The sequence below is a fragment of the Mycobacterium sp. NGS51 genome, from assembly GCF_059812525.1.
The window spans coordinates 1-166,483 of the sequence record NZ_JCALCV010000012.1 but is presented as its reverse complement, the minus strand read 5'-3'; the positions used below and the strand labels follow the sequence as shown (position 1 = coordinate 166,483).

Below are 166,483 nucleotides of genomic sequence, written 5' to 3'. Positions count from 1 at the left end.
GAGGCGGCGCGGTTGGAGGTGATCGCGCGGTTTGATGAGCTGTTTGAGCGGCGCCATCCCTCGACCACACCGGAGTCGACGGCCCTGGTGGACCGGATCTGCGCGTCGGCGCGGGCGGAGAATCAGGCGGCCGCTGCGCAGCTGGCCGCAATTGGGGAGCTGTTCGGCTATCGGTTATCGCGGTGTTCCAACACCGAAGAATGGGCCATCGATACCGAAGAGGCGGTGACCGCCGAGGTGGCCGCGGCGCTGCGCATCAGTCAGGGGTTGGCGGGAAGCCGGTTGCGGTATGCGCGGGCCATGCGCGAGCGGCTGCCGAAGCTGGCAGCGGTCTTTAAGGCCGGTGATATCGACTATCGGGCGTTTCAGACGATCGTGTTTCGCACCGATTTGATCACCGATCGCGACGTGTTGGCGACGGTGGATGGGCAACTTGCCGTCAACGTGCCGCGCTGGCCGTCGATGACGCAGGGGCGACTCGCCGGGCAGATCGACAAGATTGTGGGCCGTGCCGACGCGGATGCTGTCCGGCGGCGCAAAGAACGCCAGGGTGGTCGAGAGATTTCGATCGGCGACGGCGACGGAGGTATCTCGGAGATCTATGGCAAGCTACTGACCCCGGACGCGCGGGCTCTCGACAAACAACTGGATGCACTTGCTGCCACGGTCTGTGAGCACGATCCGCGTACCCGCGATCAGCGCCGCGCTGACGCGTTGGGTGCACTCGCCGCGCACGCTGATCGACTCGGCTGCCGCTGCGGGCGCCCCGATTGTGTCGCCGGAAAGCAGTCTGCTGCAACGCCTGTCGTGATCCACGTGATCGCCGAGCAGGCCACGCTCGACGGCAGCGGCTCAGCGGTGGCTTCGCAGGTCGGTGCCGATGGGCTCATCCCGGCTGAACTGGTGGCTGAGCTGGCCAAAACGGCCACGCTGGTGTCGCTGGTTCACCCGGGCGATGCTCCGCCCGAACCGGGATATGTGCCCTCGAAGGCGCTGGCGGATTTTGTGCGCTGCCGGGATTTGACGTGTCGCTGGCCGGGCTGTGACCGGCCGGCAGTCGACTGCGACCTGGACCATACGATCCCGCACGCCGATGGCGGGCCGACGCATGCGTCGAACCTCAAATGTTATTGCCGCACTCATCATTTGGTGAAGACTTTCTGGGGCTGGCGCGAGCAGCAGTTGCCCGACGGCACGCTGATTTTGACGTCGCCCGCTGGCCACACCTATGTCACCACTCCGGGCAGTGCGCTGCTGTTTCCCAGCTTGTGCCACTCCACCGGCGGCGTCCCGGCCATCGAGGCCGATCTTCCGGATGACTATTGCGGCGAGCGGACGGCGATGATGCCCAAACGCCGCCGCACCCGCGCCCAAAACCGCGCCCACCGCATCGCCGCCGAACGCCGAGCGAACCACGACGCACGCACAGCACGGCGGGGCGAGCGCATGAGCTACTTCGGACTGCCCCCACCCGATCCAGACGACGAACCGCCACCGTTCTGAGGGAAGTCCACGGCACCCCGGCACTGACTGCGCCTGCCGATTCGAACCATTCGAGGCGGTCAAACGCCAGCCGTTGAACGGCCTCGAAGGATCTGCTCAATCCGGTCCAACAATTTGCTCGGATCGTCGTGGGTGGCATCTTTCCAGGCCACGAGTGCGTCGAGGAGGTTATTCGGCTGAACGCTCAGCTGCAGGCCCAACACCAAAGTTCTGGGCGTGTCGCTGCTCAATTCCGCGGGCAGGTAGGCAATCTCGACTTGCAACGACTGGGCGCCGCTCACCGCATTCGGGACCATCTTGGCCGTGATCGAATCGACACGCGCACGCGGGATTTCGGTCAGCTCATCCTTGGGCCCGGCCAAACGCACGGCTAATGCCGACGGCGTAATGCGCAGGACGCATCGCAGCCACATACGGACGGCCGAATACGTGAATAGCGGCGTCAGAATCAGCAGGACGATGCCGGTAATCCGAAGCCACACTGGATTTCCGGGCGCGGACCCCGCCGCAATGGATGCGACTCCCAACAGAGGAAGCAGAACATTCAAGACGTAAGCATTTCCCTCGTACCAGGGAATGTAGCGGCAGATGATCTCGTTCGGCGTCCGGGTGACGGCCGGCCGAAAGATCCGGCGCCTGCCGAGAATGATGACGAGCGCTCCGCATAGCACCGCCACAGACCAGTACCATTGCAGCCCCGCCCGTATGGCCACCAACGTCAACAAGCAGAGCACGACGGCGAAGCTGTACCGCAGCGCCCGCCCCCAACGGCCTTTGGCCCCGCTACCTGGCATCAGCGACCGTCTTGCGCTTTGGTTACCGGGGCGCTGCGGTGCTGGTCCGCGGATGTTGGACCTGTCGCCGCACCCATCTGGACAGATAGCCAGATATGCGCCCGGTCAACCGGTGAATCCTGCAGCGCGGTCACCGTCAATTGCGCGATCAGCGTCTCCTGTTCCGCTGAGATAATCCGGGATCGCGACACACTATCGATGGTGCCCAACTCATCAGCGATCTGGGTAAAAAGTGCCCCTGCGACACCGGGACCGTCAGTGGCTGCAGCTAGTTCACGGTGCAGTTCGCGGCATCCCGGGACGGAGTGAAGCTGCTGTTCTGTCAGCATCGTGAACACGTCGCCCGCTTCCAGCGCCCGCTCGACGCGATGCATCGTCAACACTGCATTAGCGCAGAACTCATCCCTGCGGGGGTCGTCGCTACAGACCCATACCCGCATACCGAGGACGGAATTGAAAAGGTCCCAGTCCGGGGGCACCCCCACCTCCACCACATACCCGGCAAACCTATCGACCGGGAACGCCGCGAGGCTGTGTTGCTCCAGGAACTCCTCGAGTCGCATCGTCCACGCCCTACCCGAATCCAAATACCTTTGCCACGCTGTGCGCGGCGCTGCTCACGGCATGCGTGGCTGGCTCCCAAGCCGCTTCGACCACCTTGGATCCACCCAAAGCGACGAACGCCCCGACACCCGCGCCAACCACCAGACCAACCGCCGTACCCGCCCCCGGAACTACCGAACCCGCCAACGCACCAGCTGCCATGTCCCCAGCAATAGCGCCGGCCACGAGCCCGAGACCGGTTCCCGCACCTTCGCGGGTAACAGCCTCTGCGACCGAGTTGCCGTCATGGATGTCGGACATGACAGCGGGTACCGCGCTGGCCGCAGCAACCACCCCGCCCATGCGGGACAATCCCTTCAGCTCGAAGCCGCCGATCTTGGGATCCTCGAGCCACCTCAACAACCCTGGGTCGACCTTGCCGGGCCCAGTGCCGGGGGACTCCGCGATCAGCTTGAGCGCCGCTGAACGTACCCCGTCTGCGGTACCACCTGACACCCCGCCGGCAGCCGCGATCAGCACGTCGCTCTTCGTCGGGGTCAGCCCGGGTGTCTCGCCGGCCTCGTTCGCCCCATCCTCATAGGCTTTCACGATCGCCATCGTCGGCTGGGCCGACGTCATGGTGGCCACATAGCCATTACGAACACCCTGGACCTCGCCCAGAGTGCTCTGCACTGCCTCGACGGCCGCGTTGTGAAGAGCCTGACTGTCCTGCTCAGCTGCCTTGGCGGCGGTAATCGCATCGTCGATTTCGTGCAACTTGACATCCAGAGCGGCGATGTCAGCGTCGCTGGTCCGTTGGGCCGTGGCGAGTCCTGCAGCCACTGTCTCCAAATCCAGTGCGATCTTGGCGAGTTGGGGCTGCTGCAGTTGCAATGCCGTGGTGGCGCGGGTGACTTCGGCCGACTCGTTGATCGGGTGCTCAGTCCCATTGTGCTTCCAGCCCTTCTCGAAACGCTGCTTGGCCGACTGGAAGTCGCTTTCGACCTCGGTGGCAGAACCCGCCGCAGCATGGAACGCGTCCGCATGGCCATTGATCGCGCCGGGGTCGCCCGCCTGCAGTTCGTCGTTCATCTTCCACGGATCCCCGCCGGCCCCAGCAATCAAATCACCGACCGATAGGTTGATCAGACCCAAGGGTGGAGGCATTAGAGCGTGTCGAAACCGGCTTCGGCGGTTCGGAAGGTGTCGGCGGTCGAAGCATCCCGTGCGGTGAATTCATGTGCTGCGGAATGGCTTTCGCCGCTAATGTCGGTCAGCGCGCGGTGATGGCCGTGCAACTGCACGACGTGGCCCCGGTGTGCCGTCGAGACCGCCTCATGAAATTCGTGGGCTTCGGCGAAGTCGCCGAACATCCCCACCGCCGGTTCCTTCCCGGCAAGCTTGCCCGCCGCAGCCAATGCTGTCTGGGCGGCATCGTTACACCGGTCCGCACCGGCATGTAGATGCGCCGTATCGACTTCCATACTCCGCCCGGCCATGGACCGTTTCCCTCTCGTCGCAAACCTGGATAGCAGCTTACCGGCGTCAGGTCTGTGAACTTGCAGGGAAATCGCAGCGGGCCAACAACAGCTCGAGGGATGCACACACGCCCGACGGCGACGACGAACCGCCACCGTTTTGACGCGTCCGGGAACAAACCCCGTCTCACCTGGGTTGAGCGCATCAGGCTTAACTTTGGAGGATTGATGGCTGAAGCCAAAACAGTGCCGGTCTTATTCGTCAGCGACCCGATCGTGCTGCCGGGGATGGTGGTGCCCGTCGCGCTCGACGAGGCCGCTCGGACGGCCGTCGACGCGGCCCGGGCCAGCGAATCGGGCGAGCTGCTGATCGCGCCGCGGCTCGACGACCGCTACCCCTCCTACGGGGTACTGGCGTCGATCCTGCAGGTCGGGCGCATCGCCGGGGGCGGCACCGCCGCAGTGGTGCGCGGCGAGCAACGGGCCCACATCGGCGCCGGGGCCGCCGGACCGGGTGCGGCGCTGTGGGTCGAGGTGACCGAGGTTGCCGAGCCCGAACCCGATGACGAGACGCGTGCTCTGGCCGCCGAGTACAAGAAGCTGCTGCTGGCGATGCTGCAGCGTCGCGAGGCTTGGGAAATCGTGGACATGGTCAACCGGCTGACCGACGCGTCGGCGCTGGCGGACACGGCTGGTTACGCGTCGTATCTGACCGAGGTGCAGAAGCGTCAGCTGCTGGAGACCGAAGACGTCGCCGAGCGGTTGCGACTGCTGATCGATTGGACCGGCGATCACCTCGCCGAGGTCGAGGTCAACGACAAGATCGCCGAGGACGTGCGGTCCGGCATGGAAAAGCAGCAGAAGGAGTTTCTGTTGCGCCAGCAGCTGGCCGCGATTCGCAAGGAGCTCGGTGAAGGCGAACCCGACGGTTCCGATGACTATCGGGCTCGTGTCGAGGCCGCCGAGCTGCCCGACAGAGTGCGCGAAGCCGCGCTCCGTGAGGTCGGCAAGCTGGAACGCGCCAGCGAGCAAAGCCCCGAGGGCGGCTGGATCCGGACCTGGCTGGACACCGTGCTCGAGCTCCCGTGGAACACCACGACCGAAGACTCCACCGACCTCAAGGCCGCCCGCCAGATCCTGGATAACGACCACCACGGCCTGGACGACGTCAAGGACCGCATCGTCGAATATCTGGCGGTGCGGGCCCGTCGCGCCCAACGTGGGTTGCACGTTGTCGGTGGCCGCGGCTCCGGTGCGGTAATGGTGCTGGCCGGGCCGCCCGGCGTCGGCAAAACCTCGCTGGGCGAGAGCGTCGCCCGTGCTCTGGGCCGCAAGTTCGTCCGGGTCGCGCTGGGCGGGGTGCGCGACGAGGCCGAGATCCGCGGCCACCGGCGCACCTACGTCGGCGCGCTGCCCGGCCGCATCGTGCGCGCCATCGGCGAAGCCGGCTCGATGAACCCCGTCGTGCTGCTCGACGAGATCGACAAGGTCGGCTCGGATTACCGCGGTGACCCGTCGGCCGCGTTACTTGAGGTGCTTGACCCGGCTCAGAACCACACCTTCCGCGACCACTACCTGGATTTGGATCTGGACCTGTCCGACGTGGTGTTCCTGGCGACGGCCAACGTCATCGAGAACATCCCGTCGGCGCTGCTCGACCGCATGGAATTGGTGCAGATCGATGGCTACACCGAGGACGACAAGGTGGCCATCGCCCGCGACTTCCTGCTCCCCCGCCAGCGTGACCGTGCCGGGCTGACCACCGACGAGGTCAGCGTCACCGAGGCGGCGCTGCGCAAGATCGCCGCCGACTACACCCGGGAGCCCGGTGTGCGGCAGTTCGAACGGCTGCTGGCTAAGGCGCTGCGCAAGGTCACCACCAAGATCGAGCAGGACCCTGTGACCATCGACGAGCCGGACCTGGTTGGATACCTGGGCCGGCCGCGGTTCACCCCGGAGTCGGCCGAACGCACCGCGGTGCCGGGCGTGGCAACCGGATTGGCGGTCACCGGGTTGGGCGGCGATGTGCTCTACATCGAGGCCGGCGCCAACGAGGGTGAGCCGGGCCTGCAGCTGACCGGTCAACTCGGTGACGTGATGAAGGAGTCGGCGCAAATCGCGCTGTCGTACGTGCGCTCACACGCCACGGAGCTGGGTGTCGATCCTGCGGCGTTGGACCGGCGCATTCACGTGCACGTGCCCGCCGGGGCGGTGCCCAAGGACGGCCCGTCGGCCGGCGTGACGATGGTGACCGCGCTGGTGTCGATGGCCACCGGCCGGCAGGTGCGCGCCGATGTCGGGATGACTGGCGAGGTGACGCTGAACGGCCGGGTGCTGCCGATCGGCGGTGTCAAGCAAAAGCTGCTCGCTGCCCAGCGCGCGGGTCTGTCGACAGTGTTCATCCCGCAGCGCAACGAGCCGGACCTCGACGACGTGCCCGCCGAGGTGCTCGACGCCCTGGACGTCAAGCCGATGACCGGCGTCGCCGAAATCGTCGCGCACGCGCTGGAACCGGCCGAGAAGGTGACTGCCGCGGCGTAACGTTCGCGGACGTGAGCAACCTCAAGCGGCGCATCGTCCACACTGCCCAGCGCCTCGTGGTCAACCCGGTTGGCCGGCAACTGCCGGTGACGATGCTGGAAACCACTGGCCGAAAGACCGGTCAGCCGCGACGCACCGCCGTCGGCGGCCGGGTGATCGACAACCAGTTCTGGATGGTGTCCGAACACGGCGACCGTTCCCATTACGTGCTGAACATCAAGGCCGACCCCGCGGTGCGGGTGCGCGTGCACGGCCGCTGGCGCAGCGGAACTGCACACCTGCTGCCCGATGACGACCCGATCGAGCGGCTGCGTGGCCTGCCCGGCCTCAACAGCGCTGTCGTCCGGCTGATGGGTAGCGACCTGCTGACCATCCGGGTGGACCTGGACTGACGTGGCCTAACGGCACCCTGTCACGGCGCCAGGATGTACGACATCCCGGGCACGTCCTTGGCATCACGGGTCCACCAGTGAAATGGACCGCCGTGTTGCGCATTGTTCATCTCGGTGAGGTTGATGTAGAGGCCGTCGGGCCGTCGCGACGTTGAATTGACCCAGGCCACATGGCCAGTTACGGGATCGGCACCTTCCACGCCCGGCTGAAACACAACGATCGACCGCGGCTGCGCCTCACCGACGACTGTCCACCCTGCGGCGCTTGCAGAGTTCGCCCAGTCTTTGGCGTCGCCATGCACATCGGGGTACCCGCCGGTGGCATCGTGCCATTTCTGCATGGCACCGTCGGTGCATTGGCCCGGCGTAGCGGCGTTGGAAGGCTGCGTTTTGCCCGTCGCGCGACCATCAACCGATGAAGGTGGCGGGGGCTGATCGCTGCATGCTCCGGTGACTGTGTTCCGGGCGCCGGTCTGGATATCGACATCGGCGACGAAATGATTGTCGGATACCCGGTACCAAAGATTGTCCCAGCCGCCATTCGGGATGTTGGAACTGAAGTACCCTTTCACGGCTTCCCCGCGCTGAAAGCACTCGAGTGTCAACGTGTCGTGCTTGTGGTACCAACCATCCTGTTGCGAATTTCGGCTGGGCTCAGACATGCGCTGGGTTTTCGCCATGACAACGGCGGTCGGATCCGCGTGCGCGGGCGCTGCGAACACCACGGGCTGCAGGCCACTGCCGCTGAGCAGCGCCGTGATCGCCAATCTGGCCAAGCGGCTGCGATGGGTAATCATCCCCGTCCCCCATTACCCGTGGTCGTGCCGAAGAACTGATGGCGCAAATTAGCACAATTAGCGGACGTTGGTGGGAGTAATTGCACAATGGCAGTTCGGACGGGTCCGAATTCGCGCCTGCTAGCGCCGAAGAAATGAACGACGGTTGCCGACCAAGAAGCGCGGGTAATCGGTGCGCTATGGACGAGTCCAAGGAACGGGTGAAGCGACTGCTGAAGGTTGCCGGCACCACATACGCCGCCGAGGCGGGAGTTCGCATCAGCGACAAACCCATGCCGCTGTTTCAACTACTGGTGCTGTGCATGCTGGCCAGCAAGCCGATCGACGCGTCGATCGCCATGCAGGCCGGGCGCGAACTTTTCAGAGCGGGCTTGCGCACCCCCAAAGCCGTGCTGGCCTCCGACCGTCGGACCATGATCGAGGCATTCGGTCGCGCCCACTACGTGCGCTATGACGAAAGCTCGGCCACTCGGCTCACCGACATGGCGCGGCGGGCGAACGACGACTACTCGGGCGATCTGCGCGGAATCGCTTCGCGAAGCGGACACGATGTCCGCGCGGCCGCACGAATGCTCAAGCAGTTCAAGGGTATCGGCGACACCGGCGCCGACATCTTCTTGCGGGAGGTGCAAGACGTGTGGACGTGGGTGCGGCCCTATTTCGACAAACGGATCACTGCTGAAGCAAAACGGTTAGGACTGCCCACCGACCCGACGAAACTCGGTTCCCTGGCGCCGCGCACCAACGCACGCCTGGCCGCCGCGCTCATGCGTTCATCACTGGACCGCGATGTGCATGCGCAGGCGGCTGGTTGAGCCGGCGTGACCACGCGAATCGGCACGTCCGGATGGTCCTACGATCACTGGACTGATGTGCTGTACCGGCCGGGCCTGCCGTCCGCACGTCGACTGGCCCGCTACGTCGAGGAATTCGACACCGTCGAACTCAACGCCAGCTTCTATCGCTGGCCCAAGGATTCAACGTTCGCGGGGTGGCGCGCGCAGTTGCCGGACGGCTTCACGATGTCGGTGAAGGCGCATCGCGGCTTGACGCATTACCGTCGACTGGGCACACCGCAGCCCTGGATTGAGCGGTTCGAACAGTGCTGGCACACGTTGGGCGACCGCCACGGCGTGCTACTGGTTCAACTGCATCCCGAACAGCGCCGCGACGACGACCGGCTGGACAGTTTCCTTTCCGCCATGCCGGATTGGATCCGGATAGCCGTCGAATTGCGGCATCCGTCCTGGAACGATCCGGTGGTGTATGCGCTGCTGGAACGCCGCCACGCCGCCTACGTGGTGATGAGTGGGGCCGGCCTGCCGTGTATCCCCCGCGCCACCACCGATTTGGTGTACATCCGGATGCACGGCCCGGATCCGGAGGCGATGTACGCCGGCTCCTACCCACCCAAGGAACTGCAGCGGTGGGCGGAGCAGATCGCAGAGTGGGACGGCGAAGGCCGCGACATCTGGATGTACTTCAACAACGACCCACACGGTCACGCGGTGCGCAATGCGCGTTTTCTGAAGGGACTTTTGAGCTGAGCCCAGCGCAGTAGGCTGGACTTATGGGCAGCTCAAATACATTCGTCATCGCCGGCGGTGGACTCGCCGGCGCCAAAGCGGCAGAAGCATTGCGCGACAAGAACTTCGGCGGGCAGATCGTGCTCGTCGCCGAGGAGGAGCACCTCCCCTACGAGCGTCCGCCGCTGTCCAAGGAGTTTTTGGCCGGCAAGAAAACCCTGACCGATTTCACTGTGCACGACTCGGCTTGGTACAGCGACCACGACGTCGACCTGCGACTGGGAGTCCGGGCGGCAGCTGTGGACCCGGCCGGCCGCCACGTCGCTCTGGCCGACGGCGCCACCATCGATTACGACAAGCTACTGCTGGCCACCGGATCCCGGTCCCGCCATCTGCCGATACCGGGATCCGATGCCGCCGGCGTTCATTATCTGCGGACCTTTGAGGATGCGTCGGCGCTCAATTCGGTGCTGGCCGAAGGCTCCTCGCTGGCTGTAGTGGGCGCCGGCTGGATCGGCCTGGAGGTGGCGGCCAGCGCCCGCCAACGCGGGGTCGAGGTCACCGTCGTCGAGACCGCCAAACTGCCGCTGATGGCCGCGCTGGGCGAAGAGGTCGGCATCGTGTTCGCCGACCTGCACCGCGAGCATGGCGTCAACCTGCGCCTGCAGTCCCAGGTCGAAGAGATCACCACCGATGGCGGGAAGGCCACCGGCCTCAAGCTGCACGATGGGTCCACGGTCACCGCGGACGCAGTATTGGTGGCAGTCGGGGCGCAACCCAACATCGAACTCGCCGAGCAAGCCGGACTGTCGATGGGCGACGGCGGGGTCCTGGTCGACGCGTCACTGCGCACCAACGATGCCGACATCTACGCGGTCGGCGATATCGCCGCCGCTGACCATCCGCTCTACAGCACCCGCATCCGCACCGAACACTGGGCCAATGCGCTCAAGCAGCCCGCAGTGGCGGTGGCCGGCATGCTCGGCGAACCCACCCAATACGCCGAGTTGCCGTATTTCTTCACCGACCAGTACGACCTGGGCATGGAGTACGCCGGCCACGCGCCCAGATACGACCGCGTGGTGTTCCGCGGCGACGTCGACGGCCGCGAGTTCGTCGCGTTCTGGCTCGACGCCGAAAAACGCGTACTGGCCGGAATGAACGTCAACATCTGGGACGTGCTCGACGACGTGAAGAGCCTGATCAAGTCCCAGAGCCCGGTGGACCCCGACCGGTTGGCCGATCCGCAGGTGCCGTTGGGTGAACTGCTGACCTGACCGCGCTATCCGCCGATCGACTCGAGCGGGCGCCAGCAGTGCTCGATGACATCGGGTAGCCGCACAGCCTGCAGCCGTTCCCGCTCGGCGCGGCGACGTTTGATCCGCAGCCGAGCGTCGCTGGGCCAGCTGAGCAGTTCCTCGCAGGTCAGGTAATACACGTCGTCGACAACGTCGACCAGCTCCGCGGCAACACGCCGACCGCCACACTCGCGCAAGGCCATTCGCAATTCATGGGTGAACCGCATGGTGGAGTCGTGCGCCAGTTCGCGAGACATCTGGGCATTGGCCGCGATCCGCTCGAAAGCGGTCTCCGGTGGTGATGCGGGGACAGTCGACGTCGCCGACGCGGCGGCCACCAGCAACGCTGCCGGATCGTCGCCGAACACGCAGTGGGCCAGTTCGGCCTCACCGACGCCGCGGTGGCCGATCCGGGCCACCGTCGCGTCGAGCTCCGCGGCGACATCCGGGCACCCGTCGCGGATGCCATGCAGATCACCGTCGGCGGCTAGCACGCCAGCCCGCGGATCACGTCGCAGCAACGCCGCCAGCGCAGCGATCTCAGCCGCGACGTGACCACTGTCCAGCAGCGTGCCGATTCCCGAGATCGGCGCACACGCGCCGGTGCGCTCCAGTGTCGCGGCGGTGACGCCGGTGTCGATCACCCAGAGCGCCGTCAAGCTCCACCCCTGGTGCACCCGGTCGCGTAACAGTCGGATCCGCACCTGCAGACCGGCCTCCGACAGCGAGCCCAACTGCGCCGCGTCAAGGTGCTCAGCCATCGCGGCAGCGCGGTAGGACTGCGTGTCGGTTTTCAGATGGCGCAGCATGGCCAGTGCCCGCGTCACCACAACAGCTTTTCCCGCCTTGGCGCCCAGCGGCGGACGGCCCAGCGGCAACAGCTCACCGACCGGCGAGTTGCCCACTGCCTGCTCGACGACGGCTTGCTCGTCCCAGCCGGGCAGGCGACTGGCGGCGATCACGCCGGCCGACACCCCGACATAGGGGCGATGACCGAACACCGCGATGGCCCGCTCTTCCCACTCGTCGGCCGCCGCGCCCCCCAACCCCATCGCTTGGCCCATGATTCGGCTAGCGCCGCGTAAGCCAGCCAGCTGAACGTCGAGGGTCATCGGAGTCAACGGACCCGGCAGCGTCGCGGAGAGGGTGCCCGTGCCGAAGACCGGAAATCGCGGATCGATCCGGTCGTCGAACTCGCCCTCCAATCCGTCCGGGGCCGCACAGCGCAGCCCAGGGCCTCCCAGCGGTCCAGAGCGCGGCCTGGTCTCCCGCGGCAACGGCAGACGCCCGGGCAGGTCGATAGCGCCACCGGCGCCGAGCTTGCGACCGGCGACCCCACGCGCGGTGTCGGCCACCGCGCCCGTCGCGGACCAACCGAACTCGAAGTGCCAATCCTCTTGCAGTGCAGAGGTATCCAGAGCCGGTGACAGCTCTGCCCACGTGCCGAGTCGGTAGGGTCGCGGCCGCTGGCCCGCGGAGCGCAGCAGCTGCCGTGCGGTAGCCGCATCAGTGACGTCGGGCGTCGCCAGATCCACCGAGCCGGTGGTGTCGGTTGCGGCGGCCAAAGTCAGGAAGCGGACCAAATCCTCGAGATGCACCAAGCGCACCGGCAGCTGTGTCGACGTGGCATGCAGCAGGGTGGCCACCGTGCGGCATATCGCCCAGTCGAGCTGACGGCCCGCCGGCGGTGCGGTCCGGATGATCAGGCTGGGCGCCCACCCCGTGGCAACCAGCGTCTCGGCCTGGCCATACAGCTTGGGTGCTCCGGCCGCCTGGGACACGAAAATAAGCCGTGCGCCGGCGCATGCTGCAGCGTGGGCGACGTGCACCACGCCGTTGATGCCGGCATTGCCAGGAGCCGGCTCGATGGGCGCCAGATGTAGCACCACGTGCGATTCGTCGGCCAGTTGCTGGAGAACGTGCCCGCTCAGCGGCCCGCACACGAAGTCGACCTCGGGATCCAGACAGGCGTGCGGGTACCGGGCGATGCCGCTGACCGTGTGGCCGGCGGCCACCAATTGGCGGGCCACTGCACGTCCCACGACTCCGGTGACGCCGGTTACCAGGATCCGCATGCGGTGCTCACCTCCCCCGGTGCCTTCCCCGACAATAGGCGCGCCGAGGCAGTCCTCAAGAGGCTTTTGACCCGAACGTAAGAATTGGGCAGTTAGCGCAGGGTGGCGGTGCCGTCCGGGCGGATCTCGACCTTGGCCCCGGCGATGTCCTCTTGCACGGTGATTGCAGCCGACGAGGCGTTGGGGATTACGGCCAGAGTGCGCGAGTCGTCAGGTGTGCGCACCGCCAGGAACGCCTTCTCAGGCTCGCCGTCCCGGTCGAACGGCGTTGTCCAGGACTCGACAGTGCCGACGCCCTCCCATTCGACCACCGCCGGTCGGGTCGGCTCCCGGTCGACGGCCGATTGCACGTCCTCCCAACGGAATTGCGATATCGGCGGCTCGGTGCCGTACACACCGAAACTGTGTTTGGTCAGGTACCCGCCATTGGCGCTGATCAGCCCGCGCCGACCCGGATTGGCGGTCAGCAGCTCGGCCATCGTCGCGATCGAGTGGGTCACGTAGTTGCTCCACGGTCCGCCGGCGAAGGTCAGCCCGCCGGTGACGGTGAGCGGCCGACTGGGGTCGTCGACCGGCAGCCCCAGTTCGGTGGCGGCGATCTGAACCGCCGACGGAAAGCAGGAGTACAGGTCGACGTGGTCGACATCATCGATACCTAGGCCGGCCAGCTCCAGCACGCGCGCGCCGGCGATGCGGATGGCCGGTGAGCGATGCAGTTCGGCACGCTCGCTGATCGCATAAGTGTCGTGTGCATCGGTGCCCGCATACGGGTAAACCCAGCGGTCGACCGGGATCTGCAGGCGCGTCGCGGTCTGCACCGATGTCAACACCAGTGCGGCGCCCTGGTCGACCATGTTGTTGGAGTTCATCAACTTGGTGTAGGGCCAGCTGACCATCCGGTTAGTCGGTCCAGGGCGCCAGATCTCCTCAGCCTCAATCGGTTTGCGAATCCAGGCGTGCGGATTGGTCACCGCGACGGCGTTGAACCGCGCCCACAGTTCGCCGATGCGCTTGCGGTGGTCGTCGATCGACTCGTCGGTGCTGATGCGCAGCGCCTGCTCGAACATCGGGTAGACATGGGCCGGCCGTGCGAGCTCGATGCGTTCCTCGGCCGGCCCGGCCATTGGGACGTTGTCTTCGCCGCCCGGCGCTATCGGAACCGATTCGTCCTGTTCAGTCCAGGTGAGCCGGTTGCCTTGGGCCTTTAACTGCATGCGTGTCCGCCACGTCTCCGCGCCGGCCACCAGTACCACATCGGCGCGGCCGCGCTGGATGTCCAGACACGCCTGGTTCACCAGCGTCTGCGGTACGTTGCCGCCCACACCGCTGTAGCGGGTGGCCGGATTGTCGATACCCAGCCGCTGGCCGAGCAGTAGACCGGGATCGCGGTAACGCGCCGAGAGCAGGTTCACCACCCGGATGGAGTCGACCGCCGCGAGCACCTGCGCGTCGGCGGCCTCGCGGGCGGCCGCCGCCATCAGGTCGACCGGCTCGATACCGGGGGTGTCTTCGCGGTGGTTGACCTGGCCGTAGCCGATCAGCACCGGTGTCCGTGGGTCGACGGGCATGCAGGAAACCTTTCGCGATCGACGGTGGCTTAGACGTTGTCAGTGAACAGCACGCCGTCGCTGATCAGTCGCTCGACTTCCTCACTGCTCATTCCAAGGACCTTGCGGCAGATCTCGCTGGTGTGCTGGCCAGGCAGCGGCGCGGGCCGCTGCGGCGCCGGCGGGATATTGCGAAACGGCGCCGGGCCGGTTTCGGCCGGCAGCGGGTGGTCGAACAGTGGATGGTTCATGTCGCTGAACAACTTTCGGTGCAGCAGCTGCGGGTCTTCGAGGATGTCGGGCGGGCGGTTCATCTGGCCGGCGGGAACTCCGGCCGATTGCAGCGCCTCGGCGACCCGCACCGGTGAGCGGGTGCCCGTCCACGCCGATACGATCGCCACCAACTCGTCGGTATGGGGCATCCTCATTTCGGGGCGTCCGAAAACTGTTGTGGCGGCGCGCCAATCCGCATCGTCGCGGATCGAGATGGCACACCATTCGTCGTCGCCGGAGCATGGGTAGACGGCGTGCACGCTGGTGTCGTCGCTCAGGTCTGCGCTCCCCGCGTCCCGCGCGGCCTCGGCAACGTAGAGGGTGTCGAGTTGGTTGACGACGGCCTCCGCCTGGGAGACGTGGACTCGGACGCCGGCGCCGGTCCGGTCACGGTGGATCAGTGCGGCCAGCGCCCCGATGGCGGTGATCCGCCCGACCACATGGTCGGGGAAGACTGTCGTCGCGTCGTAGAACGGGTGCCGCGAGCTGTCGGCGGCGGCGTCCTCGGAGGTCCACAGTTTGGTGACCCCGGTGGTGGCGCGGACCAACGGGCCATACCCCATCCGGGTGCTCCAGGGACCGGTGTCGCCGAATGCGCTGCTCTCGGCGAGCACGATTCGCGGATTGAGGGCATGCAATGCTTCGAATGGAAAGCCCAGCGCGGCAAGCGTTCCCGGTTTGAAGTTGGCGAAAACCGCGTCGGCGTCGGCGACCAGGCGGCTGAAGACGCGTTTGCCTTCCGAGTTGCGCAGGTCGACGCCGAATGCGAGATTGTTGCGATGTGTCCAGGCGAATGACTCGCTCATCGCGTCGCCGGCGCGGGCCTGACGCAATCCGTCGGGGTAGGCAGCACTTTCGACCTTGATGACCTCGGCACCCAGGTCGGCGAACAGCCGGCTGCATTCGCCACCGGCGACGATGATGCCCAGGTCGACGATCCGCAGTCCGTCGAACGGGCGTTGCCCGACGGCATTAGCGGCTGGCGCGCTCGCGGGATCGGCAAGCCAGGAAGCCTCGTGGTGTCCCGCCGCCGGCGCCGGTGTGCGAAAACCGGTGTGCTGCCCGTCGACGGAGAAATAGCCGACCGGGACGGTGGCATGCACACCGGCGACCAGCTCGGCGTCCGCAACGGCGCCCGCTGCACTGAAATGCTCCGAGCCCAGGATCTGCGACGGCGACAGCACCGCGGCGATCGGAACACCGTTGGCTTGTCCGGCAGACACCAGGTCTGTCATGGTCTGCCCGGCGAACAGCTCCGCGATCAGCACGCTGATCTGCGGCCAGGCCGCGAACCGGGCCGCGATCACGTCGTAGCGCGGATCCTGGAGTTCCTCGGGCTCCCCCAACCAGCGACGCAGCCCGCGCCACTGCCGGGGCGACATCACGCAGATCCGGACATGACCGTCTCGGCAGCGGTAGATCGGGTAAGCGTCCTGGTTCTTCGGACGCCCGCGCCACCGGTTGGGCTTGCGGACGCCGGCCGCGGCCTGCCCGTGTGCGCCGAAAGCGGGATCCAGTGCCATGACCACAGCATCGAACCGGGAGAAGTCAATGTAATCGCCAGTGCCACAACGTAACCGATGGTAATAGGCGACAAGCGCAGACCAGGCGGCTTGGACCGCGGCGGTGGCCGAGGCAATGCCGTCCGGTGGCAACACCGGCGTTCCGGTGGTGGGGCCGGAACGTGACAGCGAACCGGACAAGGCGTAGAGCACCGGATCGGTGGCGCGCCAGGACGACCGCGGTCCCGTCGTTCCGAAATCGGTGATCGATACTGCGACCAGCTGCGGATACCGATCGGCGAGCTCGGCGCACGACGTTCCGTATGCGGCGGCGCGCCCCGGTACCCCGCTGTCCACGACGATGTCAGCGCTGGCGGCGAGCTCGGCGAACCGAACCCGATCCTGCTCGTCGGCCGGGTCGAGCACTGTGCTGCGCTTATTGGCGTTGTGCAGCGCAAACGGCAGGCTGGCCCCGCCCAGCGCCGGCAGCCGGCGCCGGGCGGGACTGCCACCCGGTGGTTCCACCTTGAGCACGTCGGCGCCGAGATCGGCGAGCAGCCGGCCGACCGCGTCGCCGTCATCGTCGGACAGGTCAAGCACCCGCAGCGACGCCAGCAACTGACCGCCGTCGACACCGACCATGGCGTTGAGCGTAGTTGGCGGCTGCGTGGTGGTCGGATACCCAGGTCAATCCGCAATAATGACGGCAGCGGTTAATTACGGTTTAGCGCATGTCTTCCCTTTTCGGCCCTACCGGCCTCGTCGACTTGGCGGAGCAGACGGTGCGGACCTCCATCAAGGTCGCAAGCTGGGGCGAAAGGCGCCTCTTCGGGCTGATTCGGTCGGGAATACGCGCGCCTGCTGCGGCGCCAACGGCACCGCCCCTCTCCAACGGCGAGAGCGAGAAGGGCTGCGATGCCGACTCCGAAACTCTGGACGCCAAGATGCACGGTCTGCTCGACCGCGCAATCGAGCAGAACACGGCGTCGAGCCGCCACGAGCTGTTCCACAAGATCCTCGACCAGATCGTGCCGGACGAGGCACGCATCATCAGCGCACTCTCCGACGGCTCCACGTCCCCGTTGCTCAACGTGCACGCCCGCACCCGTGCCGGACTGGCGAGTGACGTGGTGCTGGAAAACATGTCGCTGATTGGCAAGAGCGCTAACCTCGCACTGCCGCAGTTGACGCCGATGTACGTCAGTCACCTTTTGTCGCTCGGGCTCGTCGAGTCCGGCCCCGAGGACTCCGCTTTGAAAGACGAGTACGAGATCCTCGCCGCCGACACCGCCGTGCTCGAAGCAGTCAAGCGCGCGACCCGCGGACCGATCCCGGCACGCGTCGAAAAGTACGTCCTGCGATTGTCGGGGCTCGGGCTGGAACTGTGGGCTGCGGCGAGCAACCCGCGGGAGCGGGAGTGACGACGTCGGCCATAGCCTCGTTTCAAACCTGGGGCGAGATCACCGCCGACATCAAACTCAACTGGTTCATCTACCTGTCGATGCCATTGGTCGCGGCCTTCGTCGGCTATACCACCAAGCTTGTCGCGCTGCAGATGCTCTATCGCCCAATCGAATTCGTGGGCCTCGGGCCGATCGGATGGCAGGGCGTGGTTCCGCGCCGCGCCGGCAAAACTGCGGCGCTGACCATCCAGATGCTCACCGACAAGCTGCTACGACCGGAGGAGATCCTCGACAAGATCGACGCCAGGCAAGCGGTCGACGATCTCCGCGAGCCGCTTACCCGGATCATCGACACGATGGCTCGCGACCTCGCCGAGCAGATGCGCCCCGGCCTGTGGGACTCGATACCGGCCGCCGGCCGCAAAGCCGTGCTGTCGCGAGTGCAGGCCGCCGCCCCGGAAGTTGTCGACAATCTGCTTACGGAAATGAAGACCGACTTGCCGCGGTTCGTCGATCTGCAATACCTCGCCGTCACCATCCTGGTGAAAAACAAGACCCAACTCAACGAGCTGATGCAGGGCATGGGTAGGGCCGCAATGAAGTTCATTCGCCGCAGCGGCATCTACTTCGGCTTCGCGATCGGGGTGGTGCAGATGGTCGCCTGGGGTCTGCTTCACAATCCCTGGATCATGCCCGGGTTCGGGTTCGTGACCGGTTTCGCCAGCGACTGGCTGGCGCTGAACTTCATCTTCATCCCCCGCGAGCCGAAGAAGCTGCTCGGCTTCATCCCCGCGCAGGGCGTGCTGCACGCGGAACGGGACAGCGTGACCCGCGACTACGCCCGCATTTTGGCGAACGACCTCTTCTCCCCCGATGTACTCCTCGAAGCGATCCTGCACGGGCCCACTGCCGAACGGCTGTTCGCGGCCATCGAAAAAGAAGTCTCGGCAGCTGTCGACACCCAGGTCGGGATGGCACAACCACTCATCACGCTTGCGATCGGGACCAAGCGGTATCGCCAGGCCAAAGACGCCATCATCACGATGCTCCTTGAGCGTCTACCCGAGACGATGCAGGAGGCCAAGGACTACACCGCCAAGACGCTCGACATCGAAAATCTCATCGTCGACAAGATGAACAAGCTATCCCCGGATCAGTACGAAGCCATCCTCCGCCCCGTCTTCAAAGACGACGAGATGCTCATGGTTATGGTCGGCGCCGTACTCGGCTTCCTGGTAGGCGAGCTGCAGGTGGTCCTTGTCGAGCAGTTCGCCCGCTAGCCGCTCGGGCGGGGAACAATCGGACGGATGAGCGCGCAAACCGTAACCCCAGCAGCCCTCTCCGACGACGAACGTGACCGCATCCACGCCTACTGGCGCGCCGCCAACTATTTATCGGTCGGCCAGATCTACCTGCTGGACAACCCGCTGCTGCGCGAGCCGCTGACACCCGAACACGTCAAGCCCCGGCTGTTGGGGCACTGGGGCACCACCCCGGGGCTCAACCTCGTCTATGCACACCTGAACCGGATCATCCGCAACCGCGACGCCAACGTCATCTTCGTCACCGGGCCGGGTCACGGCGGTCCCGGACTGGTCGCCAACGCGTACCTGGAAGGCACCTACAGCGAGGTGTACACCGGGATCGAAGAAGACACCGACGGGCTGCGAAAACTATTCCGCCAGTTCTCGTTTCCCGGCGGTATCCCCAGCCACGTCGCCGCCCAGACGCCGGGCTCCATCCACGAGGGCGGCGAGCTGGGCTACGCCCTGGTACACGCCTACGGCGCGGCGTTCGACAACCCCGACCTGGTGGTGGCCTGTGTGGTCGGCGACGGCGAAGCCGAAACCGGGCCGCTGGCCGCCAGCTGGCACTCCAACAAGTTCCTCAACCCGGCCAGCGACGGCGCGGTGCTGCCGATCCTGCACCTCAACGGCTACAAGATCGCCAATCCGACTGTGCTGGCCCGTATTCCGCACACCGAACTCGAGTCGCTGCTGCGCGGCTACGGGTATCGGCCGATCACCGTGGCCGGCGACGACCCGGCCAATGTGCACCAGCAGCTGGCCGCCGCGCTCGACGACGCCTTCGACGACATTGCGGCCATTCAGCGCGCCGCCCGCAGCAGCGACACGGTCGAACGGCCGGTGTGGCCGATGATCGTGCTGCGCACCCCGAAGGGCTGGACCGGACCCAAGATGGTGGAAGGCAAACGCGTGGAGGGCACCTGGCGCTCGCATCAGGTTCCACTGGCCGAGACTCACGACAACCCGTCGCACCGGACCCAATTGGAGGAGTGGCTGCGCAGCTACCGTCCCGAGGAATTGTTCGACGACGACGGCAGGTTACGGCCCGAGCTACGCGCAGAGGCGCCCGACGGTGACCGTCGGATGAGCGCCAACCCGCACGCCAACGGCGGCCTGCTGCTCCACGACTTGGACGTGCCGGACTTTCGCGACTATGCCGTAGAGGTCGCGCAGCCCGGCGCCGTCGTCCATGAGGCCACCCGAGTGCTGGGCACCTTCCTGCGTGACGTGATCGCCCGCAACTCCGACCGGTTCCGGTTGATGGGTCCCGACGAGACCGCCTCCAACCGGTTGTCTGCGGTCTACGAATCCACCGACAAGGTGTGGCTGTCGGAAACGACGCCCGACGACGAGAACCTGGCACCCGACGGCCGGGTGATGGAAGTGCTCTCCGAGCACCTGTGCCAGGGCTGGCTGGAGGGTTATCTGCTGACCGGCCGGCACGGGCTGTTCAACTGCTACGAGGCGTTCGTGCACATCGTCGACTCGATGTTCAACCAGCACGCCAAGTGGCTGGCTACCAGCCGTGAGCTGCCGTGGCGGCGGCCGATCGCGTCGCTGAACTACCTGTTGACCTCGCATGTGTGGCGTCAGGACCACAACGGCGCGTCGCACCAGGACCCGGGGTTCATCGACCTGGTGGCGAACAAGCGTGCCGAAATCGTGCGGGTGTACCTGCCGCCGGACGGCAATACTCTGCTGTCGGTGGCCGATCACTGCCTGCGCAGCCGCGACTACGTCAACGTGATCGTCGCCGGCAAGCAGCCCGCGCTGGCCTACCTCGACATGGAGCAGGCGATCGCGCACTGCACCCGCGGGCTGGGCATCTGGCAATGGGCGAGCACCGCCACGGCCGATCCCGATGTGGTGCTGGCCTGCGCCGGCGACATTCCGACACTGGAGACGCTGGCCGCCGCCGACATCTTGCGCAAAGAGCTGCCCGACCTGCAGGTGCGGGTGATCAACGTCGTCGACATCATGCGGCTGCAGCCCGAATCCGAGCATCCGCACGGCATGCACGACCGCGAGTTCGACGCGTTGTTCGGCACCGACACCCCGGTGATCTTCGCCTACCACGGCTATCCCTGGCTGATTCACCGGCTGACGTATCGGCGCGCCAACCACGACCACATGCACGTGCGCGGCTACAACGAGCGTGGCACCACGACCACGCCGTTCGACATGGTGATGCTCAACGACCTCGACCGCTTCCATCTGGTGATGGATGTCATCGACCGGGTCGACGGGCTGGGTAGCCGCGCCGCCGAGCTGCGCCAACGGATGGCCGATGCCCGCTTGGCTGCCCGCCGCTATACGCGCGAGCACGGGGAGGATGACCCGCAGATCTCCGGCTGGACCTGGGAGCCGAGTGGGTAACCTAGGGAAATGGCCGGTCAAGAGGCGGTGATTCAACTGCACCCGTTGGCGTCGCAGCTTTCGGCGCTGCACCGGTTCCGGGTCTACGTCGACGTCGCCGTCGTCGTCGTGGTGTTGACGTTGACCAACCTGATCGCGCATTTCACGACGCCGTGGGCAGGTATTGCCACCGTTCCCGCGGCAGCTGTCGGTCTGCTGATCCTGTTGCGCTGCAACGGCCTTGGTTGGGCTGAGCTCGGCCTCGGCCGTGAGCACTGGAAATCCGGCATCGGGTATGCGCTGGGTGCCGTGCTGCTGGTGGTGTCGGTGGTCGCGGTCGGAGCGCTGCTGCCGGTGACGCGGCCGATGTTTTTGAACAACCACTACGCGACCATCTCGGGTGCGCTGGTGGCCTCGATGATCATCATTCCGCTGCAAACCGTCATCCCCGAGGAACTGGCGTTTCGTGGCGTGCTGCACGGTGCGCTGAACCGGGCCTGGGGTTTCCGCGGTGTCGCGGTGGCGGGCTCGCTGCTGTTCGGCCTCTGGCACATCGCGACATCGTTAGGGCTAACCAGCAGCAATGTCGGCTTCACCCGATTGTTCGGTGGCGGCGTGGTGGGCATGCTGGCCGGTGTCACCCTGGCCGTGTTCGCCACCGGGATGGCCGGGTTCGTGTTCAGCTGGTTGCGCCGGCGCAGCGGCAGCCTGATCGCCCCGATCGCCCTGCACTGGTCGCTGAACGGGTTGGGCGCGCTGGCCGCCGCGTTGGTGTGGCAGCTGTCCACCTGACGGGCCGCAGCGTTGCGTTGAGATTGCGCCCAGGGCTGTGATCCACGCTCGCAGCACGACCCTGGACGCAATTTCGATGAAGCGACGAGCCGCTCCGATGTCGGCATGGCTACACCAACAGCACGGCGGCGCCGGCGATGCGGCCCTCGGCGAGGTCAGTGAGGGCCCGATCGGCTTGCGCCAGCGGGTATTCAGGGGTCGTCACCTGAATGTGGTGCTGCCCGGCGAAGTCGAGGAAGGCCCGCGCGTCGGCGCGGGTGTTCGACGTCACCGACCGGATCTGACGTTCCTGAAACAGGTGCCGTTGATAGTTCAGGCTGGGGATATCGCTCAGGTGGATGCCGGCGATCGCCAGCGTGCCGCCACGATCCAGCGCTTCGGCCGCCGGCAACACCAGCTCGCCGACCGGTGCGAACAGAATCGCCGCGTGCAATGGCACCGGTGGCGGCTCGGCGGCGCCTTGAGCTGAGGCGGCGCCCAGATCCAGGGCCAGCTTTTGGGCGCGTTCGCCGCGGGTCATCACATGCAGCTCGGCCCCTTGCGCCAGCGCGACCTGGGCGGTGATGTGGGCGCTGCCGCCGAAGCCGTAGAGCCCCAGTCGGCCCCCGGGCGGCAGCTCGGCGCACAGCAGAGAGCGGTAGCCGATGATGCCGGCGCACAACAATGGAGCCAGCTCGCTGTCGCGGTAACCGCTGGGCAGGTGATGCGCGAACGCCGCAGGGACTGTGGCGAATTCCGCGTAGCCGCCGTCGGCGTCCCAACCGGTGTAGCGCGACTGCGGGCACAGGTTCTCATCGCCGCGGCGACAGTACTGACACACGCCGCAGGTGTGCCGCAGCCACGCGATCCCGACCCGGTCGCCGACGGCGAACTCGTCGCCGGCATCGGGACCGACTTCGACGACCTCGCCCACCACCTCATGCCCCGGCGTCACCCGCTCGCGGTGCACGGGCAGGTCGCCCTCAGCGACGTGCAGATCGGTACGGCACACCCCGCACGCCTGCACCGCGACCAGCAGCTCGGATGGGCCCGGACGCGGTACCTCGGCGGTAACCCGTTCCAGCGGCCCGGTGTTCATCGGGCCGGGTTGGCGCACCCGCCATGCGATCATCGCGGTGTCAGCGCTTCGGTTCCCCACGGCTGCAACGGTTTACCGCGCTAGCTCCTCCGGCGGACCAGCCCGACGATCCACAGCAGGATCACTGAACCCAGGATGGCGGTGAATAAGGTGAACCACCAGCCGCCCGACGCGGTGTCGACGAAGAAGCTCAAAACAAAGCCGCCGATCAACGCGCCGACGACGCCGATCACGATGTTCATCAGGATGCCTGCCCCGCCGCCCCGCATGATCTTGCCGGCGATCCAGCCGGCGATGGCGCCGATGATGATGTAGCCGATCCAACCGACACTGGTCAGCGTCGATGAGCGAGCCAGAATTTCGGTAGCTGCCGTGACGTCCATCCGGATCTCCTTGCCTCAGCTCGGTCAAGCCCTCTGCTGGACTGTCAATTCGGTATACCGCGCCAGCGTAACGATTCGGACGCCCTAACGGACACGGTCGTTTAACTCAGGACACCACCTGGTGAACTGCTGCTCAGGTCGAGACCGTGCCCCCCGTCGACGCGGCGGTGACGGGACCCGGTCCGGCGGCGGGCGCAGGAGCCGGTTGCGCCGGAGCGGGCGCAGGCGCGGGCGCTGGTGCTGGTGCTGGTGCTCCCGGAGCCGGTGCCGGCGCGGGAGCTGGTGCGGGTGCGGGTGCGGGTGCTCCTGGAGCGGGCGCGGGCGCCGGGGCTCCCGGGGCGGGTGCTGGAGCCGGAGCTGCCGGAGGCGGCGCCAGCGGGCGGATCGATTCGGCCAGGATCTTCGCCGCGTTCTGGTCCACCGGGTTGTTGGCAGTCCCCAGCCACACCACAAACCACCGCTGGTTCGGGGTGCCCTGGGCTGCGTTCGCGGACGCACCGACCACGCCGGTCCAGATCTGGCCGTTGGGCTTGGCCGCGTCGCTGAACTTGACCTCGTAGTAGGACGCGCTGCCGGCCACACCGTTGGCGTTCAGCGGCGTGGTTGCCTGGTTGATCCGGGTGCCGGGATATGGCATGAAGAACTCGCCCATATCGGATGCCAGGCGTGTCGCGGCCTTGGTGTTGTCGGCTTCGGAACTGGCATAAAGCTTTTGGTCCAACCGGCCCAAAACGATGCGGGTGTCATTGGCCACTGCGGGCGGCTGGTCCGGTGCGGGGGGCGGGGCGGTCTCCTTGCTGAGCAGCGCCGACCCGTAGTCGAGGTGGGTGGCATCCGACTCCACCCAGCCGGCCGGAATGACGTAGCTGAATCCGCCGGCCGGGTTGTCGACCCGCCCCGGTTGGGGCGCGTTCGGGTCGGCCACCGGCGGTGGCGCGTTCGGATCGGTTCCGGGCGGCGCCGCTACCGGGTCGGCGGCCGGCGGCGCCGCTACCGGCCCAGCCGGGCCCGGTGCTGCATCCGCCGGCGGGTTAGCCCCGGCCGGGGGCGGCACCGGCTGCCCGGGCCCCGGCGGCGGCTGCACTGGATCGGCGCTTGCTGTGAACGTCGGCATCGCGAGGGCCACCGCGCTGGCGCCGGTCACCGCAGCGATCGCCAGCTTTGCCCAGAACCCCCTAGGCCGAGTCGGAGTTGAATCCACCTGCCTCATGGCGACGAACCTACCGTGTTACAGCCGTGACGCAAGTGTGGATTGCTGACATTGTGATTTGTTTGCCAGCCGTTATGAACGCAGCGGGCGATGCGGGGCGGTGTACAGCGCCAACTCCTGGGCCTTGACGGTGAACCACACGCGCTGCCCGGGGGTCAACCGAAGCTCAGCGGCAGCGTCGACCGTGATGTCGGCGGCCAATCCTGGCGCGCCGTCTGATTGCTCCTCGCCGCGCACCCGGACCACCGGACCGCGGCTATCCAGCTCGGCAACCGTCACTGCAACGCTGTTGCGCGGGCTACCGTGCGGCGGCTCGCTAAACACCGCGACCGCAGCCGGATTGAACACCGCAACCGCGTGCTGTCCGGTGGCCAGAACGTCGACTGCGTTGCCGTGCCACTGCGAGCCCGAATGGTCCAGCAGCGTTCCTTCGGCGCTGATCGTTCCGTTGACCAAGTTCACGCCGGCGATGCGGGCGCCGAAGTGGCTGCGTGGCGCGGCCAGCACCTCGGCCACCGGGCCGATTTCGGCAACATGGCCCGATTCGAGCACCAATACCCGATCGGCCAGCGTGACCACATCGAGCAGGTCGTGAGTCACCACGATGGTGGCACGCTGATTTCGAGCGACCACTTTGCGAAGCAGCACGCGGATCCCGGCGGCCGCCGCGACGTCGAGCCCGGACAGCGGCTCGTCGAGAAGCAGCACATCGGGTTCGGCGGCCAGCGCCCGCGCGATCGCCACCCGCTGACCCTGACCGCCGGAAAGCTGGCTCGGCCGACGATCAGCCAGGTGCTCGGCATCCACCTCGCCCAGCCAGCGCAGCGCCGCCGCGCGTCCACTGCGGCGGCCGGCCCACAAGGTGCGATGACGGCTGCGCGGTCCGAAGGCCACATTGGCGGCCACGCTCATGTGTGGGAACAGCAGTGGATCCTGAAGCAGCAATCCGACGCGGCGTTGGTGGGTCGCCACATGCGCACCGGTCGCGGTGTCGGTAAGCACACGGTCACCCAGGCGTACTGCACCCCGATCGGGCCGCACCAGTCCCGCGATCACGTGCAACGCAGTCGACTTGCCCGCTCCGTTGGGCCCCAACACCGCCAGCACCTCGCCTGCGGCCACCGAGAACTGCACGTCCAACTGGCGGTCGGCGACGACGGCGCGAAGCTGCAGTTCGCTCATGCTCGACTACCCGGCGCCCACTCCGGACAACCTGCGCGTACCCACGCCGAGCACGACGACAGCCGCGACCGCCACCAACAGGATCGACAGCGCCACCGCCGCGTCGGCGTCGGCGACTCGTTGTAAATAAATCTCCAACGGCAGCGTGCGGGTGATGCCCTGGCGCGAACCGGCGAATGTCAGCGTCGCCCCGAACTCCCCCAGCGAACGCGCAAACGCCAGTACAGCACCGGAAACCAAGCCGGGCACCAACAGCGGCAAGCTCACCCGCCACCACACCGTGCTCGGCCGTGCCCCCAACGTCGCTGCCACAATTTCGTAGTCGGCGCCCGCGGTGCGAGCCGCGCCCTCAAGCGCGATGACCAGAAACGGCAACGACACGAAGGTCTGCGCCAAAACCACTGCGGCGGTAGTGAATGCGATGTTGAGACCCGCGGCGTCCAGATACCGTCCGATCAGTCCGAGCCGGCCGAACGCATACAGCAGCGCGATACCACCGACCACCGGTGGCAGCACCAGCGGCAGCAGGATGACCGGTCGCAGCCATCGCACCAGGCGCATGCGGCTGCGCGCGAGCACCAACGCCATCGGCACACCGAGCACTACGCACAAGGCGGTGCTGGCGGCCGCGGTCTTCACGCTCAGCAGCAGCGCAGTGCGCGACGACGTGCTGGTGATCAGTGACCAGAAGTGCGGCCAATCGACTTTGACCGCAACCGCCACCAGCGGCGTCAGCACGAAAATCGTGCCAACCGCAGCGGGCACGTAAACCCAGCGCGGCAGCCCGGATGGCGTTTTCAACGCTGCTCGTCAGGGCTTCTTGAAGCCCGCCTGATCCAAGATCTTCTGGCCGGGCTCACCGGTTACCAGATCCACGAACTTCTGCGCCCACGAAGGCTGCGGCGACTTCTTGAGCACCGCGATGGGATACACGTTCACGGCGTCGGCAGCCTCAGGAAAGTCGACGGTGGTGACCTTGTCGGCGGCATTGGCCGCGTCAGTGAGGTACACCAGGCCGGCGTCGGCCTGGCCGGTGGTGACCTTGTTCAGCACGTCGGTCACATTCGGTTCCTCGCTGACCGGGTTGAGCCGCACGCCCGTTTTGTCTTCGATGCGCCGGGCCGCAGCTCCGCAGGGCACCGGCTGCTGGCACACCACCACGTTCAATCCCGGCTTGGTGAGGTCGGCGAACGACATCACACCCTTCGGATTGCCCGGAGCCGTGACGATCACCAGGGTGTTGGATGCGAAATTGACCGGTGTGCCGGCGGTCAATCCGGCTCCGGCGACAGTATCCATTTGCGCGGTGTCCGCCGACGCGAAAACGTCGGCGCTGGCCCCCTGCGTCAATTGGGTGGCCAGATCCGAGGACCCGGCGAAATTGAAATCGACGTTCGCGCCGGGATTGTCGGTCTTGAAGCGCTCGCCGATCTCAGTGAACGTCGGCTTCAGCGAGGCTGCGGCGAACACCACGATCGACTGAGTTGCCGGAGCCGGCGACTTCGACTCCGACGGCGCCGGCGATGGGGTTCTCGAGCCACAGCCGGTCAGGCTCGCTACCAGGGTCAGCACAACACAACAGGCCATCAGCCATATCCGACGCATGCGTCAAACCCTAACCCGGCCTGCCGGGAAGAACGGGGGTGCGACGGGGCGACGCGCAACCGTTACCCAAATGGTGTGCGAGTTGTTCCGCGTCTGGAGTTCCACCGCTAGCTACCGTCCAGTAACATCGACTGAAATCGAGGCGGAGTGCCCGCGAGCCGGGCTCAGCGTTGAACACGAGGAGGTCATGGCAGTGGAGGTGCTAGTCACCGGAGGCGACACCGAACTGGGTCGAGTCGTTGCCGAGGGCTTCCGGGATGCTGGCCACCAGGTCACGATCGCAGGTGCACGGCGCGACGACCTCGAGGTGGCCGCCAAGGAGCTCGATGTCGACGCGATCGTCTGCGACACCACCGATCCGGCCAGTCTGGCCGAGGTTCGCGGGTTGTTTCCCCATCATCTCGACACGATTGTCAACGTGCCGGCGCCGAGCTGGGACGCCGGTGACCCCCGTACCTACTCAATTGCCGATCTGGCCGCAGCCTGGCGCAACGCGCTGGACGCCACCGTGCTCTCGGCGGTGCTGACCGTGCAGTCGGTGGGCGATCATCTGCGCTCCGGTGGCTCGATTGTCAGCGTGGTGCCGGAGAACCCGCCGGCCGGCAGCGCCGACGCCGCAATCAAGGCAGCACTGGCCAACTGGGCCGCCGGCCAGGCGACCGTTTTCGGCACGCGCGGAATCACCGTCAACGCTGTCGCGGCCGGCCGCAGCGCCCAAGCGGGGTATGAGGGCCTGACCAGCATGCCGCCGACGGTTGCCGCTGAGGTCGCTCGGATGGCGTTGTTCTTGACCACGCCGGCGGCTCGGCACATCACCGGTCAACTGCTGCACGTCAGCCACGGCGCGCTGGCTCACTTCGGGTAGGCGATTCGCCGGCCCCAATTTTGTTCGTCGATCAGCTCGACTTCTTGCCGCCTTTTCGGCCGGCGGCCTTTTTCTGAGACTGATTTCCGCCGCTGCCGCTACCGCTGCTGCGATTGCTTTGACTGCTGCCCGAACTCTTGCCGCCGCGGCTGGACGACCCCGGGGAATTCGAAATCGCCGCGGCCCGTGACTTGCTCATCCCTTTTTCGCGCAAGCCCTCGTATTGCTTGTCGTTCTTGACGCTGGAACCGTGATCCTTCGCCACTGTGTCCTCCTCTGACTTCCTTTGCTGCGATTACCCGATTGCGGACTCGGACACACCAGCAAGTGCGGCCGCAGAAGCGGCGCGTCACACCCGGTCGTTGCGGTGTGGCTGATCACACAGCGTCGGCGTCGATCAGTGCCCGGGCGGGCGACTACCGTGTTAATGAACGCAGTCGCCGTCGAGGAGCAACCCGCAAACATGAGTGCCCAACCCGAAGACACTGCTGCATCAGGTCGTCGGCACCAGGTCGTCGTCATCGGATCCGGATTCGGCGGACTCAACGCGGTCAAGAAACTGAAAAGGGCCGACGTCGACATCAAGCTGATCGCCCGCACCACCCATCATCTGTTTCAGCCGATGCTGTACCAGGTGGCGACGGGCATCGTCGCCGAAGGAGCGATCGCTCCCCCGACCCGTGTCATCCTGCGCAAACAACGCAATGTCCAGGTCCTGCTCGGCGACGTCACGCATCTCGACCTGTCCGGCAAGTACGTCGTGTCGGAGCTGCTCGGTCACACCTACGAGACCCCGTACGACAGCCTGATCATCGCCGCCGGCGCCGGTCAGTCCTACTTCGGCAATGACCATTTTGCCGAGTTCGCCCCAGGCATGAAGTCCGTCGACGACGCGCTGGAGTTGCGGGGCCGGATCCTGAGCGCGTTCGAGCAGGCCGAGCGGTCCAGCGATCCTGAGCGGCGTGAGAAGCTGCTGACCTTCACCGTCGTCGGCGCCGGTCCCACCGGCGTGGAAATGGCCGGGCAGATCGCCGAGCTGGCCGAGTACACGTTCAAGGGAGCGTTCCGCCACATCGATTCGACCAAGGCGCGGGTAATCCTGCTCGATGCCGCTCCCGCGGTGCTGCCACCGATGGGCGACAAACTCGGTCAGAAGGCGGCGGCGCGCTTGGAGAAAATGGGCGTCGAGATCCAACTCGGCGCAATGGTCACAGACGTCGACCGCAACGGCATCACGGTCAAAGACTCCGACGGCACCACCCGGCGCATCGAATCGGCCTGCAAGGTGTGGTCGGCCGGGGTGTCCGCCAGCCCATTGGGCAGGGACCTGGCCCGGCAATCCAGCGTCGAACTCGACCGAGCGGGACGGGTGAAGGTGTTGCCCGATCTCTCGATTCCGGGTCACCCCAACGTTTTTGTGGTCGGCGACATGGCGGCCGTCGACGGCGTTCCCGGGGTGGCGCAGGGCGCCATCCAGGGGGCGAAGTACGCCGCAGGCACCATCAAGGCCGAACTCGAAGGCGCCGATGCGGCCGAGCGGGAGCCGTTCCAATACTTCGACAAGGGCTCGATGGCCACGGTGTCGCGGTTTTCGGCGGTCGCCAAGATCGGTCCGCTGGAGTTCGGCGGGCTGTTCGCCTGGCTGGCGTGGTTGATGCTGCACCTGGTGTACCTGATCGGCTTCAAGAACAAGATCACCACGGTGCTGTCCTGGACGGTGACCTTCCTGAGCGGTAAGCGCGGCCAGCTCACCATCACCGAGCAGCAGGCCTTCGCCCGCACCCGCCTCGAGCAGCTGGCCGTATTGGCTGCCGAGGCGCACCAAGGCGAGGCCGCCAAGGCCGCCAGCTAGCGCGTATTCCGCATAACAGGAGATGCCGGGAGTCCGCTAATGACTGCGCGCTCCATTAGCAAAGCGGATGGGATTTTGCGAAATCAGATCGGCCGTATTGGCGTTAAATTCACGTTACATATCTTTCACCGCTCGGCGAGGGCGGAAGGTTAAATCTGGTCGCCACATCGTGCCCCGCCGCCCATGCCGCTGTGACGCAAGGTGCGTGAGTGCACGTTGTGCGCTCGGGCCGCAATGGCGACCACCCAGGGAATTTCGCGCGTCACATTGCGTGTCTTGGCTCGTCAGAGACTCCTCAGTGCTGCGGCCGGCATCGCCATGGCGGCAGGGGCCGCGGTCCGCTTCGGCGGTAACGACCCGCGCACGCAGCGACGTTAAAACGCCGTTAACCAGGTTAAGAAACGGTTAACGCACTTTCACAACTGCCGTCCGGCTAGGTAGTTATTGGAGCCGTTGTCTTTAGTAAAGGAGAAGTCATTGTCTTTCGTAACCACACAGCCCGAGGCGCTGATGGCGGCAGCCGGTAACTTAAGCGGTATCGCGTCTGGGCTGGCGGCCCGAAATGCGGCGGCAGCTGCGCCGACGACCGGGGTGGTTCCGGCAGCCGCCGACGAAGTATCTGTGCTGACCGCCGCACGGTTCGCTGCGCAAGCCCAGATGTACCAGTCCGTCGGTGCTCACGCTGCGGCCATCCAGCAGATGTTCGCGGAAAACCTCACTGGCAGCGCGGCCACCTACGCGGCCACTGAGGCAGCCAACGCGATCGCTGCGGGCTGACGTAGAGACGGGCAGGTATGGATTTCGCAGCGTTGCCGCCGGAGATCAACTCCGGCCGCATGTATGCCGGTCCCGGCTCGGCGCCGATGTTGGCCGCCGCGGTCGCCTGGGACGAACTGGCCAACGACCTTTACGCCACCGCGGCCAACTACGAGGCGGTGGTCTCGGGGCTGGCCAGCGGACCGTGGGTGGGTGCCTCATCGGTGTCGATGGCCGCGGCGGCCGCACCGCACACGGCGTGGTTGAGCGCTACCGCCGCACAGGCTCAACAAACCGGCGTTCAGGCCAAGGCCGCGGCGGCCGCCCATGCGGCCGCTTATGCGATGACGGTGCCCCCGCCGGTGATTGCCACCAACCGGACTGAGCTGGTGACGCTGGTAGCCACCAACATCCTCGGGCAGAACGCCCCGGCCATCGCGGCCAACGAGGCCGATTACGCCGAGATGTGGGCCCAGGACGCCGCCGCGATGTATGGCTACGCCGCGGCCTCGCAGACCGCTTCCCAGGTGACACCGTTCACGGCACCGCAGCAAACCACCAATCCCGGTGGGACGGCTGCGCAGAACGCGGCGGTCGCCCAGGCTACCGGTACGTCGGCCGGGCACGCCTCGGTCTCGCAGGCGCTGCAGGCAGCAGCGCCAACGGGGTCGATTCCGGGTCTCGATACTTTGGGGTCGCTTTCGGACATCTGGGCCCTGCCTCAGGACGCCCTCTTCGATACCGCGATCATTGCCGCGTTCTTTCCCGAATATGCCATTGCCGGTGCCGCGCTCCCGTCTCCCTTAGGTCTGGGAGCGACGGCGCCCGCCGCCGCGGCGGCAGCTGTGCCATTGGGCCTCACGCCGGTGGAGGGAGCCCCCGGCCTGGCGGGGGCATCGGTGTCCGCCGGTATCGGCCGGGCGACCTCCCTGAGCGGCATGTCGGTGCCGCAGGGCTGGGCCACCGCGGCCCCGGAGATGCGTCTGGCCGCCGCCGAGTTACCGATCGCCAATGTGGTTGCGACAGAAGGCGGCATGCTCGGCGGGATGCCGTTGTTGGGCGGGGCGCCGCTGATGACGATGTCCGGGCGTGGCATGGCTGACTCCCGTCGCCGGGACCCGGAGGAGGCTAAGCGCAAGGCCAAGGGACGACGATCAACCATGCGGTGACTCGATCACCGCAACAATCTCATTCGCTGATTTCTGAAGGAGACTTCAATGACTACCCGGTTTATGACCGATCCGCACGCCATGCGCGACATGGCCGGCCGTTTTGATGTGCACGCCCAGACCGTCGAGGACGAGGCCCGCAAAATGTGGGCGTCGAGCCAAAACATCGCCGGAGCCGGCTGGGGCGGAACCGCCCAGCTGACCTCTCACGACACCATGGGCCAGATGAACACCGCGTTTCGCAACATCGTCAACATGCTCCACGGCGTGCGCGACGGGCTGATCCGCGACGCCAACAACTACGAATCCCAAGAACAAGCGTCCCAGCAGATCCTGAGCAGCTAGGAGAACCCGCCATGACCATCAACTACCAATTCGGTGACGTCGATGCCCACGGCGCGCTGATCCGCGCCCAGGCCGCCTCCCTAGAAGCCGAACACCAGGCCATCGTCCGCGATGTGCTTGCCGCCGGCGACTTTTGGGGCGGCGCGGGCTCGGTGGCCTGCCAAGAGTTCATCACCCAACTGGGCCGCAACTTCCAAGTCATCTACGAACAGGCCAACGCCCACGGCCAAAAAGTCCAAACGGCCGGCAACAACATGGCCTCCACCGACTCCGCCGTCGGCTCCAGCTGGGCCTGAGAGCCGCTCGGACTCAACTCGGCGGTGCCGCCAGGTTCTGCAGCCGCACCTGACCCCGGGCGACCATCCGCCCGTCGTCGCCGGTCACGGTGACCACCCATAGTTGCTGAAGCCGGCCGCGGTGCAGCGGCTCGGCGACCCCGTAGACCGTGCCGCTGCCGATGGCCCGCAGGAAGTCGGTGTTGTTGTTGACGCCGACGACGGCACCGCCGCCATGGGCGGCCAGCCAGGTGTAGGCGGCCACACTGGCCATGCTCTCGACCATCGAGCAGTACACGCCACCGTGCACGATTCCGAACGGCTGCAACAGCTTTGGCTGAACTTCGAGCTGCGCGCGAGCGCCATCGGGGCTCAGCTCGGTGAACACCAGCCCGATTTCCTTGTCGAACGGTGCGTCGGCGTCGGTGAGGCCCGGCACAGCTTCCACGTCCTTGTGTCTACACCATTCGATGTTCGACTCCCCGAAACGGGCGAGCCCCGCGCACCAGGCACGGGGCTCGCCGATCGAGTAGACCGGGGGTCACTGCAGCCCTCAGGACTCTGCCGCGGTCATCATCGCTCGATGCCAGTCAGCATAGGCAAGGCTGCCCTAATTTCGCAAGAGCTCCACGCCGCCGGTTGGAATGGCCACGCACCGGCAGGCCGAAACCAAGGAGTGCGTCGAGCACCGCTTGGCCGCGCCGCGTCGCGGTCAGCTCGCTGCCCGCGGCCAGTCGGGGCACCTGTGTCGCTGCCGTCACCACGGTCGTTCCGACGATGTGCCACATTGCCGCCACCGACAGCACCCCGTCGCTGACCGTGTGCAGCTTGGCGAACAGCGGCGCCAGTGTGCGGTGGCAGCGATGTGCGACCCAGGTGGCCAACGCGGCCTCGCTGGGAAACTGCACCACCGTGTCTCGTTGCCGACATTGGTCAGCCCGGGTGAAGCAGGCGTCGTCGGACAGCGCGCGCACCGTCGGGTCGACCACGGCCACCCAGTCGATGGCGCCCTCGGCGTCGCTGTGGACCCACAAGTTCTCCAGGCCGATGTCCCACGCCCGCCCCTCGAGCACCAGCAGTGCGACTACCCGCCCGATCACGGTATGAACCAGCGCAGCGGCCAGGTCGCGAGCGGCGGAGTGGCCGTCCATCTCGGACGCGGCGCCGTCGAACATCATCTGCAGCCGATCGGTGGTGACGGCCGACTCCAATGGCCACCACCGCCGCAGCGAGATGTCGGCAAGCACTGCGACGCCGTACACCCGTGGCGAGTGCGGATACAGTTCCCGAAGCCGCCGGCTGGACTCATGCAGCGGCAGCGTCCGGCGGATGGCCATCCCCGCGATCAGTGGGTCGTCTACCGCAATGGCCACCCGCGCCTCCTGCTAGTTTGGTTAGGCTAACCATACTAATCCGCGACCAGCCGAGGTGAGACCCTGTGATGACACTCACATGCCTGAAATACCGGCGATTCCGCCGCCGTTCCCGCCGGTCGATAGGTCGGGTCACGATAAATCCGGCTGGCGCCGGGCTTTCTCTCAGCGGTTCGGTACGACAGCCGGTAGTAAGCGGGGGTACGCTTACGTCATTGCTCAGGAGATGAACCTTTATGGCTAAGCAAACGCGTTTAGGTGACCTCGAACGTGCGGTGATGGACCATCTGTGGTCCGCGCCCGAACCTCAAACCGTTCGCCAGGTACATGAAGCGTTGTCTGCCCGACGCGACCTGGCCTACACCACGGTCATGACGGTGTTGCAACGGTTGGCCAAGAAGAACTTGGTGTCCCAAATCCGCGACGACCGCGCGCACCGCTATGCGCCGGTGCACAGTCGCGACGAACTTGTCGCCGGACTCATGGTCGATGCGCTCGACCAAGCCGCGGACTCCGGCAGTCGTCAAGCCGCGTTGGTGCATTTCGTTGAACGTGTCGGTGCCGACGAGGCAGACGCGCTGCGGCGGGCGCTCGACGAGTTGGAGTCCAGTCACCGTTCAGCGTCCCCATCTGGCCGATCGGCTGGCATTCCACCCGAGAACTGAGGGACACTGGCAGCGTGTCCGCGCTGGCCTTCACTCTCCTCGCGCTGCTGCTGGTCGGCCCCATACCGGCCCTGCTGGCGCGAGCGACCTGGCCATTGCGCGCGCCCCGGGCCGCCGTCGTGCTCTGGCAAGCCATCGCCGTGGCCGGAGTGCTCTCGGCGTTCAGCGCGGGTATCGCGATTGCCAGCCGGCTGCTGGTGCCCGGACCCGACGGGTGGCCGACGGCTACCTTGGCCGGTGACATCGGGCGATTCGGCTGGCCGCTGTGGGTGCTGGACGTTGCCGTTCTCGCCCTCACACTGTTGATCGGGGCCCGATTGGTGGTCGCCGTAATCCGAGTGGCGGTGACCACCCGTCGTCGAAGGTCCCATCACCGCATGCTCGTCGACCTGCTCGGCGTCGCGCCCGACACGGTTTCCGCGCTGGCCTGCACCCGGGCCCACGGGCTGCGCATCCTGGAGGTCGCCCAACCGTTGGCCTATTGCCTGCCCGGCGTCCGCAGTCGCGTGGTGGTCAGCGAGGGAGCGCTGGATTCGCTGACCGAGACCGAAGTGGCCGCCATCATCAGCCACGAGCGGGCGCATCTGCGCGCCCGCCACGACCTCGTACTGGAGGCGTTCACCGCTGTGCACGCCGCCTTTCCGCGCTTTGTCCGCAGTGCCAGCGCGCTGGACGCGGTGCAGCTGCTGGTGGAGCTGCTGGCAGACGACGCCGCGGTACGCGCAGCAGGTCGCACTCCCCTGGCCCGTGCCTTGGTGACCTGCGCGGCGGGCCGCACACCACTGGGTGCATTGGCCGCCGGAGGCCCGCACACCGTGCTGCGGGTACGCCGGCTGTGCGGGCGAGGCAACAGCCTGTTGCTGGCGACGAGCGCCTATCTGGCCGCAGGCGCGCTGCTGGTGGTGCCCACCGTCGCCCTGGCCGTACCGTGGCTCACCGAACTGCACCGGCTGTTCGCCTAGCCCGAACCCCCGCCGTCGGCGAATACGCTGCGGCTACCCGAATCCTGCTGTGCCACAGTGTGTGATGAAACACTTGGACAGGGTCCCGACTTGAGAGGCGAACACATGAGCTCGTCACCATCGAACGCTGCTGCCGGCACTGCGCAGATCGGAGTCACCGGCTTGGCGGTGATGGGTTCGAACATCGCCCGCAACTTCGCCCGGCACGGCTACACCGTGGCGCTGCACAACCGCTCGATCGCCAAGACCGACGCGCTGCTGGCCGAGCACGGCGCCGACGGTAACTTCGTGCGCAGCGAATCGATTCCGGAGTTCCTGGCCGCGCTGGAAAGACCGCGTCGGGTGCTGATCATGGTCAAGGCCGGTGAGGCTACCGACGCCGTCATCAACGAGCTCGCCGACGCCATGGAGCAAGGCGACATCATCATCGACGGCGGTAACGCGCTCTACACCGACACCATCCGTCGCGAGCACGCGATGGCCGAGCGCGGGCTGCACTTCGTCGGGGCCGGCATCTCCGGCGGCGAAGAAGGTGCGCTCAACGGGCCGTCGATCATGCCGGGTGGGCCGGCCGAGTCCTACACATCGCTGGGTCCGCTGCTCGAAGAGATCTCCGCCCATGTCGACGGCGTGCCGTGCTGCACCCACATCGGTCCCGACGGGTCCGGGCATTTCGTCAAGATGGTGCACAACGGCATCGAGTACTCCGATATGCAGCTCATCGGCGAGGCCTACCAGCTGCTGCGCGACGGGCTGGACCTGACGGCACCGCAGATCGCTGACATTTTCACCGACTGGAACGGCGGCGACCTGGACAGCTACCTGGTGGAGATCACCGCCGAGGTGCTGCGACAAAAGGACGCCAAGAGCGGCAAAGCGCTGGTGGACGTCATCCTCGACGAGGCCGAGCAGAAGGGCACCGGCCGCTGGACCGTCAAATCCGCTCTGGATCTCGGTGTTCCGGTAACCGGTATTGCCGAGGCGGTGTTCGCCCGCGCCCTCTCGGGTTCGGTGGCTCAGCGAAAGGCCGCCGTCGGCCTGGCGTCGGGCCGGCTCGGCGAGCGACCCGCCGACCCGGACACCTTCACCGAAGACGTCCGTCAAGCGCTGTACGCGTCCAAGATCATCGCGTATTCGCAGGGCTTCAACCAGATTCAGGCCGGCAGCGCCGAATACGACTGGAATATCACCCCCGGCGATCTGGCGACCATCTGGCGCGGCGGCTGCATCATCCGGGCGAAGTTCCTCAACCGCATCAAGGAAGCCTTCGATGCCGAGCCTGATCTGGCCAGTCTGGTTGTCGCGCCGTACTTTCGCAGTGCCGTCGAGTCGGCGATCGACAGCTGGCGTCGGGTGGTGTCCACGGCAACTCAGTTGGGTATTCCGATTCCGGGCTTTTCGTCGGCACTGTCGTATTACGACGCGCTGCGCACCGAACGGCTGCCGGCCGCTCTCACCCAGGCCCAGCGGGACTTTTTCGGCGCGCACACCTACGGACGGATCGATGAGCCGGGCAAGTTCCACACGTTGTGGAGCGGCGACCGCAGCGAAGTAACCGCCTAAATTAAGCGAAAGCAGCAATGAGGTTTCTGGACGGGCACCGGCCCGCATATGACCTGACCTACGACGACGTCTTCATCGTGCCGAACCGTTCGGACGTGGCGTCGCGGTTCGACGTCGATCTGTCCACCGACGACGGCTCGGGTACCACGATCCCGGTCGTGGTGGCCAACATGACAGCGGTGGCCGGGCGGCGGATGGCCGAAACGGTGGCCCGCCGCGGCGGAATTGTGGTGCTGCCGCAGGACCTTCCGATCACCGCCGTGCAACAGACGGTCGCGTTCGTCAAAAGCCGCGACTTGATTGTCGACACCCCGGTGATGCTGGCGCCCGACGATTCGGTGTCCGACGCGACCGCACTGATCCACAAGCGGGCTCACGGCGCGGCGGTGGTCGTCTTCGAGGGCCGCCCGATCGGCCTGGTCACCGAATCCTCTTGCGAGGGCGTGGATCGTTTCACCCGGGTGCGCGACGTCGTCACCACCGACTTTGTCAGCGCCCCGGTAGACACCGACCCCCGTAATGTCTTCGATCTGCTCGAGCACGCGCCGGTCGACGTCGCGGTGCTGACCGCCGCGGACGGCACGCTGGCCGGTGTCTTGACCCGCACCGGCGCGATCAGGGCCGGTATCTACACGCCGGCCACCGATGCTGCGAACCGGCTGCGCATCGGCGCAGCGGTGGGCATCACCGGCGACGTGGCCAGCAAGGCGCAGGCCCTCGCCGAGGCCGGTGTGGACCTGTTGGTCATCGACACCGCGCACGGCCACCAGCTCAAGGCGGTGGACGCCATCAAGGCGGTGTCGTCGCTGGAACTGGGCGTGCCGCTGGTTGCCGGCAACGTGGTGTCGGCCGAGGGCACAAGGGACCTGCTCAGCGCGGGCGCGGCCATCGTCAAGGTCGGGGTGGGGCCGGGCGCCATGTGCACGACGCGGATGATGACCGGCGTCGGCCGTCCCCAATTCTCCGCTGTGCTCGAATGTTCTTCGGCAGCACGACAACTCGGCGGTCATGTGTGGGCCGACGGCGGGGTGCGACACCCGCGGGACGTGGCGTTGGCGCTGGCGGCCGGTGCGTCGAACGTGATGATCGGATCCTGGTTCGCCGGCACTTACGAATCCCCCGGCGACCTGATGCGTGACCGCGACGACCAGGCCTACAAAGAGAGCTACGGAATGGCCTCCAAGCGGGCGGTCGTCGCCCGCAGCGCCGCCGACACCGCGTTCGACCGGGCCCGCAAGGCGCTGTTCGAGGAAGGGATATCGACGTCGCGCATGGGCTTGGACCCGCATCGTGGCGGCGTCGAGGATCTCATCGACCACATCACCTCCGGGGTGCGCAGCACGTGCACCTACGTCGGCGCGGCGACGCTGGCGGAGTTGCACGAACGTGCGGTCGTCGGCGTGCAGTCAGCGGCAGGATTTGCCGAGGGCCATCCGCTGCCGTTCGGCTGGTGACCGAAAGTGATTACCACTTTCGCTACCATGTGAACTTCAAACACGCAGCTACATCGAGGGAAAGGTACGACGTGCCGCAGGCACCCGTCGAGGCCGTTGGCTTCCGGGCCGAGCCGTCGTGTGCCGACTCCGAGGAACCCGTTTCTAGCCGGCCGGGCACTGCGCCCGGCGCCCCGCGACGGCAGCACCGCCGATGAACCATCTCGTCGTCACGCTGCTCAGCCTGCTGGCCATCGTGGTCCTCACCGTAGGCACCGCGCTGTTCGTGGCCGCGGAGTTCTCGCTGACCACACTCGAGCGCAGCACCGTGGAGGCCCACGCGCGCAAGGGGACCCGCCGCGATCGCTACGTGCAGCGCGCCCACCACACGTTGTCATTCCAGCTGTCCGGAGCTCAGCTGGGCATTTCGATCACCACGCTGGGCACCGGTTACCTGACCGAACCGCTGGTGGCGGATTTGCCGCACCCCGCGTTGGACGCCCTCGGAGTGCCGGATCGGATCGCCCACGGAATCACGGTGTTCGTTTCGCTGGTGATCGTGACGTCGGTGTCGATGGTGTTCGGCGAGTTGGTGCCCAAGTACCTCGCGATAGCGCGCCCGCTGGCCACCGCGCGCGCAGTCGCCGGCCCGCAGCTGTTGTTCTCACTGGTGTTCACCCTGGCCATCCGGCTGACCAACGGCACGGCGAACTGGATCCTGCGCCAGCTGGGCATCGAGCCGGCCCAGGAACTGCGCTCGGCACGCTCACCGGCCGAACTGGTGTCGCTGGTCCGCACCTCGGCGCGCAGCGGCTCCCTGGACCCGGCCACCGCTGCGCTGGTGCATCGATCGCTGCAGTTCGGCACGCTGACCGCCGAGGAGTTGATGACCCCGCGCTCGAAAATCGTTGCGCTGCAGAAGGATGACACCGTGGCCGACCTGGTCGCCACCGCCACCGAAACAGGATTCTCCCGGTTCCCGATCGTCGACGGCGACCTCGATGAGACCGTCGGCATCGTGCACGTCAAGCAGGTCTTCGAGGTGCCCTCCGCCGAACGGGCGAACACCCGGCTGACCGCTGTCACCCAGCCGGTTGCCGTGGTGCCGTCGACGCTGGACGGCGACGCGGTGATGGCCCAGATCCGCGCCAACGGGCTGCAGACCGCGCTGGTCGTCGACGAATACGGCGGCACCGCGGGCATGGTCACCGTTGAAGACCTGATCGAGGAGATCGTCGGTGACGTGCGCGATGAACATGACGACGCCACCCCGCACGTGGTGGCCGCCGGTAACGGGTGGCGAGTGTCCGGGCTGCTGCGCATCGACGAGGTGGCCAGCGCGACGGGATACCGTGCTCCGGAGGGCGAATACGAGACGATCGGCGGCCTGGTGCTCCAGGAGCTTGGCCACATACCGGTTGCCGGTGAAGCGGTCGAACTGGTCGCGTTCGAGCCCGAGGGCCTGTCGCGAGGGTCGACCCGCTGGCAGGCCCGAGTGGTGGGCATGGACGGCCGCCGCATCGACGTGCTCGAGTTGACCGAGTTGGCCGGTCGCAGCGACTCGACCCCCGGCGAGGGCAGCGATGGTTGATCTCCTGTGGGTACTGACGACCCTGTTTCTGATCGGTGCCAACGCGTTCTTCGTGGGCGCCGAGTTCTCGCTCATCTCAGCGCGCCGCGACCGGCTCGAAGCGTTGGCCGAGCAGGGCAGGTCCAGTGCGGTCACCGTGATCCGAGCCGGCGAGCGGCTGCCGCTGATGTTCGCCGGCGCCCAGCTGGGCATCACCGTGTCGTCGATCCTGCTCGGCCGAATCGGCGAGCCGGCCGTCGCCGACCTGCTGCGGGCGCCGTTGGACCTGCTGGGCATCTCCCATGCCGTGTTGCACACCGTGTCGTTCGTGGCCGCGCTGGCCATCGTGGTGACGCTGCACGTGCTGCTCGGCGAGATGGTGCCGAAAAACATCGCGATCGCAGGGCCGGAACGGGCAGCAATGCTGCTGGTCCCGCCGTATCTGGTGTACGTGCGGGCGGCGCGGCCATTCATCGCGTTGTACAACTGGTGCGCCGGCGTGATACTGCGAATGCTGCGAGTGCCGCTGCGCGACGAACTCGACGTCACAGTCTCCACCGTTGAGCTGAGCGAGATGATCGCCGAATCGGTGTCGGAAGGTCTGCTGGACCGCGAAGAGCACACCCGGCTGACCCGGGCGTTGCAGATTCGCACCCGGATCGTCGCCGACGTCGCGGTGCCCGTCGCCGCCATCCGCGCGGTGCCGGTAGCCGAGAAGGGTTGCGGGCCAACAATTCAGGCGGTCGAGCAAGCCCTGGCCGACACCGGTTACTCCCGGTTTCCGGTAGCCGATGTGGACGGCGGGTTCATCGGCTACCTGCACATCAAAGACCTGCTGTCGCTCGGCGACGATCCGCGGGCGGTGATCGACCTGGCGATGGTGCGCCCGCTGCCGAAGTTTCCCGCGTCGATGCCGCTGCCCGAGGCGCTGTCGCGGATGCGCCGCAGCAACAGCCACCTCGCGCTGGCCACCGCCGAGGACGGCGCCGTGGCGGCGATGGTGGCGCTGGAGGATCTGGTCGAAGATCTGGTCGGCACCGTGCGCGACGGGACACATCGTGTCTGAGGTCCTCGATCCCCAGCAGTGGCGGGTACGCGCGGATGCTTATCGCGACCGCGTCGAGGGTTTCCTGGGCTCCCACCGCGCCGGCGAGCCGCACCCGGTGTGGGACTTCTTGTTCAGCTACTACAGCTTGCGGCCCCGGCAACTGCGGTGCTGGCATCCCGGCTACGGCGTGGTGCTGGCCGGCGCAGACGCGATTCGCCACTACCGCGGCCGGCGCGGCTACACCGTCGGCACTGACGGTGTCACCGTCAGCCACGCCCATCTGCGCAGCCGTTTGGACACGCTTGGGTTTGTGGCGCGGCTGTTGCGAGCGACCGCGCAGCGGCCGGCCCGGCTGAACTGCTTCGGGCTGCACGAATGGGCGATGGTCTACCGCAGCGGCACCGTCCGCCATGACCGGGTGCCACTGCGACTGGGCGCCGAGGGCACCGACGCCGTTGTCGATTCCGAGATCGCCGGACCGCTGCGCTGCAGTCATTTCGACGCGTTCCGCTTCTTCACCAGCGACGCGGCGCCGCGAAACGCCGGGACGCCCAGCCGCGCGACGCAGCAGGACACCGAACAGCCCGGTTGCCTCCACACCAACATGGATTTGTATAAATGGAGCTACAAGCTGAGCCCGCTGATCGACTCCGAGCTGCTGCTGGACTGCCTGGAACTGGCCGCTGCGGCCCGCGAAGTCGATATGCGGGCCAGCCCGTATGACTTGCACAGTTACGGGTACACACCTATCGCCGTCGAGCAGCCCGCTGGCCGTGCCGAGTATGTGCGTTGCCAGAGCGCCATTGCGCAACGCGCCGCGCCGCTGCGGTCCGCGCTGCTGGAGCGGTGTGACCTGCTGCTGCGAGTCGCCGGGTGTCGGTAACCAGGGTGCAGGCCGGTAGGCTGAGCACGAATTTAATTTAGCCAGTGCGGAGGAGAATGATGACAGATCGCGTGCCGGTGGGGAACCTGCGCGTCGCCCAGGTGCTGTACGACTTCATCAACACCGAGGCTTTGCCCGGCACCGATATCGACCCGGACAGCTTCTGGACCGGCGTCGACAAGGTGGTCGCGGACCTGACCCCGCAGAACCGGGAGCTGCTGGCGCGCCGGGATGACCTGCAGGCCCAGATCGACAAATGGCACCGCCATCGTGTTATCGAGCCGCACGACGCCGAGGCGTATCGCCAGTTCCTCACCGACATCGGCTACCTGCTTCCCGAAGCGGACGATTTCACGATCACGACCGCGGATGTCGACCCGGAGATCACCACAACAGCGGGGCCGCAGTTGGTGGTGCCGGTGACCAACGCGCGCTTTGCGCTGAACGCCGCCAACGCCCGGTGGGGTTCGCTCTACGACGCGCTCTACGGCACCGACGTCATCCCGGAGTCCGATGGCGCCGAACAGGGCACCAGTTACAACAAAGTGCGCGGTGACAAGGTGATCGCGTTCGCCCGCAAGTTCCTCGACGACGCGGTGCCGCTGTCATCCGGCTCGTATGCCGACGCCACCGCGTTCAAGGTCGACGACGGCCGGCTGCTGGTGAGCGTGCAGGGCGAGGAGCATGACCGTGGACTGGCCGACCCCGGCCGGTTCGCCGGCTACACCGGCGACGCCGAGTCGCCGACCTCGGTGTTGCTGGTCAACCACGGGCTGCACATCGAGATCTTGATCGACCCGGAGTCGCCGATCGGCAAGACCGACGCCGCCGGCGTCAAGGATGTCGTCCTGGAGTCGGCCGTCACCACGATCATCGACTTCGAGGACGCGGTGTCCGCGGTCGACGCCGACGACAAAACCGCCGCCTACCGCAACTGGCTGGGCCTGAACAGGGGCGACTTGTCCGCCGAGGTGAACAAGTCCGGGAAGACCTTCAGCCGCGTTCTCCATCACGACCGCACGTACACCGCCCCGGACGGCAGCGAGTTCACCCTGCCCGGCCGCAGCCTGCTCTTCGTCCGCAACGTCGGCCACTTGATGACCAACGACGCGATCATTGACGCCGATGGCAACGAGATCTTCGAAGGGATTCAGGACGCGCTCTTTACCGGCCTGTGCGCCGTGCACGGAATGAAGTCCGGCGACGCGAACGGGCCGCTGGCCAACAGCCGCACCGGCTCGACCTACATCGTCAAGCCGAAGATGCATGGCCCCGACGAGGTCGCCTTCACCGCCGAGTTGTTCAGCCGGGTCGAGGACGTGCTCGGACTGCCGAAGGCAACCCTCAAGGTCGGCGTGATGGATGAGGAACGGCGCACCACGCTCAATTTGAAGGCCTGCATCAAGGCGGCAAGGGATCGTGTCGTCTTTATTAACACCGGCTTTTTGGACCGCACCGGTGACGAGATCCACACCTCGATGGAGGCTGGACCGATGGTGCGCAAAGGCACCATGAAGTCCCAGCCGTGGATCTTGGGCTACGAGGACAACAACGTCGACGCCGGCCTGGCCGCCGGCTTCGCCGGGCACGCCCAGATCGGCAAGGGCATGTGGACGATGACCGAACTGATGGCCGACATGGTCGAGCAGAAAATCGCCCAACCGCGCGCCGGCGCCAGCACCGCCTGGGTGCCCTCACCGACTGCGGCGACCCTGCACGCGATGCACTACCACAAGGTCGACGTGGTGGCAGTGCAGAAGGAACTGGCCGGCGAGCAACGCACCAGCATCGACCAGTTGCTGACAATCCCGCTGGCCAAGGAGCTGGCCTGGGCCCCCGAGGAGATCCGCGAAGAGGTCGACAACAACTGCCAGTCCATCCTCGGCTATGTGGTGCGCTGGATCGACCAAGGTGTCGGATCCTCGAAGGTGCCCGACATCCACGACGTCGCGCTGATGGAAGACCGTGCCACACTTCGCATTTCCAGCCAATTGCTGGCCAACTGGCTGCGGCACGGCGTGATCACAGCTGAGGATGTGCGGGCCAGCCTGGAGCGGATGGCGCCGATGGTGGACCAGCAGAACGCCGACGATTCGGCGTACCTGCCGATGGCACCCAACTTCAACGACAGCATCGCGTTCCTGGCTGCCGAGGAGCTGATCCTGTCCGGTGGGCAGCAGCCCAACGGTTACACCGAGCCGATTCTGCACCGCCGGCGTCGCGAGTTTAAGGCCCGCTCGAGTGGCTGATGGGTAGACACAGCATTCCGGATCCCGACGAGTCCGCGGGTGAACCGCCCGAGGACCGATCGGACGACTACTTCGGCGGCGGGGCGCATTCCGATGCCGACGACTATCCCGACGACTTCGTGGACGACCCCGGCTTCGCCGACTACGGCGAGGACTCCCCCGAGGACCAGATCTCGGAGGACTATCCCGACTTCGGGCGACCCGGAGAGCGGGCGCCGGCCGGTGGCGGCCACAGCGCCCGGGAATGGGTCCGGCGTCATCGCAGCGACGGCGGACCGCGCGGGGTCAGCATCGGCGTGATCGCGGCGCTGGTCGCGGTCGTGGTGGTGGTCGCCACCGTCATCCTGTGGCGTTTTTTCGGTGACGCGCTCTCCAACCGCTCACACACCGCCGCCGGGCGCTGTGTCGACGGCAAACAAACCGTCGCCGTCGTCGCCGATCCTTCGATCGCCGAGCCGGTGCGGCAGTTGGCCGACCGGTACAACGCGTCGGCGACGCCTGTCGGTGACCGCTGCGTGGCCGTCGACGTGAAGCCGGCCGGGTCGGATGCCGTCGTCAATGGTTTCGTCGGAGACTGGCCGGCCGACCTCGGTGAGCGACCGGCGCTGTGGATTCCGGCCAGCTCGGTGTCAGCGGCGCGGCTGGTGGCCACCGCCGGGCAGCAAACGATCAGCGACAGCCGCTCGCTGGTCACCTCGCCGGTGCTGCTGGCCGTCCGCCCCGAACTCCAACGTGCGCTGGGCAGCCAGAACTGGGCGACGCTGCCTGACCTGCAGACCAAACCCGACGCGCTGGCCGGTGTGAAACTGCCGGCGTGGGGCTCATTGCGACTGGCGCTGCCGATCGGCGGCAACAGCGACGCGGCGTATCTGGCAGCCGAGGCGGTGGCGGCCGCAGCCGCGCCAGCCGGCGCGCCGCCCACCGCAGGCGTCGGCGCCGTGCGCACCCTGGTCGGCGGTCAGCCCAAACTCGCCGACAACTCGCTGACCGAGGCGATGAACTCGCTGCTCAAGCCCGGCGATCCGGCGACGGCGCCGGTGCATGCGGTGGTCACCACCGAGCAGCAACTGTTTCAGCGTGGGCAGTCGCTTGCCGACGCGGCCGGCGTGCTGAGTTCGTGGCTGCCGCCCGGACCGGCCGCCGTCGCCGACTATCCGACGGTGTTGCTGAGCGGTTCGTGGTTGTCGCAGGAGCAGATGGCTGCAGCCAGTGCGTTCGCCCGGTTCATGCACAAACCCGACCAGCTGACCGAGTTGGCCAAGGCCGGTTTTCGCGCCGAGGGCGCCAAATCGCCGAGCAGCGACGTCACCAGCTTCGCGGCGCTGCCGTCGACGCTGTCGGTGGGTGACGACGCGATGCGGGCCACGCTGGCCGGTGCCCTGACCACCCCGTCGAACGGACCGGCGGCCCTCATCATGCTCGACCAGTCGATGGTCACCGACGAGGGCGGCAAATCTCGGCTGGCCAATGTGGTTGCCGCGCTGAACGACCGGATTCGGGGGCTGCCACCGGCCTCGGTGGTCGGTTTGTGGACGTTCGACGGCAAGGAAGGCCGCGCCGAAGTGTCGCCGGGCCCACTCGGCGACTCGGTGGATGGTCAGCCCCGGTCGGCAGCGCTGACGGCGACGCTCGACAAGCAATATTCGTCGGCCGGTGGTGCGGTGTCGTTCACCACGCTGCGGTTGGCCTACCAGGCGGCGCAGGCGAATTTCCAGGAGGGGCATACCAATTCGGTCCTGGTGATCACGGCCGGACCGCACACCGACCAAACGCTCGACGGGGCGGGTCTGCAGGACTTCATCCGGGCAAGCAGCGATCCGGCCAAGCCGGTTGCGGTCAACGTCATCGACTTCGGCGGCGACCCGGATCGGTCCACGTGGGAAGCCGTCGCGCAACTGTCCGGTGGTAGCTATCGCAATCTGGCGAACTCGGCATCGCCCGAATTAGCCAGCGCGGTCAGCACGTTACTGGGCTGAAATCGCTGTCCGGTCAGGCGAATGCCTCCACCGGCGGGCAGGAGCAGACCAGATTGCGATCGCCGTAGGCGCCGTCGATGCGGCGTACCGGTGGCCACACCTTGGGCCGGAACGCCTTGCCGAGCGGATAGGCGGCCTCTTCGCGGGTGTAGGGGTGATCCCAGTCGGCCACCAGCAGGCATTCGGCGGTGTGCGGTGCGCCGCGCAGCGGGTTGTCGTCCACCGGCCACTCCCCTGCGCCGACCCGGTCGATCTCGGCGCGGATGGCGATCATCGCCTCGCAGAATGCATCCACCTCGGCCAGGCTTTCGCTCTCGGTGGGCTCGACCATCAGCGTGCCGGCCACCGGAAAACTCATGGTGGGAGCATGAAATCCATAGTCCGCCAAGCGTTTTGCGACATCGTCGACAGTTACGCCAGTGGCCTTGGTCAGCGGTCGCAAATCCAGGATGCACTCGTGGGCGACCATGCCGTTCTCGCCGGTGTAGAGCACCGGGTAGTACTCGTCGAGCCGGCGGGCGATGTAGTTGGCCGAGGCGGTCGCGGTGAGCGACGCCGCCCGCAGCCCGGCCGCGCCCATCATCCGGATGTAGGCCCAGGTGATCGGCAGGATGGACGCCGACCCATAGGGCGCCGACGACACCGGCGGGCCTGGCGGTAGTTCCGGCGCCAGCGGATGGCCCGGCAGGAAGGGCGCCAAGTGTGAGCGGGCCACTACCGGTCCGACGCCGGGGCCGCCGCCGCCGTGCGGGATGCAGAACGTCTTGTGCAGGTTCAGGTGACTGACGTCGCCGCCGAACTTGCCGGGCCGCGCCAACCCCACCAGGGCGTTGAGGTTGGCGCCGTCGACATACACCTGCCCGCCGGCGTCGTGCACAACCGCGCAGATGTCGGCGATGTCGTGCTCGTACACCCCGTGGGTGGACGGGTAGGTGATCATCAGCGTGGAGAGCCGCTCGGCGTGCTCGCTGACTTTGGCGCGCAGGTCGTCGAGGTCGACGTCACCGTTGGGCCGGCAGGCTACCACCGCCACCCGCAGTCCGGCCAGCGCGGCCGACGCGGCATTGGTGCCGTGCGCGCTGGATGGAATCAGGCAGATGTCGCGGTGCGGTTCTCCGCGGCTGGCGTGGTACGCGTGGATCGCCAACAGGCCCGCGTATTCGCCCTGCGAACCGGCGTTGGGTTGCAGCGAAGCCGCGTCGTAGCCGGTGAGCTGCACCAGCCAGGTCTCCAACTGGTCGATGAGTTGACGGATTCCGGCGGTGTCGGCGGGCGGGGCGAACGGATGCAGGCGTGCGAATTCCGGCCAGGTGATCGGCTCCATCTCGGCGGCGGCGTTGAGTTTCATCGTGCAGGAGCCCAGCGGAATCATGCTGCGGTCCAAGGCCACATCTTTATCCGCCAGTGCGCGCAGATACCGCATCATCGACGTCTCGGTGCGGTACCGGGTGAAGGCCGGATGCGTCAAAAACTCCGAGGTGCGGGTCACGATCCCGGCGCAGACGGGCTCGGCGGCCTCGACGCCGAAGGCCTCGAGCACCGCGGCCACGTGGCCATCGGTGGTGACTTCGTCGCAGGACACCGAGACGTGGTCGTCGTCGACGCGCCACACGTTGATGCCGTTGGCCTTCGCCGCGGTGATCACATCGTCGGCGCGGCCGGGAACCCGCGCCAGCACGGTGTCGAAGTACTTGTCGTGCACCAACGCATCGCCCAGTGCGGCGGCGATCTTTTCGGCGTGGCCGTGTACGCGGCGGGCGATTCCGGTCAGCCCTTCGGCGCCGTGGTAGCTGGCATACATCGCGGCCATCACCGCCAATAGCACCTGGGCGGTGCAGATGTTGCTGGTCGCCTTGTCGCGGCGGATGTGTTGCTCGCGGGTCTGCAGCGCCAAGCGGTAGGCCGGCGCTCCGTCGGCGTCTTTCGACACGCCGACCAGCCGGCCGGGCAGCTGCCGGGCCTGCTTGCCATGCACGGCCAGATATCCGGCGTGTGGGCCGCCGAAACCCATTGGCACACCGAAGCGTTGACTGCTGCCGAATGCGACGTCGGCGCCGATCTCGCCGGGCGGGGTGATCAGGGTCAAGGCCAGTAGGTCGGCGCCGACGGCGACCAGCGCGCCGCGCTCGTGCGCCTCGGAGATCAGCGCGGTCCAGTCGGTTATCCGCCCGCTGGCACCCGGCAACTGGGCGATCACTCCGAAGAACTCACCTTCGGGCAACCCGTCGCGCAGGTCGGCCGTGACGATCTCGATGCCCAACGGTTGGGCACGGGTGGCGAGCACTGCGGCGGTCTGACCGAACAGGTCGATGTCGACGGCCAACCGGTTGACGTTGCCCTTTGCCGCTCGGTGCATCAGCGTCATTGCCTCGGCGGCCGCAGTGCCTTCGTCGAGCATCGAGGCGTTGGCCAGTTCCAGGCCGGTCAGATCGGCGACCATGGTCTGGAAATTCAGCAGCGCCTCCAGCCGGCCCTGGCTGATCTCCGGCTGATAGGGCGTGTAGGCGGTGTACCAGGCCGGGTTCTCCATGATGTTGCGCAGCAGCACCGGCGGCGTGTGCGTGTCGTAGTAGCCCTGGCCGATCATCGACACCGCGACGGTGTTGGCGTCGGCCATTGTGCGCAGCTCGGCCAGCGCCTCGGCTTCAGTGGCCGGTGGCGGTAGCTGGTGCAGCCCCGGGGCGGCGCCGGAGTCGGTGAGCGCGTCGAGAATGTCGGTCGGCACCGCTTTGATGGCCAGCTCGTCGAGTGACCCGACGCCGATGACGGCGAGCATCGTGGCGATCGCGTCGCTGTCGGGACCGATGTGCCGGTCGGCGAACCGCGGATTCGTGTAGTCGGACACTCGGGACTCCTGACATGGGCAGAGGACGGTGTTCCTCTCCCTCTGTCGCTACCCACATCGGGCGCCTGAGAGATTCAGCGCTGGCCTGCTTGCGCCTTTCCCCATCGGCGGGTGATCACCCGCAATGGGCCTTCACCGCTTTCCAGAGGCATCGTTGTCTCGCGCGGTCCGGGTGCCTGAGAGGTTGACGGAGAGGTATTGCTCCTTCGGCGTCCGTGGCTGGCCGTCACGGAACTCTCCCGCATGAGGTGCGATGCGCGGCCCAGTTTACCGGGGCGGTCACGCTCGGCGCGAGGGTGCGTAAACCCGGCTTTCGGCGCGGCGTGTCGACCGGGGACACGCACGCTCGCGGAGAAAGCGGTGGGAAAAGGGTGTCAGCCGATCTTGCGGTCGCGGTGTTTGCGACGGGACGCCAACTCGTCCTCCGGCGCGGCGATGGACTCGCCGCCGTCGGCGCGCTCGCCGGGGAAGTCGGCGATAGCGCCGGTCAGCTCACGCATCGCGCCGGACACCGCGATGCCGAACACGCCCTGGCCGCCCTGCAGCAGGTCGACAACCTCTTCGGCCGAGGTGCACTCGTAGACGGTGGTGCCGTCGGAAAACAGCGTGATGTTGGCCAGATCTTGGACACCACGCTGGCGCAGATGGTCCACCGCGACGCGGATGTTGTGCAGCGAGATTCCGGTGTCGAGCAGTCGTTTGACGATCTTGAGGACCAAGATGTCCTTGAACGAGTAGAGCCGCTGGCTGCCGGATCCGGCCGCGCTGCGGATCGACGGCACCACCAGCGAGGTGCGGGCCCAGTAGTCCAGTTGGCGGTAGGTGATGCCGGCGATCTGGCAGGCGCTCGGGCCGCGGTAGCCCACGAGTTCGTCGGGCACCGAGTCATCGGGAAACAGGCCGCCTTGCACCGGTTCGCTCGGCGCGTCGGGATGCGTTGTGGCGTCGTCTCCGATCGTGAGGCCAGACCCGAGGTCCAACTGGTCCTGACGCGGTTGATCGCCCACGATGCTTCCTCTCGCCGATCGCGCTCGTTCGGTGGCTGCCTGGCAGCCGCGTTTGCTCAGGCCGAGTGCTTGTGAGCATACGCGTTTGGACGCGCTGTCGTCTTCGCCCTCGACATCAAAGTATGGCCGCCACGACAGTCGCTCCCCGCTATCCACCGGGCGTGTCGACGTCGAACTCCCAGATGAGACGCATCCGTGATGTTGATGCGGTCGGCAACGCCCAGCGGCTAAGTCGCCTTGAAATCGTCGGGCGACACGCTATCCAAAAATTCCTTGAACTTCTCCACCTCGTCCTCACGGACAGCAGTGGCGGGCTCGTCGTCGTTCTCGTCGGGTATCAGCAGACCCGCCTCGGCGAGCACCGCCTCCTCGACGTAGATCGGCACCCCGACCCGCAGCGCGATGGCCACCGAGTCGGACGGCCGCGCCGACACGGTGATGTTGCGGTCGAAAATCAGGTCGGCGTAAAAGGTGCCCTCCTGCAGGTCCACGATCCGCACCTCTTTGAGTGAATGCCCAAGCGCAGCAATCAGATCCCGGATCAGATCGTGAGTCAGTGGACGTGGCGGCTCGACACCCTGCTGCTCCAGGGCAATCGCGGCAGCTTCGGACTGGCCTATCCAGATCGGCAGGTAGCGGTCACCGTTGGCCTCCCGCAGCAACAGCACTGGCTGGTTCTGCGGCTGCTCGACGCGAATGCCGACGACGCGAACTTCACCCATCTGTGACTGCCCTCCGCAAACCTACCGCCGTGTCCGACTCAGACCTGGCTCGACGCCGCGGTGGAAGACCAAGCCGCCGAACACAAGCTGTCGTGGAAAGTCTAGTCCTTCAGCGGTGCAGAACGTCGCGCACGGCCGACTTGATCAACGAGGTGTGCAAGGTGATCGCCAAGGCGGCTACCTCGCGCGCCAGGTCGTCGGCACGGTCCCGGGCGCCGGCCTTGCCGGCTTTCACGAGGGGGCCGGCGATCTGCGCGATCAGGTCGGATTGGCGGTCCGCCGCCGAGCGGAACGCCCGCAGGTGACGAGGTTCGACACCGTAGTCGGAAAGCGCCCGGGCGCATTGCAGAATCACCACGGCGTGCTCGTCGAAGAACCCGCCGGGGCCGGTCGTGATCACTCCCGCCTTGAGCAGCGCCGTCAACAGCTCCTCGTCCACGGCGGAGCGCTCCAGCAGGTCTTCCCTGCTCAGCCGAACACTGGTCGGCCCGACCGCCGCCGGGTCTGCTCCGGCACCGGCCGCCCCGTTGCCGGCCACCGGCACCAATCGCGGTACGCCATAAGGCGATCCGGAGAGCGGCAACTCACCGTCCGGCTGAGCGTCCAGCTGCGCCTTGATCACCTTCAGCGGTAGATAGTGATCGCGCTGCGCGGTCAGGATGAAGCGCAACCGCGCGCAGTCGTAGGCGGTGAACCTGCGATACCCCGAGGCGGCCCGCTGCGGCGTGACCAGGCCCTCGGCCTCCAGGAAGCGAATCTTGGAGATCGTCACATCCGGAAAGTCCGGCCGGAGCAGATCCAGGACCGCTCCGATCGACATCCCGGCCAGGGCGGGGGTATCGGGTGCGGTCACTAGCTTCCCGGACTCCCGTCGTCGTCACCGGCCTTGGGGCCGGTCAAAAACACCAGGCGAAACTTGCCGATCTGGACTTCGTCGCCGTTTGCCAGCACGGCCGAGTCCACTGGTTCGCGGTTGACGTAGGTGCCGTTGAGGCTGCCGACGTCGACGACGTGGAACTCGTCGCTTTCCAACCGGAACTCGGCGTGCCGCCGGCTCACCGTGACGTCGTCGAGGAAGATGTCGCTGTCGGGATGCCGGCCCGCCGAAGTCGTTGCCTGGTCGAGCAGGAAGCGGGACCCGGCGTTGGGTCCGCGTTTGACGACCAGCAAGGCCGAGCCGACCGGCAGCCCTTCGACGCCGGAAACCGCGCTCTCGCCGCCCGCTTGTGCGGGAGCGTCCAGTTCATTGAGGAAGTCGGCGCGGAAGACCGATGTCGTCTCCACGGTGACTTCGTCAGAAGTCTGGTCGTTGTCCTTTTCCGTCACCCGCTGCTCCTCACTGGCCGCTGTGGCGTTGTCTGATCGGGCCCGTTCGACCGGTTTCCCGCCGGCATGACGGTCGATGTGTCGACCGTACCGCGCACGGGTCCGCAATGTGCCCACCACCGCCGGATCGGCGGCTGAGTCGGACGATAACAAGGCCTCATTCGGTCAATGAGCCGCGGTAGGCCTCGGCGTCCAGCAGTTCGGCGAAACCCTGCTCGAGGGCCGTGCCGTCGAGCTGGAGGTCCAACAGCCAGCCGGCGCCGTACGGGTCGGAGTTCACCAGTTGCGGACTGGACTCCAGATCGCCGTTGACCGCAACGACTTTCGCTGAAACAGGCGCGTAGAGATCCGACACCGACTTAGTCGATTCCACCTCGCCGAACGATTCGCCGGCGGCCACATCCGTATCGACGTCGGGCAACTGCACGAACACCACGTCGCCAAGGGCCGACTGCGCGAAGTCGGTGATTCCCACCCGCACGGTGTTATCGCCGGTGCGGCGAATCCACTCGTGCTCGGCGGTGTAGTGCAGGTCGGGCGGGATTTCGCTCACGGTTGTCCTGTTCTTCCTCGGGTGCTCACTTGACAGGCTGAGCGTATTGGCGCGGTTTTGGTTGCCGCAAGGCGGTGACGTCCAGGTGGTCGGCCTGCTGCACCGACATGGTGCCGCCGACCCGCTTGACGCTGTCGACGGCGCCGCCCGGGATATTCATCGCCGCGGCCAGTGTCGGCGGATCGCCAATGGCCAGAATGGAATACGGCGGCGTTAGAGTTTTTCCGTCGACGGTCAGCGCACCCGGGGCGCCGATCACCCAAGTGTCGACGCCTACCCGCACAGCCTGCGCAGCGTTGCGGATCTCGATGGCTTCAGCGCCGGCGGCGCGCAATTCGTTGATCACGTCGAGCATCGCTTCCGGAGCGACGCCCGGACCGGGGTCGTCGATCGTCACTGTCACCCCGGGGCCGGTGGCGCCGACGGTGCCGATCAGGATCGACAACGCGGCCAGTCTGGCCTGCGCGTTTTCGATGGCGGCCTGGTCGCTGCTGCCCGAGGCTTGCAGTGCGCTCAGGGTGCGCTGGAGTTCGGCCACCTCGGTGTTCAGCGTGGCTTCGCGTTGCCGCAGCGAGTCGAGGAGCACGAGCAGATCGGCCGGTCGGGCGGTGTCCAGCGCGTCGCCGGATTCGTTCTGGCGCACCTGGGTGACGATGGCGACACCGAGCAGCAGGCACAGCAACACTGCCAACGCGCCGAACACCGTACGGCCGCGCCGCAGCATCCCCGTCAGGCCGCGCGGCTGCAGGTTGCCGATCTCGGGCCGGGGACGATCCGGAGGCAGTTCGTGTCGGCCGTGCTGGGCCGCGTCGCCGGATTCGGCGTCGCTGTCGTGGGGTGCTGGTTGGTCGCTCATCTCGGTCCTTTACCGGTCAGGCTCCGAACAAGCGGCGTCGCAGCGCGGCGGCGTTACCGAAGATACGGATGCCCAACACCACGATGATCGCCGTGGATAGCTGTGTCCCGACGCCCAATTGGTCGCCGACGTAGACGATCAGCGCGGCCACCAAGACGTTGAACACGAACGACACCACGAACACCTTCGGATCGAAGATTCGCTCCAGATAGGCGCGCAGCCCGCCGAACACGGCGTCCAGCGCGGCGACGACGGCGATCGGCAGATACGGCTGGATCACGTCGGGGACGCTGGGATGAAATACCAAACCCAGCGCGATGCCGACGATCAACGCCGCGATGCCGATCATCGCAGTCCCTCTTCGGTCCCTGACTCGTTCGTAACGCGAAATTCTGCCACTAAGACCCAATCTGTTTGGCGAACTTGACATCTCGGACCGCCCCGGCGGGCAGCTTCAGCTCGTCACGAGAACTCACGTCGACGCCGACGCGGTAGGCGGTCTCGAGCAACCGTAGGCGGTGCAGTCCGGGGCTGCGGCTGAAGACATCCTGCATCGCGCGCGGCGGCCCGACCGCGAGGATCGGGTACGGGCTGGCGATCGGATTGTTGTCAACCAAGATCGCGCCGCCGGCCTGGCGGATGGTCACGTTAGGCCCGACCCGGACACCGCCGACCGCAATCGCCTCGGCGCCGCTTGCCCACAACGAGTTGACCACGAGCTGTAAGTCGCGGTCGAGGATGATCTGTCGGCTGCCAGCCACCCGCTGCTTGGACACGTCGGAGAGATTCGGGCCGACGCCGGGGTCGGTCACCGTCACGCTCAGGCCGGGGCCGGTGACCGCGGTGGTGGCGGCGGCCAGGCTGAGCGCGTCGAGGCTGGCCAGCAGCCGCCGGCCTTCGGCGTCGTCGACGAGTGCGCGGTGCTGAACATCGTCGACTTGTGCCGCCAGCGCATTGCGGCGCGTGGCCAGCCCGTTGGTGGATGCTTCTTCGGTACGCACGTTGCGCAACAGCACCTGCTGGGCGGCCGTGACGCCGGGCGCGACCGATCGGGCTTGGGCGACCGCGGCGGCGAACACCAGCGCCACCAGCAACGCCGCCAACGCTTGCCACAGCCAGTCGGCGGCGCGGGCCCGGCCGCCGGAGCGTTCACGCGCGGCGGCCGCCGCGGCATAACCAGGGTCCAGATGCTCCGAGAGCAGGGCACGCAGCAGCGACGGCACCGGAATGAGTCGCGGTCGGCCCGCCTCGTGGACATTGCGGCCGGCATTGGGGTCGTAGCCGCCGAGCGTCTGGTCAGCCACTGGCACCTCGAGACTCCACCCGGGGCACTCGGCGCATCACCACCACAATCTGGGCCGCATACAACACGAACGACCACAGGTACATGTACAAGCCCCAGATCAAGAAGGCCCACCCGCAGGCCAGCACGATCCGGCTCCACTGCGCGTCCCACTGGCCCAACAGGATCAGCGGAAAGGCAGACATCAGCGCAAATGTCGCGGCCTTGCCGACGTAAAGCACCGGGAGCGCGGTAAAGCCCCGGCTGCGCAGCAACGGCAGTTCCAGGGCCAGCAGTACGTCGCGTGCCAATAGCGCGGCGATGATCCACCACGGCACCAGTCCACGCAGCCCGAACGCGATCGGAACCGTCACCATGTAGAGCCGATCGACCGCCGGATCCAGCAGCTCCCCCAATTTGGAGGACTGGTCCAGCAGCCGGGCGATTTTGCCGTCGGCCCAGTCAGACCCGCCGGTGAACATCAGGATGGCCACCGCCCAGGCGTCGGCATGAGTAGCCAGCAGCAGATAGACAAAGACCGGCAGCAGTGCCAGCCGGATCGCGCTCAGTGCGTTGGGCACCGTCAGCACCCGGTCATGCGCCGGCCCGGGGGTCATGAGCGCTGACCTTAGCTCAGCGGCGATCGCAAGGGCGGCGAAGCCGGACGCCGCGGGTCGCCGCCATCCGACTCAGCGGAATATCCCGGGCAGGCTGAGTGCGGACAGTGTCTCGTCGGCCAACGGGTTGTCGTGGACCATGTAGGTCCAGGTCGAGGTGGGCCGCGCCAACTTCGACAGGTCGATTCCGGGCTCCGCGTCAATCGACGGCGAGGTCTCCAAGGTCTGCTGGGCGGCTTCGATCGCATCGGCCGCCAGCGACGCGAACGCGTCGACGGCCATCCGGTGAAATTCGTCGAGCGGATTTTGCCGGCCCAGCGCCCGCAAGTGGATGCTCTCGCGGATGTCGGCCAGATACGCCAGATGGTCGGCCCAGCCGCGGTCCAGGTGATAGAGCATGATCAGCCGGCAGATCTTCTCCAAGCGTTCCTCGGAGAGCGTCTCGGACAACTCCTGGTAGCGCTTGGGCGTCAGCTCGGCCAGCTCCTCGCGCGCAGTTGCGGTGGACAGCAACGTGTTTCGGCGCTCGACGATGATGGCGCGCTGCTGGGCGATCAACTGGTTGTAGCGCCAGGTATTGGCGTGCACATCCAGCATCCGGCCCTCGGCAACCCGTTGGGCGTGGTCGAGCAAGCCGGCCGCCTTGGAGCTGGTGATGCGCCCGTCGTCGTCGGTATCCATCGGCAGCTTGTTGGACTCGAGGTTGGCGGCGACGACATCGTCCTCCCAGCTGGAGAAGAACACCGACGACCCCGGGTCGCCCTGGCGTCCGGCGCGACCACGCAGCTGATTGTCCAGGCGTTGGGTGTTGTGCCGACCGGTGCCGATCACGTGCAGCCCGCCCAGCTCGACGACCTTTTCGTGGTCGGACTCGTCGGAGCCGCCCAACCGGATGTCGGTGCCGCGCCCGGCCATCTGGGTGGACACCGTGACCGTGCCCAGCTTGCCGGCCTCGGCGATCACCCGGGCTTCCTCCGCGTCGTTTTTCGCGTTGAGCACCACCGCGGGCACACCGCGACGCAGCAACCGCTCGTGCAGCTCCTCGGATTCGGCCACATCGCGGGTGCCGACCAGCACCGGCTGCCCGGTCTCGTGCACCTCGGTGATGTGCGCGATGACCGCGTCGTTCTTGGCCGCCGCGGTGATGTAGACCCGATCAGCCTCATCTTCGCGGATGTTCGGGGTGTTCGGCGGAATCGGCGAGACCCCGAGCTTGTAGAACTGGCGCAGCTGCTCACCGGCGGCCAGCGCGGTGCCGGTCATGCCGCACACCGTCGGATACCGGTTGATCAGCGCCTGCACCGTGATGGTGTCGAGCACCTCGCCGGTTTCGGTGGTCTCGATGCCCTCCTTGGCTTCCACCGCCGCCTGCAGGCCATCCGGCCAGCGCTGCAGCTGCGCGATGCGCCCCCGGGAGGCGTTGATCAGGTGTACCGCGTTGTCGCGGACGATGTAGTGCACGTCGCGGTGCAGCAGCACGTGCGCGTGCAGTGCGACGTTGACCTCGGTGAGTGTGGTGCCGACGTGTTCCTCGGAGTACAGGTCGATACCGCCGAGCGCCTTTTCGACTTTGCGCGCCCCGGCATCGGTCAAATGCACGTTGCGGCTGTCGGAGTCGGTGTCAAAATCCTTGCCCGCCCGCAGCTCGCCAACCAGTTGGATGATCTCCACCCGCGGAGTTTCCCGGTGGGTGGTCCCGGCCAGCACCAGCGGCACCAGCGCCTCGTCGACCAGCACCGAGTCAGCCTCGTCGATCAGCGCAACGTCGGGGTTCGGCGACACCAGGTCGTCGACGTCGGTGACCAGCTGGTCGCGCAGCACGTCGAAGCCGATCTCGTTGACCGACGCGTAGGTGATGTTGCAGGTATAGGCCGCCCGGCGTTGTTCGGCCGTCGATTCGGCGGTGACCCAGCCGACGGTCAGGCCCAGCGCCTCGAGCAGCGGACTCATCCATTCGGCGTCGCGGCGAGCCAGGTAGTCGTTGATCGTGACGACGTGAACGTGCCGCCCGGCCAGCGCATATCCGGCTGCGGCGATCGCCCCGGCCAGCGTTTTGCCCTCACCGGTGGCCATTTCGATCACGTCACCGGCCAGCATGCGCAGCGCGCCCAGCAACTGCACGTCGAACGGCCGCAGCCCGGTGGACCGTTCGGCGGCTTCCCGGGCGATCGCCAGAAACTGCGGGATGTCGGCGGAGGCGGCGAGGTCGTCAAGCTTGAGCAGGCCAGCGGCCTTGCGCAGCTGCTCGTCCTTGAGATCAGCGGCCTTCTTGTCGTACTCCGAGGAGGCGGTGACCTCGGCAAGCGATCGGCTCTGGTTCTTTTCCGTGCTGGCGCCCAGCAGCCGCCAGAATCGGCTGCTCAGGCGGCTCGGCTGGGCGCTGGTCGTCTTGGGCACAGATCAACGGTACGCGGACCGCTCCCCTGCGGCGCGAGCGTGCGTGTCCCAGTTCAAATACGGACGAATTCCGTTTCTACGCACGCTCGCGCAGCAGCCAGTCGATCAGGCGAGGTTCGATCGGCGGGGGTAGGCGACGTCGGGGTCGGTGAGCACGTTGACGACGGCAGGTAGCCCACAGGCGAACGCCCGCTCCAGTGCGGGCTGCAGCTCGCCCGGCGCCGACACCAGCTCACCGTGGCCGCCCAGCGCACGCACGACCTCGTCGTAGCGGGTTTCCGGGCGCAACTCGGCCACCACCGAATAGCCGTACAGCGCTTCCATCGGATGCTTCTCCAGAGCCCAGATCCCGTTGTTGCCGACGACTGACACCACCTGCACGCCGTGCCGGACCAGGGTGTCCCACTCCATGCCGGAAAACCCGAACGCGCCATCGCCCTGCAGCAGCACGACCTGGCGGTCGGGCCGGGCCAGCTTGGCCGCCAGTGCATAACCCGGACCCGAGCCGAGGCAGCCGAACGGGCCGCTGTCGAGCCAGGCGCCCGGAACATGGCTGTCGATCACCCGGCCCGCGTAGGAACCGAAGTCACCGGCGTCGACGACAACAATCGCATCGCGGTCCAGCAGCGGCGCCAGTTCGGCGTATACCCGCATCGGGTGCAGCGGGGCTCGGTCGTCGGCCAAGTCGGCCTGCTCGCGGCCGCGTGCCGCCGTCTCGGCCACACGCAAATCGGTGATCCAGTCGTCGTCGCTCGGTGCACCCTCGCTCAGCGCCGACAACGTCGCCGTCAGGTCGCCGTACAGCGCGGCCGCGACGGGTCGGGGATGCTCGCGGTCCGGTGCGGCCCGGTCCGCCACGATCAGCTGCGTCTTCTCGCCGAACACCGCGCCGAAGCCCAACCGGAAATCCATTGGCACACCGACGACCAGGGCAACATCGGCCTCCCCCAAGGCTTTTGAGCGCGCTCGCGAGAACGCCAGGTCATGGTCGGCCGGTACGGTGCCGCGGGCCATTCCGTTCATCAGCACCGGGATCCGCCGCTGCTCCACCAGCTGCAGCAACGCTTCTTCGGCGTGACCCCACCACACGTTGGTGCCGGCCATGATGACCGGGCGCTGCGCTTCGGCCAGCAGGCCGACGGCCCGCTCGAGAGCGTCGCCGTCCGGCGGCGCTGAGGCCGGCAGGTCAGTCAGCGCGCCCGGCCGGGTGTCGTCCGCAGCTTCGGAAAACACGTGATCCATTGGGAAATCGAGGAACGCGACTCCCGACGGCGCCGCGACCGTAGCCCGCAGCGCGTCGTCGATGAGCCCGCATACCGTGTCGGCCGACTGTGCAGTGGCCGCGTACCGGGCCAACGGCGCGACGAACGGGACATGATCGATTTCCTGCAGCGATCCCATGCCCCACCGCAGCGCTGGTGCCCGACCGCCAAGGACCAACAGCGGGGATGCGTTTTGTTGCGCGGCGGCCATTGCGCTCATTCCGTTGGTCACGCCGGGACCTGCGGTCAGCGCGGCGACCCCGGGCTGCCGGGTCACCTTCGACCAGCCTTCGGCGGCAAAGGTCGCGGTCTGCTCGTGGCGGGTGTCGATCAGCCGGATGTCCTCGCTGCGGCAGCCGTCGTAGATGGAGAACAGGTGGCCACCTGACAAGGTGAAGACCGTGTCGATCCCGCTGGCTTTCAGCCGGCGCGCGACGAGTCGGCCGGCATGCAGGGTGGTGGCAGCGTCGATGCTCACCCGGCGAGCCTAGCGGCGATCGCAAGCTCGGCGGAGCCGAGTGCAGCGGGTCGTCGCCAACAGGCCTAGCGGCGATCGCAAGCTCGGCGGAGCCGAGTGCAGCGGGTCGTCGCCAACAGGTCTAGCCGCGGCTGCGGTAGCTTCGCCGGGAAAGTTTCGTCAGGCCGGCGTTCGATGGACGCTGGGCAGGGATCCAAGAGGCAGGCACACACCGTGGAGCTGTTCAAGCCGTCCATCGACTGGGGGCGTGCCCTGGTCGATTCGTTGTCGTGGGTGGGGCTGGCGTGGGTGATCAGCGCGGCGTGCGTGGTCGTCGTGCTTGTGGCGCTGCGGTTTGTCACGCCGTGGGGCCACCAATTCTGGCGGATTACCGGCGGTTATTTCACCGGCCGCCACAGCATCCCAGTGTGGCTGATGCTGGGCATCCTGCTGCTCTCGGTGGTGATTGCCGTGCGGCTCAATGTGTTGTTCAGTTACCAGGCCAATGATCTGAACTCGTCCATACAAACCGCCGTGCAAGGCATGGCCACCCACGACGATGACGTGAAACAGTCTGGAGTGCATGGCTTTTGGATGTCGATCCTGATTTTCAGCATCATGGCGGTGCTACACGTGATGCGGGTGATGCTCGACATCTATCTAACCCAGCGCTTCATGGTCGCGTGGCGGATCTGGCTCACCGACCGGCTCTCCGGTGACTGGCTGAACGGGCGGTCTTACTACCGCGGCCGATTCATTGATGCCACGATCGACAATCCCGACCAGCGCATCCAGCAGGACATCGACGTATTCACGGCCGGGGTGGGAGCGACGCCTAACGTGCCGTCCAACAGCACCGGCAGCACGCTGCTGTTCGGCGGGGTTCAGTCGATGCTGTCGGTCGTTTCCTTTACGGCCATTCTGTGGAACCTGTCCGGCACGCTGACCGTGTTCGGTGTGAGCATGCCCAGGGCCATGTTCTGGATCGTCATCCTCTACGTGTTGGTGGTTAGCGTCATTGCGTTCTGGGTCGGCCGGCCGCTGATCTGGCTCAGTTTCCGCAACGAGCTCACCAACGCCGCCTTCCGCTACGCGCTGGTGCGCGTGCGCGATGCCGCCGAAGCCGTCGGCTTCTATCGCGGCGAGCGGGCCGAACGCGGGCAGCTGTCCCACCGGTTCCGCCTGATCATCGACAACTACCTGCGATTCGTGAACCGGACGATCGGCTTCACGGGGTGGAATTTGTCGGTGAGCCAGGCCATCGTTCCATTGCCCTGGGTGCTCCAGGCGCCCCGGCTGTTCGCCGGACAGATCAAGTTCGGCGACGTCATCCAGACCGCAACAGCGTTCGGCAGCATTCACGACGGGCTGTCTTTCTTCCGCAACGCCTATGACCAGTTCGCCAGCTACCGGGCGGCGATCATTCGGTTGCACGGCCTGGTCGACGCCGACGAGAAAGCACGTGAGTTGCCCGAGATTCTCACCACGCCGAGTGTCGATGATTCGGTCGACATCGAGGGCATCGAGGTGCGAACGCCGGACGGCAGCCAGCTCATCGATTCCCTCGACGTGCACCTGTCGGTGGGTGACGCGTTGGTGATCACCGGTCCGTCGGGCAGCGGGAAGACAACTCTGCTGCGCAGTCTTGCGGAGTTGTGGCCCTACGCATCCGGGACTTTGCGACGGCCGGATGGCGCGAACGACACGATGTTTCTGTCCCAGCTGCCGTATGTGCCACTGGGCGATCTGCGGGCGGTGGTGTCCTACCCCGCCTCGACAAACGAGATCCCGGATGACGCGCTGCGCGACGTGTTGGTCAAAGTGGTGCTGCCGCACCTAGTTGATCGCCTCGACGAGGACCAGGACTGGGCCAAGGTGCTCTCACCCGGCGAGCAGCAGCGGGTTGCATTCGCCCGCGTTCTGCTGACCAAGCCCAAGGCAGTGTTTCTCGACGAGGCCACCTCGGCGATGGACGAGGGGCTCGAGCTGGCGATGTATCAGTTGTTGCGCCAAGAATTACCGGACACCATCGTCGTCAGCGTCAGCCACCGCAGCACGGTGGAGCCGCATCACGATCAGCGCCTGCAACTGCTCGGCGAAGGCCAGTGGCGGCTGGGCCCGGTCGACGAAGAGCCGGCGCGCGTGTAGCGCAGTCTTACCCGCGAGCGTGCGCAAAAACGGGTTTGGACGCGGCGTGTCGACCTGGGACACGCACGCTCGCCCCAAAAAATTTAGCTCGCCGCGTGCGCTCCGGCGCGGCGGCCGAAGAACGACCCCTCGCCTAACTGGGTGCCGCTGGCATAGCCTTTGCCGTCCTGGGCGATATTGGACGCGCAGGCTCCCGCCGCATACAAGCCGGCCACGACTGTGCCGTCTTCCCGCAGCACCTGGCCGTCGGCTGAGGTCGCCAGCCCGCCGATGGTGAAACCGGCATACATGGCTTTGCCCAGCGACAGGTCGAACGCGCCCCACGGCCCGTTATCTTGCGGCGCAAGGAATTCCGGCTGCTTGTGAAAGTCGGGATCTTCGCCGCGGGCGGCGAACTCGTTGTAGCGATCCAGCGTCGCGACCAGATTGCCCGACGGAATACCCAGCGCCGCTTCCATTTCCGATACCGTCTCCCAGCCGTCGATCAACGGGACCAGGGGCACCTGGGGATGCCGTAGGTGCGCCTCGTCGACGATCAAAAACGCAGCGCTGTCGGGTTGGTCCATGACAAAACCCGATGTGCGCGAATGGTAGGAGTCTTCGGCGACGAACCGCTTGCCGAGCTTGTTGACGATGAGTCCGGTAAGCAGGATCGACGGCGGATAGGCCGGAGCGGTGATAAAAATCTGGTCCATGTGCTGAGTGGCACCACCGGCCGAGACCCCCAACCGGATACCCAGCCCGTCGTCGTAGGTGTTGCCCAGCACGAACGGCTTCTCGGCCAGCTTGGGCGTGTAGGTGGCCACCATCTCCGGATTCATCACGAAGCCACCGGCGGCCAGGATCACCGACTTGGCCCGGATGGCACCGGTTTCGGCGAACTGCTTCCACAGCACCCCGGACACCGCACCCGATTCGCCCACCACCAACGCCGTGGCACCGGTTTCGTAACGGATTTGCACACCGAGATTTTCAGCCCGCTTGAGCAACAGGTCGATCACCAGCTTGGCACCTTCGGTGTCGCCGGGCACTGGCACCTTGTGTCCGCGCGGCGCGGGTACGGCCTGATCCTTGAACGGCCATACCTTTTCGTTGCCGGTGTACATCAAACCTTCGGTGTTGGGCTGAATGACCGCCTTTTCCGGGTAATAACTGCGCTCGAACTGAAAACCCAGGTCCTCCAGCCAGTTGAAGTGCTCGACGCTGCCATCGCAGTAGCAGCGGATCTTGGCGTGGTCGGGCTGACGTGACACCGAGACCAGATACTTGAACATCTCGTCGGCCGAGTCGGGGTGTCCGGTTGCTTGCTGAACCGCGGTTCCGCCGCCGAGGTAGAAGTGTCCGCCGGCCATTGCGGTGGTGCCGCCCGCCGCTGCGGCGCGCTCCAGCACCAGCACCCGGGCACCGGCGGCCGCCGCGCTGACTGCCGCACAGCCGCCGGCGATGCCGAAACCCACCACCACGACGTCGACGTCATCCGACCAGGACGAGACGTCATCCAGGCTGACCGTTGCCGGTATCTGCGTGCTCACAGCTGCTCCTGTTTCATGTAGTCGAAGAACTGCCGGATCTCGTCACTGATGTACGCGATCTCCACGAACGGCACTCCGGACTGCGGCGCGGACAGGTACGCGAACCGCATGCCGCCCGGCATCGTGCCCTGTTGAACGACGGACGCCCCGTGCGCGTCGGCTTCGGCGATCATCGCGGTAAAGCTTTCAGTGCTGTCGGCCTCGACGCAGATGTGGTGCAGGCCCGGCCCGCACTCCCGCAAAAAGTCACTATAGATATTCGGTCCGCGGACCGGCGCGATCAACTCCAGCTGCATGTCGCCGAGGTAGCTCAACGAGATGCTGGCGACGAAATCGGCGGGCTCGCCGTGGTAACTGCAGGTGTCCGGGGCGAAATGCACCTCGGGCATCCGGAACCACTTTTTGACGCCTAATAGGCCGGTGAGAGCTGATTCGGTGGCGTCCAGGTCGTGGGTCACCCAAGCGATCTGGACCGGCGATTGCACGGGAAGGCTCATCGCTTCGCAGAATAGCCCAGCGTCGCTGCTCGCAAGAAAGATGTTGCCACCGCCCGCCCTGCCATGGCTGGGCAACCGCGTGTGAACGCGTTCTAATTCTGCTGTTTCAGCAGACCGGCGAGCAGCCGGACCTGGGAGTCGAACACCGCCTCGGGATCGGTGAGCGTGTCCAAGCCGTACTGTCCGAACACTTCAAGGCTGATCGCGCCCACCAGGCCGGCCCAGATCGCGAAGCATTTGGCGACGACGGGATCGTCGCCGGGAAAACCGAACTCGTGCCGGAGACGGTCAAAGTCAGCCGATACAGGTTGCGGTGCAGCGCCATTCGTCAAAACGATGTCGCCGGTCGTTATCCCGGCGGCGACCGCGTCGAACAACGCGCCGACCACCCGAGTACCTGGACCAACCGTTCGCTCGGCCGGGGCGTGATAGCCGGGCACCGGACTGCCGTACAGCAGCGCCCAGCTGGCCGGGTGGGCGATCGCCCATCGGCGGGCGGCGTGCGCGATCGCCAGCACATCGTCGCTCCACACCTCGGGGTCGGCGACGCGCGCGCGGTCGACGGCATCGGCCAACGTGGAATAGGCATCGACGAGCAGCCGCGTCAGTAGCTCGTCGCGACTGGACACATATCGGTACACCGCCGAGGACACCATGCCCAGGTCGCGTGCGATGGCGCGCAGCGACAAACCGGCCGCGCCGTAATCCACCAGGTGTCGGCGGCCCAGTTCGAGGATTCGCGCCTCGGTACGTTCGCGCGCTTCGCGCCTTTTGCCCATTCGGGCAAGTCTGACACAACAGAGATCACCGCTCTTGCTTTTTCGGGCCCGCTACGGCAAAGTCAGCTAAGAGAGCGATGCTCTCAAAGTGAACCGAGTCAGGAGGACAGGTCATGTCGGTGCGCTACGACGAACCGAACCGGGCGGCCCGCGCCGCCAACGGGCTTATTCGCGGACTGGCTGACCTGGGCGTCAGCATTGCCGGCACCCGTGCCCTACGGGTCCGGGGACGCAAAAGCGGAAAACCCCGCAGCGTGGTGGTCAATGTGCTGACCGTCGATGGAGTCGACTACCTGGTGTCGCCGCGCGGCAACACCCAGTGGGTCCGTAACGTGCGCGCCGCGGGCGCAGTCGACATCGGGCCGCGCTGGCATCGTCGGCGCGCCCGGGCGGCCGAGCTGGCCGACGCCGACAAATCGGAGCTGCTGCGGCGCTATCTGGACAGGTGGTACTGGGAGGTCAAGGGGCACATGGCCGGGCTCACGCCCGAGTCCGATGAACAGCAGTTACGCGCCGCGGCGCCGGAGATCCCGGTCTTCGCCCTGGCGCGTCACTGACTGGCGAGCTTGGCAAGCGCTGCCGCCGCCGGGTGTCCCTTGACGTCCTCGAGGACCTGCTGCGAGGTGGCCCGCCAGGACACCGCGGTGGGAAAGTCGCCCCAGGTGCTGTTGAAGATCCCGGCGATCCGGGCCGGCCCGGCGGCATTGTTCACATACACCGGCCCGCCGGAGTCGCCCTTCTGGCTGACCACACCTTGGGCCATGGTGAACCATCCGTTGTTGACGCTGTCGACCGTCCCGCAACTCTCGCCGGTGACGACACCGAAATGGCACACCGCGTCACCGGGCTTGATGGCCAATCCCGGATCCGACTCCAGCGGGCGCCCGCTCGGCAGGACATTGTTCGCCATGACATCGGGGGCCAACACAATCGATTCGTAGTCGGTGATCGGCTGATCGGTCGCGACCGTTGCGCCGTTGGGGGTGTTGTCCCGAAACGTCGCCAGGCTGCCGATGACACGGTTGTCCTTGTCGGTCACCGGGCCATCGCCGCGACAATGACCGGCGGTAAAGGCGACCCGCAGCGCGGGGTCGACGTAGCCCAACGTGCAGAGCTGACCGCCCTGGTGAATCTCCATGCCCGGAAAAACCGGCACGGGGTCGGCGTGGACCACCGTCGACGGCAGCCCGGCCGCCAGCGCTGTGGCAGCGACGGCCGCGGTGAACACGCGGGTGGCTTGGCGGCGCACCATAGACTCCGATCCGTCAGGGCCCGCCTGGTGCCGGCCGCTGGTGAGGTTATCGGCGTAGTGCTGTCAAACGTTAGCGCAGTCGAATCGACTCTGACGGCGGTATCGTCAACCAGCCTGATATCAGGGAATCGTCAGCACCTGGCCGGGTTGGATCAGGTCGGGATTGGAGATACCGCTGGCGTCGGCGATGACCTGGTATTTGCTGCCGTCGCCGTAGAAGCGCTCCGCGATGGCCCACAGGGTGTCCCCGGCCACGACAGTGTAGGTCTGCGGCTCGGGTTGCGGCGCCGGCGGCGTCGGCTCGGGTTCCGGTGCGGGAACCGGTTCTTCAGGAGCGGTCGTCACCTCCGGTGCGGGCGGCTCATCCGCCGGCGACGGCGTCGGCTGCTCGGCGGTTTCGGTTTTGGTCGACCACGCCGGGCCGTCGGCGGCATAGAGCACCAGATTGCGGTCGTCTTGCAGCACCAGCCGGACGTTCTTCTTGCCCTTGGTGTCGCTGTGCCACACGGGCTTGTCGGCGGTGTAGAGGACAAAGTTGCCGTCGCGTTGCACCTCGGCGCGCACGGCGTCCTGGCCGCTGGTACCCGTCGACCACAGTGCATCGCCGCCCGATGCCAGCACCAAATTGCCGTCGTCGTGCAACGTCAGGGTGTAGGCCCCATTCCGGGAAGTGAGCGACTCCCCTTTGACGAGCTTTTGCCCCTCGGTCAGCGTGTCTCCCACCGCATTTCCTTTCTCGCCGGGCCAGGGCCGGCTCTCGGTCAGGTGAGCGCCGGCGACCCGACATCGCTTGGGCGCGCGGTGCGCGGTGCCCACCCAGGCGGCCCGAACAGGTAGCCCAACCGGTCGCGCACCCGTGTCGCGGAGCGCAGATCGCGGACGATCGCCAAATATTCGTGGGCCTGCAACGTCCAGATGTTGTAGGTGTCGACTTGTTTGGTGAGCCCGTAATGCGGACGGAACGTCTCCTGGCAGAACGTGCCGAACAACCGGTCCCAGATGATCAGGATCCCGCCGTAGTTCTTGTCGAGGTATTCGGGGTCCATGCCGTGGTGCACCCGGTGATGTGACGGCGTGTTGAAGAGGAATTCGATAGGCCGCCACATCGTGTGGATCCGCTCGGTGTGCACCCAGAACTGATAGATCAGGCTGACCGAAAAGCTGACGAAAACCATCCAGGGTGGAATTCCCAACAGCGGCAACGGTATCCACATCAGAATCTCGCCGCTGTTGTTCCACTTCTGGCGCAGGGCGGTCGCGAAATTGAAATACTGGCTGGAGTGGTGGGCCTGGTGGGTGGCCCAGATCAGCCGGACCCGGTGGGCGACGCGGTGATAGCAGTAATACAGCAGATCAATACCGAGGATCGCGATGACCCAGGTGTACCACTGGGTCGCGGGCAGGTGCCATGGCGCCAGGTAGGCATAGATCGCCGCATAGCCCAGCAGAGCCAGGAACTTCCAGCCGGCGGTGGTGGCGACCGAGACGAGCCCCATCGAGATGCTGGCCCACGAATCGCGGGCCAGGTAGGCCCCGGATGCCGGCCGAGCGGACCGCTCGATGTGTTCGAGCTTGCGCGCCGCCGTCCATTCCAGGATCAACAGCAACAGGAAAAACGGGATGGCGAACAACACCGGGTCGCGCATTTGCTCCGGCAGCATGGCCAGGAAATCCGCGATCGCATCCACAGCAGACACCATATGCCTTACCGCCGGCACCGCGCGGCTGGTCTAACCTGCGCGCAGCGTTCAGACTGTCGCTGATGAAGGCGATCGACCGTACGACGCTCACCCCCGGCCTGGCTCAGCGGTTGCTGCGCTCCACCGGCGTCCGCAACCGGCTGTTTCCCGCGGCGAAGCTCGACCAGTGGGCTGCTCACCCGAGACCGCCGTACGCCGGTCAGCCTTCCAAACGGGTGCTCAAGCGGATCCGGGTCGAGCGGGTGGACCTCGGCGGCCGCCCGGTGTACGAGGTCAGCCCGCGGCTGGTCGACCAAGACGCGCTCAGCGGTCATCTGTTGTATCTGCATGGGGGCGCCTACGTGCTCGACCTGCTCCCCCATTTCCACTGGCCGGCCATCGCCAAGCTGGCCAACACCTTGCGGCGCACGCTAACCGTGCCGATCTACCCGATCGCTCCCGAACACAGCTACCGCGAGGTGTTTCCATTTCTGCTGCAGACCTACCGGCGCCTGCTCGACGACCGTGAGCCGAATTCGATTGCCTTCATGGGTGATTCGGCTGGCGGCGGGATGGCCTTCGCGCTGTGTCACGCAGTACGCGACGCGGGGCTGGCGCAGCCGAGCGACGCGGTGCTGCTCTCGCCCTGGATGCACGTCGCGCTGCCCGACCCCGGCGTGACCGCCGTCGCCAAGATCGATCCATTGCTGAATCTGGACGATCTGCGCGCCGCGGGAATCCGCTATGCGGGCGGCGATCCGCTGGACACCCCGTTGGTCAGCCCGAGTGTCGGCCCGCTGACCGGACTCCCGCGGCTGACGGTGTTCACCGGAACCCACGATGTGCTCAACCCGGACGCCCGCGCCTTCCATGAGCGCGCGACGGCGCACGGACTCGACATCGGCTGGTACGAACGACCGGGCGGGATGCACGTGTGGATGCTGCTGCCCGGTCGGCACGGCGGTGAGACGCTCACCCAGATCCAGCAGGTGCTGAGCCCTTGAGCGACATCCTCGTCATTGGTTCGGGTTTCGCGGGCTTGTGGGCCGCGCTGGGCGCGGCTCGCCGCCTCGATGAACTAGGCGTGCCCGACGGAGCTGTCGGCATTACAGTGTTGAGCCGCAAGCCCTTCCACGATATCCGGGTCCGTAACTACGAGGCGGACCTGAGTGCGTGCCGTATCCCGCTCGCCGACGTGCTCGACCCCGCCGGCATCACCCATCTCGCGGCCGAAGTGACCGCGATCGACACCGATGCACGGGCCGTCACCACCTCGACGGGAACAGCACACCGCTACGACGGTCTGGTGTTGGCCTCGGGCAGTCAGGTCGTCAAGCCCGGTATCCCCGGCTTGCGAGACTTCGGGTTTGACGTCGACACCTACGACGGCGCCATGGCGTTGGCGCAACATCTACGCAGGCTGGCGAGCGGTCCGTCGACGCCCGCAGCGGCCACCGCCGTCGTGGTCGGCGGCGGGCTGACCGGCATCGAAACCGCCTGTGAGCTGCCCGGCCGGCTGGCCGCAGTGACCGACGCAATCGCGCCGCGAGTGCTACTCGTCGACCGGAACCCGTGGGTGGGGTCCGATATGGGCCCGTCGGCGCGCCCGGTGATCGAACAGGCTTTGTCCGAAAACGGTATTGAGACCAGGTTGGGGACGGGAGTCGCCGAAGTAACCCGGTGGGGCGTGTCCTTCTCCTCGGGAGAGCAGATCGACGCGGCGACAGTGGTCTGGTGCGCCGGCATGCGGGCCAGCCCGTTGACTGCGCAGCTGCCTGTGGCCGGTGATCGGCTCGGGCGGGTGCGGGTCGACGACTATCTTCAGGTGATCGGAGTGCCGGCGCTGTTCGCGGCCGGTGATGTCGCCGCCGCCATGATGGACGACGACCACCTGTCGGTGATGTCATGCCAGCACGGTCGACCAATGGGCCGCTACGCCGGTTACAACGTCGTCAGCGATCTGCTCGGCGAACCGATGCTGCCCCTTCGAATCCCTTGGTATGTCACAGTTCTCGACCTCGGAGCGGCCGGTGCCGTGTACACCGAAGGTTGGGACCGCCAGGTAGTGGCCTGTGGCAGTGAGGCCAAGTCGACGAAGCGGACCATCAATACCCAGCGGATCTATCCGCCCACACGCGGTGGCCGCGCGGCATTGCTGGCTGCTGCCGCACCAGATTTGCAGGGCCGGCCTGAAGTTGGCGGCTAATCGGGCTGCGGCGCGGGCGGCATCGGGTTGGCCTGGTCGCCGGCATACCAGTGCACCGCGTGCACACCCGGCTGCAGTGACAGTTCGGCGACGAGCCGCTCGAGCCGGGCCGGGGCGTGGCCGTCGCTGTACAGATAGGCGGTCAGCATGATGTCGTCGTCGGCGGCACGTCCGGTGTGGATGCCGCGCAGTGTGAAGTCGTTGCTGCTGGTGCGCTGCACGATCTGGGCGCGGGCGTATTTCTCGGACTTAGGGCGACAGATCAGCTGCAATTGGTACGGCTGCTCATCCTCGTCCTGTTCGACGACATTGTCACGGTCGATGAGGTGCCCCAACGGGCGTCCCAGCAGGTGAGTGGCCACGACGGTGCCGGTGGCGATCAGCGCGAACAGCAGGTGCCCGGCCGCGGCCAGTACGCCGACTGCGGCCGAACACCATAGGGTGGCAGCGGTGTTGAGCCCGCGCACGTTGAACCCCTCGCGCAGGATGACGCCTCCGCCGAGAAAGCCCACCCCTGATACCACATAGGACGCGACCCTGGTGGGGCTGGTGTCGTTGGTGGCGACCGCGTAGAGCACGAACAGGGTGGCGCCGGTGGCCACCAGCGCGTTGGTGCGCAGCCCAGCCATCCGCGCCTGCCACTGCCGCTCGAGTCCGATGAGCGCGCCGCAGCCCAGGCCTACGGCCAACCGCAGCGCGAAGTCGGCGGTGCTCAGCGTCTGCATCACACTCCCCTGTCGTCCCAACGTGTCGTTCTCAGTGTGGACGACGTTGACGCCGACCGCGCGCCGGGGCGATGACGATTACAGCGACTGTGGTTTGGCGGGTTTGCCCTTGCCGGACACGTGCACCGCGTGGACGCCCGGCTTTTTCGACAATTGCGCGAGCAAGCTCTCGAGCTGAGCGTGGTCAGTGTGCCAGTGCTGCACCGATTCCGGTTTCTGCGACATCTCCGCGAGCACGCGCTTGAGCTTGTCCGGCGTCTGGGCGTCGTTGCCGGCAGTGGGCCGGCCGACCTTGGCGGCGGGTCCGCCCAGAACTCTGGCGGGAGCGGCGCTGCCCAGCGCGCTGCCGGCCATCCCGGCCAGGGCCAGCGAGCCGAACAAACCGGCCGGGCCCTCCGCGATCACCGTTGGGGCGGCGCCCACACCGGTGCCCTGCAAAACGCTGGCCGCCAGGCGGATTGTCGGGGTGGCCGCGGCCCAGCTGGGGGGCACGGTCAGTGCTCCGACCATGCCCGCGTTGCCCATCCCCGCCGAGACGGCCGACGCTGCTGAGCCGGCGACACCCGCGACACCGGCGACATGTGTTGCCGTTCCGAGTCCCGCTGCCAGCGCTCCGGTTCCGGCGCTGGCGGATGCCGAGGTGATCGCCCGCACCGCTGCGGCGAGCCCGAATATCACGGTGATCAACACGTCGTTAGCCGGCAGGATCAGCTTCGGAATTGCTTCGATGTACGCGCTGATTTGGGACAGCGTGGGCGGATCGGCCAGCGGTGCTTGCAGGGCTTGCAGGGCTTGCGGTGTCGTGGACATCAGCTGCGACAGCGTGGTGTGCGTGCTGGCGCCGGTCGATTGAGCGGTCCCAGCGAGTTGGGTCAGCGCGCCGCCGGATTTCGCGACCTCCGGCGCCGCGGCAAACGGGGTCACTCTCGAGGCGGCCGCCGACTGACCGGCGTAGCTGTACATCGCCGCGGCGTCCTGGGCCCACATTTCGCCGTACTGAGCTTCGGTGGCCGCGATCGCCACTGTGTTCTGGCCGAAAATGTTTGTCGCTACCAGCGACGCGAGTTGGCTACGGTTGGCCGCGATCACGGGCGGAGGCACCATTGCGGCGAACGCGGTCTCGTAGGCGACCGCGGCCATCCGGGCCTGGATGGCGGTCTGCTCGGCTTGGGCCGCCGTGCTGTTCATCCACGCCGCATAAGGCGCTGCCGCGGTCATCATTGCGGCCGAGGACGGGCCTTGCCATGATTCTGCCGTCAGCCCGGAGACCGTGGCGCTGTATGCGGCCGCCGATGAACGCAGCTCTGCGGCCAGCCCGTCCCAGGCCGCTGCTGCGGTGACCATCGATCCCGAACCCGGGCCGGCGTAGATGCGAGCGGAATTGATCTCCGGTGGGAATGCCCCGAAATCCATTGCTAGTCCCCTTGCTTTGTGACGAGCATCGTCATTCGTCCGCCGGTAACACGATGATGGTTGCCGTCGTGGCGACATCAGCTCCGCCCATGGAGGCCGCAGCGGTGCCCCCTACCGAGCGGGCAACGCTGCCACCGGTACCGGCGACGGCACGGCCGGCCAGACTCGACAACGCCATCTGGCTGAAGAGACCTTCCGAACCCTCGGCCATGACGGCCGGGGCGGCTCCGAGGCCGCTGCCCGGCAGTACAAAGGCCGCCGGTCTGATCGCCGGCGCGGCGGCGGCCCAGCTTTGCGGCACCGACAGCTTGCCGACCATGCTGGCGTTGCCCATCCCGGCCGATACCGCCGACCCGACGCCAGTGGCCCCGAGTGCATGCGTCCCCGAACCGAGCTCGCCGGCCAATAGGCTGCCGCTGCCTGCGGCCGCTGACTTGGCGAGCGCAGTGGCAAGCGACTGGCCATTCATCGGCAGCAGGGTGCTCTGAAACGCCAAGAGGTAGGGCACGCCGGCGATTGGGAAATACGAAATGGGGGACGTCGGGCCGGTGATGAAATCCAAGAACGACGTGGGGGGATCCGCCGCCGGTGCCAACGGTGCGGCGAAGCTCTGCAGTGTTTTGGGTACCGCGGAGACCAGCTGCGACAGGCTGGTCTGGGTGTTTGCGCCCGCCGACCTGCCGACCGCCTGGGCGACCGTTGCACCCTGTGCGGTCAACCCGTCTGCCCTGGTGGTGTCCGGCGGTGGGGTGAACGGTGTCAACTCGGTGGCGCTTGCCGAAGCAGCGGCATAGCCGTACATCATCGCCGCGTCCTGCGCCCACATTTCGGAATAGTGGAATTCAGTGGCTGCAATCGCCGCGGTGTTCTGCCCCAGCAGGTTGGTGGCGATCAGCGTCATCAGCAGACTGCGGTTGGCGGCAATCACCGGCGGCGGCACGGTGGCCGCGAACGCGGTCTCATATGCGGCGGCCGCCGCTTTGGCCTGACTGGCGGTCTGCTCGGCCTGCGCCGCACTGGCACTCATCCACGCCACATATGGCGCGGCGGCCGCCGCCATCGCCAGCGACGTCGGGCCTTGCCACGCTCCGCCGGTGAGACCTTCGATCACCGACTGATAGGAGGAGGCCGTGGTGCCCAACTCGGTGGCCAGCCCGTCCCAGGCGGCCGCGGCGGCGATCATCGGCCCCGCCCCGGGGCCGAGGTACATGCGGCCGGAGATGATTTCCGGCGGTAACGCTCCGAAGTACATGTCTACTACCTTTCGGCCTTAGCTGGCGCAATCCCGGCCGGTGGTTGCGTGTCTCTGGTGAAACGTTGGCGGTCCTGTCGTTGAAGTATGTGCCGAGTCGATTGCTGCGGCTGGCTTTTCGTAGCCCGGGCCGTCGCGCTGCTTATCGCCGATGATCAGCGATCATTGTTCGGTTGAAGTTGCGGCAAAGTGACCGAACAATAAACCCTATTGGCAGGCGCCGGGTGTGTGACGATGGCACGCCGAAACCGTTGTGTAAATGTCTGCTGTAGGAAAAGCATGGCCGGTCAACTTCCCCGGAATCCGCCCCGGAACGGCTATGAGCCTCTGGTGCGCCATTGCCGATGCATGCGCCGTTGAAGATACCCGTCGACGTAGCTATTTCGGCGGAGTACGCCGAGTTCTAAAGTACGCCAAGGTATTTCGGCTGAGGCAGTCAGCGCTGACGTCACCGGACGCGGATAGCCGCCGCCGAAGCGGAATTCGAATTCATCGGCAGGGCATGCCATCTGCCGCACACCCTGTGGTGCAGCAGTGGACATTTTCGTCGCAGGCGTCCCGGATACGACGCGACGATCGGGACGTGCCATGAGCCGGTGTCAGGCCCAGCTGGAGCCGACGGCGGAGTCGGTGGAGGCCATGTTGTTGCCGGCGGTTTGGACTTTTTGGCCGTGGGTGTTGGCCTGTTCGTAGATCACCTGGAAGTTGCGGCCCAACTGCGTGATGAATTCCTGGCAGGCCACTGAGCCCGCACCGCCCCAAAAATCGCCGGCGGTAAGCACATCGCGGATGATGGCCTGGTGTTCGGCTTCTAGGGAGGCGGCCTGGGCGCGGATCAACGCGCCGTGGGCATCCACGTCCCCGAATTGGTAGTTAATAGTCATCTACGTCTCCTAACGTGAGGAAAAGCGTACGCAGCCGTCGCTGGCATGTGGCTGTTTAGCTGCTGAGGATTTGCTGTGAGCTCTGCTCTTGCTGCTCGTAGTTGTTGGCGTCGCGGATCAGCCCGTCGCGCACGCCATGGAGCATGTTGACGATGTTGCGAAACGCGGTGTTCATCTGGCCCATGGTGTCGTGCGAGGTCAGCTGGGCGGTCCCAGTCCAGCCGGCGCCGGCGATGTTTTGGGACGAGGCCCACATCTTGCGGGCCTCGTCCTCAACGGTCTGGGCGTGCACGTCGAAACGGCCCGCCATATCCCGCATCGCGTGCGGGTCAGTCATAAAGCGCGTAGGCATCTCAATGTCTCCTTTATGTGTGTATCTGGCGATGTGAATTCGTTCGCCGCTGTGTCAACCGGCGATCACCGGTCGAGCCATCACCGTCGGCTTGAAGCCGTATCGGGGTGCGGCAAAGCCGTAGCCGCGTGCGCCTGCACCCGCCATCGGCATGCCAGGCATGCCAGGCATGCCGCCCGGCTCGGCCGCCGGAACGGCGCCGGTCCAGCCGCTGGCCGGGAACCGCGCAAGGGCTGAGTTGGCCACCGGGGTAGCGGCGGTCCAGCCCTGCGGCACCGACAAGGAGCCGACCATCTTCGCCTGACCGATCCCCGCCGAAACGGCGCCGCTGCCGAAGCCGGCCGGTCCGATCGCGGATATCCCGGCACCCGGTGCCACGGCTGGGAGTCCGTCCAGCCCACCCAGAGCCAGCGGGTCGGCGGCGGCGATGGCCGCACCGCGGATCACGGCGGCATCCGCCCCGATCTGGGTGATACCAGCTATGCCCATCGGGCTGAAAGAACTACTCATCAAGTTGGTGAGTCCGTTCGTGATATCCCCGGGTTGGATACCGGTCCCGCCGAGAAGGCCCCCGAGCCCGGAACCCGATCCGGTGCCTGCCATCGGTGATGCCAGCCCCTGCAGAGTCGTCGGCATCGCGGTCACCAGCTGGGACAGCTGGGACTGCGTGCTGGCGCCGGCGGCTTGAGCACCCGCTGCCTGCTGCGCGACCAAGCCCGCAGGGTTGGTGTTGCGGCGCGGCGCATGGAAGGGGGTGACCTTCGAGGCTGCTGCCGACGATCCGGCATACCCGTACATCGCGGTCGCGTCCTGAGCCCACATTTCGCCGTAGTGGGCCTCGGTGGCCGCGATCGCCGGGGTGTTCTGCCCCAAAACGTTGGTCGCAACCAGCGAAGCCAGCTGCGTCCGGTTGGCCGCGACCACTGGCGGCGGCACCGTCATCGCGAATGCCGCTTCGTAGGCGCCAGCCGCTGCCTTGGCTTGCGCGGCGGTCTGTTCCGCTTGCGCGGCAGTCGTGCTCATCCACGTCGCGTACGGCGCGGCGGCGGCCGCCATCGATGCGGACGCCGGGCCCATCCACCCTTCGCTCGTCAGCCCGGCGATCACCGACTCATAGGCGGCGGCCGTCGAACGCAATTCGGCGGCCAGTCCCTGCCACGCGGATGCCGCGGCAAGCAGCGGGGCCGAGCCAGCTCCGGCATACATGCGCGCGGAGTTGAATTCTGGTGGGAATGCTCCGAAATCCATTGCTACACCCCTCCTTAACCGGCCGCGATCGCGTTGGCGGCTTCAGTGACCGCGTACGACCCGGCGCTGGCGCGCATGGTGGACACAAACATTTCGTGAATCGCCGCAGCCTGTGCGCTGACGACCTGATACAGCTGTGCGTGCGCAGCGAACTGCGCCGCGGTCAGCGCCGAGACCTCGTCAGCGGCGGCGGGAAACACCGCGCTTGTCGGGCCGGCGACGGCCGCGTTCTGCGCCGACATCGCAGAACCAATGCCCTGCAGGTTGCCGGCGGCCGCCGTCAACATCTCGGGCTGTGTGGTCAAAAAAGTCATCGGACTTCTCCTTCGGGGAGCAGGCCGAATCCAGCCGCCACGGTGGCATCAGGGCATGCCGAAACCACCCACGCCTAACGCGAAGACGTGCCTATCAGCTCAGTCGGGGCGAGCCGAATCAGATGGAGAAAACCGTGCCGGGGACGGATTCGAACGAAACGGTCATCGATCTCGGATAGGGACTATCACTGGGACTCAATCTCGCTCTCACCTCCTCGCGGCCAGGGCACACGGGGGTGCCGATACGGATGCACACAGGGATGAGGCGACCCGGCAATCGATACCGGGCGCGGCACCCCTCTCGTCAGAGCTTTGGCACTACACGGCGTATCCGGTTGTCCCGGAAGCCACTTGGGCTCAACCCTTAAGCCGGGAGGAGCTGTCCTGACCCTGGGCGTCTTTCGACGTTCGAGGTCAGTGGCCTATATCCGTGCAGACGCCTCACCTAGCGAGGTGCTTGCAGAGGCCATGGTGGCACCGGAATCGAGGCACGTCAACTTGCCTCGCCTGGAACCGCATGCGATAACGTCGGCGGTGGCTCGGTCAGAAGTTGCTGTGCAGTGCCGATACCGGGTGCGGTGTTGAGTCGGTGCTCGCCCGGGTGGTGGCGCTGAGCACCGCGTTCACCGTGCCGTCGACGACGGCGGTTACTCGTCAGGCTCGTCGTGAGCCAACTGGAAGTGTTTGCGAGCTGCTGAACAGCTGTGAGCGCTCCCGGGCCATGTCGCCGGGCAGCGCCATCAGCTTGCTCGCGCAGCAGAAAATCGTTCGGGCACGGGTGTTTTCGATCAGGCTCCCACTATCCGGCAGCCGGTGGATGTGCCATCACCATGGGACGGAATCCGTACCGGGGTGCAGCGAAACCGAACCCGCGTCCGGACGACCCCATCATCGGCATCCCCGGCATGCCGGGCGTCCCGGCCATCTCCCCCGCTACAGCCTGGGGGGCGGCGGTCCAGTTGGAGACCAATGACGCCGTCGCCGAGGGGGTCGTCGCCGGGGTAGCGGCCCAGCTCTGCGGGACCGATAACGACCCGACGAAAGTCGCCCGGCCCAGACCGGCGGCCACTGCGCCAGTCCCGCCTACTGGCGTGATTGCGGCTACCCCCGAACCCGGCACCAACGGCATGATCCCCGGTCCGAGCTCGCTCATACCGTCGATGCCGAGCCCGCCGGATGCGGCAGCGTGCATCACGGCGATGTCTGCGCCGGCCTGGGTGATGCCGGCCAGGCCCATCGGGCTAAACGAGCTGCTCATCAGGTTCGTCCCGGCGTTCAGGAAATCTCCGGGTCCTAGCCCCCCCGACACACCCGGTACCCCCGGGCTGGCGCCGGTGGTTGCCATCGGCGATGACAGGCTCTGCAACGCGTGAGGCATAACCGAAACCACTTGGGACAGCGACGATTGCACGCCGGAGCCGGACGCAGATCCAATGGACTGACCGACCGCCACGCCCTGTGCGGCCACGCCCGCCTGGTTCGTATTCTGCTGCGGCGGCGTGAACGGGTCCACCTTCGTGGCAACGGCCGAGGCGGCGGCATAACCGTACATTGCTCCAGCGTCCTGGGCCCACATTTCGCCGTAGTGTGCTTCGGTCGCTGCGATGGCCGGGGTGTTTTGGCCCAGCACGTTGGTCGCGACCAGCGACATCAACAAGCTGCGGTTGGCGGCGATCACCGGCGGCGGAACCGTCATCGCAAATGCCGCTTCATAAGCGGCCGCGGCCGCCCTGGCTTGGCCGGCCGTGTACTCGGCCTGCGCGGCAGTGGTACTCATCCATGCCGCATACGGCGCGGCAGCAGCCGCCATCGACGCCGAGCCGGCGCCCAGCCAGGTGTTGCCGGCAAGGCCGGAAATCACCGACGAGTAGGAAGCCGCGGCCGAACTGAGTTCGGTGGCCAAGCCATCCCAGGCCGATGCCGCCGCCATCAACGACCCAACACCACCGCCGGCATACATGCGGGCGGAGTTGAATTCTGGTGGGAATGCTCCGTAATCCATGGTGCCGCCCCACTAACCCGCAGCGACCGCGTTGGCGGCCTCGGTAGCGGCATACGAGCCGGCGCTGACGGACAGCGTGTTCACGAACATCTCGTGAACCGCCGCTGCCTGGGAACTGACGGCCTGGTACAACTGGGCGTGCGTCGCGAATTGCGCTGCGGTCAGCGCTGATACCTCGTCGGCCGCCGCGGGCACCACTGCCGTCGTCGGTCCGGCTGCAGCCGCGTTCTGCTCGGCGAGCCCCGCACCGATCCCCTGCAAATTGCCGGCCGCTGCAGACAGCATTTCCGGCTGTGTCGTCACGAAAGACATTTGGACTTCTCCTTACGGATAAGTCCGACCCGGTTACGGGCTTCGGTCGCTGTGCTGGTGGCGGTCTGCGTCAACGCCGATGTGCTCCGAAGGCGGAGAGATGGCCTGGCGCAAGCAGAGTCAGCCGGCGAATACGGTGCCGTGACCGGATCGGAGCGAAACGGTCATCGATTTCTGCTGGTTGTGACAAGGACTATCAAAAGGACTGACTTTCGCCCACCTCCTCACCGCCAACGCACAGCAGTGCCACCACAGCCGCACAAGAGTGAGTGAGCCCTCCGACGACGTCGTGCGCCGGAGGGCACCCCTCTCGTCAGAGCTTTGGCACCACACGGCGTATCCGGTTGGGCCGGAAGCCACTTGGGCTCAACCCTTAAGCCGGGAAGAGCTGTCCTGACCCTGGGCGTCTTTCGACGTTCGAGGTCAGTGGCCTATATCCGTGCAGACGCCTCACCTAGCGAGGTGCATGCAGCGTCATGGTGACACCGCGGCGGGAACGGGTCAATCGGTTTGGCAACCGCTGTGCGGCGCCGGGAGAACTCATTAGTCTGGATTGCTGCAGCCAGCCACGGCGCGGTACTGCAGGTAGTACAGACCGCGAGGAGAAAATCGCGTTGTCCTGCGGATATCTTCCTGAGAACATACTTTAGCGACGTGCAGCGGAGACCGTCTGCCAGTTGCGTCACAGTTAGCTGTCGACTTGCTGTGCGACAGCCGAGCGTCAGCGACTATGTGCTCTTCTTCTCGGCCACGGCCGCGCCGAGCCCCTCGGCGAGATCGTCGCGGGTCAACTCCTTGAACCGGCGCAGCTGGTCCTCGCTGAACTCGTCGAGCTCACTTGACAGCACCGCGTCCAGGTCTTCGTCGTCGAGGCGGAAACTGCGGTGATCACGAGCCTTTTCCACCACATTCCGTACGAAGCCCGCATTGCCGAGTACGTCAATACCCCGGATCAGATCGCCTTCCTCGGAGAGGTTTTCGTCGTCGTAGAACTTTGTGTACGACGGCAACAACACCTCGACCGCGTCGTCGGTGATCACGTCCTCGTTTTCCCGGCCCATCAGCTGGGTGAGCGCGATCAACTCCGGCGGTGTGTAACTGTAGAACTCGATCACCGTCGAAAACCGCCGCCGCAGACCCTGGTTCACCTCCAGCATGCGCTCCATCGCTTTGGCGTAGCCAGCCCCGAACACCACCAGCTCGTCGCGGTGATTCTCCATGTAAAGCAGCAATGTGTTGATGATCGCGTTGCCGTAAGCGTCACCCTGCGAGTAGCCACGCTCATGCAGGTTATGCATCTCATCGAAGAAGACGGCCCCGCCCAACGCCTCTTCGAGCATCTCCTCGGTGTTCTTCTCAGCGTCGGCCATGTAGCGACCCAGCAGCTTGGAGCGGCTCGTCTCCACCACCAACGGCTTACGCAGCACGGTCAGCCCGCACAGCTGCTTGGTGAACGCTCGCGCCACCGTGGTCTTGCCGGTGCCGGGCGGACCTAAAAGCAACGTGTGCCGCGACGAGATAGGCACGGGCAGACCCATTTTCGCGCGCGCCAGATTCACTTTGGTCGTCGACTTGATCAGTTTGATTTCGCGTTTGGCCTGTTCCATGCCCAACATCGCATTGAGCTCCGCATCGCCTTCAGCCAAGTACTTCTTGGCCATCTCGGCGTGTCGGGCCGCTTCGGCCTGCTCGCGGGTCGGCGCGCTGTCGGGATCCCACGGGTCTGTCCGCGCCTCGATGGTTTCCGGGTCGGTCAGCACCAGCCGATAGTTGGGGTTGTCCAATGCTTCACGGGCCGGGGCGAACTTGGCGTCACGCGAATAGACGCGCCGCAGCATCTCGACGGCCTCGTCCTCGCGGCCCAAGTGCCGCAGGCACATTCCCTTGGTGTACATGGCGACGTTGGCCGCGTTGGGCACCCGGTCGCCCTCGATCGCTTCTTGGGCACGGTGGGTGGCTTCCTCGAAGACTCCCAGCGACGCCAACGCCGTCGTAGCCATCGCCGCCCCGGCGGCCTTCAACTCGGGATGACGCCACTGCGTGGACGGCGGAAACTGAGTCAGCACATCGGGCCAACGGCCGGTGCGGAAATACAGCACGCCACGGACATAGGCGATCAGCTCGGCGTCGAAGGCATGCCGTGGTTCCGTCTGATCGAGCAGCCGTGCGGCGTCCTCATAGCGTTTCGCGTCGACCAGGGCGGCGGCGTAGGCAGCCGCCAGTGATTCCACGCTGGTGACGGCCAGTCGCAGAAACAGCCCGTCGGACACCTCGGGGCGAAACTCCAAGTCCGACAGACCCAGGCGGCGGATCTCCCAGCCGAACGTCTTCGCGGTTTCCCAGGAATTGGTGAGTACCTCGAGATCCTGCTCACCGGCCAGCACCCGAGCCAACCAGGCATCGCACATGTCGGGGTCGAGGCGGCTCGCGGTGGTGAACATCTGCAGCGCCACCTGCGGATTGTTGCTGGGCTGTAGGCCGTTTACGGAGACGCCAGACGCCAGCAGGCCAGCAACCATCGCGTTACGGGCATCCGTCGCGGCGGCCTGCGGCCTGGTCATTGCGACGTCCCGGCGCCGCTCACCGGGTACGGCGGAGCGACCGCGTCAATCGCGACCGTGACTGATTCGTCGTCGCTCAGCACCCGGCTTGACATCATCAGCGCCGGACCTGCCATGGGGGCCGGCAAGCTGGCGCGCACCGCGTGCAATTGACGTCCGGTGAGTCGATTCAGCCCGCTCCACATACTTTTTGGTAGGCGTTTGTCGCTGTGATAGCGCACGAATGCCGACACGTCGATGCCGCCGCGTCGCGGGGTGAGCCGGACCGTCACCACGGTGACGTCGGTGTCGGCGAGCCACAGCTCGTCCAGCATGGTCTCGGTGATGTCGGCCGGCGACACCCAAAAGCTCGTCACGTACACGTCAGCGCACTTGAGGAAGCGCCAGTACGGCCGAATCTGGTCGGGGTCCAGGCCCGCCAACAGCGCGTCGTCGACATCGGCGATCTCGGCGGCGGTAAGGATGCGGGCCATGCAGCGCCGCCCGTCGAGGTCTTGAGTGAGCCGCTCGGTGGCCGCCGCCAGCGTCGAGGCCAGCGAATCGCGCGCGGCCACCGCCGCCACGTTGTGTTGCGGGTCCATCCGCAGCACGATCCAGGTCCTGCGGTCCTCGAGCGGGCGTTGGTTCTCCCCGGCCTCGAGATCGTCTTGACTGGCCGACGCCCATTCGCCGGGGCCCTTGGGCCCCTGCCGTTCGCCCACCGAGACGATGTCGACGCCGTCCAACCGAACGTCGAACTGCCGCAAGGCCGAAGCGACCGCCTCCAGCGGTAGCGCGCCGGGTGAGCCGGCCCGCTGGCGATGTCGGCCCGATGGTGCGTCGGCGGGCCCTTCCACCGCGATCACCGTCACCAGCCGACCGTCGTATTCACGAATTCCGACCACGTCCCGGCCAAACCGGCGCTGGTGATCGATCGCCGGCGTGCATCCGGCCACCAGGGCTTCCGGATCGGCATACCAATTACGCACCCGCGCAACAGGTGCCGCGGCGAGCGGGATGCCCCGATACGTCACGATCGCGACGATTGTGACCAGCACCGCGACACCGACGCCCACCCACCACGCGACATGGTTTTTCTGCCAGGCGTCCGGGCAATGACTGGCGATCGCCAGCACCGCGACGTCGATGAGAAACACCGCGGTGATCCGCGCCCACGACAGGGCCAGCCCGAACCGTCGCTCCGCCTTCATCGCTCCCTCGCCGACCGTCGCATCAATTTCGCACTCCCGAATATCGCTCCCACCAGCAGCACCGCCGCAGCCAGTCCGCCAGCGGCCACCCAAACCGGCGTCATGTTGCGCTCGGGGGGCGGTGGCGGCAGTTTCAGCGGCGACGACAACTCCTTGGGCTTCACCGGACCATCTGGAACGTCCCAGGTCAGTGCCGCGACCGGGTCCACCACACCATGTCCGATCTGGTTGTCCACGCCCCGCGCCGGCGCCCTGGCCGTGCGGATCAATCGGTTGATGATCTGATGCGACGACAGCTCGGGATACTTGGCCCGAACCAGCGCCGCTACTCCGGAGACGATCGCGGTCGAAAAACTGGTGCCGGTCGGCACCAACAGCGTGTTATCCGGACCGTCGATCGCGTTGACCAAGCTGTCCTCTCGCGGCGAGAGTCCGACGATGTCGGTGCCGGGTGCTGCGATGGACACCCACGGCCCGGCCACGCTCGTTTTGTCCAGCGGCGCGCCAGCGGCATCAACGGCGCCCACGGTCAGGACATACTCGTCGAACCATGCCGGCGTCACTACAGTTGTCACGCCGTTCCAATCACGGGGATCGTTGGGCCGCAAGGGATCATAGAGCGGATTCTGTTTGCAGTCCTTCTGACTGGTGTCGCCGGCGGCAGCGACGATCACCGCGTCCTTGTCAACCGCCGCATAACGCACAGCGGCGCCCAGGTCGGCCTGATCGAGGACGCTGCGCGCGCTCATGCACAGCACCTGAGAGATGTTGATTACCGAGGCACCCATGTTGGCCGCATGCACGATCGCTCGGGCCATGGTCCGGATGTTGTCCATCTTCTGCCGGGTCTGCGGATCCTCATCGCCGGTAAACGCATCCTTGAGACCGAACGCCTGGCTGGACTGCCGGATCGAGATCAAGTCGACGTCGGGAGCGATGCCGCTGAACGCGTCAGTCGGTTGTCCCGGCGGCGGTTGGTTGGGGGCAGCCGGGCGCGGCTGGTCGACGGCGCGGAAACGCCCGCCGCCGGTATAGCCCGGCGCGACGAACTTTCCGTGCTGCCGGTTGACCGCCGGGGCTTTCGGGGGTGCCGGCATCCACGGGAATGCCGGCTGCGCGGGCTCCTCGGGCGGCGGCGGAACCATAGTCACCGTCTGAGGCGGTGGAGGCGGTACCGACAATGTGATGGTTTGTGGCGGCGGCGCAGGGGGCGGCGGTTCGTTGGTGGGCACCGGAAGCGGCTTGCGCTCTGGCGGAGGCGCCGGGGCTACGCCGCTGGCCGGGGTGGCGGCGATCATCGACGCCACGAGTGTGCCGTGCGCGTCGCAGTCCGACAGCCCGTCGCCGCCGGCCATCACGTAGTCGCCGCCGCCCGCCAGGCGCGGCAGTCTCGGGTGCGGCGTCACCCCGGTGTCGATGACGGCGACCTTCACCCCGCCGCCACGGCCGAACCGCCAGGCTTCGGGCAGGTTCAGCATGTCCATGTACTTCGGCTGGATCCGAAAGTCGGTGTCGGGCAACACGCCAACCTCGGTGCAGTACGACGTTTGCCGCATCGGCTGTTCGGGTCCGGGGGGACTGTCGGGCGGCACTGCCGCGGGGTCGATCGCCGGCGGAGCGATCGCGTACGCCGCTGGTGAACCTGCCAAAGCCGCCGAGGCCACGATGAGCGTGGTGGCAGCCAGCGCTGCCGTACGGCTACCGATACCGGATCGCTGCATAGACATTCATCAACCACAATGCCAGCGGGAATATCGGCATCAGGCACAGGTACTCGATCCACTCCACGAATTTGCGGAACAGCGGGCTGTAGATCGTGTTGGGCACAACCGCCGCGGCGGTCAACCCGGCGGCCGGCAACAGCACCAAGATTCCCGCGCCTACCGACACCGACAGTGGTGAAGACAACACCAGCACATACCGCCCCACCACGGCCGCCACGATGATGACGGCGGTCAAGGCCAGCGTGATCGCCTGCCAGCGATCCACATAGGAGCGTCCACGCAACAGCAGGAAACCGGCAGTGGAGGCGGCCAGCAGTACCGGCAGCCAGCGCTGACCGGTGTGCGGGTCGCACAGTCCGGCCAGGCACACCACCACCAGCACGCCCAGCCCCACCAGCAGACCGGTCAAAAACGCCCGGGCGCGCTGAGCGCGCAACACCACGTCGCGCACCGAGGACGGGCCTTCCAGGGTCGGACGTCCACTGCCGGAGAGGACCACCGTGGTCGGCAGATCGGGCCGAGCCTCGAACACCCAGCGACTGGTGGCAGAAGGAAAAACCGGCAGCCGGATACCGGACAGCCAGCGTGACAGCGATGGCGCAGCGTGATACCCGATCACACAGGCAAGCAGCAGACACGACATCAGCGTTACCGCACCGGTCAACAGCAGCATGCGTGCCAGGCTGGCCACCGTGGCGGCAACACAGATGGTGATGATCGCGGTGTAGAGGCCCAGCCGCCGACCGGTGAACCGCAGCGCAAGCACCGACCCGACGCCGACGACCGCGAAACCCAGCACCGCATGCGGTGCCCCTACCGGTCCAGGTGGCGCCGCCGCGGCCGCCACCGCCAGCGGCGCCAGCCCGCTGACCAGGATCATGTCGCCCACCCGGCGTTCGGACACCGACGTCGAACGCATCAACACCAGCGTCGCCACCGTCAGCACCAGCACCGCAACCACCGCGGCGTAGCTGGCTGTCAGCCAGGAATCATCCCGCCACCGCCACCACCCCAGCGCGGCCGCGGCGAGCAGCACTCCCACCGACAACATCGCGGCGCCGACTTGCACCGCGACAACCGGATCGATGGCTGCGAACCGTTTGGACAGGTTCACCGACACCGCCGTCGAGATGTGCTCGATCACCTGTGATCGGTGCTCGGTGTCCTCGATGAACCGCAGCCATAGCCGGTCGCCGTCGAAGACGTCCTGCTCGGTCAGGGACTGCGCGGACCGCAAAGGGGTGCCGTCGATCAGGCACAACATCCAGCGGCCGCGTCCGGTGGCCTCTAGCGGTGCCACATCGAGTTCGCGCAGCCGGTTGTTGACGACCTTCAGCAATGGGTCGACCATGACCGACACCGGAGCATTGGCGTCCAGCAGCACGCCGATCTGCACATCGGCGGCCATGATGGCGATCACCGCCGCTTGAGGTGAGGAAACCGCCTCAGCGCCCGATTGCTGCGCTTCGGCCACCACCGCGGTCATAGTGCTGCCCCTTTGTCGACGAATTCTGAGTTCATGTGCCTTGCCTCGCTATTAAATTGCGACGCTCGTCCCAATTGTTGAGCCAATTCTAGAGCATTTCCCCAAATCTGCATCTCGAGTGATTGCTTACCCGAAAACCCTTGGTGTAGGTCGGTTTTCCGCGGGATTGTTAAACTCTGCGATGCGTTTTCCACTCGCCATACGGCAGCGTTTCTAAAACGGTCTTGACTCCGACTTGCACCAACTGTGGGGTGGCCGGACAGATCGCCAGCCACGCCTCGCCCGACCCGGCTGTGCGGGCTTGCTGGTACATCGCGATGCGCCCGCCCGATCCGTCCTTCAGCGACAGCACCGACGCGCTTGGCGCTCGGGCGTCGTCGCGGTATTGCCGCGCGTAGACCGCGGCCTCGGCCGCGGGGTCCGACAGCGCCTGTCCAAGGGCGGCCACAGTGGCCGCGCTGATGCCCAGTCGACGCAGGTCGCCGCCGGAGAAGACGTTGAACCCTGCGCCCTGCCATGCCTTCGTCGCTTCCAGCATTTCCTCGAGCGGTACGTTGACGGCGTTGATCGCCGCAGGGTCGGCATGGTGAATCGACTCCAGTCCGTCAAAGACCAGTGCGGCGATCGAGGCGGTATCGGCGATCGCCACATCGTCGACGGTGATGTCATTGGCGACGCGTACCGCCGAGACCCAATGTTGGCCGCGCCGGGCCAGCACCACCCGGAATTCGTTGTCCGGGATGTCCCGGGATCCGACCGGCTGCTCTTCGCCTTCCTCGGTCGGCTCGTTGACGCCGTAGAGCAGTTTGCCCCGGGACAGCAGCACGACGATTTCCAAGTCGGGTGCGGCCAGCACCCGCAACCGGGCGGCGACCTGCTCATCAACCGTCTCGCCGGTGACGATGCCCTCTTGGCGCATCACCGCCATCCCGGGGTGCTCGTTGAGCCAATCGTTGGAATCGGTGGAGACGTAGGGCCGGCAGCGCAGCTCGGGCGCGACGTGCCGGATATCCAGCAGCGCCTGGAGCATCCAGAAACCCTCGACGTTGACGGTGATGTCGGTGCGGGTGCCCTGTTGGTCCATCGTTACTTTCGGGTCGCTGTGGTTAAAGACCGCAGGACGCGGCAGCACACACCGACTCGGGTGTGCTGCCGCGCCTGGGGTTGAGTACTTAGGCCCAGCTGGAGCCGACGGCGCTGTCGGTGCTGGCCATGTTGTTGCCGGCGGTTTGCACCTTTTGACCGTGGGCGTTGGCCTGTTCGTAGATCACCTGGAAGTTGCGGCCCAACTGGGTGATGAACTCCTGGCAGGCCACCGAGCCCGCGCCGCCCCAAAAGTCGCCGGCAGCAAGCACATCGCGGATGATGGCCTGGTGCTCGGCTTCCAGGGAGGCGGCCTGAGCGCGGATCAGCGCGCCGTGGGCATCCACGTCGCCGAACTGGTAGTTGATCGTCATGACAAGTGTTCTCCTAACGTGTGAAAGCTTACGCAGCCACGGCTGTCGCCGCAGCGGGTCAACTGCTCAGAATCTGCTGCGATGCCTGCTCTTGCTGTTCGTAGTTGTTGGCGTCGCGGATCAGCCCGTCGCGCACGCCGTGCAGCATGTTGACGATGTTGCGAAACGCGGTGTTCATCTGGCCCATGGTGTCGTGAGAGGTCAGCTGGGCGGTTCCGCCCCAGCCGGCTCCGGCGATGTTCTGCGAGGACGCCCACATTTTGCGGGCTTCGTCTTCGACGGTCTGGGCGTGCACATCAAAACGGCCCGCCATGTCCCGCATCGCGTGCGGGTCAGTCATAAAGCGCGTGGTCACCTGAAGTTCTCCTTAGTAAGTAGTGATCTGCGATGGACGTTGTGGTAGCCGGGGCCGGCTGCGCGGTGGCGCAACCGCCGGCCTGAAACACACGGATCAGCCCCCCTTTCCCGCTAGCCGGCCGCCGGCGAGTGTGGCACTACGACAGGACGCATATCGAACCGCGGAGTAGCGCCCGTGGGCGTGCCGGCGCGCGCCGCGTTGGCAAGCATCGGCATCCCACCGAGCATGCTCGGGTTACCTGATCCGACCGAGGAGGCGCCGAGGCCCGCGCCCGGCAACGCGGAGGTGCCCGCGCCGATGTTCGGGGCTGCGGCGGCCCAGGTCTGGGGTACCGACAGTGGCCCGATCGTGCCGGCGCGGCCCAACCCCGCCGACACCGCCGATCCGGCGTTACCAAGGCCGGACAGGCCGCTCAGACCGCCGGTGCCCGAACTGAGCGCCGGCGCCATGGCCGCAGCCGCACCGCTGGCGGCAGTGGTCGACCCGCTGAAAGCCTTCGAGAGCCCATTCATCGAATTGCCCAGCGAGAGCAGGTAACTACTGTTCTGCGGGACCATCGTGGCGTAGCCCAGGGCCTCTTTGAGGGACAGCGGCGACCCGGATGACGACGACGCAAGCTGTTGCAGGGCGCCGGTAGGCGCTGTGGCCATCGACGCAGTCGTCTGCGCATGGGTACCGGCTGAGACCGCGGAGGCATTGCCGACTGCGGCGGCTTGAGCAGCGGCCGCAGTCGGGTTGGTGTTCTGCGCCGGCGGGGCGAACGGGGTGAACTTCCAGGTCGCCGCCGACGCACCGGCGTAGACATGCATGGCGGTGGCGTCCTGGGCCCACATTTCGGCGTAATGCGCTTCGGTCGCCGCGATCGCCGGAGTGTTCTGCCCGAGGATGTTCGTCGCGATCAGTGACATCAACTGAGCACGGTTGGCCGCAATCACCGGCGGTGGCACGGTAGCCGCGAAGGCGGCCTCATACGCGACCGCTGCTGCCCTGGCCTGGTTGGCGGTCTGCTCAGCCTGGGTGGCGGTGGCCGTCAGCCACGTGACGTACGGTGCGGCCGCCGCTGACATCGACGTCGCGGCCGGACCGGTCCAGGGCCCGGCCGTCAGCCCGGAGATCACCGAGCCGTAGGACCCGGCTGTGGAATGCAGCTCGGCGGCCACCCCGTCCCAGGCCGATGCGGCGGTCAGCAGCGGTGCAGGACCCGGACCGGCGTACATCCGACCGGAGTTGACCTCCGGAGGCAGTACCCCGAAATCGAAGAACATTTCGAAACCTCGGGTCGCCTAACCCGCCGCGACCGCGTTGGCTGCCTCGGTGGCCGCGTACGACCCGGCGCTAGTGCCCAGCGTGTTGACGAACATCTCGTGGATCGCCTGCGCCTGAGCGCTCACCGCCTGGTACATCTGGGCGTGTGCGGCGAACTGCGCAGCCGTCAGGGCCGAGACCTCATCGGCTGCTGCGGGAATCACACCCGTTGTTGGGGCCGCTGCGGCCGCATTTTGCGCGCTCATAGCCGAGCCGATGCCCGTCAGGTTGCCGGCCGCCGCTGTGAGCGCCTCCGGCTGTGTCGTCACGAACGACATTTCCTATCTCCTTCTAGCAAGCGTCAGCAATCGCTTCCGTGCCTGAGCGTAGATGGCTTTAACCCCCGACGCCGCCCGCGACGGCCGGTGTTGGCAAGTGTTTACCTGACAGCACCAAATGTTCATCTTCAGTAACGGTGCAGTAACAGCCTGCGCTCGGGAATAGCTGGTTCGCCGACCAAACGATGGCCCGACCTGCGCGAACGCTTTAGTCCGAGTTAGCCAGCAACTCCGGCGGCAGTCGCGCCGCGTCGGCATCGCGTGGCAACAGGAAGGCACGGCGCCTCCGCGCGCCATAAAAATCTTGCCGCGAAAAAGGCGCCATCGCGAAAGTCGTTGTACATGAGCTCAGCAACCAATGCGTCTCGGCAGGCGAGTACCGCAGGGCTGGCCGACTGCTGAGCGCAACGAGCCCGCGTTGGAGGAGGCCTGCCCACGCCGCGCACCTGATTCCCCGGGTGGCCGTCCGTGATGCCGGCCGAGAGGACGCCATGGGTATCGTGCGCTCGAGAATCAGTCGGCGTGTCAGTCGACGAGATCAAGCAGCGCCCTTCTGGCGCAGGATGGGCAGCACACCCTCGGCGAACCAGTACGCCTCTTCCAAGTGCGGGTAGCCCGACAGGATGAACTCGTCAAAACCCAGCGAGTGGTACTCCCAAATCAGGTTGGCGACCTCTTCGTGGTTGCCGACCAGCGCAGTCCCAGCGCCACCGCGTACCAGTCCGACCCCGGCCCACAGATTCGGGTAGATCTCCAACTGGTCGACCCGGCCGCCGTGCAGCGCGGTCATCCGGCGCTGGCCTTCCGATTCCGAGCGGGAATGCAGCGCTGTCGCGTTGGTGATCTGCTCGGGTGTGAGTTCTTTGACAAGTTCCTCGGCCACCGCCCACGCCGCCGCCGAGGTGTCGCGGCTGATGGTGTGCAGCCGGATCCCGAATCGGACGCGGCGGCCGCGGGCTTCGCCCAATGCCCGCACCTTCGCGATCTTCTCGGCGGCGGACTGGGGTGGTTCACCCCAGGTCAGGTACACGTCGACGAACTCCGCGGCGACCGGCAGCGCAGCCGCCGAAGAGCCACCGAAGTAGATCTGCGGCAGTGGATCCGGCGGCGCCGACACCCGCGCGTCTTGAACCTTGTAATAGCTGCCAGTGAAGTCAACGGACTCCTGCCGCCACACCGCGTTCACAATATGAAGGAATTCGGCGGTCCGGGCATAGCGCTCATCGTGGCCGAGCCAGTCACCGAAGCGGCGCTGCTCGCGGTCGTCGCCGCCGCTGACGATGTTGAGCAGCACACGTCCCTCGGACAGCCGTTGCAGCGTCGCGGTCTGCTGCGCGGCCAAGGTGGGCGGCACCAACCCCGGACGGAACGCGACAAGAAACTTCAGCCGCTCGGTTTCGGATAGCAGCGCCGAAGCCGCCAACCAGGCGTCCTCGCACCAGGTCCCGGTCGGGGTCAGCACCCCTTCATAACCGAGCCGATCGGCCGCCCGCGCCACCTCGGCCAGATACCGACGGCTGGGCTCGCGATAGCCCTCCGGAACCGTGTGGTGCGACGAGGCGTGCGATGCCCCCACAATGAAGCGGCCGTCGCCGTTGGTGGGCAGGAACCAAAAGAACTTTGCCGGCATCTGTCTTTAACTCCTCAGTTTGTGATGGCCAGGTTTGGCCACAGCGCCTCGTTGAATCGGCGATCTACCCAGTCGGCGAATTTCGGCGACGACTGGAGCTGACCCGACGCCGCGAAAAGGTCAGCCAATCGCTGTTGGGAGGCGATCACGTCATCGCCGAGTTCGGTCGGCAGCTGCAGGCTGCGGCCTTGCGCTATCGCCGCAACATGCAAGTCCAGCCCGACGTCGGTGGCATAGCTGGCGGCCCATTGCTGCGGGTGGGCCCTCGCCCATTGGGCGGCTTTCTCGAAGCGGATCAACAGGTCCGTCAGCGCGGTGTTGCGCTTCGGATCGGCCAACGCCGAATCGGAGGCGATGCCAAACCAGTCGCCGTTGGTAACGCCCTGGGCTTCGGCGATGCTGCGCACCGAAATCTGCTGCTCGGCCTGGGCGGTGTAGGGATCCCAAATCGCCCACGCATCGCCCTGCTGCTGCGTAAATGCCGTCAGTGCGTCGGCGGGTTGCAAGAACACGAGTTTCACATCGGATGGCTGCAATCCGGCCTTGTCGAGTTGGGCGAGCACGTTGCCGTGGGCTGAGCTGCCCTTGGCGACGAGGATGGTCTTACCGCGCAGGCCGGCTACCGATGTGATCGGTGAATCGGCGTGTACCAGAATGCGGTTGCCGGCTCCGCCGCCGCCGTAGGCGGAGACTACTTTGATTTTCGCCATGCTCGCAGCACCGAAAATCGGCGGCATATTGCCGCAGATCGCGAAGTCGATCTTCCCTGCGGTGGCTGCCTCGACCTGCGGCGGCCCGGACGTAAATATCGGAAACGCCACGTTGTACGGCACGTTGTCGAGCTGTCCGGCAGCGCGCAGCAGCGATTCCGTGCGGCCCTGCTGATCGCCGACTTGCAACGTCAGGTCAGCCAGCTCGGACAGCGGCACGCTGGCCGGCGCCTGGCTGGACCTTGAATGGTCTTGCCGCGATACACATCCGGTAACCAGCACGCTCAGCACCGCGGTGAGCGCAACCAACACGCGCCACTTGCTTGGCATCATGATCACGAGATCCGCACGCCGAGCCGCTCGAGCAGCTCGGTGCGGTAGTGCTCGGTGTGGGCGCCTGGTTGGTTGACTGAGCGACGCGGGCCCTCGATTGCCAGCGTGTGGATGATGCGGCCCTGCTCGAGGACCAGCACGCGGTCGGCCAGCGCGACGGCTTCGTCGACGTCGTGGGTTACCAGCACGACACCAAACCCGTGTCGATGCCACAGGTCGAGCAGCAGTGTGTGCATCGTCAACCGAGTCAATGCGTCGAGCGCCCCGAGCGGCTCGTCGAGGAGCAGCAGCGCAGGTTCGGCCACCAGTGCCCGGGCCAGCGAAACTCGTTGCGCCTGACCGCCTGACAGGGTCAGCGGCCACACGCGGCCGCGGTCGGCCAGCCCGACGTCGGCGAGTGCCCGCTCGGCGCGTTGCCGGATCTGGGTTGCGGGCAGTCGACTGCGGGTCAGTCCGTAGCCGACATTGCTCCGCACATCGCGCCACGGGAACAGCCGCGGCTCCTGGAAGGCCAGCGTGGGCGCGCCGGCCGTTACCCGATCGCCGGTGTGATCGCTCGAGAGCCCGGCCAGCACGCGCAGCACCGTCGATTTGCCTGAGCCGCTTCGGCCGACCAGCGCGACGATCTCGCCGCGTCCCACCTGCATCGAGACATCGACCAGCACATGATTGCGGCCGTACCACTTGTCGACGTGATACAGCGCTCCGGCGACTTCGCTATCTACCGAGGGGTGTGGGCCAGATTCCACAATGACTGTCACACTTGACCCTTCACTGTCGGTAGCGCAGCGCGCGTCGTTCCAGGATGCGGACCATGGCATCGGTGACAATGCCCAGCAGCGCGTAAATGATCAGACCGAAAATGATGATGTCGATGCGCAAGAAGTCACGGGCGTTGTTGATCAAGAACCCGATGCCTTTGTCGGCGTTGATCTGCTCGGCGACAATCAATGACAGCCAAGCGATCGCCAATGACTGGCGCAGACCAACCAGCACCTGTGGTGCGGCACTCGGCGCAATGATCCGGACAAACCGTTGCCAGAATGAAAAGCCAAGCACCTGAGCGGTTTCGAGTAGTCTCGCGTCGACCTGGCGGATCGCCGAATAACTGTTGAGGTACAGCGGGAAAATCACTCCCAAGGCGACCAGCAGCACCTTGGGCAGTTCGCCGATACCGAACCACAGGATAAACAGTGGTATCAGGCCCAGGTGCGGCAGCGCACGGATCATCTGCATCGGGGGGTCGAGGATCGATTCGAGCCAGCGGGACAGCCCGGTTGCGGTGCCCAGTACAACGCCGATCGTTCCGCCCAGCAGCAGCCCTTCGACTACTCGCGACCCGGATACCTGCAGCGCAGCCCCGAGCTGCCCGGCGCGGGCCAGCTCCACACCGGCCTCGAGGATGAGCGAAGGCGCCGGCAACACGTCTTGGGGTATCAACCCACGGCCTGGCCGGCTGGATTTGTGGTCTGCTGCGGCGAGGTGAACGGCGTCACCTTTGCGGCGGCCGCCGAGTGGCCGGAATAGCCGTACATCGCAGCGGTGTCCTGAGCCCACATCTCGCCGTATTGCGCTTCGGTGGCGGCGATCGCAGGGCCTTCGCCGGCTAACGCGCTACTCGATAGCCCATCGCGTCAACGACATTGAGCAGCGGCCGGTGACCGTCGCTTGTTCGGCGACGTTAGATGACCATCCGCGGATGCGCCTCCGCGCGGACCCAATTACGGATCCCGGTAGCTGCTGCTTGTGCGGGGCGGCGATTACTGACCACACCTTCGGGAAAGGTCCGTCGAAGAGGACGACCTGCACGAACGGTCAGGATTCTGCCGTCGCAGCATCGGCGCTGGCACCGCCGGCAGCCACTTTCAACTCCGATCCGCGAGTAAGAATCTCGCCGCGGATAACTCCGGGCCTCGGCGGCGGGACCGCCCTATCCGGCGAACGGGGGCCGCACCATGACCGTGGGGCGGAAGCCGTACCGCGGGCCGGCCCCGGCTGCACCGCCCCCGGCACCCGCTAATGGCATGCCGCCCAACAGGTTCCCGGCACCGGCCATGTCCGGTGCTGCACTGACGCTGCTGAGTGGCAGCGGTGCGGCAGTGCCGTTCAGCGCTGGTGCCGCACCCGCCCACGACGAGGGCACGGACAGGCCACCGACCGAGGCTGCGTTGCCCAATCCGGCAGACACCGGGGCTCCGCCGCCAATGCCGCCCAGCAGGCCGCCCAAGCCCGGGAGCCCGGCCGCTGCCTTGGCTCCATCAGTGGCGGCCTTGGCCGCCGATGCGGCTGGCGCAAGCGCCTTCCCCACCGACAGCATCGAGTTCGCGATACCGGTGCCGAAATACGGCAAACCCAACGTGTTATAGATGGGGCCAATGTATTTCGTCCACAGGTCCAAAATGCCTGTCGATCCGGATCCGCCGAGCAGCCCGCCCAGGATTCCACCGGCCCCGGATGTGGACGAGCCCGACGACGCCGCGGACTGCAACGGCGATGCGAGTCCCTGCAAGGCCTTAGGCGTCGTAGAGATCATCTGGGACATCTGAGTTCCGGCCGCGGTGCCGGTGGCATGGGCGACCGCGGCGGCTTGTGTCGCTTGGCCGGCCGGGTTGGCGGTGGGCGGCGGCGCGACGAACGGTGTCACCTTCGCCGCAGCCGCCGAGTGGCCCGCATAGCCGTACATCGCGGCGGCGTCCTGGGCCCACATCTCACCGTACTGAGCCTCGGTGGCCGAGATGGCGGGCGTGTTCTGACCCAACAGGTTTGTCGAGACCAGCGACGCCAGTTGAGCGCGATTAGCGGCGACGACCGGTGGGGGCACCGTCATCGCGTACGCGGTTTCATACGCAGCCGCCGCCGAGCTGGCCTGGGTGGCCGCCTGCTCGGCTTGGACGGCGGTTGCGCTCATCCACTGCACATAGGGAGCGGCTGCTGTTGCCATCGACGTCGACGCGAGGCCGGTCCACTCTTCGGTGGACAGCCTGGTGATGACGCTCTCGTATCCGGTGGCGGCCGAGTTCAGCTCAGCGGCAAGCGCATTCCATGCCGAGGCGGCCGCCACCATCGGCGTCGACCCGGCACCGGCGTACATCCGCGCCGAATTGATCTCCGGTGGTAAGGCCCCGAAATCCATGTCTGTTCCCCTCAGCCGGCCGCGACCGCATTGGCGGCCTCGGTGGCCGCGTAGGACCCGGCGCTGACGCCCAGGGTGTTGACGAACATCTCGTGGATCGCCTGAGCCTGGTTGCTGACGGCCTGGTACATCTGGGCGTGCGCTGCGAACTGCGCCGCCGTCAGCGCTGACACCTCGTCGGCGGCGGCGGGAATCACTCCGGTCGTGGGCATTGCCGCGGCCGCATTCTGGGCCGCCAACGCCGAGCCGATGCCCTGCAAGTTGCCGGCCGCCGCCGACAGCATTTCGGGCTGCGTCGTCACGAACGACATGGGTCGCGTCCTCCTCAAATAGCCTTCTGCGTCAACGGGCTTCATCGCTCGCTACTCGAGATTATGTGGCTGTCACCCGCGCTGTCCGCGTCGATGCGAAGTGTTCATTCCTCGACAGCCACTGTTCATTTGCGGGCAATACGGGTTCACCAGACAGTTGAATTCGCGACGCACGACGGCCACGTGACCAACCGCTGCGCGGCCCGATCAACGCCGTGCTATCCGGCTGCCGGCGGGCGCGGCACGACGGGATAGCGGAATCCGTATCGATGAATGAAACCTTCGGTCCGCCGGCCGGTGCCGGTCATCGGCAACCCCCGCAGTAGACCGGCGGGGGTGGCGTCGGGCCTCGCGGTGAGGCTGCTGATCGGTGTTGCCGCAGCGGCCGGGTTTGTCCCTGGAGCCGCTCCGACCCAAGCCGGTGGCACCGACAACTTTCCGATCGAGCCGGCCTGACCGACGCTGGCCGACACGGGCGAGCCCCCGCCGAGGCCGGCGAAGCCCCCGAAGCTCGACATCCCGGGAGATCCCAACGTCGTCGCGGCGGCACTGGCGGCTTGAGCGGCGGGCATCATCCCCTTCGTCAGCCCACTGAGCTTTTCTCCCAACCCGCCAAAGAAATAGGGGGTGCTGATCGTGCGGAGAAACGCGTCCTGATACTTGCTCCCGTGGCCCGCCAGTATCGGCGCCGGCGACGAGGATGACGACGTCGTCCCGGTCAGGCCCTGCAGCGTCTGCGGTACCGAGGACGTCGCCTGCGCTGTCGGCTGACCTCCGGCAGACGTGCTGGTGGCTTTGGTGACTGCGGCGGCTTGGCCGGCGAGCCCGGCCGGCTTGGTCGTCGATGGCGGCTGGGTGAACGGGTTCACCTGCGCTGCGGCCGCCGATGAACCGGCGTAGCCGTACATCGCTGTCGCATCCTGAGCCCACATTTCGGCGTAATGGGCCTCGTTGGCGGCGATCGCCGGGGTGTTTTGACCGAGAATGTTGGTGGCGATCAGGACCAGCAATTCAGCGCGGTTAGCCGCGATCACCGGCGGCGGCACCGTCATCGCAAACGCTGTTTCATAGGCGACCGCAGCCGCTTTCGCCTGCGCCGCCGCTTGTTCAGCTTGGACGGCCGTAGCACTGAGCCACGCCACGTAGGGAGCAGCCGCCGCCGACATCGAGATCGACGTCGGGCCGCGCCACACCTGGCTGGCCAGTTCGGAGACCACTGACCCGTAGCCGCTGGCCGCCGAGCTCAGCCCGGCGGCCAGTTCATCCCAGGCCACCGCAGCGGCCAACAGCGGACCCGCTCCGGGCCCGGCGTACATTCGGCCCGAGTTGATTTCGGGTGGTAAGGCCCCGAACTCAATCACTAAACCGGTTCCGCTTCCTCGTCGATAGTGCTCGGCGTCAACAACTTTGAGCGTTCGTATAGAACTGAACAGGCGCTCGAAAGCGAGATTAGGCGGCTATGCCGAGGTTCGCCGCCTGGGACGCGAAATATTCATCACCCGACAGCTAATGTTCACTCCCGGCCGACAGCTGTTAATGCACAGTTGGGTTACGCCCCCGCTATCCGCCCGCTGGCGAGCGCGGGACGACGCTGGAACGAAGCTCAAAGCGTGAGGGCGCAGCCGCGACGGCACCACGCCCGGCCGGAAAGTGCTACCGGTTCAGGTCGGTGGCTGCGACCTGCACGAAGACACCGGTGTCTTCGGCCATCAGCAGGCCGCGACCACGCGGCAGCGGACCGCCCTTCATCTTGCCCCGGATGAAGCCTTCGTCGGGGTCGGCGTCCATCACCAGCAACGGCGCATTGGCCTGGTGCAGCGCTCGCAGCATCGGGTCGCTGCCCGCCGAGGACCAGCCGCCGAAGGTGCGGGTGACGATGACGTGTAGGCCGACGTCGGCCGCTCGGGTGACCCAGGGTGCGGCTTTGTGCAGCGGCGAATCGAACCCCGGCGGTAGCTGTTGCACGTCGTCGATGATCAAGAAGATCTCCGGCCCGCTCCACCACGACCGCGACAGCAGCTCCTCGGCCGACAGGCCTGGTGGCGGCTCGCGGCCCGCCAGGGTGGCCGCCAGCTGATCCATCATGGTCGCGACGCCGTCGAGGTTGTAAGCGAAATGCTCCACGTAGTCGGGACCCAGCGTGGTCAGCAGCTGACGGCGCGGGTCCACCAGCCACACCTGAGCGGAGGGCTCTGTTGTCGGCGGGGCGGTGCTGGCGCCGGGGGCGTAAATCCGGCCGATCTCGCACATGATGGTCGCCAATGTCGTGGTGCGCCCACACTCACGCCGACCGGTCACCATTAGATGAGCGTTCTCGGCAAAGTTGAGGTAGACCGGCTGCAAATCCAATTCCGAGATCGCCCACGCGATCCCGCCTGCGCCGACTCCGCCGCGGCGGTCAGCTGCGGCCAACGCCTGTACCTGCTCCAGCCCGAACTTCGCCGGGAGCCTGCGCACCGGGCGGGCCCGGCCGGCGGCGACCTGGCTGACGGCGGCGGCCACGCTGTCGGACTCGAATACGGCCTCCGGTGTAGTCTCCAACGCCGGTCTGGCGACCAGGGTGTGCAGACCGGACTGCGGGTCGCTGTCGAGGCGCACGTAGTTGACCGCGAGCATGCCGCGACCGGGCTTGACCGGAACGTCCTTGGCGAATCGGGACCGCACCAGTTTGGCGTCCTCCACTGCGGCCAGCCGCAGCTCCACCCGGGACCCGAAGCCGCTGCGCACCGGTGGCCGCAGCTCTGATTCCCGGTCGGCGGTGACCACCACGTGCACCCCGAACGAGGGTCCCTGGTTGATGATCAGGTTCACCTGCTCGATGAGGACCTCGTTCTCCTCGGCCAGCGCCCGGTAGTTGTCCACCACAAGGTAAACATCGCCGTAGCCATCATCAGGGACCCTGCCGGGCACCTCTCCACCACCGAACTTGCGCCGCCTGAACATCTCCATCGACGCGATTTCGTACTCGAGGAAACTGCGTTTGCGTTCGCGCACCAATGCCAGCAACTCGGCGACTGTGCGGCGCACGCCGTAGGGATCGGTGGGGCCGACGACCTCGCCCACGTGCGGGACACGGGCCACGGTCGTCAACGCGGTGCTGCTGTAGGCCAGGCAGTAGAACTGCACCTGTTCGGGGGTGTGCGTCAGGGCGGCTGAGCAGATCAACGTCTGCAGCGCGGTGGTCTTACCGGACCCGCCCGCGCCCAGGATCAGCACGTTGGAGCCGGCTCCGGACGTGTCCACCGTCCACGGCGGCTGGTCGTGCTTGTACGGGCGGTCGATGATGCCGATCGGGAAGACGAGGTTTCTGGCGGTGCCGTACTCCTGCTGCCACGGCCGGCCCAGGAAGCGGTCCACCAGTTCGTCGATGGGCACCGGCCGGTCCAGCGGCGGTTGCCACAAGCGGTAGGGCTCGAAGGGAATCCGGCGCAGCTGATCGATGATCACCGTGCCGACTTTCGGTGTCCGGATCGCTTCCTCTTCTTCTTCCTCGTCCTCGACAACCTCGACCTCGTCGCTGTCGATAATCACCTCGCCGTTGGCGATCTCGGGCAGCGCGTCGATGTCCGGGCCGCCGCCCACGCTGACCTCGATCGGCGTAAAGGACGTGGAAAACAGTTGCGGGCGAATGAAATCGACTGAGTGCACCAGCGGCGCCTGCCCGTCCTCGTCGAGTGAGACGCCGCGGCGGTAGTCACGCCACAAGAACTCGGCCTGGAAGCGGACGATCTCCTCGAGGCTCTTACGGAAATACCCCAGCCCCGCCTGAGCCGGCAGGTTCACCGCGTTGGGTACGCCGGCGGCCTGCGCTGCACCGGCGGTACGGGCTTTGAGCACCAAGCGGTAACCCATGTTCTCCATGAGCTTTTCAGCTCGGCTCTCGATGGTCTGGGACGCCATCATCAGATGGATCCAGTAGGCGCGGCCCTGCCGCCCGATCGAATCGAGGACGTCGACCGCCGTGGGCATGATGCGGAACCATTCGTAGAACTCGTCGATGACCACCACCAGCATGGGCAGCGGCGGCATGTCCTGGCCGCGCGCCCGCATCCGGGAGCGCATCTCGTTGTATTCCTTGGCGTCGTCCACACCGGCGTTGTCGCAGAACGCCTTCCGGCGTGCGATTTCGCCCCACAGCGCATCCAGGAAGCGCTCCATCAGCGCTTGGTCTTCTTCGAGGTCGGTGATGATCCGCGACACGTGCGGTACCCCGGCGAACGGTTTGACCGCCGATCCACCTTTGAGGTCGGCCAGCACGAACTGCAGCTCATCGGGTGGATGCCCAAGCATCAGCGACTCCAGCACGGTGCGCACCAGCGTCGACTTACCTGACCCAGTCGTCCCCGACATCACGCCGTGCGGGCCGTCGCCACCCTCGTCGAGCGACTTCATATCCAAAAACAGCAACTCGCCGTTGTCGGAGCGGTTACCGAACGGCACGCGCAGCCGCGACCGGCGCTGCGAATCACCGCGCCCGTTCCACAGCGCTTGAAAGTCGATCGCGGCCGGATTCTCAACCCCGTAGTAGGACAGGATGTCTCGCGCACCAATATGTGCCACGCGCTGCCCGATTTCCTCGTAGGCCTCGGCGAGCCGCCACTGCGCCATGCGCTGCGCGAACTGTTCGGCCTCGGGCTCGGTCAGCTGATCGGCCAGCGCGAAGAACCACTTGTTGTCGTCGATCACCATCCAGGTGTCGCGATCGCGCGGCAGCGCCTCGATCACCCCGGCGCTGTCGAATTGCAGCATCCGCTCGGGAGCAGTTGTCCACAGCGCTGACCCCGTCAAATCGAAGAACGTCACCCCGTCAACGCCTTCGGTGCTGATCACGTATTCCCATTGGGGATCGTCGACGTCGACGATGATCACGCGATGCGGTGTGGGCGTTTCCGCCGATGAACTGGCATGTCGAGGCGTGAACGACCCACGCCCGGCGAACAAGTCGGCTTGGTCAGCGGCGAAGTCACGCACCGAGGAATAGACCATCCGTGCATTGCCTGCGGCATCGCGGCGGCGTGGATCCCCGAAGTGGGGCAGCCATTTGACCCAGTCCCACTGCGCCGCATCGGAAGTCACAACGACCATCTGGACATGGTCTGGACCGTGTGAGAACGCCAGCTGGCAGATAATTGCCCGCATCAGGCCAAGCACCTGTTCGCGATCTCCGGCCAGCGCGTACCACGGCTCGACCAGTAGCGACACCATCTTGGGCAGGTTGTAGACGACGCTTTGATAGCGCCCGAATTCCTGGAGTGCCTTACCGGTGACCGGCTCCAACTCGATATCGGTCGGCATGTTCTGCGGCTCGCCCCAGGTCACCTCGGGCCGCGTCATGCCCACCCCGACCCTGGCCACGCCGAAGTTGAAGTCCTTGCCGTCAGGCTTGCGTTCCCACATCCGGCTCGACCCCACCGCGGCCGACAACGTCGCCGGGTCCGGGTGGAACCACCGGTAGTTGGCGTCCATGCTGTCGGCGGATTCCTGCGCGGTTTCGCGCAGCATGTCCAGCATCAACATGAACTGGGCGCGCATCGCGTCCAACTTCGGGCGGCTCATCTGTTGCTGGCCGCCGCCGAAGCGACCGCCGAACATCATCATCGCGACCCCGCCGATCATGAAGATCGGGAAAATCGAACCGGCCCCCAGGAACATTCGCGAGCCATTGGCGACGGTCATACCGACCATGCCGACCAACAGGCCGAGCACCAGAACTCCGACCACGATCAGCCACCAGGGCTTGCCTTCCGGGGGCGGCACGCTCAGCGGGGTCGGCAAGACGATGTTCTCCGGCTTGACTACCGGCGCGCGCTGCGGCGTCGGCCGCGCAAAGCCACGTTTCACTTCGGTACCACCAACTCTGCAGGGTTCATATCGGTCGGGAGGGTGTCATGACGCACCAGCGCATCGGCCCGCGACAGCGTCGGACCGGACGCCAACAGCCGTAGCGCCACCCAGGGTGCTGGACTGGGCGACGACGTCAGCCCCAGCGCAGTGCGCGCGTCGCGGGTGTTGTCGACACCGAACCGCACACCGGATTTGGTCAGCCACCACAGTGATTCGGCGGTGGCAGATCCGGGGTGGTTGCCGGTGACGACGATGAAGTTCGCGTAGTCGGGACCGAAATAGACTTTGTCGGCTTCGAGGCCCGAGTTGTCGGCCTTCACCAGCGACACCACCCGGTTGGTGTCGGATGCGGCCACCGGAATCGTTGGCCCGGACACCACCTGGACGCGGGCGCGCTCCTCGCCGACGGTCTTTTCCCACCACCAGCAGGTGGCCGGATTCTCCCGGATGTCCACGACCTGCAGGGGGCCCTCGGGATACGCCGACAGATCCAGCCCTTTGACCACCGGCATTTTCGCCAGCGCTGCGGGCGCCACCGTCACAAGCTGAGCTCCCGGCGTGCTGCCGGCGTTTTGCAGGATCTGGGCGACCACCGCCGTTACGGTCTGCACACCGTCGGGCAGCACCACCGAATACTGTTGCGGGCCACTGATTTGCGGTGTGACGAACACCGTCCCCACCGGCCCCGGCGCACCGGGGAATCGTGCCGGGCTACCCGCCTCGGGCACCGTCGGGACCGACAGTTCGGGACCGACTGGCAATGCGTCATACAGTGCGCGGCTCATCGGCCGGGCTTGGGTGACTTCTTCGGGTGTAAGGCCCAGCGGCAGCAACACCGACCGGTTCGCAGCGTCGATGCGTGACCGCCGGCCCTGCCGGATCACCCAGGTGTCGTTTTCGTAGCGCAGCACCACCGCGTCGGGTCCGCTCAGCACTCGCCGGCGACCTGACAGGTCGGGGGCACCGTCGATCACCGTTACGGTCACGGACGACGGTGCTCCCACGCCCGCCGTCGACGTGACCGAATCACAGACCAGCCAGGAGGACGACGCCGGCGACGTCGGCGAGAACTCCGAGGGCGCGCCGGGAATCCCGACCAGCGGGCCGTGCGGTTGCTCGGCGATCTGACTCCCGCGGACCTTGTGCGGGTTGTCGGCCCGGCCGGTGATCAGCCGCGCCGACGCCAGATTCAGCGCCGGATACAGTGTGTCGCCGACACGGACATACAGCGCCCCGGAATCGCGGTCGGCGATGATCGGCGATTCGTTCATCTGGCCGGACGGGTTGATGAACGACCACAGCAGCGCGCCCAGGCAAATCACCGCCGCCGCCGACACCGATGCCACCACTGCCAGCGTCTGGCGCCGGCCGGGTTCGATCTCCATCCGGACCCGCCAGCGGGTCAGCGCCATCGCCGTCCGGCGCGCCAGGAACTGGTAGCCGGTTACCTGAGTTCGTGTCGACAGTCCGAGGCCGTATCCGGAACCTCGCTGGCCGCCGCCCTGGTCAGAAGGCACGGTGGACCACGCCCCGAGCCGACGGAACGCCCAAATACTGCCGGTCGCCGCTATTCACACCGATAACCGTAGGGCACCCCGACCGGCCTCGCCACGCGAGAAGCGGTGTCGTGACCTGCCCGGATAGTGGTGCGCACCACAGTGTCATCACTTGCCATCTGTCCTGCTGGAATCGTCAAGTCTTCACTGGCATCGTAGCGACGCAGAGCAAAGTCGGCTCGTCAACAAGACGCCAGGTCGCAGGCGTGCCGGACCACCAAGCAAGATTGGCCGCATGACACAGACCGCGCCGTCGTTGGCTGAGCTCGCCCGGCGGCTGGGGATTGCGACCGATTACGAGGATTGGACCGGCCGGCGGGTACCGGTTCCGGAGTCCACGGTGGTGGCGGTCCTCGCCGCCTGCGGCCTCACCGCCGGCACCGATGCGGAGCGCGCGGCGGCGCTGGACACCCAGGACCGCGCGTATTGGTCCCGTCCGCTGCCGGCGACCATCGTCGAACGCGCCGGCGCCCAGACGTCGTTCTGGGTCCATGTGCCCCATGGCCAACCGGCCCAGGTGTGGTTGCAGTTGGAGGACGGCACCATCCGGGACGGTCTTCGGCAGGTCGACAATTTCACTCCGCCGTTTGATCTCGAGGGCGGCTTGGTCGGTGAGGCCAGCTTCGAGTTGCCGTCCGACCTGCCGCTGGGCTATCACCGAGTGCACCTGCGGTCCGGGGCCGAGGAGGCCGGTACCGCGCTGATCGTCACCCCGGATTGGCTGGGCTTACCCGAGCGGCTCGGCGCCCACCGCGCCTGGGGGCTGGCCGCCCAGTTGTACAGCGTGCGCTCCCGGCAGTCGTGGGGCATTGGCGACCTGACCGATCTCACTGACCTCGCGGTGTGGTCGGCTTCGATCCACGGCGCCGATTACCTGCTGGTCAATCCCCTGCATGCGGCTGCCCCGACCGCACCGATGGAGCCGTCGCCCTACCTGCCGACGTCGCGGCGCTTCGTCAACCCCGTCTACCTTCGGGTCGAGGCCATCCCGGAATTCGCCTACCTGCGGAAGCGGGGCCGGATCCGGCGGTTGCACAACCATGTCCAAGACCGCTGCGCCCGCGCCGATTCCATCGACCGTGACGCCGCGTGGGCGGCCAAGCGGGCGGCGCTGCAATTGGTTTACCGGGTCCGGCGTTCGGCCGGCCGGGAACTGGCGTATGCGGCGTTTCGCGCCCGGGAAGGGTCGGCTCTCGACGACTTCGCCACCTGGTGCGCGGTAGCCGAGGAGTACGGCGCCGACTGGCATTGCTGGCCGGAATCGCTGCAGCATCCCGCCGCGGACGGTGTGGCCGATTTCGTCGCCCGGAATTCGGCGGCGGTGGATTTCCACCGCTGGCTGCAGTGGCAACTCGACGAGCAATTGGCTGCGGCCCAATCGCAGGCGCTGGGGGCCGGGATGTCGCTGGGCATCATGGCTGACCTGGCCGTGGGCGTGCACCCCACTGGCGCCGACGCCTGGGCGCTGCAGGACGTGCTGGCGCGTGGTGTGACCGCGGGCGCACCGCCCGACGAGTTCAACCAGCTCGGCCAGGACTGGTCGCAGCCGCCGTGGCGCCCGGATCGGCTCGAGGAGCAGGAGTACCGGCCGTTCCGGGCGCTGATCCGCAACGTGCTGCGGCATGCCGGCGGCGTACGCATCGACCACATCATCGGCCTGTTTCGACTGTGGTGGATTCCCGACGGTGCTCCGCCCACCGATGGCACCTACGTGCGCTACGACCACGAGGCGATGATCGGCATCGTGGCGTTGGAGGCGCACCGCGCCGGCGCGGTGGTGGTGGGTGAGGATCTGGGCACCGTGCAGCCGTGGGTGCGTGACTACCTGCGGGCCCGTGGCGTGCTGGGCACCTCGATTCTGTGGTTCGAACTCGACCGCGACGGTGATGGCGGCCCACTGCCGGCGGAGCGGTGGCGAGAATATTGCCTGTCGTCGGTGACCACGCACGACTTGCCGCCGACCGCCGGGTATCTGGCCGACGAGCATGTGTGGCTGCGGGATTCGTTGGGGCTGTTGACACGTCCGGTCGACGAGGAACTGGCCGCCGCCAAGACCGAACGGGCAGCCTGGATGGGCGAACTGCGCCGGGCCGGGCTATTGGGCAAGCATGCCGACCTCGACGCGACGGTGCTGGCGCTCCACCAATATCTGGGCCGAACGCCGTCGCGGCTGCTGGGTCTCGCGCTGACCGATGCCGTGGGCGATCGGCGCACCCAGAATCAGCCCGGCACCACCGATGAATACCCCAACTGGCGCGTTCCACTGTCCGGCCCGGACGGTCATCCGATCCTGCTGGAGGACGTGTTCACCGATGCCCGGGCAAACAGGTTGGCCGAAGCGTTGCATGACCACACTGGGGCCGAGCACACCGGCCAGGCGCTGCCATGACACTTTCATCAACTGACCGGGCAGCCCTTGCCGACTTGGTGCACCGATACGCGGCCGGTGTTGATGATCGTCAATTCGATTCGGTGACAGCACTTTTCACCGGCGACGCCGAGCTCGCGGTGCCCGACCCGCCCGCCGAGATGACGCCGGTCCGTCGGCACCGGGGCCGGGCTGCCATCGGCGCCGCGATCGCCGCGGTCGCCGCCGCCGCACGCACCGAGCACGCCGTCGTCGGCGAGGTCTACCAGGAGGGTCCCGGAGTCGGCAGCGCCCGCGGTCGTATTGCCTGCATCGCGCATCACTGGATGCAGCGCGACGAGAAGATCACCGACCTGGTTTGGCATCTGCGTTATGACGACGAATATCAACGCACTGACGCCGGGTGGCGGATAAGCCGGCGGCAACTGACGATCAATGCGATTGAACACCGCGCCGTGCGCAGCGTGCGTCCGTAGACTTCCTCCCAATCCCCCGCGCCACGATGGGGTTAGCGTGAACGGGAGGAGTTCCCATGCTGCGACCGCGCCGGTTCGACCACGAATGTGACCCGGGCCCCGTGCAGATCCAGGCACGCAAAGTGCACTTCGACGTCACCGAGGTCCCGCTGCACTGGATCCCCGGGCATCCGGTGGCCTCGAATTTCGCCAGCCTGCTCAACGTTGTGCTGCCACCAGTCGAACGGTGGTTCGTCGCGGTGTTCAACGAGGCGCTGCCACTGGTCAAAGACGCCAAGCTGGCCGACGATATGCGCGGATTCATCGGCCAGGAAGCCACCCATGCCGATATCCACGAACAGGTGCTGCACGACTTGATGGTGGCCCATGGTGTCGATCCCCAGCCGCTGCTCGATCAGGTCGACTTCGTCTTCTCCCGCACGCTGGCGCCCTCCACGTCGTCGGATCCCGAACGCCGACTCAACCATCTGTGTGACCGGCTGTGGCTCATCGCCGCGATCGAGCACTACACCGCGGTACTCGGTGACTTCGCCCTCAACTGCGACTGGGACGATTACGACGCCGACGCCACGATCGTCGACCTGTTCCGCTGGCATGGCAGTGAGGAAGTCGAGCACCGCAACGTCGCCCACGACGTCGCGGTCTACTTCCACGACAGCTACCTCGATCGAATCCGTTCGATGGCGATGGCGGTGACGATGGTCTTTGTCTTCTTTCAGCGCGGTACGTGGTATCTCACCAAGGCCGATCCGGAGCTCGACATCGGCTGGTGGAAGATGCAGTGGCTTCGGGCGCGGGACTCCAAGGTGGGATTGCTGCCTACCTATCGAAAGTTGTTCGGCTCCAACACATTCACCTACTTCCGGCCGGGTTTTTCACCCGAGGAGATGGGTTCGACGGCGCAGGCCGTGGCTTATCTGGCGAGTTCCGCGGCGGCCCGCGCGGCGCACCAGTGAAGGCGGTGTTGCAGCGGATTCGGCAGACGCCACCGAGCGCGTCGGGCCGGTCCCGCCATGATCTGCTGATCGGACTCGCCGACGCGGCAATCTCCGGGTTGTGGGCCCTGTCGGGGTCAATCCGGCGTATCGCCACACCCGAGGAACAGGACCAGCGCATCGCGCTGACCGTGGCGGACCGCCGCGTGGTCGCACACGACCAGGACGTGATCGCGCTGACCTTGGCGGCGGCGGGCGGCGGACAGCTACCGCCGTGGCGTCCCGGTGCGCACCTCGATATTCAGCTGCCCAGCGGCCGGCTGCGGCAGTATTCGCTCTGCGGCGACCCCGAGCGTCGCGACGTCTACCGCATCGCGGCGCGACGCATCCCCGAGGGCGGCGGCGGTTCGGTCGAGGTGCACGACACACTGCACGTCGGCGCTGTGGTCCACACGCACGGACCGCGGAACGCCTTCCCGCTGACGGTGCCCGGCTATGGCTCCCCCACGCAGCGTCTGCGTTTCATCGCCGGCGGTATCGGCATCACCCCGATCCTGCCGATGCTGGGCGACGCCGAGCGCCTCGGCGTCGACTGGTCGATGGTCTATGCCGGTCGCAGCCTCGACAGCTTGCCGTTTCTCGACGAATTGGCGGTGTTCGGTGATCGGGTAGAAGTCCGTACCGACGATGTCCACGGCGTTCCGCCGGCGGCCCGGCTGCTGGGCGACTGCGCCGACGGCACAGCGGTGTATGCCTGCGGACCGGCACCGATGCTGAGCATGATCCGAGCCCGGCTGGCCGGTCGCGACAACGTGGAGTTGCACTTCGAGCGATTTGCCGCGCCGCCGGTGATCGACGGAGAGGAGTTCACCGCCCGCGTCGCCTCGACGGGCGCCACGGTGTGCGTTGGCGCCGAGGAGACACTGCTGGCGGCCTTGCGGCGGGTTGGGGTTGCAGCGCCGTATTCCTGCCAACAGGGCTTCTGTGGCACCTGCCGCACCCGTGTCCTCGAAGGTCGCGCCGAGCATCGTGACACGCTGCTCACCGAACCGGAACGCGCGGACGGCATGATGCTGGTGTGCATTTCGCGGGCGCCGAAAAGCGAACAGCTTCTGCTCGACTTGTAACGCTGCAACGTGCTTTGTGACCAATCTCACTTCGTGACTTCAGTTACCCGACGGAACTCTCCGGCCGACGCTGGCGTTCGCGCCTGCGGGGCGCAAAACCGCAGCGCCTGAAGGGTTTTGAGACCCCAGCGGGTCCGCTCGGACCGGTTGGCCGGCGGCTAGGCCGAAGCCAGGTACTGTCTGCCGCAGACGCGTCTTAATTCCAGACGACTGACCGCAGGCGCGGAACTGTGTCCGCGCTTGCTGAGTCTTATCCAGCCGAGGTCGCGTCCCGGTCCGGCAACTCGGCCGCGGCGGTCTGTTTCCAGCGGGCCGATGACAGCCGCTGCGAGGCCCGTCATCACCGCGGTGAGCTGCGCGCTTCGTGTATCTTCAGGCCCGTGACGACCACCGACAGGAACAAGCCTGACAGGGACGTCGATTCGGCCGGGACCGGCGGCGCCGCTACAGATACCACGCACCAGGTCGGCTACCCGGCTGACGTGGTGGACGTCGAAATGGAGCTCGAGCAGGGTTATCGCACTGAGGTGCACGCGGCCCACGACATCGTCGACGTGGAAACCTATGGCGGCGGATTCGACCTCACCAGGCGGGCGACGGCTCCGCGGTTGCGGGTGGGCCGCGACAAGTGGTTCAACCTGCTGTGGCTGGTCCCCATCGGTTTTGCTCTGCTGATCGCGGCGGTGGCGATCGGCAAAGGCCTGCGCAACATGCCGGGCATCGAGGAGTTCATTCAGCGTTACCCCGGAGCTGAAGAAGCGACCGGAAGCGCGGTCGGCATCCCGTGGTGGGCGAACTGGACGCACTTTTTCAACCTGTTCTTGATGATGTTCATCATCCGCTCGGGCATCCAGATTCTGTGTGACCACCCGCGGCTGTACTTCAGCCGCAACTCCACGCCCGGCAAGGATGAGTGGCTGCGGGTCGGTCCGCCGGTTCCCGACGACGAGTTGTGGACGGCCAACTCCGACACCGTCGCGCTGCCCCCGCAATTCGGGCTGCCCGGGTTCCGGCACTCCATCGGCCTGGCCCGCTGGTGGCACCTGGGCGTCGACGTCTTATGGCTGCTGAACGGCGCGGTGTTCTACGTGCTGCTGTTCACCACCGGACACTGGAAGCACATCGTGCCGACCAGTTGGAGAGTCTTTCCCGACGCCGCCTCGGTGGCGATTCAGTACCTGTCGCTGGATTGGCCGAAGGACAACGGCTGGGTGGGCTACAACGGCATGCAGTTGATGGCCTACTTCACCACCGTCTTCATCGCCGCCCCGGCAGCGCTGATCACCGGCCTGGGGATGTCGCCGGCGCTCTCGCAGCGGATTACGGTGATCAGCAAGCGGTTGAACATTCAGGTCGCACGGTCACTGCATTTCCTGGTGCTGGTCTACTTCCTGTTCTTCATCCTGGTGCACGTCACGCTGGTCTTTGCCACCGACGCGTTGAGAAACCTCAACCACATGTTCGCCGCCCGCGACGACAACAGCTGGCTGGGCTTCTGGTTCTTCGCAGCGGCGATGGCCGTGACGGCCGTCGCCTGGGTGTGGGCCACCCCGTTCACCATCCGGCACCCCCGGGTGGTCCAGCGGGTCGGCTACGCGCTGATCGGGCCCTTCCAGCGGGCGCTGGAGAACTTCAACCCCAAGCCGGGCGCCTTCACCGAGAAGGACATCTCCCCGCACCACTGGCGCAACGGCCGGTTGCCCGAGACCGTCGAATACAAAGAGCTGGAGAAGAACGACTTCGTCGATTGGCGGCTCAAGGTTTACGGTCTCGTCGAAAACCCGACCGAGTTCTCACTCGAGGACTTGCAGGCGCTGCCCTACCACGACCAGATCACCCAGCACTTCTGCATCCAGGCGTGGTCGGGGGTCGCGAAATGGGGCGGCGTGACGATGGAGACGATCATGGACATCGTCAAACCGCTGCCCGAGGCGAAATGGGTGGTGTTCTATTCGATGGGCCTGGGCGCCACCGGCGGGATCTACTACAACGCACACCCGATCGACCAGATGCGCCACCACATGAGCATGCTGGCTTACAAGATGAACGACCAGCCGCTGCCCTACATGCACGGCAAGCCGCTGCGGCTGCGTAACGAGTTGCAGCACGGGTTCAAACAGGTGAAGTGGATCAAGGGTATCGAGTTCGTCGCCCACTACTCCGAGATCGGTAGCGGCTACGGCGGATACAGCGAAGACCACAAGTACTTCGGGCGCCACCAGACGCTGTAAGCAGCATCAGCCACTCTTCGGCAGCGGAATGCCTTCGCTGGTGGAGAATTCGGCGTCGCGCTGCGTCGCCAACCCCATCGACACCAGGGTGCGCGGGAACAGCGCATCGGTCAGATAAGCCAGCGACACCGCCCACCGATTGACGAACCGCGGTATCACGTAGAGGTGGTAGCCGCGGGTGACGAACTTCGCCGGATACCCGGACAGCGGCACGTTCAGCGGATTGGCGACTGCCGCGCGGGGTCCGAGATCGACGACCAGACCCATGTTTCGGTGCTTGTACTGCTTGGTCTTGCCGTGGCCGAGGCTCGCGGCGACATTGTTGGCCAGTACTTTGCCCTGCCGGATTGCGTGTTGAGCGGTCGGTGGGGTGACCTTGCCGGGCTGGGTCACGTCGGGCACCGCCGCGGCGTCGCCGGCGGCGAACACGTCTGGATGATCGGGAACACCGAAATCGGTCTGTACCTTTAGTCGGCCCTTTTCGGTTGGCAGCCCGAGCTTTTCGATCAGTGGTGCAGCGGTCACGCCGGTCACCCACGCGACGGTGCGGGTGTTGACCCGCGAGCCGTCGGTGAGCACCACATGGTCAGGATGTACTTCACGCAGTGTCAGGCCGAGGCGAACGTCGACGCCGCGGCGTCGCAGCACCCGCATCGCTTTGTCGCCCAGCCGTTTTCCGACTTCGGGCATCACCTGCTCGGCGAGGTCGAGTAGCAAGAACTTCACGTCGCTCTTGTCGAAGTCCATGTGTTTGGCGGCGGCGTCGGTGAGCGCGCGCAGCTGCGCGGTGAGCTCGGTTCCGGAGTAGGACGCCCCCACGACGACGATCGTGCGGCGCGCCTGTGCGCTGGCGGCGTCGGTGTCCAAACACGACAGCTCGAGCTGCTCGAGAACGTGATCACGCAGGTAGAGCGCTTCGGCTACTGACTTCAAACCCCTTGCGTAGGTGGCTAATCCGGGTATATCGAACAGCCGGGTCACCGACCCGGGCGTCAGCACCAGCCGATCCCAGGACAGGTTGCAGGAGCGCTGTTCCAGGTCGGTGAACGTCAGGGTGTGCTCGTGCAGGTCGACGCTGTCGACACGTCCCCGCACTTTGCGCACGCCGTGCAGCGTTCCCGCCAGCGGGATCGTGACGAAGCGTCCATCGACGACCCCGCCCGCCACGTCCGGCAGCAACGGCGTGTAGAGCATGTAGTCGACCGGCGAGATGATCGTGACGTCGAAGTTTCGTTTGCGAAGTCGACGTGCGCACTCGAAGCCGGTAAATCCGCTGCCTACGATCACGACCGACGTCACCGTTCCTACTCTAACGACGGCCGGCCCCCTACGGGCTGGCCAGCAATGTCCCGAATTTGGCTGCCAGCCATGGCTTGCGTCCTCCGGCTCGGAGCCTGCCGCGGAGGATCTGCGGCCATTGCGGTACGCGCCCATAACCCAGGAGCAGGAAAGTCACCGGGTCGGCAGTGATCACACAGTCCGCCCTTCCGCCAGTGCGCTGATCGGCTGACGTGACGACGGCGGTGCCATGGTCGACCGTCATCCGATACCGGCCACCACCGCGGATCCGCAGTTCGAAGGTGATGTGCAGATCGTCGGCGCGGGAGGGCCGCAGGTAGTTCGGCGCCAGCGCCAGTGCGGCGGGTACCACGAGCAGCGCGTCGTCGCGGCTGATGGTCCACGGCCGGCGGGCGGCGCGAGCAATGTCCAACCCGTGGATCAACTGCTCCCCCAGCAGCAAGCAGGTCATCACCGCCGGTTCTAGGACCAGACTGTCGGCGGTGGCGATGGTGGTGTGCGCGGCGGGATCGACCGCGGCGGCAGCGGCGAGGTAGTGCTCGGCGGTTTCCTCCAGCATGTTCGCCAGCCGACGCGGGTCGCGTTCGCACACGTCGCTGAGGTGACGGTCATTGGCCGCGGTCCGCAGCCGGGCCGGCGATCCGTCCGGGATCTCCGGCGCGGTGTGGTCGCCGTTCAGATGCCGGGTAAGCGCCTCGGTGTACTCGCGCATGTCGGCAACCACATGCGCCGCTGTTTGCCCGATTGCCCAGGACAGGCCCGGTACTGGTGCGCCGGAATCGTCGACGCCTCGCCACAATGCAGCGCTGCGAGTGACCGCGCTGGCCAGCGCGGTTCTGGTGGTGGCATCGGCGCGCCGGAGTTGGTCGACGGGGCCGGCGGCCGCTGTGGGGACGGCGTGCATGGGCAATAACCTCCATCGTTGAAGCAGATTGCAGATAATTTCACTATTTCACATAACGTCACTATGTCAATAGGCTGATGCGATCCGCCTGCACAGGAGTGAAGCCATGGCCGAGTCGACGCCGCAGCCGTCGTCGCTGCGCGCCCAGCAGGTGGCGCAGACGCGCGACTCACTGGTGCACTCTGGCCGGGAGTTGTTCGGTCAGAACGGTTTTCGCGGCACATCGGTCGAAGATCTGGCACGTGCCGCCCGGGTCACAACCGGCGCCCTGTATCACCACTTCCCTACCAAGACGGCTCTTTTCGAGGCGGTTTTCGAACAGGCGCACACCGAATTGATGGCGGCGTCCATGGCAGCCGCACAAGGCGCTACTGACGACATCGATGAATTTGCCCGGGGCTTCGACGCGTTCCTGGACGCCGTTCTGGAGCCGCACCTGCAGCGCATCTTGATCCTGGACGGGCCCGCCGTGCTGGGCCTGGCGCGCTACACCGAACTCGACGAGCGGTATGCCTTTGCGGTCATCGTGGAAGCGCTTCGGGCTGCCGCCGAGTCGGGCACCCTCCACGTCGACGACCCCGAGACCGTCACCCGGCTGCTGCTGGGTGCGCTTACGCGCGGCGCGATGTTGATTGCGAATTCACCAGACCCGGTGCAGACCCGGCATGCCGTGGCACGATCCATGCGTGCGCTGCTCAACGGCTTTCGGCCACCCGCCTGACCGCAGCACACGTTTTTTCGGGCCTTAGTTCGGGTAGCCGTCGGCATGCGGCGAAACGCAAGCCACACCAGAGGAGTGACCTAATGGGTGACACCGCCCGCGATCCGGTCGATCACCACCGGACCACCCGAGCTCATGCGGGTGAGACGATGAAAAACACCGCTAAAGCGCCAGGGATTCTCCTGCTGGCGGTCGGCGTGCTGGCGTTCGTGGTCTGTCTGGCCGGATTTGCGCTCGGTCAGATCGGGGTCGGCGTCGCGAGTCTTGTTGTCGCTTTGCTTGCTGCCGGTGCCGGCCTGGCGTGGCTGGCGATGGAAGGACGCCGAGTGCGCGACGTCGAAAGAGAATGGCTCACACAGCATCCCGAAGCGCGCTAGCACATTTCGGCGCTGGTCGTTTACTCGACCACCCGGACATGCTCCAACTGCGGGTCGGCGGCATCAGGTAACGGCATGCCCGCCGCCAGGCTGGAGCGCAGGAATTCGATGATCGCGTCGTTGAGCTTCTCGCCCGGCACCACCGCCGGTATGCCGGGCGGATACGGGGTGATCTGCTCTGCTGCGATCCGGCCGACGGCCTTATCGGCCGGGACGAGCTCGGTAGGACCGAAAAACGCGTCTCGCGGCAGCATTACCGTCTCCAACTGAAGTTCATCGGGCGAGGGCAATCGAATTGCCGGCGCCCGATCCAACGAGTCGGCGGTGTTGCGCCAGGCCGTTAATGCGTCAACAAGGCGGTCGGCGGTGTGCTCGTCGTCGGCGAATGACAGCGTCGCGAGGATGCGAGCATGATCCGCCAGCCCGATATCGACACGGTGGCTTTCACGCAGCCAGTCGCGGGCCTGGTACCCGGTCGCGCCGGTGCCCGACACGTCCACCAGCACCTGCATGCGGTCCAGGTCATGGGATGCCTCAACGCCGAGCAGCTGGTCCTCGAGTACCACGACGTCAGGTATCTGATTGATACGCTCGCGCACCGTGGGTGCGAGAGTGAGTGCGGCACCGAACAATTCGCGGCCATGCTGCACCATTTGACGTCGCCAGCCATCCATTGCGGCATAGATCATCACATTCGGGCTGGTCGTCATCAACAGATCGGCGTTCGCCTCCAGTCGATCCTGGTCCACCAAATCGCCCTGTACGTGGTACACCGAACCCTGCTCGAAGCCGGCCCCCATCTTGTGCACGCTGACCACGCACACGTCGGCGCCGGCGTCCATCGCCCAAGCGGGAAGGTCAGGGTGGAACGGCAGATGCGCACCCCACGCCTCGTCGACGATCAATGGCTTGCCGCGTTCGTGACAGATGTCGGCGATCTGGGCGAGGTCCGCGCAGGTGCCGTAGGGCGTCGGGCTGACGATCAACGCGCCGGCAGCATCGGGGTTCTGGTCCCAGGCGTCGCGTACCTGGTCCGGCGATGGCGGATGCGAAAGGTGACGATCGGCGTCCCAGCGTGGGGTGATCCAGTGTGGCTGGATGCCGGAAAAGATCAATCCGCCGACTATCGACTTGTGGCTGTCGCGTGGCACAAGTAGGCCACCGGACGCCGCTCCGGCCACCACCATCATCGCCGCCCGCACCGATAACGAGCTGCCGCAGGTCGAGAAGAAGGCCGAGGACGCCCCGACTGCGTCGGCCATCAGTTCCTGGGCATCCGAGAGGTACCGGCCCGTCGAGCGCCAGTCGTCCAGACCTCCGCTGGCCAATACGTCGTCGTGGAACGGCTCGCGCCCCAGCACCGCCAATACCCGCTCGTCGGCGCCGCGTCCCTGACGATGCCCGGGTGGGCTGAACCCGTACCGCTCCAGCCGGTGATAGTCGGCCAGTGCGTCCAACAGCGGCGCTCGGCGGTGGTCCATGTCTTGTGTGGTTACTGCAACGCAGCCAAGTTGTCCACCGACTTCCGCACGTCGGATTTCAGCACCCGCGCGACTAGTTTGCCGATCGGGCCGTTGAGCAGTCCGCCCTTGAGTTCGGCGGTCATGCGAAAAGTCGACCCCGGGTCGTCGTCGGTGACGTTCATGGTGACGCCGATCCGGATCCCACCGCGGCCGCGGCCCTCCAACTCAATTGTGTGTGGCTCGTCGTACCGGGTGACCGTCCAGTGGATGACGTTGCGGAAGCCTTTCACCTTGACGCACGACGACACGCGCGTGCCTTCCTCGAGGCGGGAGGGGACCTCGCTACGCCAGCCGGCGAAGATCGTCATCCACTCCGGGAACCGGCTCAGGTCAGAGGCCAGTTTCCACGCCGCCTTCGGTTCGAGGTCGGATGACGTCGAAACGTCTACTCGTGCCACATCCCTGTCCATACCCGGGCGCGACGGCCCGATAAACCCGAATACAGCTGGGTCAGATACCCGTCCAGGTCTCGCCGACTTGGGCGGCCACATCGATGACCTGAGCGGCTTGCGATTGTGGCGAATCGATTTCGTCACCAACATACTGCGCAATGAAGCGCCGAATCTCGCCGTCAACGCCGGCCACGATGCGTAACACCTCGCCGCGGATGGATTTCGACGACACGTGGACGGTGATATCCGACGCACGCGGCTTGGCGACGTCGATGATCAACAGCAGCGGTTCGGCAGCGCGCGCGACCGCATGCAACGCGATGTCGCCGTCGACCAGGAACCGCTGCTTGTCCAGGCGGAGGTCCACAAGGAGGTCGATGGCCAGCGGGATGTGGATGTTGAAGGTGATCGCGTCGTCGACGTTTCGGTGGACCTGCGGCTCCTGAATCCGGACCTTTGCGCTGATTTTGGCGATCTTGCCTGGCCCCTGGGCGATCGGCGCCATCTCGAACTCCTCGCCGGCAATCGCGGCGAAGGCGGCGCCGACGCGGTCTTCGGTGACGGCTACCTCGAAGAACCGCCGGCCGAAATCCTCGTAGGTCATGTAGTCGAAGGTCTGCATAAGTTGATACCGTCTCACGTCCTGTTTCGGCTCCACGGTTGATCCCGCTGTGTCGGCTCAATCCGAATGTGGTCGTGGTGTCACCCGATACCGCCGCGGGTAAACCCATGCGGTGAACACGCAGTATTCGCAGCCGCGCATCCTTCCCAGGACGGCCGCGGCATGAGGTTGCGCCGAAGCACCGTCGGTGGCCCCGGAATTCGTCGCATCGGCCGGGGCCGGGGATTCTCGTACGTCGACAGCCAATGGGACTGCGTCGACGACCCGGAGGTCTTGGCGCGGATCGAGGCGCTGGTGATACCGCCGGCGTGGAAGAACGTCTGGATCTGTCCGCATCCGAATGGCCACATCCAGGCCGTTGGCACCGACGCCGCCGGACGTCGCCAGTACCTCTATCACGAGCGATGGCAGGCCGAGCGGGCCGAGGAGAAGTATGACCGGGCGCTGAGCCTGGCCAAGCGCTTGCCCGACTGGCGTGACCGGGTGCTGGTCGACCTGCGTGGGCGCGGCCTGAAGCGCGATCGGGTGCTGGCAATCGGCCAGCAGTTGATTGATCGTGGCTATTTCCGGGCCGGCGGCGAGGAGTACGCGCAGGAGAATGGCAGTTTCGGGCTGGCGACTCTGCTTCGCGACCACGTCCGGTTGTGCCGCGACAGCGTCGAATTCGACTACCCGGCCAAAAGTGGCGTGCGCCGGACGATTTCGTTGGAGGACCCGTTGGTGATCCGAGCGGTGCGCTCATTGTTGCGCGCCGATACCAAGATCCCGCGACTGCTGGCCTACCAGACGTCCGATGGCTGGTGCGAAGTGCGCGCTGACGATCTCAACTCCCGGTTTCGCGAGCTCGTCGGCGACGAATTCAGCGTCAAAGATCTGCGAACGTGGCACGGTACGGTGCTGGCCGCCGAGGCGTTCGCGACTGCTCGGGAGCCGACGTCGAAGACCGCACGCCGTCGCGAAGAAGCGGCCGTGATGCGGGCCGTTGCCGACGAATTGGGCAACACTCCCGCGGTCGCGCGTGGCTCTTACGTGGATCCGCGCCTCGTGACGGCTTATGAGCAGGGCATCACAATTGGCCCGGCGCTCCGCCGAGCCAAGCGTGAGCGCACACCGCTAGGCCGACAGCATGTGCTCGAGCGGGCCACTGCGCGCATCATCAAACGCATCGAACGCAGTTGATCACCGAAACATGCGCTGCCCGGGATGCTACCGACACCGGAAGCGCACATGTGAGAGAATTCGTGCCATCGCACTGCAGCGATTTGGGGCCTGCGCGATTCCGGATGCGTTGTGAACCGCACCACATGTCAACTCTGCCGGTCGGTGTCTGGTCGTGGCCCGTCAGCCGGCAAAACCTGGAGGTGTTCTCAGTCCATGTGCGCCCATAAAGCAGCCGAACCGCGCCGGGCCCGTTCGTGGACCAAGTCCGCGCTGGCCTGGCTGGGCGGTGGAGAGTGGCAGGATCTCGGTGAGCGTCACGAGCGGTCTGCTCATGCGATCACTGGCCTGGTCGTGGTGCTCACTGCTGCGCTGACCGGACTTGTTTCGGCGCTGACCATGTCGGAATCCGTGCGCTGGCCGATCCCGGCCATTGCGGCGCTGGCTCTGGTATTCGGAATGTTGGTCGGCGCGATCGCCCGCGCAATCGTCAGTGGCCCAGCGCGCGGCTGGCGTGGCATGGTCGGGCGTGCTGCGGTCGCGGTTGCCCTCGGCTTCGTGGTCGGCGAACTTGCTGCGCTGGCCGTCTTCTCCGGCTCGATCGACCACCGGCTCGACGCCATTGCATCACGCAATGCCGACTCGACAGCAGCCGTCGCGCAGGCTGCCGCCGATCTGCAGCAGACGCGCAACGCGCGTAACGCCCTCGACAAAGCCGTCGACGAGGCCCGCGCACACCGCGACGAAGCGCTGGTCGTGGCCCGCTGCGAGTACCACCCCACGCCGGCGTGCCCGCAGACCACCATCACCGGCGTACCCGGTACCGGGCCCGAAACACGCATGGCCAACGAACGTCTCGTCGATGCTCAACATGAACTGGGCACCGCCATCGGCGATCGCAATCGGCAAGCCGCGGAGCTGGCTGCCCGACTCGACGCCGGCACCGCCCAACTCGCCCAGGCACGTCACAGCGTGATCGCCGAGACGGATCACGGCCTGGCCGCGCGGTGGATGGCCATGCATGACATCACGACGGGTAACGCAGGTGCGCTGCTGTTGCGCCTCGTCACCGTCGGCTTCTTCATCCTGCTGGGCCTGCTGCCGTTGATCCTGAAACTGTTGGGCGGTGAGACGACTCACGATCGGCGTACAGCGGCCCACGCCGAACGGGACCACGCCGAGGTGGCGGCCGACACCGCGATCGCCGTCAAGCGAGCCGAAGTGCGCGCGACCGCCGAAAGGCTTTGGGCCGAACAACAACTCGCGCAGGCCCGACTTGCGGTTGAGGCACAGTTAGAAATCGACCGCGCGAATCATCAGCGTCGAGTCATCGAGGCGCTCGAGGGCCCACCCGCTCCCGCGCCGGTCGAAGAAAACATGTATCTGCCGATCGCCGCCGAGGCGGAAGCCGCAAGTCTGGCGGCGGCCGAACCGCCCGCCACCGAACAGACCGTCGCCGAGCCGGAGAACCTGCCGGCAGTACCACGGCCTACCCCGCTGCTCCCGACCATCCCTGAGGTGACCAAGACCGCGGCGCGCTGGATTCGGCCATTGGTTCCGACGTTCGTCGCCCGCGCCATCGACACCACGACCCAGCCGCTGCGCACCGCACGCCAGGTGTTCGAAGAGATCGAAGAGATCACGTTCTCGTTCAAACGCACCCGCAAGGTGACCGTCGACACCGAAGAAGCCGTCCAGCCACCGCGCGAGTCGGCGGCGACTTACCGGGCAACCGACGATGTCGGTCCGCGGGATAACCGCCTGCACTTAGCTGCTGCGCACCGCCACATCGGGCCGTCGCTGGCCCCGCGGGCGTTGCCGCCTGCTGAGTAAATCGGGATTGTCTGCCTTGCAGTTGCTTTCCGGGTAGTTCGACGCAATTGAGTCTTGCGTTATCGAAACGTTAGAAGTAGCTTGAATTTTCACTGGAATTTTCGAAAAAGACCGTGGTGCAGCGTCTTTTGCTGACGTATGTAATGCACGTCATCTTTTAGCGCCAAACGTGGGGGCCATCACAAATTTTGGTTGTCTATTGATCTTGTTGTTAATGTCCCGGCGCATGTTTGTTTTAGCAACGGTAATGGCGTTGATCCAGCAGGTTTCGGGGACGCCGTATGTCACGGGCGGGGATTCCCCTGCGGGAACGGATTGTTCGGGCCTGGCATCCTGGGTGTCCAATGCTGCGACTGACCGACCGGTCTTCGGAGACAGATTCCATACCGCCAATGAAGAGTCAGCACTGCTGGCGCGCGGTTTCCAGTATGGAACTGCGCCTGGTGCTTTGGTGATCGGGTGGAACGGCAACCACACTGCGGTGACGCTGCCGGACGGGACCGCGGTATCCAGCGGAGAAGGCGGCGGCGTGAAAATCGGTGGTGGCGGCGCGTATCAGCCCCAGTTCACTCATCACATGTTCCTGCCGGTGGACCCGGAGGCGATCGACGATGCCCTGCCGCCGCCGGATGGCGTCGTTCTGGTCGACGCCGTCGAACCGGAAGCACCCGCCCCTGATCCGGCTCCGGCCGACGAGGTGGACGCGGAAGTGCCTGCGCCCGAGCCAGTCCCGGCCGGCGATGAAGTTGGCGCAGACATCTAGGAACATCACTCCAAGAAGCGCTGAACATACGGCGTGAAGCGGGCAGTCAGGTCGCCCTCGTCGAGCCCGAACATCTCGGCCGATGTGGCGACCTGACCGAGCCGGCCGCGTCGGTGACTCGCCAAATACTCGGCCATCCCGGCGCGCGCGTTGACGGCCAGCGGCTCGCCGGCAAGCTCGAAGAGCCGTTCGGTGACACCGAGCTCGTCGGCCATGAAGTCGTCGAAGCGGACGTCGATCGAGCGCTCGGGTCCGATGACGTCTCGATCACGGATTAGCGCGCCCAGCATCAGCTCTAGACGGTCGATCCACGATGCCGCGATTTCGGTGACCGGCACCGGTGAGCGGTGCATCCGCGCGGTGTAGGTGATCATCGCGATCATCGACAACGCCACCGGCACTGGGTCGCGGTGGGTACAGACAACGACCACGCCGGGAAAGACTCTGTCGAGTACCGGCAGTTGCTCGAGGTGCTGGGGTGACTTGAGCAGCCAGCGACGCCCGCCACGGAGAAACTGCAGCGCCTTCAACTGCAGGGCCAGGTACTCGTAGGCCGAGGACTGATCGTGGGCCAGGTAGTAGTCACGCCACCGCGGGACCTGGGCCAGCGTCTCGAACAGCATCGAGGAGAAGTCGTTGGCCAGTAGCTGAATCTCCTCGTGGACATGGTCGGTCGTCATTTCGTGCATGAGGCGAAAATGCGGCATGACGGCGTTCATCACCTCAACGGCGGCGTCCATCCGGGTACGGCGCGGATCCGGCTCGAGGCCGATCTCGGCGGGTAGCGGAAACGGCTCGACGCTCTCCCAGTACGGCAGAGTGCGAAACGTCGAGGCTGCCGCGAGCAGGTTATGCAGATGTGTGGTGCCGGTCCGCGGCAGGCCGGCGATGACGATCGGCGGCTGCAACTCGATGTCGTGAATCTCGCGATGCTGCTTCAACAGGGCGGTGAGCAGGAGCCGGTTTTTCAGCCAGCCCACCAGTTGTGCGTAAAAGTTGACGATTCCCGGTCCGTGCATGCCACTGACCTCGTGTAGCGCCGCGAGGTACACGTCGAGGCGTTCGCGGTAGTCCTCGGGCCCGAAGTCGCTCAGCCCGGTATCAGCGGTGGCCCTGGCATGCAGCGCGTCGACGTCTAGGGGGCACTCCGGCGCCATCGCGGCCATCAGTTCGCGGATCTGCTCGATGTCCGGGCTGAAGCGCGGCTCGGCGAGGTCGTCAAGGTGAGTGATGTCGGTCACGCCGACTTAAGTTACTATGAGTTTCGTAATGACGACGGAGATTGGCCGACCCCGCGACAAGCGCATCGACAGCGCGGTGCTGCGCGCAGCCGTCGAGCTGCTGGCCGAGACCGGCTATGCCGAGCTGTCAGTCGACGCGATCGCCCGGCGGGCCGGCACCAGCAAGCCGGCGATCTACCGGCGTTGGCCCAGCAAGGCGCACCTGGTACACGAGGCGGTGTTTCCGATCAGCGACGCGACCGCGCTGCCGGACACTGGGTCGTTGGCCGCCGACGTGCGGGAGATGGTGCGTCGCACAGCGGCGGTACTGACCACGCCGGCCGCGCGGGCGGCGCTGCCGGGGCTGGTCGGCGAGATGGCGGCGGATCTGACTCTGCATTCCGCGCTGCTGGAGCGTTTCGGCGGCATCCTTTCGCGCGGTCTGTCCGAGCGTCTGGATGCCGCCGTCGAGCGCGGCGAAGCGCGGCCCGACATCACCGTCGCCGAGGTGGTCGAGGCCGTTGCCGGCACCACATTTTTGGCGCTGCTCACCCGAGGGGACGCGCTCGACGACACCTGGGTGGAACGCACTGCCGCCCTGATCACGAGAGGAATCAGCGTATGACGCACCAGTCGACGGCCGCGTGGCACGAGTTGCTGGAAACTCTGGGCAGTCTTGACCATTCGTTTCTCGAGGGCGACCGCGCGGTCACCGACGACCGGCACATCGCCGACGGCTACCGCATGCTGGCGACGACGCTGGGGGTGGCTTTCGACACCTATCTCTTCGCCGAGCCCAGCCGGCCGGCGTTCGTGGAAGTCAACACGCCGTTTCGGCGCGATCGGCGTTGGGGCGGCGACAACACCGACGCCTACTACTACATCTGTCCGGTCGACCCCCAAAGACGCTACCGGATCAGCGGCAATCGCGGTGACAGCGTGTACTTTTCGCTGACGGCCTATAACGAGCCGTCGCCGGGCGCTTGGTCGGATCGGATCGTGGCGATCGTGCGTGACGACGATCTCGACATCGACGCGGACGGCAACTTCTCGTTCGAGCTCGGCCCGTCACCGGATGCGGCGGTGTTGATGACCCGGGACTACCAGGCCGACCCGCTCACCGGCCGGCCCGTCAGCTGGCGCGTCGAGGCGTTGGATGAGCCGGAGCCGGTGCGGCACGGCGACGCTGAAACCGCTGCGGCGCTGCGGGCCAGCGCCGCCTGGCTGCGCACGATGTTCGCCATTGTGCCGCTTGCCGTCGGTGTGCGGTCCGACGACGCCCATACCCTTGGGCACGAAATTTCCCAGATCGCAAATCAATTCGCAGATCCGTACCAGGTGCCCGACGCCAACTTCGGCTGGTCGGCCCGCGACGCCTGCTATGCCTACGGCAGCTTTGTGCTCGCCGACGACGAAGCGCTTGTGATCACCCACCGGCCCCCGGCTTGCCGGTTCTGGAACCTGGTGGTGTGGAACCAGTTCATGGCCACCCACAGCGTCATCGACGCGCGCAGTTCCATCAACGGTCACAGCGCGGTGCTCAACGCAGACGGCACGGTGACGATCGTCGTCTCCCGGGGCATGACTGCCCACCCGAACTCGCTCACCACAGTGGAGTATCCGCGCGGCAACCTCGCCTTCCGGTGGTTTCTTGCCGACGCGGTTCCGGCTCGCCCGGAGGTGCGGTTGGTGAAGGCGTCCGAGGCGCCGACCGCTGTTCAGTGAACGTACGTTTTACTTCGTAAGAGCGTTAATAGCACCTCTGAACAGTATAGTTATTGCGTTCGCTTGAACTCGGTAGACAGCTGTGTACCATCGCGATCATGGCGGAACGCGGCGCTCAGCCCCCGGTTCCACGCGGTCGGCGGCTGTTCCTGAGAGCAGTGCGGCAACTGTTCAGTCCGTTACGTCCAGACGATTACCTCGAGATGATCAACCCGCTCTGGACGACGAAGGAACTGCGCGGAAAAGTCGAGCGCGTCGAGCCGCAGGGCTCAGAAGCGGCAAGTGTGCTGATTCGGCCGGGCTATGAGTGGCGAGGCCACAAACCGGGCCAATACGTGCGGCTCGGCGTGATCATCGACGGCCGCTATCACTGGCGGGCATATTCGCTGACCTCGGATCCGCAGCCAGCGGACGGGCTGATCAGCGTCACCCCCAAAAGGGTGGACAGCGGCGTGGTGTCACCGTATCTGGTCGAACGGGTCAAGCCCGGCGACATCATTCGGCTCGGTGAGATCGAGGGAGTCTTCACACTGCCCGATCCGCCGCCGTCGAAAATGCTCTTCATCAGCGCCGGTAGCGGCATCACACCGATCATGAGCATGCTGCGTAGCCTTGATCGCCGCGGCGAGCTAGGCGATGTCGTGGTTATGCACTCCGCGCGCAACCGCGAACAAGTCATGTTTTTGCCCTTTCTGGAAGACCTCGACCGCCGATGCGACGGGATGCGGCTCGATGTGCGGCTCACGTCCGAGCGGGGCCGGATGTCGCCGGACGACCTGGACGAGGTGGTTCCGGACTGGCGCGAACGCGAGGCCTTCTGTTCTGGCCCCAGCGAGCTGCTCGATGCGCTGATCGAGCATTGGGAGGAAAACGGTGACGCAGATCGCCTGCACTTCGAGCGGTTCCAGCCGAAAATCGGCGGGGATGCGGGGGAAGGACAAGGGGGTTGCGTCAGCTTTCTGGACAGCGACACCACCGTCGAATGTGACGGCGGCACACCGATTCTGGAAGCCGGCGAGCAGGCCGGTCTCAATCTCGCGTACGGCTGTCGGATCGGAATTTGCCATACCTGTGTCGGAACGCTGAAGTCGGGCAAACTGCGCGATCTGCGCTCCGGCGACGTCACGGAACCCATCGGAGCGGATGTGCGGATCTGCATCAACACCGCCGAAGGTGACGTCGAACTCGAACTGTGATCGGAAGGAGCCATAGTGACCACTGCTGTGGAGAGCCCGCTTGCGCGCCTGAGCGAACAAGAGCTGGAAAAGCTTGCGAAAGAATTCGACGCGATTCACGACGAGGTGTTTGCCGATCTCGGTGAGCGCGACCGGCGCTACATCAAGGCGGTGATCTCGGTACAGCGCCAGATCGTGGTCGTCGGACGGGTGCTGCTGCTGGCGTCGAGGTCTAGAACCGCCTGGGTGCTCGGCACAGCGTGCTTGGGCATGGCCAAGATCTTGGAGAACATGGAGATCGGCCACAATGTGATGCACGGTCAATGGGATTGGATGAATGATCCCGATATCCACTCCTCGGTGTGGGATTGGGATACCGCGTCAACCGCCGAAGCTTGGAAGCACTCGCACAATTACATCCACCACACCTTCACCAATATCCGGGGCAAGGACAAGGATCTCGGCTACGAGATCATGCGAATCGATCCGGCTCAGAAATGGCACCCGGTCTATCTGGCGCAACCGTTCTATAACGTACTGCTTACCTTGCTCTTTGAGTGGGGCGTGGCCGTGCACGACACCGACCTCAAAGCCTTGTGGGCGGGCGAGAAGTCGATGTCCGACTTGCGCAACGACTTCAAAGGCATTGCGGGCAAGGCACGCTCGCAGATTCAGAAGGATTACGTCGGCTGGCCGGTTATCAGTGCGGGTGCTTTCGGACTTGCGCAGCTAGCCCTGCGCGGGCGCATCGACCAGCCAGCGGAGTCCCGCGCCAGCAGGTTGCTTCGAAGGATATCGCGCAAGGGCAGACTCGGGTCGACCGCGAGTTTTCTGGACCGGGTTTTCGCGGGCGTGGAAAGCACGTACTTGCGCACCCTGGCCGCCGATGCGCTGGCCAATGTCATCCGCAACGTGTGGGCCCACGCCATCATCTTCTGCGGACATTTCCCGGACCAGACCTATACGTTCAGCCAGAGCGAAGTGGAAGATGAGACGCGCGGCGGGTGGTACGTTCGCCAGTTAATCGGCGCGGCCAATATCGACGGCAGTCCGCTGTTTCACGTCATCAGCGGCAATTTGGGTTATCAAGTGGAGCATCACCTGTATCCGGACATGCCCAGCAGTCGATACTCGGAGATCGCACCGAAGGTCAAGGATATCTGCGAGCGCTACCAACTGCCGTACAACTCCGGACGGTTTTCGAAGCAGTGGTACACGGTGCACCGCAGCATCTTCCGGTTGGCGTTCCCTGGGGGGAAGCCCCGGCCGAAGCCTGGGCCGTACCACAGCGCGGAACGGCGTGCGGGGACGCAGAATTCGAGTGAGGCGAGCCGATTCCGCGATCGTGTCCCGGCCGAACACCCGGACGCAGGTCCGGAGCACGAGTCGAGCGGCGTCGAGGTGCAGCCGCCGCCGCGCGGTAACGATTGAGTGGACTAGGCGAGGCTGACTGCGTCGCCGGTGTGGATGGTGCCGCCGGTTACCACCTCCAGGTACACGCCGGCACATGGCACCGGTCCGGAACCCGGTGACTCCACTCGGTTTTCGGTCACCAGTATGCGCAGCGCGTGCAGAGCTCGCGGGAGTGTGCCGTGCTCGAGGGTGGGAACCGCGCACCGCGATGTCGGCTTGAGGACACTCAGTCGCGTCTCCCCCACGCTCAACTCCCTGCCCACCCAGGTGTTTTCCGCGTACGGCGGATAGTGGGGCGGTACCGAGATCACCAGGTTGGGCCGGTAGCGCAGTGCTTCAGTCCCGACACGGTCCAAGGTGGCCGTCGTGATCACGTGCAGCGGAGCGAGGTCGGTGAACGAATCTCCCGGCGTCGCCGCGGCGATCTCGACAATGCGGGTGTCGACCTCGGCGTCCATCCCCTGCTCAAGCACCTGCTCCGGGTCGGGCCGTTCGAGCGTGGCGCCCTGCGGCCGCTTGCGCACCAGGTGGACCGGGCGTCTCAACAGCCCCGACAGCAATTCGTCGATATCCGGATCGTCGGCCGCCACCCTCGTCCCGTCCGGTATTCGAATGTGTACGTGGCCGTTATCCCGAGTGGCGCTGAACTGCAACAGCTCACGCCACAACCGTGGCTGCTTGGCGCTGGCCACCCGCCCGGTCACCGCGTCAACCAGCGCCAGCCGCCGGTCTCCGTCGGCGCCCCGCTCGTCGACGACCATGCTGGTCACCACCTCGCCCAGCATGGACTTGACCGGGTAGCGGCACAGACTTTCGACGTGCATCTGCACTGGACCGGTCATGACTTTCAGTATGCGCTTTCGCGCCTCGCCAGCAGCCAGGCCTCGCCGTCGCCCTCGCCGGCTGCAATCAGGTCTAGGTCGACGAACGCGGCGGTCAGCTCGCCGCGAGCGGCGCGGAAGGGGCCCGGGGCGGCGCCGACCTCGCTGAGCGCGCTGATCGCCAATAACGCGCCTGGTGCCAGTCGCCGGATGATCGCCTGGTCGAGGCGACGGTCCCGGAACCGGTGACACACGATGACGTCTGCCGGCGGACCTGCCGGTAGGCCGTCGTCGAGATCGACGACGTCAAACTCGCACCGGTCAACGACGTCGCTGCACCGGGCAAGTTCCCGTGCTTGGGTGATGGCCACCGGAGAGACGTCGAGTCCGCGCACGTCCATGCCGCGGCGGGCAAGCCACACCGCGGCGAGCCCCTGCCCGCAGGCCACATCGAGCGCGCGCCCCGTCGTCGGGAACAGATCGGCATAGGGTTCAAACGGCGGTGGCGCGCCCACGGCACTGATGGTCGCCGGCCCGCGATTGGCATACATCCCGTCCCAGCGAACGCGATCCTGGTCGGTCAGAATGCCTCCGGGTTCCGCTGGATCTCGTCAGGCACCGGATGACGATATAACCGTGACGCGTTCTGCCAACTGATTTTGCGAATCACGTCTCGCGGCAGATCGCGAATCTGTTCGTGGACCGCTTGTTGGGTGTGCGGCCAGGTCGAATCGCAATGCGGATAGTCGGCTTCCAGCATGATGTTGTCGGCACCGATTCGCTCATGCTGGATGAACGACGACTGATCCTCCACGGCGCAGAACCAGAAGTTTCGGGTGAAAACCTCTGCCGGCGTGAGGTTCTCCCCCAAGGCCCGCCAGGTGCCATACATGGCGTGATAGCTGAGCATGTGGTCGAGGCGATCCAGCAGCCCGGCCACCCAGCCGATCCCGCCTTCGGATAAACAGATCTTGAGGTTGGGAAACCTGCTGGGCAGACCGGAATACAGCCAGTCGACGGCCGCGGAAATGGCGTAGGCGAAGAACAGCACACCTTGCACGTCCGGCGGCGCGTCCTCGGTGGTCGACGGCGACGATCCCGACGATCCGATGTGTAGATTGACGACCGTCCCGGTCTCCGCGCAGGCTGCCATCATCGGATCCCAGTGACCGGAATGGATGCTGGGCAGTCCGAGCATCGCCGGATTCTCGCTGAAGGTGACGGCATGAAAGCCACGCTCGGCGTTCTCATAAATCATCCTGGCGCCCAGTTGCGGGTCCAACAACCACGGCAGTTGACAGGGAATGATCCGGCCGGGATAGCAACCCGCCCACACCTCGAGGTGCCAGTCGTTCCAGGCGCGCACCGAGGCCAGCGCCAGGTCGCGATCGTTGGTCATCTGTTGTAGTCGCTGGCCGGCGAACCCGGGCAGAAACGAGGGAAAGTTGAGCGAGGCGTAGACGCCGTTGAGGTCCATGTCTTTGATCCGCTCATGGATATCCCAAGCGCCCTTGCGCATTTCGTCGAATCGGACCGGTTCGAAGCCGTATTCGGACACCGGCCGCCCAACTACCGCATTGAACCCGACGTTGGGCAGTTCCCGATCGTCGTAGATCCAGGTTTGGCCCCCGCTCGCGGTGTCCACGACCCGTGGTGCGCGGTCGGCGAATCTGGCTGGCAGACGTCCGGTGAAGGTGTCCGGAGGTTCAACGATGTGATCGTCGACTGAGATCAGCGTGTAGCGGCGTTGGGCGCGGGGCGGATCCGGCAGAAAGGTCACTGACCGACTGGCGCCGGTCTTGGCGGTGGTGAAGTTCGGGTTGGCGGCCAGTTCGTCAATCGATTTCACTGTGTCACCTGAGCATGTCGGGATCGGCTTTGATGGTCATCCGCGCTGCGCCTGCCCAGTACACGTCGGCTGCCCGTTCGATCAGCGACGCCTGCATGCCCGCCATGTCCGACCAGTTCATTGTCACGGGCTGTTTGCCGGTCAGCATGACGTCGTAGGCCAGCTTGCAGACTCGTTCGATCGATGCCGCCCGGTAGACGGCTTCGGCCAGGGTGCGACCGGTTGCGATCACGCCGTGGTTGGCCAGAATCGTCAGGTTGGCACCTCCGATGCGGGCCGCGAGATCAGCTGCGCGGGATGGATTGTCGATTTCGCCGTCATAGGTGCCGACCAGGCAGAGGTCGTCAAGGAACAGCGAACCCGTCTGGTGTAGGAGGTCGGGCAACCGGCCCAGCGCGGCAAACACGCTGGCGTAGTAGGGGTGATTGTGAATGACCACGCGCGCGTCGTCGCGGACGCGGTGCAGTTCGGTGTGGATATGGATCGCCGGGGTGACGTCCCACCGACCGCGAACCACCCGCGCATCGCTGTTCACCACGCAGATGTCCGACGCGGTCAGTTCTTGCCACCACAGTCCCCACGGGTTGACCAGCATCTCGGTTTGGCCGTCAGGTTGCCAGGTGATGTGTCCGGCCATGTTCTCGGCGAATCCGATAGCGGCCAGGTGGCGGAAGGCCACGGCAAGTGCCTGCTCGTCGGACAGTTCGACGCCGATCGGGGGCACCACGGACGGCGCCCACACTTCCAGACCGCCGGGCCGCGCGTTAGGAGCATTCATGATCGGCCTCCATCCTGGCTCGAATATCCTCGCGGAGCTCCCCTTTTGCAATCTTTCCCCCGGATGAGCGGGGTAGTTCGTCAACCACGATGAGTCGTTCGGGCAGCAGCTCTTTGGACACTCCCTGTGCCAGCAGATGCTCGACGAGTTCGGCCAGCTCGATGGTGTGAGAATCAGCAAGTTCGGCATAGAGGCAGACTTTTTCACCGAATACCGGATCGGGCATCGCGACCGCCGCTGCTAGCGCGATCGCGGGATGAGTCATGGCAGCGTCCTCGACCTGCGCGGCGCTGATGTTCTTCCCGCCGCGGAGGATGAAATCGGAGGTTCGGCCGGTGACGGTCAGGTACCCGTCCGGATCGATCTCGCAGATGTCGCCCATGCGCATCCAGCCGTCGCGGGTAAACAACGTGTCGTGGTCGGCGCCGCCGAGGTAGCCCAGGCTGGTCGCCGGACCTCGGCAGGCGGGCTGGCCGCGGCCGGTCGAGGTGACGTCCTGATCGCCGTCGAAGAGTCGCACCGCCATTTCCGGCACAATGCGACCGCCGGTGCGCAGTCGTCGGTGGCGGGAGTCGTCGAGCGTGGTGCCGCTGAGCAGGCCGGTTTCGTTCGAGCCGTAGAACTGCAGAATCTTCGCGCTGGTGAGTTCCTCGAATTCGGCGGCCGGCCGATACGGCAACGCCTCGCCGCCGGTGAAAACCACCCGCAGCGAACTCAAGTCGTAATTCCGGCGCTCAGGATCCGCCATCAACATCGTCAATTGCGTACTGACGCAACACAACACGGTGACCTGGTGCCGAGCGATCGCTTCGCATACCGCCTTGGTCGTAAAGCGTTCCAAGATCACCGCAGTGGCAGCCAGATAGATCGGCGTCGAATGGCTGGTCCAGATTCCGAACCCGAACGGAGTGGGGATAATCGGTAAGAAGATGTCGTCAGATGCCAGTTGTCCGTTGGCGACGGCCTTTTGATGGAAGTAGTGCCACCGGTTCTGGGTGTGCATGACGCATTTGGGCAACCCCGTCGTCCCAGAGGTGGAGTTGATCAGAAAGAGGTCATCGGGCCCGAGCCGAGTCTCGGGCTTTGGCGCTTTGGGCTTGGCGTCGGTGTTGAGCGACAGTGTGTCGTTGCGGTTGAGGACGAGTGTTTCTGGGGCTACGGATGCCGCGGCGCTGCTGCGCTGCTGATCGCTGACCAGAAGCTTCGGCTGCGCGCTGCGCAATATCGCCGCAACCTCACGGGTGCCGGCGCGGGCGCCGATGCCGACGACGACAGCGCCGCAGCGCTCGACCGCGACGAGCAGCGCATGGATGGCGGCGGAATCACCGTGCCAGACCCCGACCCGATCGCCCGGCACGACGCCGATGCCGGCCAGCTGCTCTGCCAGAGCAGTTGCTGCGACCTCGAATTCACGCCAACTCTGCGATGTGCCGGGATGGTCGATATATGCGGCGCGGTCGGGTGATCGTTCGGCATTGCGACGTACGGCATCGGACAGCGTCGAGTCGGACCACCAGCCGGCGGCGCGATAACGGGCGGCATCTTCAACGGTGAAGGCCGGCGATCGCATCGCTTCCAGGCCGCCGGCGCTCATCATCAAATGATAGGAACAGGGCGCGTATGCGGCCCGATGTGCTCCACGTAGCGGGCCAGCTAGGCTCCCTCAATGCAGGGAAAGCGAACTGCTATCGCCGCCGCGGCGATAGTTCTCGCGGGTTGCGGGGGGTCTGGCCACCCAGCGGCCACCGTGACCTCGACGGTGCTCGTCCAAGAAACCGTCACGGTGACCAACCCAGCACCGCCGACGCCCGCGCTCAAAACGACGATGGAAACCGACGGCACCTATCGAATCGGTACTGACATCGAGCCGGGCACCTATCATTCCGGCGGTCGCAGTGATGAAGGCGAATCCGATTGCTACTGGGCGAAGCTGCACAGCCTTAACCCGACCGACATCGTCAGTAACGGCCTCGGCAATGATCCGCAGGTAGTCGCACTCGACCCGGGTGACGTGGCGTTTTTGACGCATAGCTGCCAGCCCTGGCAGAAAGACTGATCCACCGAAGAGCGAGGCCGGCTTGCTGGCCCAGTCGCTGACGAACAGCGACATGCTGCTTTAGGCTCAGAGCATGCGCGATCGGGACACGATCGACTCCGAGTTGCGGCGCCTTGCAGCGGTGCGCCGGGAGATGCGGGAGCGCGGCGACGAACCGTCGAGTCGTCAGTTCGACGCGCTCCTCGACGAGCGCCTGGGACACCCTCCGGAGGAGTACCCGACTGAGGCGGTTCACGCGGGTAAGTCGCGGGTTCTCGTCGACACCTCACGTGACAAACCCCGCGGGATCAAGTCCTACCGACCTAACGCAGCGCTGCGCCGCTTCGGCTCCGTCGCCGCGTTGCCACTGTCGCTGGTAGCCATCGCCGCGGCATTGGTGGTGTGGTTCGCGGTTCACAACCCACGACCCACGGCGCCGCCAGCGGCAGCCCCGCCGTCGGCCGCAGCTCCACCGTCGAGTGCGCAATCGGCCCCGGTGGCGCCGCAACCGCCCGCTTCGCAGGCTGACATTGCCGACAAGGCGCTCATGGCAGCGTTGAAACAGCAGGGCGTGCCGGTTCCCAACCGCGACTACGTGGTAAGCAATGGCCACGCTGTCTGCGACTTTCTGGCCGATCAACACGACTTCGCAGAGGCGATCAGCTTCGTGCAGCAATCGACAATTTGGGACGCCGATCAAAGCGCCCAATTCGCTGCCGGTGCCATCGTCTCGTATTGCCCTCAGTACGGATCAAGCCCCCGCGAAATGCAACAGGTCCCAACGGCTCTCCCCGATCTGCCAAACATCCAGGGCGATCTGCAGAACATCCTGGACGACCTGAGGGGCATTCGAGACAATCTGCCGGCGATCCCAGGGCAGTAATCACGCGCCCAGCGCCAAAGTCATAAAACCGCGCCCATTGCGGCTCGATCGAGATGCCAGGTGACGTCGCGAAACACAGGTAGTCAATTACTCGTGCCCCGACCGAGTTATCGAAGGACGATAGCGACATATCTTCGCGGGGTTTGAGAGCTCGTGAGGCAGCTACGGCAAAGGAGCGGCCATGAAGATCGCAGTAGCGAAAGTTGGCTCCGCCCCGATGGCGCAGTACATCGACCTGGAATTCTGCTGATGTGGGGAAGCAGGAAGTCTCACGACAGGCACCAGGAATGTGGCGTCAAGACGGCTGATGGCCAGCCGTGCGTGTTGGCCACCGGCCACGACCTCACCCAGCCGTGGCAAAACCGCGTCCACTGCACCGCTAGTGGTGCTGAGTTCACTTGGCAGCAGGGCCAGATCGCTGAATTTAGCGAGAAGGCAAGGCAGGTGCCCTTCTACCCGTACTGGTGCTGAGCGACTCCGATGCTGCGGGGACGACCTACTTCAGCGACGACGGTCAGTGGCCGATCCATACCCTCAAACCGGGCGAGCACCCGTCCCGGGAAGGACGGCTCGGCGATCGCGACGAAGCGACGGCCGGAATCGACGCCGGACGTCAAGCTGCGTGAGGACGCAGTGAGAGCACGCAGTCGTCCCGCCGCAGAACGCGCCCTGCCCTAAGCTGGAGCGCCGAATGGCTGATCCGGCAATGGCTTTGCGGCTAAAGGATCGGATCCGAACCGGTTCGGTCCCTCGGTGCCCTTGGCGGCGAACCATATGTAGAGAACGATGGCGCCGATCAACGGGATTACGGCGATCAGAAGCCACCAACCAGAGCGGTCAGTATCGTGCAGGCGCCGAACGGCGACGGCCCAGCCGGGAATGAAGAGCGGGATCGCCAGAAGCAAGTTAACCAAATGCGTGTGCAGCATCGCGTTGCCGACGTTTCCCACGATGGCGACGATGACGCCGAAGAGAGTCCAATACCAGTATTCGGACCGGCGGGCCCGGTCGCTGAAATTGAAGTATTTGATGAATCCGGTCGAAATTGCTTCCCCGAAGTTCATATGGTCACCCCGCTTCACAGCAGCCGTGGAAGCGGGAGCGTACCACAGCGGCGCCTCAAAAGCACCGTCTCTCAAAAACCGTCTCTGACCTGCTTATACTTTGGCCGGGCTGACAGTGTCTGACAATCCGTGACGTCCATGCACGTGCAAGTTGTTCAGCATCGCGCGTAGCGCCTGGTCCCCGCGTGGTCCCCAGCGGTTGCCACGACCTGATAGCCTTGTACGGACAGTTACCGTACATTTGTTTGGTCGATGTCTGCGAGCAGGGGATTGCAGGAAGACAAAGGAGGTTCGCCATGGCAGTCAAGACGAAGCGCATCGAGCTTCGCGCGGAGCAAGCGACCTTGGACCGCATCCAGCGCGCCGCGAACCTTGTCCATGAGCAGACGTCGGAATTTGTGCGAAAAGCTGCGATGCAACGGGCCGAAGACATCCTGCGTCAGGAACTAGTGACGGCAATGGAGCCCGAACAGTTCGACAAACTGATGTCCTCGCTCGATGCCGCTGACGACGCGCCGCGGCTGGCGGCAGCCGCACGCAAACCAGCGGTCTTTACAAGGCGCTGAACAATGTTCGAGTCCGCGCGACTCACTGACGCCCACACGTTGCAAGGATTCGACTGCGGCAAGGAATCGCTGAATACGTGGCTCATCGCACATGCTCGTCGCGCGGACAGCAGCGGAGTCGCGCATGTCTACGTGTGGACGCCGCTCGGCGAACAGAAAGTCAGTGCCTATTTCGCCATCTGTCCCACCGAGATAGTGCGCAACGACGATGGCGTCTCGGGATCCATGGCCGGCGGCTATTCCCGCATACCCGGATACTTGATCGCCCGCCTGGCAATCGACACATCGCTGCGGGGTCAGGGATACGGCGAGCAGCTGCTTCTCGACGCGCTAGGCAAAGCCGTGGCCGCATCCGAAATCGGCGGCGGCCGACTCATCGTTGTTGACGCCATCGATGACGAAGCACGGTCCTTCTACGAGCACTACCACTTCGTTCGCGTCCACAACCGCGAGCGTCGCCTGGTCATGAAGGTATCCACAGCGGCGAAGGCACTCGGCGAGCGCTGGCGCAGCGAGTGAGGTCGCTCAGAGTCCCTTCGCCTTGAGCGCCTTCATCAGCGAGGGGCGCCTGCCGTAGTCTTGCCGGATCTTCGCGACGTACAACGCGAAATCAGCACTGCGACCGCCTCTTTCGTACAGTTTGGCCATCGTTGCCAGCGTCGCGGCAACGCCCGGGTAGAGCTTGGTGTTGGGATGCCGCAGGTCGTGCTCGAGCCTGGGCCGGTACAGATCTGCAGCAGCTATCGGCCGAGCATCGGCGCCTTGCGTAGCAAGTTCCTGCCATACCCATCCGGCACCATAACGGTCGGCGGCCTCCCAGGCGGCATCCACGTCTCCCTCACTCAGTGCGAGTTGGATCAGGACCGCCCCCTGGCGGGGTCCGCTGGCCTCTTCTCTCGCGTGGTCGAACGCCCAGGCACGTTCGGCATCGGCGCGGTCGATCGCAGCGGCAAAGTCCAGCAGTGCCCGGTAGGCGCGGACCTCGGGTTGCCGGACGAAATCGGCACGCAGCACGGCGATCGCGTCGTCGTCGCGTCCGAGTCCCCGGTACGTGTCGGCGACAGCAGATGGGCTCAGCCAGTAGTGATTACCGCCGCCGTGACTGTTGATTCGGCCTTCGGCAACCGCCCGATCGATCCAGCTCACTACTTCGTCATCACGTCCCGCTTCCCGCAAACGGGCGATGATCACACCGTACTGCGGGTGCTCACGTTCGTTCAGCAGCGCAATAGCTCGATCGACGTCGCCGTCGTGATCGGCGAGCTCCAGCAACATGGTGTCGACTTCAAACCGGCTCCAATGGCCGCGACCCGCGTGCTTGCGGTCCAAGTCCGCGACTGCAGCGCGGTAAATCTTGAGGGCTCGGTCGTCGAACGCGTCGACGAAATCTGCGAGCACCAGTGTCGGCCAACCCGGCGAGGTGGCCCGGAAAGTCACCAGCCACCGCGCCAGTTCGACGGGATCGGGCCGACCCAGTCGGCACGCCTGCGCGTACAGGTCGGCAGCGTGTTGGCATTCAGCACCGATCACTCCCGACGAGTCATCCGCCTGCTCGGTGATCGTGCGCAGCACGGTTAATGCGCACAGCAGGGCCGGCCGCACGATTTCGGCGGACCCTGCGTTCAGATGGCGCTCAAGCTCATCGAGTACTTGACTGGCCGCTTGCGCAACCGCGTAGGACTCGCGATAGTCGACGAATCCGCGGAATTCCAGGGCGTTGCGCACATAGGCTTCAAACTCGGCCTTGGCGGTCGTGTCATCGCCGGATGCGGCTGTGGCGCGAACCTCCAGCATGCGGCGCACTTCGCCGTCGCGGTGGGCGAGGGTCATGACGAGTTCGCGAAGCTCGTCGACGTCCATCGCTTGCACGGTCGCTTGCAGCGCCGACGCCACTTGAGTGGTGTCGTCAACGGCGCCACCGTCGATCACGGCGAGTCCGACGGCGACCAGGTGCTTGCAGAAGTGACCGTCGCCGGCATACGGACACGTGCAGTAACCATCAAGTTGCGGACCGGACCAGTCGAGTTCCACCATGTAGACCCGCTTGGCCTGGACCGAAGCATCGGCCTTCTCGGCGGCGATCCGAAGCCCTCGGACGTAGCGGACATAGTCTTCGCCTCGGGCATAACTCCGGTCACCGGCCGCCTCGAGCAGCGCCCTCTCCGACAACGGCATACCGACATGGTGCCGGATTGACTGGGCAACAGCTCTAAGGTGAGCGCCATGAGCGCGCGCCCATACCTGCGTCTGGTGCTGGAACCGGTGTCGCGCCCGGATCTGCGTCGCGCGCGACGGCGTGATGTCGTCGTCTACCGGGTCCGGGTGCAACTCGAAGACAGCGATCCGACGATCTGGCGACGGCTGGATCTGCGCTCCAACCTGGCGCTGGATCTGCTGCACCAGGTCATGCAGGTGGCGTTCGACTGGACCGACTCGCACCTGCATCGCTTCTCACTCGGCGGCCGTGCCTTCGACCGCCACAGCCAGCTGTTCCTGTGCCCGTACGACGTGGACAACAAGGAGTGGCCCGAAGACGACGACGGCCTGCCCGCCGCCGAGACTCGACTCGACGAAACCCTCAGTGAGCCCGGCGATGTCCTGCACTACCTCTACGATTACGGCGACAACTGGGAGCTGACGCTGCGCCTCGAAGAAATTCTTCACGCCGAGAGCGACTGTCCCGCAGCGATTGTCATCGACGGCGAGCGCGCTGCGCCGCCAGAAGACTGCGGGCATCTAGTCGATGCCGACAGCCTCTCCGAGGTGCTCCCTGACCCCGCGCTATTCGAGCCGGAACGGCTCAACAAGGGGTTCGGCGACGCGTACTTCGTGCTGCGCGAGGCAGGCATCGATGCGCGCCTGGTCGACCTGGTTCATCAGCTCACGTACACCCCGTATGGCGACGACCTGACGAAGGCGGCGCTTACGGTGGCCGGTGTGCGACCGTCGGACACGGTCGCCCTTGCCGACAATCTGCGGGCGTATCAGTGGTTTCTGGACCGCGCCAGGGACGGCGGCATTCCGTTGACGACCGCCGGATACCTCAAACCGGCTGACGTCGAGGAAGCCTCGAAAGTCGTTCCTGTAATACAGGATTGGATTGGTACGCGCAACCGCGAGGTCCAATGCTACCCACTCCTGCGGTTCCGCGAAGGCCTGCAGTCGTTGGGACTACTGCGCAAGCACAAGGGCACGCTGTTGCTGACCAAGACTGGCGTAGCGGCTCAGCGTGACGCCGACAGACTGTGGGAGCATTTGGCCGATCGGTTGATTCCCAAGTCCGACACGACGTTTGAGGAGCAGGCCACCCTCCTGATCCTGGCCTTTGCGGCGGCTTCGGCCGGTTCCAGATTGCCGTTCGACAAAATGACGGCGCTGCTGGCCGAACTCGGCTGGCGCTACTCCGACGGTCGGTCTATCTCCGAGTCGCCCCTGCACCAACTCCCCGCCTACCAAGTCCTGATCAATGTGACCGACCAGCCCGTTACCCGGGCGCGGCGGGATGTCGTGAGTCCAGCAGCCGCAGCATTGGCGAGTAGGGCGCTCGGCGGGAACTGAAAGCCTCAGCCATGCTGGAAGTCATTCGCCAGCGACTTCGCGAAGCGCGCCGTACGACCGCCTAACCGTGCCGGGCGAAGGCGGTCACTCGCTGACAAAATCGAAGATGAGTTCCCTGATCCGCGCACGACGTTGATAGCACTTGCGTGCCACCACCCCACTTGGCCGGTGGACAACTTCGGCACAAGGACAGCACCCCAGCTAAGCCGGATAACGTGTATGGGCGTGCATGACGTGCAATCGCGGGACAAAGCGTGTCGTTCACGAACGCGCAGGTCGTCCGGCAGGGCGCATGACGTGTGGTCCCAGAATGGTCCTCGAGCCGTGTTGGCACGAAACGTCTACAGGTACGAGTATCTGTATACGTTTCGTATCATGCTGACGTAACGAGGTGTCGTCGTGGATGCGCTGACGCCAAGCACTGCGGGGCAGGCCAGCCTGTCGCGCAGCGCGCTCTACCGCGGCGCGCGGGCTGGTCGGTGGAACCGCATCGCCCGCGGCATCTACTTGCCCGCCGACGCGTCTGCCGTCGACTGGGATCAGATCGAGGCCACGACACGCCGCCCCGCCGCCACGATTTGCCTGACCTCCGCACTCGCGCACCACGACCTGACCGATACGGTCCCAGCCGCGCTGGACATCGCGATCCCAAGGGGTTCGAGGACACCGGCGAGCACGGGCGCGATCGTGTGGCACCAATTCGACCGGGCCACATTCGAAATCGGGCGCGAAAAGATCACGATCCCAGGATCAGAACAGACGATCGGAATCTACTCGCCTGAGCGGTCGATCGCCGATGTATTCCGACTCCGCGGAGATGTGGGATATGAGTTGGCACGCGACGCGCTGCGAGAGTGGCTGCGCCGAGGCGGTAAACCGGCCCGGCTAATCGAGATCGCGTCGCTCCTGCCGCGGGCGAAGTCACCAGTCCTGCAGGCATTGGAGATGCTGGGGTGAGCTCGGGCGACGCGGTGTTCCGCCGGATCCAGTCTCTCGCCCGGTCTACAGCGGCGAAGAGCGGGACCAGCGCACCGACGCAGGAGTACCTGATTCGGCATAACCTCGAATCGTTCCTGGATCGGCTCACCCGCACCTCGCATGCCGGCGACTTCGTCCTCAAGGGCGGAGTTCTGCTGGCCGCCTTTGGGTTTCGGCGCCCGACGAAGGACACGGATTCCAGCGCTGTCAGCGCCGACGTCACCGCTGAGCATCTCGCCCAGGTGGTTATCGACATCGCCGCGATCGACGTCGATGAGGGCGTGGTGTTCGACCTCGACTCGACCAGCGTGCAGGAAATTCGCGAGCAGGCCGACTACCCGGGCCTGCGCGTGCGAGTCGCTGTGTCGATCGGCCCGTGGCAAGGCGTCGCGGCGTGGGATGTGTCCACCGGAGACCCGATCGTGCCGTCTCCCCGGCAGGTGACCATCGACCGGATCCTCGGCGAGCCGATCACACTCCTCGGTTACGCACCCGAAACCACCGTTGCCGAGAAGGGCGTCACGATCCTCGAACGTGGCATCACCAGCACTCGCTGCGGGATTACGTCGATATCGTCCAGCTCGCCGCCAGGGCATCGACCCCGACGAACTGCTCCGCTCGGCACGGGCCGTCGCGCGGCACCGCGGCGTCACCCTCGAACCCGTCGCACCGCACCTGACTGGTTATGGCGCAGTCGCACAAGCGAAATGGGCCGCATGGCGCCGCAAGGAGCGCCTCGAATCCGTCTGCGAGGAGAACCTCGACGACCAGATCAGCCTGGTCGCCTCCTACCTTGATTCCGTCTTTGCCCACGGCCCCGAATAAGCAACTGGGCCCTATAGCCACGCAACCTTGGCATTGTATGGACGACGCCGTGAGGACCGCCGTCGACAAGCTCAGCGACGTACGACCCAGCGCTATTCGCACCCCGACCGGCAATCGGTCATCAACGCGGGTAGCCTGCTGGGGCGGCATTTGTGGTCCCCAAGTGATCCCCAGCCCCGCGTCATCTCATCCTGACCCAATTGCGTCACCACGGGTCAGAGCACCTTTCGCCTGGTCGGGCTGACAGGATTTGAACCTGCGACCACTTGACCCCCAGCCTCAATAACGGCGTTCGCGGGCGTCCGCGGGAGACCAGTTTTAGCAGGTCAGGACCAATGTCGGCACATCGGCGAATAATCACGAACACCCCAGAATTTGGCCGGGTTGCTGTACCGGTTGCTGTACGTACCACCTGGGGGTGCACCAAATCGAATCACTCACAACACGAAGGGATTTCAAAATGACCACAACCACCGCACCCAACGTTCCGATCCCCGCTGGCGCGGTCCGCGTTAGTGACTGGTATCGAGGCGGCCGGCTGTTCTACGGCTCCGCCGCGAGGACCATCAAGGCGTCGGGCTGCCTGGACGAGGACGTGTACGTCTACACGGGCGGTTGCCAAAATGACGACGGCACCTACGGATGGGAGGTTTGCGCTGGCCCGGTGCACCCGGACTACCCGCTCACCGCTGCCCAAGCGCGGGAGATCGGCGTGGCACTGATCGCCGCTGCCGACGAGCTTGACGGGCTGCAGGGGGTGTCGCGATGACCGCCGCAACACGTATCCCACTTCCGGCTGGCACGGTGAGCGCCGACCGATGGGAGGTCGGCGAAGATGAGCGGGTCACCCGGTACTTCCATTTGGCGAGACACGGCACCGCCGTGCGGGTCTGGATCATGGGCCAGCAAGACCACAGCGGCGAGGTGCTGAACCGATGGATCATCGTGACGACGGCGGACGGGGATGCTGAGCTTGACGCCGCGACCGCTCGGGAGGCGGCTGCGGACCTGTTGGCGGCGGCCGACGACCTGGACGGCCTGCGGTGACCGCCTGTACTTGCGCCGCCGAGCGCGACCTGGGCACGTGCCGGAGTTTTCTTGGCATCGCCTTCACCGAAGCGGGACGGGCCGCGACGCGCCTCAGCGTTGGTGCTCATGCGACCCAAGCCGCCGAGCTGGTCGAAATAATCAGCGATGCGCTTGGGCAGTTGGATGTCCTCGTCGGGATGCTCGACACGGACGCACTGGCCTAGCTGGTGCGCGTCGTGCCCTGGGTGGTGACAGCCCAGGGCACGGCCTGGACCCGCTACGGCTTATCCGAAACCGGAGAAACCTGTCGGTGGCCAGTCGTATCGTCAACGTCGAGAGGGACAGCCATGACGAACCACAACACTTGCCCGCACTGCGGCCATGAAACGCACTGCACCCGTCGTTGGGTCGACAAGCACGCTGCCGCCGCGGTGACCGCTGGCCTGTTCACGCTTATGTTCATATCGATGATGCTGTCCACGCATCCCGTTGCGGCCGTCGCGGTGATCACGCTGGCCGGCATCGGCGGCATTGCTTACCGATTCGACCAGGAACGGCAGCGGCGAGAAGCCTTGGCAGCCCGGGCCGACGCCGAGCACCAGGCGCTCGTTGCCGCGCCAGTTTCACCCGTGCGGCCGTTGCCGCAACGACAGGTGCATTCACTGCCCTGGCAGCTTGTTCACTTGCTACGCACCGAACCGCTACGGATAGGCAGGCGAGCATGAAGCAACTCCCCGGTATGTGCCAATACCGGCATCGGGGGCTTAGCGGCAAACCTGGCAACTGAAGGGGGATTCAAACGATGTCCATCGACACACATTTGCAGAAATGGTGGGCCTCTCGGTCAGAAGACCAGCGCGACCACTTCAAGCAAGCAGCGCTAAAAACTCAACTGGACCCTTCCACTGCGCAGCTACTCATCACTACCGGCTGCCCTATCGGGGCGGCGGGCGCAAAGTGGCTTGGCGCGCCGGAATCGGACTACACGTGGACCTGGCCTGAGAGCGTGCGCAGTTTCATCACGGCGCAATAAGGGTCCAGAACCGCCGCCGTCCCCTCAGTCTGTGTGGTCACGTCAGAGGTCGTGGTAGTCGACCGGCGCATACCAGCCCGCCGCCGCGTCCGGCAAAAGCTGCTCACCCGCGCCACGGCCGAACAATTCACGGTTCCCACCGCAGTACACCGACCAGGACGACATGCGTTCCGACCCGTTCAACGCGAACGGCGGCCCACCGTTCGCCGACTCCCAACTGTCGAGGAAATTCGCCACCTGCGCACACGACTCATCGACGTCGCCCCGCAGACGCGTAACATCTAACCAGCGGATCGCACGGAACCAATCACCGGCGCGCTGGTAGCCCACAGACGGCGCCGGCGCCGCACGTAACTTCCCCATCAGCCGCGCCTCCCGCCGTTATGGCCCGCGACCCGCACCAACCGAGGCGCACGCCGCTCAACCGTCGCAGCCGCGGTCCGCTCCAAACCACGCCGCACCCGCCCAAACATCAACGCCAACTCCTTCTCCGAGATCCTCAACTCAGCCGACAACCGCACCACCGCGGCCGGCGCCGGTGACTCCGCAGCCAACTCGGCACTCAGCATTTTTTGCAGAATTTCCATCCGGCCCGCCAATTGGACTGCCAGCTCAACTATCTCGACCTCATCCGCACTGAAATCCAGCCGACCAGCACCGATATCGGCAAGCAGCTCATCGAACCGCCGCCGCACACGCGTCTCCACTGACAGCGGCCGCCCCTTTTTTCCCATGATTTTTCGTCCTTTTTCCCTGATTTTCTGCCCCTTTTTCTGACGACGCCCACATAGCCTGACCTGCGGTTTCGTCGGTCCCGCCCAAAATCGGGAGTCGCAAACGCGACATTTACCGTCATCCGCTATGCCCCCCGGCGAGGCGTTGAGCGTTTGCGGGGCACCCCCGGCAGGGGTGTGGCCTGCGTTTTCACTGACCGCGTGGTTTGCTGCTTGCGGTGGTGCGTTTGGGTCCGGCTGGACCCGCGCGACGGGGGGCACGCAGGTCCAGCCGGTTGCGTCGGCTCGCATGCCATGACAGATGCGCGCCGACACGTTCACTAGCTGGTGACGGTGACCGCGCAGTCGGCGGTGAGGCCGCGATACGTTGCCGTCACGGTGGCCGATCCGGCTGCGACACCGGTGATCAGACCACCCGTTGAGACGGTGGCTTTCGACGTGTCCGAGCTGCTGTAGCTGGCCGCGGTAGTGCGGTCGACGTTGTCGGAGTCTTTCACCGTCAGCTGCTGGGTTGCGTCGACCGCGAGGCTCTTGGTCGTCGGTGTGACGGTGATGCTGGTGAGGTCGCCGACGATGGTGAACTTGCCGATGCGGTCGGGTCGTACGACGACGTGGCCGAAGCGCCAGGTGGCGCGCAGTGCCACGCTGTCGCTGTCGAAGTAGGCGTGTTCGCTTGCGCCGACCATGACCGGGCCGACTGCGGACACGATGGCGTTGCGGTCGACGACGATGCCGGTGTAATCCGGTACGGCGCGGTTGACGATCACCGGCAGCGACAGCATCATCGCGGCGGCGTCGCTGGTCCCAGCACCCAACAGTGACTCGTTGGTGTCGCTGCCTCCGACCTTCAACTTGCGGAACTCTGCCCAGCCCAACGGATCCAACAAGATGGCGGTGGGTGTTGACAGGTTGTTCTGCAACGTCGCGACGAGATCAACCAAGCTGTCCAGGTTGTCAGTGACGTTGGCACCTTCAACAATGCCGCTCGTGTTGACCAGGCCCGCGACGGGTGCGACTGCCGGTGCCGTGGGTGCTGCTTCGGCGACGAATGCCAGATCACCACGGCGAGTCAATGCCCGCGCGACCGACTGTGAAAGCTGCGCCGAGGTCTCAGGCTGCTGGTATTGCTCACGTGAAACGCGGACCAGTTGTGTGACTTTGGCGGTGTGCACCAACACTTCTGACAAATCGGGTTCGGCCTCGGGGATGGTGTCGCCCTCGGCAGTGAACTGGGCGTCGTCGTCGTCGATGTAGGCGACTCGCACTGAGGGTGCGTCACCTTCGACGTTGCCGGCTACGGTGGCGCACTGCAAGATCAATGCTTTGGGGATGACGTCAGCGGGCGCGAACTCGTAGAGGTCGGGCGCCCACGCTTTAGCGCTGTTCGATGTGGTTGCGGTGAAAGCCATGATGGCTCAACCCTTTCTTACTATGGCACGGCGCCAACCGTGCGAAATCAACTGGGATTCATCACGGCTGGCGCCTGGCCTAGTCCGGGTCCGCAACCTGGCGGATAGATGATTCTACCGCTCTTTGTCGCTGGGAGCGAATGCCGCAACCCAATTGTCTTTTTTCGGTTCCGGCGCTGAGGCACCCGACCGCAGCGAACCTATAGGTAGTGGCGTCCGGACGGTGATGCCCAGCGATTCGCGGGCGGCCTGAGCGGCTTGGTTGACGGCCTCGAGGTCGGGTGCGCCGTCCTCGCGCAGTAGGTCTGCGAGTTGCGCGCCGGATGCCCACAACGCGGCCGGTTTCAATCCGGTTGCCATGACGTGGTTGTCGATGGCGGCGCGTTGCATATTTTCGAGCTGGGTTGCGACGTTGTCGCGGGCGGTTTCGGCTTCCCGGCGAGCAACCCGGTGTCGGGCTGCCTCCGAATTCTCGTCGGGGTTGTCGAGGTGGTGGCGGGCTTCGGCGAGCAGCCATGCGAGCGTGTCGGTCTCGGTGGGTTCGGTTTCCCGCAGCGCCTCATAATCCTCGGCGGTGGGCTCGGCGCTGTCGGTGGTGGTGTCGTCGCTCATCGGTCGTTTCCCTTCATGTTGTCGTACTGGTGGCGCAAGTCGCCGAGTTGGCTGAGCATGGATTGCAGGTGTGTGGCGATGTGTTGGGCGCCAACGGCGTCCAACACCAACACGGTGGTGACGCCAGCGCGGTCCTCAGCCCGTAACTCGATAGCGTCTACTCCGTCTTTGTGGCCGCCGTACGCGTAGGTCAGGCGCCGCGGGATGACGGTGACGGACTCGCGCGGCGGCTCGGCGGGGTCGGTGATATAGCAGTCGCTCATGCTGTTCGGTTCTCCTGTCGTGGTTGGGTTTTCGGTCGGCCTACAGGTTTGGGCCGCTGTCCGGCGATGACACCGGCTGGGCGTCGTCGAGGCGGCAATCGGGATAGCCATGCTCGGCAGGCCGGCAGCTCCGGGCAGGTCTCGCAGACCTCGACGGCCTGGCGCTCGCGGGTCTCGGCGGCAGCCGGTGATTCGGTGATGTCCTCGGCCGGAGCGAATAGGTCGGGGCGGCGGCGGCGGCACGCGGCGCGCGGTAGCGACGGTAGGCCTCGAAGAACTGCGGCCAGTAGGTCGACAGCGCCCGCAACGCCCATCACGGCACACACCGCCACCGGTAGCGGCGCACGATATGGCCCACATGCGATTTGCAGATTTTGAATTGGATGGCGAGTTCGCGCTGTGACCACTCTCCGGTGGCGTATTGCTCACGTATTTCACGCACCGCGGCTGCGTCGAGTTTCGCCGATGGGTGCCGTTCGCCTTGATTACGCATCATCGTCGTGCGCCCTTTTTGTGTATCTGGTCAATTCGTTTGGTGAGGCATTCGGCGCAGCGGAACATTCTCGGCGGCGGTATTTCGACCCGGCAGTCCTTGCAGACGCGGGGTCCGATGTCGAGCGGTTCGGGAGTCACGGCGCTCCCTTGGTCTGTTTGCTGAGAATGGCCTTTACCCGGTCGGTCATGCCGGGGGTGTGTTCGGTCGGTGCACCGGGCGGGACTTGCACCGGATCGGCCTCGGGCGTCCCTGTTAATCCGGTGCAAGTGGTTAACCCGGTTGATCTGGCGCGCTCCGGGGTATTTGCGCCGGATTCGCCGGATTCGCCAGATGCACCGGATCCACCATGAGGGGTTTCCCCAATCTTGAGGCGTGTCCAGACAGGCTCGAGTTGCGCCAGCAGGTATCCGCGGGGACCGCGGCCTCCGGGACGTTGAGAGGTCACTTTCGACGCCTGCGAGATCAACACGCCCATCCTCTTCTCGGTGAGGGGTTTGCCATACGGGCTTCCGAGTCCCCAGTAGTCGGGGTTGTGCAGGATGAGCTGAGAGACCAGTCGGCTGGTCGGCACGAATGCGACGGCTGCCGGCCAGACCGTATGTAAGTCGCTCAGCAGAACCATTCCGGGCGGTAGATTTCGTAGACCGGCTTCACGCTCGGCGTGGTCCTCGTCGAGACTGCGGGCTATTAATTCATCGGCCACCGCGGGCCAACGGCCGCGGGCTGCTACCGCGACGCGTTTAATGGGACGCCATTTCTCTTTGGATCGACCGATACAGTTACCGGGCAATTCCACGCTCATTCCGGTTATTGCGTTCCGCACGGCGCCAGCGAAGTCGGCAATCCGGCCCCGTAATATCTCGGCATCGGATTCGATGAATTCCCAATCGCTATCTTCGACTAGGCCGTCGAGGTCGGGCATCAGCAAGATTCGTAGCGACCGGGATCGGGTGTCCTCGGGCAGGTTCGGGGAGTTGCCGGCCATCGCGACGGGTGCGAACGTCGGCATCTCGCACGTCTCCCAGCCGCCGCCCTTGGTGGGGACCAATACCGGCCGGGTGGCGCCGCGGCGGTAACCGGAGTTCAAGATGCCGATCAGGTCGGCAACCCCGGGGCGGTCTGGTCTCAGTGATCGGTCAACCTCGTCCAACAGAACCGTGCGGATGCCGTTTTGCAGTAGGCGTGGTAGCAGGGCAGGCGATGAGAGGGTTGCCGCCTGCACCGGGCGGTGGGCAAGGCGCTGAAGGTGATCTAATACCGTGGTTTTGCCGCTGCCGGGGATCGTGGAGTCGATCAGCAACCGCGGCGTCGTGTACAGCTCCTTGGCTAGGTGCGTCGACACGGTCCATAGAGTCAGCAACGGCAGGTCCAGCGGGTCGGTGACGGCGACGAACCTGGCGAACCATGCTTCAATGTCGTCAAGTAATGCTTCGGCGGTCACTAGGCCACCACCTCCCAGCACTGCGCGATGCGTTGCGCCAGCAGTCGTTTCCGGCCACCACCGCGCCACATCTCCCGTAGTGCGTCAAGGTCGATGGGTGCGGCGATCAGTCCTGCATCGTTGAGGTGCTGGGCGGCGTCGGCGTACGCGCCACACCGGCCGCGATAAGGCCGCCAGGGGTCACTGTGTCCGCCGGCCATAATCGGGAGCCTGTACGAGGCTTGGCGGCGTCGGCGCTTACCGGCGACATCGCTTGCTGCGGTATTCTGGTCGTGGACCTCGTGGTGTTGGTTCGGTTTGGTGTTGGTGGCCTCGTCCGTGACGGCGGGGCCATCTTCTTTTTCGGGCATTTTGGTTTGCCCTCCTGTCCAGGTTCGTGGATTATGCGCTCGCCGAAGTCGATGCGGCGGTGAGCGAACCGACGTATGCGGCAAGGCTTCCCGCGGTGATGAAGCCGCGCCGACCGATGTTGACCTTGACGAGTTCGCCTTGCTTAATGAGTTCGTAGACGGTGGTGCGGCCGACGCCGCCAAGTCGACGGCAAGCGTCGGGGATGGGCACCAACAGTTGTTCCTGTGTCACGTCCATCAGTTGTCTCTCCAATCATGTTTGTAGCGTTAATGTTTCGTGTTGGCTGAGGCCTGAGTTCCGTTCCCTCGCATCCCCGGCGCTGCCGGCAGTCGATGCGGTGTAGCGGGTGCGCGACTACCCGCCGTATCTGCGCTCATGCCCTGCTATGTAGTTGTCAAAGGTCTGCGCCTCCCGTGTTCCTCCGGTAACCCGGCGAACGTGGGCGGTTATTGACAGAATGCAGAGTTAAGTGCATAGTGACAACATTGCACTCACGTACCGAGTGGGAGGTTTGAGACGTTGGCGCGGTATGTACGGTTCGGCGACGATCGCAGCGCCGAGAACGACAGCTACAAGCTGGACATCTCGGGCGAGTTCATGCAGGCCGGTAATTCGTGGCTACCCACCTGGGTGGAGTTCGTGGTTAAGGGACACGATGAGCCGGACTTATGCACGCGCGTAGAGATTCGTGACGAGGTTCCGCGACTTGTCGATTTGCGTTGGCGCGCAGGAGAATACCAACGAGAAATCCGCCAAAAAGATCTTCGCGAGACAGCCGTTGCGAGAATCCTCGACGACGTCTACGCCATGACGGTCATCGAGGTGCGCGACGGCGAAACGGTTCTCAACCTCGGCTCCGAGGGTTCTGATCAGGATAAAAAGATGCGGGGCTTGCTCGATGAGCTGCGCAAGGGGAAACGCAATATTTCGTCTGACCTTCTGCGGCAGGTTGCCGAAGTGTACCGGGCCAACATTGACCACGCCCCGACGGAGGCGGTCGCGCGAAGGTTCGGGGTGCGGTCCCGCATGGCTTCCAGCTATGTCCAGCGGGCCCGAGAGCGCGGTTTTCTGCCGCCAACCAAGCAAGGGAAGAAGCGGGCATGAGTAAGAACGCGAACGGCGAGGGCAGCATCTACAAGCGGATGCGCGACGGCAAGGTGGTCCGCTACGAGGGTGCAATCACGTATGAGGGCGCAGACGGCAGGACCAAGCGACACACCGTGTATGGCCGCACTCGCCAAGACGTTCGCGACAAGCTCAAAACGGCTCGCGAGCGGCTCGACGCTGGCGCGCCTGTCAGGGATGCAACACAAACGGTCGGAGCCTGGATGAGGCATTGGCGCGCAACAACGCTCGCAGCATCCGACCGCAAAGAGTCGACCCGTGACCTGTACGCGAACCTGTCTCGTCGGCATCTTGAATCTGAGCCGTTCGGCGCGATCCGGCTGGACAAGCTGAAGCCGTCGGATATCGACGCCTTGGTGCTCGCGATGCGAAGTAGGACGAAGGCGGGCAAGGGCGAGGCTGCTGAGCCGGTGCGGGCGCTGTCTGACTCGACGATCCGGCAGGCGTACACGGTGTTGCGAGCGGGGCTCGACGGCGCGGTGCGCGATGGGCTGATTGCCCGGAATCCGGCCGCCCGGGTGAAGCGTCCGGGCCTTGAACGGCGCGAAGCGAGGCATCTGGAGGCTGACGCGGTTTCGGCGGTTCTGCGGGCCGCTGAGCCGTCGCGGTATCACCCGGCGCTGGTGTTGATCGCGTCGACCGGGCTCCGCAAGGGCGAGTGCCTGGCGCTGCGCTGGGACACGAACATTGTGAATCTCGACGAAGGTTGGCTGAAGGTCCGTAAGACTCTCGGACGCATCGGTGATCGCCTGGTGGTCAGTGAACCGAAAACCGACCGTGCACGGCGGACGGTGCCGCTGTCCCCCGGCGTGGTGGCGCTGCTGCGTAAGCACAAGGTCGCCCAGTCCGCCGAGAAGCTGCGGGCCGGGAACATGTGGCAGGACTCGGGCCTGGTGTTTACCACGGAGCTGGGCGGCCCGGTCGACCCGCGGAATCTGCTGCGGGTGGTCGAGGTCGCGGCCAAGGCCGCTGGCGTCGAGGGTGTCGGCGTGCACACCCTGCGGCACAGCGCCGCGGTGACGTGGCTGGAGGCCGGGGTGCATATCAAGGCGGTCGCCGATCTGCTTGGGCACAGCTCGATCTCCATTACCGGCGACATCTACGGCCACACTTCCGACGACACGGCGCGGGCCGCGGTCGACGGGCTGAGCGAGACGCTCGGACTATGAGACGGGTTGCTGTATCGGTTGCTGTACTTACCCCGCGCGGGTATCGGTTCCATCGCTCTCGTGGACCGCCCGCAAGTCTCTGACCTGCGTGAACTCTGGTCGGGCTGACAGGATTTGAACCTGCGACCACTTGACCCCCAGTCAAGTGCGCTACCAAACTGCGCCACAGCCCGCCGCCGCCGGTGCACCCGGCAGCAGGTCGAAAGCCTACCGCAGCCGCCCATGGCCGAAGAAACCACGCAGACCGCCGTGTCTTAGATCGTCAACAGGCGGTAGAGCCCGATGGCGCCGACGATGACGATCGTGACGCGCAGCGCATTCGGGGAGAGCCGACGCCCGTAGTGCGCGCCGAGCCAACCGCCGACCAACGAGCCGACTGCGATAAGTCCCGCCGCTGCCCAGCTAATTCGGTCGAAGGCGACCAGGGTGTAGGCCGAGGCCGCCACCAGGTTCACCACCAGAGCCAGCAGGTTTTTCGCTGCGTTCATCCGCTGCATCGACTCGGGAAGCAGCACTCCCATCACACCGATCAGCAGGATGCCCTGCGCGGCGGCGAAGTAGCCGCCGTAGACGCCCACCGCGAAGGTGCCTGCCACCAGAGCGGTCATCCGTCCTGGGCTCAGATGATCAGCGGAGCGGCCGGCGCTCACCGCGCGTCGCCCCGCCCAGGCTTGGATGCGCGGGCCGATGACGACCAGGATCAGCGCCGCGATCAGCAGCGCCGGCACCACCGCGTTGAACACTTTTTCGGGCAGGTGCAGCAGCAGCCACGCGCCCAGCATCGCGCCGGTGAGCGATCCCGGAATCTGCCAGCGCAGCCGATGCCACTGGCCGCGCAATTCGCGACGGTATCCCCAGGTCCCCGACACACCGCCGGCCACCAGGCCGACCGCATTCGACATCGTGGCCACCACCGGTGGATAACCCAGCGTCACCAGCGTGGGAAACGTAATCAGCGTGCCGGATCCCACCAGGGAATTCACCGCGCCGGCCCCCAGGCCGGCCAACATGATCAACACCAGGTGCGAAACGGACACTGTGGCACCCTAATGCCAACCTGACTGGTCAGCGGTTCTTGGCGCTCCGCTTCTCGCGCACCCGCACGTTGATCCGGATCGGACTGCCCTCGAAGCCGAACGCCTCGCGCAGCCGTCGCTCCAGGAACCGCCGGTAGCCCGCCTCCAGAAACCCCGTGGTGAACAACACGAACGTCGGCGGCCGGGCCGTCGCCTGGGTGGCGAACAGAATGCGAGGCTGCTTTCCACCGCGCACCGGCGGCGGCGTCGCGGCCACCACCTCTTTGAAGAACGTGTTGAGCCGTCCCGTCCCAATCCGGGTATCCCACGACTCCAATGCGCTTTCCAGTGCCGGCACCAGCTTCTGCACCGCCCGGCCCGTCTTGGCGGAGATGTTCACCCGCTGCGCCCAGCGCACCTGCACCAACTCGCGGTCGATTTCGCGTTCCAGCAGATAGCGGCGGTCCTCGTCGACCAAATCCCATTTGTTGAACGCCAATACCAGCGCCCGTCCGGCTTCGATGACCATCGACAGCACCCGCTGATCCTGTTCGGTCAACGGCGCCGAGCCATCGATCAGCACGATCACGACCTCGGCGGCATCGATGGCGCCATGCGTGCGCACCGAGGCGTAGTACTCGTGTCCACTGGCCTGACCCACCTTGCGGCGCAGACCGGCTGTGTCCACGAAACGCCAGATCTTGCCGTTTATTTCGATCAGCGAGTCCACCGGATCGACTGTGGTGCCGGCCACCTCGTGGACCACCGAGCGCTCATCCCCCGCCAGCCGGTTCAGCAGCGAACTCTTTCCGACGTTGGGTTTGCCAACGAGCGCGACACGTCGCGGCCCGCCGGTGACCGACGCTGACTCAGCCAATTGCGGCAGCGCGCCGACCACCTCGTCGAGCAGGTCGCCCACACCGCGGCCGTGCATCGCACTGATCGCATGCGGTTGCCCCAGCCCCAGCGACCACAACGCCGCCGCGTCGGCTTCTCCCCTCTCGCCGTCAACCTTGTTGGCGGCCAAGAACACTGGCTTTCCGGAACGCCGCAAGATGCGCGCGGCTGCCTCGTCGCCGGCGGTCGCCCCGACCACGGCGTCGACCACTAGGACCACCGCGTCTGCGGTGCGCATCGCCACCGCCGCCTGCTCGGCCACCAGCTGCTGCAACCCCTTGGCGTCGGGTTCCCATCCGCCGGTGTCCTGCACGACGAACCGCCGGCCGGTCCACAGCGCGTCATAGGACACCCGGTCTCGGGTCACACCAGGAACGTCCTGGACGACCGCTTCACGCCGGCCCAGGATGCGGTTGACCAGCGTCGACTTGCCGACGTTGGGCCGGCCCACCACCGCCACGACCGGTGGCGGTCCCGACGATTCGTCAGCCGAATCGGATTCGCCGAGCTCCCAATCGCTTTCGTCGGCCCAGGTGCCGTCCTGGCTCATCGCAGTGCCTCGCTTCGCTGCTGCACCAGTTCGAGGAGGTGCGCGATCACCTCGGTCTCGGTCATTTCACTGGTGTCGACGACGACGGCGTCCGACGCCGGCCGCAGGGGCGAGACCGTTCGGCTCGAATCCAGATGGTCGCGCCGACGCACGTCAGCCAGCACGGCGTCGTAGTTGTCGGGTAACCCGGCAGCGACGTTCTGGTCGTTGCGCCGCCGCGCCCGAGTCTCGGCCGTTGCGGTCAAAAAGATTTTCACGTCGGCGTCGGGCAGCACCACGGTTCCGATGTCGCGACCTTCCACGACGATGCTTGACTTGCCGTCCGCGAACTCGCGCTGCAACTCCACCAGCCGGGTACGCACCGCCGACACCGATGACACCGCCGACACTGCGCGGGTGACCTCGTCACCGCGGATCTCGGCCGAAACGTCTTCACCGGCAAGGTAACAGCGGTCTACGTCGGGGTCATAGCCGACCGACAACTCAACCGTGGCCGCGGTGGTGCCCACGGCTAAGTCATCCTCTGGGTCGATGCCGGCGCGTAGCACCGCCAGCGTCACGATGCGGTACATGGCACCGGTGTCGAGATAGCGCGCTTGCAGGGCGCGAGCCAATCCCTTGGATACCGAAGACTTTCCGGTCCCGGCCGGCCCGTCGACCGCGACGACAACGTTCACAGGCCGACCGCCCGGTAGAGGTCACCGATCTCCTTGCGGCCCAAGGCCCGGATGCTGCCGGGGCGCTGCTGCCCCAGCGAGACCGCGCCAATGTCGGTGCGCACCAGCTCCTGCACGGGGAAGCCGACCGCGGCCAGCAACCGTCGCACAATGCGTTTGCGGCCCTCGTGCAGCGTCACCCGCACCAGCGTCTTGCCCGGAACGGTGTCCACCACCGCGAAATCATCGACGGCAGCGGGGCCGTCGTCCAATTCGATGCCACCGCGCAGTTTTTTCCCGAGACCGCGGGGCACCGCTCCCGCGACGGTGGCGATGTATGTCTTGGGCACCTGATATGACGGGTGCATCAGCCGGTGCGCCAATTCGCCGTCGTTGGTCAACAGGATCAGTCCCTCGGTGTCGGCGTCGAGCCGCCCGACGTGAAATAGCTTCTGGTTGCCGCGCACCCGATGCTCGATCAGATCGCCGATGCAGGGCCTCCCGCGGTCGTCGGACATCGTCGAATGCATGCCGCGCGGCTTGTTCAACGCCAGATATACCAGCGACTCGTCGAGAACCACCCGCGCCCCGTCGACCCGAATCACCGACGCGCCCGGGTCGACACGGGTGCCCAGTTCGGTCACAAGCTGCCCGTCGACCTCGACACGGCCGTCGGTGATCATCCTTTCGGCGACCCGCCGCGAAGCAATTCCGGCCTGCGACAACACTTTCTGCAGGCGTACACCTTCGGCCATCACTGGTCCACGTCGAACGACAACGGCTTATCGGCCTCATTGGTGTCGCCGGAGAGCTTGATGAAACGTGGCTCGGCGTCCAGCGATTCGCTCAAGTCGTCGATCATGTCGACATCGGGCAGCAGCGGCGCGATATCGGGCAGATCAGCCAGCGAGGAGAGCCCCAACCGTTCCAAGAACAGCTCGGTAGTAGCGAACGTGACCGCGCCGGTGTCGGGATCGGTGCCCGCCTCGGTGATCAGCCCGCGCGCCAGCAAGGTCCGCATGACCGCGTCGACATTGACCCCGCGCACCGCGCTCACCCGCGCCCGGGTCACCGGCTGGCGGTAGGCCACCACCGCCAGCGTCTCCAACGCCGCGCGGGTCAGCTTCGAGCGAGACCCGTCCAGCAGCAGCCGCTCCACATACGGCGCAAACCGGGCCCGGGTGTACATCCGCCATCCGCCGCCGGCCTCGCGCAGGTCGATCCCGCTGTCGCGTTCGGTGAGCGCCGCCGCCATCATCTGCAGCTTGGTGGCGATCCGGTACACCGGCTGTTCGGTCGCCGCGGCCAGCGCCTCCACGGTTACCGGGGTGTCGACGACCAGCAGCAGCGCCTCGAGCACGGCGCCAAGCTCGTCGTCGGGCAATTCGGGTGCGGTCGCGACGTCGATACCCAGGTCGGCATCGCCGGCGTCGTCGGTAGTCATGATTGGTCTCGCAGTTCCAAGTCGTCGGTGGTCGGCCGTTCTCCGGTCCACGAAACCTGGAGCACACCAAGCGGTTCTGACTGGTCGAATGCTACCGCCCGGGCCCGATACAGTTCGAGCAGCGCCAGGAACCGGCCGACGATCTCGATCGGCGCCTGGCAATCGGCGACCAGTTCGGAAAACGACGCCCACTGCCCCGTCCCCCGCGCCTCCAACAGCGACAATAGCCGTTCGGCCTGTTGCGGCACCGACACCATCAACTCGTGCAGATGCTCGGTGGTCACGGTCGGCACCGGGCGCGGGGTGAAGGCGGTCGCGGCGATCTCGGCGAACCGCTCAGCGTCGACGCCGAGCATCACCTCGGGCAGCAGACCTTCGAATCGGTCCTCCAGCGACACTGCCCGCGGATAGCTGCGCAGCGCCGCAGCCTCCAACTCGGCGAACATCTCCGCCACATGCTTGAACGCCCGATACTGCAGCAGCCGGGCGAACAGCAGGTCGCGCACCTCCAACAGCGCCAGGTCTTCCTCGTCGTCGATCTGGCCCGACGGGAGCAGCCGCGCGGCTTTGAGGTCGAGCAGCGTGGCCGCGATGACCAGAAACGCCGTCGTCTCCTCCAGCCCCAGTTGCGGGCCGATCTCGCGGGTATAGGCGATGAAGTCATCGGTGACCTGGTGCAGCGCCACCTCGGTGACGTCGAGGCGGTGCGCGAAAATCAACTGCAGCAGCAGGTCGAACGGCCCCTCGAAATTGGTCAGCCTGACCTGGAAGCCGTTCTGGGTAGCGGTGTCGGTGCTGGTCACGCGCCGAATCGGTCGATGACCTCGCGGGCCAACGCGCGGTAGGCCTGCGCGCCGCCCGATTTGGGCGCCCAGGACGTGATCGGTTCGCCGGCGACGCTGGTCTCCGGGAAGCGGACGGTTCGGGTAATCACCGTGTCGAACACTAGGTCACCGAAGCGCTCCAGCACCCGGGCCATCACCTCGCGGGAGTTCACCGTCCGCGGGTCGTAGCGGGTGATCAGGATGCCGCTGATCTCCAATTTCGGGTTGAGCCGGTCGCGGACCTTCTCGACGGTATCGGTGAGCAGCGCCAGTCCGCGCAGCGAGAAGTATTCGCACTCGGTCGGAATGATCACCCCGTCCGAGCAGGCCAGACCGTTGACGGTGAGCAGGCCCAGCGACGGTTGGCAATCGACGAGGACGTAGTCGTAGCGGTCCAGCACCGGATGCAGCGCGCGGCCCAATGACTGCTCGCGGCCAACCTCGTTGACCAACTGGATCTCGGCGGCCGACAGGTCGATGTTGGACGGCACCAGGTCCATGGTTTTCACGCGAGTGTGGATCAGCACGTCGTCGATCGACACCCGGGGCTCGACCAGCAGGTTGTGGACGGTGCGCTCCAACTCGTAGTGCGGCACACCCAGGCCCGCTGACAGCGCACCTTGCGGGTCGAGATCCACCAGCAGCACCCGGCGGCCGTACTCGGCCAGCGCCGCGCCCAGGTTGATCGTCGACGTGGTCTTGCCCACGCCGCCCTTCTGGTTGCACATCGCGACGACCTTGGCCGGGCCGTGCGAGGTCCGTGGCCTGGGCTCGGGGATCGCCCGCGGCGGGCGACCGGTCAGGCCGACCTCCGGGCTGCTGTCGGTGTTGTCGGTCATCAGCGCCGCTCCTCGATCCCGGCTACGCCGGCCCCCTCGTCGTCGGCGCGGGTCATGCCCGGCCGCTGCTCGGCGCGCACCACCGAAGGGTGCGCGGCGTTCGGGTAATGGCGGACATCGGGGGAAAGTGTAGCGGTTTTGCGCGGCTGCGCCGGGAGACTTGCAGGCGATATAACCAGCCAATACGCGACTATCGTGTCGGTCATGAGTCTGAAGCAACGCATTCCGTTTCTGCGGTGGTCGGTGTGGCGGATGGCAACCGGGGCCCGCAACATCACCACGACAGGTCAGATCGGCGACGGGCGGGAGGCCGCTGCCGTCGACTACGTCCTGCAGAACGCCCGTGCCGGCGACGTCGACGATGTGCTGGCCACCATCGATCGCTTCGCCTACGAGAAGTCGATGCTGATCAATGTCGGCGACGAGAAGGGTGCGCTGCTGGACGCCGCGGTCCGGCGGGCCGACCCGAAGCTGGCGCTGGAGCTGGGTACTTACTGTGGCTATGGCGCGCTGCGGATCGCCCGGGCCGCGCCGACCGCCAAGGTCTACTCGGTCGAGTTGGCCGAGGCCAACGCGGACAACGCTCGGCGGATCTGGGCGCACGCCGGCGTCGCGGACCGGGTGACGTGTGTGGTCGGCACGATCGGCGACGGCGGGCGCACCTTGGAGGCGCTGGCCGACGACTACGGATTCACCGCCGGCGCGCTGGACTTCGTCTTCCTCGACCACGACAAGGACGCCTACCTGACCGACCTGCAGAGCATTCTCGACCGCGGCTGGCTACATGCCGGCTCGATCGTGGTGGCCGACAACGTCAAGATGCCCGGCGCGCCGAAGTACCGCGAGTACATGCGCCGTCAGCAGGACACGCTGTGGAACACCACCGAACACAAGGCGCACGCCGAATACCAGACCCTGATCTCGGACCTGGTGCTGGAGTCGGAGTACCTGGGCTAGCTCGTCGAACGTCGACTTGTCGTCAAAATCCGGGCGAATCTGCCCATCAAGTCGACGTTCGGCGCAGAAAGTTAGTGCGCGCGGGGGTGGGCGCCGGCCCACACTTCGCGCAGCGCGTGCACGGTGACCAGCGTGTAGATCTGCGTCGTGGTCACCGAGGCGTGGCCCAACAACTCTTGCACCACCCGCACATCGGCGCCGCCGTCCAGCAGGTGCGTCGCAAACGAGTGCCGCAACGTGTGCGGTGACACCCCCGACGTGATCCCGGCCCGTTCGGCCGCGTCCTGAAGAACCTGCCAGGCGCTTTGGCGGGATAACCGGCCACCGCGCGCGTTGAGGAAAATCGCCGGTGTACCACGCCCACGGCGCGCCAGATCCGGTCGCCCCCGCACCAAATACGCGTCCAGCGCCTGCACCGCGGGCCGCCCCACCGGCACCAGCCGCTGCTTACCCCCTTTGCCGCGCAATAGCACCGAGCGGTCATGGACGTCGACGTCGTCGACGTCGAGTCCCACGGCTTCGGAAATTCGCGCTCCGGTCGAGTACAGCAATTCCAGCAGAGCCCGGTTGCGCAGAGCCAGCGGCCCATCCGACGGGCTGTCGCCGCCGGCACCGGCCAGCAGGGCCAGCACCTCGTCGAGAGTCAGGCTTTTGGGCAGCCGGCGTCCCGGGGTGGGCGGCTTGACGGCGCGTGACACGTCGAGTTCGGCCAATCCCTCGGCGGCGGCAAACCGATGCAAACCGCGCACCGCGACCAACGTCCGGGCCGCCGATACCGCCGACAGCGGCAACACCCCCGTCTCCGGGTTTCCGCGACGCAGTGCCACCAGGAACTCCGTGACATCGTTTTCGCTGACGCTGCCCAGATCGTCAATGCCGCGCAGCGCGAGGTACTCCGAGTAGCGGCGCAGGTCGCGGCGATACGAACTCAGCGTGTTGGCCGCCACGCCCCGCTCGATGGTCAGATGATCCAGATAGCCCTGCAACTGGGCCTGCAACGGTGGCGGCGCCAGCGTGGTCACCGGGTGGCCTGCCGTTTAGCGAACGCCGTCGGCTTGTCGATCCACGGCGCATCTACCGGCCGCGGTTGCGCAACACCCTGGCGTACTGCATGCGCCGCCAAAATACCCGCCACGGCAAGCGAATTCACGATCTCGCCCGCAAATACCCGGCTGACGGCATCACTGAGGGAATACCACTGCAAGGTCATGTCGGCTTCTTCGTCATGGGCGTCGGGTCGGTCCACCTGCGTCAACCCGGTCGCCAGGTAGACGCGCACCGATTCGTCGCTGAAGCCCGGGGTGGAATCCAGGTCCGCCAACACCTGCCAGCTCTCTGCTTGCAGCCCCGCCTCCTCCCGCAATTCTCGGGCGGCCGTGTGCTGCGGGGCCTCGCCGTTGACATCGAGCAGCCCAGCCGGCAGCTCCCACAGCCGTCGCCCGAACGCGTGCCGGTACTGATACACCATCGGGAGGTTGCCGTCGTCGTCCATCGCGACGATGGCAACCGCACCGTAGTGCTCGACGACTTCGCGGGCGGCGATTTTGCCGCCGGGCATCCGGACATGGTCGGTGCGGAGTGCGAAAATCTTTCCGGTATGCAGGGTTTCGGACGACGTGGTCTCGAAAACGTGCTCAGCCACGGGCGGCGGGCTCGGGCTCGGGTTGAGTGGCCGTGGAACTGTCGCGATGGTCATTGCCGTTCGCCCGATGCTCCGGAATCTCGACGGGTAGCCGTTCGGCGGCCTTGTAGTCGATGGCGGCGCCGACGAACGCGGCGAACAGCGGGTGCGGCCGGGTGGGCCGGCTCTTCAACTCGGGATGGGCTTGAGTGCCGACAACGAACGGGTGTATCTCGGGCGGGTATTCGACGAATTCCACCAGGTGCCCGTCGGGGGAAGTTCCGGAGAACCGCAGACCGCTCTTGGCGATCTGATCCCGGTAGGTGTTGTTGACCTCGTAGCGGTGCCGATGCCGCTCGGACACCTGCGTCGATTGGTAGGCCTGGGCGACAATGGAATTCGGTTCAAGTACCGCGGGGTAAGCCCCCAGCCGCATGGTGCCGCCCAGATCTGCTTCGCCGGCTACGATCTGCTCCTGGTCGGCCATGGTCGAGATGACTGGATCCGGGGTGTCCGGATCGAATTCGGCGGAGTCGGCTTGGGCCAGGCCCGCTGAGCGCGCAGCTTCGATCACGATGCACTGCAACCCAAGACACAGCCCTAACACTGGGAGACCCCTGGCCCGCGCATAGTGGATGGCACCGATCTTGCCTTCGATGCCACGGATACCGAATCCGCCCGGTATCAGCACACCGTCGACTTCGCTGAGCGCCGCTGCCGCACCGGTTGCGGTTTGGCAATCGTCGGATGCCACCCACCGCATCTCGACCTTGGCGTGATGCTTGAATCCACCGGCGCGCAGTGCCTCGGTGACCGACAGGTAGGCATCGGAGAGGTCGACGTACTTGCCGACCAACGCGATTCGTACCGTCTCCTGCGGTTCATGCACCCGGCGAAGCAGGTCGTCCCATTCCGTCCAGTCGACATCGCGGAACGGCAGGTTGAGCCGGCGGACGACGTACGCGTCGAGTTCCTCGCGATGCAGGACCTTCGGGATGTCGTAAATCGACGGCGCATCAGGAGTGGAGATGACGCCGTCGATGTCGACGTCGCACATCAGCGCGATCTTGTTCTTCAGCGATTCGGGAACGTCGCGATCGCAGCGCAGGATCAACGCGTCGGGCGTGATACCGATGCTGCGCAGCGCCGCGACCGAGTGCTGGGTCGGCTTGGTCTTCAATTCACCCGATGGCGCCAGGTAGGGCACCAGTGACACGTGCAGGAAGAAGACGTTCTCCCGACCGAGGTCGTGGCGTACCTGTCGAGCTGCCTCCAGAAAGGGTTGGCTCTCGATATCGCCTACCGTGCCACCGATTTCGGTGATCACCACATCTGGACGCTTACCGTCGGCGTCCGGCTCGGCCATTGCCAGGATGCGGCTCTTGATCTCGTCGGTGATGTGCGGAATCACCTGTACGGTGTCGCCCAGGTACTCGCCGCGGCGTTCTTTGGCGATCACTGTCGAATACACCTGGCCGGTCGTGACATTCGCCGAGCCGGACAGGTCTCGGTCCAGGAACCGCTCGTAGTGACCGACGTCGAGGTCGGTCTCGGCGCCGTCCTCGGTCACGAAGACCTCGCCGTGCTGGAACGGGTTCATGGTGCCCGGGTCGACGTTGAGATACGGGTCGAGCTTCTGCATTGTCACCTGCAACCCGCGCGCGGTCAGCAATTGCCCCAAGCTGCTGGCAGTCAAGCCCTTGCCGAGCGAAGAAGCGACGCCGCCGCTGACGAAGAGGTGCTTGGTGGCGGTTTGCGGATGCCTACGCAATAGAGCGACCTCCGTGAAGACGGCGCAGGGCCTTCCTTTTTAGGCTGGTTTCCAGCCTGCGTTGCGCCTGCCGACCCACGGAACCCCACCCTAACACCCACACCGTCGAGCGGTTGCTAACACGCCCGGCGAGAGGACTCGTCCGGCGACGATGCAGAGTGCGCGGCGCGATGAGGAGGAGCCGGACAATGAACCTACTGCACGACAGTCAGCGAGCTGGCGCCGTGACCGATGCCGTATTGACCAGTACGGCCGCCGCCCAGCAGGTCATGCAGACCCAGGATCGCGGTGATCCGGCCGGAGGCGGCGTCGACATCGTCGACGGTGCTGATCGCCGATGCCATGGCTGCATCGGCGCGTGCCACCGCCACGGCGGCCGTGCCCACCGAGCAGCCGTCGCGGCCGGCCAGCAGCACCCCCGAGCCGTGTGGTGCGAGCGCCGATGCGAACCGCGCCACGCTGGATCCCTGGTTGCCGGCGTCGTCGCCGAGGCCACCGCCAGAGACCACCAGCGCAGCATTGGCCGCACCGACATGCTGGTCGCCGTAGGCAATGAATCCGGTGTCGCGCAGCGCCGCCAGCACAGTGTCACGCTGGGCGTCGTCGACGGTCGGAACGGCCGGATCTCGGTTGATCAACAATGCGATCCCCAGCAGGTCGCCGGCCTGCGAGCCCTGGTCGACCAGTTTGGTGCTCAACTGCGCACCCGCCGGCACGATCGACGAGTTGACCACCGACCGCAATTTCTCCGCGGAATTGGCGTCGACGAACTCCTGGGTCAGCGACACCGTGCCGGTGAGCGCTCCGCCGGCCTGGCCGACCATTTTCGACACCGCATCGACGTCGTCGTCGGTTGCGTCCGGAGTGCGGAAGACGATGATCGACTTGCCGTCAAGGGCGTCGTGCACCATCCGCCCGGCCATTTGCGCATCGAAGTTATTTGCCGCACTGAGTTTTTCGTTGAGTGCGTTCTTCTGGTCGTTGAGCGCATTGATCTGCGAGTGTAGGTCCCGCTTTTCGTCACGTAGACCCGACAGCAACGTGTCGGACAGTAAGCCAGAACCCAGGACGACACCGACCGCAAGCGCCAGAAACACCGCAGCAAGCGAAATCGCGTGTTGGCGTAAGGAAATCACGGTTCTAGCTGATCCAGCTCTGCACCCACAGCGAGAAGCGGTTCCAGTAGTCCACGATCCACTGCATCACCAACGCGTCGGTGCGTGAGACCCACAGCACGATGATGACCGCGATCAGCATCGACAGGATTAAAAAGGCGATGGCCCCGGCCGAAACGCGGTTGCGGTACAAGGTGGAAACCGCCTTGGCATCGACCAGCTTCTCTCCCACCCGCAGCCGGGTCAGAAATGTCGACGGGTTGCTGTGTTGACGGGTGCGGTCGAAGAACGTTTCGATGTTGGCAGTATGCCCGGCGGTGACCAGCAGCGCGGCCCCATGATGGTCGGCCAGCAGCAGCGCCAGATCGGTGGACGAGCCGGCGGCTGGAAAGGTCATCGCACCGACACCGAGATCCTGGATCCGCTCCAGGCCGGGGGCATGGCCGTCGGCGTCGGCGGGCAATACCACCTGCGCACCGCACTTGAGCACCTCGGTGCTGAGTTCGCTGGGGTCACCGACGATGATCTGCGGGCGATATCCGCCTCTGCGCAGTACATCGGCGCCGGTGCCGACGCCGATCAAAACGGGTTGGTACTCCTTGATGAACGGCTTGAGGCGCTTGAGGTCATCCTCGGCGTGCACTTCGTCGGCGACCACCACCACATGGCGGCGGCGTAGGTCGACGTCGATGTCGGGAATACCGATCCCGTCGATCAGCAGCGGACTTTCACTTCGGATGAATTCAATCGTGTTGCCGGCGAACGCCTCCAGATGCGCGACCAGACCGCTCTTGGCCTCCTGCATCAAGTCGGCGATGTCGTGGTCGGTGCGCTCGGTGCCGAGGATGAGGCGGCGGTCACCCGAGTACACCCCGCCGTTGTGCAGCCGGACCTTGGCGCCGTCTTTGACCTTCTTGAAAACCTCTGGCCCGGTCTCGTCGATCAGTGTCACGCCGTTGGCCACCAACACCTCTGGCCCCAGATTGGGGTAGCGGCCGGAGACCGATGGGGAGGCGTTGACGACGGCGGCGATCTCAGCGTCGACCAGTGCGTCGGCGGTGATCCGGTCTAGATCCAGCACATCGAGGACGACGATGTCACCGGGGCACACTCGTCGCAGCAGCCGGTCGATGTCACGGTCGACCCGGGCAGTGCCGACGACGCCGGGCCGCGGCGACGCATTACGGGACAGAAGAGCAGTCATCCTCATGGGGGCGATTCTGTCGGTGAACTAGTGCTGCGACGAGGAGGCGCGCCGTAACAGCAGCATCAGAAGTTATATCTTTTCACACCTGTCACATACTGAGAAGCGGTCAGGATGTCGCGATCCGGTCACATTGAGCGGCCTCAAGTAATTCCCGAGCGTGTGCGCGGGCGGTGTCGGTCTCGCCGAGCCCTGCCAGCATCCGGGCCAGTTCACCGACGCGTTGGTCGTCGTCGAGGCGTCGCACGCCGCTGGCGCCCTTGCGTCCGGTGGGCTCCACCATCAGGTGCACATCGGCGTACGCCGCGACTTGCGGGAGATGTGTCACCACGATCACCTGATGACTGTCGGCCAACCGGGCCAGCCGCCGCCCGATTTGGACCGCCGCCCGGCCGCCCACCCCGGCGTCGACCTCGTCGAAGACCATCGTGGTGCCCGCAGACCGGTTCGATGACGTCGCCAGCACCACCTCCAAGGCGAGCATCACCCGCGACAGCTCACCGCCGGACGCACTTTTGGCCAGTGGCAGCACGACCATCCCGCGATGCGCGGCGAACCCGAACTCGACCTGGTCGACGCCGTCGCCGCCGGCATGCACCAGCGTTCCGGACGGCAACGTCAACGCAGCCGGGTCGCCGTCGCTCGCGGGCATCGGGGTCACGCTGATGGTGAATTCGGCGTCGGCCATCGCCAAACCGGACAGTTCGGCTGTGACCGCTTTGGCCAATCGCTTCGCGGCCTGGCTGCGCGTCTTGCTGACATCGACTGCGGCATCGCCCAATTGGGCTGCCAATTCGTCGACCCCGCGTTGCAGCCCGTCGAGCGCTTCCTCGGAGATATCCAAGTGCGCCAACCGGTCTCGCGATTCGCGGGCCCAGGCCAACACGCCGTCGATGTCAGCGGCGTATTTGCGGGTCAGCGTCCGCAGCTCGGCTTGCCGGGCCAGCTTGGTATCCAGCGCGCTGGCGTCTGCCGGCAGCTCGTTGAGGTAGTCACTGAGCTCCCGGGCAGCGTCGCCGATCACCGTCAATGCCTGTCCCAGTTGATCGGCCAGGCTGCGCAACGCGGTGTCGTCGGCGGCTTCCAGCGCGGTCTTCGCCCGGCCGAGGCAGTCGGCTGCTGAGATCGGCTGCAGCGCATCGACGTCGTCGGTTGCCCCGGCGAGCGCCGCGCGCGCGGCCGCGGCTGCCTCGCGCAGGGCGTCGAGTTCGGAGAGTCGGTTGATGTCGGCGACCAGTGCATCGTCCTCGCCCGGCGCCGGATCCACCGCGTCGATTTCCTGCAGCGCGAACTTGAGGCGATCGGCCTCCTGGGCCAATTCACGCGCTCTGTTGCGGCGGTCAGCCAGGTCGCGGCGGGCGGTCTGCCATGCGTCGCGCAGTTTGCGGTAACGCTCGAGGCGAGAGTCGACAGCTGCCGACCGGTCCAGCGCGGCCCGTTGCTCTTCGGGCCGCATCAACCGCAGCTGGTCGTTTTGCCCGTGCAGGGTGAGCAGCTCAGTGGTGAAACCACTCAGCGATTTGGCCGGTACGCTGCGACCGCCCAGATAGGCGCGCGACGGGCCGTCGCGGCTGACCGAGCGCAGTGCAATCACGCTGCCGTCTTCGTCACGGTCTGCGCCCGATGAGTCCAGGATGTCGTCGACGCGCGAGGCGACTGAATCCTCGAGATCTGTTGTGGTGAAACGACCTTCGACGACGGCCCGCTCTGCTCCCGAGCGTACCCGGTTGGCGTCGGCGCGGGCCCCACCCAGCAGGTGCAGTCCGGTGACCACCATGGTCTTTCCGGTCCCGGTTTCGCCGGTCAGCACCGTCAGGCCGCGGCCGAACTCGGCAACGGCAACGCTGATGGCGCCCAGCGAGTCGATCCGAATTTCCGCCAGCACCGCTACTGCCCGCGCCAGCCGGTGACCGGCAGCCGGAACTTGTGCACCAAGCGGTCGGTGAACGGTGCGCTGTCCAGCCGCGCCCATTTCACCGCGGTGTCGCAACGCGTCACCTCGAGGCGTCCGCCGGCCGGCACCAGCATCTCGCGGCGCCCGTCGCAGAACACCAGCGCGTTGTGCCCACCCGCCTCGATTTCGATCGCAACGGTGGCGTCCGGGCTGGTCACCATCGGCCGGGCGAATAGTGCGTGAGCATTGTTGGGCACCACCAGAATTGCCTCCAGGTCCGGCCACAAGACCGGGCCGCCGGCGGAGAACGCGTAGGCGGTGGATCCGGTCGGTGTCGACACCAACACACCGTCGCAGCCGAACGTCGACACCGGCCGGCCGTCGACTTCGACCATCACCCCGAGTACGCCCAGCCGCGGGCCCTTTTCCAGGCTGGCGTCGTTGAGCGCCCATCCGCGATCGATGACCCGGCCTTCGGCACGCACCGCGACATCCAACGTCAAGCGATGCTCCACCCGGTAGCTGCGAGCCACGACGTGGTCCAGCACGATATCGATGGCCTCGGCTTCGGCCTCGGCCAAAAATCCGATCCGGCCCAGGTTGACGCCTAGGACCGGGATGCTCGCGTTGCGTGCCAGTTCGGCGGCCCGCAAAAAGGTGCCGTCACCACCGAGCACCAGCACCAGTTCGCATCCGTCGGCGGCGTGCGGATCAGCGTCGACGACCTCGATGTCGACGCCCAATGCGCGCATATCATCGGGCGCCAGGTGCAGCGATCCCCGATCGACTGCCTCGGCCGATAGCACACGAAGTCCAATACCGTTGTCGCCCAGTACTTTTTCCACCCGACGAGCGGTCTCGGTGGCTTCTTCGCGTCCGGTGTGGACGACCAGCAGCACGGTGCGTTCCTGCATCATTGCGGCCCCTCGCTGACGGCGTCGTGCACCGCTTGCACCAGGTCATCACCCGACAGTGCCGGCCCGGTCGGGGTGCGCAGCCACAGGAAGTATTCGACATTGCCCGACGGGCCGGGCAGCGGGCTGGCGGTGACGCCGGCGGTATGCCATCCCAGCTCGGCGGCGTGACGAGCGACAGTGAGCACCGATCCCGCGCGCAGTTCCGGATCGTGCACCACTCCTCCGGGCCCCACCTGACCTTTGCCCACCTCGAACTGCGGCTTCACCATGGGAACGATATCGGCCTCTGGCAAAGCGCATCGCGCCAGTGCGGGCAACACCGTCGTCAACGAGATGAACGACAGGTCAGCCACAATCACGTCGACGGGACCACCGATCACGCCCGGTGACAGGTCCCGGACGTTGGTCCGCTCGACGACGACCACCCGCGGATCCGAGCGCAGCGACCAGGCCAACTGGCCATACCCGACATCAGCGGCGACCACCTCGCGGGCGCCCCGGTCCAGCAGGACTTCGGAGAACCCACCGGTGGACGCGCCGGCATCCAGGCAACGCCGACCCTCGACGCTGATCCCGAAAACGTCCAGGGCGCCGATGAGTTTGTGAGCGCCGCGCGACACCCAGGTGCGCCCACCATCACCGGTGACGGTCAGCGAGGCGGTAGCTGTGACCGCGGTGGCGGCTTTGACCGCCGGCATACCGTCGATGCTCACCTTGCCCGCGCCGATCAGCTCAGCTGCCTGTTGACGGGACCGCGCCAGTCCACGCCGAACCAGTTCGACATCAACACGGGCACGCCGTGGCACAGCGCACTCAACCCTTCTCCGCCGACTCCAGGGCACGCACCAACATGTCATGCGCCTCGGACAGACGGCGGGCGATCTCGTCGAGATCGGTCTCGGCGAGATCGTTTTCGCCGTCGCCAGGATCGGGCAGCTCGGCGAGCACAGCGTCGATCTGCGCGCGAATCTCTTCAGGTTCGGTATTCATTACGCTCCTTACGCTAGTCGATTTACACCAGGGAGCAGCGCTGCAGGGCATCGCGGGCGGTGTCGTCAGCGGCCTCGATCGTGAACGGCTGCCCGTCGAAGTGCGCCTTCCACACCGCGCAGGCGACCGCTCGAACAACCGACAACCCGTCGCCTGACCCCAGTTGCGCACCGCTGCTGACTGTTATCGATCCGTCGCCGGTATCGACCTGCCAATTCGATTGCGGCGCCACGGCCAGCAGGTCGGCGTCCTGATGCAGCGAACGGAGGTCATGCCCGATGTGGGTGGGCCGCTGTTCGGGTATCGCGTGGACGGCATCACGCGCGGAATTGGCGCCGGTGAGCACCATAATGCTGGGCAGCCCGGCTGCATTGGCCCCGGCGATATCGGTGTCCAGTCGGTCACCGACCACCAGCGGGGAACGAAAATCTCCGCGCGCCAGCGCATCCTTGATCAACGTGGGTGAGGGCTTGCCGGCGACTTGCGGTTCGGCATCGGTGGCGGTTTTCAACGCGGCCACCATGGATCCGTTGCCGGGCAGCATTCCGCGCTCGGACGGCAACGTGGGGTCGACGTTGGCGGCCACCCACAGCGCTCCGGCGCGGATTGCCAGTGCGGCCTCGGCGAGATCGGACCAGCTGGTTTCAGTCGAGTGGCCCTGCACCACCGCGTCGGGCTTGTCCTGCCACAGCCGTACCGGCCGTAATCCCACCGCCACGATCTCGTTGGCCAGCGACTCGGTGCCGACGATCAATACACGGGTGTCGGGGTCCAGTTGTTCGGCCAGCAGCCGGGCGGCGCTTTGCGCACTGGTGACGACGGCGTCGCCGGCGGCGTCGAGGCCCAGATCCCGTAGGTGTTCGGCCACTTCGTCAGCGCTGCGTGATGCGTTGTTGGTGACGAACAGCTTTCGGCCGGGCACCTTGTCCAGCGACGCGACCGCACCCTCGGTGAGCTGATGGCCACGAAACACCGTGCCATCCAGATCGAGAAGCAGGCAATCGTATTGCTGTGCAATCGTTCCCACGTCAGCCGAGCTCGCTCACTCTGTCTTCGGCGTCGGTGACGCCCTCGACATCCGCGGCCGCCGAGCGCAGAAACCACTGCAATGCCTCATCACTGCGTTCGAGGGCCAGCAGCGTTTCGGCGTAGGCGTAGAACAACCGCGCCGCGGTCGGTCCGGTGCGGGCCGGATCGAGCTGCGGGGTGGACAGCACCGTCAAGGCCTGTTCGAGCTGGCCGAGGTCCGCGCGGGCGCCGGCAGCGACGATGCGCAGCTCGTCGGCGTCATCGCCACTGAGCTGGGCCGCCTCGGGCCCCCGGGCCAACTCAACCGCACGCTCTGGCCGGCCGAGACCGCGCTCACAGTCGGCGATCAGCGGAAGCAGCGCAGACTTGCTGCCCATCCGGCGGGCTGCGCGCAATTCGGCCAGCGCCTGCGCCCAGTCGCCACAGTGATAGGCCGCAATTCCGACAGCCTCACGGACGGCGGCGATGCGCCCGGACCTGGCGCGGGCCGCACGGGCATGCTCAAGTGCCGCCTCGGGCTCCTCATCGAGCAACTCACCGGCCGCCACGAGGTGACGCGCGACGAAGTCTGCGGTATTGCGGTCCAACGTGGTGAGCTCGCGGCGGATCTCCGGCGAAAGCTGACGAGCCTCAATGTCGGCGGCCAGCGTTGGTCCACCTTGGCCGGGTGGTGCTTCGCTGTCTTTGTCGGGCTGGGCTCGACGAGCGCGTTGTGGCCCCGAACGCATCGGCGGCTGGGGACGCTTCACTTGCCGTTGCGGACCTCGTGGACCACTGCCGTTTCCGTCGCGGGACTGACGACGCTCACCACCCGCGCTGTTGCCGACCAACTGAAAACCCTTTCAATCTTTCGTCACGAAGCCTCGTGTCAGGATACGGGCCGTACCGGATAGAGCGCCGGTGGCGACCGATCCACCAAACGGCGTCCCAGCGGTGTACAGGCATGCTTGACGGCACCTACCATGGGACGCCCGACAAACCCCATTATGGCTACATTAACGGTGGTTGTTTTCTAGTTAATTCATTTCCCAACCCCTGAATGGTGGGAGTGCCGCGCGTTGGCGGCTATAGATATGCCCGTGCCCCCCAATCAAATTGGGGGGCACGGGGCTTAA

Annotated in this window: 162 protein-coding genes, 1 tRNA gene, 1 pseudogene and 4 riboswitches; of the genes and pseudogenes, 58 read left to right on the top strand and 106 right to left on the bottom strand. The window is 66.0% G+C overall.

The window, feature by feature from the left end; all coding sequences use genetic code 11:
- Positions 1–12 precede the first annotated feature (12 nt).
- The gene (locus AC5Y5W_RS16270; protein ID WP_500011232.1) at positions 13–1,503 is read left to right on the top strand and encodes an HNH endonuclease signature motif containing protein; all 1,491 of its coding nucleotides are present in this window, start codon (positions 13–15) and stop codon (positions 1,501–1,503) included.
- Between the two features lie 59 nt (positions 1,504–1,562).
- On the opposite strand, the gene AC5Y5W_RS16265 is transcribed toward AC5Y5W_RS16270, so the two are convergent.
- The 4 genes from AC5Y5W_RS16265 to AC5Y5W_RS16250 form a co-directional block, all read right to left on the bottom strand.
- Positions 1,563–2,297, bottom strand: coding sequence for a hypothetical protein (locus tag AC5Y5W_RS16265; RefSeq protein ID WP_500011213.1), 735 nt, complete (start codon positions 2,295–2,297; stop codon positions 1,563–1,565).
- The gene (locus tag AC5Y5W_RS16260) at positions 2,297–2,671 is read right to left on the bottom strand and encodes a hypothetical protein (RefSeq protein WP_500011211.1); all 375 of its coding nucleotides are present in this window, start codon (positions 2,669–2,671) and stop codon (positions 2,297–2,299) included. The genes AC5Y5W_RS16265 and AC5Y5W_RS16260 overlap by 1 nt, the downstream gene beginning before the upstream one ends.
- Before the next feature lie 199 nt (positions 2,672–2,870).
- Positions 2,871–4,007 carry a putative alpha/beta hydrolase gene (locus tag AC5Y5W_RS16255; protein ID WP_500011209.1) on the bottom strand — a complete coding sequence of 379 codons (1,137 nt, stop codon included), beginning with the start codon at positions 4,005–4,007 and terminating at the stop codon, positions 2,871–2,873.
- On the bottom strand, positions 4,007–4,339 hold the full coding sequence (locus AC5Y5W_RS16250) for a DUF2563 family protein (protein ID WP_500011207.1): 333 nt from the start codon (positions 4,337–4,339) through the stop codon (positions 4,007–4,009). Before AC5Y5W_RS16250 ends, AC5Y5W_RS16255 begins: the two co-directional genes overlap by 1 nt.
- Before the next feature lie 207 nt (positions 4,340–4,546).
- Between AC5Y5W_RS16250 and lon the strand changes: the two genes are divergently transcribed.
- Both lon and AC5Y5W_RS16240 read left to right on the top strand, forming a co-directional pair.
- A complete protein-coding gene (gene lon, locus AC5Y5W_RS16245; RefSeq protein WP_500011205.1) occupies positions 4,547–6,859 on the top strand; it encodes an endopeptidase La in 2,313 nt (770 codons plus the stop codon).
- 11 nt (positions 6,860–6,870) lie between these two features.
- Positions 6,871–7,251 (top strand): nitroreductase family deazaflavin-dependent oxidoreductase, encoded by a 381-nt coding sequence (locus AC5Y5W_RS16240; protein WP_500011203.1) that lies wholly within the window; start codon positions 6,871–6,873, stop codon positions 7,249–7,251.
- 20 nt (positions 7,252–7,271) lie between these two features.
- Here AC5Y5W_RS16240 and AC5Y5W_RS16235 read toward each other — a convergent pair whose 3' ends face one another.
- Positions 7,272–8,018 carry a CHAP domain-containing protein gene (locus AC5Y5W_RS16235; protein WP_500011201.1) on the bottom strand — a complete coding sequence of 249 codons (747 nt, stop codon included), beginning with the start codon at positions 8,016–8,018 and terminating at the stop codon, positions 7,272–7,274.
- A 209-nt stretch (positions 8,019–8,227) separates the two neighbouring features.
- On the opposite strand from AC5Y5W_RS16235, the gene AC5Y5W_RS16230 reads away from it, so the two are divergent.
- The 3 genes from AC5Y5W_RS16230 to AC5Y5W_RS16220 are packed head-to-tail and all read left to right on the top strand — an operon-like array spanning position 8,228 to position 10,851.
- On the top strand, positions 8,228–8,863 hold the full coding sequence (locus tag AC5Y5W_RS16230; RefSeq protein ID WP_500011199.1) for an HhH-GDP family DNA glycosylase: 636 nt from the start codon (positions 8,228–8,230) through the stop codon (positions 8,861–8,863).
- A gap of 6 nt (positions 8,864–8,869) precedes the next feature.
- Positions 8,870–9,595, top strand: a complete 726-nt coding sequence (locus AC5Y5W_RS16225) for a DUF72 domain-containing protein (protein WP_500011197.1) — start codon at positions 8,870–8,872, stop codon at positions 9,593–9,595.
- Between the two features lie 23 nt (positions 9,596–9,618).
- A complete protein-coding gene (locus AC5Y5W_RS16220; RefSeq protein ID WP_500011195.1) occupies positions 9,619–10,851 on the top strand; it encodes an NAD(P)/FAD-dependent oxidoreductase in 1,233 nt (410 codons plus the stop codon).
- 5 nt (positions 10,852–10,856) lie between these two features.
- Here AC5Y5W_RS16220 and AC5Y5W_RS16215 read toward each other — a convergent pair whose 3' ends face one another.
- The 3 genes from AC5Y5W_RS16215 to AC5Y5W_RS16205 form a co-directional block, all read right to left on the bottom strand.
- Positions 10,857–12,947: an NAD-dependent epimerase/dehydratase family protein gene (locus AC5Y5W_RS16215; RefSeq protein WP_500011193.1), complete on the bottom strand. Its 2,091-nt coding sequence runs from the start codon at positions 12,945–12,947 to the stop codon at positions 10,857–10,859.
- 92 nt (positions 12,948–13,039) lie between these two features.
- Positions 13,040–14,515: an acetyl-CoA acetyltransferase gene (locus AC5Y5W_RS16210; protein ID WP_500011191.1), complete on the bottom strand. Its 1,476-nt coding sequence runs from the start codon at positions 14,513–14,515 to the stop codon at positions 13,040–13,042.
- Positions 14,516–14,544: 29 nt separating this feature from the next.
- Entirely contained in the window at positions 14,545–16,911 is a 2,367-nt protein-coding gene (locus tag AC5Y5W_RS16205; RefSeq protein ID WP_500011189.1) for a CoA transferase, read from the bottom strand.
- A gap of 140 nt (positions 16,912–17,051) precedes the next feature.
- Here AC5Y5W_RS16205 and AC5Y5W_RS16200 point away from each other — a divergent pair, with 140 nt between their 5' ends.
- From AC5Y5W_RS16200 to AC5Y5W_RS16185, 4 genes are read left to right on the top strand one after another with little or no spacing between them, the layout of a single operon-like run.
- The gene (locus tag AC5Y5W_RS16200) at positions 17,052–17,690 is read left to right on the top strand and encodes an Abi-alpha family protein (RefSeq protein WP_500011187.1); all 639 of its coding nucleotides are present in this window, start codon (positions 17,052–17,054) and stop codon (positions 17,688–17,690) included.
- On the top strand, positions 17,687–18,952 hold the full coding sequence (locus AC5Y5W_RS16195; RefSeq protein ID WP_500022395.1) for a DUF445 domain-containing protein: 1,266 nt from the start codon (positions 17,687–17,689) through the stop codon (positions 18,950–18,952). Before AC5Y5W_RS16200 ends, AC5Y5W_RS16195 begins: the two co-directional genes overlap by 4 nt.
- 27 nt (positions 18,953–18,979) lie before the next feature.
- Entirely contained in the window at positions 18,980–21,355 is a 2,376-nt protein-coding gene (locus AC5Y5W_RS16190; protein ID WP_500022394.1) for a phosphoketolase family protein, read from the top strand.
- 9 nt (positions 21,356–21,364) lie between these two features.
- Positions 21,365–22,126: a CPBP family intramembrane glutamic endopeptidase gene (locus AC5Y5W_RS16185; protein ID WP_500011182.1), complete on the top strand. Its 762-nt coding sequence runs from the start codon at positions 21,365–21,367 to the stop codon at positions 22,124–22,126.
- A gap of 109 nt (positions 22,127–22,235) precedes the next feature.
- Here the strand turns inward: AC5Y5W_RS16185 and AC5Y5W_RS16180 are convergent, their stop codons facing one another.
- From AC5Y5W_RS16180 to modA, 6 genes are all read right to left on the bottom strand, one after another.
- A complete protein-coding gene (locus AC5Y5W_RS16180) occupies positions 22,236–23,237 on the bottom strand; it encodes a zinc-binding alcohol dehydrogenase family protein (RefSeq protein WP_500011230.1) in 1,002 nt (333 codons plus the stop codon).
- 47 nt (positions 23,238–23,284) lie between these two features.
- Positions 23,285–23,587 carry a GlsB/YeaQ/YmgE family stress response membrane protein gene (locus AC5Y5W_RS16175; RefSeq protein WP_500011180.1) on the bottom strand — a complete coding sequence of 101 codons (303 nt, stop codon included), beginning with the start codon at positions 23,585–23,587 and terminating at the stop codon, positions 23,285–23,287.
- Between the two features lie 133 nt (positions 23,588–23,720).
- Positions 23,721–24,797 (bottom strand): alanine and proline-rich secreted protein Apa, encoded by a 1,077-nt coding sequence (locus AC5Y5W_RS16170; RefSeq protein ID WP_500011178.1) that lies wholly within the window; start codon positions 24,795–24,797, stop codon positions 23,721–23,723.
- Positions 24,798–24,869: 72 nt separating this feature from the next.
- The gene (locus AC5Y5W_RS16165) at positions 24,870–25,979 is read right to left on the bottom strand and encodes a sulfate/molybdate ABC transporter ATP-binding protein (protein WP_500011176.1); all 1,110 of its coding nucleotides are present in this window, start codon (positions 25,977–25,979) and stop codon (positions 24,870–24,872) included.
- 6 nt (positions 25,980–25,985) lie between these two features.
- Positions 25,986–26,780, bottom strand: coding sequence for an ABC transporter permease (locus AC5Y5W_RS16160; protein ID WP_500011174.1), 795 nt, complete (start codon positions 26,778–26,780; stop codon positions 25,986–25,988).
- 9 nt (positions 26,781–26,789) lie between these two features.
- On the bottom strand, positions 26,790–27,584 hold the full coding sequence (gene modA, locus AC5Y5W_RS16155) for a molybdate ABC transporter substrate-binding protein (RefSeq protein ID WP_500011173.1): 795 nt from the start codon (positions 27,582–27,584) through the stop codon (positions 26,790–26,792).
- A gap of 187 nt (positions 27,585–27,771) precedes the next feature.
- Between modA and AC5Y5W_RS16150 the strand changes: the two genes are divergently transcribed.
- The gene (locus AC5Y5W_RS16150) at positions 27,772–28,449 is read left to right on the top strand and encodes an SDR family oxidoreductase (RefSeq protein WP_500011172.1); all 678 of its coding nucleotides are present in this window, start codon (positions 27,772–27,774) and stop codon (positions 28,447–28,449) included.
- 31 nt (positions 28,450–28,480) lie between these two features.
- On the opposite strand, the gene AC5Y5W_RS16145 is transcribed toward AC5Y5W_RS16150, so the two are convergent.
- Positions 28,481–28,714, bottom strand: coding sequence for a DUF7218 family protein (locus AC5Y5W_RS16145; RefSeq protein ID WP_499899760.1), 234 nt, complete (start codon positions 28,712–28,714; stop codon positions 28,481–28,483).
- Between the two features lie 198 nt (positions 28,715–28,912).
- Here AC5Y5W_RS16145 and AC5Y5W_RS16140 point away from each other — a divergent pair, with 198 nt between their 5' ends.
- The 5 genes from AC5Y5W_RS16140 to AC5Y5W_RS16120 all read left to right on the top strand — a co-directional run bounded on the left by AC5Y5W_RS16140 (position 28,913) and on the right by AC5Y5W_RS16120 (position 32,867).
- Positions 28,913–30,301: an NAD(P)/FAD-dependent oxidoreductase gene (locus AC5Y5W_RS16140; protein ID WP_499899761.1), complete on the top strand. Its 1,389-nt coding sequence runs from the start codon at positions 28,913–28,915 to the stop codon at positions 30,299–30,301.
- Positions 30,302–30,778: 477 nt separating this feature from the next.
- Complete coding sequence (locus AC5Y5W_RS16135) at positions 30,779–31,078, top strand: PE family protein (protein WP_499899762.1); 300 nt, start codon at positions 30,779–30,781, stop codon at positions 31,076–31,078.
- A gap of 17 nt (positions 31,079–31,095) precedes the next feature.
- Positions 31,096–32,226 (top strand): PPE family protein, encoded by a 1,131-nt coding sequence (locus tag AC5Y5W_RS16130; protein ID WP_500011171.1) that lies wholly within the window; start codon positions 31,096–31,098, stop codon positions 32,224–32,226.
- 48 nt (positions 32,227–32,274) lie between these two features.
- The gene (locus AC5Y5W_RS16125; RefSeq protein ID WP_500011170.1) at positions 32,275–32,571 is read left to right on the top strand and encodes a WXG100 family type VII secretion target; all 297 of its coding nucleotides are present in this window, start codon (positions 32,275–32,277) and stop codon (positions 32,569–32,571) included.
- Between the two features lie 11 nt (positions 32,572–32,582).
- Entirely contained in the window at positions 32,583–32,867 is a 285-nt protein-coding gene (locus AC5Y5W_RS16120) for a WXG100 family type VII secretion target (RefSeq protein ID WP_065012885.1), read from the top strand.
- Positions 32,868–32,880: 13 nt separating this feature from the next.
- On the opposite strand, the gene AC5Y5W_RS16115 is transcribed toward AC5Y5W_RS16120, so the two are convergent.
- Entirely contained in the window at positions 32,881–33,294 is a 414-nt protein-coding gene (locus AC5Y5W_RS16115) for a PaaI family thioesterase (RefSeq protein ID WP_500011168.1), read from the bottom strand.
- A 142-nt stretch (positions 33,295–33,436) separates the two neighbouring features.
- On the bottom strand, positions 33,437–34,219 hold the full coding sequence (locus AC5Y5W_RS16110; protein ID WP_500011167.1) for an iron reductase: 783 nt from the start codon (positions 34,217–34,219) through the stop codon (positions 33,437–33,439).
- Between the two features lie 236 nt (positions 34,220–34,455).
- Here AC5Y5W_RS16110 and AC5Y5W_RS16105 point away from each other — a divergent pair, with 236 nt between their 5' ends.
- The 9 genes from AC5Y5W_RS16105 to AC5Y5W_RS16065 all read left to right on the top strand — a co-directional run bounded on the left by AC5Y5W_RS16105 (position 34,456) and on the right by AC5Y5W_RS16065 (position 46,568).
- Positions 34,456–34,884 (top strand): BlaI/MecI/CopY family transcriptional regulator, encoded by a 429-nt coding sequence (locus AC5Y5W_RS16105; protein ID WP_500011166.1) that lies wholly within the window; start codon positions 34,456–34,458, stop codon positions 34,882–34,884.
- A 14-nt stretch (positions 34,885–34,898) separates the two neighbouring features.
- Complete coding sequence (locus AC5Y5W_RS16100) at positions 34,899–35,846, top strand: M56 family metallopeptidase (RefSeq protein WP_500011165.1); 948 nt, start codon at positions 34,899–34,901, stop codon at positions 35,844–35,846.
- A gap of 105 nt (positions 35,847–35,951) precedes the next feature.
- On the top strand, positions 35,952–37,409 hold the full coding sequence (gene gnd / locus AC5Y5W_RS16095) for an NADP-dependent phosphogluconate dehydrogenase (RefSeq protein WP_500011164.1): 1,458 nt from the start codon (positions 35,952–35,954) through the stop codon (positions 37,407–37,409).
- A gap of 17 nt (positions 37,410–37,426) precedes the next feature.
- Positions 37,427–38,863, top strand: a complete 1,437-nt coding sequence (locus AC5Y5W_RS16090; RefSeq protein ID WP_500011163.1) for a GuaB1 family IMP dehydrogenase-related protein — start codon at positions 37,427–37,429, stop codon at positions 38,861–38,863.
- A gap of 193 nt (positions 38,864–39,056) precedes the next feature.
- The gene (locus AC5Y5W_RS16085; protein WP_500011161.1) at positions 39,057–40,433 is read left to right on the top strand and encodes a hemolysin family protein; all 1,377 of its coding nucleotides are present in this window, start codon (positions 39,057–39,059) and stop codon (positions 40,431–40,433) included.
- Complete coding sequence (locus AC5Y5W_RS16080) at positions 40,426–41,478, top strand: hemolysin family protein (RefSeq protein ID WP_500011159.1); 1,053 nt, start codon at positions 40,426–40,428, stop codon at positions 41,476–41,478. Before AC5Y5W_RS16085 ends, AC5Y5W_RS16080 begins: the two co-directional genes overlap by 8 nt.
- Positions 41,471–42,343, top strand: a complete 873-nt coding sequence (locus AC5Y5W_RS16075) for a 3-methyladenine DNA glycosylase (protein ID WP_500011157.1) — start codon at positions 41,471–41,473, stop codon at positions 42,341–42,343. The genes AC5Y5W_RS16080 and AC5Y5W_RS16075 overlap by 8 nt, the downstream gene beginning before the upstream one ends.
- A 59-nt stretch (positions 42,344–42,402) precedes the next feature.
- Complete coding sequence (locus AC5Y5W_RS16070; protein WP_500011156.1) at positions 42,403–44,592, top strand: malate synthase G; 2,190 nt, start codon at positions 42,403–42,405, stop codon at positions 44,590–44,592.
- A complete protein-coding gene (locus tag AC5Y5W_RS16065) occupies positions 44,592–46,568 on the top strand; it encodes a substrate-binding domain-containing protein (RefSeq protein ID WP_500011155.1) in 1,977 nt (658 codons plus the stop codon). The genes AC5Y5W_RS16070 and AC5Y5W_RS16065 overlap by 1 nt, the downstream gene beginning before the upstream one ends.
- Positions 46,569–46,581: 13 nt before the next feature.
- Here the strand turns inward: AC5Y5W_RS16065 and gcvP are convergent, their stop codons facing one another.
- The 12 genes from gcvP to AC5Y5W_RS16005 form a co-directional block, all read right to left on the bottom strand.
- Positions 46,582–49,413: an aminomethyl-transferring glycine dehydrogenase gene (gene gcvP / locus AC5Y5W_RS16060; protein ID WP_500011153.1), complete on the bottom strand. Its 2,832-nt coding sequence runs from the start codon at positions 49,411–49,413 to the stop codon at positions 46,582–46,584.
- 32 nt (positions 49,414–49,445) lie between these two features.
- Positions 49,446–49,567: riboswitch (glycine riboswitch) on the bottom strand.
- Positions 49,568–49,665: riboswitch (glycine riboswitch) on the bottom strand. It lies immediately after the preceding riboswitch.
- A 122-nt stretch (positions 49,666–49,787) separates the two neighbouring features.
- Complete coding sequence (locus tag AC5Y5W_RS16055) at positions 49,788–50,420, bottom strand: MerR family transcriptional regulator (RefSeq protein ID WP_499883896.1); 633 nt, start codon at positions 50,418–50,420, stop codon at positions 49,788–49,790.
- Positions 50,421–50,647: 227 nt separating this feature from the next.
- Positions 50,648–51,142: a bifunctional nuclease family protein gene (locus tag AC5Y5W_RS16050; RefSeq protein ID WP_065012871.1), complete on the bottom strand. Its 495-nt coding sequence runs from the start codon at positions 51,140–51,142 to the stop codon at positions 50,648–50,650.
- 109 nt (positions 51,143–51,251) lie between these two features.
- On the bottom strand, positions 51,252–51,995 hold the full coding sequence (gene ftsR / locus AC5Y5W_RS16045) for a transcriptional regulator FtsR (protein WP_499899990.1): 744 nt from the start codon (positions 51,993–51,995) through the stop codon (positions 51,252–51,254).
- Positions 51,995–52,468 (bottom strand): glycogen accumulation regulator GarA, encoded by a 474-nt coding sequence (garA, locus tag AC5Y5W_RS16040; RefSeq protein ID WP_065012869.1) that lies wholly within the window; start codon positions 52,466–52,468, stop codon positions 51,995–51,997. Before garA ends, ftsR begins: the two co-directional genes overlap by 1 nt.
- 157 nt (positions 52,469–52,625) lie before the next feature.
- Positions 52,626–53,021, bottom strand: coding sequence for a glycine cleavage system protein GcvH (gene gcvH, locus AC5Y5W_RS16035; RefSeq protein ID WP_500011152.1), 396 nt, complete (start codon positions 53,019–53,021; stop codon positions 52,626–52,628).
- 25 nt (positions 53,022–53,046) lie between these two features.
- Positions 53,047–53,877, bottom strand: coding sequence for a DUF881 domain-containing protein (locus tag AC5Y5W_RS16030; RefSeq protein WP_500011150.1), 831 nt, complete (start codon positions 53,875–53,877; stop codon positions 53,047–53,049).
- Between the two features lie 16 nt (positions 53,878–53,893).
- A complete protein-coding gene (locus tag AC5Y5W_RS16025) occupies positions 53,894–54,226 on the bottom strand; it encodes a small basic family protein (protein ID WP_065012866.1) in 333 nt (110 codons plus the stop codon).
- 49 nt (positions 54,227–54,275) lie between these two features.
- Positions 54,276–55,187 carry a DUF881 domain-containing protein gene (locus tag AC5Y5W_RS16020; protein ID WP_500011148.1) on the bottom strand — a complete coding sequence of 304 codons (912 nt, stop codon included), beginning with the start codon at positions 55,185–55,187 and terminating at the stop codon, positions 54,276–54,278.
- Positions 55,174–55,776, bottom strand: a complete 603-nt coding sequence (locus AC5Y5W_RS16015; RefSeq protein ID WP_500011147.1) for a CDP-alcohol phosphatidyltransferase family protein — start codon at positions 55,774–55,776, stop codon at positions 55,174–55,176. Before AC5Y5W_RS16015 ends, AC5Y5W_RS16020 begins: the two co-directional genes overlap by 14 nt.
- A 72-nt stretch (positions 55,777–55,848) precedes the next feature.
- Positions 55,849–58,173 (bottom strand): accessory Sec system translocase SecA2, encoded by a 2,325-nt coding sequence (gene secA2 / locus AC5Y5W_RS16010; RefSeq protein WP_500011146.1) that lies wholly within the window; start codon positions 58,171–58,173, stop codon positions 55,849–55,851.
- Between the two features lie 105 nt (positions 58,174–58,278).
- Positions 58,279–59,913: an acetolactate synthase gene (locus AC5Y5W_RS16005; protein ID WP_500011144.1), complete on the bottom strand. Its 1,635-nt coding sequence runs from the start codon at positions 59,911–59,913 to the stop codon at positions 58,279–58,281.
- A gap of 174 nt (positions 59,914–60,087) precedes the next feature.
- Here AC5Y5W_RS16005 and AC5Y5W_RS16000 point away from each other — a divergent pair, with 174 nt between their 5' ends.
- The gene (locus AC5Y5W_RS16000) at positions 60,088–62,040 is read left to right on the top strand and encodes an ABC transporter ATP-binding protein/permease (RefSeq protein ID WP_500011143.1); all 1,953 of its coding nucleotides are present in this window, start codon (positions 60,088–60,090) and stop codon (positions 62,038–62,040) included.
- Between the two features lie 83 nt (positions 62,041–62,123).
- On the opposite strand, the gene AC5Y5W_RS15995 is transcribed toward AC5Y5W_RS16000, so the two are convergent.
- The 3 genes from AC5Y5W_RS15995 to AC5Y5W_RS15985 form a co-directional block, all read right to left on the bottom strand.
- A complete protein-coding gene (locus AC5Y5W_RS15995) occupies positions 62,124–63,572 on the bottom strand; it encodes an FAD-binding protein (protein ID WP_500011142.1) in 1,449 nt (482 codons plus the stop codon).
- Complete coding sequence (locus tag AC5Y5W_RS15990; protein ID WP_500011140.1) at positions 63,569–64,069, bottom strand: VOC family protein; 501 nt, start codon at positions 64,067–64,069, stop codon at positions 63,569–63,571. Before AC5Y5W_RS15990 ends, AC5Y5W_RS15995 begins: the two co-directional genes overlap by 4 nt.
- A 92-nt stretch (positions 64,070–64,161) precedes the next feature.
- On the bottom strand, positions 64,162–64,848 hold the full coding sequence (locus AC5Y5W_RS15985; protein ID WP_500011139.1) for a TetR/AcrR family transcriptional regulator: 687 nt from the start codon (positions 64,846–64,848) through the stop codon (positions 64,162–64,164).
- Between the two features lie 113 nt (positions 64,849–64,961).
- On the opposite strand from AC5Y5W_RS15985, the gene AC5Y5W_RS15980 reads away from it, so the two are divergent.
- The gene (locus tag AC5Y5W_RS15980; RefSeq protein ID WP_500011138.1) at positions 64,962–65,405 is read left to right on the top strand and encodes a nitroreductase family deazaflavin-dependent oxidoreductase; all 444 of its coding nucleotides are present in this window, start codon (positions 64,962–64,964) and stop codon (positions 65,403–65,405) included.
- Here AC5Y5W_RS15980 and AC5Y5W_RS15975 read toward each other — a convergent pair.
- From AC5Y5W_RS15975 to AC5Y5W_RS15965, 3 genes are all read right to left on the bottom strand, one after another.
- Positions 65,399–66,100 carry an Rv1815 family serine proteinase gene (locus AC5Y5W_RS15975; RefSeq protein ID WP_500011136.1) on the bottom strand — a complete coding sequence of 234 codons (702 nt, stop codon included), beginning with the start codon at positions 66,098–66,100 and terminating at the stop codon, positions 65,399–65,401. The two genes, AC5Y5W_RS15980 and AC5Y5W_RS15975, sit on opposite strands and share 7 nt — an antisense overlap.
- A 120-nt stretch (positions 66,101–66,220) precedes the next feature.
- Positions 66,221–66,823: a LysM peptidoglycan-binding domain-containing protein gene (locus tag AC5Y5W_RS15970; protein ID WP_500011135.1), complete on the bottom strand. Its 603-nt coding sequence runs from the start codon at positions 66,821–66,823 to the stop codon at positions 66,221–66,223.
- Positions 66,824–66,861: 38 nt separating this feature from the next.
- The gene (locus AC5Y5W_RS15965; RefSeq protein ID WP_500011134.1) at positions 66,862–67,788 is read right to left on the bottom strand and encodes a sterol desaturase family protein; all 927 of its coding nucleotides are present in this window, start codon (positions 67,786–67,788) and stop codon (positions 66,862–66,864) included.
- A 74-nt stretch (positions 67,789–67,862) separates the two neighbouring features.
- Here AC5Y5W_RS15965 and AC5Y5W_RS15960 point away from each other — a divergent pair, with 74 nt between their 5' ends.
- Entirely contained in the window at positions 67,863–68,783 is a 921-nt protein-coding gene (locus AC5Y5W_RS15960; RefSeq protein WP_500011133.1) for an alpha/beta hydrolase fold domain-containing protein, read from the top strand.
- On the top strand, positions 68,780–69,985 hold the full coding sequence (locus AC5Y5W_RS15955; protein ID WP_500011132.1) for an NAD(P)/FAD-dependent oxidoreductase: 1,206 nt from the start codon (positions 68,780–68,782) through the stop codon (positions 69,983–69,985). Before AC5Y5W_RS15960 ends, AC5Y5W_RS15955 begins: the two co-directional genes overlap by 4 nt.
- Here the strand turns inward: AC5Y5W_RS15955 and AC5Y5W_RS15950 are convergent.
- From AC5Y5W_RS15950 to eccB, 28 genes and pseudogenes are all read right to left on the bottom strand, one after another.
- Positions 69,982–70,710 (bottom strand): MgtC/SapB family protein, encoded by a 729-nt coding sequence (locus AC5Y5W_RS15950; RefSeq protein ID WP_500011130.1) that lies wholly within the window; start codon positions 70,708–70,710, stop codon positions 69,982–69,984. The genes AC5Y5W_RS15955 and AC5Y5W_RS15950 overlap by 4 nt on opposite strands.
- A 78-nt stretch (positions 70,711–70,788) precedes the next feature.
- Positions 70,789–72,123 (bottom strand): PPE family protein, encoded by a 1,335-nt coding sequence (locus tag AC5Y5W_RS15945; protein WP_500011129.1) that lies wholly within the window; start codon positions 72,121–72,123, stop codon positions 70,789–70,791.
- A gap of 31 nt (positions 72,124–72,154) precedes the next feature.
- Positions 72,155–73,375, bottom strand: coding sequence for a PPE family protein (locus AC5Y5W_RS15940; RefSeq protein WP_500011127.1), 1,221 nt, complete (start codon positions 73,373–73,375; stop codon positions 72,155–72,157).
- 599 nt (positions 73,376–73,974) lie between these two features.
- Positions 73,975–74,259: a WXG100 family type VII secretion target gene (locus tag AC5Y5W_RS15935; protein WP_500011126.1), complete on the bottom strand. Its 285-nt coding sequence runs from the start codon at positions 74,257–74,259 to the stop codon at positions 73,975–73,977.
- A 55-nt stretch (positions 74,260–74,314) separates the two neighbouring features.
- The gene (locus AC5Y5W_RS15930; RefSeq protein WP_500011125.1) at positions 74,315–74,611 is read right to left on the bottom strand and encodes a WXG100 family type VII secretion target; all 297 of its coding nucleotides are present in this window, start codon (positions 74,609–74,611) and stop codon (positions 74,315–74,317) included.
- Positions 74,612–74,665: 54 nt separating this feature from the next.
- Positions 74,666–75,859 (bottom strand): PPE family protein, encoded by a 1,194-nt coding sequence (locus AC5Y5W_RS15925; RefSeq protein ID WP_500011123.1) that lies wholly within the window; start codon positions 75,857–75,859, stop codon positions 74,666–74,668.
- 14 nt (positions 75,860–75,873) lie between these two features.
- On the bottom strand, positions 75,874–76,173 hold the full coding sequence (locus AC5Y5W_RS15920) for a PE family protein (protein WP_499883871.1): 300 nt from the start codon (positions 76,171–76,173) through the stop codon (positions 75,874–75,876).
- Between the two features lie 289 nt (positions 76,174–76,462).
- A riboswitch (M-box (ykoK) riboswitch) is annotated at positions 76,463–76,633 on the bottom strand.
- A gap of 339 nt (positions 76,634–76,972) precedes the next feature.
- Positions 76,973–78,175 carry a PPE family protein gene (locus AC5Y5W_RS15915; RefSeq protein WP_500011121.1) on the bottom strand — a complete coding sequence of 401 codons (1,203 nt, stop codon included), beginning with the start codon at positions 78,173–78,175 and terminating at the stop codon, positions 76,973–76,975.
- Positions 78,176–78,187: 12 nt separating this feature from the next.
- A complete protein-coding gene (locus AC5Y5W_RS15910) occupies positions 78,188–78,487 on the bottom strand; it encodes a PE family protein (protein WP_500011120.1) in 300 nt (99 codons plus the stop codon).
- Positions 78,488–78,785: 298 nt separating this feature from the next.
- Positions 78,786–78,956: riboswitch (M-box (ykoK) riboswitch) on the bottom strand.
- Positions 78,957–79,215: 259 nt separating this feature from the next.
- Positions 79,216–81,048, bottom strand: a complete 1,833-nt coding sequence (eccA, locus tag AC5Y5W_RS15905) for a type VII secretion AAA-ATPase EccA (RefSeq protein ID WP_500011118.1) — start codon at positions 81,046–81,048, stop codon at positions 79,216–79,218.
- Positions 81,045–82,238, bottom strand: coding sequence for a type VII secretion protein EccE (gene eccE, locus AC5Y5W_RS15900; RefSeq protein WP_500011117.1), 1,194 nt, complete (start codon positions 82,236–82,238; stop codon positions 81,045–81,047). The genes eccA and eccE overlap by 4 nt, the downstream gene beginning before the upstream one ends.
- Complete coding sequence (gene mycP, locus AC5Y5W_RS15895; protein ID WP_500011228.1) at positions 82,235–83,959, bottom strand: type VII secretion-associated serine protease mycosin; 1,725 nt, start codon at positions 83,957–83,959, stop codon at positions 82,235–82,237. Before mycP ends, eccE begins: the two co-directional genes overlap by 4 nt.
- Complete coding sequence (gene eccD / locus AC5Y5W_RS15890) at positions 83,937–85,448, bottom strand: type VII secretion integral membrane protein EccD (RefSeq protein ID WP_500011116.1); 1,512 nt, start codon at positions 85,446–85,448, stop codon at positions 83,937–83,939. The genes mycP and eccD overlap by 23 nt, the downstream gene beginning before the upstream one ends.
- Positions 85,449–85,617: 169 nt before the next feature.
- Positions 85,618–86,532, bottom strand: coding sequence for an ESX secretion-associated protein EspG (locus tag AC5Y5W_RS15885; protein ID WP_499884595.1), 915 nt, complete (start codon positions 86,530–86,532; stop codon positions 85,618–85,620).
- 88 nt (positions 86,533–86,620) lie between these two features.
- Positions 86,621–86,905 (bottom strand): WXG100 family type VII secretion target, encoded by a 285-nt coding sequence (locus tag AC5Y5W_RS15880; RefSeq protein ID WP_065013049.1) that lies wholly within the window; start codon positions 86,903–86,905, stop codon positions 86,621–86,623.
- A 58-nt stretch (positions 86,906–86,963) separates the two neighbouring features.
- A complete protein-coding gene (locus tag AC5Y5W_RS15875; RefSeq protein WP_500011114.1) occupies positions 86,964–87,260 on the bottom strand; it encodes a WXG100 family type VII secretion target in 297 nt (98 codons plus the stop codon).
- 113 nt (positions 87,261–87,373) lie between these two features.
- Positions 87,374–88,528, bottom strand: coding sequence for a PPE family protein (locus AC5Y5W_RS15870; protein WP_500011112.1), 1,155 nt, complete (start codon positions 88,526–88,528; stop codon positions 87,374–87,376).
- A gap of 18 nt (positions 88,529–88,546) precedes the next feature.
- Positions 88,547–88,846, bottom strand: coding sequence for a PE family protein (locus AC5Y5W_RS15865; protein ID WP_499883864.1), 300 nt, complete (start codon positions 88,844–88,846; stop codon positions 88,547–88,549).
- A gap of 538 nt (positions 88,847–89,384) precedes the next feature.
- Positions 89,385–90,476, bottom strand: coding sequence for an LLM class flavin-dependent oxidoreductase (locus tag AC5Y5W_RS15860; RefSeq protein ID WP_500011110.1), 1,092 nt, complete (start codon positions 90,474–90,476; stop codon positions 89,385–89,387).
- A 14-nt stretch (positions 90,477–90,490) separates the two neighbouring features.
- Complete coding sequence (locus tag AC5Y5W_RS15855) at positions 90,491–91,516, bottom strand: ABC transporter substrate-binding protein (protein ID WP_500011226.1); 1,026 nt, start codon at positions 91,514–91,516, stop codon at positions 90,491–90,493.
- Between the two features lie 5 nt (positions 91,517–91,521).
- On the bottom strand, positions 91,522–92,280 hold the full coding sequence (locus AC5Y5W_RS15850) for an ABC transporter ATP-binding protein (protein ID WP_500011108.1): 759 nt from the start codon (positions 92,278–92,280) through the stop codon (positions 91,522–91,524).
- Between the two features lie 10 nt (positions 92,281–92,290).
- Complete coding sequence (locus AC5Y5W_RS15845; protein ID WP_500011106.1) at positions 92,291–92,959, bottom strand: ABC transporter permease; 669 nt, start codon at positions 92,957–92,959, stop codon at positions 92,291–92,293.
- An 11-nt stretch (positions 92,960–92,970) separates the two neighbouring features.
- Positions 92,971–93,111 (bottom strand): annotated as a pseudogene (locus tag AC5Y5W_RS15840) (PPE domain-containing protein); the annotation flags it as partial.
- A 338-nt stretch (positions 93,112–93,449) separates the two neighbouring features.
- The gene (locus AC5Y5W_RS15835) at positions 93,450–94,652 is read right to left on the bottom strand and encodes a PPE family protein (protein ID WP_500011104.1); all 1,203 of its coding nucleotides are present in this window, start codon (positions 94,650–94,652) and stop codon (positions 93,450–93,452) included.
- An 11-nt stretch (positions 94,653–94,663) separates the two neighbouring features.
- Entirely contained in the window at positions 94,664–94,963 is a 300-nt protein-coding gene (locus AC5Y5W_RS15830) for a PE family protein (protein ID WP_499883854.1), read from the bottom strand.
- Between the two features lie 218 nt (positions 94,964–95,181).
- Positions 95,182–96,321: a PPE family protein gene (locus AC5Y5W_RS15825; RefSeq protein ID WP_500011224.1), complete on the bottom strand. Its 1,140-nt coding sequence runs from the start codon at positions 96,319–96,321 to the stop codon at positions 95,182–95,184.
- Positions 96,322–96,616: 295 nt separating this feature from the next.
- The gene (gene eccCa, locus AC5Y5W_RS15820) at positions 96,617–100,804 is read right to left on the bottom strand and encodes a type VII secretion protein EccCa (RefSeq protein WP_500011102.1); all 4,188 of its coding nucleotides are present in this window, start codon (positions 100,802–100,804) and stop codon (positions 96,617–96,619) included.
- Positions 100,801–102,324: a type VII secretion protein EccB gene (gene eccB, locus AC5Y5W_RS15815; protein WP_500011100.1), complete on the bottom strand. Its 1,524-nt coding sequence runs from the start codon at positions 102,322–102,324 to the stop codon at positions 100,801–100,803. Before eccB ends, eccCa begins: the two co-directional genes overlap by 4 nt.
- Positions 102,325–102,598: 274 nt before the next feature.
- Here eccB and malQ point away from each other — a divergent pair, with 274 nt between their 5' ends.
- From malQ to AC5Y5W_RS15790, 5 genes are all read left to right on the top strand, one after another.
- Positions 102,599–104,752, top strand: a complete 2,154-nt coding sequence (gene malQ / locus AC5Y5W_RS15810; protein ID WP_500011098.1) for a 4-alpha-glucanotransferase — start codon at positions 102,599–102,601, stop codon at positions 104,750–104,752.
- A complete protein-coding gene (locus AC5Y5W_RS15805; RefSeq protein ID WP_500011096.1) occupies positions 104,749–105,207 on the top strand; it encodes a nuclear transport factor 2 family protein in 459 nt (152 codons plus the stop codon). Before malQ ends, AC5Y5W_RS15805 begins: the two co-directional genes overlap by 4 nt.
- 56 nt (positions 105,208–105,263) lie before the next feature.
- On the top strand, positions 105,264–106,163 hold the full coding sequence (locus AC5Y5W_RS15800) for a metal-dependent hydrolase (RefSeq protein ID WP_500011095.1): 900 nt from the start codon (positions 105,264–105,266) through the stop codon (positions 106,161–106,163).
- Positions 106,164–106,168: 5 nt separating this feature from the next.
- Positions 106,169–107,269 (top strand): PDR/VanB family oxidoreductase, encoded by a 1,101-nt coding sequence (locus tag AC5Y5W_RS15795; RefSeq protein ID WP_500011222.1) that lies wholly within the window; start codon positions 106,169–106,171, stop codon positions 107,267–107,269.
- Positions 107,270–107,766: 497 nt separating this feature from the next.
- Positions 107,767–109,500 carry a molybdopterin-dependent oxidoreductase gene (locus AC5Y5W_RS15790; RefSeq protein ID WP_500011220.1) on the top strand — a complete coding sequence of 578 codons (1,734 nt, stop codon included), beginning with the start codon at positions 107,767–107,769 and terminating at the stop codon, positions 109,498–109,500.
- Between the two features lie 6 nt (positions 109,501–109,506).
- Here the strand turns inward: AC5Y5W_RS15790 and AC5Y5W_RS15785 are convergent, their stop codons facing one another.
- Positions 109,507–110,799 (bottom strand): NAD(P)/FAD-dependent oxidoreductase, encoded by a 1,293-nt coding sequence (locus AC5Y5W_RS15785; RefSeq protein ID WP_500011093.1) that lies wholly within the window; start codon positions 110,797–110,799, stop codon positions 109,507–109,509.
- 28 nt (positions 110,800–110,827) lie between these two features.
- Positions 110,828–111,703 (bottom strand): maleylpyruvate isomerase N-terminal domain-containing protein, encoded by an 876-nt coding sequence (locus AC5Y5W_RS15780; protein ID WP_500011091.1) that lies wholly within the window; start codon positions 111,701–111,703, stop codon positions 110,828–110,830.
- 106 nt (positions 111,704–111,809) lie between these two features.
- Between AC5Y5W_RS15780 and AC5Y5W_RS15775 the strand changes: the two genes are divergently transcribed.
- Both AC5Y5W_RS15775 and usfY read left to right on the top strand, forming a co-directional pair.
- Positions 111,810–112,424, top strand: a complete 615-nt coding sequence (locus AC5Y5W_RS15775; RefSeq protein ID WP_500011089.1) for a TetR/AcrR family transcriptional regulator — start codon at positions 111,810–111,812, stop codon at positions 112,422–112,424.
- 83 nt (positions 112,425–112,507) lie between these two features.
- On the top strand, positions 112,508–112,801 hold the full coding sequence (gene usfY, locus AC5Y5W_RS15770) for a protein UsfY (RefSeq protein ID WP_500011087.1): 294 nt from the start codon (positions 112,508–112,510) through the stop codon (positions 112,799–112,801).
- Between the two features lie 20 nt (positions 112,802–112,821).
- Here usfY and AC5Y5W_RS15765 read toward each other — a convergent pair whose 3' ends face one another.
- The 3 genes from AC5Y5W_RS15765 to AC5Y5W_RS15755 are packed head-to-tail and all read right to left on the bottom strand — an operon-like array spanning position 112,822 to position 115,338.
- Complete coding sequence (locus tag AC5Y5W_RS15765) at positions 112,822–114,282, bottom strand: aminotransferase class I/II-fold pyridoxal phosphate-dependent enzyme (RefSeq protein WP_500011085.1); 1,461 nt, start codon at positions 114,280–114,282, stop codon at positions 112,822–112,824.
- Between the two features lie 11 nt (positions 114,283–114,293).
- A complete protein-coding gene (locus AC5Y5W_RS15760) occupies positions 114,294–114,722 on the bottom strand; it encodes a type II toxin-antitoxin system Rv0910 family toxin (protein WP_500011083.1) in 429 nt (142 codons plus the stop codon).
- Positions 114,723–114,774: 52 nt separating this feature from the next.
- Complete coding sequence (locus AC5Y5W_RS15755) at positions 114,775–115,338, bottom strand: hypothetical protein (protein WP_499883842.1); 564 nt, start codon at positions 115,336–115,338, stop codon at positions 114,775–114,777.
- A gap of 162 nt (positions 115,339–115,500) precedes the next feature.
- On the opposite strand from AC5Y5W_RS15755, the gene AC5Y5W_RS15750 reads away from it, so the two are divergent.
- The 3 genes from AC5Y5W_RS15750 (at position 115,501) to AC5Y5W_RS15740 (ending at position 119,092) form a co-directional block, all read left to right on the top strand.
- Positions 115,501–116,517: a DNA topoisomerase IB gene (locus tag AC5Y5W_RS15750; RefSeq protein ID WP_500011081.1), complete on the top strand. Its 1,017-nt coding sequence runs from the start codon at positions 115,501–115,503 to the stop codon at positions 116,515–116,517.
- Positions 116,518–116,712: 195 nt separating this feature from the next.
- Positions 116,713–118,329 carry a DUF4407 domain-containing protein gene (locus tag AC5Y5W_RS15745; protein WP_500011079.1) on the top strand — a complete coding sequence of 539 codons (1,617 nt, stop codon included), beginning with the start codon at positions 116,713–116,715 and terminating at the stop codon, positions 118,327–118,329.
- 214 nt (positions 118,330–118,543) lie between these two features.
- A complete protein-coding gene (locus AC5Y5W_RS15740) occupies positions 118,544–119,092 on the top strand; it encodes a peptidoglycan endopeptidase (protein ID WP_500011077.1) in 549 nt (182 codons plus the stop codon).
- A 5-nt stretch (positions 119,093–119,097) separates the two neighbouring features.
- Here AC5Y5W_RS15740 and AC5Y5W_RS15735 read toward each other — a convergent pair whose 3' ends face one another.
- Positions 119,098–120,258 (bottom strand): sulfotransferase family protein, encoded by a 1,161-nt coding sequence (locus AC5Y5W_RS15735; RefSeq protein WP_500011218.1) that lies wholly within the window; start codon positions 120,256–120,258, stop codon positions 119,098–119,100.
- A 103-nt stretch (positions 120,259–120,361) separates the two neighbouring features.
- Here AC5Y5W_RS15735 and AC5Y5W_RS15730 point away from each other — a divergent pair, with 103 nt between their 5' ends.
- The 4 genes from AC5Y5W_RS15730 (at position 120,362) to AC5Y5W_RS15715 (ending at position 124,643) form a co-directional block, all read left to right on the top strand.
- Positions 120,362–120,937, top strand: a complete 576-nt coding sequence (locus AC5Y5W_RS15730) for a TetR/AcrR family transcriptional regulator (protein WP_500011075.1) — start codon at positions 120,362–120,364, stop codon at positions 120,935–120,937.
- Positions 120,934–122,037: a DUF1214 domain-containing protein gene (locus AC5Y5W_RS15725; protein ID WP_500011073.1), complete on the top strand. Its 1,104-nt coding sequence runs from the start codon at positions 120,934–120,936 to the stop codon at positions 122,035–122,037. The genes AC5Y5W_RS15730 and AC5Y5W_RS15725 overlap by 4 nt, the downstream gene beginning before the upstream one ends.
- Positions 122,038–122,135: 98 nt before the next feature.
- The gene (locus tag AC5Y5W_RS15720; RefSeq protein ID WP_500011071.1) at positions 122,136–123,233 is read left to right on the top strand and encodes a ferredoxin reductase; all 1,098 of its coding nucleotides are present in this window, start codon (positions 122,136–122,138) and stop codon (positions 123,231–123,233) included.
- Positions 123,234–123,248: 15 nt separating this feature from the next.
- A complete protein-coding gene (locus tag AC5Y5W_RS15715; RefSeq protein ID WP_500011069.1) occupies positions 123,249–124,643 on the top strand; it encodes a fatty acid desaturase family protein in 1,395 nt (464 codons plus the stop codon).
- Between the two features lie 5 nt (positions 124,644–124,648).
- On the opposite strand, the gene AC5Y5W_RS15710 is transcribed toward AC5Y5W_RS15715, so the two are convergent.
- The 5 genes from AC5Y5W_RS15710 to AC5Y5W_RS15690 are packed head-to-tail and all read right to left on the bottom strand — an operon-like array spanning position 124,649 to position 129,667.
- Positions 124,649–125,467, bottom strand: a complete 819-nt coding sequence (locus AC5Y5W_RS15710) for an MOSC domain-containing protein (RefSeq protein WP_500011067.1) — start codon at positions 125,465–125,467, stop codon at positions 124,649–124,651.
- 5 nt (positions 125,468–125,472) lie between these two features.
- Positions 125,473–125,997 carry a class I SAM-dependent methyltransferase gene (locus tag AC5Y5W_RS15705; RefSeq protein ID WP_500011066.1) on the bottom strand — a complete coding sequence of 175 codons (525 nt, stop codon included), beginning with the start codon at positions 125,995–125,997 and terminating at the stop codon, positions 125,473–125,475.
- A gap of 29 nt (positions 125,998–126,026) precedes the next feature.
- Entirely contained in the window at positions 126,027–127,295 is a 1,269-nt protein-coding gene (locus AC5Y5W_RS15700) for an amidohydrolase family protein (RefSeq protein ID WP_499883832.1), read from the bottom strand.
- 4 nt (positions 127,296–127,299) lie between these two features.
- The gene (locus tag AC5Y5W_RS15695; RefSeq protein WP_499883831.1) at positions 127,300–128,073 is read right to left on the bottom strand and encodes a class II aldolase/adducin family protein; all 774 of its coding nucleotides are present in this window, start codon (positions 128,071–128,073) and stop codon (positions 127,300–127,302) included.
- On the bottom strand, positions 128,060–129,667 hold the full coding sequence (locus tag AC5Y5W_RS15690) for a class I adenylate-forming enzyme family protein (protein ID WP_500011064.1): 1,608 nt from the start codon (positions 129,665–129,667) through the stop codon (positions 128,060–128,062). The genes AC5Y5W_RS15695 and AC5Y5W_RS15690 overlap by 14 nt, the downstream gene beginning before the upstream one ends.
- Before the next feature lie 153 nt (positions 129,668–129,820).
- Here AC5Y5W_RS15690 and AC5Y5W_RS15685 point away from each other — a divergent pair, with 153 nt between their 5' ends.
- The 3 genes from AC5Y5W_RS15685 to AC5Y5W_RS15675 all read left to right on the top strand — a co-directional run bounded on the left by AC5Y5W_RS15685 (position 129,821) and on the right by AC5Y5W_RS15675 (position 131,617).
- The gene (locus tag AC5Y5W_RS15685; protein ID WP_500011062.1) at positions 129,821–130,129 is read left to right on the top strand and encodes an Rv1352/Rv1906c domain-containing protein; all 309 of its coding nucleotides are present in this window, start codon (positions 129,821–129,823) and stop codon (positions 130,127–130,129) included.
- 73 nt (positions 130,130–130,202) lie between these two features.
- Positions 130,203–130,991 carry a DUF732 domain-containing protein gene (locus AC5Y5W_RS15680; RefSeq protein ID WP_500011060.1) on the top strand — a complete coding sequence of 263 codons (789 nt, stop codon included), beginning with the start codon at positions 130,203–130,205 and terminating at the stop codon, positions 130,989–130,991.
- 464 nt (positions 130,992–131,455) lie between these two features.
- Entirely contained in the window at positions 131,456–131,617 is a 162-nt protein-coding gene (locus tag AC5Y5W_RS15675) for a hypothetical protein (protein ID WP_499883827.1), read from the top strand.
- A 48-nt stretch (positions 131,618–131,665) separates the two neighbouring features.
- On the opposite strand, the gene AC5Y5W_RS15670 is transcribed toward AC5Y5W_RS15675, so the two are convergent.
- The gene (locus AC5Y5W_RS15670; protein WP_499883826.1) at positions 131,666–132,055 is read right to left on the bottom strand and encodes a DUF805 domain-containing protein; all 390 of its coding nucleotides are present in this window, start codon (positions 132,053–132,055) and stop codon (positions 131,666–131,668) included.
- Between the two features lie 296 nt (positions 132,056–132,351).
- Here AC5Y5W_RS15670 and AC5Y5W_RS15665 point away from each other — a divergent pair, with 296 nt between their 5' ends.
- Positions 132,352–132,621 carry a type II toxin-antitoxin system TacA family antitoxin gene (locus tag AC5Y5W_RS15665; protein WP_023869322.1) on the top strand — a complete coding sequence of 90 codons (270 nt, stop codon included), beginning with the start codon at positions 132,352–132,354 and terminating at the stop codon, positions 132,619–132,621.
- Positions 132,622–132,624: 3 nt separating this feature from the next.
- Entirely contained in the window at positions 132,625–133,140 is a 516-nt protein-coding gene (locus AC5Y5W_RS15660; RefSeq protein WP_500011059.1) for a GNAT family N-acetyltransferase, read from the top strand.
- A 6-nt stretch (positions 133,141–133,146) separates the two neighbouring features.
- Here AC5Y5W_RS15660 and AC5Y5W_RS15655 read toward each other — a convergent pair whose 3' ends face one another.
- Positions 133,147–134,796, bottom strand: a complete 1,650-nt coding sequence (locus AC5Y5W_RS15655; RefSeq protein ID WP_500011057.1) for an SWIM zinc finger family protein — start codon at positions 134,794–134,796, stop codon at positions 133,147–133,149.
- Between the two features lie 48 nt (positions 134,797–134,844).
- On the opposite strand from AC5Y5W_RS15655, the gene AC5Y5W_RS15650 reads away from it, so the two are divergent.
- The 7 genes from AC5Y5W_RS15650 (at position 134,845) to AC5Y5W_RS15620 (ending at position 139,736) form a co-directional block, all read left to right on the top strand.
- Positions 134,845–136,179: a plasmid pRiA4b ORF-3 family protein gene (locus tag AC5Y5W_RS15650; protein ID WP_500011055.1), complete on the top strand. Its 1,335-nt coding sequence runs from the start codon at positions 134,845–134,847 to the stop codon at positions 136,177–136,179.
- Between the two features lie 399 nt (positions 136,180–136,578).
- Complete coding sequence (locus AC5Y5W_RS15645) at positions 136,579–137,136, top strand: type IV toxin-antitoxin system AbiEi family antitoxin domain-containing protein (RefSeq protein ID WP_500011053.1); 558 nt, start codon at positions 136,579–136,581, stop codon at positions 137,134–137,136.
- Positions 137,133–137,954, top strand: coding sequence for a nucleotidyl transferase AbiEii/AbiGii toxin family protein (locus AC5Y5W_RS15640; RefSeq protein ID WP_500011051.1), 822 nt, complete (start codon positions 137,133–137,135; stop codon positions 137,952–137,954). The genes AC5Y5W_RS15645 and AC5Y5W_RS15640 overlap by 4 nt, the downstream gene beginning before the upstream one ends.
- Before the next feature lie 488 nt (positions 137,955–138,442).
- Positions 138,443–138,751: a hypothetical protein gene (locus tag AC5Y5W_RS15635; protein ID WP_500011049.1), complete on the top strand. Its 309-nt coding sequence runs from the start codon at positions 138,443–138,445 to the stop codon at positions 138,749–138,751.
- Entirely contained in the window at positions 138,748–139,029 is a 282-nt protein-coding gene (locus tag AC5Y5W_RS15630) for a hypothetical protein (protein ID WP_500011047.1), read from the top strand. Before AC5Y5W_RS15635 ends, AC5Y5W_RS15630 begins: the two co-directional genes overlap by 4 nt.
- Positions 139,026–139,235: a hypothetical protein gene (locus AC5Y5W_RS15625; protein WP_500011045.1), complete on the top strand. Its 210-nt coding sequence runs from the start codon at positions 139,026–139,028 to the stop codon at positions 139,233–139,235. Before AC5Y5W_RS15630 ends, AC5Y5W_RS15625 begins: the two co-directional genes overlap by 4 nt.
- 243 nt (positions 139,236–139,478) lie before the next feature.
- On the top strand, positions 139,479–139,736 hold the full coding sequence (locus AC5Y5W_RS15620) for a hypothetical protein (protein ID WP_500011044.1): 258 nt from the start codon (positions 139,479–139,481) through the stop codon (positions 139,734–139,736).
- A gap of 350 nt (positions 139,737–140,086) precedes the next feature.
- Here the strand turns inward: AC5Y5W_RS15620 and AC5Y5W_RS15615 are convergent, their stop codons facing one another.
- The 10 genes from AC5Y5W_RS15615 to AC5Y5W_RS15570 form a co-directional block, all read right to left on the bottom strand.
- A complete protein-coding gene (locus AC5Y5W_RS15615) occupies positions 140,087–140,407 on the bottom strand; it encodes a hypothetical protein (RefSeq protein ID WP_500011043.1) in 321 nt (106 codons plus the stop codon).
- The gene (locus AC5Y5W_RS15610) at positions 140,407–140,778 is read right to left on the bottom strand and encodes a hypothetical protein (protein WP_500011042.1); all 372 of its coding nucleotides are present in this window, start codon (positions 140,776–140,778) and stop codon (positions 140,407–140,409) included. The genes AC5Y5W_RS15615 and AC5Y5W_RS15610 overlap by 1 nt, the downstream gene beginning before the upstream one ends.
- 320 nt (positions 140,779–141,098) lie before the next feature.
- A complete protein-coding gene (locus AC5Y5W_RS15605) occupies positions 141,099–142,187 on the bottom strand; it encodes a phage major capsid protein (protein WP_500011040.1) in 1,089 nt (362 codons plus the stop codon).
- A gap of 114 nt (positions 142,188–142,301) precedes the next feature.
- Positions 142,302–142,799 (bottom strand): hypothetical protein, encoded by a 498-nt coding sequence (locus AC5Y5W_RS15600; RefSeq protein WP_500011038.1) that lies wholly within the window; start codon positions 142,797–142,799, stop codon positions 142,302–142,304.
- The gene (locus AC5Y5W_RS15595) at positions 142,796–143,062 is read right to left on the bottom strand and encodes a hypothetical protein (RefSeq protein WP_500011037.1); all 267 of its coding nucleotides are present in this window, start codon (positions 143,060–143,062) and stop codon (positions 142,796–142,798) included. The genes AC5Y5W_RS15600 and AC5Y5W_RS15595 overlap by 4 nt, the downstream gene beginning before the upstream one ends.
- Positions 143,059–143,376 carry a WhiB family transcriptional regulator gene (locus AC5Y5W_RS15590; protein WP_500011217.1) on the bottom strand — a complete coding sequence of 106 codons (318 nt, stop codon included), beginning with the start codon at positions 143,374–143,376 and terminating at the stop codon, positions 143,059–143,061. Before AC5Y5W_RS15590 ends, AC5Y5W_RS15595 begins: the two co-directional genes overlap by 4 nt.
- Complete coding sequence (locus tag AC5Y5W_RS15585; RefSeq protein WP_500011036.1) at positions 143,376–143,558, bottom strand: hypothetical protein; 183 nt, start codon at positions 143,556–143,558, stop codon at positions 143,376–143,378. Before AC5Y5W_RS15585 ends, AC5Y5W_RS15590 begins: the two co-directional genes overlap by 1 nt.
- Before the next feature lie 133 nt (positions 143,559–143,691).
- The gene (locus AC5Y5W_RS15580) at positions 143,692–144,999 is read right to left on the bottom strand and encodes a DUF3631 domain-containing protein (RefSeq protein WP_500011035.1); all 1,308 of its coding nucleotides are present in this window, start codon (positions 144,997–144,999) and stop codon (positions 143,692–143,694) included.
- Positions 144,999–145,349 carry a hypothetical protein gene (locus tag AC5Y5W_RS15575; protein WP_500011034.1) on the bottom strand — a complete coding sequence of 117 codons (351 nt, stop codon included), beginning with the start codon at positions 145,347–145,349 and terminating at the stop codon, positions 144,999–145,001. The genes AC5Y5W_RS15580 and AC5Y5W_RS15575 overlap by 1 nt, the downstream gene beginning before the upstream one ends.
- Before the next feature lie 31 nt (positions 145,350–145,380).
- On the bottom strand, positions 145,381–145,587 hold the full coding sequence (locus AC5Y5W_RS15570) for a helix-turn-helix domain-containing protein (RefSeq protein WP_500011033.1): 207 nt from the start codon (positions 145,585–145,587) through the stop codon (positions 145,381–145,383).
- A 282-nt stretch (positions 145,588–145,869) separates the two neighbouring features.
- On the opposite strand from AC5Y5W_RS15570, the gene AC5Y5W_RS15565 reads away from it, so the two are divergent.
- Both AC5Y5W_RS15565 and AC5Y5W_RS15560 read left to right on the top strand, forming a co-directional pair.
- Positions 145,870–146,454 carry a hypothetical protein gene (locus AC5Y5W_RS15565; protein ID WP_500011032.1) on the top strand — a complete coding sequence of 195 codons (585 nt, stop codon included), beginning with the start codon at positions 145,870–145,872 and terminating at the stop codon, positions 146,452–146,454.
- The gene (locus AC5Y5W_RS15560; protein ID WP_500011031.1) at positions 146,451–147,644 is read left to right on the top strand and encodes a tyrosine-type recombinase/integrase; all 1,194 of its coding nucleotides are present in this window, start codon (positions 146,451–146,453) and stop codon (positions 147,642–147,644) included. Before AC5Y5W_RS15565 ends, AC5Y5W_RS15560 begins: the two co-directional genes overlap by 4 nt.
- Before the next feature lie 96 nt (positions 147,645–147,740).
- Here the strand turns inward: AC5Y5W_RS15560 and AC5Y5W_RS15555 are convergent.
- From AC5Y5W_RS15555 to AC5Y5W_RS15515, 9 genes are all read right to left on the bottom strand, one after another.
- Positions 147,741–147,817: transfer RNA gene (locus tag AC5Y5W_RS15555), tRNA-Pro, on the bottom strand.
- An 81-nt stretch (positions 147,818–147,898) separates the two neighbouring features.
- Positions 147,899–148,681 (bottom strand): sulfite exporter TauE/SafE family protein, encoded by a 783-nt coding sequence (locus AC5Y5W_RS15550; protein ID WP_500011029.1) that lies wholly within the window; start codon positions 148,679–148,681, stop codon positions 147,899–147,901.
- Between the two features lie 28 nt (positions 148,682–148,709).
- Positions 148,710–150,107 (bottom strand): ribosome biogenesis GTPase Der, encoded by a 1,398-nt coding sequence (gene der / locus AC5Y5W_RS15545; RefSeq protein WP_500011028.1) that lies wholly within the window; start codon positions 150,105–150,107, stop codon positions 148,710–148,712.
- A complete protein-coding gene (gene cmk / locus AC5Y5W_RS15540; RefSeq protein WP_500011027.1) occupies positions 150,104–150,784 on the bottom strand; it encodes a (d)CMP kinase in 681 nt (226 codons plus the stop codon). Before cmk ends, der begins: the two co-directional genes overlap by 4 nt.
- The gene (locus AC5Y5W_RS15535) at positions 150,781–151,518 is read right to left on the bottom strand and encodes a pseudouridine synthase (protein WP_500011025.1); all 738 of its coding nucleotides are present in this window, start codon (positions 151,516–151,518) and stop codon (positions 150,781–150,783) included. Before AC5Y5W_RS15535 ends, cmk begins: the two co-directional genes overlap by 4 nt.
- Entirely contained in the window at positions 151,518–152,207 is a 690-nt protein-coding gene (scpB, locus tag AC5Y5W_RS15530; RefSeq protein WP_500011024.1) for an SMC-Scp complex subunit ScpB, read from the bottom strand. The genes AC5Y5W_RS15535 and scpB overlap by 1 nt, the downstream gene beginning before the upstream one ends.
- Positions 152,204–153,010, bottom strand: coding sequence for a segregation/condensation protein A (locus AC5Y5W_RS15525; protein ID WP_500011022.1), 807 nt, complete (start codon positions 153,008–153,010; stop codon positions 152,204–152,206). The genes scpB and AC5Y5W_RS15525 overlap by 4 nt, the downstream gene beginning before the upstream one ends.
- The gene (locus tag AC5Y5W_RS15520; RefSeq protein WP_499883815.1) at positions 153,007–153,870 is read right to left on the bottom strand and encodes a ParA family protein; all 864 of its coding nucleotides are present in this window, start codon (positions 153,868–153,870) and stop codon (positions 153,007–153,009) included. Before AC5Y5W_RS15520 ends, AC5Y5W_RS15525 begins: the two co-directional genes overlap by 4 nt.
- Positions 153,870–154,076 carry a hypothetical protein gene (locus tag AC5Y5W_RS15515; protein WP_499883814.1) on the bottom strand — a complete coding sequence of 69 codons (207 nt, stop codon included), beginning with the start codon at positions 154,074–154,076 and terminating at the stop codon, positions 153,870–153,872. Before AC5Y5W_RS15515 ends, AC5Y5W_RS15520 begins: the two co-directional genes overlap by 1 nt.
- Here AC5Y5W_RS15515 and AC5Y5W_RS15510 point away from each other — a divergent pair.
- Positions 154,075–154,827 carry an O-methyltransferase gene (locus AC5Y5W_RS15510; protein WP_500011020.1) on the top strand — a complete coding sequence of 251 codons (753 nt, stop codon included), beginning with the start codon at positions 154,075–154,077 and terminating at the stop codon, positions 154,825–154,827. The two genes, AC5Y5W_RS15515 and AC5Y5W_RS15510, sit on opposite strands and share 2 nt — an antisense overlap.
- 71 nt (positions 154,828–154,898) lie before the next feature.
- Here AC5Y5W_RS15510 and xerD read toward each other — a convergent pair whose 3' ends face one another.
- The 11 genes from xerD to AC5Y5W_RS15455 all read right to left on the bottom strand — a co-directional run bounded on the left by xerD (position 154,899) and on the right by AC5Y5W_RS15455 (position 166,198).
- Positions 154,899–155,825: a site-specific tyrosine recombinase XerD gene (gene xerD / locus AC5Y5W_RS15505; RefSeq protein ID WP_500011215.1), complete on the bottom strand. Its 927-nt coding sequence runs from the start codon at positions 155,823–155,825 to the stop codon at positions 154,899–154,901.
- Positions 155,826–155,845: 20 nt separating this feature from the next.
- On the bottom strand, positions 155,846–156,469 hold the full coding sequence (locus AC5Y5W_RS15500) for an NUDIX domain-containing protein (RefSeq protein WP_500011018.1): 624 nt from the start codon (positions 156,467–156,469) through the stop codon (positions 155,846–155,848).
- Positions 156,462–158,219: a CTP synthase gene (gene pyrG / locus AC5Y5W_RS15495; RefSeq protein ID WP_500011016.1), complete on the bottom strand. Its 1,758-nt coding sequence runs from the start codon at positions 158,217–158,219 to the stop codon at positions 156,462–156,464. The genes AC5Y5W_RS15500 and pyrG overlap by 8 nt, the downstream gene beginning before the upstream one ends.
- Positions 158,220–158,413: 194 nt before the next feature.
- The gene (locus tag AC5Y5W_RS15490) at positions 158,414–159,355 is read right to left on the bottom strand and encodes a copper transporter (protein ID WP_500011014.1); all 942 of its coding nucleotides are present in this window, start codon (positions 159,353–159,355) and stop codon (positions 158,414–158,416) included.
- Between the two features lie 4 nt (positions 159,356–159,359).
- A complete protein-coding gene (steA, locus tag AC5Y5W_RS15485; protein WP_500011012.1) occupies positions 159,360–160,544 on the bottom strand; it encodes a putative cytokinetic ring protein SteA in 1,185 nt (394 codons plus the stop codon).
- 103 nt (positions 160,545–160,647) lie between these two features.
- Entirely contained in the window at positions 160,648–162,423 is a 1,776-nt protein-coding gene (recN, locus tag AC5Y5W_RS15480; protein WP_499883808.1) for a DNA repair protein RecN, read from the bottom strand.
- A 2-nt stretch (positions 162,424–162,425) separates the two neighbouring features.
- On the bottom strand, positions 162,426–163,349 hold the full coding sequence (locus AC5Y5W_RS15475) for an NAD kinase (protein ID WP_499883807.1): 924 nt from the start codon (positions 163,347–163,349) through the stop codon (positions 162,426–162,428).
- Positions 163,346–164,155 (bottom strand): TlyA family RNA methyltransferase, encoded by an 810-nt coding sequence (locus AC5Y5W_RS15470; RefSeq protein ID WP_500011010.1) that lies wholly within the window; start codon positions 164,153–164,155, stop codon positions 163,346–163,348. The genes AC5Y5W_RS15475 and AC5Y5W_RS15470 overlap by 4 nt, the downstream gene beginning before the upstream one ends.
- A gap of 7 nt (positions 164,156–164,162) precedes the next feature.
- Positions 164,163–164,339 carry a hypothetical protein gene (locus AC5Y5W_RS15465; protein WP_500011008.1) on the bottom strand — a complete coding sequence of 59 codons (177 nt, stop codon included), beginning with the start codon at positions 164,337–164,339 and terminating at the stop codon, positions 164,163–164,165.
- Positions 164,340–164,361: 22 nt separating this feature from the next.
- Positions 164,362–165,366, bottom strand: a complete 1,005-nt coding sequence (locus AC5Y5W_RS15460) for an HAD-IIA family hydrolase (protein ID WP_500011006.1) — start codon at positions 165,364–165,366, stop codon at positions 164,362–164,364.
- Between the two features lies 1 nt (position 165,367).
- On the bottom strand, positions 165,368–166,198 hold the full coding sequence (locus tag AC5Y5W_RS15455; RefSeq protein ID WP_500011004.1) for a tetratricopeptide repeat protein: 831 nt from the start codon (positions 166,196–166,198) through the stop codon (positions 165,368–165,370).
- Between the last annotated feature and the right edge of the window lie 285 nt (positions 166,199–166,483).

Excerpts from the sequence above, each read along its gene's own strand:
- AC5Y5W_RS15570 (WP_500011033.1), bottom strand. The coding sequence starts at position 145,587 with ATGGACGTGACACAGGAACAACTGTTGGTGCCCATCCCCGACGCTTGC.
- AC5Y5W_RS16230 (WP_500011199.1), top strand. The coding sequence starts at position 8,228 with ATGGACGAGTCCAAGGAACGGGTGAAGCGACTGCTGAAGGTTGCCGGC.
- AC5Y5W_RS16000 (WP_500011143.1), top strand. The coding sequence starts at position 60,088 with ATGGACGCTGGGCAGGGATCCAAGAGGCAGGCACACACCGTGGAGCTG.
- AC5Y5W_RS15670 (WP_499883826.1), bottom strand. The coding sequence starts at position 132,055 with ATGAACTTCGGGGAAGCAATTTCGACCGGATTCATCAAATACTTCAAT.
- AC5Y5W_RS16070 (WP_500011156.1), top strand. The coding sequence starts at position 42,403 with ATGACAGATCGCGTGCCGGTGGGGAACCTGCGCGTCGCCCAGGTGCTG.
- AC5Y5W_RS15980 (WP_500011138.1), top strand. The coding sequence starts at position 64,962 with ATGTCGGTGCGCTACGACGAACCGAACCGGGCGGCCCGCGCCGCCAAC.
- AC5Y5W_RS15610 (WP_500011042.1), bottom strand. The coding sequence starts at position 140,778 with ATGGGAAAAAAGGGGCGGCCGCTGTCAGTGGAGACGCGTGTGCGGCGG.
- AC5Y5W_RS15725 (WP_500011073.1), top strand. The coding sequence starts at position 120,934 with ATGACGCACCAGTCGACGGCCGCGTGGCACGAGTTGCTGGAAACTCTG.
- AC5Y5W_RS15595 (WP_500011037.1), bottom strand. The coding sequence starts at position 143,062 with ATGAGCGACTGCTATATCACCGACCCCGCCGAGCCGCCGCGCGAGTCC.
- AC5Y5W_RS15635 (WP_500011049.1), top strand. The coding sequence starts at position 138,443 with ATGACCACAACCACCGCACCCAACGTTCCGATCCCCGCTGGCGCGGTC.
- AC5Y5W_RS15870 (WP_500011112.1), bottom strand. The coding sequence starts at position 88,528 with ATGTTCTTCGATTTCGGGGTACTGCCTCCGGAGGTCAACTCCGGTCGG.
- AC5Y5W_RS15630 (WP_500011047.1), top strand. The coding sequence starts at position 138,748 with ATGACCGCCGCAACACGTATCCCACTTCCGGCTGGCACGGTGAGCGCC.
- AC5Y5W_RS15710 (WP_500011067.1), bottom strand. The coding sequence starts at position 125,467 with ATGACCGGTCCAGTGCAGATGCACGTCGAAAGTCTGTGCCGCTACCCG.
- AC5Y5W_RS16050 (WP_065012871.1), bottom strand. The coding sequence starts at position 51,142 with ATGGGTGAAGTTCGCGTCGTCGGCATTCGCGTCGAGCAGCCGCAGAAC.
- AC5Y5W_RS15705 (WP_500011066.1), bottom strand. The coding sequence starts at position 125,997 with ATGTATGCCAATCGCGGGCCGGCGACCATCAGTGCCGTGGGCGCGCCA.
- AC5Y5W_RS16215 (WP_500011193.1), bottom strand. The coding sequence starts at position 12,947 with ATGCGGATCCTGGTAACCGGCGTCACCGGAGTCGTGGGACGTGCAGTG.
- AC5Y5W_RS16140 (WP_499899761.1), top strand. The coding sequence starts at position 28,913 with ATGAGTGCCCAACCCGAAGACACTGCTGCATCAGGTCGTCGGCACCAG.
- AC5Y5W_RS16150 (WP_500011172.1), top strand. The coding sequence starts at position 27,772 with ATGGCAGTGGAGGTGCTAGTCACCGGAGGCGACACCGAACTGGGTCGA.
- AC5Y5W_RS16170 (WP_500011178.1), bottom strand. The coding sequence starts at position 24,797 with ATGAGGCAGGTGGATTCAACTCCGACTCGGCCTAGGGGGTTCTGGGCA.
- AC5Y5W_RS15835 (WP_500011104.1), bottom strand. The coding sequence starts at position 94,652 with ATGGATTTCGGGGCCTTACCACCGGAGATCAATTCGGCGCGGATGTAC.
- AC5Y5W_RS15730 (WP_500011075.1), top strand. The coding sequence starts at position 120,362 with ATGACGACGGAGATTGGCCGACCCCGCGACAAGCGCATCGACAGCGCG.
- AC5Y5W_RS15960 (WP_500011133.1), top strand. The coding sequence starts at position 67,863 with ATGAAGGCGATCGACCGTACGACGCTCACCCCCGGCCTGGCTCAGCGG.
- AC5Y5W_RS15605 (WP_500011040.1), bottom strand. The coding sequence starts at position 142,187 with ATGGCTTTCACCGCAACCACATCGAACAGCGCTAAAGCGTGGGCGCCC.
- AC5Y5W_RS15755 (WP_499883842.1), bottom strand. The coding sequence starts at position 115,338 with ATGCAGACCTTCGACTACATGACCTACGAGGATTTCGGCCGGCGGTTC.
- AC5Y5W_RS15950 (WP_500011130.1), bottom strand. The coding sequence starts at position 70,710 with ATGCAGACGCTGAGCACCGCCGACTTCGCGCTGCGGTTGGCCGTAGGC.
- lon (WP_500011205.1), top strand. The coding sequence starts at position 4,547 with ATGGCTGAAGCCAAAACAGTGCCGGTCTTATTCGTCAGCGACCCGATC.
- AC5Y5W_RS16120 (WP_065012885.1), top strand. The coding sequence starts at position 32,583 with ATGACCATCAACTACCAATTCGGTGACGTCGATGCCCACGGCGCGCTG.
- eccD (WP_500011116.1), bottom strand. The coding sequence starts at position 85,448 with ATGACCGCGGTGGTGGCCGAAGCGCAGCAATCGGGCGCTGAGGCGGTT.
- AC5Y5W_RS15915 (WP_500011121.1), bottom strand. The coding sequence starts at position 78,175 with ATGGATTACGGAGCATTCCCACCAGAATTCAACTCCGCCCGCATGTAT.
- malQ (WP_500011098.1), top strand. The coding sequence starts at position 102,599 with ATGACACAGACCGCGCCGTCGTTGGCTGAGCTCGCCCGGCGGCTGGGG.
- AC5Y5W_RS16165 (WP_500011176.1), bottom strand. The coding sequence starts at position 25,979 with ATGAGCGAACTGCAGCTTCGCGCCGTCGTCGCCGACCGCCAGTTGGAC.
- AC5Y5W_RS16205 (WP_500011189.1), bottom strand. The coding sequence starts at position 16,911 with ATGGTCGGTGTCGACGGCGGTCAGTTGCTGGCGTCGCTGCGGGTGCTT.
- AC5Y5W_RS15990 (WP_500011140.1), bottom strand. The coding sequence starts at position 64,069 with ATGAGCCTTCCCGTGCAATCGCCGGTCCAGATCGCTTGGGTGACCCAC.
- AC5Y5W_RS15945 (WP_500011129.1), bottom strand. The coding sequence starts at position 72,123 with ATGGATTTCGGGGCATTCCCACCGGAGATCAATTCCGCTCGCATCTAC.
- AC5Y5W_RS15885 (WP_499884595.1), bottom strand. The coding sequence starts at position 86,532 with ATGGACCAACAGGGCACCCGCACCGACATCACCGTCAACGTCGAGGGT.
- mycP (WP_500011228.1), bottom strand. The coding sequence starts at position 83,959 with ATGCAGCGATCCGGTATCGGTAGCCGTACGGCAGCGCTGGCTGCCACC.
- AC5Y5W_RS15660 (WP_500011059.1), top strand. The coding sequence starts at position 132,625 with ATGTTCGAGTCCGCGCGACTCACTGACGCCCACACGTTGCAAGGATTC.
- AC5Y5W_RS15975 (WP_500011136.1), bottom strand. The coding sequence starts at position 66,100 with ATGGTGCGCCGCCAAGCCACCCGCGTGTTCACCGCGGCCGTCGCTGCC.
- AC5Y5W_RS15780 (WP_500011091.1), bottom strand. The coding sequence starts at position 111,703 with ATGCACGCCGTCCCCACAGCGGCCGCCGGCCCCGTCGACCAACTCCGG.
- AC5Y5W_RS15935 (WP_500011126.1), bottom strand. The coding sequence starts at position 74,259 with ATGACTATTAACTACCAATTCGGGGACGTGGATGCCCACGGCGCGTTG.
- AC5Y5W_RS15750 (WP_500011081.1), top strand. The coding sequence starts at position 115,501 with ATGAGGTTGCGCCGAAGCACCGTCGGTGGCCCCGGAATTCGTCGCATC.
- AC5Y5W_RS16185 (WP_500011182.1), top strand. The coding sequence starts at position 21,365 with ATGGCCGGTCAAGAGGCGGTGATTCAACTGCACCCGTTGGCGTCGCAG.
- AC5Y5W_RS15920 (WP_499883871.1), bottom strand. The coding sequence starts at position 76,173 with ATGACTTTTTTGACCACACAGCCCGAGATGTTGACGGCGGCCGCCGGC.
- AC5Y5W_RS15735 (WP_500011218.1), bottom strand. The coding sequence starts at position 120,258 with ATGGCCGCGATGGCGCCGGAGTGCCCCCTAGACGTCGACGCGCTGCAT.
- eccA (WP_500011118.1), bottom strand. The coding sequence starts at position 81,048 with ATGACCAGGCCGCAGGCCGCCGCGACGGATGCCCGTAACGCGATGGTT.
- AC5Y5W_RS16085 (WP_500011161.1), top strand. The coding sequence starts at position 39,057 with ATGAACCATCTCGTCGTCACGCTGCTCAGCCTGCTGGCCATCGTGGTC.
- AC5Y5W_RS15860 (WP_500011110.1), bottom strand. The coding sequence starts at position 90,476 with ATGCCGGCAAAGTTCTTTTGGTTCCTGCCCACCAACGGCGACGGCCGC.
- AC5Y5W_RS16265 (WP_500011213.1), bottom strand. The coding sequence starts at position 2,297 with ATGCCAGGTAGCGGGGCCAAAGGCCGTTGGGGGCGGGCGCTGCGGTAC.
- modA (WP_500011173.1), bottom strand. The coding sequence starts at position 27,584 with ATGCGTCGGATATGGCTGATGGCCTGTTGTGTTGTGCTGACCCTGGTA.
- AC5Y5W_RS16250 (WP_500011207.1), bottom strand. The coding sequence starts at position 4,339 with ATGGCCGGGCGGAGTATGGAAGTCGATACGGCGCATCTACATGCCGGT.
- AC5Y5W_RS15665 (WP_023869322.1), top strand. The coding sequence starts at position 132,352 with ATGGCAGTCAAGACGAAGCGCATCGAGCTTCGCGCGGAGCAAGCGACC.
- AC5Y5W_RS15985 (WP_500011139.1), bottom strand. The coding sequence starts at position 64,848 with ATGGGCAAAAGGCGCGAAGCGCGCGAACGTACCGAGGCGCGAATCCTC.
- eccE (WP_500011117.1), bottom strand. The coding sequence starts at position 82,238 with ATGAAGGCGGAGCGACGGTTCGGGCTGGCCCTGTCGTGGGCGCGGATC.
- AC5Y5W_RS16255 (WP_500011209.1), bottom strand. The coding sequence starts at position 4,007 with ATGCCTCCACCCTTGGGTCTGATCAACCTATCGGTCGGTGATTTGATT.
- AC5Y5W_RS15510 (WP_500011020.1), top strand. The coding sequence starts at position 154,075 with ATGAGTCTGAAGCAACGCATTCCGTTTCTGCGGTGGTCGGTGTGGCGG.
- AC5Y5W_RS15620 (WP_500011044.1), top strand. The coding sequence starts at position 139,479 with ATGATGCTGTCCACGCATCCCGTTGCGGCCGTCGCGGTGATCACGCTG.
- AC5Y5W_RS16080 (WP_500011159.1), top strand. The coding sequence starts at position 40,426 with ATGGTTGATCTCCTGTGGGTACTGACGACCCTGTTTCTGATCGGTGCC.
- AC5Y5W_RS15655 (WP_500011057.1), bottom strand. The coding sequence starts at position 134,796 with ATGCCGTTGTCGGAGAGGGCGCTGCTCGAGGCGGCCGGTGACCGGAGT.
- steA (WP_500011012.1), bottom strand. The coding sequence starts at position 160,544 with ATGAGGATGACTGCTCTTCTGTCCCGTAATGCGTCGCCGCGGCCCGGC.
- AC5Y5W_RS15585 (WP_500011036.1), bottom strand. The coding sequence starts at position 143,558 with ATGATGCGTAATCAAGGCGAACGGCACCCATCGGCGAAACTCGACGCA.
- AC5Y5W_RS15740 (WP_500011077.1), top strand. The coding sequence starts at position 118,544 with ATGTCCCGGCGCATGTTTGTTTTAGCAACGGTAATGGCGTTGATCCAG.
- AC5Y5W_RS15590 (WP_500011217.1), bottom strand. The coding sequence starts at position 143,376 with ATGGGCGTTGCGGGCGCTGTCGACCTACTGGCCGCAGTTCTTCGAGGC.
- AC5Y5W_RS15695 (WP_499883831.1), bottom strand. The coding sequence starts at position 128,073 with ATGAATGCTCCTAACGCGCGGCCCGGCGGTCTGGAAGTGTGGGCGCCG.
- AC5Y5W_RS15465 (WP_500011008.1), bottom strand. The coding sequence starts at position 164,339 with ATGAATACCGAACCTGAAGAGATTCGCGCGCAGATCGACGCTGTGCTC.
- AC5Y5W_RS15600 (WP_500011038.1), bottom strand. The coding sequence starts at position 142,799 with ATGAGCGACGACACCACCACCGACAGCGCCGAGCCCACCGCCGAGGAT.
- AC5Y5W_RS15560 (WP_500011031.1), top strand. The coding sequence starts at position 146,451 with ATGAGTAAGAACGCGAACGGCGAGGGCAGCATCTACAAGCGGATGCGC.
- AC5Y5W_RS16175 (WP_500011180.1), bottom strand. The coding sequence starts at position 23,587 with ATGGACGTCACGGCAGCTACCGAAATTCTGGCTCGCTCATCGACGCTG.
- AC5Y5W_RS15745 (WP_500011079.1), top strand. The coding sequence starts at position 116,713 with ATGTGCGCCCATAAAGCAGCCGAACCGCGCCGGGCCCGTTCGTGGACC.
- usfY (WP_500011087.1), top strand. The coding sequence starts at position 112,508 with ATGGGTGACACCGCCCGCGATCCGGTCGATCACCACCGGACCACCCGA.
- AC5Y5W_RS16065 (WP_500011155.1), top strand. The coding sequence starts at position 44,592 with ATGGGTAGACACAGCATTCCGGATCCCGACGAGTCCGCGGGTGAACCG.
- AC5Y5W_RS15720 (WP_500011071.1), top strand. The coding sequence starts at position 122,136 with ATGGCGGAACGCGGCGCTCAGCCCCCGGTTCCACGCGGTCGGCGGCTG.
- AC5Y5W_RS16025 (WP_065012866.1), bottom strand. The coding sequence starts at position 54,226 with ATGATCGGCATCGCGGCGTTGATCGTCGGCATCGCGCTGGGTTTGGTA.
- AC5Y5W_RS15800 (WP_500011095.1), top strand. The coding sequence starts at position 105,264 with ATGCTGCGACCGCGCCGGTTCGACCACGAATGTGACCCGGGCCCCGTG.
- AC5Y5W_RS15775 (WP_500011089.1), top strand. The coding sequence starts at position 111,810 with ATGGCCGAGTCGACGCCGCAGCCGTCGTCGCTGCGCGCCCAGCAGGTG.
- AC5Y5W_RS15880 (WP_065013049.1), bottom strand. The coding sequence starts at position 86,905 with ATGACGATCAACTACCAGTTCGGCGACGTGGATGCCCACGGCGCGCTG.
- AC5Y5W_RS15805 (WP_500011096.1), top strand. The coding sequence starts at position 104,749 with ATGACACTTTCATCAACTGACCGGGCAGCCCTTGCCGACTTGGTGCAC.
- AC5Y5W_RS16190 (WP_500022394.1), top strand. The coding sequence starts at position 18,980 with ATGAGCGCGCAAACCGTAACCCCAGCAGCCCTCTCCGACGACGAACGT.
- AC5Y5W_RS15790 (WP_500011220.1), top strand. The coding sequence starts at position 107,767 with ATGGAGCTCGAGCAGGGTTATCGCACTGAGGTGCACGCGGCCCACGAC.
- AC5Y5W_RS15615 (WP_500011043.1), bottom strand. The coding sequence starts at position 140,407 with ATGGGGAAGTTACGTGCGGCGCCGGCGCCGTCTGTGGGCTACCAGCGC.
- AC5Y5W_RS15680 (WP_500011060.1), top strand. The coding sequence starts at position 130,203 with ATGCGCGATCGGGACACGATCGACTCCGAGTTGCGGCGCCTTGCAGCG.
- AC5Y5W_RS15865 (WP_499883864.1), bottom strand. The coding sequence starts at position 88,846 with ATGTCGTTCGTGACGACACAGCCGGAGGCGCTCACAGCGGCGGCCGGC.
- AC5Y5W_RS16130 (WP_500011171.1), top strand. The coding sequence starts at position 31,096 with ATGGATTTCGCAGCGTTGCCGCCGGAGATCAACTCCGGCCGCATGTAT.
- AC5Y5W_RS15910 (WP_500011120.1), bottom strand. The coding sequence starts at position 78,487 with ATGTCTTTCGTGACGACACAGCCGGAAATGCTGTCTGCAGCGGCCGGC.
- AC5Y5W_RS16260 (WP_500011211.1), bottom strand. The coding sequence starts at position 2,671 with ATGCATCGCGTCGAGCGGGCGCTGGAAGCGGGCGACGTGTTCACGATG.
- AC5Y5W_RS15765 (WP_500011085.1), bottom strand. The coding sequence starts at position 114,282 with ATGGACCACCGCCGAGCGCCGCTGTTGGACGCACTGGCCGACTATCAC.
- AC5Y5W_RS15650 (WP_500011055.1), top strand. The coding sequence starts at position 134,845 with ATGAGCGCGCGCCCATACCTGCGTCTGGTGCTGGAACCGGTGTCGCGC.
- AC5Y5W_RS15940 (WP_500011127.1), bottom strand. The coding sequence starts at position 73,375 with ATGTACTTCGGAGCGTTACCGCCGGAAATCATCTCCGGCCGCATGTAC.
- AC5Y5W_RS15930 (WP_500011125.1), bottom strand. The coding sequence starts at position 74,611 with ATGCCTACGCGCTTTATGACTGACCCGCACGCGATGCGGGATATGGCG.
- gnd (WP_500011164.1), top strand. The coding sequence starts at position 35,952 with ATGAGCTCGTCACCATCGAACGCTGCTGCCGGCACTGCGCAGATCGGA.
- AC5Y5W_RS16030 (WP_500011150.1), bottom strand. The coding sequence starts at position 53,877 with ATGAGCGACCAACCAGCACCCCACGACAGCGACGCCGAATCCGGCGAC.
- AC5Y5W_RS15925 (WP_500011123.1), bottom strand. The coding sequence starts at position 75,859 with ATGGATTTCGGAGCATTCCCACCAGAATTCAACTCCGCGCGCATGTAT.
- AC5Y5W_RS16220 (WP_500011195.1), top strand. The coding sequence starts at position 9,619 with ATGGGCAGCTCAAATACATTCGTCATCGCCGGCGGTGGACTCGCCGGC.
- AC5Y5W_RS16015 (WP_500011147.1), bottom strand. The coding sequence starts at position 55,776 with ATGACCCCCGGGCCGGCGCATGACCGGGTGCTGACGGTGCCCAACGCA.
- AC5Y5W_RS15830 (WP_499883854.1), bottom strand. The coding sequence starts at position 94,963 with ATGTCGTTCGTGACGACGCAGCCCGAAATGCTGTCGGCGGCGGCCGGC.
- AC5Y5W_RS15535 (WP_500011025.1), bottom strand. The coding sequence starts at position 151,518 with ATGGCCGAAGGTGTACGCCTGCAGAAAGTGTTGTCGCAGGCCGGAATT.
- AC5Y5W_RS15855 (WP_500011226.1), bottom strand. The coding sequence starts at position 91,516 with ATGCCAAGCAAGTGGCGCGTGTTGGTTGCGCTCACCGCGGTGCTGAGC.
- AC5Y5W_RS16090 (WP_500011163.1), top strand. The coding sequence starts at position 37,427 with ATGAGGTTTCTGGACGGGCACCGGCCCGCATATGACCTGACCTACGAC.
- AC5Y5W_RS16180 (WP_500011230.1), bottom strand. The coding sequence starts at position 23,237 with ATGATCGCATGGCGGGTGCGCCAACCCGGCCCGATGAACACCGGGCCG.
- AC5Y5W_RS16125 (WP_500011170.1), top strand. The coding sequence starts at position 32,275 with ATGACTACCCGGTTTATGACCGATCCGCACGCCATGCGCGACATGGCC.
- der (WP_500011028.1), bottom strand. The coding sequence starts at position 150,107 with ATGAGCCAGGACGGCACCTGGGCCGACGAAAGCGATTGGGAGCTCGGC.
- AC5Y5W_RS16105 (WP_500011166.1), top strand. The coding sequence starts at position 34,456 with ATGGCTAAGCAAACGCGTTTAGGTGACCTCGAACGTGCGGTGATGGAC.
- scpB (WP_500011024.1), bottom strand. The coding sequence starts at position 152,207 with ATGACTACCGACGACGCCGGCGATGCCGACCTGGGTATCGACGTCGCG.
- AC5Y5W_RS15690 (WP_500011064.1), bottom strand. The coding sequence starts at position 129,667 with ATGAGCGCCGGCGGCCTGGAAGCGATGCGATCGCCGGCCTTCACCGTT.
- AC5Y5W_RS15475 (WP_499883807.1), bottom strand. The coding sequence starts at position 163,349 with ATGATGCAGGAACGCACCGTGCTGCTGGTCGTCCACACCGGACGCGAA.
- AC5Y5W_RS15520 (WP_499883815.1), bottom strand. The coding sequence starts at position 153,870 with ATGACCGACAACACCGACAGCAGCCCGGAGGTCGGCCTGACCGGTCGC.
- AC5Y5W_RS16210 (WP_500011191.1), bottom strand. The coding sequence starts at position 14,515 with ATGCCCGTCGACCCACGGACACCGGTGCTGATCGGCTACGGCCAGGTC.
- AC5Y5W_RS15575 (WP_500011034.1), bottom strand. The coding sequence starts at position 145,349 with ATGCCCGAAAAAGAAGATGGCCCCGCCGTCACGGACGAGGCCACCAAC.
- AC5Y5W_RS15515 (WP_499883814.1), bottom strand. The coding sequence starts at position 154,076 with ATGACCGACACGATAGTCGCGTATTGGCTGGTTATATCGCCTGCAAGT.